Origin of the sequence: Flavobacterium sp. GCM10023249, assembly GCF_042653365.1 — a bacterium.
In the GTDB taxonomy this organism is placed as follows: Bacteria; Bacteroidota; Bacteroidia; order Flavobacteriales; family Flavobacteriaceae; genus Flavobacterium.
On the sequence record NZ_JBHSHZ010000009.1, the window covers coordinates 517530 to 748215 of the forward strand.

The window sequence follows — 230686 nt, forward strand, 5'->3', positions numbered from 1 at the left end:
TCCATTCAAACTCAAGTACAGATACCTGGTCGCCTTTCTCATCAATACCGGTCGATTTCATCCAAAAAGTCTGTCCCTCGCCTGTAGCTAAAGTTTTTTCAATGGCATCAGTAATTAAATGTCCGTCATTACAAGTAAACGTGATTCTGCCCGTAGCCTTTTTAGTAAAAGTAGCTTTATTGTTGGCTACCAGCATGGATATGTTCTTCCCGCTTTTCTTGATATGAAGCATTACCAATGCACCCGTAGATAGCTCGGCCGCCATGGCTTGTACCGCAAAATACATCGAATTGAACGGATTTTGATTGAACCAGCGGTGTTTTACAGATACTACACATTGGTTTTCATTAATTACTTTAGTTCTAACGCCACACCAAAATGCAGAAGGTAGCTTAAAAAAAAGAAAAGTATTCAGTTTTGAGGGTGTAAACTCCATAACGCTATATTTTTCGCTAATCTACAAAAAAATAGTATGCGCGCCTAATATTTTCATTTGTTAATATTTTGTTAAATTCCACTACTTTGTTTTGCATAATACCTTTTTTTAGACTTATCTTTGTATAAGAAATTAATAGCCTAAAGAAAGTATTATTAAGTTTTAATCATCAATCAAATCAAAATTAATAACATCATGGAAACATTAACAGTAAGAAACAACGAGAAAAATTTTGCAACACTTATCCATTTAAGTGCATTAACAAAATACTTCATCCCTTTTGGAAATTATATTTTTCCAATAGTATTGTGGAGTACCAAAAAAGGAACATCAGAATATATCGATCACAATGGAAAACAAGCGATCAATTTTCAATTAAGTATGTTAACCTACTCTTTAATTCTTTTAGTAATTACAGTACCCGCATTAATTATAGGAGTACTTAACAATGTAACCTTCAACGAAATCGACAACGGTGATTTTATTGTCAAAAATTTCGCCGAAGGAAACTTAACGAATGTGGCCATCGCAGGAATTGTAGCTGCTGTAGTATTGGTTACGATGAAAATAGCTGAGTTTTTCATCATTATTTATGAAGCAATCAAAGCTAATAATGGAGAACATGTTCAATATCCATTTACCATCAATTTTTTAAAATAAAAATCAATCAATCATCAATCAATCATCAATCAATCATCAATCAATCATCAATCAATCATCAATCAATCAATCAATCAATCAATCAATCAATCAATCAATCAATCAATCAATCAATCAATCAATCAATCGAAAAATGAACAGTTTAACAACAAAAAAGAAATCCTATGAACATTGAGAACACAAAAGCTCAGATGCGTAAAGGAGTTTTAGAATTCTGCATCCTTTCTGTTTTAAAAGAAAAAGACGCCTATACTTCTGAAATTCTAGACACACTGAAAAACGCGAAATTGCTAGTAGTTGAAGGCACAGTATACCCGCTATTAACAAGATTAAAAAACGACGGACTATTAAGCTATCGTTGGGAAGAATCAACTTCGGGACCACCAAGAAAATATTACGGTCTAACCGATGAAGGACAAGAATTTTTAAAAGAATTAAGCATAACCTGGAATGAACTTGCAGGTGCAGTAAATACAATAACTATACAAAACTAACGAGCCATGAATAAGACAGTAAATATGAATTTAGGTGGTTTTTTCTTTCACATTGACGAAGACGCCTATCAAAAACTAAATCGCTATTTTGACGCAATCAAAAGATCTTTATCCGATGAAGCACGCGACGAAATCATGAGCGATATCGAAAGTAGAATTTCAGAATTGTTTTCAGAAAAACTACAAAGCAACAAACAAGTCCTGACTTTAAGTGATGTGGACGATGTTATAGCTATCATGGGGCAACCAGAGGATTATAAAATTGAAGGCGAAACTACTGAAAGTAAATCTGCTTACACTTATTCAGGAACTGGCCGTACTAAAAAATTATACCGAGACAAAGATTCTGGAATTGTTGCCGGAGTTTGTTCAGGATTAGGACACTATTTTGGAGTAGATCCAGTTTGGATTAGAATCATCTTAGTTCTATTAGTATTTGCAGGTTTTGGAACAGGAATCTTGGCCTATATCATTCTTTGGGCAGTAACTCCTGAAGCAGTAACAACAAGCGAAAAACTTGAAATGACTGGCGAACCGATTACTATCTCAAATATAGAGAAAAAAGTAAAGGAAGAATTTGAAGGTGTTTCTGATAAAATCAAAAATGCCGACTACGGACAAATGGGAAACCATGTAAAATCCGGAGCTCAAAAAATTGGAAGTTCATTAGGTGATATCATCGTTTCTATAATGGGTATTTTTGCAAAAATGGTAGGGGTTTTTATCGTGCTTATCTCCGCAGTAGCAATCATTTCCTCTTTAATTACTTTATTCACCTTAGGATCAACATCGTATATTGATGCACCATGGATTGATTATTTCAACACATTTAATTTTACTGATACATCAATTTGGTTCATCGCATTGGCTTTCTTTCTTGCAATTGCTATCCCGTTTTTCTTCCTTTTAATCCTTGGATTGAAAATATTGGTAAACAATCTTAGATCGATTGGAAGCATCGCAAAATATACATTATTAGCAATTTGGATTGTTTCAGTTGGTGTAATCATCAGTTTATTTGCAAAAACAGCCAATGAATTTGCATTCGAAAACAAAGTGGTAGATAAAGCAAACATCAACATCACAGCTGTAGATACGTTAAACGTAAAATTTAGAGAAAACGAGTATTATACCAGAAATAATGGTCACGATGGTGATTTCAGATTGGTTCAGGATTCAACAGGTATTGAATACATTTATTCGGAAGATGTAGATTTTGAAGTACTACCAACTGAAGAAAAAACACCTTACATTCAAGTTGAAAAGAATTCTAAAGGTAAATCATTCAATGAGGCTAAAAATAGAGCTGAGAAAATCAAATACGGATTCAAAATCGAAGGCAATCAGTTGATTTTAGACAACTATTTCTTAACGGAAGCAAAAAGTAAATTCCGCGGACAAGAAGTAACGATCTATCTTTATGTACCAAAGGGAACTTTCCTGAAATTTGACGAATCTGTTGAAGATCATGACGTATCAGATAACGATTTCTTCAACCTACACCACAGCTCAGATGACTATGTATACAAAGTAGATAGTGAAAAAGTAAAATGTTTGAACTGTCCTCCTGACGAAAACGAATGGAACGATGTAGATAGTAAACATAAAATCACTATTGATGAAGATGGTGTAACGATTGAAAACGACACAGTAATCTCTGATAAAAAAGAAATTAAAGAGTTAAAAATCAACGAAGACGGTATTATCATCAAAACCAAATAAAAGACTGGAAAGCGTACCCATCGGTCTAATCAGCCAACTGGGTTTGCCACAAACTTTCGATAAGTTAAACAGTCAAGCATACTCCGGTTCGCTGGAAACCAACAATTAATTCATGGGAAGTTTAGCAGTGTCTCAAATACGGGACACTGCTTTACACCAAACCTATAGATTAGAAAGAAGTAGAGTAAGGAACTAAACGCAACGAATTTAAAAATCACTCGTTAATTTCTACTTGACAAAACTGGTTTATTCAACTCTTTAAAACACAAAGTAAAAAGCTTTTAAACAACCGAATAGACAAAGTACCAAAATTCACAAAAGAATCAATCAATTAAAATTTTAAAATGATGGTGCTGCGGATCACATGGCTCAAAAAACGAGAAGCAGTGCCATCAAAATTAATACAAAATGAAAATCATCAATCAAATCAATCAATCAATAACTCTTTTAGCACTTGTCTTCAGTAGTGCGGTTGGGGCGCAAAACACTCCCAAAATCGAACACAAACCGGAACAACCGTTAATCGAAAAAGTTAACAACACGACAGTAGTCAATTTCGATTTCATCATCGAAAACAACTCAAAAGACACCTTAAAGTTAACCCGCTTGGAATTACGTCAATTCGACAAAAACAACGTTTTGGTTCACCAAAAATTCCTAGACAATAACGGTACAGCTCCAAGTATTAACACAATTCCTTCCAACGTATGGAATGGTACTTCCAGAAAATTGATATTCAATCCATTTCCTGAAATCAATCCGCTAACTACCAAACTGGAATACCTATTTACATTCAACAACACTATCGAAATTAAACAAACAGTTACACCAAAAGAATACCATCAAGCTACTCATTTTATTTTGCCTTTAAAAGAAAAACTTTTAGTTTACGATGGCCACGATTTCAATTCGCATCACCGCCGTTTTGATTACGAATTTGAACCTATAAAACAATTGGGGTTTGAAAGTAACTTCATGAGATTTGCGTATGATTTTGCTATTCTAAACAATGAAAACCAACAATTCGCTGGAGATGAAAAAAACAATAACGATTGGTTTGGATTTGGGAAAGAAGTTATCGCTGTAGCAGATGGAGAAGTTATCGCTTTAGAAACTCAACAAAAAGACGACAAAACATTCGATATTCCATCTTTAAAAAACAATCCGCTAGCATTGTACGGAAATTACGTAGTAATCAAACACGCTAATAATACACTAAGTATGTATGCCCATTTGAAAAACAAAAGTGCCGAGCATTTGAAACCAGGAACTAAAGTAAAACAAGGGCAAACAATTGGAGCAATAGGAACCTCTGGAAGTTCATTTTTTCCACACCTTCACTTTGAAGTAAGAGATACAATTAATCATCAAGCCGAAGGAATTCCATCCTATTTCAGCAATTATTCCTTATTTTTAGGAAGTACAAAAAAAGACATCAAAACAGGAACGGTTAATACCGGAGATATCATTCAATCAAAATAATCAAATTTAAAAAACAACAGTATGATAAAATTAATGATTCACGTAGTAAAAATAGTAATGGCAGCCATTGTTGCCTTATTGTTAGGATCATGTAAATTGGAAACTACCGGCTTAGGGAAAAGCATAAAAGGAAGTGGAAATGTCGTGACCAAAGAAAGAAATCTAAATGATTTTACCAAGGTAGAAGTTAAAAAAGGTTTGGAATGTGAAGTAGTACAGTCCAGCACTTTTAAAGTAGAAGTAGAAGCAGATGACAATTTACAGGATGGCATACTAACCACTGTAGAAAACGGAACTTTGAAAATAACTTCGAAATACAACAACTATCACAATGTGGCATCAAAAAAGGTTAAAGTATTCATGCCGATTATTGAAAGTTTGGAAACCAACAGTGGTGCCGACTTAAGAACCGTGGGTGTGATTAAAAGCAATACCATTCATGTAAAATCAGGTAGTGGAAGTTCGATTGATGCCGAAATTGAATCCGAAAACATCACTTTGGAATCGACTAGTGGAAGTACAATCAAAGCTTCAGGAAAAGCGATTTTAGTAAACACTTTGTCTTCAAGCGGAAGTTCAATAGAAGCAGAACGTTTGATTGCCAACGAAATTCGCGCACAAAGTACTAGCGGAAGCAGTACTAAAGTAAACCCAATCTTAATTTTGAATGCTCAAGCTTCCAGTGGTTCACACGTAGAATACGTGAACACACCGAAAAGGGTTACCAAACAAGAAACTTCTGGAGGAAGCGTTTCAAGAGACTAAAAATAACTCCAATCATTTCACAAAAATCATTCGCCTCACGCGGATGATTTTTTTATATTTGTAATTAAACAAAGTATTTGAAAATAAATAAACCCAAATAGAAATGAAAAAAATTACTTTTTTAGTACTGGCCATACTTTGGACAACGCTAACATTTGCACAGAAAAAAGAAAAGGTAAAAGGAACCAAGCTGGTAACTGTTGAAAAAAGTGATATTGGAGCATTTGACCAAATTGAAATTGAAGACAATGTCGATGTATTTTTAATTAAAGGTGACAAAAATGCTATCGAAGTAGAAGCCGATGACAATCTGCATGCTACCATCAACAAACAAGTATACGGAACAACACTACGCATCAATACCAATAAAGAAGTTAGTTCTTTCAAAAAATTCGAAGTACGCATTACTTATACCGACAGCTTGAAACTGGTTTCTGTAAAACATGAAGCAAAATTAAACAGTATTCAAGAACTGAAACTGCCTAACATTACCATCAAAACCTACGATTATTCCAAATCATTTCTGAATGTAAATTCGTCCAATTTTGCCATCATTTCTACCGATAAATCAAAAGTAGAATTAAACCTTAAAGGTGGTGATGATGCTTCCATTGAAATGAACAAAAATGCTGAAATTAAAGCATTGATTTCTTCAAACAAAGTAAAACTGGATATGTACCAAAAATCGGAGGCCAATATTGAAGGCGATGCCAGTGATATGAAAGTTCGTTTGGACAACAACAGTAAATTTATAGGTAAAAACTTAACTGCTAAATCCATAATGCTGACAGCTGAAGGCTATTCCAATGCACAGGTAAAAGCAAAAGACAACTTATCTTTAGCGGCATCCGGTAAAGCTGAAGTTGCCATTTTTGGCGATCCAAAAATAGAGATTAAGAAGTTTGCTGACGACGCTACACTTTATAAAAAATCCAAATAATAAAAAACTACAAAGCCTTGAACTCAACATCAAGGCTTTTTTTAAAAAAAATAGATCCAAAAAAAATGAAGAAAGTCTACTTCTTATTTTTCCTGTTTTTAAGCGCATTTACTTATGCTCAAAATAACGGACCAAAAGAGATAACACCCCAACTGTTACAAAAAATCAAAACCGATGTTGAAAAACAAATACCGACATTACGACTTAAATTGAGCAAGGACGATTACAATTCCAAAGACAGAATCGAATTCATGATTGACACTTTTAGAATTGAAAAAATTACAGAAAAAAGAATGGAAATGGATTACAGCACCGCAGGAATGAACAATGCTGTTGGCGACTTAACAACTGAATACGACAAATTGTTAAACAAATATTACAGTCAATTAGTAAAAATAATCAAACCCGAAGACAAAAACACACTGATCAAAGCGCAACGTGTTTGGATTTCTTACCGGGATAGTGAACAAGATTTAATCAATACTTTTACTGATGAAAAATATACAGGTGGTGGAACCATGTATTCCAGCATAAGGATAGGGCATTACAACAACTTAGTTAAAGAAAGAACAATAACCCTATTCAATTACTTTGATGAAATCAAAAACGGCATATAAAAAAAACCAGCCTTGAGGCTGGTTTTTCTTACTTTATAATATGTCTTTTATTAATGTCCTTTAGCCGCTAAATAACGTTCTGCATCCAAAGCAGCCATACATCCAGTACCTGCTGCAGTAATTGCCTGACGATATACATGATCTGCAGCATCACCACCTACAAATACACCCGGGACATTGGTTTTAGCAGATCCCGGTTCATTCACAATATAACCAGTTTCGTCTAAAGTCAAATACGCTTTGAAAATATCAGTATTTGGTTTATGACCGATAGCTACGAAGAAACCGGTAGCAGGAATATCAATCAATTCACCTGTTGTTTTATTTTTAGCACGAACTCCTGTTACTACATTTCCGTCTCCTAAAACTTCTTCCGTTTCAGTATGCATCAAAATTTCAATATTTTCGGTGTTACGAACACGATCTTCCATAATTTTAGAAGCTCTGAACTGCTCACTACGAACCAACATTGTCACTTTTTTACACATTTTTGCCAAGTAATGCGCTTCTTCACACGCACTATCTCCTGCTCCAACAATTACTACTTCCTGATTTCTGTAGAAGAAACCGTCACAAACTGCACATGCAGACACTCCACCACCCATATTCAGGTAATGTTGCTCTGAAGGTAATCCTAAATATTTAGCAGAAGCACCTGTAGAAATAATTACCGTTTCACAGTGCAATTCAATTGTATCATTAATCCATACTTTATGAACATCTCCTGAAAAATCTACTTTCGTAGCCCATCCATCGCGAACATCTGTACCAAAACGCTTGGCTTGCGCCTCCAATTGAACCATCATTTCCGGACCGGTAACACCATCAGGATAACCCGGGAAGTTTTCTACCTCATTCGTTGTAGTCAATTGACCACCTGGCTGAGTTCCTTGATACAAAACCGGATTCATACTCGCTCTCGCTGCATAAATAGCCGCAGTATAACCAGCAGGTCCAGAACCGATAATCAAACATTTTATTTTTTCTATTGAATCTGACATAGCATTATTTTTTTGTGGGTCAAAAATACTCAATTTATCAGCGAAAATCCGAGACTTACATTACAGTTTTCAATAGTTTTATAAACAATTTTGATACTCCTGATAAAAATCTTTAAAAAATTCTTTTGAAACCAAAAAAACTTCTTATATTTGCACCCGCTTTCGGGGTGTAGCGTAGCCCGGTCATCGCGCCTGGTTTGGGACCAGGAGGTCGCAGGTTCGAATCCTGCCACCCCGACGAAAGTAAATCCTCTTTGTGAAAACAAAGAGGATTTTTTATTCCCAACTACCTGAACTTGTTCATAGAAAGTTGGAAATAAAAAAAGACTCCGGATTTGAAAAATCCGACGAGGTTTTTCTTTCAGCAATAACATCCTAATTAGGATATCCAATCCTGCCCACATTATTCAATATATTCCTCAATAAAAAGACTCCGGATTTGAAAAATCCGACGAGGAATTTCTTTCAACAATAATCCCCAAATCAGAATATCCAATACTACCTTCTTACTCCAAGAAAACAACTTAAGGCAGTAAACTTTTTGGTCTTTTGTATAGTTCTCAAAAAACATTGCAGCAAACAAAAATATCTCTAAAATAATTTCCTATTTTTGCCATTTAGATTCAACACAATTCATATGTTAATTATCGGTATTGCAGGGGGCACAGGCTCAGGAAAAACAACGGTTGTTCATCAAATCATGAATGAATTACCAGAAACTGAGGTAGGTATTATTTCACAAGATCATTATTATAAAGAAACGAATGATTTATCTTTAGACGAACGTACAAAAATTAATTTTGATCATCCTCGCTCCATCGATTTTGAGCTTTTGGTACAACACTTAAAAGACCTAAAAGAAGGCAAAGCAATTGATCAACCGGTTTACTCATTCGTGAAACACAACCGCACAGGAGATACCATTCACACACATCCACGTAAAGTAATGATTGTTGAAGGCATTCTTATTTTAACCAATCCGGAATTACGTGAAATGTTCGACATTAAAGTATATGTTCACGCTGATTCAGACGAAAGATTAATTCGTCGCTTGAAACGCGATATTGCAGAACGCGGACGCGATATGGAGGAAGTTTTAAATCGTTACCAGACTACTTTAAAACCAATGCACGAACAGTTCATCGAACCAACTAAAGCATACGCAGATATTATTATCCCGAACGACAAATACAATACAGTAGCTATTGACGTAGTTCGAGCGGTAATCAATCAAAAAATCGCATAAGCAATGAAAGAAAAAGTCACACAATTTTTAGCAGAACACAATTGGCTGAAATTTATAGGAAACAAATACTTCCTTGTGACTTTGTTTTTTGTAATCTGGATCCTTTTTCTGGACAACTATTCGTATCTTGATCATCGCATTCTAAATCAAGAAAAAGAAGAGTTGGAAGACAACAAAGCGTATTATCAAGGGGAAACTAAAAAGGATAAAGAACAGATCAAAAAACTAAAAAATCCAAACGAGATTGAAAAATACGCGCGTGAAAAATACTATATGAAACGCGAAAAGGAAGATATTTACATTATAGAGTTTGAAGGAGACACCATAGAGTAATCCAATATAAAACAAAAAGCAATCTTTAGTAATTCCAATTCGAATTGAAAATTACTACCGATTGTCCCGAGTTTCGGGATTAGAATATCAAATTATGAAAGAACAGCTTTTCAATGATTTTGGCCCCGTTGCATCAAAACAATGGAAACAACAAATTCAATACGAATTAAAAGGCGCCGATTATAACGAAACATTGGTTTGGGAAAGTCCGGAAGGTATTAAAGTAAAACCTTTCTATCATCGCGACGAGGACGGAAACAAATTGACCGCATCCACTACCGGGAATCCTTTCAAAATAGTGCAAAACATTTTTGTATTCGACCTTGAAAAATCAATCCGTAAAGCGAATGATTCTCTAAACCGAGGCGCCGAAAGTATCCGTTTTACTATTGATAACGACACTATCGACGTAATGCGTCTGCTTTCGGAAATCAATATTCAAAATCACGCCATCTACATCAACCTTCGTTTTCTTTCTGCTGATTATATCAAAAAAATCAACCAGATTGCTTCACAAAAAGAAACACACATCTATTGTTTGATCGATCCAATTCATCAACTGGCTTCCGATGGAAACTGGTTCAATACCGATGGGAAAGACAATTTCGAAATCTTAGCTACTTTGATTTCTGAGTGCAACAACATCAGCTTCATTAACATTAATACTACATTGTATCAGAATGCTGGTGCCAATATGGTACAACAATTGGCTTACACCCTAGCTCACGTCAATGAATATTTTAATAAAATCGAAAATTACAACCAACCCATTACACTAGAAGTAGCGGTGGGTACCAACTATTTTTTCGAAATTGCTAAAATGCGAGCATTACGATTGCTATTTCAGAAACTGGCAACGGAATACAATTTCACAGGCGACTGTCACATTATCGCTACACCTACCAAGCGCAACAAAACATTGTATGACTACAATGTCAATATGTTACGCACTACTACCGAATGCATGAGTGCTATTCTTGGCGGAGCCAATGCAGTGACTAATCTGGCGTATGATGCCATTTACCATAAAGACAATGAATTTGGCGACCGTATTTCACGCAACCAATTATTGGTCTTAAAACACGAAAGTTATTTCGACATTGTTGAGAATGCTGCTGATGGAGCCTATTATATCGAAAACCTAACTTCCCAACTTGCCGAAAAAGGCTTAACTTTATTCAAAGACATCGAAGCAAATGGTGGGTTACTAAAACAACTTAAAGAAGGAACCATCCAAAAGAAAATTCAGGAAAGCGCACAAAAAGAACAGGAATTATTCGATACTGGAAAGGAAATTTTACTAGGAACCAACAAATATCCTAACAAAAATGACCATATGGCAGCCGATCTTGAACTGTATCCTTTCGTTAAAGTCAATCCAAGAAAAACATTAATCACACCAATAATCGAAAAACGATTAGCAGAAAAAATGGAGCAGGAAAGACTTGCTTCTGAAAACCAATAAACCAACCACTATGAAAAAGTTGCTGTCTATTACCTTTCTCCTACTTACAATGAGTGTATTGGCACAATCCAAAAAATTGGAAGCCACCAACAAAACCAACGGAAACCAAGTAGTTTTTCAAGAAGGCCAAAGAGTAAAAGTCATCACCAGTGACCGTAAAAAAATAGTTGGAATGCTGTCCTTTGTTGATCTTCAAACCATCAACGTCAACGGAACAGCGATCAAGACTGAAAACCTAAGCAGTATCAAATACTTCCCAAAAGGAGGCAGAACAATTAAAAATATACTTTTAGGTACAGGAGCAGGATTATTGGCTACTTCCGGAATACTAGCTGCAGACAATAACGGTTCAGCTTTTGCTGTTTTCGGTGCCGGTACTGGAACCATTATTATTGGTGCATTAGTCAACAACAAAAACAAAACGCTAGTACATCGCCATTATGTATTTAAAGTAGTAGAATAAAGGAATTTCATTTCAACTATAGCCAATAATCATAAATTCTATTACAAAATTTTAAAGAATGAATAAACGAATTTTTATTTTAATTTTTCAATTATTTATAACCCAATTATTTTACGCTCAGAAATGTAACTTCGAAGGATATAAACTAAACTCTTTCGAAACCAACAAAAGATTAAAAGAATTAAAAATCAAAAAAAGATTTGATTACAGTAAAAACGGCTATATCCTAATCGAAGATGGCGACAATAAATTTGCCGATACACTTGGGAAAATAACGGTGATAAATCTTCCTAAAAACCATAAAATACTTCAAAGCCCGAGCAGAAACAAAACAGTTTTCGTTGGAAAAAACATGAGTAAAGGACTAGAACATTCACAATACGAATTAAGTATTTATGATTTTAACTCAAACTTAATCAAACAGTTTGACTACAACAACATACAGTACTTATTCAATTTTGGAAATACTTCAGACCAATATGTACTTGAAAATGGAGATTTCTTAAAAGTCTTTTCAAATAACTTGTCAGGTATAATAGACGCCAATGGAAATTTCGTTTTAGAACCAAAATACAATCGTATTACTTATTTATATGCTAACGTTTTCCTTTTAGAGGATACGACTACGAAAAGTTTATTCAATATTAAATCAAAAACGTTTACCCCATTTAATTATGATGATTACAGCATACGCAATAGCAGACTAAACAGAGTCACTTGTCCAACAAAAATGATAATTATTAAAAATGGCAAATACGGTTTGTATGATGTAATAAACAATAAAGTACTAATTGAACCTAAATTCAAAGAATTAGAACTTATTGTTGATTCAATGGATGATTATAACTTTCAGGATAATTATTATTATTTCAAAGATAATGAGAACCAACATGGTCTGATTGATAATAACGGAAAAATTCTTATTCCTGCTCTATATGAAAAATTTGTTTTTTTTAGCCCGGACTATGACATTATCCTAAAGGGGAATGATAAAAAAAAGTATTTTTTTGATCACAAAAAAAACAAAGTACTAGATCATCTGAAATATGATGAAATTAACAAAATTGAACCATTTTTAATACTAAGTGATTATTCTAAAAATACAACTGACATTTACGATCTTGAGAGCTCCAAAACGCTCCAAACACTTAACAAAAAGTTTGAAAATCACACTTATTTCAATGAATTTACCTCATTAGTAACTTTTGAAGACAAATCGTCCAAAATTGTACTCAAAAAACAGAAGATGTTCATCGATATTAAAACTTCAATTCCAGTAAAAGCTATAAAATATTCACTAAATAACACTATTTTTATAGTAGAAAATACGAATTCGTCTTTCAGCTTGATTAGCGTAGCAAATAAAGATTTGATTTTAGAAAATTTAAAAAGTTATCATGATGTATTCAATCAAAAAAATGAAATTATAAAGAAATATATTGGTGTTAAAAATTCGGAAAATTCATTTTCAATTGTTGATGAATTAGGAAATGTAATCGTGAAGCCTTTTTATTCGGAAGCAAAGTACATTTCTTTTGAAAACGAGCACTTTTTATTCTATTCTGATAAAAACAAAACATCTCTTATAAATGTTTTTGATAGCAATGGAAATTTGGTTAGCCCTTTTACATATAAAGTGAATCTTCTAAAAAAGACAAAATAGAAGGCATTTCTTACGATATCAAAATTCATAAATAAATTAAAATTTGGTCACTGAGTAGCATCGTCATCTAAACTATGAGAAAAAACATTCAACATATTACTTTAGAAAATTCCAATTCCGAAGCTTCGGAACAAACCACAAATCCAGACATTCAGAAAACCAACTTTCTGACTGCCGAAGGAATTGAAGTTAAATCCAACTATTCCGAATCGGATATTGAAGGATTGGAACATGTGGACTTCGGTGCTGGTTTTGCACCCAATCTTCGCGGACCCTACGCAACCATGTATGTTCGCCGACCTTGGACAATTCGTCAGTATGCCGGTTTCTCCACTGCTGAAGAAAGCAATGCGTTCTACCGCCGAAACTTGGCTGCCGGACAAAAAGGACTTTCTGTAGCGTTTGACTTAGCCACACACAGAGGTTACGATTCAGACCACGAAAGAGTGGTTGGTGATGTAGGAAAAGCAGGTGTTGCCATAGATTCTGTCGAAGATATGAAAATATTATTCGACCAGATTCCGCTAGGAGAAATGTCGGTTTCCATGACCATGAATGGTGCTGTTTTACCAATTATGGCTTTCTACATAGTAGCTGCCGAAGAACAAGGTGTCGAACCAAAATTACTTTCGGGAACAATACAAAATGACATCCTGAAAGAATTCATGGTACGTAATACTTACATCTATCCTCCTTCACCTTCCATGAAAATCATTGCGGATATTTTCGAATATACCAGTAATAACATGCCGAAGTTCAATTCGATTTCCATATCGGGTTATCACATGCAGGAAGCAGGTGCTACTGCCGATATCGAATTGGCTTATACTTTGGCCGACGGACTCGAATACATTCGCACCGGATTAGCTGCAGGAATGGACATTGACACCTTCGCACCTCGATTATCCTTCTTTTGGGCGATCGGAATGAACCACTTTATGGAAATTGCAAAAATGCGTGCGGGTAGAATGCTTTGGGCCAAACTCTTAAAACAATTCAATCCTAAAGACGAAAAATCTTTAGCACTTCGCACACACTGTCAAACATCAGGATGGAGTTTAACCGAACAAGATCCGTTCAATAATGTAGCCAGAACAGCCATCGAAGCGGCTGCTGCTGCTTTTGGAGGAACCCAGTCTTTGCATACCAATGCCTTAGATGAAGCCATCGCATTGCCAACTGATTTCTCCGCACGAATTGCCCGTAATACACAAATCTTCTTACAAGAAGAAACCAAAATATGCAAAACAGTCGACCCTTGGGCTGGAAGTTATTATGTGGAAAGCCTAACGGCCGAAATTGCAGAAAAAGCATGGGCTTTAATCGAAGAGGTGGAAGCTTTAGGTGGTATGACCAAAGCGATTGAGGCTGGAATCCCGAAACTGCGCATCGAAGAAGCTGCCGCACGTAAACAAGCACGTATCGACAGCGGACAGGATATAATCGTAGGGGTAAACAAATACCGACTAGAGAAAGAAGATCCGTTGCATATTTTAGAAGTAGACAACCAAACCGTTCGCAAACAACAAATCGAACGCCTGGAACATATCAAAGCTACCCGAGATAACGCCAAAGTACAAGAATGTTTAGACAAACTAACCGCTTGTGCTAAAGGTGAAACCGGGAACTTATTGGATTTAGCAGTGAATGCAGCACGCAACAGAGCCACTTTAGGTGAAATTAGTGATGCATTGGAAACTGTTTTCGGAAGATACAAAGCACAAATCAGAAGTTTTAGTGGCGTGTACAGTAAAGAAATCAAAAACGACGAAAGCTTTGAAAAAGCAAAACAGTTAGCCGATGAATTCGCTAAAAAAGAGGGACGTCGCCCTCGTATCATGATTGCCAAAATGGGTCAGGACGGACACGATCGTGGCGCTAAAGTAGTCGCTACAGGCTATGCTGACGTTGGCTTCGACGTAGACATCGGGCCATTATTCCAAACCCCGGCTGAAGCCGCTAAACAAGCCGTGGAAAACGATGTACACATTTTAGGGGTTTCTTCTTTGGCAGCCGGACACAAAACATTGGTACCTCAAGTCATAGAAGAACTGAAGAAATACGGCCGTGAGGACATCATGGTAATCGTTGGTGGTGTTATTCCTGCCCAGGATTACCAATATTTATTCGATGCAGGTGCCGTAGCAGTATTTGGCCCGGGAACTAAAATCAGTGAAGCCGCCATTACGATATTGGAGGTATTGATAGCGGAATAATAGTACACCTGACAGGTTTTATAAACCTGTCAGGTGTAAAACTATTTTACTTATATTTGTTCTATATATAAGCCAAAATAGTTATGATACATACCTTACAACGTGGAAATTACTACCACATTTACAATCGTGGAATTAACAGTGTTACACTTTTTGACACTAAAGAAAATTACGAGTATTTCCTTAACCTCTACTCTTCACATATTGATCCCATAGCAGAGACTTTTGCATGGTGTTTAATGAAAAATCATTTTCATTTTTTTGGTAAGAATAAAAGATATCTCTGAAATCACTTCAGAGAAAGTAATTTTACCTTCGCAATCCTTTTCCAATTTGTTTAATGCTTATACAAAAGCGTACAATAAAAACTCGAAAAGGCATGGAACTTTATTTGAAAGACCTTTTCGTCGAAAACAAATTAACAACAATCGTTATTTGCAAAATGTAATTACCTATATTCATAACAATCCCATACACCATAATATCTGCGATCATCCAATACAATATCCGTGGAGTTCCTACATAAGTTGCATTTCTGAAAAACCAACTAAACTCAAAAGAAAAGAAATCATTCAACTATTTAACGATTTAGAGAACTTCGAATATGCACATCAAAAAAAAACAGACTATTTATCAATTGAACAATCATTAGGAATTTAATAGCCTATTTACAATGTTTTACACCTGACAGGTTTATAAACCTGTCAGGTGTAAAACATTGTAACAAAATTAGCACTTGAACGTCTTACTTAGCAATCATTAATCAAACCCACATGAAAACTAAAATGACTTTCAGGTCAAATGCTTTACTCTTCAGTAAAGTATTCCAAATCGTTTTGCTTACACTTATCTCTTTTCAGGCTATCGCAAAGAAAACCAATCCAACCAATGAAAATACTGTAAAAAAAGGCCGAATACAGGAAGAAAGATTCATCACCATCAACGGAATCGAGCAATGGGTAACCATAAAAGGGGAAAGTTCTAAACCGGCAATACTATTCCTTCATGGCGGACCGGGTAGTACCATTAGCCCCTATTCAGATATTTTATATGGACCATTGGAAAAGGATTTCATCATCATACAATGGGATCAAAGAGGTGTCGGAAGAACTTTTGGACGCACTGCTCCTACCGAATTAACGCCCGAATACCTAAAAACAAACCCTTTAACAGTAGATCAAATCACAAATGACGGAATTGCACTTTCCGAATACCTCATCAAATACCTCGACAAACAAAAAATCACCCTTTTCGGGACTTCATGGGGTTCTGTTCCGGGAATAAGAATGGCTTCAAAACGCCCTGACCTATTCAATGCTTATGTAGGTCATTCTCAAATTGTAAACGAAACAGGCAACGAGCTTAAAACGTATCAGAAAGTAAACGATATGGCGCAAAAAGCAAACGATCAGGAAGCATTGGAAATCCTGAAAACAATTGGACCACCACCATACAGTCAGGCAAGAAATACAGGTAAATTCTACCGCATTATCAAAAAATACGAACGTAAAAATTCCATTCCCGCACCCGATTCCTGGTTTGTGCTCTCTCCCACTTACGACAATGATAAAGACAAACAAAACAGTGCCGATGGCGACGATTACTCTTTTGTCAATTTTGCAGGCGACAGCAAACTAAGCATACAATCCATGTTTGCTACAATTAATAACCTTAGAGACTATACCGATTTTAAAATTCCAATCTATTTTATCCAAGGAGAGGAAGACATTTTAACACCCGCAGCATCAACCAAAACCTACTTTAACACAATCAAAGCGCCTAAAAAAGAATATATACCACTGGCGAAAACAGCTCATGGTTTCAATCAGGTTGTTCTTGATGCACAGTACAAAATATTCAAAGCGATAAAGCGTTAAAAGTCTACTACTTCATTTTAAAACAACAACACCATCCATTCGGTTGGTGTTGTTGTTTTTAATGGAGCAACCCTTCTAAAGTGCCACAACTTTAACAAAACAGATTGAAAGGAAATATGGTAAAAAATCAGCAATGATTTACACCCTAGAATCCTACGGTTTCTTAAGATACATGAAGGTATATCAATCTTCCATTTTCACTACCGTGCCTTCAATCAACTCAGAAGTACGTTCATATCTATCTTCCTCATCACCACCTAAAAAATGAATCCTTTCATTACTTCAAAAAAAGTTGCAATAGCAAAGAAAGAAATTGTATAGAATCATCTTAAGTGATTAGTCATACCATGAAAACACAATAAAAAAAAAACCGCAACCATTTGCAGTTGCGGTTTTCAATTATAAATCGTCCAAAACTACTCCGATATTTTTATAAATGGAGTCGTTAATTTATTTTGATGTATGTACTGTTCCATTTGTTGAGCCACTGCAATGGGTCTGTCGGTGGAGATAAATCGTACTCCCGCTGTAACCAGTTCCAAATAAATGCCATCTCCACTAGCGGTTGCTTTTTTGTCAAGATTCCCCATCGTTCCGGAGATACATGCGATACCTCTAGAATGCATGTAGGACATCACTTCAGGTTTTGGAAAAGTAATTCCCACAAAAGCAACCATATTACTACTAGAAACTCCGCTATTCTCCATTCGCTCAACATCTTCTTTGCCATTGGCAGAAACCGATAGTAGCATATCAGGTGCCAAATGTGCAACCTCGGCCGCTTGATTCGCGTTGTAGGTAATAATCATAGCATAGCGTTCTACATGATTTCTACGAACCGCGTCGACAATCATTTTAAATGGAACGCCTCTTTTCACATCTAGAGTATACACTACTTTATCTTTCCCCCATTGCAAAACTTCATCTAAGGTTTCTATTCTATAGGAAGTCACATTCCCTTCATTGTCTTTTAAAAACAACGATTGCAATTCTTTGTAGGTATAATTCTGAATTGGCCCAATTCCTGTTGTAGTTCTATCTAAAGTATTGTCATGCATCATCAACCAAAACAGAATCTTTGGTCAAAGCGATATCAGTTTCAATGATGGCGGGTACTTGCCGAATGGTATTGGCAAAAGTTGCCGTACAGTTTTCCGGAAAACGGAGTGCTGGTCCGCCTCTATGTGCACTAACAATGGGATACATATTATTTTTTCCTTGAAAAAAAGAATGGAATTCGGTAGGATTTGGAAAAGAAATACAATACGATTTCGTTTGACCAAAACTAGCGAAAGTATAAAAAACGAGTACCACTACGTACCTGAAAAATGAAAACATGGTATGGAATTTTTAGTAAAAGTACACAATTGGCAGGAAATAAAACGAATTCGTTCCAGCCCTAACCCATATAAATCACATTGCTTCAATAGCCATCACCCCTTTCAAAAAATCAATCCCTTTCACTTCCTCAAAAAAGTCAATCTCTGTTGTATGTGGTAAAAAATCAGAAATGATTCTCACAATACAATCCTGCGGATTCTTAAGATACATAAAGGTATAATCTTCCATGTTTACTACCGTACCTTCACTCAAATCTGTCGTACGTACAAACTTATCCGATGTTAGCGAAGACATACACGGCAAAGTAAGCTTGGCATCCGTAATAATCGGCTTTCCGTTTTCAAACAAACCGCCTTCATAACCGTACAGCGAAGCATTGGTAATTTCTATAGGCATTCCGAAACCTAAGTGCTCGGGCAGACTTACTTCCGAGCCCACAATTGCTGCAAAGCCCATCAAAACACAAACATCATGTGCTGGTAGGTTAAGCATCGCTTTTGCGGTACTTTCCCTTCCAATTCCAGATACAATAACTTGATAACTATGTTGAGGGGAAGTTAGTTGAGCGATTGCGGCCAACACTTTTTCCTTTTCAATCTCCATTGGAGTTAATATAATTATTTTCAAAGTGATTTTTTGTTCAAAAATAGAACATAAAACACAATTGCAAATGAAAAAAAATCCCTACTTGTAAACACAATCCAACCAAAAAAAACAATACCTACAAATAACTTGGATCAAAAACCAATTACAAAACTTTACCACCTTCTTTGTTATTTGCTTAGCAACGAGTTCTCCAGATATATGGCGTATATATGGCGTATATATAGCGTATATATGGCGTATCAAAGTAGAGTAAGACTGTTAGATCATTAGAAGATGAGACTACTTCTATTTTTAGGCACCACCAACAACAAACAATAAACCCTAAACATTTCAACTCAACTTTAGTAAAAAAACTTACCACTTCCCCTATTCCCAAAATTATTATCAACTAAAACCTTCAATCAGCGAAAAACACTACACAATCCTATAAATCAATAGAATTCTAATCGGTTCGTTTTCAGGAGGCTAAAAAAATGTTCGCTTACCTTTGCCCCCGTTTTCAACGTTTCCGCTTGAAAAAGGCGGCACAAATCATTATATATGTTAAAAAAATCCATCGAAGCCTTACAACAGGAAGCTTCTAACACTGGAGCCAACAGTCTCAAACGCAGTCTGGGTGGTTTCAACCTCATCATGATCGGAATTGGTGTTATCATCGGTGCCGGATTATTTTCACTAACCGGAATTGCAGCCGCTAACAACACAGGACCAGCAGTTATTCTATCATTCGTAGTAGCAGCTGTAGGTTGTGCTTTCAGCGCACTGTGTTACGCCGAGTTCGCCTCTATGGTTCCTGTTTCGGGAAGTGCCTATACCTATGCTTATGCCACTATCGGAGAATTATTCGCATGGATCATCGGTTGGGATTTAATATTAGAATACTCGGTAGGTGCCGCGACAGTCGGTATCAGCTGGTCACAGTACTTAGTCAAGTTTTTAGAGAAATTCGGGTTATATATACCACCGCAATTAGTAATGTCTCCTTTTGAAACCGCTATAGGCAAAAACGGAGAAGTTATCCATGGTATCGTTAACCTACCAGCAGTATTAATCATCATGCTGATTACTGCGGTGATTATCAGAGGAACCAAAAGTTCGGCCTTGTTCAATGCCGTTGTGGTAACACTGAAAGTAGGTGTGGTTTTATTATTCATCGGCTTAGGCTGGCAATACATCAACCCGGAGAATTACCATCCGTTCATTCCTCAAAATACAGGAACATTCGGAGAGTTTGGTTGGTCAGGAGTACTACGCGGTGCCGGTGTGGTCTTCTTTGTATTCATCGGTTTCGATATTGTTGCCACCATGGCACAGGAAACGAAGAATCCCCAGAAGAACATGCCCATAGGTATCTTAGGATCACTGATTATATGTACGATATTATTCATCGCTTTTGGCTATGTAATGACAGGTTTGGCACACTACACCGAATTCAAAAACAGCGCTGCACCTGTAGCCATTGCCATTGCCAAAACCCCTTATATCTGGTTGGCCACAGCCGTAATCATGGCGATATTGATTGGGTATACTTCGGTGATACTGGTGGATTTATTAGGTCAATCCCGTGTGTTTTATGCTATGAGTAATGATGGTTTGTTACCGAAAGTCTTTTCGCAGTTGCATCCACAGTTCAATACGCCCTACAAATCTAACATACTGTTATGTGTATTTATCAGTCTGTTTGCCGGTTTAGTACCGATTCATGTGGTAGGTGAAATGACTAGCATCGGGACATTATTAGCTTTCGTAATGGTATGTATCGGTATTTTAATCTTACGAAAGAAGGAACCGAACTTACCACGTCCTTTCAAAACACCATGGGTTCCGGTGGTTCCTATACTAGGCATTGTAACCTGTTTAGTGATGATGTTTGCACTTCCAATAGGAACATGGATCCGTCTATTGGTTTGGTTGGCCATTGGAATCGCCATCTACTACGGCTACGGTAGAAAGAACAGCAAGTTGAGGAAAGAATTATAAATTATAAGCTATAAATTATAAGTTATTAGTGATTGGTAAATAAGTACTGATTACTAGTCACTTGCTTTTAGTGCCTTCTGAAGAGCAACCGGTAAAGATTAATTAGTAATAAGTACCGATTACAAAGTTTTTGGTATATGACACTTAGTTCTTAGTACCAGTTAAAAAGTCTTCGGTACCACTTACATAATCATTGGTACCACCTAAAAAGTCTTCGGTACCACTTACATAATCATCAGTACCACCTAAAAAGTCTTTGGTACCACTTACATAATCATTGGTACCACCTAAAAAGTCTTCGGTACCACTTACATAATCATTGGTACCACCTAAAAAGTCTTCGGTACCACTTACATAATCATTGGTACCACCTAAAAAGTCTTCGGTACCACTTACATAATCATTAGTACCAGTTAAAGAGCAATTACTATTCAGTAAGGACTAAGGACTAAAAGCGAAATACTAAAAAAACACTACTTTTACAAAACCAACTAAAATTCAAATGTCCAAACTACCTAACGTAACAGCCAGTATCTTTTCGGTAATGTCCCAATTAGCCAATGAACATGGCGCCATTAATTTGTCTCAAGGATTTCCCAACTTTCCAGAAGACCCACGTTTATTGCAAATAGCGGAAGGTCTACTGACTTCAAACATCCATCAATATACACCGATGACCGGTTTACCATCGTTATTGGAAAAAATAGCCCTTCAAACCTATAAACAGTACCAACGAAAAGTCAATACCGCTACCGAAATGCTGATTACCGCCGGAGCTACGCAAGGCATTTATACAGCTATAAACGCGTTGATTGGTAAGGATGATGAAGTGATTATTTTAGATCCGAGTTATGACAGTTACGAACCTTCGGTACTGGTAGCAGGCGGAACACCGGTAAGAGTTGCACTGAATTCAGATTACACACCGGATTTCAATCGAATTGCATCGGCAATAACCGCCAAAACCAAAATGATTGTCATTAACAATCCGCACAACCCCACAGGCAGAATTTGGACTCTTGCCGACTTTGAAGCCTTTGAATTACTACTAGAGAAGCATCCGCAAATATTTATCTTAAGCGATGAGGTGTATGAATACATAACGTTTTCGCAAACCCATATTTCCTGCAATACTAGAGAAAAGCTACAACACAGAACGATTATTGCCTCATCTTTTGGGAAGTCATTGCACGTTACCGGATGGAAAGTGGGCTATCTCATTGCTCCCGAAAACCTTATGGTGGAGATAAAGAAAGTACATCAGTTTTTGGTCTTCAGTGTGAACAGCTTTGGTCAGCATACCATTGCGAGCTACTTGGATGTAGTCGACTTCAATGAAATAGCGACAATGTACCAACAAAAAAGAGACTTATTCCAATCACTGATAAAAGACAGTCGGTTCGAATTAATGCCTTGTGATGGCACCTACTTTCAAGTGGTGAGTTACAAAAACATTACTACCGCAAATGATGTGGATTTTGCCAAAGAACTGATTACAAAACACGGTGTAGCTGCAATACCTATTTCGGTATTTTACAATGATACTACCGACAGACAAATGTTGCGCTTCTGCTTTGCTAAAACCGACGAAACCTTGATAGCTGCAGCCGAAAGACTCAATACAATCTAATTTACAGCCATAAAAAAACACCAACATTAAGTTGGTGTTTTTCCGCTGAACTACCGAAGTTAGTATAGAGATGGTTAGTTTAGAAGTAGTTCAGCTAAGTTTTTGATCTACTAACACAGTCCAATCCAATTCCTTTCCTTTCTTATATAGAGAACAAATTATTTTAAAAGGTTGGAATGGCCACTGATTTTTTTTATTACTGCAGGATAAATTGTTGTATACCAACTGAAAATCATCCCTAGTGGTTTGATAATTTTAGTAACTTTACGCTAGATCAAAAAAAACAAAGAACTATGAATTTTTCAGCAAAAATGCTTCGTGATAATGCTTTAGCAGACAAAGTAATTGTAATCACCGGTGGTGGTAGTGGATTAGGGAAAGCCATGACCAAATACTTTATGGAATTGGGTGCCAAAGTTGCCATAACGTCGCGTGATTTAGACAAACTAAAAACCACCGCGCAAGAATTGGAAACAGAAACTGGTGGAAAATGTCTCCCTTTACAATGTGATGTTCGTCATTACGATCAGGTAGAAGCCTTGTTAGCCGAAGTACTCAAAGCCTATGGCAAAGTAGACGTACTTTTAAATAATGCGGCTGGAAACTTCATCTCTCCTACCGAAAGATTATCCGCCAATGCTTGGGACACTATTATCGATATTGTTTTAAAAGGATCCAAAAACTGTACATTGGCCTTTGGAAAACATTGGATAGATAAAAAACAAACCAACACCAACGTTCTGAATATCGTCACCACTTATGCATGGACAGGTTCTGCCTATGTGGTCCCGAGTGCAACTGCAAAAGCAGGTGTATTAGCCATGACACGCAGTTTGGCCGTGGAATGGGCAAAATATGGTATCCGAACCAACGCCATTGCTCCTGGACCATTTCCTACCAAAGGTGCATGGGACAGATTATTACCAGGCGACTTGAAGGATAAATTTGACTTAGCGAAAAAAGTACCTTTAAAACGTGTGGGAGACCATCAGGAACTGGCTAATTTAGCCGCTTACTTGGTTTCAGATTTCTCAGCATATGTCAACGGTGAAGTCATCACTATCGACGGTGGTGAATGGTTACAGGGTGCAGGACAATTCAATCTTTTAGAATCGGTTCCCAATGAACTTTGGGACATGCTCGAAGCTATGATTAAATCGAAAGGGAATAAGTAAATATTATTATAAACAAAAGGAAAACGAAAATACCGTTTTCCTTTTGTTTATCTTGTATTAAATCTTTTATCTTTTTAAAGAAAAATGACCTTTAACATATTCTTTTTCATTATTCTTTTTCACAACAAACCAATAGTCACTGGAAGGCAAATCCCTTCCTTGGTATTTTCCATCCCACCCGTCATTCCCATTCAACATCTTCAGTAATTTACCATATCGGTCATAAATAAAGATCTTAAAATCATCTCTTGACTTATCAAAATTTATGTTCCATACGTCATTGTATCCATCGTTATTTGGAGTGAAAAAATCAGGGTAATTCAAAATCGTAACACTTTTTACTTGATAATTACAATTGTTCAAATCCTTTACGGTAATCGCATAGTTTCCAGGTTCCAAATGAGAAAACCTAGGGCTATTCTGAAAACTAAACCCATCAATGGAAAATTCATAATTACCATTTTGGGTCGGTACCACTTCGATAGAGTTATCATTATTACTCCATTCCTTTGTAATGAAAGATTGAATTATAGTTTCGACCTTTTCTCCTTCGATATAATTGATAAAAAAATCAGTAGTAGTAAAACATTTGGATACTTTATTCTTCAAATTCACATAAAAATGATTCGACTGGGTATTTAGTTCTACCGGCATTAGAATGCGGTTCAATTCGTTTTGAGCATCGAAGAGCGTTAAGTAATAGTGAATTTCGAAATCACTTGCTGGACGATTCTGGATCACTTTTGGATTTAAAGCTTTCAAATCAAATGTACTTGAACTTACTGGGGAGTTGGCACAAACAGTAGTATCAGGAATTGCATTTAAAACCGGACTTTGATTTACCTGTAGCTCAAAATCAAACACCGAAAAACATCCTGTTGTAGTATTGGTAATTCGTGAAAACACCTTTTGATACTCGCCGATTAAAGTAAACACATCCGGATGTCGATTATTATCTTTTTGAGCATCATCCGCATTCAGGTAATAATGAACTACTACATTATTTTGTCCATCTTTAATAAGGTTATCCGTCAACTCTCTAACATTAAATACTTTTGAATCACAATTTGTAAGTGGAGTCGGCTTTATAAATCGTGGTGGTATATTTACTATCAAATCCACAGGTACGATAACCGATTGATTTGTAATTGTATTCAACACCGACACATAAACAGTTTGCCCGCCAGAAACCGTATTAAACCATAAATTAGGCAAAGGATTTTCATTGTTAGTTGCATTGTTTTCTGTTTCAAAAACATTAATTTTAAATGCTACAGCTTCGTTTTGACCTGCAGCACCATACCACAAATCTGAAGTAGAAGGATTATATACCACTGTAACTGTCTGCATAGTTGACTTATCAATTTTATAAAGACTTGAAACTGTAACTCCGTAAAGATTTCCTAATTCGCTTGCCAAGCCAAAAGTATTATCAGGAATCCTTCCTAAATCAACATAGCTTTGAAAATTATTGTTACTATCAAGCGTAATTTCATACAATCGGCATTCAAAATTTATTCTCCACGCGACATACATTTTATCACCAACAATTACAAAATCTCCTGCTGCAGTTCCTTGACCGAAATCATGCCAGATTTCAACACGGTCATAACTCCTTTCTTTTGCCTGATATACTTTAGTATCAAAACCACCCAAATACATATTTGATTTTGTGTCGAATGAAAGCGCCGTAATCGATCCAGAAAAGCCGTAATCGTAGAGTAATTCTGGCTGACAGTTTACCTTATTTATCTTCTTAACATTCCTTCCGATTGCCACATAATAATCATTATTTTGACTGATAGCAATATCTAACAATGAGTTCATCACCGAGGTTGAATAAACACATTTTGTAGAAATTGCTGGGTTTACATCTAAATCCGACACAAAAAGTACTCTGCCGTTTTTTGTAGAAATATACACCCCTTTTTCTGTTGATAATTGGTTTGAATATTGATCCAAAACAACTTCTTTTATCCTTGAAAAATCGATTGCAACTTGTCCGTCAAAATCATTATCACAATAAGAATATTGCATATTACTTTTTTGGATTTTTACAATTTCGCTTTTAGTAAAATCTTTATTTGGTTTGGAAAACTTCTGAGAATGTATACTAGTAGAAAACAAAAACAACAGCAATACCAATGCTTTATAACAATTCATTATTTTTTAATTTTGCGCAAATTTACCACTACTAAGTTAAAATTCATAAAGTTTTCAGATTGTTGACAAAATAGATTTTCAAAACCCATAAATAGTTGTATTTTTACGGCTCAAAATTTCAAAAATCAAATGGGCAAAATCATTGCAATTGCTAATCAGAAAGGTGGTGTTGGAAAAACAACTACTTCTATCAACTTAGCAGCCGCTTTAGGTGTTTTAGAAAAAAAAGTATTACTTATTGATGCTGATCCTCAGGCAAATGCCACTTCAGGATTGGGTATTGATGTGGAAAGTGTTGAAACCGGTACTTACCAAATTTTAGAGCATAGTAATACTCCTGAAGAAACTATCATTAAAAGTTCGGCTCCTAATGTAGATGTCATTCCGGCACACATCGACCTTGTTGCTATCGAAATCGAATTGGTAGACAAGGAAAACCGCGAATATATGCTTAAGAAATCATTGGAAAGCGTGGTGGACAAGTACGATTACATCATTATCGATTGTGCTCCATCATTGGGACTATTGACACTTAATGCATTAACAGCAGCCAACAGTGTTGTAATCCCTATTCAGTGTGAGTATTTTGCATTGGAAGGTTTAGGTAAATTACTAAACACCATCAAAAGTGTACAGAAAATTCACAATCCTGAATTAGACATCGAAGGCTTATTGCTAACAATGTACGATTCTCGTTTGCGATTATCCAATCAAGTTGTGGAAGAAGTACAAAAACACTTTAACAATATGGTTTTTGAAACCGTAATTCAGAGAAACATCAAACTAAGTGAGGCGCCTAGTTACGGAGAAAGCATCATCAATTACGATGCTACCAGTAAAGGAGCAACCAATTATTTACACTTAGCAGAAGAAATCATAAAGAAAAATAGTTAATAGAGAATATGGCATTGGCAAAAAAACAAGCAATGGGACGTGGATTATCAGCGTTATTAAAAGATCCTGAAAACGACATCAAATCAGTATCGGATAAAAATGCAGATAAGGTAGTAGGAAATATCATTGAATTGGAAATTGAATCAATTGAAATCAATCCTTTTCAGCCAAGAACCAATTTTAACGAAGAGTCTTTACAAGAATTAGCCACTTCGATCCGTGAACTTGGAGTTATCCAACCTATAACGGTTCGTAAGATGGACTTTAACAAATACCAACTAATTTCAGGAGAACGCCGTTTACGTGCTTCCAAAATTGTGGGTTTAAAAACGGTTCCGGCTTACATTCGTTTAGCGGATGACAACGAATCGTTAACTATGGCATTGGTAGAAAACATCCAACGCCATGATTTGGATCCAATCGAAATCGCCTTATCGTACCAACGTTTAATGGATGAAATTCAATTGACTCAGGAACAAGTAAGTGACCGTGTAGGAAAAAAACGTTCTACAGTGGCCAACTATATGCGCCTTTTAAAATTAGATCCAATCATTCAAACAGGTATTCGTGACGGATTTATCTCTATGGGTCATGGGCGCGCCATCATCAACGTTGACGATCATGATGCACAAACCGATATCTACCAAAAGATTGTTAGCGAAAACTTATCTGTACGTGAAACAGAAGCATTGGTAAAAGCGTACCACGAAGGAACGCCGGAAAAACCATCTACAAAAACCACTACAGTTGCATTTGAAATAAACAATGATGACCAAGAGGTATTCAACACCTATTTTGGAACAAAAATCGATGTAAAAATTGCTTCAAATGGTAAAGGTAAAATTACTATTCCCTTCAAGTCTGAAGAAGATTTCAACAGAATCATCAAATTGATCAAAGGGTAGTGAAATATTGGTATTACATACTACTTTTCTGCGCTTTGTTCGGTAACTTTTCAGGATACAGCCAGGAAGAATTGAACCTAAAAGCCTCTGACACTATTGAAAACAAAATCAATCCTTTAGCTCCTTCTAAAGCCGCTTTTTTATCGGCAGTACTTCCAGGCATGGGACAAGTATACAACAAGCGTTATTGGAAAGTTCCAATTGTATGGGGCGCCATGGGAACGGGTATTTATGCCTATTCTTGGAACAAAAAAAAGTACGAAAGCTACAGAACTGAGTACAAGAAAAGATTAGCAAACGACCCGGATCTTAATCCAAAATACACTCGATTGAGCAATACTCAGTTGATTGACGCCCAAAAATACCATCAAAGGAATAAAGATTTATCACTTTTAATTACTGTAGGCTTGTACGCATTGAATATTATCGATGCCAATGTAGATTCGCATCTCAAACAATTCAATGTCAATGGAAAATTGACAGTGAAACCCGAAATCCAACAGAACGAATTCAGTTCCAAACAAAATATTGGTTTATCCTTACATTATAATTTTTAATTATGGAAAGAACAAGAATAATAATCCTATCTATTTTGTTTCTTGGCGCTACCTGCAGATATTTCTCTCAGGACAATAGTGCAATTAGAACGATAGATTTTGTACAAATTTTTGTAATTGGACTACTTTGCGGATTACTTTCTTTCCTTCTTATCAATAAATTCAAAAGAAACAAAAAATGAAAATAGCTTTACTGGGATATGGCAAAATGGGCAAAGTAATCGAGCGCATCGCTTTAGAACGCGGACATGAAATCGTTTTACGCAAGTCAAGCTCATCAACATTCGAAGGACTTGAAAATGCAGATGTTGCTATCGATTTCAGTGTTCCTGACAGTGCCGTTTGTAACATCTCTGAATGTTTTGCTACTAATATTCCAGTTGTGTGTGGTACTACCGGTTGGCTGGAGCATTACGATGAAATAGTCGACCTATGCAATGAAAAAAATGGAGCTTTTATATATGGTTCGAATTTTAGCTTAGGTGTAAATATTTTCTTTGAATTGAATTCTTATTTAGCCAAAATGATGGCAAATTTGAAAGAATACAAAGTATCTATGGAAGAAATTCATCATACGCAGAAACTGGATGCTCCAAGCGGAACAGCGATTTCATTAGCGGAAGGTATAATTAACAATTCTGACTATTCAGGTTGGACATTGGAAAATCCGACTGATAATCAAATTCAGATTGAAGCCAAACGTATTGAAAACATTCCCGGAACACACAGCATTTTTTACGATAGCGCAGTAGATCAGATTGAGATCAAACATACAGCCCATAGTAGAGAAGGCTTTGCTTTAGGTGCCGTAATTGCTTCCGAATGGTTGTTTGGAAAAAAAGGAGTTTTTACTATGAAAGATGTTTTGAATTTAAAATAAAAACACACACTAAAAGCAACAATTTAATTTTAATAGAAGTAAATCGTAACCGAATAAATACAAAAAGATGACAGCATTACAATGGTTTATATTTTTCCTAGCACTTCAAATCATTCACGGTTTAGGAACATGGAAACTATATCAAAAGGCAGGTAGAAAATCATGGGAAGCTTTTATTCCTGTTTACAATTCTATCATTTTAATGAAAATTATTAATCGTCCAACTTGGTGGACTGCGCTATTGTTCATACCGGTAATCAACCTAATTATGTTTATTGTCGTTTGGGTAGAAACCATTAGAAGTTTTGGCAAAAACTCCACAACAGACACTTTATTGGCAGTAGGAACTCTTGGTTTCTATACCTACTATATCAATTATGCAGTAGATGTAACATACATTAAAGACCGTAGTTTAGTAGCCAAAACACAAGTAGGCGACACGATCAATTCTATTTTATACGCTGTGGTAGTGGCAACTTTGGTTCACACCTATGTAATGCAACCATTCAATATCCCAACATCTTCATTGGAGAAATCATTGTTAGTCGGTGATTTTTTATTCGTAAGTAAATTCCATTACGGCGCGAGAACTCCAAAAACTGCAGTCGCATTACCAATGGTTCACGATAGCTTATTCATAGTTAAAGGAAAATCCTATTCAAGTTGGCCTCAATTGCCATCATTCCGTTTACCTGGGGTTCAAAGCATAAAACGTAACGATATCGTGGTATTTAACTGGCCTGCAGATACTGTATATTTCTTCAGAGATCCTTCAGGAAGACACATAGACAAACCGTTAGACAAACGTTCCAATTATGTAAAACGTTGTGTTGGATTACCTGGAGACAACCTTTCAATCAAATCAGGTGAAATTTACATCAACAATAAGCGAATTGCATTACCCGAAAGAGCCAAAACACAATATTCTTATTTTGTTACTACCGATGGCACTTCTTTAAACAATTATGCAGAATATTTACTTAATGAATTAAAAATCACTGATGGAATTTATCAATCAGGAAAACCAAACGAATACATATTTGCAGCTGTAACAGAAGAAAACATCGCTAAAATAAAACAAATTCCCATCATCAAATCAATTGTCAAAAGGATAACACCTGCACCACAAAAAATCGACAAAGGAATCTTCCCACACAATCAAAAATGGTCGCAAGATAATATGGGACCAATTTATATTCCGGAAGCTAACAAAACAGTAGCGATCAACAAAGAAACACTTCCGCTATACCGAAGAATAATAACCATTTACGAAGGCAATAAACTGGAAGAAAAAGGAGGCAAAATCTACATTAACGATAGAGAAGCGATTAATTACACCTTCAAACAGGATTATTATTGGATGATGGGAGACAATCGCCATAACTCTGAAGACAGCCGTTACTGGGGGTTTGTGCCTTTCGATCATGTGGTTGGAAAACCTGTATTTATCTGGTGGAGTATTGATCCTAATGTTCCATGGAGTAAAGCCATTGATAAAATTCGTTGGGATAGATTATTTTGCACTGTAGGTGGAGATGGTGAACCAACATCGTACTTCAAATATTTTCTAATGGCACTTCTTGCATGGTTTGGATACGACTGGTACAAAAGAAAAAAAGCAAAAAAAGCATAAAGAATACTAAATAAACAGAAATGCTAAATCAACACAATGGTTTAGCATTTTTTAAATACTAATTACAATGGACTTACTTATACATCCAACCTATTTCCCTTCAATAAGTCATTTTGTTGCCATTGCACAATCCAATTCGGTAACTTTTGAAATGGAAGACAACTTCCAGAAACAAACCAACCGAAACCGAATGTATATTTACAGTCCAAATGGCATTCAGTTACTGAATATACCAATCAAACACAGTAAAGAAGTACGTCAAAAAACCAAAGATGTTAAGCTAGAAACTGCTTTTGATTGGCAAAAACAACATTTCAAGTCATTAGAAGCCGCTTATCGCACTTCACCTTTCTTCGAATTTTACGAAGATGCCATCCAGCCTATTTTCACTAAAAAGCATACCTTTTTAATGGATCTTAATTTAGAAACCATTGAAATCGTAAAAAAATGCTTGGGTTTGAATTTTGAAGCGCAAAAAACCATAGAATACTTTCATGAAGTTAGTCAATACGAAGATTTACGCGTTTTAGCAAATGGAAAGAAAGATACCACAGTATTCGAATCCTACTCACAAGTTTTTGAAGAAAAACATGGTTATTTGAACAATTTGAGCATTTTGGATCTTTTGTTTAATGAAGGAAGATACGCAAAAGAATATCTTTTAAATCAAAAGCTATAAATAGAATTACTCCACCGCCACACGTGTCATAATTGGCATGTGGTCGGAGTTAATAAAGTCTGGAAAATTTTCAAAACTTTTCACGCTCATCTTATTATCGGCAAAAATATAATCGATTCGAGCAGGATAATGTTTGAAATTATAGGTTTTCCCAAATCCTGTACCTGCTTCTTCAAAACAGTCCTGCATATTGCCTTTAATCACTCTGTATACATAAGAGAATGCACTATTATTCATATCCCCACAAACAATTAGTGGATAACTGCAAGTCCGCTTGTGCTCCATAATAATTTCCGCTTGTTGCTGTTGCTTTGTAAATCCATCACTGATTCGCTTCACAATGAGTCTAGAATCTTTTTGTTTTATCCCTTCAACATTTTCAGAAATATCATTGACATCTGGAGATATTTTAAGTGATTCCAAATGCAAATTATAAAATCGAACAATATCCTTACCAATTTTAACATCGGCAAAAATGGCATTGTTATTTGAGTTTGGAAAATCAATTTTACCTTCATTTACAATTGGAAATTTAGAAAAGATGGCATTACCCGTTTTAATTTGATCTCCATCCATGAAAATAGCGCGATAAGGGTAAATTTTCAAATCAATTTTTGCAGAAGCAGAGGTAGAATATTCCTGAATGCATAACACATCAGGATTCTTTTCATTCACAAATTCAAGAATATCTTGCGCCACATTTTCTCTTGGTATCCAATTAAAAAGATTTAGCAATCGTACATTGTAGCTCATTACCACAAAATCCCTATCAGTAGCTACCTTTTCTTTACTGGAGAACTTGTAATATTTATTAATGAATGTTATTCCTAAAATTAATACCAACCCGGAAAGAATCAACTGTCTCTTAAATTGTATAAACCAGTACACAAAAAACAATGCATTAATGATCAAAAACAGCGGAAGTATTAACGTTAAAACCGATAAAAAGGGAAACCAATTTGGAGCAAGAAAAGGTAAAACATAAGCAACGAAAGTCAATATAGTAAGGACTATATTGAAAAAAAACATTACTTTATTAAACCACGAAAGGTTCTTCATTACTTACTCTCTACTCTATTACTATACAAATAAACGATTTTTTTGTCAGAAAAATTAAACGTTACTTACCCGCTTTGAACAAAAACTCCTTTTCTTCTTTGGTAAGACTATCATAACCTGACTGACTAATTTTATCCAAAATCTCGTCTATTTGTTGTTGGCTTTTATCTTTTGTTACAACTCTTGATGTCGATTTAGCTGAATCTGACTTTACGTTTTTATGCACTTTCTTGAATGGAGTAGATTTTCTTCCTGAAAACAAACCTACTACGGCATCTAAAAGCCTATTGAATCCAAAAGTCAAATCAGTTCCTGCTTGCAAAGTTTTAATATATATAAAGCCAAACAAAGCGCCACCAAGATGCGCCAAATGACCTCCAGTATTCGCTAGTTGAAAATTTAAAATATCCAATGCAATAATAATTGTAGCTGTAATATACCAAAGTTTAATATGCCCCAGTAGAGGCAAATGCACCATCATTAAAGGCTGATAAACCGTAACCGCTACCAAAACAGCCATTACAGAAGCAGAAGCACCTACCAATACTCCAAAATTTTGAAGCAACAAGTAACCTATTACAAAAACAATTCCTGCGAATGCTCCTCCTAAAATATAAACTCCTAAAAGTTGTTTCTGAGTAAAAAAAGTTAAAAACAACCTACTAGCAAATGTCAGGGCGAACATATTCGCTACAAGATGAAAAAAACCACCGTGAAAAAATTGGTAGGTAATTAAAGTCCACGGAAAAATCAGTGACCTATTATAATCTGAATTCAGAGACAACCAATCGGGTATCTCGAAAACACCTTTCTGAAAACTATAAAAGAAGGGTATTGACACTAGAAATGTAAAAACACAAATCATGATAATCTTAATCGAGATATCCCCAATTTTAAATTCAAGTTTCAAATCTTCAAAAATACTCATAACTAATTCCAGCGACGATTATTAAACGAATTTTTCTTCCAATACCACATCATTATAAAACCAATCAAAGCTCCACCTAAATGCGCAAAATGCGCCACACCGGTTGAACGGCTAAAAAATGACGAACCATAAAAACCTAATAGATAATCTATTGACAAAACTATAGGTACAAAATATTTCGCTTTTATAGAAACAGGAATCAGCATTAGTCCCATTCGCGACTCAGGAAACATGAATGCAAATGCCGTCATCAAACCATAAACTGCTCCAGAAGCACCTAATACTAAAGCAGCATCAATTCCATTCATGTAAAAGATACCGTTTTGCAACAATCCTGCTCCTAAACCACAAGATATATAAAAAAACAGAAATTTTTTTGCACCCCAAATGTATTCTAGTGCCGAACCAAATGAATACAATGCCAGCATATTAAAAGCAATATGCCGAATATCAAAATGCATAAACATATTGGTTACTAACTGCCATGGTCTAAAAGCTTCGTTTTGAAACGGAACCAAACCCAAATGCACATAGGCTAAATCACCTATCAGCCAAGTTCCTACGAAAAAAATAATATTTATAATCAACAGTTGTTTTACTGTTGGTGACATTGGTATCATATACTAAATTTTTTATCTAAATCTTCTACACTCAACGTGATAAAAGTCGGTTTATTAAATGGAGAAACCGAAGTTTCTTTACAAGCAAATAAATTATTTACTAAATTTTCTTGTTCTTTTTCAGAAAGATATGTTCCCGTTTTTACTGCTAGACTTTTAGCCATCGATTTTGCCATACTGTCCATCTGACTAAAACTACTATCTGGAATTTCATCTTGTAAATCGGCGACCAATTGTTCTAAAACGATTGACGCTTCACTTTCAGAGATCGTTACAGGTAAACCCGAAATTTCAATAGCATCCTGACTGATTGAATCAAAAACAAATCCAGTATTTTCCAAAGAAGGAATAAGCTCACGTAGTAAAACCATTTCATTTCCGGAAAAATAAAGCGTTAATGGGAACAACAACTGTTGGCTGTTCGCTTGATGTACAGTAATATTCGTTAAAAACTGTTCATACAACACACGTTGGTGCGCTCGTTGCTGATCAATGATTAACATACCCGATTTGATTGGACTTACAATATATTTTTTATGAATTTGATACGTTGCTGTTTTCGTTTGTTCAATTTCATTATCATTGAATAAAGAACTTGTCACTACATCCGATTCAAATTGCATTTCCTGTGGTTCTGATTCGAAAGTCTCTTTCAAACCAACATACAAGCTTTCCCAATGCGGCTGTGCCTCTTTTTTTGGTTTAAAAGAAAAATTACTACTACCGCCACTTGATACGTTTGATTTTTTCTCCTCGGCAAATGGATTGAAAGTGCTATCTACCTGTATTGTTGGATATTCAACAGACTTACTCTGATAATCGTAAGGTGTATCTAATGTTGCATCTCTATCAAAATCCAATACCGGAGCTACATTGAACTGACCTAAACTATGTTTCACCGCTGAACGCAAAATTGCATACAAAGCATGTTCATCGTCGAATTTAATTTCTGTTTTGGTAGGATGGATATTGATATCAATAGTATGTGGCGGCACTTCCAGGTATAAGAAATAACTAGGTTGAGCACCATCCTTTAACAAACCTTCATAAGCAGCCATAATAGCATGGTGTAAATAACCACTTTTAATAAAACGATCATTCACAAAAAAGAATTGCTCACTACGATTCTTTTTGGCAAATTCGGGTTTCCCAATAAAGCCATTGATCGTTACTATATCTGTTGTCTCCTGAACGGGAACAAGTTTTTCATTGGTTTTACCTGAAAAAATTGCTACGATGCGTTGACGCAGATTGGATTGCGGCAAATTAAACAATTCGCTACCATTATGATATAAAGTAAAATGAATATTCGAATGCGCCATCGCTACACGTTGAAACTCATCAACCACATGCTTTAATTCGACTGTATCGGATTTCAGGAAATTACGTCGTGCAGGAATATTAAAAAAAAGATTCTTTACTGAAAATGAAGTTCCTTTGGCCAATACAGCAGGTTCTTGCGAAGTAAACTTACTTCCTTCTATAACCAAATGCGTTCCTAATTCGTCTTGATCCTGTTTGGTTTTCAACTCGACATGTGCAATTGCGGCAATAGAGGCCAAAGCTTCACCTCTAAATCCTTTGGTATGCAAATCAAATAAATCTTCAGCTTTGCGAATTTTTGAAGTCGCGTGTCGCTCAAAACACAAACGAGCATCGGTTACACTCATTCCTTTTCCATTGTCAATTACCTGAATTAATGTTTTTCCAGCATCTTTACAAATTAACTTTATATCGGTTGCTCCGGCATCAATGGCATTTTCCATTAATTCTTTCACCACAGATGCAGGTCGCTGAACCACTTCTCCGGCAGCAATTTGATTGGCAACATGATCAGGGAGTAATTGTATTATACTTGACATTGAAAATTATAGATTTTGACATTTGCGCTAACAGTTATCAGCGCTTCCTTGACAAATTTAAGGAAAAGGAATGGGTTTTAATAGCCAATAAATTCTTAATTATTGACAATCTGCTACTCAATTATCAAATAAAAACTGGTAAATATTCTCGTAAAGATTGTCATCATGCATACTATGTCCAAGTCCTTTGGTTTCAATCAACTTTGCATTAGTCCAAACTTCGGCAATTTTTTTAGCTTCATTAATGGACACCACAGTATCATCAACATCATGGGCAATCAAACCTTTCGTCGTAATTACGGAAGCAAATTTTCGCCCTGAAAAGTCTTCTAGTTTTTGCTTGTATCTTCTCGCATATTTCTCTTCCAAATCTTTGGCAATACGAGAGTTCAAACTAAGAATATTGATATAGTTTTTTAAAATGATTGTAAAATCACTTGGTGCACCTAATATGACCATTTTCTTAATATCTTCATTGGGATACAGATACTGATAGTACAAACAAGTTTTCCCTCCTATTGAATGCCCAATCAAATATTGCGGTTTGTATTTATCAACTGTTCTATGAATAAATTCAGCATATTGAGGAATACTAAATTCCTTCCCACCTGACAATCCGTGTGCAGGTCCGTCTATAGCGATAATCGTTGAACCTGATTTTTTTAAAAAAGGAAGAATATTGGCCCATCGCGAAGCATTACTTTCCCATCCGTGTACCAAAAGAATTTTGTTTTCGTTACCTTCCCAAACGTAAGCTTGAAAATTACAACCTTCGTGTTCAAAAGTTTCCGAGGTGACATTTTGCAGAATTGCCGGCATATTTTCTTTGGAAATCTTACCTTCACGTGGTTCACTAAAAAGCTGAAAAGCCAATCTAACAGCCTTTTTTGGAGACAACAAACCCATCAGGTTTATATACAACCCGATTGATTTGGTAAATAAAAAATAAGTAACTTTTTTCATAAAAAAATCCCGATGCAAAATCGGGATTTAAATTACTTATATTTTCGCAAATAATTGCTCCATTTTTTCTTTTTCTTCATCAGCTAAAGCAGTGTCTACTAAAATTCTTCCACTGTGTTCGTCAGTAATGATTTTTTTACGAGACGCAATTTCCATTTGTGTTTGCGGAGGAATTGTGAAGAATGAACCTGCTGAAGCACCACGCTCAATTGACACAACTGCTAAACCGTTACGAACACTTGAACGAATACGTTTGTAAGCATTCAATAAACGCTCTTCAATTTGTGCTTGGTATTCTTCTGATTTTTCAGTTAAGAATTTTTCTTCTTTTTCAGTTTCAGACATAATTGCGTCTAATTCTGATTTTTTATGCTTTAAGTGAGTTGATTTAGCCTCTAATTTTTCTTTTGATTGCGCAATCACTTCTTTTTTGTGTTCAATTGAAGCTTTCATCTCGCGGATGTGCTTTTCAGCCAATTGAATTTCCAATTCTTGAAATTCTACTTCTTTAGTCAAAGAGTTGAATTCACGATTGTTACGTACTTCTTTTTGCTGAGTTGTATATTTTTTAATAGCTTCTTTGTGCTCATCAATAGCATTTTTCTTTACTTTGATTTGCTCTTCGATGCTATCCAAATCAGTTTTAAGTTTCTCTAAACGAGTGCTTAATCCCGCAACTTCGTCTTCTAAATCTTCCACTTCAAGAGGCAATTCTCCTCTTACGTTTCTAATTTCGTCGATTCTAGAATCTATTAATTGTAAATCATACAACGCTCTTAACTTTTCTTCAACGTTCAATTCTTTTGTTGCCATATTTTATAAGTACTTAACTGGATTTGTATTTATTTGAGATAAAACGATTGCAAAATTAGGAATTTTTTTCGTAAGATAATCAACTATATAATTTTTTGTGTAACGTTCACTTTCAAAATGTCCAATATCGGCCAATAAAATCTTGTTTTCTGCTTCGTAAAAATTGTGGTACTTCAAATCGGCTGTCAAATACGCATCAGCTCCGGCTGCAATCGCATTCTTAATTGCATAACTTCCAGAACCGCCCAAAACAGCAACTTTCTTAATTTTTTTTCCTAAGAAACCAGTATGACGAATTCCACCACACTCCATTTTATCCTTCACCATCATAAGAAAATCAACTTCATTCATATCCTGAGTCAATTCTCCTACCATCCCTAAGCCAATATTTTGATGATTATTTTGCAGCTCGTATATTTCATAAGCTACTTCTTCATATACATGGTTTGAAAATAAAGCTTTCAGAATTTTAGACTGCAAATATTTCTCAAAAGTCACCTCAATCTTAATTTCTTCCGCTTCCACAAACTCAAACCGCTCACCTATTTCCGGATTACTGTTCTCGTTACCCATATACGTTCCGATACCTTTCGAATTAAAACTACAATCTTCATAGTTCCCAATTTTTCCGGCTCCGGCATCGAACAAAGCGTTGCGCAATTTTTCCACATTTTCAGGAATGGTATAAGTAATCAGTTTTTGAATAAAGTTTTGTTTTGGCACCAAAACCTTCGTATTTATTAAACCCAAAGCATCACAAAAAATTTTATTAACTCCCGCTTTATGATTATCCAATGCAGTATGTACGGCATAAATGGCAATATCATTCTTTATTGCCTTAAGAATAGATCTTTCCACATAATTTTTACCGGTAATTTTTTTGATGCCCGAAAACAAAATCGGGTGAAAACAAACAACCAAATTGCATTGCTTTTTGACAGCTTCATCAATTACAGCCTCCAATGCATCATGACACACCAAAACACCAGTTGCTTCAGCATTTGAGTCGCCAACCAGCAAACCAACATTATCAAAATCCTCGGCATAGGCCAAAGGAGCCATTTCTTCAAGTATCGAAAGTATTTCTTTTATTTTCATATAACAAATTAACGAATAAACCCATCAACTAAAAAATAAAAATTAGTTACTTTCGTACTATGAATTTACTTAGAAAATTACTTTTCCCTTTCGCGATTCTCTATGGCTGTATAACCGGAATCCGTAACTTTTTTTTCGATAAAGGTATTCTAAAATCCTACTCGTTTGATATCCCCGTAATTGCCGTAGGAAACTTAAGCGTTGGCGGAACTGGAAAAACACCTCAAATAGAATATTTGATCCGTTTATTATCTAAAGAGTATAAAATCGCAACATTAAGCAGAGGTTACAAACGAAAATCAGAAGGTTTTGTTCTTGCAGATAAAAAGGCAAATGCAGAAACAATAGGTGATGAACCTTATCAATTTTTTCAGAAATTTCCCGAAATTCAAGTCGCTGTTGACGCCAACCGAAAGAACGGAATAGAACACTTCTTATCACAAAACAATAAACCGGAAATTATACTATTGGATGATGCTTTTCAGCATCGAAAAGTCAAAGCAGGATTTTATATTGTATTGACTTCCTATGATGATTTATTTTATAATGATTTTATCTTACCTACAGGAAATTTAAGAGAAAGCAGAAGTGGCGCAAATCGCGCTGATATTGTTATTGTAACAAAATGCCCACCAAATATTTCACTTCAAGAACAAGAGAAAATAACACAAAAAATTCAACACTATTTACATCTAGAACAACCCGTATATTTTAGTTATATAGCTTATGATGACTACTTATTCTCAGAAATAGAGTCGATCAATTTGAAAAATTTTCAGGTTGTTGATAAATTAGTGGTCGCAGGAATTGCAAAACCCGAACCTTTTTTTGCATATTTGCAGGCTGTCAAAAAATCAACGATGGTATTTCCGGATCATCATCATTTTACGGAAAAAGACATTCAAACGATTCTGGAAACAGCAAATGGAAGAAAAATTGTTACAACCGAAAAGGATTTTGTACGTCTAAAAGGAAAATTACCCATTGACCAATTATACTACCTGCCTATAAAATCATCGTTTGTAACCAGTAGTAATGAATTTGATAAAAAGATTTTAGAGTATGTGGGAGCAAGTACAGGAAACCGTTGATTACATTCAAAACAAAACAAATTTTTCACCCGAATATGGGGTGATTTTAGGTTCTGGTTTAGGTGGATTTACCGATGACATTGAAATTGACTATATTTTATCCTATAATGAAATTCCGAACTTCCCTGTATCTACAGTTGAAGGACACAAAGGCGCTTTGGTATTCGGACATATTCACGGAAAAAAAGTAGTAGCTATGCAAGGACGTTTTCATTTTTATGAAGGCTATAGCATGAAAGAAGTAACTTTTCCGGTTAGAGTAATGAAATATTTGGGTGTTGAAAAATTGATTGTTTCAAATGCGTCTGGAGGCGTAAATCCAAATTACAAAGTAGGTTCAATCGTGATCATTAAAGACCATGTAAATATGATGCCTGAGCATCCATTACGAGGAAAAAATGACTCTCGTTTTGGTCCACGTTTTGTAAACATGAGCGAACCTTATAGCCGTAAAATGATGGCTAAAGCGAAAGAAATTGCCGAAGAATTAAACATCCATGTTCAAGATGGTGTGTATTTAGGACTACAAGGACCAACATTTGAAACTCTTTCAGAATACAAAATGGTTAAAGCATTAGGATGTGATTGTGTGGGTATGTCAACCGTTCCTGAAGTTATTGTAGCGCGTCACATGGAATTGGAAACTTTTGGAATTTCTGTGATTACCGATATGGGAGACGCAGAAAACATCGATTCGATTACTCATGAAGAAGTTTTGGAAGCAGCACGCGAAGCAGAACCGCATGTACGTCGATTAATCAAAGAATTAATTATGCAATATTAGGCTCAGCCATTAAGTTAATCTCGATAATTTTATAAAAGTTATCGGGATTAAATGGCTTAGTGATTACATCGGTCATACCGAAAGACATCAACATTTCCCTATTTTCGTTTAGCGAAATAGCTGTTAAGGCAATAATTGGCGTAACATTATCAAACTTCCTGATTTCTTCTGTTGCTATAGTCCCATTAATTCCTGGAAGATGCACATCCATCAAAACCAAATCGTATTTATTATTGCGCATCATTTCAATAGCATCTTCACCCGTTTCACAAAGCTCTGCAATCATTTGCTTTTTCTCAAGGATTTTCTTAGTAATCATTTGATTGATTTTGTTATCCTCAACCAATAAAATTCTCTTGTTGATGAATACTTTTTCATCGATAATTTCATTTACGTTTTTCATAACAATTGCTTCACCAATTTTAAAAGTTAAGTCAAAATAAAAAGTCGAACCTACTCCAACTTCACTTTTCACATTGATTTTACCATTCATTAATGCCACTAGTCGTTTTACAATAGTCAAACCCAATCCTGTTCCGCCGTATTTTCTATTAATTTCAACAGAACCTTGAGAAAAACTATCAAATATCGATTGTTGTTTTTCAAGTGGTATACCAATTCCGGTATCCTCTACTTTAAAACTCAACTTACAATTCCCATCTTCTATATTTACCAAATTGGCATTAACTACAATTTTACCATTTTGGGTAAATTTAAGAGCATTATTGATTAAGTTGATAAAAATCTGAGACAACTTGGTAGGATCACCAACAAGTACTTGTGGCACTTCATCCTCAATTTTCAGTATAAATTCATTATTATTCTGACTTGCCTGTTCTTTCAGCGAATTTTTGATATTTTGAAGCAATTCACGAATATCGAAGTTAATTTTTTCAATTTCAATATTATTCGATTCGATTCGGTTAATTTCGAGGATATCATTAATATAAGTCAACAAATAATTCCCTGAAAACTTCAGTGATTTGAGGTATTCGATTTGATTTGCTTTAGGCTTTTCCTCTAGAAGAATATGTGTAATCCCATTGATGGCATTGAGAGGAGTTCTCAATTCATGACTCACTGTTGAAAGAAACTCTGCTCTGGCTTTTGATGCTTTTTCAATTCGTTCTTTAGCCTCTTCAAGTTCCATATTTTTTTCACGGAGCAATTCATTGGATTTATTACGTATGATATTGTTTTTATACAAAGACAAACTCAACAAAGACAAAATAGTGATTAATGCGATACTGAGAATATTAATCAGCTTGGAGAATTTCCCCGCTTTTTCTTGTTCTTTCTTCTCTTTGTCCAATTTTTCCATATCACGCATGATATCTCCGACTTTCACACGTTCAGAAAGTAGATTTTGCTTTTTGGTCGAAGCAATTGCGTCTAAGGAATCCTTAAGTTTTAAATGAATCTTCAAAAAAGCCAGAGAATTCGAAGTTAAAGTCATCTGATCGTAAAGCTCACTGAGTTTTTTTGCCACTTTCAATTGCTGCTCAACATTATTATTGACGACACTAAGTTCATACGCTTTGTTCAAATAATTCAAAGCCGAACTATTTTCTTTTTCTTTTGTTTTAAGGACGCCCAATTGGTAAAAAGCTTCCGATTTAAGATTAAAAGTATCCTTACCGTTGGACAAATAAGTCAGTTCAGTAAGTGCGTTTTCAGCAGTTTTTAATTCTTTTTTTTCAATATACAGCAAAGCCTTTTGAAGGTTTACCATATTTTTACCATTTTTCAAATCGATACTTTCATAGACCGAATTCGCTTTATTAAAATACGACTCGGCTCTACTGAAATTATTTTTCTGCATATAACAAATACCAAGATTGTAATATGCTAACGCCAGCTTTGCATTAGGTTCGATTGTATTATAAACAGATACAGCCCGTATCAATTTTTCAATAGCTTCGTCATATTTTTTCAGATCGATATAAACGATTCCGAGTGTGTAGTAACTATTGGCTAGATTGGAATTGTTTTGTGTTTTTTTCGAGTAAAGAATTGCTTTATTCGCATTTTCCAAAGCCTTATCAAAAACTTTATTATTCTTGTAATAAATTGCAGTTTCGGTGTAGTAAAAAGAACTATCAATAATAGCCTCGTCCTCGAATCTATTGGATGCAAATCCCAATAAACAGAACAAGCTAAAAAGAAAAATTAAGGACTTTTTAAACATAGAATTGTGCGCAAAAACTCCCTAAATATACTTATTTTTTGTTAAAGTGGTCAATTAAATCAATAATTCGTGAGGAATAACCAATTTCATTATCATACCAACCTACAACCTTAACCATTCTATCGATCACGGAGGTCAGTTGTGCATCAAACACACAGGAATGTTGATTCCCTAAAATATCAACGGAGACGATCGGATCTTCGGTATAGGCTAGAATTCCTTTGAGACTGCCTTCTGAAGCTATTTTAAAAGCCGTATTAATCTGCTCTATAGTAACTTCGTTTTTGACATTAAAAGTAATATCCGTTAAAGAACCATCTGGAACCGGTACGCGAATACCACAGCCTCCCATTTTACTATCCAATTCTGGAAAAATTTTGGTCAATGCTTTTGCTGCACCAGTTGTCGTTGGCACAATAGACTGTGCTGCACCGCGAGCGCGACGCAAATCTTTATGAGGTTGATCGTGTAAACTTTGATCGGTTGTATACGAATGAACTGTGGTTATGTAAGCTTGTTCAATACCGCAAAGATCCTGAATAACTTTAATCATTGGAGCAGCATTATTGGTCGTACAACTTGCGTTCGAAACAATCTTTTCCGTACCGTCAAGAATATGTTCATTAACGCCCAAAACGACCGTTTTGATTGAATCGTCTTCGGGTGGCGCAGAAAGCACCACTTTCTTGGCTCCCGATTTCAAATGTTGTTCTGCCAGATTGTATTTTAAAAATTTACCTGTAGATTCAACAACCAAATCAATAGATAAATCCTTCCAATTTAGTCCGTTGATCTCTTTTTCATGAAAGAAGGCATATTTTTTATCGGCAACTATTATTGAAGTTTCATCATACGAAACCGACAAAGGCAAAACCCCATGTATACTATCGTATTTCAACAAATGAGCCATTGTTCTATTATCGGCTATATCATTTATAGCCACCACATCAATGGTAGGATGATTCAACAACAAGCGGAATAGATTTCTTCCGATACGGCCAAAACCATTAATAGCAATGCGTGTTTTTTGACTCATTTACGTATGAAATTCAGTATTGAACTAATTAAAGAATGTGTTTTTGGGCATGGTAAGAAGAACGAACCAATGCGCCACTTTCCACGTGACGGAATCCTAATTCCTTACCGACTTGCTCATACTTTGCAAATTGTTCTGGCGTGATGAACTCTTTAACTGGAAGATGTTTTTTACTTGGCTGCAAGTACTGACCAATAGTAACGATATCCACATTGGCCTCGCGCAAATCTTTCATGGTCTGTATAACCTCTTCTTCCGTTTCACCCAATCCCAACATGATGCCGGATTTAGTTCTACGAATACCTTGCTCTTTCAAATATTTCAAAACCGCTAAACTGCGGTCATATTTTGCCTGAATACGCACTTCACGAGTTAAACGTCGAACAGTTTCCATGTTATGTGAAACAACCTCTGGATTTGCCTCGACAATACGATCAATTATGCGCTCTACTCCTTGAAAATCAGGAATCAACGTTTCTAATGTCGTTTCAGGATTCATTCTACGGATAGCTTTAACCGTTTCCAACCAGATAATAGAACCCATATCTTTTAAATCATCACGATCTACACTAGTAATAACCGCATGTTTAATTTTCATGATTTTAATAGAACGGGCAACTTTTTCGGGTTCATCCCACTCGACATCCTCAGGACGTCCAGTTTTAACACCACAAAAACCACACGAACGCGTGCACACATTACCGAGAATCATAAAGGTAGCTGTTCCCTCACCCCAACATTCTCCCATATTTGGGCAACTTCCCGAAGTACAGATAGTATTCAGTTTGTATTTATCAACCAATCCTCTGAGTTCAGTGTATTTTTCACCAATTGGCAATTTAACCTTCAACCATTTTGGTTTTCCAGTAGGTAATATGTTTGATTGTGTAGCTGTTTCCATAAAAACAATTTTGCAATGCAAAGATATGGAAAGATTGATGATTAATCAGTAGACAGTCTATTTTTATGATTTTTTTGACTTTCTGTTCAATATTATCTGTAAACTTTAATTTTCTTCTACTCAACACACTTCAAATCCAAAAAAAGTATAAAATAAAAATTAATACAATGGTAAAATCAAAACAATATAATTTGGATAAGAATTATATTATTTTTGTAAGAAATTTAATATACTTTATTATGAAAAAAATTACATTCATTGTTGTTGCACTAACAACATTATCTTTCGTACAAGCAATTGCTCAGTCAGCCCAACACCATTTAAATTCGGCAATAGAATCGACAGAAAGCATCAGAACCAGTGTCGTTACATCTAAAACAGCGGTAAATCAATTAACAAAAGAAATTGCGATAATTGGCAATCCGAATGCCGTATTATTCAACACTAAAATGATGGATCAAATCAATTCAGTTCAAAATAATGTAGATGACACCGATTATTATGTCAATGAAGCAAAAAACGTATCAGTCATTCCTTTCAGTTCACAACCTATCAACGCTTTAACTGCAGACTTGATCAATTTAAACGACGAATTAATTAGACTTACCTATCAAATTGAAGAAGCGTTGAACAATAACAATAACACTACTGCTTTAGATCTTTTACCACAAGTAACAGCTGTTTTGAATGCGCAAGACACGAGAGCTATTGAAGTAATCAACACCATTCAAAACCTAAAACAAACGATTAAAGTATTCAACGTATGTATTCAGACTGTAGATTACCAAGGCAATCCGGTTCCAGGAGATGATTTACACGGATTTTGGGCACAAAACCTTGCTACTGGTGAATACATTTACCCAACCAACCAAGAAGGCAACTGCTTTGAAAACCTTCCAGCTGGAACATACCGATTCGATTCTTATAACGGATATTGGAGTGGTACTTCATCAACAGATGTAATACTATCAGAAAGTCTTGAAAATTCAAACGGAATCATCATAGTTAGCTTGACCTATTGGTCAGAATAAAACACAAAAAAAGCCATTCAATTCTAGCGAAAAGAATGGCTTTTACAATTGGTGTTTAGATCTTATTGCAATTTCACTACAATTGGCAATGAATATTGTGTTCTAACCGGTTGACCTCTGTAAACTCCAGGTTCCCATTTCGTTTTAATCGATTTTAGCACACGGATAGCTTCTGCATCGAGTCCATGGCCCGGATTTTTAGGTACAGTTATATTGGTAAGACTTCCGTCTTTTTCCACTACAAAGAAAACCACAACACGAACTGTTCTTTCTTCATCCAATTCAGGTGTTCTGAAACGATTTCCCACAATTCTTAAAAACTCATCAATTCCACCAGGGAAAAGAGGATTTTTTTCAACCATAGAAGGAGTTGCAATTAAAGTTCCGTTATCAACTGGCGTCTCTACAAGTGCATTTCCTTGACCAGTTGTATTAGAGGTTCCTGATCCAGCTACAGCATTAGGATCATTAGTTGTTTCTTTCCCGACATCTTCAGGTTTTGTATATTCTGTATCCGGAGCAACTTCTGCATTAACAACCACAGGATTAGTTAATGTTTCGGTAGTTATAGGCGCTTGAGAAGAAGACTCTTTCGGTTGTTTAATAAATGGCAAAATATCTTCTTTAGGCTCTTCCCACTTTGTAACCCTTATTTCATCATCAATGACATCAATGGGTTTTTCTGGAATAACATCATCAGTAAAAGAACTAAATAAAATTGGCAACATTGCTAATCCTGCAAGAAAAACCAAAGCACTAAAAAATGCTTTCGTTGTTGTAGCTCCTTGTTCTTTTCTCAGTTGGTACGCTCCGTACTCTTTGTTTTTTCCTTCAAAAACGAGTTCTAACCACTCGGCTTTGTTAATGTTTAGCTTAGACATAATTTTCGGTATTTATAGGTTAATTAATAATCTTTTACTGATTACGTTAACCACATGAAAATATCATGCCAAAAATTAGTTAAAAGTTAAATTATTTATAAATTTTTAGTAAAATCACTATTTATTCAATAAAATCAAGATCTTTTCCATGCGTTTCTTTAACCGTCAAAGTTGCGTAAATACCTAAGGCAAAAGCGATTGCACCCACAATAGTTGCCGCAACAATCACTCCGTAATCTTCTTTGAAAAATCCAAAGCCAAAAAGCATAGCTGGTAGCAATCCGCGCACCATATTTGGAATTGTTGTAGTAGCAGTACTACGAATATTGGTTCCAAATTGTTCTGCCGCAACCGTCACAAACATTGCCCAATACCCCGTTCCCAAGCCCAACCAACAACAAAAGAAATAATACCATCCTTCTGAATTAGTTCCTCCATACAACATCAATAGCACACCAACAATAGTAAACAGCATCATATAAAAAATCGCTTTTTTTCGAGAATGCAAAGCATGAGAAATAAAGCCACTTAAAAAATCTCCAACAGAAATCCCCACATACCCCCACATAATGGCTTTCCCTGGAACTAAATTATCAATACCCAATTCTGGCGCAAACTGATTCGCCATTTGAGCTAAAATCCCGATACAAAACCAGGTTGGCAAACCTATAGCTACGCATTTTAAATAACGGATGAATCGTTCTCTGTTGGTAAAAAAAGAAAAGAAATTACCTTTAGCAACATTCTCTTGCTTTTCTACATCTTTATAAATACCCGATTCCACTACACCTACTCTTAAGAATAACAACAGCAACCCCAGAGTTCCACCAATGAAATAAGCAGTTGTCCAGCTACCCGCCAATTCAACAGAAAGTTGCGCCACTACAGCACCCATCAATCCAAAACCCGCCACAATGGAAGTTCCAATAGCACGCAATTCTTTTGGCAAGGATTCTGAAACCAAGGTGATACCCGCACCTAATTCACCAGCTAGGCCAATACCCGCAATAAAACGCAATACAGAATATACCATTGTTTTATCTTCAAAAGGGAAATACGGCAAAAAACCACAGGCGATATTCGCTAATGAATACACTATTATAGAACCAAACAATACAGAAAGCCTACCTTTTTTATCCCCTAAAACACCCCAGAGAATTCCACCGATAAGCAAACCAAACATTTGGTAACTCATGATTAAAGTACCTGCAACATCAGGATTGAGCTCCAAAGCTTTTAGACTAGGTACTCGGACAATACCAAAGAGTAATAAATCGTAAATATCAACAAAATAGCCTAAGGCAGCTACGATAACTGGTAAAGAAAATAAGTGTTTGAGTTTTTCTTGGTTAGAGAAAGTTTGCATCTTTTTTGGTTTTTGGCCAAAGATAAAAATTCAAACTTGAGAAACGGAATTTGGTTTTGAAATTTATCCTTTCGATATAATTTCCGCCAATAATTTTTTTGCCCGAAGTAATTTAATTTTAACATTATTAAGTGGCTCGTTCAATTCGTCGGCAATTTCCTGGTAACTCATTTCTTGAAAATAGCGCATTTGAATTACTTCTTGGTAAGCAGGCTTTAATTCTTTGATAAACTGAAGCAATCGATTTAGATTTTGCTCCGTAATAATTTGATCTTCTGCAGATGGCGAATCATCGGCAATTCCATAAGCGATATCATCTTCTTCATCGGTAATATCGATAAATAAAGATGATTTTTTCTTACGCAACAAGTCAATATGCACATTTTTAGCAATAGCAATTAACCAAGTATTGAATTGGTATTCGGGATTGTAGGTAGCAATTTTATCAAAAGCTTTTGAAAACGTTTCTATAGCAATATCCTCTGCATCGGTTTCATTTTCGGTCCGTTGCAACATAAAACCATAGACTTCATTCCAATATTTGTCCAGCAAATAGGTAAATGCTACTTGGTCGCCTCGAATGGCTTTATCAATGTAATGCTTTATTTCCAAGTAACAGGTTTTGACAAAATGTTTCTAAAAAACACGTTTAATTGTGTGAAGATAAGAATTATTTCTAAAAGAGGATACCAATACATTACGTCTTTTTCATCTAGTTTACCAGCAGAGAATCCTAAAGAAATCCAAGAAGCCAAATAACGAAAGACAATAGCACCTAAAACCACAATCCATTCAAACTGTAAAGACAAAAGTGGAATTGGAAGGATAAAAAACAACAATTGTGTACAATAAAACAACCCTAATTGCGCCTTATCAAAACCTTTGTAATATTTTGCTGTTGAAGCATGGCGGCGTTTTTGCATGAACCATTCTCCAAAACTTTCTTTTGCTTTTGAATACGTAAAACCATCCGGATCGAAAGAAATTGCCGTTTTAGACTTTGTAGCTGCCTCATTAACGAACAAATCATCATCACCTGAACGTATTTTCATGTGATTAACAAACCCGTTTACTCTAAAAAACTCTTCTCTTTTGTAGGCTAAATTGCGACCAACACCCATATACGGTTTACCAATTTTTGCCCAACCAAAATATTGAGTTGCGGTTAACAATGTTTCGAATCGGATTAATTTATTCAAGAAACCACTGTCTTTTTCATAAGCACCGTATCCCAAAACAAATGTTTTATGCATGGTAAAATGAGACGTCATCTCGGCAATCCATTCGGTGGAAGCTGGATAACAATCGGCATCCGTAAACAACAAATATTCTTTGGTTGCTGCCTTAATTCCTAAGGTTAACGCAAATTTTTTATTTCCCCAAAACGCTTCGTTGTTTTCAACCTTAACCAATTTCAAATTGGAATGTTTGGTTTGAAATTCTTCAATAAGTGCAATAGTATCATCACTAGAAGCATCATCGATAATGACCACTTCATAGTTTGGATAATTTTGATTCAGTAACAACGGAAGATATTCTTCAATGTTCTTTTGTTCGTTTTTGGCACAAACAATTACCGAAACCGAAAGATGTTTAGGTGCAATTTTTTCATTTTTGGCAAAAGAAAATTTACCAAAAACCAACAGGTAATATAACGCCTGAATGGCTACTACTGCTAGAAAAACGAAAAGTAAAACAAGTAAAAACTGCTCCATAAACCACATTAAAATTGTGGCGCAAAGGTAATAAAAAAGTTAACAGATTGCAGTAATCCTTTTAGAGATTTGTTCTGTTTTTCCTCATTTCTTCAGCGACTTGACGATCGTCTGTTTTATTTGATTTTTCGAGATGCGTTATAATGTTCTTATAGTTTTTATCGTCACGATTTTGTGACATCTTTTTAACCGCTTGTAAATCGGTAATATCAATTTCGAACGCCAAAATTCCACGCGCTTGAAGCATTGTCGTTTCCGACAGCTCTTCTACTTTGACAGGATTTTCCTGGTTTTTCTCATACTTATTCACCAACTTCGCCAAAGAAGCAACCGATTCCTCATAATTAAGCAATCTAAGTTTTCCATATACATGAACCGCAATGTAATTCCAAGTAGGCACATTTTCATGATCATACCAAGACGAGGAAATGTAGGTATGCGGACCACTAAAAATAGCCAACACTTCATCTCCTTCGGTAAAATTTTCAGCTTGAGGATTAGCTTTTGAAATATGTCCACCCAAGATTTTATTTCCTTTTGAAGTCGTTTCTAAAAACAAAGGGGTGTGCGTTCCCCAAAGCTTACCATTAGTTTGATTCACAAGAATTGCAAAGCCATTTTCGTTTAGAAACTGTTCAATTTCTACTTGATTTTCGTTTAAGTATAAATCAGGAATGTACATTATTTTTTTATTAGATTTTTAATAATTCGGACCATTCCAAATTATTATTCAGCATTAAATTAGAAAATTCAATATGCAAAACTCTTCGACGCATTTGATTTGTAGTACGCGTTGAAGCATGAAACAACAAAGGTTTCATCAACATAACCCCACCTTTATTTACTTCACACACCACTTCCTTCTCGTTTGACCAATTAATAGATTCGGTTCTACAAATTCCATACAAGTGAGATTTTTCAAGAACCTTCACCGCTCCATTTTCTGCAGTAGTATCATCAAGATGAATTCTAACAGTAAAAATATTCTCCAGAATATAATTTGGTGGCTGAACTGAAAATTGATTTTGCTTTTTAGTCCAATTTGAAAATCCTTCAACCTCAAATTTCTCATCCACAGAAATCGTTAAATCCTGATGGTATGCAACAAACCAATTTGACATTTCGGGCTTATCAAAATAGATTGATTTCACAACAAAACAATCTTCTCCTCCAACTGATTGCATAATCCTGACAAGGTTTTCATTAAAAATTAACGGTTGAATTTCGGGAATTTCCTTCAACACCTTCCGAATTGCAAAAATATCTTTTGTTTTTCTGAAAGCCTCGTTATTCGAATTGGCTGAATCAATAACACCAATAATATGATTTACTTCGTCTATTGAATAAACATCATTTACAATTGAGAATCCATTTTCGATCAACATTTCACTCACCATCGACTACCTTTCCTTTAAAACTAAATCACATTCACTTCTGCTTCAATAGCAATGGTATATTTTTCAAAAATCGTTTTTTGGATTTCTTTAGAAAGATTCACAATTTCCTGTCCGGTGGCATTACCATAATTCACCAATACCAAAGCTTGATTTTTGTGCACTCCAGCATCGCCAATACGCATTCCTTTAAATCCGGCTTCTTCAATTAACCATCCGGCCGGCACTTTCACTTCTGTTGGAGAAATTTCGTAATATTTCATGTGAGGAAATTGGGCATGCACTTTTTCAAAATGCTCTCGAGTTATGATTGGATTTTTAAAGAAACTTCCACTATTTCCTAATTCTTTCGGATCAGGCAATTTGCTTTGTCTAATAGCAATTACGGCGTTACTCACATCTTTAATCGAGGCTTCAGCCACATTCTGTTTTTCCAGTTCCTTTGTAATATCTCCGTAGGAAATATTAATTTTATGATTGTGTTTGGTTAACTTAAACACAACCGAAGTGATGATATACTGATCTTTCGCTTCATGTTTAAAAATACTTTCTCGGTAGCCAAAATTACATTCTTCTTTCGTAAAGGTTTTCATTTCTTGTGTAGCAATATTAATCGCATCACAGGATATAAAAGTATCTTTGATTTCAGCACCATACGCACCAATATTTTGAACTGGTGTAGTTCCCACATTTCCGGGAATTAAAGACATGTTCTCTAGTCCACCGAAATTATGGTCAATATTCCAAAGGACAAATTCGTGCCAGTTTTCACCCGCCTGACCTTCAACCCACACAAAATCATCGTCTTCTTTGATTACTTTTTTCCCTTTTAAATCGATATGAATCACCAAAGCATCTAAATCTTGCGTTAAAAGCATATTACTTCCACCTCCTAAAACAAACTTTTTCTTTGTACTATTTTGTTCCAAAATTTCTTTTAGTTCCGAAATAGAATGCACTGCAACAAATTCTTTTGCTTTGGCATCGATTCCAAAAGTGTTGTGGTTTTTAAGGGAAAAATTATATTGAATTTCCATGAAATTGTATGAATTGTAAATTATAAAATTGATAAAAGAGTTTATTCTTCCGTTTCTAATCCGCGATTTAAGAAATCATTCAAAGGCTTGATTACAATCAGTTTTTGGGCAATTTTTCGGGCAAAATCTTTATCCAAAAACAATTTATCATCAATTTTTTGAGAAACCGTAAAGCTTTTTAATTTCAGAAAATCAATAGCAGGATGATTTGAATCATAACCTTTAGGTGCCGACTTCAACATATTGCCTTCCTCTACATCAATGGCCCCGAATTCTTTTTTGAAACTGGAATCTTCCACTACTTTTTCCAAATCCTCATAAAAGAAAGCAATTTCCTTTCTGATCTTCTTTAAATCACTAGCTTCAGGACACCATATTCCACCAGCCACAAACGAATTTCCCTTTTCGTAATGCACGTAGTATCCAGCACTGTTTTTTCGGTTACGATTGGTCGTCATCCAAATGCCCATGTTGGTTTTATACGGTGATTTATCTTTCGAAAAACGAATATCTCTATTGATACGAAAAGTACAATTTTTAACCTCCAATTGGTCTAGAGACGGATCCAAAGGTTTCATTTCTTGAAGCACGGAAGCAATTAACTGATGATAATCCTTTTTATAAGACTCATACCGTTTTTTATTGTCATGCATCCATTCGGTGGCATTATTGTTTTTTAAATCCTCCAGAAATTGAATCGCTTCTTTAGTAAACATTATAATTTCTTTTTTAAATCTTCCTCACTGATATATCCAAGATTCTTCCAGATTTCCTCACCTTTTTTATATAAAATAAGTGTAGGCAATCCTTCGATTTTAAGTTGTTGCGCTAATAATTGATTTTTATCGGCGTCAATTTTAACAATTACTAAGTCACCTTTCATTTCCGCCTTCATTTTTTCCATATACGGTGCCATTTTTTTACAAGGACCGCACCATTCTGCATAAAAATCGATTAAGACTTTTTTATCCGATTGCGTTATTTTTTTATATTCATCCAGTGACATTCCATTAGCATTTGGTGCCGGCTTTCCTAAACCCAAAGCATTCCATTTGGTAATTCCGCCTTCCATATTGTAGACTTCTTTAAATCCCAACTCAGTCAAATGATTAGCCGCCTTTGAACTCCTACCGCCAGCAAGACAATACACAAAAACTGGCTTGTTTTTATCCAACTGTGCTACTTCTTTGTCAAAAGCAGAATTATTAATATTAATATTGACTGCATTATCCAAATGCTGACCATTGAATTCTTCAGGAGTTCTAACATCCAAAACCTGCGCCCCTTTAGTAACTCCAATTTTCTCTGTAAAAGCTTTAGGATCTAAATCGGTTACCGACTTATCCGTTTGCCCTTTACAACCAGTTAAAGTCACTGATACTAAGTATAAAAAAATGATAATTGTATTTTTCATAGGTTAAAAAATTTATGCTAAGATAATTAAATATTGAAAATCTTGTAGCTCTGATGCGTCTGCTTTACAATGTTTTCTGTACGTTCTGGATGCGTATCCGAAATAAACAACTGACCGAATTGATCGTTGTCAACCATTGAAATAATTTTAGAAACACGTATTTCATCTAGTTTATCAAAAATATCATCAAAAAGTAGAATTGGTTTTTCACCACTTTGTTTTTTCACAAATTCGAACTGCGCCAATTTCAAAGCAATCAAGAATGATTTTTGTTGTCCTTGGGAACCAAATTTCTTAATGGAAAAACCTTCAATTTCAAACAAAAGATCATCCTTATGAACCCCAACACTGGTATATTGCAATGCTCTATCTTTCGCACTATTTTCCTGAAGAAGCGACAATAACCCTTGGTTGTGTAATTGACTTTCATACACTAATTGTACATTTTCAGTCGAATTGGAAATATCTTGATAATAGCTATTAAAAATCGGAATAAACTGATCTAGAAATTCCTTTCTTTTGGCAAAAATTCGTGTCCCAAGAGCATCAAGCTGCTCATTGTAAATTTCCAAAGTTGAAGATTCAAATACACGATTGAGTGCAAAATACTTTAATAATGCATTACGCTGCATGATTATTTTTTGGTAATGAATCAAATCCTGTAGATAAACCACATCCAATTGTGCAATAACACTATCCATGAACTTACGTCTGGTTTCACTACCTTCACGAATCAAATCAGCATCTGTTGGGGAAATAATTACGAGTGGAATAAACCCCAAATGATCCGAAAACTTTTCATATAACTTACCGTTGCGTTTCAGAATCTTTTTTTGTCCCTTTTTGAGGCTACATAAAATTTGCTCTGCGCGACCTTGCTTTTCGAACTCACCATCAATAACAAAAAAATCCTGCCCATGTCTGATGTTTTGTACCGCCAAAGTATTAAAATAGCTTTTCCCGAAGGCCAAATGATAGATCGCATCAAGGACATTGGTTTTACCTATACCGTTTCTTCCTACAAAACAATTGATCTTTTGCTCGAACTCGAAATGAATTTCTTCAAAATTTTTAAAATTTAATGCTGAAATTTTTTTTAAGTACATAAAATACTGCAGATTGTGGGTTTGCAATCAAAGTTGCTAAAGTGCTCGCAAATTATTAAAAATATAGTGAAAACTTGTTTTGTTTTTCAATAAAAATTTTATTTTTGCACCTCACTAATTAAAATACAAATGGCAACTTATAATAAAAGAGGATACAAAGCTCCAAAACCTGAAGCTGAGAATGTAGAAAATGTAGCTGATCTGGAACAAGACATCAAAGTTGATGAAAAAGACAGTACAACCGCTAATGTATTTAACACATTAGACGAAACAGCATCCAAAACGGAAGAGTTTGTTGCTAAAAATCAAAATATTATTTTAGGAATTGTAGGAGGAATTGCACTTGTTGTAGCTGGTTATTTATTGTATCAGAAATTTGTTGCTGGTCCATCTGAAAACAATGCGGCTAGTGACATGTACCAAGCACAAAAATATTTCCAACAAGCAGTAGACGCTCCTGAAACCAATGACTCTCTTTACAATTTAGCCTTAAATGGTGGTGAAGGAAAACAAGGTTTCTTAGACATCATCAAAAACCACGCTGGAACCGATGCTGGAAACTTAGCTAACTATTATGCAGGTGTTGCTTATTTGAACACAAAGCAATTTGATAAAGCAATCTCTCATTTATCTGATTTCTCGACAAAAGATCAATATGTTAATGCTAATGCAATTGGACTTATTGGAGATGCTAAATCTGAGTTAAACAAACCGGAAGAAGCTTTGGAATATTACGTTAAAGCTGCTGAAAGCTCAAATAACAAAGTAACAACACCTCGTTTCTTATTAAAAGCAGGACAAGTGGCTTTATCATTAGGTAAAAAAGAGGACGCTTTAAAATATTTCACTCAAATTAAAGAAAAATTTGAAGATGTTCAAGAAGCTCAAAACATCGATGCTTTAATTGGACTAGCTCAATAAGAAATTGAAATTAGAACAATTCTTTTTCAATTCACCATTCTAAATTTAGAAAATGGCTACAGAAAATAAAAATTTATCGAATTATGATAAAAACACAATCCCAAATGCGAAAGATTTTCGGTTTGGGATTGTTGTTTCTGAATGGAACGAAACCATAACAGAAGGATTATACAAAGGTGCAGAAGCAGCGCTTTTAGACTGTGGCACTTTACCAGAAAACATTATCAGATGGAATGTTCCGGGAAGTTTTGAATTGATTTATGGTGCCAAAAAAATGATTGAAACACAAAATGTAGATTGTGTAATCACAATCGGATGTGTTATCAAAGGCGAAACCATGCATTTTGAATTCGTTTGCGAAGGAGTAACTCAAGGGATCAAGGATTTGAACATTCAAACTGATGTACCCGTTATTTTTTGTTTACTTACAGACAACACCATGCAACAATCCATTGATCGCAGTGGTGGCAAACACGGAAACAAAGGAACAGAAGCTGCTATTGCCGCAATCAAAATGGCTGATCTTAGAAAAAAAGCATAACTCAAAATCCTCAAACTATATAAAATCACCAAAGCCTGCATCTAAAGCAGGTTTTAGTTTTTTTAATACCTTTGCAAAATGGAAGAAAATAAAACACGCATCAATAAATTCCTTTCCGAAACCGGCTTTTGTTCACGTCGTGAAGCCGACAAGCTTTTGGAACAGGGACGTATTACCATAAACGGAAAAACACCTGAATTAGGAACCAAAGTCTCATTGGAAGATGAAATTCGTGTCGATGGAAAATTAATTCGTGAAAAAACTTCCAAACCAGTTTATTTGGCTTTTAATAAACCAGTCGGTATTGAATGTACTACGAATCAAAGTGTCAAAAACAACATTGTCGATTATATCAATTATCCGAAACGTATTTTCCCAATCGGACGTTTAGATAAAGCCAGCGAAGGATTGATTTTCATGACAGATGATGGTGATATCGTCAACAAAATACTCCGTGCAAGAAATAATCACGAGAAAGAATATATCGTCACTGTTAATAAGCCGATAACTGATCGTTTCATTGACCGAATGGGAAATGGAGTTCCAATTCTTGATACAGTAACTAGAAAGTGTAAGGTAGAACAAGTCAGCAAATCTGTATTCCGAATCGTTTTAACACAAGGTTTGAACCGACAAATTCGTCGTATGTGCGAATACCTAGGTTATGAGGTTACAGCTTTAAAACGCACCAGAATAATCAATATTTCTTTAGACGTACCAGTTGGTCGTTATCGTGATTTATCGGATGCCGAAATAAACGAATTGAATACTTTAATCGCACCGTCTAGTAAAACGGAGGAAGCAAGTTTACCTAAACCTATTTTAAATAGAGGAAATAGAAGACAATAAGCTAGTTTCCAATATAGAGTTACCAAATTCTTAACCCACTTTTTCTGAATAAAAAAAAGAGCAACCGGATTTTTTTTCGTAATTTTACTTGCTTCAAATCTTTGATTTTTAACATTTTACAAACAAAAGCTAAATGTTATGAAAACAAAACAAAGATTATCCGTTTCTAGTCTTTTACATCTGCTTAGAAAAAGCAACAAGACGTTGGCTTATTTTTTTACGTTTTGTATTTTGAACCTCACCATAAGCTGTTCGTATTATGGTATGAAAAGAACCCAAATTAGTAGCACAAACTTTTCCTCAGAATACAAAACAGCAACATCAAAAAAGCAGCGTTATATTATCCTACATGATAACAGTTCTATCAAACACCTTACAAATGTTAGCCTTGATGATGAAAAAAAAATCATATCAGCCGATGTAGAGCCAGTGGATCCAAAGTATCACTTATACCCAATTAAAGAAGGAAAAAAAACAGCGAGTTACACCAAATCGAAAGTCAATAAAACGTTAGAGCTTCATTTCTATACCAATAAAACCATTGACGAATCGCAACCCGTAAACCTTTCCTATTCTGACATTTACCTAATGGAAGTATACGAACCTAACACTCAAAGAACCGTTTTAAACGCTGTAGGTGGTACGTTGGCTGCATTAGCATTAGTCGCCATCATAATTGCAGCAACTAAAAGCTCTTGTCCTTTCGTTTATAGCCACAATGGAAACGAATACACTTTTGCCGGCGAAATGTATCCAGGTGCTATTTTACCTAACCTAGAAAGAATCGATTATTTGCCTTTGCCTAATTGCGTTCCTGATGAAAACAATCAGTTTTCAATCAAAATCACTAACGAATTACAAGAAGTACAACAAACCGATCTTGTAGAACTAGTTGTAGTTGAACATCCTGAAAACATCGAAGTGCTATTAGACCAAAAAGGTGGCATACAAACCATAACTCAAAAAATATCTCCAAAAAAAATAATAAGCAATCAAAAGAATTTGATTCTTCAGCCTGCATTACACAAAGACCACAACACCTATTTATTCGATTCTAAATCAAACAAGAAAGGCATAAACACTTTGGAATTAAGTTTCAAAAAAGAAGCTACAGAGAACGGAAAACTAATACTCTCCGCTAAGAACACGCTTTGGTTTGATTATCTGTATGGTAAATTCAATGAAAAATTTGGAAGCTACTTCACAACTTTTCAAGAAAAACAACGCAAAACATCGAAAGAAGAACTGGAAAACTGGAGAAACAATCAATCTATTCCTCTTTCGGTATATCTCAAATCCAATGGCGAATGGAAACTAATAGAACAAATAAATCCAGTTGGACCAATGGCATTCAGAGATATAGTTATCCCAATAGAATTTAAAGACATTACTGAACCCACAATAGAATTAAAGTTAGAAACTGGATTTATGTTTTGGGAAGTGGATTATATTGCCATGGATCAAAATTTAAATTATCCCGTATCAATCTCAACATTACAACCTAATGAAGCTATTGATGAAAACGGAACCGATGTTACAGATCTGCTCATCCATTCAGATCAAAATTATTTGATTCAACCTTCAACAACAAACGAAGTCACCGTAAAGTTCCGTTCAAAAATCCCTAAAAAAAGACATCATCAATCGGTATTTTTAAAAAACAAAGGCTATTACGAATACATTCGAAATTATACCAACCGACCCCATTTTTCTGAATTGAAAACATTTAGAAATCCAGGGAGACTTTCCGAGTTTTCTGAAGAAGAATATTTCAAATTCATCACACAAAAAAACATTAACGAAATTGTTTTTAAACATGAATAGTCGAAAAAATCATTTCATTTCTCCTTCAATGAATTTGCTTTATGAGATTACTCATGCGAAACGATTACCTATTCCTAAAAAAATTCAACAAAAGATCATTTTCGGGTTTAAAAAAGAAATTATTGAATTGTTTTTCCGCTTTACCATCTTCAGCATAGCTATCAAAACTTACAAAAACCCTATACTTTGGGTTAAAGTTCCATTAGCATTAGACAGAAAAAGACGTGAAAATATCGGAACTCACCGATTGAAAAAACTTGCACAAATTGAGAAAACCTACTTTTGGGGTTTGTACACACCGGGATGGAGTTGGAAAAGTCAGACATTTAAAAATTTTATCGCCGGAGAGATGAATCGCATCGTTCCATTTTCTAAAAAAAGTAATCGGTTGACTAATGCCTATGTTTCCATTACAAAAAAGTGCGCTTTGCAATGCGAACATTGTTACGAATGGGAGAATCTAAACAAAAAAGAAACACTTTCTCAGGAAGAGTTACATCAAACAATAGAAAAACTACAAAATCTTGGGGTTGCTTTAATACACTTTTCGGGAGGTGAACCGCTAATAAAAATAGATTGTATTATCGAACTAATAGCAAAATCAACAAAAGGAACCGATTTTTGGGTTTTAACATCTGGATTCAAATTAACTTCAGAAAATGCGAAAAAATTAAAACAGGCAGGATTAAAAGGAGTTATCGTCAGCTTGGATCATTTCATTCCGGAAGAGCACAATCGATTTAGAGGATTTAAAGACGCCTATTTTTGGGTAGAAACTGCTGTTCAAAATGCCATTCAAAATAATTTAGCTGTTGCACTCTCCATTTGTTTAACTAAAAGTTTTACAACACCTGAAAATCTAATGCAATATGTGTTATTAGCCAAAAAATTGGGAGTAACCTTTGTTCAATTTTTGGAACCAAGAGCCGTTGGTCATTATGCCAATATGGATGTAGATTTAAAGGAAGAACAAATTCAATTACTGGAGGAATTCTATTTAAAATTGAATTATTCATCCAAATACCAAGATTTCCCCTTAATTACATACCATGGATACAATCAAAGAAGAATGGGTTGCTCTGGAGCTGGCAACAGAAGTCTGTATATAGATTCTGAGGGAGAAGCAAATGCCTGTCCATTTTGTCAAAAGAATAGTGGCTCCTTTGTTTATGATGATTCTTCAGTAGTATTCACATCTCTCAAATCAAATGGATGTCAAAAATTTAATCAAAATACAAACTGATGTTTTTTACTGAAGAACATAAGTGGATTTTTGGAGCATTTCTATTTGCTTTACGATTTTATGCTATTGCGGCTGGTTTCTATTTCCTTTTTTATATTTGGAAATCCAAGAAAATAGCTACGCATAAAATACAACCCGAATATCCTGAAAGAAAACAACTCAAAAAAGAATTTTTGCTTTCAACATCCACAATGTTGATTTATGGTCTATCAGCTTCCCTTCTTTTATTCTGGTATGACAGAGGACTAACAACAATATATACTTCAGTACAACCATTAGGCTATTGCTATCTTATCTTAAGTATTCTTTACATGATTTGCCTTCATGACTGCTACTTTTACTGGACTCATACACTTATGCATCGTGTATCTTTCTTCTACCAATTCCACAAAATACATCATCAATCTCATAACTTAAATCCATGGAGTGCTTTTGCATTTCACCCAGTTGAAGCATTACTTTCTCTTGGAATCATGCCATTGATTATCTTCATTATTCCTGTACATCCACTTGCATTACTTATCTTCTTCACAATTGTGACTGTTTACAACATCATAATACACTTAGGATATAAGATACAATCTGCCGGATTGTCAAACGGCATACAGAATACAGCTGAAAATCACGAATTACACCATCGGGAAGAAAGATACAATTTCGGGCTATACTTTACGTTCTGGGATAAAATAATGAAAACCTATAGGTAAAAAGTTACGAATTTTGAAATTTTGCACACTCAATAGCGCATTTTTCGCCATCAATTGCAGCAGAAATAATTCCACCTGCATAACCTGCACCTTCACCACAAGGATACAAACCTTTTATCTCTAAATGTTCCAACGTGTAAGGATCACGAGGAATGCGTACCGGAGATGAAGTTCTGCTTTCCGGTGCGTGTAATATAGCCTCATTAGTATAATAACCTTTCATCGATTTTCCGAATTGTGTAAATCCTTCACGCATGATTTGTGTTAAGAATCCTGGAAAAACCTGTCCTAATTCAACCGAGGTTGTCCCTGGCACATAAGATGTTTTAGGTATATCCGCTGATACTTTACTTTGCGTAAAGTCAACCAACCGTTGTGCTGGTACTTTCTGAGTTTCACCTGCCAAATTCCATGCTTTTTGCTCAATTGCCTTTTGAAATTCCATTCCTGCCAGTGCACCATGTTTAGCAAAAGGCTTAAAATCTTCCAACTTTAATTCGACAACAATTCCTGAATTTGCAGTAATCTGATCTCTTTTAGATGGTGACCAACCATTAGTCACTACTTCTCCCGGACTGGTTGCACATGGAGCAATAACCCCACCCGGGCACATACAGAAAGAATACATTCCTCGACCGTTCACTTGCTTCACAATTGAATAGGGTGCCGGTGGTAAAAATTCACCTCTGAAATCACAGGAATATTGAATACTATCGATTAAACTTTGTGGATGTTCTGCACGAACGCCCAAAGCAAAAGGTTTTGCTTCAATCAGTATCTTTTTTCGATTTAATAATTCAAAAATATCACGAGCCGAATGACCCGTAGCCAAAATAATTTTTTTTGCATTAATGATAGTTCCATTTTGAATCATCACGCCTTCGACTTGATTATTCTTTACAAGAATATCGGTCACGCGAGTTTCAAATAAAACTTCACCACCAAATTCTTTGATTTTTTCTCGAATATCCTGAATAATTTGAGGCAATTTATTCGTTCCGATATGCGGATGAGCTTCGACTAAAATTTCTGGTGTTGCTCCGAAGGCTACTAATAATCGCAAAATCCGGTCAACATCGCCACGTTTTTTGGAACGAGTATACAATTTCCCATCAGAATAGGTTCCTGCTCCCCCTTCTCCAAAACAATAATTAGAATCTTCATTTACGATATGATCCCTATTAATCGCTTTTAAATCACGTCGTCGTCCTCGAACATCCTTCCCTCTTTCTACAAGTATAGGTTTAATCCCCAATTCTATGAGTTGTAACGCTGCAAATAAACCGGCAGGACCTGCTCCAACTACAATAACTTCTTGAGCATTGGATACGTTTTTATAATCGGGTAAATCTATCAATTCTTCTATAAAAGACTCACCTTTAAAATATACATTCGCTTTGATATTGATTTTAATTGCTTTCTGTCGTGCATCGATAGAACGTTTCAAGACAGACACTTTTTGAATATCTCCTTCGGAAACTTGCATCAATTTAGCAATATGCTGATTCAACAGCAATTCATTAGCAGCAATTTCGGGAGCGACTTGTATTTGTAATTCTTTTGGCATTTCGGATTATTGTATTTTCAGATTGCAGTCTTCTGATAAATTTACGACAAAAGTAATAATTTATAAGGACATCATAATAGCATAATCCTTTGTAACTTTACAGCTTTCAATATTAAAATGGAACGCAAAATCAAATTAATTTGGGACTTCAGAGGTCCAGCTGCTGCAAAAACAGCAGAACATCATGAAATTCACTTGAAAGAATACATTATAATTGAACAATTCCCCATCAACATTACGGGTTTTGAAATCATCAATGATATGTATGCACTTGCATATATGGTCGTTAGTGATGAGAATATGATTCAGGTCAGAGACACTTTAAAACCCCACCGAGGAGAACTTTTTGAATAAAAAAAATCTCAAGTTTCAAAATTGAATACTTGAGATTTAATTATATAGTATTAAATAAAATTAATTCGCTACTTCACTAATAAACTTTATACGCATTAAGCGCAATTCTTCGGTATCATAATCTCCGTCAAACTCATCTAAAGCATCTTGGATTTTATCTGAATGCGATTCCATGAAATATTCATGAATTTCTTCTTGTTGATCGTCATCCAGAATATCATCAATCCAATACTTGATGTTCAATTTAGTTCCTGAATACACAATTTGCTCCATTTCTTTCAACAATGTATCCATATCCAACCCTTTAGCTTTGGCAATATCATCCAAAGGCAATTTTCGGTCAATATTTTGAATAATATACAATTTCAGAGCCGAATTTGCACCCGTTGATTTCACGACAAGATCATCCGGACGCATGATATCATTGTCCTCAACATATCTTGCGATCAATTCTACGAATTCCTTACCGTATTTTTTTGCTTTTCCTTCACCAACTCCATGAACATTACTCAATTCGTCTATAGAAACCGGATATTTCAGTGCCATATCTTCTAATGAGGGCTCTTGAAAAACCACGAACGGCGGAACACCTAATTTTTTAGCCACTTTTTTTCGCAAATCGATTAGCATGGTCATCAAAGCTTCATCCGCTGTTCCCGAAGACTTTGCTGCAGTTACAATAGCTTCATCTTCTGCTTCACTATATTCATGATCTTCAGACATCATAAAGGATTGCGGATTTTTGACAAAATCATGTCCTTTTTCAGTCACTTTCAAAACACCGTAACTCTCTATATCTTTCGAAAGCAATCCATCCACTAAAACTTGTCGAATGAGTGCCATCCAGAATTTTTCATCAAAATCTTTACCTTTCCCAAAAAACTTCTGAGCATCTGTACGGTGTGCCTTGATAGTTGCATTTAACTTGCCGATAAGCGTCAAAACAATCTCTTTCGGTTTGTATAATTCCTTTGTATCTCGAATGGTTTCCAATAGAATAACCACTTGATCTTTAGCTTCTGATTTTTTCTTAGGATTACGAACATTGTCATCCATGTCGCCTCCTTCACCAGTTTCGTTGTCGAATTCTTCTCCAAAATAATGAAGTAGAAATTTACGACGAGACATAGAGGTTTCCGCATAAGAAACTACTTCTTGCAACAAAGCAAAACCAACTTCCTGTTCTGCAACAGGTTTTCCTGCCATAAACTTTTCTAGCTTTTCAACATCTTTATACGAATAGTAGGCCAAACAATGCCCTTCACCACCATCTCTACCGGCGCGTCCAGTTTCCTGATAGTAACTTTCCAACGATTTAGGAATATCATGATGAATTACAAAACGCACATCAGGCTTATCGATACCCATTCCGAAAGCAATAGTAGCCACCACAACATCAACATCTTCCATGAGGAACATATCTTGATGTTTTGCTCTTGTTTTTGCATCCAAACCGGCATGATAAGGAACCGCTGAAACACCATTCACTTGTAGAACCTGAGCGATTTCCTCCACTTTCTTGCGCGACAAACAATAAATCACACCCGATTTTCCTTTGTGTTGCTTGATAAAACGAATAATATCACCTTCTACATTTTTTGTTTTGGTGCGTACTTCGTAAAATAAATTTGGACGATTGAATGAAGCTTTAAAGGTATTCGCATCAGGCATATCCAAATTTTTAAGAATATCTTCTTGCACTTTTGGAGTAGCAGTGGCAGTTAAACCAATAATCGGAATGTCTCCCAATGCTTTGATTATATTTCTAAGATTACGATATTCCGGTCTAAAATCATGACCCCATTCTGAAATACAGTGTGCTTCATCAATGGCTACAAAAGACAATTTCTCATTGCGAAGAAATTCTACATATTCTTCTTTCGTCAAGGATTCAGGAGCAACATAGAGTAACTTGGTCAACCCGGAAGAAATATCTTTTTTTACTTGATTGATTTCCGTTTTCGTCAAAGATGAATTCAAAACATGGGCAATACCAAATTCAGAACCTAAACTACGTAAAGCATCCACTTGATTTTTCATCAAAGCAATTAATGGTGAAACCACAATTGCCGTTCCTTCCTGTATCAACGCAGGCAATTGATAGCACAACGACTTACCACCGCCTGTCGGCATAATGACAAAGGTATTTTTTCCTGAAACGATGCTTCGAACCACTTGTTCCTGAAGTCCTTTGAACTGGTCGAAACCAAAATATTTTTTTAATTCCTTATGAATATCAATTTCGTGTGAATTCATTCTATAATCGAGGTATTTTTATAAATTTGCACTTATAAAGATACAAATTTCTTTTTCACACACAAATTTAAAACTTTTCTGTTTTGATATCAAAAGAAAATATTTTGGCCAGCGCCAAAAACACCATTTTATCGCAAAGTGAATCGGTGGCTCAACTAGTTAATTACCTGTCGGATGACTTTGCACAATCTGTAGAACTAATTTACAAAAGCAAAGGAAGACTTGTCGTAACAGGAATTGGGAAAAGCGCTATAATTGCACAAAAAATGGTTGCCACATTCAATTCGACGGGAACACCAAGCATGTTTTTACATGCTGCCGAAGCCATTCACGGAGATTTAGGCATGGTACAACCTAACGATGTAGTCATCTGCATTTCAAAAAGCGGTAATAGTCCAGAAATCAAAGTCTTGGTTCCGTTATTAAAGCGATATGGCAATCCATTAATTGGAATGACAGCCAATTTAACTTCATTTTTAGGCAAAGAATCCGACTTGGTTTTGAACGCCTTTGTAGAAAAAGAATCCTGCCCTAACAACTTAGCACCAACAAACAGCACCACTGCGCAATTAGTTTTAGGAGATGCAGTAGCCGTTTGCTTAATGGAATTACGCAATTTCAGAAGTGATGATTTTGCAAAATATCATCCTGGCGGCGCATTAGGAAAGAAATTATTATTACGGGTTAGCGACATGCTGGATAGAACCCACAAACCAATGGTCACACCAACATCATCTATAAAAGACGTGATTGTTGAAATTTCAGAAAAACGTTTAGGTGTTACTGCTGTTATCGAAGATAAAAAACTTGTAGGAATCATAACTGATGGTGATATCCGAAGAATGCTAAATAAAAACGAAACCATATCGGGATTGATTGCAAAAGACATTATGACTGTCAATCCAAAAACAGTACAACTAAACTCGATGGTAGTTGATGCGTTCAACACTATGGAAGATTTTTCCATCACTCAAATGGTGGTTGAAGACGATAGCGAATATGTTGGCATCCTACACATTCACGATATTTTAAAAGAAGGAATCATATAAAATGGCGAAGAAAAACTTAAGTGAAATGTCCTTTTTGGACCATCTTGAAGAATTGAGATGGCTATTAGTGAGAAGTTCAATTGCAATTGTAATACTGGCAGTTGCTGTATATTTTGTTTCTGATTATATTTTTAATGAAATTATTTTCGGTCCTACCAAAGTCGATTTTGTGACCTATCGCTTCTTTTGCGATGCATCACATTACTTGGGTTTTGCTGAAACCATCTGTATTGAAGAACTACCTTTCACCATTCAAAACACCAGCATGGAAGGACAAGTCAATGTTTTTGTATGGACTTGTATTACTGCAGGATTCATCTTGGGTTTCCCTTACATCTTATGGGAAATCTGGAAATTTATAAGTCCGGCGTTATATGAAAAGGAGCGCAAATACGCCAAAGTATTTGTATTCACAGCCTCTCTTTTGTTTTTCATAGGAGTTCTTTTCGGATACTATGTAATTGTTCCGATGTCGGTTAATTTCGTAGCCACATTTTCTGTCAGTGAAGTAGTTAAAAACGAATTCAATCTGGAATCTTACATCAGTATGATCAAGACTTCGGTGATTGCCGGTGGTTTATTTTTCGAACTGCCTATCATCATTTATTTGCTGACCAAATTAGGTTTAGTAACACCAACCTTTTTACAGAACACACGAAAATACGCCGTAGTTATCGTTCTTATTATCGCCGCTATTGTAACACCTCCAGATGTTGTGAGTCAGGTTACTGTAGCCGTACCGATGCTTTTAATCTATGAAATAAGCATCTTGATTTCTAAATTCGTAGTAAAAAAACAAGAAAAAAATGAGCAACTTAGTACAAGAGTTTAACGATTATCGTTCAAAAATGAACGAAAAACTATTAGCTGACGACAACAAAGTCATCAAACGCATTTTCAATTTGGACACCAACACTTACGCTGAAGGTGCCTTGGATGTAAAAACCAAAGAATTATTGGGATTAGTAGCTTCTGCTGTATTGCGTTGTGACGATTGCATTAAATACCATTTGGAAACTTGTTATAAATTAGGCATCAATCGCAAAGAAATGATGGAAGCCATGAGTGTAGCCACTCTTGTTGGTGGTACCATTGTGATTCCACACTTGAGAAGAGCTTATGAGTTTTGGGAAGCTTTGGAAGAATCAAAACAATAACCCGAACACAACGTAAGTCAAAATAAATAATTGTTAATTCAGTTATTGATTTATCCGGTTATTCGTTACTTTGTAAAACCTAAGGAATTTAGTTCCTTTACAACTTAGAAACATAAAAAATGATATTAAGAGCTGATCATTTAATCAAGACTTATAAAAAAAGAACCGTTGTTAAAGGCATTTCGGTTGAAGTGAATCAAGGTGAAATTGTTGGTTTATTAGGACCAAATGGTGCGGGAAAAACCACTTCATTCTATATGATTGTAGGCTTGGTAAAACCGAATTCAGGAAATATTTATTTGGATGATATGAATATTACTGATTTCCCGATGTACAAACGTGCTCAAAACGGAATTGGTTATCTGGCTCAGGAAGCTTCTGTTTTCAGAAAAATGAGTATTGAAGATAATATCATGAGTGTTTTACAATTAACCAATCTGACCAAAGCCGAACAAGAAGCAAAAATGGAAGCCTTAATTGAAGAATTTTCATTAGGACATATTCGAACCAATCGTGGTGACTTACTATCAGGAGGTGAACGTCGTCGTACAGAAATTGCCCGATGTTTGGCAACCGACCCTAAATTCATTCTTTTGGATGAACCTTTTGCAGGTGTTGACCCCGTAGCTGTTGAAGACATTCAACGAATCGTAGCTAAATTAAAGAATAAAAATATTGGAATTTTAATTACTGATCACAACGTTCAAGAAACACTTGCTATCACTGATAAGACCTACTTAATGTTTGAAGGTGGTATCTTGAAAGCTGGAGTCCCTGAAGAATTAGTAGAAGACGAAATGGTGCGCCGTGTTTACCTAGGGCAAAACTTTGAGTTGAGAAGAACTAAGATTGAGTTTTAACAACTCAAAAGTAAAAAGCGATTACAGCTATTACTATCGCTGTTTTCGCTTTTATTTTATTAGTATTTCTTTCATTTCAACCGAAGTACCATTGTAAATATTAATATCTACCGGACCTTTGATTCCGTATACTTTACCATTTTCGGAAAATTGCCAAATCGACCATTCATCGTCAATATCTTTGTAAAAAGCAGTATAATTAGCAATCCAGAACGGATAATTTTCAAAGTCATCTTTTAAAAAATCTTCATAGTAACTTTCACTACTATAAATTATCGGTTTCACACCATAGTGCTGTTCTACACGTTCCAACCAACGTCTCAAACCGACTTTCAATCTTTCAATGGATTGTTCTTTTGGTAATTTTTCTATATCCAATACCGGAGGAAAATCACCCTCAACCAAAGTTACTTGTTTTATAAAATTATCAGCTTGCTCAATAGAATTTTCATTAGGGCGATAATAATGATATGCTCCACAAATCCAACCTTTTTCTTTCGCTTTCTTCCAATATTTCTTAAATTTATAATCAGGTCTGTCATTTCCTACACTAGCACGAATAAACACAAATTCAATCGGATAACCACCTTCAATTTCTTTCACTTCATCCCAATCTATCTTATTCTGATACTCTGAAATATCAATACCGAAGGATTTCTCAATATGCGCATCCAAAACCTTATCTATTGGCATAGAACGCGCTTCGGAAAACAAAATTTTATCCGTAGTATAACCCAGATAACGTGCAAAAACACTTTTTTGACTATAGAGGAAAGTCAGTATACCAAAAGTCACAATCAATTTAAAAAAAAGTGAACTGGAAAAGAAAGAAGGTTTCGGTTCAACTCTCTTTTTAGACACAGGTTTTCGAGAAGAAGGTTTGCGCTTGGTGGTTGCCATTAATTAAGCTTCTTTTTTGGCCAAAAAATTATTTACAATTGAAATTAACACATAGAACAAAATCACCAGTGTTACACCTAAATAACCAAAGACCAACAACAACACAACTGAACTTAAAAGAAAAAACAACTGCAATGCATTTTTCTGAAAACTGAAATTTTTCACTTTCAGAGAAAACAATGGAATTTCAGCATTCATTATAAAAGCACTTAAAAAACAAATCAGAACTAATACCCATTCATTATTTAAAATACCATCTAGAAAATCAATATCACTATATAAAATAACCAAAGGAATGCTGATAATGAACAGCGCATTGGCAGGAGTTGGCAAACCGATAAAAGAATCGGACTGACGAGTATCAATATTAAAATTAGCTAAACGGTAGCATGCACCAAGTGTTATTACAAAACCAGCAAATGGCAAAAACTCTAAAGCATCCAAACCTGCAACCAATCTTTTTAAATACTCGTACATCACCAAACCAGGTACCAATCCGCTAGTAACCATATCCGCCAAAGAATCCAATTGCAATCCTAATTCACTTTGCACTTTGAACATTCGGGCAAAAAAACCATCAAAAAAATCAAGGAAAATTCCCAAACAAACAAAAAAGAAGGCCCATTCAAATTCTCCTTTCGAAGCATACGTAACGGCTACACATCCGGAAAAAAGATTTAAAAGTGTAATAACATTGGGAATTTGAGACTTAATGGTCATAGAAAACTATTTTAGAAGGTATTTATATTCGACAAATTTAATACAATAAGTTTATAAGTTGTTGAGTTTATTATATCAGATTTTTATTTCATCTTTGCGAAAATGTTTTTGTATTGAAAAAAAGTATCCTAATAGCGCTAATAACCATTGGTTTAAACGTCTCGGCACAAACAGTTCGTAAGTATTCAAATGAATTTATGAATATTGGTGTAGATGCCCGTGCCTTTGGTATGGCCAATACTATGGTTGCTCACACTGGAGATGTGAATTCGGGGTATTGGAATCCAACAGGATTGTTAAAAATCGAAGACCATGAAGCCAGTTTGATGCATGCCAGTTATTTTGCCAATATTGCGCAATACGATTATGTCGCTTATGCCAAAAAAATAGACGACCGAAGTGCTTGGGGAATGTCTGTCATCCGATTTGGAGTAGACGATATTTTAAACACCACACAGTTGATTGACGCAAACGGAAACATCGACTACAATCGTATCAGTTTATTTTCAACTGCTGACTATGGCGTAACATTTTCATATGCTCGAAAATTACCCATCCAGAATTTCCAATATGGTGTGAATGCCAAAGTAATCCGAAGAGTAATTGGCGAATTTGCCAGCTCGTGGGGATTTGGATTTGATTTCGGTATGCAATACGAAAAAAACAATTGGCAATTCGGCTTAATGGTTCGTGATATTACTACTACATACAATATATGGAATATCAACGAAGAAGAATTTAAAAAAATTCAGGACGCACAAACTGAAGATCCTTTGCAAAATCAGGATCTTCCTGAAAGCAGTGAGATTACTTTACCCAAAGCACAACTTGGATTGGCTAAAAAATTCGAATTCCATAACGACATGAGTCTATTGGCTTCAGCAAATTTAAATATGCAATTCCAACAAACTAAAGACATTATTTCTACTGATTTTGTTAGTATCTCTCCAGCTGTTGGATTCGAATGGGGTTATAACAATTTGGCATTTTTACGATTAGGCGCAGGTAATTTCCAAAAAACATTACAGCTTGAAGGAGGTGAAAAAACAAGTTTCCAGCCAAACATTGGTCTCGGATTTCAATATAAAGGAATTGCTGTAGATTATGCTCTTACTGATTTAGGAAATCAAAGTAGCGCATTGTATTCAAATGTATTTTCATTGAAAGTGGATTTATCCATTTTTAGATAGACTGTCCCACTGATTATTGATCGAAAAATAAAAAAATGAAAAAAAAACTGGCTTTCTTCCTTTTTTCACTACTGCCTTTTTGTTTATTCTCACAAATCAATCCTATAACTCCGCAAACACAAATCAGTATTTTAACTGTTGATGTTGCCAATGAGTCTCATACTTTATATGGACACACCGCCATAAGAGTCAAAGACGATTCGAATCATTTTGATTATGTATGGAACTATGGAATGTTCGATTTCAGAACGGAAAATTTCATTTTAAAATTTGTAAAAGGAGATTTACAATACTATGCCGCCGCATATCCATTTTCTGATTTTGAGTACAGTTACCAACAAGAAAACAGGACAATCTTTGAGCAAGTATTACACATTTCTTTGGAGGAAAAACAACAATTATTCGATCGTTTAACAAAATCCGTATTCACTGAAGATAAATTTTACACCTACAAATTCATTGATCGTAATTGTACGACCAAAGTTATTGATATTGTCAATGAGGTTTTAAAAGACAAACCCATTCGAAACACTTTACATAAAAACGAAAGCTATCGCACCGTTTTATATCCCTATCAGCAAGATCACTTTTGGATGAATTTTGGCATCAATATTATTTTTGGTCACAGACCCGATGAGCAGGCAGAAAACCTATTCCTACCTCTGGATTTGATGAATGTTTTAGAAAAAACACAATACCAAGGTAAACCATTGTCTTCTAAACCTGCAACAATTTCTGTAAGCTTTGGTCCAGAAAAAGAATTCAATTTTGCAAACAGCATTTACGCATTAATAGCCCTACTGGCTATTTTCATACTACTTAATCGAAAATTCACCAATATTATCTATTTTGGAACATTAGGATGTATAGGTTTGCTGTTCACGTTTATTGGATGCTATTCTCTACACAAAGAGATACTTTGGAATTACAACGTACTTTTATTCAATCCTTTGAATTTAGCACTTATTTATTTCCTACTCAAAAACAACACTGTATGGGTTAAAAAAATCAGCCGTATATGTTTAGTGCTTTTAGCCATTTATTTGCTTTACATGCTAAATAAAGTGCATTTAACGATGGTTTTACCCATACTTGTAGCTTCGGCTATACAGTTATTCCGATTAAGTAAAAAATAAATTGAACTATTTCTTATTTTTATTGTCCTCGGTAAAACAAAACAGTGCTTATCGTTTTTACCACAATATTAAGATCCAGGAATAAACTTCTGTGTTTGATATAATACAAATCGTATTGCAGTTTAATTAAACTATCCTGAAGTGTTTCGCCATAAGAATAGTTGACTTGCGCCCAACCTGTAAGACCTGGTTTTACTACATGACGAGTTTCATAAAAAGGCATCATTGCGGCAATTTCCTTCACAAAAACAGGACGTTCAGGACGTGGTCCAATAACCGCCATATCACCTTTAAGTACATTTATGAACTGTGGCACTTCATCCAATCGAGATTTTCTCAGTATTTTACCAAAAGTAGTTACACGCGAATCATTTGTTGTAGCAAATACAGCTCCATCTTTTTCGGCATCAATTACCATGGAGCGAAGTTTATAGATCTTAAATAACTTTCCGCTTTTACCAACTCTTTCTTGTGTATATAGTAGCGGCCCTTTATTCCCAATCAAATTACCCAATAAAATCAATGGAGTAATAATCAAGCCTACAAATAGACCGGTTACTGCCATAACTATCTCAACAGTACGTACAAAAATTAGGTATAATTTATTTTGATTACTTCTTGAAAAAGGAAAATATTTGTAGAAATCCTGAGACACATATTGAACCGGTATACGATGGGTTATACTTTCATAGACTTGAGTATATTCTCTGATTGAAACGCCATTTTCCAACAATTTAATTAGGATATTATAGAGTTCTACTGTGATACTTTCTGTTTTTTGAGAAGCAATTACAATCTCTGAAACATAATTTTTCTCTAAATAATCTTCCAAATCATACAGTTCAATACCATCTATTTCCTTGAATTTAACAGTACTAACACCACTCAAATTAATAAATCCAACCACTTTAAAATGCGGATCCGTTTTTTGAATACCTCTAATTAATTCTGGCAATTCATTTTGATGACAAATAAAAATTGCCCTTTTCCAAAAACGATTGGAAGCAATAAATTTCACATAGACAATGCGCCAAAAAAGCAAGGAGCAAAAGATTCCGATATAAAAAAGAAATATTTGAAGTCGATTTTCCGGTAGCGCAGGTGTAATTTTGGGCGTTAACAAATAAACCAAAACCGTCAAAGAGGTAGTAAGTACAGTACTCTTTATGACCTGATATTGATTACTGGCTACCTGAAGATTATACATCTCGAATACAGTACCGAAAAACAATAGATAAATTGACAAAACCAAAGTCCAATAGTAATTTACCGGAGAAATGGTAAAATAATTAAAATCAAAAATTGAACCTACAAGGTGAAGCATTCCCAATACAAAGACAACATCAACAACACGGAGCAATATCTTCCGTTCAGAAACCTCAAAATGTATCTTATTATTTGATGTCATTATAATGAATATGCTTTATCGAAATTAGCAAATATTTAACAGAAACCTTCCTTTTATTGGGCAAATAATCCAACTTCTTGCGCGTCAAGCATCGCTAAAAACATCAACCCATTGATTTCTAACTACTTTCCAATCCATGTCTTCTATTTTTTTACGAGCATTTGAAGTAATTTTTTTGGTCAGGCCTTCTTCTTGAACCAATTCCAAAACTGCTTCAAACATGGCTTCTGCATCATTATCATCTACCAGCAATCCATCTGTTTTATGTTCTAATAAAAAAGGAATACCGCCAACATTGGTTGAAACTACCGGTAAACCTAAAGCCATAGCCTCCATAACACTTACCGGCATATTATCAAAATGAGTTGTATTTACAAATACATTACAACATTCTGACAATGAAATCCATTCTTCTTTTTGTAAACCACCAGTAAAAGTAACTTCAACGTTTAGAGATTTTGCATAAACTTTAGTAGCATTAAGCGATCCATCTTTATCCGGCCCGACCATACATAATTCGGCATTAGGGTAAACTCTTTTTACTTTCTGAAATACATCAATAGCCATTTTAGGATTGTAAATACGAGCAAAAGCGCGTACCCACAAAATTTTAGGAGATTCAATTATTCTTGGAGTAAATGAGTAGTTTTCAATAGCTATTGAATTTGGAATATGAACCACATTAGAGTAACCATTACTTTCAAAAATGGATAGTAAGTATTTTGAAGGTGCCACATTCTTATAAGAATTCTTAAAAACAAGTGCTGTCAAAAAAGGATTTTTTCGTAAACGTGCTGGCAGATTACCACCATGAAGTATCGGAATATATGGTATTCTTACAATTCGACATATTTGACTGACTAAAAAAGCATACCAAAAAGCAGATGTACTGTAAGTATCGATCAAAACCAACGATACAACATTTCTATATCGAAACACCGAAAAACACATATCAAACAATCTCAAAATTGGGATTTTCTTTGAAGAAGCGTACTTTATTACAAAACCCTCATTTTGTAAAGCAGCGCCCAAGGTCTCGATTGTGGTAGCATTCAACCCTTTACCCGACAGTTTGTTCCCTATGTATAGCAGGTTTTTCAATAGTATAAACTTTTAATAAAGATAAAGCATAAATAAAAGCTGGTGCCGCAATACGCATGGCGGCGTGATTTATAGTAAGGAGCCAAAAAATTACAAAAGGTAAAATAAAAATATTCATTCTGTTATTAAAAGCCATTAGTAAGGGTGTAGAAAAAAGTATGAACAAACAGAACATTCCGAACATACCATGTTCGGCCAACATTCTGGATATTTCGTTATGAGATGCGGCTTCAATTCCAGTAGTTTCCTGACGGTACTCCCTATTTTTCCCAACACCTACACCAAGAAACGGGTTATCCAAAAACATTTGAAATTCCGACTCAATAAGCTTTTCCCTTCCTGTCAGTTTACTGGCTTTAACTCTTCCTTTGGCATCCTGATTGGCATAACGTTTATCAATTAGCCCACTTGTTTGTATTGAACTATAAGTCCAAATACCTGTAAATGCCAAAACCATTAATAGAGCAAATCTAAATAGTACAGACTTGGCTTGTGCCTTGGTATTAAAAAAAATGATTACCATTAAAACAAAAATCATGATTCCACCTGCTATTACGCCTCCTCTAGAAAAAGTCACAATTCCCCTAAATACAATCACTACAAGCAAAATAACGTCTATAATTCTATTTTTTTTAGATTCGGAAAATAAAACTATTTTGGTAAAAAATAGAAAAATCCCCAATCCAAGTATCGTAGACATTTGATTGGGTCCATATCCTCCGGAAGTAGCAAAATTAGACTCTGTATTGGTAACTACTTCTTTTATACTTGGGGTGTATAAAAAAAGGTAAACCACAATACAAATAATTGGAAAAGAAATTGCATGGAGTATATTTACCACTTCCTTCAACGTTACCTTTCTCCCAAAACAATAAATCGCTGAAAATGCCAGTGTCAGCGGACCAATAATATTGAAAGTGATGGCTTTTCGCACATCGGTATCGTAATTGAGTGTATACGCACCTACAATAACTCCTGGTATAAGTAAAGTTATAAAAACTAAATAAGGATAAGCCACCTTCTCCACACCTTTATAAAATATCCCCAACAATAGAATCCCAATAATGGCAAATTTTGCATATTGCTCTATAAAATTGCCTTCCGTCATTCTTAAAAAAACCTCAACTCCTGTTAGATAACCTCCAACATACAAAGCTTCATTGTTCTTGTTTTCTGTCTTAATCACAATATAAAAACCAAAAAACAAAATGAGTAAAGCGTATAATTTTGATAAAACAGGCAACATAAACACGACAACACCGATAAATACGTGTAGCAAAACAAGTTGAAAATATGATATTTGTCTCCCTTCAGAATTCATAATTATACTGATTGATAAAAATCCAATGCTTTCTCAATAATTTTTTGGCTTGAGAAATTTTCATAAACATAAGACTTTAAATTCGAAGAATAAAACGTTCGCAACGATTCATCTTCTGTTAAACTAACAAATGCCTTAACCAATTCATTGGGCGAATGAGGATTAAACAACAAACCATTTCTTTGATCAAGAATAATTTCTGAACATTGACCTACATTAGTGCTAATAACAGCCAAACCTGCCTTACCATATTCCAATAAAACCACCGGAAACCCTTCAAAAGTCGATGCTAAAACACCTATAGATGCTTGTAATAAAATTGTATGTATAGCGTTCTGAGCACCATATAAAAACACGAATTCTTCAAGTTTATTCTCTTTTACGAACTGTTTTAAGGCATTAGAATAATCATCACCTGCATCATTACCCACAAGATGCAAACTCCAACCTTGTTCAAAAACCTTGGACTCCAGGAAGGCCTTTAGTAAAGTATGGTGGTTTTTGGGATTTCTCAAATTGGAGAGGCAGACAATTCTTTTTCCTTCTTCTCCTCTAAGAAGTGTTGCGTCCGATTTTTCTTTAATTTCAACGGTAAAATTAGGAAGATAAATAGAGTGTTTAGAAAAAAGACTTTTTTGAGCCCATTCTAATAATTCATTATTACAAGCAATTACGCCACTAAAGAAGAGTGAAGCTATTTTTATATACCAATTATTGGAAAGGCTATTTTTAATTCGATCACCATAATGATCATGCCAAATTAATTTCACTTTAAAATATATGATTTTCACCAATATACCCACAAAAAAGGAACTTCCATGAGCATGAATAACATCTATTTTATTTTCAGAAAGAAACGTTCTCAACCTAAAAACAGTCTTATAATCAAAAGCCCTTTTTTTATGAAGACAAATAAAATTCACATTTGAATGAATTTGATCTTTCAAAACACCTTCTTTTCGAGTAGCAACAATACCCGAAAAAGAAATTTCGTTCGCAAGAACATTAGCATAATTAACTGCCATTCGTTCTGCGCCACCTGCATCTAGACTATCTATAATTTGAACTACTCGCACTACTGTTGCTTTACTAATTTTGCTATTTCCTTTTCAAAATAGTCGATAGTGTACTTTCTGGACCATTCTGTAGCATGTTGACTAATCTGCTGGTACTGATCAGTATTATTCATCAATTCTATAATTTGCTTAATATCCTGATTGATATCCATTTTTAAAATACCACCTCTTTTTCCATTATCCAACATAAATGGGATACAAGACACTGCTGTTGAAAGAGGAACACACCCCCAAAACATTGCTTCGGCAACAGCTTTTGGCCAACCTTCACTTTTTGAAGGCAAAATCAGGAAGTGACTAGTTTGATACATTTCTTTCACGAATGCCAATTCTTTATTTCCATACAATGTAACCAAATCATTCAATTGATTCATTTCACAATAAGCACTTATTTTACTTCTCATTACTCCTTCACCTAAAACAGCCAACTTGACATCATATCCTTTTTTATATAAAGTTTCGACAAATTGGACGGCATATAAAGGTCGTTTCCCCTCCGATAATGTACCTACAAATAGGAATTGAATTGCACTGTTAAAATCCCTCTGAATAATTGGAGCTTTGGCATCTAATTCATGGTAGGTAGCTGTAAAAAAAGGCGTTATATTTTTTGATTGATTGTCCCATTCACCGTAAACCAAAACCTGCATATTTTTAGTTAAAAACCGATTGCTTAGTAACCATCGTTGTAATTTATAAGTCCATGGCTGTTGTGCATTTGGATCCCAATTTCCAGCATATTTAGCAGTCTTCGTTTTCCAAGGAAAAAAAATCTGAACAATAGCACCTATTAAACCCATATTTCCTGGACATCGCAAATGGATATGATCGGCCTTAGCCATGGCAAGATAAGTAACGTAGGCAATTTTAGGAACTAGGAACAACGCTCTAAAAATATTTTTGAAAGTAGTAATGTCGAATTCGGGAACTTTCTTCAAGCTGATGTTATCATACGAATAAGCTTCATGAATTTCATCAATTTCCTGAACAGCTAAAGGAGCGACAATAGTTACGCTATCCACATGACGCAACCAAATATTCATTTCCCTAATATAGGGAGCGTAACCATAATATTTATCATGTTTACTAATATGCCTAATATGAGTAATTATACAGAAATTCAAAATAATATTTTTGAAATGTTATCGAAGTATTGTTCGTTTGTAAATTTTGAAAGGAAAGTGGCCCTTGCTTCTTCCTGCATCTCACGGTGCATTTCAATATTTTTTTCTACCCTTAAAAAAACGGAACAAATCTCATCGTGGGTAGGATCAAATTTATAACAATCTTTTCCATCCGTAAGATATTTCGTCAATCCAGTTCCATTGGATATTAACAAAGGTGTTTTATTCATTAAAGATTCGATTCCGACTGTTGGTAAGTTATCAAATTTAGATGGAATAATCGTAAAATGACTAGCATTCAAATAGGCATCAACTTTATCATAAGACAAAGCACCAATAAATTTTATGTTACTAACTTCTTGAACTCTTTTTAACACTTGTTTTTCAAGATTACCACTACCCGCAATATTTAAAATGATTTTAGAATTTAAGTTCGTCCGTTGATAATCTTCAAATGCATCAATCAATTCCAAAATTCCTTTGGTATGATCCAGCCTCCCTAAATAAGAAATCTCAATGAGATCATTAGACAAATTTGGTTTGTTTTTTAATCGGTCTGCAATAGAATTCACCACCACAACTCCTTCTACCGAAAAATTCGCCTTCAAATCGGTTTTTCCAAATTCGGATGGACAAATAATTATATCGCAAAATAAATTATAAAAAAGTCGTTTTCGAATTCTCAATATTTTTTGTAGAACCCCATTTTTTTCCAGATCAACACTAATTGCTGAAGAGATTGTATGATAATAAACAACCGTTTTTATTCTTCCAAATGAGGCCAATTTTGAAACAATCGAAGTGATATTACTACCAACAAAATGACCAATGACAACTTCGGGCTTGTACTGTCGATAAATCTTTAAATACCATAAAAAATCAGTAAAAGTAACTGGTCTTTTTTCAGAATGCCAAGATGTGACAATTATTTCACCAGTACCCACTTTAATATTTTCCTTTTCAGAAAAAAATGGTTTGTGAGAAATAAAAATTACCCGATTCCCTTTTTGTGCTAAATCGTAAGCTAAATAATAGCTCATGGCCGACACTGATTTAGCAATGAAATTGTGTGCTATTAATATGGTTTTCATATCTATTCTTGGGTTCTATCCAGTTGAGAGTATCAAAAAAATCCCTTTCTTGATTTCTAACGGATTCTAAAAAAAAGGTGTATTCCAATTTTAAAGAAGTGATTTATAGAATTTAAGGTTTTCAACCACTAATTTAGATAATTCAAAACGGTTTAGAACACTTTTTCTTGCTTCTTTGCTTATTTCATTGGCTTTTTCTTCGTGTTGCAATGCCCAAATTATTTGTTGAGCGATGTCTTTTGGATCATGAGGATTACAAAGTAAACCATTTTCACCGTGTTGAATAACTTCCGGACCAGGTCCTTTATTAGTAAAAATAACTAATTTCTCTACAGCCATTGCTTCAGGAGCAACTAAACCAAGTGTTTCAATATGAGAAGGAAATATACATAATTTGGCTTTAGCATAAATCTTTGGCACTTCAGAATATTCTCTAACCCCTTGAAAAATAACATCCGCATCAAAAGGATAAATTGAAGGTAAAACTTCTTTTTTTAGCATTGCTATATATGAACTCCCATCCGGAAAAAACCAATCCCTACCATAAATATTAAGTTTTACATCTGGAAATTCATTTTTCACAATTGGAAACGATTGAATTAACTGCCGAATTCCTTTCTTTTCACAAACTGAACCAGCAAAAGTGATATTACACGGCTCAACAGGAATATTCTGGGGCGAAAACACTTCCAAATTTATTGGATTAAAGATAACTTCAACTTTTTTATTATGATAACTTAAATACTTTTCCGTGTGATTTTTTACATACTTTGATACAGCAATAAAAGCATCTGCATGGCCAAAAGATCTCATTTCCTGAAATCCTTTCCATTTATTGATTCCTCTGTTTTCGCCTTCTGCAAAGAAATGATGCCCTCCATGCAAACGGATTACGTATTTAACTCCTTTAAATTTATTAATAAAAGCCAAATCCAACTCAGCCGATTCAACAATTTGAATAGGATTTTGCTTATGAATTTCCGCTAATTTTTTATTAATTGCCCATGAATTTAACAACCAGGCAATTCCTTTAGTTCTATTTCTTTTGATTCTATGAATCACGACTCCCGATTCAACTGTAGATTCACTTTGAGAGGTATAGTTTAAACCGACAATGCTTACTTGTATATCTCTTTTAACCAATGCTTCTGCGATAGTTTTCACAAAACTTCCCAATCCTCCATGTGGAAAGCCAGGTTTTGGATATTCATGTGTTATAAAAGAAATATGCATTAACTGTATTTTTTTATGAATTCTTCAATTGTTAGATAAAAATCATTTACTTTATCCTTAACTTCTTTGTCCTTCCAATCCCACCAAGCAATGTCATTCATTTTTCTAATTGTATCGTCATCATGCTTCATTTTGATAATTTTGGAAGGAACTCCTCCAACCACAGCATAATCCGGAACATTTTCCGAAACAATTGCACCAGCCAAAACAGTTACTCCATTACCTATTGAAACTCCTGGTAAAATAGTTGCACCATGACCAATCCAAACATCATTCCCTATACTTATATCCTTTTTTAGAGGAACAATCCTTTTTGTTATTTCATTTACTTTATAAAAATTCCCTTTTACAATTACAGAATCATTTTTATCTAAGATCTCATGAAAAAGTGGAAATGTTGTCACTTCACTTTCATTGTGATACCCTGAATCGCATATAAAATTGACATGACTGGCGATGGAACAATACTTTCCAATTTCCAATTTAGAACTTTGATACCACCTCCAAACAACTGCTCCATTATCATAGGTATGATTCCCAAGAGTAACCCATTTTGCATCCTTCAAATTAGTTTGATTCTTATACTTCAGGTAATCATAATAACTAGTTCCTAAAATTTTCCAAGCAAGTTTTCGAATAATACCTATCATACTTTTTTATATTTCTAACACCTTTCTTATTCTTTGAGAAGAGGTCAGATGGTTTCCAATTACTCTTTCTTTCCAATCGGCAATATGATTTGCTGAATAATTATTTAATGCCTTATGAATCTTACTGACAATCTCTTCTTTATTGTTTAACCATATAACAGCTCTGCTATCTGGCATGCTCTTAAAATGTTCAAACTGGTAAATAGTATCTACTGACCATTTCTTTACTTTTTTTTGGGGTTGGTCATAATTAATAAAAATACACGGTTTATTAAACATCCCAAAATCAAAAGCCATCGTTGATCCAACATTGAGAACCACATCACAATAGTAAGCAGTTGAAACCAAAAGTTTTACATCTTCAAACAGCGGGTAAATAACTGTCCAATCATTTTTGTCTTTAAAATTCCAAACCGGAGGCGCTACTTTAATCAAATCTGGATATTTTTGAATCACAAGGTCAAATCGCCCGGATAAATCTACAGGGCATCTACGTAGTAAAATCTGGTATTCATCTTCTAAATTATGTTTCTGTAATTCATCGGCCAAATTTTCCAGATACATTGGATCATCAGGTGAAGTTAAAGCATCATCTCCAGAATAACATATTATTTTTTTATCAGTATCGAGGTTATATTGTTTGTAAAAAATATCTTTGGGTATAATATTGGATGGATTTCCATAGAATTCAAATTGTGGTGTTCCTGTAACCAAAACATCTTCTTCTGAAATTTCAGGATAATAACCTTTCATTTCCTGTTTCATATAGTCTGACCAAACCAAATATTTATCAGCCTTAACTGCCATTCTTGCTTTAGGCAAATTATCCCATGAAAAAACCACTGTTGTTGTTTTAATTCCCAAATCTGATGCTGCTTCGAATATTGGTGCTGCCTGAACTGCTCTTTGGTGAGAACAAAAAACAACATCGGGTTTAATTTCTTGAATTTGACGGGTAACTTTTTCGTAAAAAGGATTATTTCGCATCGATTTTTGATGCATATGTTCCAGTTTGAGAATAGTATCATAGTTTTTTACACCTAATGATACCCACTCAATTAACTTATAAAATAGTTTTTTGGATAGTTTTTTATGGTTTGTATTCCAATTGGTCAAAAGGGTTGGATTTGCCAACTGCTTGGCATTTTGCTTCAAACGGCAAAGACATATTAATTCCCGTAGAAATTTTTCTTTTGCCGATTCGGAGTATTTTGGGATTACAATATCCTTTGCTATTCCAGTCGTGTTTTTTATGTCAACAACTGTCTTTTGATCAAAGCTATGGTATAAAACCAATTCTGCATCCGCATTTTTAAAGATGTCAGAATAAAGATAGTTTCGAATACCTACTCCATCAGGAAACAACAACAAAATTCTTTTTTTACCCATGTATATCTCTGAACTGTTTTTGATGATTCAGTTGCCAAATATCGTTCTTTTCCAACGATTGCAAAAACAATTGCGCACTGTTTCCCTTTCCGAAATCGCTATTGGTAACCTGTACCTTATGATTATCAATTAACTGTAACGCATCAATTATGCTTTTCTTATCATAACTGACATTAATAATATCAGCATGGAGCGATCTGTTTTGCTGTCTTGTGCCGATATTGATAATGGGTAAACCATAATAAGGTGCTTCGCGGATACCGGCACTACTATTACCGATGATAAACTGCGATTTTTTGAGCAATGTTAGGAAATATTCAAAGCGTAAGGAAGGAAAAATACGGAAACGCGGATTGTCTTTCAGTTTTTCATAAGCATTCAGAATAGCATTACTTCCTAAATCATTGTTAGGAAAGATAATTACATAATTATGATAGTCTTCCAATAAAGCTTCCACAAAATCATTGGCATACTGCTGCATGTATTTGGCTTCGGTGGTTACCGGATGAAACATGGCAACAGCATACTGTTCAAATTCGATTTCGTAGTATTTTTTTGCCGTATCCAAATCCGGCAATGTATTCGAGAACATGATATCTACATCAGGTGATCCGATAGTAAAAACAGATTCTGACAGTTCACCCATTTGAATCAGGCGATTTTTAGCCAAATCATTAGAAACAAAATGGACATGACTCATCTTACTAGTTGAGTGACGAATTAACTCATCAATAGTTCCTGATACTTCTCCACCTTCAATATGTGCCACTAAAATGTTATTCAGCGACCCTACAATAGCACCGGCTAAAGCTTCTACCCTATCCCCGTGGATGACGATCATATTAGGATAGCATTCTTTAACATAAGATGACAAACCTTCTATGGTTTTTGCCAAAGTCAAATCCATGGTTGTTTCATGGGTATGATTTTCGAAAATATGCACGTTAGAAAAACCGCATCGCTCTATTTCCAGGAGTGTATAACCGTATTCTTTTTGCAGATGCATACCCGTCACGAATACAAACACTTCAAACTCGTCATGACTTTCAAGTATTTGAATCAGTGATTTGATTTTACCAAAATCAGCTCTAGTTCCGGTCAGGAAAAGTATTTTTTTCATGTTAACTGAAATCACTCCAATCTAATTGTTCATCGTTTTCAATGGCACGAGTTGCTTTTTTACCCAATAATTCTTCAAAATGTTCGGCAAGGATTTTCCCGGTACCTGGTCTTTTCACCCAGATATTGTCTCTGGTTAAAACCTCACCCTTGGCGATGGGTTGAATTGTACACACTGTTGCGAAAGCAAAATCAATGGTAACTTGTTCTTCATCCGCTGGTTTTTTTGTACCGCCACGCATCAAAGCCATTTCGGCACTATTGATGATCAATTCTTTGCATGCCTGTTCATCCATACTGCATACGATATCCGGACCGGTGCGTTGCATATGATCGGTGAAATGTCTTTCCAAAATTGAACCACCCAATGCTACTGCACCCAAACAAGCATTGTTGTTCAGGGTATGATCAGACAATCCGAAAACTTTATCCGGAAACGCCTGATGCATTTCCATCATGGCTCCGAAACGCACCAAATGGATTGGTGTAGGATACAAGTTAGTTGTATGTAGTAATGCTACAGCCACTTTATGTTTATCAAAGATGGCTACTGCCTTTTGAATACTTTCGATGGTATTCATTCCGGTACTTAGAATGACCGGTTTTCCGAAAGAAGCAATATGTTCCAGTAACGGATAATTATTACATTCACCCGAGCCGATCTTATAGGCCGGGATATCAAATTTTTTCAATCTTTCCGCAGCAGCGCGTGAGAACGGCGTCGAAATAAAGATCATACCGTTGCTTTCCACGTAGTTTTTCAGTTCCAACTCTTCTTCTTCATTTAAAGCACAACGCTCCATGATTTCGTAGATAGAAACATCGGCATTACCGGGAATTACCTTTTTAGCTGCACCACTCATTTCATCGGCAACGATGTGTGTTTGGTGTTTTACCACTTCCACTCCGGCTCTTTTGGCAGCATCTACCATTTCTTTGGCAACCAATAAAGAACCTTCATGGTTGATTCCTATTTCTGCAATGACTAAAGGCGGATAATCTTGGCCTATTTTACGGCCTGCAATTTCTATATATGGATTCATATTTTAAATTATAAGTTATGAGTTATGAATTATAAATCTTGGCTCAACAAACTTTATTATTGGCTCAACAAACTTTGCTGTTGACTCAACAAACTTTATTATTGACTCAACAAACTTTGCTATTGGCTCAACAAACTTTATTATCGACTCAACAAACTTTGCTATTGGCTCAACAAACTTTACTGTTGACCCAACAAACTTTACTGTTGACCCAACAAACTTTACTGTTGACCCAACAAACTTTATTTTTGGCTCAACGTAAAATTTATGTCAATTATAAAAACTAAAGATTAAGAACGAACTTTTGGTACAAATATAAGGCATAATCAAAGTCTTCCTGTGTGTCAATATCCACGATTGCGAAAGGATGATTGACAAGCAAAGGAAACGCTTCGTTACTAATGATGATATCTTGTATAATCAAGGAAGCTTTAGTAATATAGAGCAATCCGTTTTCGAAATACAACGGTTCGAGATCCTGGCTACGCTGTCCTACTTCATAATTGAAAGGTACAAATTGATCGTTTACAATTCTCCCAAACTTTTGATGATTACGAGTTACCGTAAACAAACTATCATGGTTATTTTTATTGAATAGTTCAAAGGCTTCGTTGAGTAAATTTTCAGGGCGAAGCGGATTAGTGGGTTGCAACAAAATTACATTCTCTACGTTCTCCACATTATCTTCACTACTTTGCAAAACATGTTTGAGAGCAGAGACAGTAGGTTCCAAATCGCCTGAAATAGCAGAGGGTCTATCGACCACTTTAGCTCCGTATTCCACAGCTACTTTTTTAATCGCTTCATCATCGGTGGAAACATACACCTCATCAATGCAACTTTGATTTTGAGCATATCGAATACTGTGAGCAATGAGTGGTAAATCGCCCAACAGTTTAATGTTCTTTCCGGGTAGTCTTTTAGAACCACCACGGGCAGGGATTATGGCTATTGTTTTCATATTAATACCTAATGGACTCCGTTTTAGTTAACCCCTTACTTTGCAGAAACAGTTCCCACAATGTTTTTCTGAAAATCAGTCTAGAAAACAAGCCGTTTTTAAACCAATTTGAAAGGGCATTGCTTGTACAACTTTTTAAAACAGGCGGAGGCACAAACTCATGATTTTCATTTAGTTTCCCTATTTCTATCTCCATCCATTCTTCTAAAGTATTTCCCATATGCAGCGTATGATTATCCAATGTTGATAGTCTCCAATATCCATTATCTACAACTGGTTTGTCAAGTAAATCAGTTTCACTAGTGCCACCTAGACTAAATGATGAATACCTCATTTTTATAGCATCAAAAATATCACCTCTGTATGTTGCTACAAAATGTCCAGATCCAACAACTGCTTTCTTTTTATTCTTTTCAACAGTAAGATATTTATTCAAATGCAGCTCATCAAAAAGACCTGGTGACCCAATACTTTTAGCAAACATATCCATTGCTTGTGGATTGACAACCTCAGTAAATTTGATTGTATTTGAAAAGAAACTATCAAAAATCACATTAGAAGTAAAATATTTACACATCCTAGAATTGGGTGTTGTAGCAACTGAGCCTGCTTTTGGGAAAGCGTCAAAAACTTCATAAGTAGCTTTTTGCCATTCATTTTGAAACAAAACATCAGCATCGGTTATAGTAATCAATTTAAATTGATGCCCTATTAATCCTTTAAGAATTGCATTTAGTTTACCAATACCCGTGGTATGAATTACCTCTTGAAGTTTTCCCTTGTGGTATAAATCATCCAGGTAATCCTTAACATCGGTGCAACTTCCGTTATTAACAACGGTAAAATAGGTTTGACTATAACTCGTTTTAAAAAGAGACTCCAGACACAATTTTAAGATTTGCAGACTGTCTTTAAAGTACCCCACTTGATTTGGAATATACACCGGGATTATCACCTGGTGAAAATAGTCCGATTTATCCAGTAATTTATCTTTATTCGGATTATAGCCTATTCGCATAATTCATTTTCAATTCGGTGGTATAAAGCTACTATTTTTTGCTGAATAATTTGATAATCGAGTCTTTCTGTTGCTATTTGTTGATTGATTTCAAAAGCCTTTCTCTTCAATTCATCATCTTTTAAAGCCTGACTAATTTTAATCCTTATTTCTTGAATATCATCGGGGTTGTTTATCAATAAACCATTTTTACTGTTGTCTATTATTTCTGCTGTCACACCACCTGGATTGGATTGAATTGGAAATGCCCCCATGATAATTGCTTCCAAAAGCGTATTTGGCATTCCGTCTGAACTACTATTTCCAATATAAATCACCGATTTCCCCATTAGTGCTATTATTTCTGAATGAAGTAATGCATTTCGGTCATAAATCCTAAAAGGCAAGTTATTTTCCTTTATATACTCCGTAACAGATTGATGTGCACCAAATACAACCACCTCAAATTCATTTATATCATATAATAGCTCGTGAAGTGCTTTGACACTATTTAAGCCTCTGCCAATTCCGTGTTCATATCCTTTCACAAGAATTATTTTTCGATCTTCATGTGTCATTATGCTCGATTCAAACCTATCCAAATGAAAGCCTCCACCCCCAGGAATTACTCCGGAGAACACGCCTTCAAATCCCAGGCTCGATGCCAAGTTATAATCTCTTTCACAATCGGTATGAAGATAATTAATTCGACTTAAAACGCCCTTAATTTGTGGCAGATCCCGTTTAGAGTTCTGATAATAAAACAAATCGCTACCCCAACAGGAATACAGCCAATTCAGTTTAGGATATTGACGCATTGTTTTCAACAGCGGATAACTACAGTTTTGCATTTCAAAACTATGCACCAAATCCGGTTGGATTAGATGTATGATTTTAGTCAACTGTTCATCAACGGTTGTTTCTAGAAAAGGTTGAATAGTATGATACAGCGCGGGTAATTTTTTTCGAAGAAAATATTCCCCTTTAACGTGAGGCAGTTTTCTTTTCTTCCATCCGGTAATTTGAGTGATTGGGACCGAAACCTCCATTTCGCCTCTGTCCAGGATATCAAACCAATACAAATCATGGCCGCTACCGGATAGATTTTCAATCCAACGGACAACATGTATTGAGGGCATGGAAATGAAAAGTATTTTCATCTATGAATATTTTTCAAATAGTGCTTTTAATCTTGAGCAATAATTTTCCAAACTGTATTTCTTTACCATTTCTAGATGTTGGTCGCCTATCTTTTTTCTGAGCATTTCATTTTCAAACAATGTAATTAATTTATTTTCCAAGGCAACTACATCATTTTTAGGGATTAAAAAATCAGACTCTCCCATTAACAATCTGCATCCAACGTGATCTGTGGCTATAATTGGTTTTCCGTATAACATATACTCCATTAAAACTGTTGGAGCTCCTTCAAATTCTGACACCAGTACCCCTACATCAATACAACTTAATACTTTCTCAACTGATTTTCCCGAAAGCAACGTTACTTTATCTTGAATATTCAGTTGCACTGATAAATCCACTAATTTTTCATATTTGGCGAGTGTAGAAGCGTCATTGTCTTTATTTCCTAAAAACAATAAATGCACATTCCTTCCACTTTCCATTTTACTAAAAGCTTCCATCAATAGTTCTGGATGTTTTTGATCTCTGAAATGCGCTATCATTCCATAAACTATACTTTCTTCCGGAATATTAAATTCTTTTTTTACATCTATTGGATTATGATCAACCCTTTTGAATGAAACGTATTGCGTTAACAAATGACAATCTTCTCTTTTGATGCCGTATTTTGTGATAAATGTTGTAAAACCGTCTTCTGCATTAGCACAGATAAAAGGAATTTGTTGAATCGCCTTTTTTTCAAGTTTATCATAATAATAATTATCACTTTCTCCTAATTCATGCCAAAAAGTATACTTAGCTCCCACGTCTTTATAGATTAGGGCTGACAATTTTGATGCAAAGTTCATATACGGAATAATAACATCCGGTTGCATTTTCTTTATTCCTCTTTTTACTTTTGCCAAATATAAATAGGCACGTAGTGTTTTCTTAAAATTCTTGTAATTAAATCCTTTTCGAATGGCTAATGAAGGTGTTCCAAAGAATTCAATAGTATCGACCCCACATTCTAAAGCAAATTTTCTAAACTCATCTGTTTGCGAATCAGAATGAGTAGCCACAAAATGGATTTTACAATTGTATACTTCCTTCAGATGAGCAGCCAAGCCTAAAGCCTGTCTTTCTGCACCAGCCAAAGAACAAACCTTAATGATAAAAACAACTGTCTTATTTTTAAAAGTGAATTCACTCATACCTTTTACTTGTAAATTATTTTCATTAATTTAAACAAACCTATCCCTTTAACGAAGTACAATTGAAACAACACCCGCTGAACAAAATTGTACTTTATACTTTGCCATTGACTTAAATAGTTCTTTTGAGACAAAATATTTAAAATCTGTTTATTTTGATTACCTAAAAGTTTGACATCTTCAATAACAACCCCTTTAAATAATTTTTTATACGAACTAACGATCAGACCTTTAACTTTTATTTTTTTGAAGTCATCAATTTTCTCAGTTAATAGAAAAGCATCAATACTTTGGATAAAGGTACAAAATGACTCCAGCATTCTTAGTTTAGCCTTAGAATTGGAATATTTTTTCACATAGTCTTCATCATTTCGGTAATAACAATCGACAATGTCAAAAAATTTATACCGTCCTGATTTCAATATGACTTTAACGGCCAATTCAAAATCTTCAAAATTCGTTAGCTTTTCGTCGAACCCACGGACTGATTTCAATAATTGCGTTTTATAGATTGGACTAGTTATTGCCCAAACCCCGTGCAAATGAATAAAAGAGTGCAAGACTAATTCTTCAGAAATATCAAATTTTATCCTTTTTACAGAATAATCGGGTTGCGTTTGAAAACGTTGCATTTGAAAAACAAGAAAATCATTGTCTTTATTCTCTTCGAAGTATTTCATCCTATTTTCAAGACAATCCGATGAAAGCAAATCATCGGCATCTAAAAAAAGGACAAATTCACCTTTTGCTTTTTGAATTCCTAAATTTCTGCTTGAAGAAGGCCCTTTTGGTAATTTTATATCTTTTGGTAAAAAAACAAAACGAGGATCAGAGTTTGCAAAATCCTTAATAATTAGTTCCGAATCATCTGTCGAGCCATCATCAATGATTATACATTCCCAATTCAAATAACTCTGATTCAAAACACTTTGAAGAGTATCTTTTATAAAACTCGCTTTATTATAACTCGGAATGATAATAGAAATTATTGGGTTCAAGACTTTGCTTTTTATCTGAACAAAAATGGGAAAAGTTTTCTTCTCTGCCTAATTATTGGACAGTATTTAATCCATAATGATGAGCCAACTAATTTAGGATTTTTTATGATTAAGTTGAACCAATATTTCATCTCGGTTCGTAATGTATACTTTTCTTTGTTGCGGTAATAAAAAAGAAAGTTCAACAACAAATCAATATTCCTTTTCGGCTGATTCTGTTTCAATCCCCATCCAATAACTGACCTATACATCGCATCTCTGTGCTGTTTATATACAGAATCCTGATTAAACACATTCGTTTCATGTACCCCTCTCATAGCAACTGGGACTTTGATCTCTCCCGAAACCAATACACAACCCATTGCCATTTTCAAAAGCCAATCTGTATCTTCAGCTACCACTAAATGAGTTTCAAAATAACCAATTTGCTGTAAAACATCTTTTTTTATTGTTAAACCATCAATGGAAAAATACCCTTTCTTACCATGAAGTAAACACTCAAACAGTTCATTTGGTTCAATGGATTCTGTCACCGTTGTCATTTCCAATTCACTTTGCTCATCAGCATTTGATTTTCTGTAAAAACAAACTCCAATTGCATTATAAACTCCATCAATATTTGGTTGCGACTTAAATTGTAGTTCATCTACCGTAAATCGGTTGTTCAAATAAAAATCATCCGCATCTAGAAACGAAATATAGGGTTGTGTCGCTTTAAGTAGAGCCAGATTACGGCTAGCAGATCGTCCTTTATTACTATTATTAAGATGTTGATATATTTTAATTCTATCGTCTTCATTTTGAAGTTTTCGAATTATTTGCAATGAATTATCTAGACTTCCGTCCTCGACAATTACTATTTCTTTCACGGCTTCGAGTGCTAAAGCAGATCGAACAGCTTTTTCCACAAAAGCTGCTGCATTATAAACAGGCATGATTACTGAAACAGAAAAGTCTATCATTATTTTTTATAAAATTTGAATCTAAAATAACGGTTACATAACTTCAAAGTAGCCAGAAAAAAGCCGGATTTCAAAAGCTGGTTAATCAACTGTATTGCAACTTTAAAATTGAGTGTATTGTTTAATTTTAGTTTATGAGCAAATTCTAAAATTAAAAACTCCCGTTGATCCCTAGTAAAATATTGGCCCGTTTCTTTTGCTATTAAAAATTGGTAAAATTCCAGTGTTGCCTTATTCTTTAGTGCAACATTATCCTTTTTACCTGTTATACTGTTTTGAGATACTCTTACCGACACCATAGCTTCATTAATGGTAAAAATATTTTGATACTCACTAAATTCTAACCAAGCTCTGTCATCTGAATGCCAAGCCAACGGATAATCATAAAAGAAGTACTTTTCGTAGGTTGTTCTTAAAAATATATGTTCTGATAAAGAACTTCTAGATTCTCCCATTAAATTTCGGAAATAAGAATCTGTGGCTTTTTCAACTTCAGGATGATAATAAGGAAAATAACCTTTGAGCAATTCATTATATTCATCAATATATTGTGAAGCATAACGAATTACTTTGCAATCGGACAATTTCGCCTTATCGATACAATTATAAAATAAAGATATACAATTTGGATCCAATACATCATCATCGCCTAAAACCATAATCCATTCTTCATTTTGAATTAAATCAATACATCTTTGCCATTGTTTCACTAATGATATTGCACCTAAATTGGTTTCAAATTTTCTATACTCAATAGCGATTTGAGATTGGAATTTTGCTACGATTTCACAAGGATTATTTGGACTAGCATCATCACCTATATAAACACGAAAACGCTTGTCTGTTTGAGAAGCAAGCGATTGAATGGTCCTTTCAAAGAAAGCGATGTTATAATATGGAATAACTACTGCTAACATCTAAAAAACTTTCTTTTTAATAATTCTAAATTTGGGCCATCCTATACTACGCACTATCCCTAAATCATTGAGTAATTTTTCATACTTTGTCTCATCTCCCCAAATACCAAATTTCTCGCGTTCTCTAACATAAGTTATCATCCTACAGTTTGGCAACTCATTTACACGTTTGATTACAGCCTCACAATACTCTTGATTTTCAGAGACAGACTCATCGCAACGTAAGTATATTGATAATTCATCTTTAGGTTTTAGAAGCGTTATAAATTTTTGGACAGAAAGAATAAAGTCTTCTACTTTTGTTTTACTGTCAAAATTTACACTTGTAGTATTGTGTACAAAATAGCAGTTTTTGCTTTTATAAATTTCAAGTAATTTTTCACAGCGCTGATGGATTTTCTCTCTTAATGCTTTATTTGTAATCAAATCGTCAAAATGATAAAACAAAGCGTCAGGATAGGAAGAAGCGAATATTTTTTGCTGGTCATTTACGGCCAATTCGTGCATAAAAAACTGAAAAGAATTGCTGATATTTTCAAAAGCATATTGCAAAGCGACTGTTGTTTTTGTATCCAACCAATCGAAAGGAAGGCTTTGTTTTCTCAATTCCATTTTCGTTAGCATATAAGCTGGGTGACAATCGCAACCGATTGGGATCACACTTTTTTTAGTATGGTATTGATTACTGATCCTTAGCTTATAAACAAAACTCTTCGATTTCCAAAAAATTACATCCATGTAATAAATTCTAAACTAATTAAAGTCAACCGACAACTAACTTATCTCTTAATAACCGTTTTAATAATTCCTTTTAAATGATATTTAAAAGTTTGCAATTTATTTCTTTCGATATGCAGCTTTTTTTCGGTAAGTTTTTCAGAAACAAATGGCAGATATAAAACAAGAAATTGTTTCAAAAAAGCGTTATCTTTTTCTTCATTCAATTGTTGCAAAAGTAAACTTGGCGTGCCATTATCAATATGAAAATTAAAGAATTTCAGACTTCCATATATTCTATTGAGCAATATAGCTACTATATCTTTTTTATCTTTTAAAGCAGAAGCGATTAAAACGAATGTTTTTATTGACTTATACAGCATGACATCAGAATTATTCCCTGAGAAAACTCCAACTCCATATCGATAAACAGCCATAGGTTTTTCAATATGTTTTAATTTCCCATATTGCGCCAGGAGCATATACAAAAAATAATCACCAATAGGGGTTTGGGCAAACTCAATTGGCATTGACTTGAGGCAATTTCTGTAAACTACAGATGGTGTGTGAATATAGTTTCCAAATTTAGCTAAAGTTTCTACAGTTTCATAATTGTTAGGAATAGTCGTAATTGAATCTTCAACTAAATCTCCATCCATTTGTAAAACTTGTACTTGATGAAAACTTAATACATACTCCTGATTAGCTTCTAAGAAATCGACTTGTATTTGGAGTTTATGAGGATCGGTCCAATAGTCATCTGCTTCCAACATAGCAATATACTTAGCCCCACTTTCAAAGCACTCTTTGTAAATTTGCAGAGCATTCTGAGTCCCTCCGATATTTGTTTCATTTAAAAAAAGTTCGATTTTGTCAGGATATTTTTCCTTCAGCTCATTACATATTTGTCTCGTAGTATCAGTTGAACAATCTTCCCCAATAAATAATTTATAATTGAAATTGGTTTTTTGCATCATAACAGATTCAACAGCCTGTTGAATGAACTGTTCATGATTATATGTAACCATCCAAATGGCTAAAAAAGGAACTTTACTCCCAAACTGCATATCCGAATCCCGTTTTTCCAAATCCATTACCATTATAGAGCATTATCAGTTCATTGTCATTTTTAAAAACATAGGGATAAGACATCATTTCGGAATCCCATCCTTCTTTTGAAATTTCAATACCAACTTCATTGTCTTTTCTTACCCAATCAACACCATCAGAGGATTCTGCATATCCAATTTTATAACTATTATCGATATTATTTCTATAATCACTTTTCTTCCTTTTACCAAACCACATCTTGTATTTCCCTTCTTCTTTTATCACAGATGCGCTTACCAAACCTCCTTCATCATTTTTTAATTCGATAGCTACTTTACCTGTTTGATTCCACTTGATTCCATCGGGAGATTCAGCATATTTTATATTATAAATTGGTTCTGCCTTACCCTCTATTTTTTCCCACTTGATACATGACAAATACCACATTTTAAACAAACTATCCTCAAAAAAAACAAATGAAGTTCCGGAAAAATAGGGTTCAATAAAGTTAATTGAAATTATTGGCCCTTCAGAAAATCTGGTAAAAGTTGCACCACCATCCTCACTTACTGCCAATCCGACCGCATTCTGAAACGGAACTGTACCTCTTGTTGTCCACCCGATATAATACAGATATTTCTTATCACCAACGGTAATTATCGAAGAGGGCATAATTCCAGAATCATCGAATGCACCTAAATTACCTAGCTCAAAAAGAGGCTTGGTATGCTTATATATTATTTTTTCCGGGTTGTATTTTTCAACTTCTATGTAGGAAACATTACTTCTACCCAATGTATCTCTAGAAGCGTAATAAATTCTAATTCGGTCTTCCAACAAATCAGCAACAGGTACTTGTGCATGACTTTTATTCCAATCAAAAGCCCCATCCACATTGAAAATATTACCTTTTTTTATCCACATTTTACAGTTCTTTTGTTGATTTCTCCGACTTAACAGCAGGATTACCTTTGTATAATCCCCATGGTTCTGTATTTTTAATAATACTAGCCGCCATGGCGACAAATGTTCCTTCAGCAATAGTCACACCATCTCTAATTGTCGCATTAACCCCCAAAGTACAGTAGTTTTCTACCACACAGTGACCGGACAAAACCACTTGTGATGTAAACATAATGTGGTCTTTTAGTACTGAATGATGCCCGATATGATTTCCACTCCATAATATCACATTATTTCCGATAGTAGTAAAAGGCTGTATGGTATTGTTTTCCAGAATAAAGCAATTATCACCAATAGGATTATCAAACAATGTTGCCTTACTGCTTACATAGCTAATGAGTTCATATCCTTTAGATTTTATTTCACTATAAATTTGCTCCCTTAACCTATTCATTTTTTGGGGTGACATTGGTGCAAAAAAGTGATATTGAGAGGAAGGATATACATTTTCAATATTTTCAAAGGCAACTATAGGCAGATTTTTAAAAAAGGTATTTTCAGGCATGTATTGTTGATTTACACAAAACGCGACCACTTCATGTTCCGAATCATTCTCTAAATAATAATGTGCCAATTCAGCAAAATCCTGAATTCCGAATATAATAACTTTAGCCATATTGCTTATTTTTTTAAAACATACACAGTATATTCATACAGGCCATAATCATTTCTTATTATATAATTGCGTGTCAAGTTTTTACATAAAAACTCACTCAAAAGATCATGTGGCACATGAAACAAATCCTCCCTTTCCCACTCCACACTTTTTGACATTACATTGAATGCAATTCCTTTAGAAGCCTTTTCATAAACTAAGATTATCAATTTTGTAAAATAATCCCACATTTGATCAAAAGTCAACTCTCTCTTTTCTGTAAAGACACCGTTCATCACGATATAATCAAAAGTAGGCATATTAGATTTAGTCTCAAAAATATCGCAACAATAAAAATCAACTGTAGGAAATTTTTTTTGAGCGATATCCACAAACTTTTGAGAAATATCGAGTCCTGAATATTGAATGTTTTGATATTGATTTTTAATAATATACTCAAGCAAATGCGCTGTACCACATCCAAAATCTAATACTGTTGGAGATTTTAGATTTTGTTCATCAAACTTGATTATATCTAACATTACCTTATATCTTTTATCCACATCCTCAATTTTGGGCCAATCGACCCCCAAATGATTGTCTCCATGTATTTCCAAACATTTTTCGTAATGAGAAATTATTTTACTATAAGGCTTTTTCATAATTAAATTAATTCGAATTTATTTAAAAACTTCCTAGACTCTTCTATTGAATTAAACATAATTACATCAATAATAGACAGCCATGGCCTAAACTCATCTTTAAATTGTTTATAAGCAATGTTTTCGGATTTCAAGAAATGTAAATTTATTTTCTTTTCCATAAAATGGGATTTAGTGTATAACTCCATCCCTCCAATTGCATTAATATATTCTGATGCATTCAATTTAACACATATATCTATAATTTTACTCTCCCCTTTCAAATCATTATTCTTTCCGATTTCAGAAGACCTTACTAATTGAGTATCAATTTTCAAGTAATCACAAAGTTCTTGTATTGAATACATAATATATGCAGCTAAGTTCGATTCCTCAAAACTTATTATTCTCTCCAACATCGGGAAAACGTCAGCATAAAATGGCGCTTTCTTATAGGATAGATTTAAGGTTTTTAAAAGGTCTTTTTTCCATTTATTTACATCGGAAACAGATATTTCATTTATGAGTTTATTTTGACTCGCGTCCTTCAATGACACGCTAAAAAGGAAGGATTTATTATTCACTAAAATAGTGTTCCTATTTATCCACCCCTTTTTTATATAATTTACGTCATCATAAATAACAAATACATCTACGGCATTAATCAATTGAAAATAGCCAATATATGGCATAAAATAAGGCTGCATTATAGCAACTCTCATTTCACATTTGAATTAATCAATGAAACAATTCGCTCTAATTCAAGAGTACTTAAGCCGACATACAATGGCAAACACAATATACATGAAGCGATACTTTCAGAAACTTTCATTTCAGGAGCCTTTACATACTCTACTTTATTTAGTGAAGGGTAAAAATACCGTCTGGGAAATATATTCTCATTATTTAAACTTTCCTGTACTTTCAACAACATAGCTTCATTTTCAAAAATTACTGGATAATAACTGTAATTCCATTGTGAATTTTCTCTTATTTTTAAAACTCTAAGTTTTGACTTATCTAAGTTTTGATTGTAAAAATCAACTACCTTTTTTCGTTCTTTCAAAATAGTTTCCATGTAAGGCAAAACACTTAACCCCATAGCCGCTTGCAACTCTGATATTTTACCATTAATACCCAATCCATGAAAATTCAAGGGGCCATTATGCCCAAAATTGTGGCTGTAGAACAGTTGGTGATGTAACTTTTCATCTTTAGTGAACAAGGCACCTCCTTCACCAGTATGAAACAATTTTGTGGCGTGAAAACTGCATGTACTCACATCACCATATTCAAAAATAGATTTTCCATTATATGTAATACCGAAAGCGTGAGCAGCATCATAAATCACTTTTAAATTATGTTTTTGTGCAATGGCATCTATTGCCTCAACATTACACGGATTTCCAAAAACATGAGTCGCGAGGATAGCTGTTGTTTTATCATTTATTGCTGCTTCAATCTTTGTCTCATCTATGGTTAAATACTCAGGATGTATATCAACAAATACAGGCTGACAGTTTTCCCAAATTATAGAGGCTGTTGTAGCCACGTAACTAAAGGGTGTTGTGATAATTTCTCCAAAATTCCCTAACACCTTCAATGCTATCTGTAGTGGAATTGTACCATTATTTGTAACAATTATATTGGATACTGACAAATAGTTTTTCAGCTTTTCCTCTAACTCCAAAACCAACATACCACGATTGGTTAACCATTGGTTTTGCCAAATTCGCTGTAATTGCTCTTGGTAATCTTCCAAAGGAGGCAGAAAAGTTTTGGTAACATTAATCATATTTAAATATTAATTGTATAGCTATCAACTACACCTCCTTTTTTAACAAACGCTAGTTCAACTAACCAAAGCACTTTAGGCTGAAAAGGGCGATTTAAGTCTGTTATTTCAAAAAGTCTATATCCATTTTCATCCATGAAATTAATCATTTTCAAAAAACTATTATCAAAAACTTTATTTACAACCCCTACTTCAACCATAAATATTTCTGTTTTCCCAAAAAGTGAGTTGGCACCTTTTAAAACATCGATATCCAATCCTTCCGCATCAATTTTAACAATATCAGGAATGGGCAAGTTACTCTTTTCATTCAACTCGTTCAAGGTAACGATAGGAATTTCAACCTGTTTAAAGCCATTCGCCTTTGCTTCTTCTTCAGTATAACGGAAGGAACAACTATCATCCCTATCAACTATTGTGAAATTAAAAAACCCTGACTTTGCACCAGCCCCCACAGCATTAAAAGTGATTTTATCATTAGTATCCAACAAATCTTGCAAAGAAGGTTTTAACCATTCCTGGGGTTCCAAAAGAGTATAATAGGCATTTGGAAAATACTTAAGCGTTTCTCTTGTCCAAGTTCCATGATTTGCGCCAACATCAACAATATGTTTTGGGCTAAACCCCATCTTTTTTAAGTTTAAAAAAAAAGTCTCCAATAAATTATTCTTATCTGATTCAGCACTCTTAATTTGTACTTCGGCAGATTTCACATAACCTAAACGGGTTACAATTGGATCCAAAAACAAGTGCACAATTTTTTTTATTTTCTTTTTCATTTTTTTGCAAAGTTTAAAGGCGTGTCCATTCGAAAACTGGTTTTATAAACCCAGGCTCTTTACCTAGCCAGGCTCCGAAACCTCGTTGACCTTCCTGAATCACGAAACTCATAATATCGGGTTCATGAAACACGGTCCTTTTAGCATCTTCGATAATATAAAAATCCAGATAATAGTTTCCGATATTTAAAAATCCTTTTGGGAAGCAACACTTGAGATGATTTGTTCCATCTTTTAGCTGCAAGCCGGCATTCACATTTGAAAATGCAAATAAAGGATTTCCTTCTTCATTCTTTAAAACATAGGTCAGATGAAATCTTTCAGAATTCTCTTTGATTATAATTCTTGTATTAAATTCTAATTCTTGATATTCATCCAAATTTTCATCAGAGGTTTTCCCTTTAGGATTTATGTATATCTCTAATAACTGAAACTGTTCACAATTATATTCTTTTCCGAATTTTTTATGATTAAGACTCTCCGAATCACCACTCAAATAATTAGTTACAGCATTATGAGCTAATCCTTCATAAAAAACCTGTCCGTTTTTTAACACCAATCCTTTATTACACAAACTCTTTACAGCAGCCATATTATGACTCACAAACAACACAGTTCTTCCTTCACCTTTGCTGACATCATTCATCTTTCCCAGACATTTCTTCTGGAATTCTGCATCACCAACAGCCAATACTTCATCAACGATAAGAATTTCCGATTCCAAATGGGCTGCAACGGCAAAAGCCAATCGAACATACATTCCGGAAGAATAACGTTTTACAGGTGTGTCAATATAACGTTCCACCCCAGAAAAAGCGACAATTTCATCAAATTTTCTAGTAATTTCGCTTTTTCGCATCCCCAATATAGCTCCGTTCAGATAGATATTTTCTCGACCTGTCATTTCTGGATGAAAACCGGTACCCACTTCCAATAACGAAGCAATTCTTCCTTTGGTATAAATTTTACCAGTAGTGGGTTGGGTTACCTGACTTAATATTTTTAAAAGCGTACTTTTTCCCGCGCCATTACGACCAATAATTCCTATAGAATCCCCTTGACCAATTTCGAAATTAATATCTCTGAGTGACCAAACGTATTCACTTTCACCTTTTACCGAGCGATTATTAGCTTCACCTATTTTTAAAAAAGGATCTTCATTTCCCCTAACATTGTGCCACCATCTCTTTAAATCATCCTTAACTGTACCAGTACCAACTAATCCTAATCGATATTGCTTTGAAATATTTTCCGCTTTTATAACTATCTTACTCATGTTCTATTATATTCTTCAATCCAATAATTGATTAGACTGTATCCATGAAAGTCCTTTGTGTTTTATTAAAAATCACAATACCTATCGCTAAGATCCCGATTCCAAACAAACTTGGGTATACTAATGAAGACACTGTAAACTCACCTATTCCTAAATAGGCGTGTCTCATATAATTGAATAATCCAACCAATGGATTGAGATTAATAATCCATTTATAATCAGACGGAATGGATGAACTTGGATAAATAACAGGAGTTGCATACATAAACAACTGTATTCCAAAGGAGATCAACTGGTTTAAATCTTTATACTTCGTAGTCATTGAAGACAAAATAAGCCCTATTCCCATGGCAATTATTGCCATTATACAAATCACGATTGGCGTAATCAATATCCAATTATTAGGCTGTATTTCTTCTTTACACCAATAGTAATACAACACAAAGAGAATGAACATCGCAAACTGCACACCAAATTTCATTAAATTAGAAATAACAATCGTTAATGGCATGATTAATCTTGGAAAATAAACTTTCCCGAAAATTCCGGCATTGGCATTAAAGACACCTGCAACGGAAGTTAAACAAGTAGAAAAGTAATTCCACAAGGTAATTCCTGCCATATAAAAGACCAGTTTGGGAGCATTTTCTGTGGATAACTGTGCCACATTCCCAAAAATAACGGTAAATGTAATAGTGGTTAGAATCGGTTGAATAAAAAACCAAAGAGGTCCCAAAATGGTTTGTTTGTAAACAGTAACAAAATCCCTTCTCACAAATAAAAAGAGTAAATCTCTATAATGCCAAACTTCCTTTAAACGCAAATCAAACAAAGAAGTCCGAGATTCTATGACTTGATCCCAGTGCTCTTCTTGTAACGTTTCTTGCTTCATTTTTCAATCTATTATTTACGTTGCAACTTAACAATAAAAAGAATGGAAAACAAGTACAAAAAAACCTCTAAAGCTTTCGATTCAAAAGTCATTTTATTTATTTAACAACTAAATAAATTTCAAATAACTACTTGAATTCAATTATTAACAGACCTTAAACTTATTGTAATTGACAAATCCCTACATTTGTAAAAAAAATCCATGTTCTTTTTCAAAAAAAACAAACCCGTACTTAAAGATATTATCCCCGATGGTTATACCGACATCCATTCTCACCTCTTACCCGGAATTGATGATGGCGCAAAAGACATTGAAGAAACTCTTTATTTGGTCAAGAGTTTAAAAAGTTTCGGATTTGAATCGTTTACAACTACACCACATACTTTCAGCGGATTTTACAACAATACCAAAAGTGGAATTCAGAAAGTGGAAGCTGAAACGCAAAAAACATTGACTGAAAATCATATTCACAATCCATTCAAAGCTGCCTCTGAATATTTATTGGACGACCATTTCATAAATTTGTGCAAAGCAGGTGAAGTTTTGACCATAAAAGACAATTTAGTATTAGTTGAAATGTCTTATCTAAATGCACCAATTCATCTTTATGATTTGCTTTTCGAAATGCAAGTAGCAGGATATAAACCTATTTTAGCACATCCGGAGCGTTACATGTTTTACCACAAAAAAACAGATGAGTACAAAAAACTAAAGAATGCGGGATGTCATTTCCAGCTTAATTTACTATCTACCGTTGGTTATTACGGCAATGAAGTAATGCAGGTTGCCGATTTTCTTTTAAAAACCAATTTAATAGACTTTGTGGGCTCTGATGTACATCATAAAAAGCACATCGAATCCTTTGATAAAAAAATAGAATTAAAAGAAATTGACAATTTAAAAAGTGTTATTCACAACAATCAATTTTTCAAAGAATAAAAAAAGGGACTTTTAAAGTCCCTTTTTTTTATCCAAATATTTTCGTTAACCAATTCTTTTTCTTTTGATCATGGACACCATAACCGTAACCATATCCATACCCTTTAATAACATCAGTATCATTAAGTAGCATACACATACTTGGTAATTTTTTGTCTCTGTATAAAGACTCTGGCATTCTCAACATTTCTTTATCTAGATAATTTGCTCTAACCACATAAATAAAAGCGTCGGCAAATTTAGAAATCAGTAAGGTATCAGTAACCAAACTCACTGGAGCTGTATCAATAATTATATAATCGTATTGTTGCTTTAAATCTTCAAACATGGTTTCCAGCTTCACACTCATTAACAATTCAGCAGGATTTGGCGGAATAACTCCAGCCGGAAGGATGTCAAATTGTTCATATCCGGTTTGTGAAACAATATAATCTTCAATAACTGCATCTGCTGTTGATAAGAAGTTTGTTAAACCTTTTGTTGGTAAGGTTACATAATCATCAATTCGAGGATTACGAACATCCATACCGATAAGTAAAACTTTTTTCCCTGAAATCGCCACTGTAGCTGCCAAATTAACCGCTATAAAGGTTTTTCCTTCAGCCGGTAAAGTGGAAGTTAGCATAATTATTTTCGCTTTACCAGGTTCTGAATTATTTAGTATAAATTCTAAATTTGTTCTTACTATACGAATTGCTTCAGCCGAACTAGTTCTACTATCTGATTTAATGATTTCGTTATGCGATTCAGAGTGCGGAACATCACCAATAAATGGAACACCTAAATGATCCAGATCATTTCTGTCTTTGACTTTTGTATCCAACAGACCTTTCACATAGATAAACGAAAAAGGAACCAACAATCCAAGCACCAAAGAAATAAGATATATTATTTGTCTTTTAGGTGATACCGGCATATTTGGAGAATAGGCTTCATCAACAACTTTAGAATTTGGCGCAGTACCCGCAAGGGCAATAGCAGTTTCTTCTCTCTTTTTAAACAAATACAAATACAATTCTTCTTTAATTTGTTGTTGTCTAAAAATATTCCTGAATTCTCTTTCCTGTTGAGGTAAACGCGATATTCTTCCTCCCAATACATTTCCTTGATTCTGTATATCTCTATCCTTAACAGACAATGAAGACTTCAATCTCAATAAACTTTCGTTAATTGAACGCTTTAATGCTGTAATCTTATCATTAGTTCTAACTACCAGTGGATTTTCAGGAGTAGAACTTTTAAGAATTCTATTTCTCTCTACAACAAGATTATTATAACTACCTATAAGTTCTGCAGCATTTACATCTGAAGGCACGATATTGGCCGGAATTACATCTGAATCAGCATTTGATTTCATGTATTGAATCATAAGATCAACCACTTTAATCTGAGTACCAATTGAAATTTCCTCTGCTTTAAATTCACTTGCACTTTGAAGATTCAGTTCCGCTTCAGTAGGCAAGTCAGTAATTTTATTTTTCTTTTTATAAGTCTCTACATCTTTTTCAACATTACCCAATTCATCTGTTATGATAATTAATCGCTCGTTAATGAACTTTGCTGTTTTTTCAGAAATTAAATTCTTATCATTAATTGCCTCACGATTATAAATCTGGACTAGTTTATTAAGAAAATCTTCAGCTCTTTTACTTACTTGATCGGTTATAGAAATCTCAACTACATTGGCAAACTTCGAAAGAGTAATCACGTTGATTCTCCTTTTAAAATCATCTACAGTAGCTTTAAGATTTGAAATCTCAATAATCACTCTTGATTTTTTAAGTGGTTCCGGTTCGTCAAACTCATTTAAAACAATACGTCTGTCAATTTTATAATCGCCTAATGTTTTTGACTTTATAATTTGTCCGAAGGTAAAAGTTCCTAACTTATTGTTATCCTGATTGAATAAATGAAACTGATTCCCAGATACAATTTCAACATTTAGAACCGTATCTTTTTTAAACAATCTTCTCTCTTTATTGAAAAAATTTATTTTAACAGGGTTACCACCGTAAGCATCAGATGATTTAATGCGTCCTTCTGCAATATAACGAACATTAAACTCCCCTTCTTTAACTGTCTTTTCAATTAATTTTCTCGATCGTAAGACTTCGATTTCGTCTTCGATTTTACTTTTGGTACCAGAAAAAAGTTCCAAATCTTGAAAAGCTGATAATTCAGAAGCTAGATTATTTCCGCTATCATCTTTGATTAAGATAGTTGTGGTTGAGTTATAAAGAGGTACAGAATAACGTAAATATAATTTTGCCAACGCAAAAAAAGCAAGAATACTCAATAAAAACCATTTCCAGTGCATTAAGTATTTAAACAATAAATCTCTCAACTTCAAAGAGTTTTCCTCTTTATTATTATTGATAGGCAACATACTTAAATTTTAGTTTTTATTGATTAAAAGTATAGAGAAAATAGCCGAAGACAACAAAGATGCTATAGATATCCATACAGTAGTATTTTGGTTAAATGTAGACGAGCTACTTTTAGCTCCGTTTGGCTCTACATACACCATATCGTTTTGTGACAAATAATAATAAGGTGAATTAATAAAATCAGCTTTAGTAATATCAATACGCCCAATAGATTTCTTTCCTTGAACTTCCCTTACAATCACTATATTATTTCTTTTTCCGTAGATTGTTAAATCCCCAGCCATACTTAAAGCCTCAATAAGAGTAACCCTTTCACTGTTCACTGGATAAGTTCCAGGCTTGTTAACTTCTCCCTGTACCGTAACTTTATAATTCATTATACGAATATTAACAATTGGATTTTTAATGTATTGAACCAATTTATCCTTTAATTGAATTACAACTTGGTCTTTCGTTAAGCCTCCCATTTGTAGTTGACCCAAAATAGGGAAATCAATCATTCCTTTTTTATCAACCAAATACAATTGCTGTTGGCGTTGCGCCATGGAAGCTTGTCCGGTTACAGTCGGTATATTTTCAGTAGTAAGATTAAAAGGGGCTGCTGCTTCTGGATCTTGAGCAGATACTATAATTAACAATAAATCATCAGGTTGAATCGTAGGTTCAAAACTTGAACCATCCAAAGCAGATAATTGTTCAATATTTTGAAAATATGCAATTTTTTTTTGCTGACTGCAGCTTGTTAATCCGATTATGGCTGAAAATAGGAACAAAACAGCAACAATCTTGGGTAATCTGATCATAATTTTAATTATTTTTTTTGTCTAGGATTTCAAAAATTGAATTCAAACTTTTAAACTCTGGTACCAAAATCTTCATCTTGGTAACTACCAAATGATTATTATATTGTGAAGCTGCTTCTAAAATTTCAGCAATTGATATGGAAACATTTTCAAAATAATCTATTTCTTCTTGTGTAACCATTATTTTATCATGATGGGTTGGCAGCGTTTTTGAGGTATCATTTAGTAATTCTTCGTACAATTTTTCACCAGGACGCAAACCTACAACTTTTATTTTAATATCACTATCCGGCACATAACCCGCCAATCTGATCATTTTTTTGGCTAAATCATAAATTTTAACTGGTTTCCCCATATCAAAAATATAAATTTCTCCACCATTACCCATTGCTCCTGCTTCTAAAACGAGCTGACAGGCTTCGGGTATTGTCATGAAATAACGGATAATCTCTTTGTGTGTAATTGTAACGGGACCTCCCTCGGCGATTTGCTTTGAGAACAAAGGCACAACCGAACCATTTGACCCTAATACATTCCCAAATCTAGTTGTAATAAATTTTGTTGTCCCTTTGTTTTTTTTAAGTTCATAAAAATACAATGATTGAACATATTTTTCTGCGATTCGTTTGCTGGCTCCCATCACATTACTAGGATTAACAGCCTTATCCGTAGAAACCATTACAAATTTCTCAACACCAAACTGCAGTGCTAAATCTGCAAGATTTTTGGTTCCCAACACATTAACAAAAATTGCTTGTGAAGGATTGTCTTCCATCAAAGGAACATGCTTATAAGCAGCGGCGTGATAAATCAGATTAGGCCTATACAATTCAAATATTTTTTCCAGTCCAATTTTATCTCTAATATCAGCAATAATAGAAACAATATTGGTGGTAATCTTCAACTTTTGAAGTTCTAAAGTCAAATCATGCAAAGGAGTTTCCGCCTGATCTAGAACTATTATTGTATTCGGATTAAATTCCATTACCTGACGGACAATTTCACTTCCGATAGAACCCGCCGCACCAGTAATTAAAATTGTCTTATTTTTTACCTGCGATGAGATTACTTTATTATCAAGTACAATAGGTTTGCGATCTAGCAAGTCTTCAATTTGAAAACTCTTAATTTTTTTTGAAATCTCCTTTTGATCTTCCCAGTTTGAAATCAAAGGAACAGTATAAACTTTCAGATTAAACTCTAAACATTCATCAACGATAGCCAATTGCTCCTCTTTTGACAAACCTTTATCTGCTATAATCAAAGCCTTTGCATCAAGAGATCTCATGACAACTGAAATCTTTTTCTTTTGATTAATGATAGGAAGTCCTAGAATTTGTTTGGATTCATTATGGCTGTATTTATCAATAAATCCAAGTAACTTAAATCTTCTTGGAATTTCAGATTGTAACGCATTGGAAACCGAAATTGCATTTGCATCGGCACCATATACTAGAGCATTCACCAAATTTTCACCCTGAATCCCTTTGATATAAACTTCAAAAACCTGCTTAACAAGAACCCTATAAAGAAACAGCAAGCAAAAAGAGAAGATAACATTGATCAATAATGCAGTTGACAGGAAAAGATTTTCTTTATAAACAATTGAAAAACCTAAATTGATCAATACCAGAAAAAAGAAAGTTATAACTTGTGAAAATAATATTTTAATAGCATCTATAAAGGAAGAATGCCTGATAATACCAGAGTAGGTTTTAAACCACCAAAAAAAGAAAACATTAAATCCAAAATACAATACGATTTTTAAACCATTGTGTCTACTACTAAAATACTCAAGACCAATACCTTTGAAAAGATAATAGGTTACTGCGCCTGAAAAAGCAATAGCAAAAACATCTAATAGAAGAATAACCCATCTTGGCAGATAACCAAGATTTTTAAGGTTAAACCAATTTCTGTCAAGCATTAACAACTGCTTTACAACCGATTTGATAGTAGCTTTTTCTTCTATATCCAAAATAACAATATTTAAAACTCACCTCCCATTATGCAATTCATTAAAAATGAACACATTAAAACTTCGTAAAATTATTCCAAATGAACCCGCAAAGTACTAAAAAAATCGTTTGAGTGCTGTATATATCCTATTTTTTTCTTCTTCAGTTATGTTAGAGCCTGACGGCAAACACAATCCATTTTCAAACAATTGCTCTGAAACATTACCTCCATAATATGGACACATTTCAAAAACAGGCTGCAAATGCATCGGTTTCCACAAAGGTCTGGTTTCAATCATTTCTTCTTCGAGTGCTAAACGCAAATCCTCTCTGCTTTTACCACCAACTTTCTCTTTATCAACAACTATTGCTGACAACCAATGATTTGAAAAATAATCCGATGATGGCTCTGAAAAAACAGTTACTCCATCAACTTTTTCAAAAAAGTCTCTATAAAAATTATGCATTTTTCTTCTTAATGAGATATGCTGATCTAAAACCTCCATTTGTCCACGCCCTATTCCTGCACAAATATTACTCATTCTGTAATTATACCCCACTTGACTGTGTTGATAATGCGGTGCATTGTCCCGAGCTTGTGTAGAAAGAAAAACTGTTTTATCCTTAATCTCTTTATTTGACGAGACCAAAGCCCCACCTCCTGAAGTTGTTATAATTTTATTACCATTAAAAGACAAAATACTGATATCGCCAAAAGTCCCACATTTTTTATTTTTATAGGTGCTACCTAAAGCTTCCGCACTATCTTCAACAATTGGAATAGCATACTTAATCGAAACAGCTTTTATTTCATCATATTTAAAAGGCATTCCATACAGATGCACCCCAATTATAGCTTTCGGTTTTTTCCCTTTTGCCAATCGGTCTATAATTGCTTCCTCCAAAGCCTTAGGGCACATATTCCAGGTATCCGACTCACTATCAACAAGAACTGGAGTTGCACCCAAATACATAATCGGATTAGCTGATGCTGAAAAAGTCATACTTTGACAAATCACTTCATCTCCCGCTTGAACACCCAACAGAATTAAAGCAAGATGCAACGCTGCAGTTCCAGAACTCAAAGCTGCTACATAAACATTATCACCCAGATAATTTTCTAAATCACTTTCAAAACCGTTAACATTAGGACCAAGAGGCGCTATCCAATTTGTATCAAATGCTTCTTGTACATATTTTTGTTCGTTTCCCCCCATATGTGGAGATGAAAGCCATATTTTTGATTTACTCATTTGATTCTTTAAAAAATTTTCTTTGCTGGATTTCCGAAATATGTTCCTTCTTGTTTTATTGTTCTAATCACTACAGCCCCGGCCCCAACAATTGTATTATCAGGAATTTTCACCCCAGGCAAAACAATTGCACCTGAACCAATAAAAACATTATTACCAATTTGCGCTCCCCCGCCAATATCAACATTAGCCATTATACTTGTATAATCACCAATAACTACATCGTGCCCGATTTGGGATCCACTATTAACAAACACTAAATCACCAATTTTTGAATCACACGAAATAATTGAAAAAGGACACAAAACTAGCCCTTCTCCCACAACAGTTCTCTCTCCAACCAAAGCAGTATGATGAGTATAACCGACTGTTTTTACATTATATTCTTTTGACTTTTCAAACAATTTTTTCTTAACACCTCCGTCTGCTATCCCGAATAAAACAGATTGAAAATCTTTAATTTGTGAAAAATCTATTTTTCCTAAATTACTTTCTTTCACATCATAACCGTCCAACGCATTCAGATTGTCATCCATAAATCCAACCACCTCAAGACTCTTATTCTCTGCAACCGTAATCCAACTGACAATTTCCCTTGCCAATCCACCAGCACCAAGAATAACAACTTCGATATTATTGTATAGTGTATCCGCCATCTATAATTAAATTTTGCCCTGTAATCCATTTTGCTCCATCAGACAATAAAAAACTTACTGCCTGAGCCACATCTTCGCAAGTTCCTAATCCTAAAGGATGCTGCTGTTCTATCTTTTCATTTGCCTCAACTGAAAGCTTTAATTCTTTTGCAATCGACATTTCCGAATCCTTAACATGTCCTGGTGAAACTGCATTAATCCTCACTCCTTTTCCTGACAATTCCAGTGCCATAGATTTGACCATTGCAATAATAGCTCCTTTGCTTGCAGAATAGGAAGTCAATCCTTTATTTCCAACCACCCCCATGACAGATGAAATCAAAACAAAACTTTGTTTTTCGTCTCTGTATTTTTTCTTAATCAATCTTTTCAAAAATTCAACAGGAGAAAAAACATTAATCTCAAAAATATCACTCATATGACGATGTGTCAACTGTTGCAAAAGTATTGTTTGCTCAATACCGGCAGAATGAACAAATCCGTAAATTGGTCCGAATTCTCGAAATACTTTTTCTACAATACCATCATAAGCATCAAAATCACATAAATTTTCACTAATAATCAGTGTTTTATTTTCACACAAGACTTGAACTTCTTTTAATCTTTCCAAATCCCTGCCAATCAAGACACATTTAGCTCCAAGTTTACTTAAACTAATTGCAATGGATTTTCCTATTCCGGAAGAAGCTCCGGTAATAATAATTGTTTTATCCTCTAACATTAAATTTCTATTTTTTCAAAAGAATCAAAAGATGTATTTTCTAAAATACAATTACCCCAATTCAAACCAACCCCATATCCGCTTAGCAGTAATGTTTTTGAGGTACCGAATTTTTTCGGATAACTAGAAAAAAGCAAAGGAATTGAAACTCCACTTGTATTCCCAAATTCCGAAATATTCAATAATACTTTTTCAGAATCAACACTTAACTGAGAAGTAATTTGTTTAATTATAAATTGATTAGACTGATGAAATAAAAAATAATCTACTGACATCCTATCAACTGCCGAGTCTTTCAAAAGTGACTCAATACTTGGAGCAATTTCCCTTAAGGTAAAATCAAAAACTCTTGGCCCATCCATAGAAAGATGTAACTTACTTCTTGTATTCCCTTTCTCATCTTCAATCAGAGATAGACTATCTTGAGTTGTCCCATTTCTGCACCCCCCGTCAGGTATCTGAATAGCATCAGCATTACCTCCATCAGAATAAAAATTAAAATAAGACTTACATTTAGCATTCCCAGTGTTTTCAATTAATACTGCTGAAGCTCCATCTCCAAAAAGAGGGGTTGTACTTCTGTCTGATTCTGACAAAATTTTAGACAAAGTCTCAGCAACTATAAATAAAACCTTCCCTTTATCAAGAGATTTTGCAATAGAATATGAAACACTTAAGCCTTGAACAAACCCTGCACAACCAGCATTAATATCTAAACATAGAATATTTTGCTTCAAGCCCAATCTTTGTTGTAAAATATTAGACGTAAAAGGAAGTTTAAAATCAGGAGTTTGACTTAAAAAAACCAAACATTCTATTTCTTCCAAATTCACTCTACTTTTCTCAAATAGATTTATAGCAGCAGCATATCCTAAATCAGAAGCAGTGATTTCTTTATCCGCCCATCTTCTTTCCAATATCCCAACTGTCTTTTCGAAAATTCTCAATTCTTTTGAAGACAGCAAATGGGAAAATGAATCATTCCCAACTTTATTTTTGGGAACACAAGAAGCAACAGCTTTAATCTCTACACCCTGAAATTCCTGATACATATTTAGTCGAATTTTTCAACGCCGATTTTTTCAATCAGAGATGATATCGTTGTTATTTTTTTTATGTCCTCAGCATTTAAAGTAACACTGAATTCGTTAGAAACATATCCAATCAGTAACATTGCAGTCATTGAATCCCATTCCTCCAATTGTTTAATATCAGTATCAAATTCCAATGCTGTTTCCAATTCCAACTCCTCTTCCAATCCTTTTATAAAATCTTGCTTTGTCATTTTAAAAAATTATAATTTATTATTTATTCTTATTAGTCCTCCTGACCAGGACAATCCAACACCAAATCCAACAATCACAATATCTTCAGCATTAATTGATTCTTTGGAATCAGTATAGCGTTTCAAAGCTATTGGTATTGTAGACGAAACTGTATTTCCCCCATCAGCCAAATTATTATAGAAATTTTCAGTGTTTATTTTCAGACGTTTTCTCATATGATTCAACATAAACTCATTTGCCTGATGAAATATAAACTGGGAAATCTCTTCTTTTTGGATTTTATTTTTTTCTAAAACTTCTTCAGTAAATTTAGGGATTACCTCGCTTGTAAAATTAAAAACTTCAGGACCATTCATATACAAATGATTGTTCGTATAAATATTTTCAGAACCATAATCAATTTCCTCAGGATCTGTCTCTAGTGGAAAACGACTACATCCGTTTTTAACAATTAATTTATCATAACCAGATCCGTCAGTTCCTGACAAAAAATGCCCGATATTTTCTTCTTCTGAAAAGGAAATCAAGGTTGCTGTTGCTGCATCTCCAAATATTGCTCTGTTCGAACGATCTTTTTTATGCAAATATTTAGAATACGTTTCAGCGGTTACCAGCAACACGTTTTTAGCCTGCCCTGAATTGATTAATCCTTTTGCCATCCCTACTCCATATGTAAATCCGGAACAGCCTAAATTAAAATCAAATGCCCCAATATTTCTATTTAAACCAAGTTTATTTTGAAGTACACATGCAGTAGTTGGTAAAAAGTATTCCGGACTCTGAGTACAATAGAGAATAAAATCAATAGTATTTCTGTCGATTCTTAAAAAAAGTTTTTCACAGGCTTTAACAGCTAAATCAAATGCTGTCTCATTATCCGAAACCCAGTACCTGTTTTTTATTCCTACTTTTTCCTCAAATCTTGTAAAATCATAATCAGGGAATTGTTTAGACAAATCCTCATTTGTAACTTTCTTGACCGGAAAAAAAAAATCAATAGCTTTAATTGAAGCCCCCATAATCATTCCCTTTAAAAGGTTCTGTCATCGTAACGTCATCAGGGTTTATACCTTCCGACTTAATAACCTTGTACAAGGTCAAATATATAATTTTAAAGTCTAATAAAAAAGAAAGATTATCGACATAAAACACATCCAATTCAAATTTTCTGTCCCATGAAATTGCATTTCGACCATTCACCTGTGCCCAACCAGTAATTCCTGGTTTCACTTCATGACGGCGGTTTTGAAAAGAACTATACAGGTGTAAATAACCTGTTAGCAAAGGTCTTGGTCCAATTAAACTCATATCTCCTTTAAGCACATTAATCAATTGTGGAATTTCATCAAGCGACGTCTTTCTTACAAATTTCCCAATAAAAGTAAGCCTATCCAAATCTTGTAAAAGCCTTCCATGTGCATCTTTTTTATCATTCATTGTTTTAAACTTGATAATAGAAAAAACTTTACCGTTTTTCCCAGGACGCTGTTGAATAAAAAATGGCCTACCCGAATTGACTATAAAGAGACAAACAGTAATTACAATAAAAACCGGACTCAGAATAATAATACCGAATAAAGACAAGATAAAATCAAATAAACGTTTAATAATTGTTTTATACATTATATCAGGCTTTTTTATACTCTTCCAATAAAGACTCCCATATCGTTTGTCTATTATACTTATTTACAATTATATCACGTGCTTTATCTGATAATTCTTCTTTAAGCAATGGTATTGTACACAATTTATTCATTGCATCATAAATTGCGAATTCATTTTTCACAGGTATGATCAAACCATTAACTTTTTCAGTAATAATCTCATTACATCCATTTATATCTGTCACAATCGAAGGCAATCCCATTGCTCCAGCTTGCATAACCACATTTGGAAACCCTTCCCTATAACTCGGAAATACTAAAGCATCAGAAATACTAAAAAAAGGTCTGACATCGTTTTGAAAACCAGCCTGTATTATGGAGTCATTTTTTCCCAAAACCTCAATTGTTGTGGGCAGTAATGGATCTAAATCTCCCTCAAAACCTCCTACCAACAAAAGCTTGACATTTTGTTCTTTCTCTCTTAATGACACAAAAGCTTTTACCAGCTCATTGATTCCTTTATCAGAAACCAAACGCCCTACAAAAATAAAAACAAAATCACTCTTTTTAATACCTAATTCATTTCTTAACGCATCTTTCTCAACATCAGCATAAAAATCGGGATTAAAATAGGCAGTGTCTATACCGTTTGAGCTTCCCTGTCCAATTATTGATAATTTTTCCGTTTTACAATATTTGTTTTCGATTATAATTTCTTTTAACCCTGAAGAATTAGGCAAAACTTTGGTTGCACAGGCATAAATAATCTTTTCAACAAAATCCAGAATACTTCTTTTAAAACCAGTAGCTTCTAACAAAGGTAAGCCAGCAACTGTATGCCATCTGTTTGGAACCCCAGCCAATTTCGCAGCTAGCATTCCAACCAAACCTGCTTTTGGCGTATGAGAATGAACCATAAAAGGTTTTTCTTTTTTAAGGAAAACATACAATTTCCAAATTGCAGTCAAATCTTTAAATGGAGTAATTTTACGTGTCATTTCGACACAATAACCCGAGACACCTTCTTTTTTGACATATTCTTCAAGCTTAACTTTCTCCGAAGAGACAGCAATAACTTCATAAAAATTATTCATGAAATGCAGTTGTCCCGTCAGAAGTTTTTCAAGCGAAATAGGTATGGTTGTTATACGTACAAGTTTTTTTCTTTTCATAGCTTACAAAGGTATGCTATAACGAAAATTTTCTAAAATAATTGTCGGTTATTTTTTGGCGTAAATCAAAAACCACATCAACATAGGTTTTATAGTATGCTTCAGAGACAAAAAGTTTTTTCTTGTATTCTTTGTATGGGATTGATTTGTAGCGATCAGGTAAAGCAGGATTCAATTGATAAGAAGGACTCACTTCAAGTATCAAAGGCAATGTATTCAAATCATCTTTTTCCCAAGTTATATCAAAGGCACCGGTTGTCATTTTCATCCGGTTCATATAATCCACAAAAAGTGTTCTCCATTGCTCTGGAAACTCCCCAAAAACAGTCGAATTACCAAAAGAAGTTGCGGTTGGCTTCCATTCATCAGTGGAGTTCACACGCCAGTAAAACGAAATGACTTCTTCATTTAAAATCACAACTCTTAAATCACGACGCATATCAACCAATTTTTGAACAATGGTTTTAGAATGTCCTTTATCCCAAACTTTTTCAAGATTGACCAACAATTCTTCCATTGAATTAACTTTGGTTATACCTCTTGAACCTGCTGAATGAATTTCCTTGATTAATACAGGAAACTTTATTTCATCCAATTCCGATTGCACAAAATTACGACTAAGCACTACAGTTTTCGGATGACTGATTTCTAATTTTGCGAATTGATCCTGCATGAAGGCTTTATTTTCCCAATATTCAATTTCTGAAGTTTTTGGAAAAACATTATTACCTTGCCCTTCCAGTAATTTTACCGTCTGATGTAGTGTTTCAGAATAATTTGCCAACTTATAAGGGTTACAATTTTCTGAAACATTGTAAAAAACTTTTTTATTGACACACTTCCCTATATTACTACCAATGACAATTTTAAAAGGAATATTTTTTTGCGCAATAGCTTCTATTAATGCAAAATCACTTAATAAATCATTATGTTTCAAGTATCGTAATAATGTCGTTATTGGGTTTGTTTTAATCCAAACAATGGTATCGGCATTTTTATCGTGGTTTTTAATCCATTTTAATAAAGAAATCCTAATAAACAAATATAGGAAAGCAAGAATTTTTGAAATTAATCGGTTAAGAAATTTCATAGAGATCAATTTAGTGATTATTTAATTTTAAGATTGAATTGTAATCATAATATTTCACGTTTAATTTTTTCACTTCCTGAATTACTTCATCATAAAAAAGCACTTTCTCTTTTTCATGATTATAACTTAGATCGTCAAAATAAACAACACCAAAACGTTCACATAGGTATTTAAGATAAACTAATTTATCTTTCGGATTATTGGTAAGTATTAATATTTGGGGAGCATTAAAACTTCTTTTTTTCAACCATTTTTCGGTAACATCATAATCAACAATATTCCTATTACTTAAAAATACCACAGGCAAATCTCCGTAATTTTCTTTTATGTATTTTATAGTGCCCTCCAACGGTTCTAAATTTCTAAAATAAGCAAACCTGCCTTTTTTAAAATCATGCAGGTTTTTCCATGTATCAGCAATGGTATTATCAATATCTAAAACCAGAAATTGTTTTGTTTCACATTTCCGGGAAAATATTTTCAATTTATTGATAAAAAAAAACTTTATAAGAGGATTATATAAGGCTTTTATGATTGCGCGCATAACAACTCTTTTATTGCTTTAATGATCTGTAGGTTTTCTTCAAAAGTACGTGAAGCAATCCTAACAAACTGACCATCCAAACCAATTTTATCAGAACAATCTCTGACATAAATTCCATAGTTAACCAATAAATTAACGGTAAATTCAAACGAAGTCATTCCGTTTTCGATTTCAATTAGCGCAAAATTTGCTTTGGAAGGATAAACATTAATCCCTTTTATATTTTTCAGTTCATCTAAAAACATAAAAGTGTTCATGATGTATTTCTTTCTTTCAACATTATACTTTTCGATAAATGCCTCATCAGAATAAACCTTAAAGAAATAATTGGTAAGCCCTGAAACATTCCAAAGGTATCCGTTTCGCAACAAAACATCCACTTTTTCACTATTCATTACGGCATAACCTGCTCGTAATCCAGCAATACCAAAGTCTTTGGACATACTTTTTACTATAATAAGATTTGAATATTTATCTGTCAGTTCTTCAGAAGTAATTTGTGACAGTTCAATATCTTCATAAGCAAAATGAATAAAGCTTTCATCTATGATAACATTATCAACTTCGGTTAAATTTGATATCAAGTAATGAAAATCTTCCTGTTTTAAGTAACCTCCGTTTGGATTGTTCGGATTAATGATTACAATTGTATCTGGCTTTTCTTTTTTTACAAATTCCACATATTTTTTGGGATCAAGAAGAAATTTATCTTCTTTCAAAAGTGGAAAGTAAACTATATCGATTCCCTCTTTCACAAACTCATAATAGGATGAAAAAGTAGGCGATATTATAGCTATTTTATTCTTTACAAAGTTATGAAGGATACCTTGAATAATTTCAATAGCTCCATTCCCTACAAATATTTTCTTGTGATCGACATTAATAGCCTCCGAAATATACTTGGCTATTTCTCTATTTTGTGGTGGATAGAATTCTAAAACGTCACGCAGCCTGTTATTATCTATTAAATCCTCATGAAGGAATTTCATAAACAAATCTGTTGCATATGGATTTGACAAAAAACAAGCATCAATATTGATTTCAAGTTCCGGGCATTCTTTCATTATAGTATCCACACTTGGCGAATGCGTTCCGGAATTATTTTTTAGCTCCTTTATTTTATCAATAACATTATTATTTAAGTAATTTTTTGTCATAAATTAATCTTTTAGCGAGCGTAAATGTATAATAAAAATCTTTTTGAAAAAATTATGAATTACCTAATTGTATTATAAAATACGGTAAACATTAAAACATTAAGAAAAACCAGAAAAAAAGCTCCGAATTTATACCTATTATTATTAAGTAATGGCTCTAATATAAAAGGTAGAAAGATCCATGACAAAGCGCCGATCCTATCTGAAAAAGCTACATTAAAACTCAAAAAGAAAAAAGAACTTGATATCAAGAAAACTTTCAAAAAATATCCATATTTCTTTTGATCTTCAACATCATCAATTTTCTTATAAAAAAAGTATCCGAGTGCAGCAAAAATCATATTAAAAAGAACAAAAGAAGCCTTAAATCCCAACTCATAATCAATCCAATCCTCTTTATCAAAATAAGAATCAAAACGATTTTTAAAGAATATATTAAAAAAAGGCAGAAAATCCAGCAAGGAATTAATCCCCACTCCCATATAAGACAAAACTATAGAAATAAAAAAAATAGCGTAAAACAATTTATAGGTAATATTTCTTTTGGCAATCAAAAAAAACAAAAAAGGTATTAAGACAGATCCGTGAAAAGAAACTCCTAAAGCTCCAATAGCATAGGCCTTCAATTTCTTCATCTTAAGAATAAGCACAATAGAAAACAATAAAAAAGGAACTGCTAGACCGCTCCTAACTACATTAATCCCAAAAGATTCAAAAAAGAAAAAGCTGGTAAAAGTAAAATACATCAAATACATTTTTGACTTATCCCAAACATAAAACAAAAAAATCATTGATAAATTATACATTAGCGCAACCCCTACAAAAAAACCTCTTTCATCAGTAATTACCCTAAATATTTCAACAAGCAATGAAAAACCTAAGTCTTTGGCGTCCCTAAGGGTATTATACCTAAACTGTTCAACATACATCATCGTATCAGAGCCAATGGAATAATCCCTATATCCGAACACAAATGAATAACTTAGTGCTATGACAATCCCAAAAAACAGATTATTCCTTACATTTTTCTCCTTTTTTATATTATGTTCAATAGAAAAAAACACAGCAAAAATTGCAGATAATATATATACAAACAAATAGGAATCCTGATAATACATACTTTATGTTTATTTATCTGCTTTCACATTGTTTAGAATATCTTGATAGATCCCTTTTTTTTCAGGTTCAACGCCTTTAAATCTATGCCTAACCGATAGATAATCTAGTTGTAAAATTTCAAAAACACGGCAATATATGAATTTAAAATAATTCAGGTATACAATTCTAAACTTGTCAGAAAATGATAGATTATATTCTTTGGCAAATTTCTTTTTCCCCGGAAGCGATGTTAGAAATTTACTACTATTGTTTGTACTAATCTCGCGGTAAAACAATAAAGGCTCACTGATATTCAAAAAAACGGAATCATTAATTGATCTGTTCCAAAGTTCAAAATCTTCAACTCTGACGAAATCATTCGAATACATATGTTTTTTGAACCATTTTGTTTTGGCAAAAACCGTAGGATGGATAGGCACTTTTTCATCTAGTGTATCTCTTCTTGTTTTAATCACAGACGAATGCTTATATCCCAATATATTATTCTCATCATCAATACTTACAGCATCGGAATGAGTAACATCTGCATGCGGGTTTTTCTCCAATAACGCCAATTGTTTTTCAATTCTCTCCGGAAACATAATATCATCAGCATCCATACGTGCAAAATATTTCCCTTGAGCAAGATCAATCAACTGATTTAACCTGAAAATCAATCCTTTATTTTCACCATCTGAAATAATTTTTATACGAGGATCTTCAAACTGCTTAACAATTTCCAAGGATCCATCTTTTGAACCATCGTCGACAAGTATAATTTCCAAATTTTGATACGTTTGGTTCAAGATTGATTTAATACAATCCCCAAGATGGTTTTCAACATTAAAAAAAGGCACTCCAATTGTTACTAACTTCATTACTCTACTTCAAAAAATTTATAAACGTTTAAAAAAACTTAATTCATAAGTTCCCTTAATTTTTGACATCATCAAATGTATACTCAGTGATATCACAAAAAACAGACTATCTGCCCAATTCAATTTAAAATTAAAATTCTTACTATCATTGATCATTTTGCAAAAAATCTCCTCTGATTTCTGAATACTGAAAGCAAAAGCTCTTTTCCTTGCTTTATCACATTCTGCTTGATATTCTTCACTACTTTGATTGAGCAATTTAAATATATAGGTCTCTATGGCATTAACTGAATAATCCAAACCCTTTTCCTGATAAGAATACGTATGAGTATCATGTAAAAAACCATAAGTGATAGGCTCTTGCTCATTCTCAATACCAATCAATGCTGGAATAGCACAGGCAGAAGCCTCAATAAGAGCAGTTCCTGCCCCAATAAACATCAAAGAATCATTGATTGTCTCTTTGAATAAATGGTAAGGAACTCCAGGATGGAATTTGATTTGACTTTGAAGATTTTCATTTTTTACGATTTCCTCCAAATTTTCTCTTTCTATTCCATCTCCATACGAATCATAGTGCAGTGCGACTCCTTGGCTGTTCATACTCTTAATGATCTCAATCATTTGGAAATTGTATTTCTTCCATGCAGTCAACCTTCCGATAGAAACTATTCTCTTATTCTGAACACCACTTTGGCTTCCCTCATATTTTTCCAGGTTAATTCCAATTGGCACAATATTACTTCCTCCGAATTTTTGATCATAGTCGGTTTCATAAAAAGCGCGGGACATTTCACTGTAGAAAGTAATATTTTGGGCTGGAAGTTTTCGAAGAAATTCATTGATTTTCTTTCCAAAAAAACTACCTGTGAAATCTTTCACATTAAATTCATTAATATGATAAACTCCAGTAGTGATATTTATTCCAGGTTTCAGCTTCAACAACCTTGCACTAAACAACATTGAATTTGTATCTGGTGCGTGAATATGCGTAATATCAGAAAGTATATCATTCTTGAACTTTCTCACTTTTAAAGGAAAAAGTAACTTTAGTATTGGGAAAGTTTTTCTAAAAAAAACAGGCATATAAACATAATCGTCCCAATGATATACAGTTGCATAGCTTTTTAATTCATTAAGAAGGCCTTCATCAAATTTAGTGGTAAAAAACAAAACCGTTACTTGAATATTTCTATTGTGCAACTGTTTTATCATCCTAACCAAAAATGTTTCAATACCGCCTAATGGCAAACAGGAGTATAAAAACAATATTCTCATAATTTATCTTCGTTGTAAAAATAATATCCCATAAATCCTAGGCTTACCAAAAAACATAAGAAATAAGTTAAAACATGAGCATAATTAGCGCCAATCACTCCATATTTAGGCACAAATAAATATGAAAAAGTTAACATACACGTAAAGATCAACAATTCAAACAGCAAGTATACTTTCAGCTTCTCTTTGAGAACAATCAAAAATCCAAAAACTAAACAAAGAACTTTAAACACATCACCTACAGCTTGCCAGGTAACTAATTTTTCTGCTGGTTCAAATGACGCTGTAAAAAATAATGAAATCAAGAAGCTCTTCATGAAATACACTATAATCACATATATTGATACTAAAGGAATTAAAATTAGATACGCATTCTTGATCACTTTTTTTAATTCTGAAACAGATTCACTTTTTCCTAATTCGGGCAAATAATAATTGGCCATTACTACATTAAGAAAAACCAAACCGGACTCAGACAATTTTGCAGCCGACTGCCAGTACCCAACATTATTCCATCCACCATTATCCAGTATTAATTTACGAATAAGTACTTGTGCCAAAGGTAAGAGACATGAAGAAAAAATAAGCATGAACGAATACTTCAGAAGACTTTTCACATTTTCTTTTTCAACTGAAGAAAAACGAAATAGCTGAATTTCTTTTCTCAATTTAAAAAAATATGCAATTAAAAAAATGAGTCCTGGGGAAATTGCAAGCCAAATAAGTCCTAGCATAGCTCCGGGTACTCTAAATAAATAAACAAATAAAATTAATCCCAAAGTTCCTACAACTGAAGCGATTATTGTTAGGATTGAAAAAAACTTACTTCTCTGCATTCCGTTTAAATATCCTCCATATATAACAGAAAAAATATTAAAAAACTGCAAAAAGGCTAGAATTCTGATTACAAATGCATAATCCGGAATTTCAAAAAGCTCTTTGGATATAACTCCAGCAAAAAGGAAAAGAAACATTCCCAATAGTATTGAAAATCCAAATCCAATCCAAAATCCGGCAGAGATAACATTATTAATTTTTTCGGAATCATTTTTGAATTGGGATACTTTACTGATTATCCCATTTGAGATACCTCCTCCAGCTGTTGTCGCTATTATAGCCATCAAACTCATAAGCTGTCCTAACATTCCAAACCCTTCCACACCGATGTAATAGGAAATTATCTTTATCCCGACAACTCCCAGTACAATCTTCAAACCAGTAGACCCAGCCAAATATAAGCCCGATTTTATAACACGCATTATTGAATCGATTTATTAAATTTTATAAAAATCTTTTATTGCATTGTTGATATAATCAACTTCAGAGTCAGATAAATCGAAATATAAAGGCAAACGAACCAATGTATCAGAAAAATGATCTGTATAAGGCAAATCACCTAAGCCTAATTCTTTATGCTTTTCAACATAAAATGGGCTTTTATGCAAACTCAGGTAATGAAAAACAGCCAAAATACCTTTTTCTTTCAAATGCGCCAATAAAGCGGTTCTTTCCTCTAAATTATTTGTTACCAAATAAAACATATGCCCGTTATTAGTTGCGTATTCAGGAACGAGAGGCAGACCGACATTCTTTTTCTTATTAATTTCAGAAAGACTTTGATTATATGAATTCCAAATTTGTAACCTTCTTTTTTGAATCATATCCAAATTTTCAAGTTGAGCCCAAAGGAAAGCTGCAATTGTTTCAGAAGGTAAAAATGAACTTCCCATATCAACCCAGCCATACTTATCTACTTCTCCTCTGAAAAAAGAGGATCTGTTTGTACCTTTTTCCCAAATTATTTCTGCCCTATCTGAAAACTGTTCATCATTGATTGCTAACATGCCTCCTTCACCCGAAATGATATTTTTCGTTTCATGAAATGAAAAAGCAGCAAGATGTCCAATTGATCCCAAAGCCTTTTTAATTCCATCTTTTCCGGTATAAAAACTATCAATTGCCTGAGCTGCATCTTCAACGACAAATAACTTATACTTTTCGGCCAATTCCATAATCCCATCCATATCACAGGCAATTCCAGCATAATGCACAGGTACAATTGCTTTTGTTCTGGGGGTAATTAGTCCTTCAATTTTTGTAACATCCATATTGGGATTGTCCCTTTCTGAATCTGCAAAAACTATATTAGCCCCTCTCAGAATAAAAGCATTTGCAGTGCTAACGAAAGTATACGAAGGCATTATCACTTCGTCACCCGGTTTAATATCAATCAACAATGCGGCCATTTCTAGCGCATCGGTACAAGAAGTAGTCAAAAGACATTTTTTGAATCCATAGTTGTTCTCAAAATACTCCTGACACAACTTTGTATATTTACCGTTTCCCGATAATTTTCCGGTATTTACGGCATCATAGATATAATGTGTTTCTTTACCCGTTAAGTGGGGTTTATTAAATAAAATCATGCTTAACAAATTATTTTAGACGAATTCTGAAAGAATTAAAAACTACTTCATTACCATTTTCATGTTTTGCAACATCAATACGCAAAAGTCCTTTACCACAAACAATAACCGGTTTACGATTATCTTTAAAGATTAATTTTCCTGCTTGTCTGTTTTCAATACTGACATCATCAATTAAAGTAACTTCCTCTATTCTGATTTTTTCATTTTCATAAAAACAAGAAGCTCCATTGTAAGGATATCCGACTGAATCTACAAGTCTTTTGATATAAGCAGCATCATTATTCCAATCAATCGCATAATCCTCTTCATCCCTCCAAAGACTATACGTTGCATCTTCTTCATTTTGTGGAATGGCTTCCAAATCGACATTACCAGAAATTTTAGCTAGAATCTTAATCAGTAATTCAGCGTATAAATCACTAATTAGTGTAATGGCTTCATTTATTTTTATGGGATATTTTACAGTAATGGAGGATTGGTAAATCACATCTCCTTTATCATAACTTTCTGTTCCGAACAAAGCAGTTACACCAACTTTTTCATCTCCATTAAGCAAAGCCGTAACCAAAGGATTAAAACCTCTATACTTAGGCAATAAAGAATCATGGATTACAATAAGTTTTTCATTTTCCCCAACATTAATCAACCAGCGCCAACCTATTGCTATATGATAAGAAGCACTGAGTATTGAATCATCACCACTTCTGAATTTATAATTTATTTTTCTCTCTATTGCTATTTTTTCAATAGCCTCAGAGTAATCATTTACAATACTTTTATCTTTAGCAATAATCAGAAGATCTATTGCTTCAATGAGTGTCTGATCTAATTCTGATATTGCCTTAAGCGCTTTATACCCCAGACCATATACAACAGCCCCCATACTATTTAGCAATTTTCCTTAAATATTCGGCATAACCACTTTTACCAAGTCCTTCTGCACATGCTTTAAATTCGTCTTTGGTAATAAAATTTTTACGGTATGCCACCTCTTCGATACATGCGATTTTTAGACCTGTTCTTTTTTCAACTGCTTTTACGAATTCCGTTGCTTCGGTAAGGGATTCATGCGTTCCTGTGTCTAACCAGGCAAAACCGCGCCCCATCAATTGAAGGTTTAATTTCCCATGTTCCAAATATTCCTGATTCACCGTTGTAATTTCCAATTCACCTCGATCTGATGGTTTTATTTTCTTAGCAATTTCAACTACAGAATTAGGATAAAAATATAAGCCAACCACTGCAAAATTAGATTTGGGCTCTAAAGGTTTTTCTTCAATAGAAAGCACTTTACCATTAGCATCGAATTCTGCTACACCATAACGTTCCGGATCATCTACATAATAACCAAAAACTGTAGCTTCTTTATTATCAGTAACTATATTTACTGCATTGGATAATAAGTTTTGCAAACCAGCTCCATAAAAAATATTATCTCCAAGCACCAAACATACATCATCGTCTCCAATGAATTCTTCTCCTAAAATGAAAGCTTGTGCCAACCCGTCTGGTGAGGGTTGTTCAACATAAGAAAACTGTACACCAATTTGGCTCCCATCTCCAAACAAACGTTTAAAATTAGGTAAATCAAGTGGAGTCGAAATAATCAATATCTCTTTTATACCTGCTAACATAAGTACCGAAAGAGGGTAATAAATCATCGGTTTATCATATACAGGTAGTAATTGTTTGGATACTACTTGGGTAAGCGGATGCAAACGAGTTCCTGATCCTCCAGCTAAAATTATTCCTTTCATTGTAAAATCTTTAAATTTCAGACTATGATTTCATTTCAAACAGTATACAATTTCTGTTTAAAATCAGTCATAAATTATTGATATTGTTTTTTATAATAGTTGGCATACTCACCCGAAGTGACATTATTCAACCATTCGGTGTTAGCCAGATACCAATCGATGGTTTGTTCCAATCCTTCTTGAAAAGTAACCGAAGGTTTCCATCCCAATTCCTGATTAATTTTGGAAGCGTCAATAGCATAACGCAAATCATGTCCAGGTCTATCTTTGACGAAAGTAATTAGTTTCTCTGATTCACCTTCCGAACGACCTAACTTTTCATCCATTCTTTGGCACAACAAACGAACTAAATCAATATTTTTCCATTCATTGAATCCTCCAATATTATAGGTTTCATGATTTCTTCCTTTATGAAAAACTAAATCAATTGCTACAGCGTGATCTTTAACAAACAGCCAATCTCTCGTATAATTACCATCGCCATAGACAGGTAACGGTTTATTATTGATGATATTGTTAATAAATAACGGAATCAATTTTTCTGGAAAATGAAAAGGTCCATAATTATTGGAACAATTTGTAAGTACGTAAGGCAAACCATAAGTTTCTCCATATGCTCTCACAAAATGGTCTGAACTCGCCTTTGAAGCTGAATACGGAGAATTGGGATCGTAGGCAGTAGTCTCGGTAAATAATCCCTCGGCACCTAAAGATCCATACACCTCATCAGTTGAAATATGATAAAAACGTTTGCCTTCAAAATTCTCTTTCCAAAGATTTTTGGCAGCATTTAATAGGTTCATAGTTCCAATCACATTGGTTTTTACAAATGCCAGTGGGTCAGTAATAGAGCGATCCACATGAGATTCTGCAGCTAAATGTAGTACCCCTTCAAACTGATATTTTTCAAAAATACCGTTGATGAAATTTTCGTCAACAATATCTCCTTTTAAAAAGGTATAATTGGAAGCACTTTCAATATCCTTGATATTTTCAAGATTACCTGCATATGTCAATGCATCCAAATTATAGATATGATAATTAGGATATTCATTCACAAAACGTCGTACAACATGTGAACCAATAAAACCTGCGCCTCCAGTGATTAGTATATTTTTCATATTTAGTTTGAACTACCTACTGCTGTGTAAACGAATCCAATTTCCTTCATTTTTTGTTTATTCAGAATATTTCTTCCGTCAAAGACAAAAGCAGGTTTTAACATGTTATCATATATTTTTTGCCAGTCATAAGAAGCAAACTCATCCCATTCCGTCAAAATTGCAACTGCATGTGCATTCTTGCAGGCTTCGTATGGATCTGTTTCAATATTTACTACATCAGACTGGTTACCTAAGTCAAATTGAATTTGAGCGGCTTCCACCTTAGGATCGTAAACCGTTACTTTGGCTTCTTCATTGATAAGATCCTGCGCTACATTAATTGCAGCAGATTCACGAGTATCGTTAGTATCTTTTTTAAAAGCCCAACCCAGCATCGCGATTTTTTTACCCGAAACGGTATTGTACAAAGTTCGAACGATGTTTTTAGCGAAACGATGTTTTTGGTGATCGTTCATAATAACAACCTGTTCCCAATAATCTGCTACTTCATGTAATCCATAAGATTTAGCAATGTAGACCAAATTCAGAATATCTTTTTGGAAACAAGAACCTCCAAAACCTACAGAGGCTTTTAAGAACTTAGGGCCAATTCTGGAATCCATTCCTATTGCTTTTGCAACTTCTGAAACATCTGCTTCCGTTTTTTCGCACAATTCAGAAATAGCATTAATTGAAGAAACACGTTGCGCAAGGAATGCATTAGCTGTTAATTTCGACAATTCCGACGACCAAACATTTGTGGTAAGTATTCTTTCTTTGGGCACCCAATTTGCATATACTTCTACTAGAGATTGAATTGCATCAGTATCATTACCTCCAATCAAAACACGATCAGGATTATGCAAATCAGGCACAGCGGTTCCTTCGGCAAGAAATTCAGGATTCGATAATATTTGAAAATTCACTCCATTACCAGTGTTGTCTAAGATACTTTTAATCGCTTCGGCAGTTCGAACCGGTAATGTAGATTTTTCAACAACAATCTTATCTGATTTAGCAACGCGGGCAATTTGGCGTGCACACAATTCGATATATTTCAAATCGGCCGCCATACCTTTACCTGCACCATATGTTTTAGTGGGTGTATTCACAGAAATAAAAATCATTCCTGCCTCATCGATAGCTTTATCAACATCGGTGGAAAAGAACAAGTTTCTGCCTCTAGCTTCTTTCACTACATCGGCTAAACCTGGTTCGTAAACTGGTAGTTTATCAAGATCCGCATCATTCCAAGCTGCGATTCTGGATTCGTTCAAGTCAACTACTGTTACTTTTATATTGGGACATTTTTGTGCAATGACAGCCATTGTAGGTCCTCCCACATATCCGGCGCCAATACAGCAAATAGAATCAATCTTCATACATTTACTTTTAATTGTGCAAAATTACAGTTTTCCGTCGACTTGGGCACCTAAAACTCCTTTAACATCATATAAAACCGAATTTTCATTTTTCAAGGTAGAAAAATCAAGTTTCAAAAATTCATTATGCGCTACACCTAAGACAATTGCGTCGAATTTTTTTTCAGGTAAAGTTGTTAGAATATCTAAATCGTACTCATGTTTTACTTCTTCTGGATTTGCCCATGGGTCAAAAATGGCAACTTTTAGCCCATACTCCTTTAAAGAATGTATTACATCAACTATTTTGGTATTACGAACATCAGGACAATTTTCTTTAAAGGCAATACCCAGCATTAAAACTTCGGCATTTTTAAGATTAATTTCTTTTTTGATCATCAATTTGATGATCTGCGAAGCAACATAGCCTCCCATACTATCATTCAAACGTCTACCTGCTAGAATGATTTCGGGATGATAACCCATTTCCTGAGATTTTTGAGCCAAATAGTATGGATCAACACCAATACAATGTCCGCCAACCAAACCGGGTTTAAATGGTAAGAAATTCCATTTAGTACCCGCTGCTTCCAATACATCATAGGTATCAATCCCTAAAAGATTAAAAATTTTAGACAATTCATTCACAAATGCAATGTTAATGTCACGTTGAGAGTTTTCTATCACCTTGGCTGCTTCTGCCACTTTAATAGTTGGAGCCAAATGCGTACCGGCCGTTATAACCGACTGGTATAATTCATCCACTTTTTTTCCTATTTCTGGTGTAGAACCTGAAGTGATTTTTAATATTTTTTCTACCGTATGCTCTTTATCTCCAGGGTTAATTCGTTCCGGTGAATAACCAGCAAAGAAATCGATGTTGAATTTCAATCCACTTATTTTTTCCAAAACTGGAACACATTCTTCTTCAGTAACCCCAGGATAAACCGTAGATTCGTAAATTACGATATCTCCTTTTTTCAATACTTTTCCAACCGTTTCACTCGATTTGTATAAAGGATTCAAGTCGGGTCTATTATTTTTATCTACTGGTGTAGGTACAGTAACGATATAATAATTACAATTCGCAATATCTTCCAAAGATGTTGTACAATATAGACCAACGTCATTTACATCTTTTGGCCTTAGAGCCGATTTTAAAGTGGCTTCATCTACTTCCAATGTAAAATCGTTTCCTTGATTTAATTCATCAACTCTTTTTTGGTTGATATCAAATCCTACAACATTATATTTTGTAGCAAACAATCTTGCTAAAGGCAAACCTACATAGCCTAAACCAATAATTCCAATCTTCATTTTATTTCAAATTTTCCCAGTACCATTTTACAGCTTCTTTCAAACCTGCTTCCAATGAAAACTCGGGGTTATATCCTACTAATTCTTTTCCTTTTTCAATACTTGCTAAAGAATGAGGAATGTCTCCCTCTCTATTTGGACCATACTTAATTTCTACATCCGCAATTTTAGCATCGAACTTGGCTAGTTCATTTTTTAGAATGTTAACCAATTGATTCAAAGTAGTCCTATCACCAAATGCAGTATTAAACACAGTATTGATTGCACTTGGATTTTGAGTCAACATTGCCAATTCATTCATCTGGATTACATTATCGATATAGGTAAAATCTCTGGAGTAATTTCCATCACCATTAATCACGGGACTTTCATACTTCATCAACTGCATTACAAATTTTGGTATCACTGCGGCATAAGCCCCGTTTGGATCCTGTTTTCTACCGAACACATTGAAGTATCGCAAACCGATAGTTTCTATCCCATAGGTTTTGCCAAAAATTTCAGCATACAATTCATTAACATACTTCGTAATGGCATAAGGCGAAAGCGGTTTTCCTATAACTTCTTCTACTTTTGGCAGTCCTTGAGAATCTCCGTATGTAGACGAACTCGCAGCATAGACAAATCGTTTTACACCCGCTTCTTTAGCAGCGTGTAATACATTTAAAAAACCAGAAACATTCACTTCATTGGAAGTTAACGGATCTTTAATTGATCTAGGCACTGAACCCAAAGCGGCTTGATGTAAAACATAAGTTACTCCCTGAACCGCTTTTTGGCAATCCTCATAATTTCTAATATCCCCTTCAATAAACTCAAAATTCTTAGTATTGAATAGATGTTCTATATTTTTTTTGTGGCCAGTTGCAAGATTATCCAAACAAACCACATGGTATTCTTTTTCTAAAAAATACTCACATAAGTTTGATCCGATGAAACCTGCCCCTCCCGTAATTAAAATTTTCATATCGGAAGTGTCATTTATTTTTTAAACAAGTTGTCAAAAAACTCTTTTATTCTATTTCTTTTTTCAGGCATATCTAGGTATCCTTCTCCATAGGCTCCATAACCATATCCATAACCGTAACCGTACCCATAACCGTAGCCATATTTAGCTTTATTTTCAAAACCATTGAAAAGAATACTGATATTATCCAACTCTCCTCTTTTGTGTTTGTTATTGACCAAAGTCAACATATCTTTTCGGGTCACATTTTGCCTTACCACATATATAGTTGCATCACAATATTCTGTCAATTCTAGAGCATCTGATACAAGTCCAACCGGTGGTGTATCTAAAATAACGTAGTCGTACTGAAGTTTTAAATCTTCAATCATTTGTTTCATGCTTTCACCCATGATTAATTCGGAAGGATTTGGAGGTACTGGCCCAGCCGTAATCAGGTCAAGATATGGAATTTCCGTTTTCAGCGTAATTTCTTCCAATGTTTTCTGTCCAATCAGGTGATTAACCACACCAACATTATTTTCATATCCGAAATCCTGAAATATTTTAGGTTTTCTTAAATCAAGTCCAACGATAACTGTTTTCTTTTCACTTAAAGCGAAAACAGTAGCGATATTCATCGAACAAAAAGTTTTTCCTTCACCACTGATGGAAGAAGTCAACATCAAAACTTTAGAACCTGCCTGTTGCTTTTTATACAAAAACTGCAAAGACGACCTAACAGCTCTGAAGCTTTCTGCTAAAGCTGATTTGGGTTTTTCAAATACGGCCAAATTAGAATTCGTATGTTTTTTACCAATAACACCGATTATTGGAATTTTAGTCAATTTTCCGATATCCTCAGTATTTTTAATGGTATTATCCAATAGCGTTAAAACAAAAATTAAAACAAGTGGTAGTAAAATTCCTAGGAATAAAGCCAAGACATAGTTTACACTGGTTTTAGGGCCAATTAACCCTCCGCCTGTATCCTTCGCAGGATCAATAAATTGAATATCCGATAAATTGGCCGCTTTGACAATATCAGCTTCGCTTCGTTTTTCAAGAAACGAATTATAGATGCTTTTATTCAAATCGTATTTTCTGTTGATTTTAACTAATTCTTGTTGCTGTTCAGGTAACTTTTTAATGGTATACTCGGCCGCATTAATTTTTCTATTTATGGCACTCAAATCATATTGCATCGACACTTTTGCGGCCTCAATATTTTCCAATAGCACTTTTTTCAAAGCCTCCATCTGAACATCGAAATCCTTGAATTTCTTATCATTTTTCACAACATAAGCCATTTCGGCTCTTTCTGCTGACAAATTGGTAAGTTTAGACACATTGGACACAATATTTGGATCTTCGATACCCGCAACAGAAGGTGCCGGAAGTTTAGAAAAATCACTATTTGAAAGTAAGTAACTTTTAAGCGTGTTGTAATAGGTAATTTTCCTATTCAATAAATCCTTTTCAACATCTAATTCGGTTAATTGGTCTGTAAATTTACTTCCACCCGCTTCCACTTCATAGATATTTTTGCCTCGGCTAAAATCTTTTAATTCGGCTTCAGTATTTTTCAATTGACCCTCCATTGCAATCAATGTACTATCGATAAAATCAATGGTGTTTTCAGCAAACTGATTTTTCATCTGTAACTGTTTTTTAATCAAAACATTTACAGTTCCATTCAAATAATCAACCATTCTTGCCTTATTTGTACCTGAAAGATTTAATCGTACAATCGAACCTGCTTTAACATCATTTTCAATATCTATTCCTTGGTAAGCAGCTACAACTCCATTAAAATCAGCGAAGCGAATCATATAGGTAGCGCCATCATAAAAACCAGGGTTTTTTACCAATTTCAGTTTTAAATTCAAAAAAGGAAGCGCTATTTGTTGACCTAGACTATACTTTCTCTGAAATACATCAACCGGCACGTTCGTTTGTGAATACTCGCCAGTCGAATAATTATATAAGTTTACTTTTGGTTCTTCAAAGGGGATAGACAATTCAAATTCTTTACTATTCAAAAAGTGAATCGTAATTAATTTCCCGTGAAGTTGTGGCAAATTTTTATTTATTTCTACTGAAAAGGGCACTTCTCCATAAGCATCTTCAATGTCATATTTCCCTTGTCGTAAATACTCAATATAGTATTGCAATTCATTGACGACATCCTCATTATGCGAACGTGATTTTATGGTTGTCATTAAAGTACTCACCTGATCGGATGTTCCTCCCCAATTAAAAACCAAACTAGTATTAGAGGTAAAAAAAGGATTATTTTCTTCTTTATAGGCTATTGTCGTAGCCATCCCATAAATTTTTTGCTTTCTAATATTTACTTGATAGGCTATTGTAAAAGTTACCAGTAAACTAATTAAAAACCAATACCAGTATCCTACTATCTTAGAGAAAAGCGCTTTAAAATCGAATGTATTATGCGATTCGAAAAAGGTAAAATCCTTAGTATCCAGCATACCGATTAATTATTTTTAATGATTAAATATGTAGTCAACACTAGAGACAAAGCACTAAAAATAGTGGTAAACGATTGCAATCCGTTGGTACCAATACCCCATGTTTTTTGTTTTAAAGGTTTGACATAAATATAGTCATTCGGTTGAATATAATAATAAGGAGATTTAATGACATCTACATTCGTCAAATCTACAGAATGAATTTCGGTTCCATGTGGATACTGACGAATAATAACTACATCTTTTCTATTACCTACCAAAGTAATATCTCCACTATTGGCCACAGCTTCCAAAATAGTCACTTTATCTTGTAATAAAGTTTTGGTTCCCGGAGACGCTATTTCACCATTGATAGTATATCGTAAACCGGCCAATTTCACTGTAACAAAAACATCTGCTTCTCTATTGAAGTAATCTTGAAGCAACTGCTTTTCAATTTTTTGTCGGACTTCATCAAAAGTCAATCCCATTACCGCAACATCTCCTAAAATAGGAATACGGATATTACCATGGTCGTCAACGGTAAACCCATCAAAGTAAAGTCCTTCAGGACTGGTTGACACTTTACCATCTGACGCAACATTAAACATTTCCACCAACTTAGAATCCAGCGCCTTGATACGGATACTTACCACATCGCTTACTTTCAAACGATACGGTTTCAAAGCCATTTGTTCGATTGCGGCGGTTTGATTTTTTGAATTGGCATCTTGGATATACACCAAATCTTTGTTTGAGATGCATGAAGTCATAAAAAGAAAGGACAACATTCCCAAAAAACAGTATATTTTACTCATTATTAGCTAGAATTTCGAAAAACAAATATAGTTTTTCATTTACAAAAAAGAAACCTTACAACGATTTAATTGTATTAAATATTGCGAAGCGAGTTCTCGAATGGGATTCGGTTGACGATACTTCTTCCAAGGGTAACTTCATCTGCATACTCCAGTTCGTCACCCACAGAAATTCCACGTGCAATCGAAGAAGTAACAACACCGGTTTCTTTTATCTGTTTGTAGATATAGAAATTGGTTGTATCGCCCTCCATCGTTGAACTCAATGCAAAAATGATTTCCTCTACGCCACCAGTTTTAACCTTTTCCACTAAGGAATTAATATTTAACTGATTTGGCCCTACTCCATCAATGGGAGAAATTTTCCCGCCAAGTACATGATAAATCCCTCGGTATTGCCCGGTATTTTCTATCGCCATAACATCTCTTACATCTTCCACTACACAAACCAAATGGTGATTACGGTTTGTATTAGCGCAGATTTCACAAACAGTTACATCTGAAATATTGTGGCAGCTTTGGCAAAATTTGATTTCCTCTCTCATGGTTGTCAAAGCCGAAGTTAAAAAGCCGGTTTGCTCTTTCGGTTGTTTTAACAAATGCAGCACCAAACGCAAGGCAGTACGTTTCCCGATACCCGGCAATTGCGCCATTTCATTTACTGCTTTCTCTAAAAGTTTTGAAGAAAATTCCATGGTACAAAAGTAGTAATTTAGACTGTTTGATTGTTCAAATATTGGATTTTTAGACAACCAAAGGATTCTGTTTCTTTAATTCTAACCTGTCCAACAAATAAACTACCATCGAAATTAACCAATTGACAATTTTTCGTATTTTGGCACTTCTAAAATTCTATCACAAATGACGCCATTTGCCATTCTTTCCCTTATCGTAGTTTATTTCGGTATTTTATTTTTCATTTCACATGTTATGAGCAAGAATAACAGTGACAATGATTCCTTTTTTAAAGCCAACAAAAACTCGAAATGGTATTTGGTTGCGTTTGGAATGATAGGAACCGCCCTATCTGGCGTTACGTTCATATCGGTTCCAGGGGAAGTAGGAAATCCCGATTTACAATTTAAGTATTTTCAGTTCGTACTTGGAAACGCTATAGGGTTTATTATAGTTGCCACTGTCCTACTTCCTTTGTATTATCGCATGAATTTAACCTCAATTTATGGCTATATCGAGCAAAGATTAGGCAAGACGAGTTATAAAACCGCAGCTTCGATTTTCTTAATCAGTCGCACAATAGGTTCAGCGTTTCGATTGTATTTAGTGGTAATCGTTTTACAACGTTATGTATTTGATTATTACGGAATCCCTTTTACAGCAACGGTCTTTCTGTCCTTATTATTAATTTTTGCCTATACCTACAAAGGAGGATTAAAAACCATCATCATTACGGATACATTACAAACCTTCTTCTTGGTTTCCTCCGTGTTTCTTACGATATTTTTCATCTGCAAAAGTTTAGATTTGAGTGTTTTTCAAGCATTTGAAACCGTAAAGGAAAGTCAATATTCAAAAATCTTCTTTTTTGATGATTATTTAAAAGGCAATTATTTTTGGAAACAAATCTTGGGTGGAATTTTCGTAACCATAGCCATGGTAGGTCTTGATCAGGATTTAATGCAGAAAAATTTAAGTTGTGCCAATATTGGCGAAGCCCAAAAAAACATGTTCACTTTTACAGGAATCTTTGTAATTATTAACATTTTCTTTTTGAGTGTTGGCGCCTTACTTTATATGTATGCAGAGAGAAACGGAATTGCAGTTCCTATGGTAGATAATGTTGCCAGAACCGACTTCCTATTTCCCGAGATTGCTTTAAAATCGCTTGGACTAATTCCTGCCATTGTATTTTTATTAGGATTAACTGCAGCTACATTTGCTACAACCGATTCGGCATTAACGGCTTTAACCACTTCTTTCTGCGTTGACTTTTTAGGAATGGAAAAAAGTGAAAACATTAACAATCCAAACATTGTAAGAACACGTCATTTAGTACATATTGGTTTTTCGTTTTTAATGTTTTTAGTCATCGTATTTTTTAATGCGGTGAACGATGCTTCTGTAGTCAAAATGATTTTTAAAATTGCATCTTATACTTATGGTCCACTTTTAGGATTGTATTCTTTTGGTTTGTTTGTAAAAACCAAGACCGTTCACGACAAATTAGTCCCTTTGATTTGTTTGATTTCCCCAGCAATCTGTTATTTCATCTCCACCTATTCGTCAGAATGGTTAGGAGGCTATACCATTGCAGAAGAGCTAATCATCATCAACGGATTGATTACCTTCATTGGGTTGTTGTGTATTAGTAAACCGGCGACAGGAGCAACCCGATTTTAAGATGTACAAAATCAAAAAGAACCTATTAAAAACGGTATCCATTGTAGTATTCGGAATCAGTATAGTAGTTGTTCTTTTATTTTTTTACGCCCTTCAAAGACCACCGAAAGCGATAGTCGAGAAAAGGGAGTATGAACCCTTTGTTCCTTTTTGTGGCACCAAAAACTCTTCAAGCATCGGAAAAGCTATCTTTTCTATTAATTGTGCAGCGTGCCACAAACTCAATGGTTTCAATGACATCATCCTACAGCAATATGCCACTTACAGTGATACTCTTTATTTCGAAAATTACGTACGACATGAGGATTCATTGGTCACAACAAACAAAACAAGAGTTAGCAACCCGATGCATGATTCCGATTTTACTCATAATTTTGATTTCCTAAGTCCAAAAGACATGAGCGAACTCAAAATTTACATTGACTCATTCCTTCTCAATTAAAACTGATTGATAGACAGCAAGACCAAAGTACAAGCCGCTTCAAAGGGAATGTTGTTTTGTTCCAAAAGCGCATACAGTTCAGGATTTTCGGTTCCGGGATTGAAGATAACCCTTTGCGGTTGTAATCCCACTATATAATCATAATACTCTTTTTGACGCATTGGATTAACGTACATCGTAATCGTATGAATTCCGTTCCAGTCGGGGAATCCTGTTTGAATTTCGACCGGGCCAACCTTTTCATTTTTTAATCCAATGGCCACCACTTCGTGACCGTGATCCAACAATTTATTTATCGCTAAAAAAGAATAGCGCTGCGGATTGGAAGACGCTCCTATAACTAATGTTTTCATTCTGTTTTTTATTATATCATAAAATTAGTACATTTAAACTAATATAAACTCTAGCTTAACATTACTTTCATAATTGAAAGGGAATTGAAGGCTATCTTTGCAAAAAACAAATGGATTTATTTTTCTACATTTTCGCCGCCTTGTTTTCGGTATTGAACCCTATTGGCGCTATCCCCGTATTTGTTGGACTTACTTCAGGCTACTCTAAAGAAGAATTAGCCAAAACATCACTTTGGACCGCCATCAATGTTTTTATCATATTGATAGTGGCGTATTTTATGGGTGAATATGTGCTTCAATTTTTTGGTGTAAAACTAGAAGCCCTGCGAATTGCCGGGGGATTGATTATTGCCAATTCCGGTTTCGGACTGTTATCGGGACAAGTAAAAAAACGCAAAGGAATTAACAAAAAAGTAGAAACGGAAGCGCAACAAAAACACGCTATTGCCTTAACACCACTAGCTATGCCTTTATTGGCAGGACCGGGTTCTATCTCGTTATTGATTGCCTTTTACCAAGAACACAACAATTGGGTGGCCCGATCGATTGCCGTAGGTTCGATACTTGGTGTTGCCGTTGCCATTTATCTTGTATTACGAAGCGCGAACTATTTGGTAAAATACTTAGGCGAATCTGGTATTGTTGCCATTTCGAGAATTGTAGGTTTCTTTGTTATTGCTATTGGTATTCAATATATCGTGGAAGCTTTGATTAAAATTATTCATGCTAATTTTTAATGGGGTTGTTTGATTTCGAGCCGAAGTGCAATTGAAAGTCTGCGTTTCGTGACCCGAACCGCTCGTCGTGCTTTCTTTTCTTTTTTGTCTTGACATCTCGTCTGAGGACGAGACAGGCAGAAATCTCGTCTAGGGACGAGACACTGCAAAGGTCAAGACTGCATAGTCTACTCCTAAAAACTAACTCAGTACTGCGTTTCGTGACCCGAACCGCTCGTCGTTCCTCCTCGGCATGTTCTTTTCTTTTTTGTCTTGACACAAAAAAGAAACAAAAAAGGTCAAGACTGCATAGTCTACTCCTAAAAACTAACTCGGTACTGCGCTGCGTGACCCGAACCGCTCGTCGTTCCTCCTCGTCTACGCGGATCACTCTCACTTCGTACTTTCGTTGTTTTTAACGGAGTATCCTATGAGGTCGGGTTGGGATAACGTAATAGGAATCGATATTCGTGCCTCCTCAGCATCTCTTTTCTTTTGCCTTGATGCAAAAGAAACAAAAGATCAAGACTGCATAGTCTACTCCTAAAAACTAACTCAGTACTGCGATTCGTGACCCGAACCGCTCGTCGTGCTTTCTTTTCTTTTGTCTTGACACAAAAGAAACAAAAGGTCAAGGCTGCGATTCTCGGCGGTCCAATTCCATTTCGAATCCTAAAAGAAAAGAACTCGCCTTCTAGGCTCAAACAGCTTTTCTTTTTACGGATTCTTCAATGATTGGAACCTCGCCTGCGAATCTGTGGCCGAAGGGAGTGACGTAATACAATCTAATAATTACTTTACTATTCTGTTTTGCAATACAAATCGCTCGTCGTACCTCCTCGACTTGTCTTTTCTTTTTTGTCTTGACACAAAAAAGAAACAAAAAAGGTCAAGACTACATAGTCTACTCCTAAAAACTACCTCAGTACTGCGCTGCGTGACCCGAACCGCTCGTCGTGCTTTCCTTTCTTTTTTGTCTTGACACAAAAAAGAAACAAAAAAGGTCAAGACTCCATAGTCTACTCCTAAAAACTACCTCAGTACTGCGCTTCGTGACCCGAACCGCTCGTCGTTCCTCCTCAGCATCTCTTTTCTTTTGCCTTGATGCAAAAGAAACAAAAGATCAAGACTGCATAGTCTACTCCTAAAAACTACCTCAGTACTGCGTTTCGTGACCCGAAGCGCTCGTCGTGCCTCCTCGACTACGCGGATCACTCTCACTGCGTACTTTCGTTGTTTTTAACGGAGTATGCTATGAGGTCGAAGGGGATGACGTAATAGGAATCGATATTCGTTCCTCCTCGACTACGCGGATCACTCTCGCTGCGTACTTTCGTTGTTTTTAACGGAGTATGCTATGAGGTCGGATTGGGGATGACGCAATAGGAACCGCTCGTCGTTCCTCCTCGACTACGCGGATCACTCTCGCTGCGTACTTTCGTTGTTTTTAACGGAGTATGCTATGAGGTCGGATTGGGGATGACGCAATAGGAACCGCTCGTCGTTCCTCCTCGGCTATGCGGATCACTCTCACTGCGTACTTTCGTTGTTTTTGACGGAGTATCCTATGAGGTCGGGTTGGGGATTGCGGTTTGGGAGTGATGGGAGTTAAAAAGTAGAATGCGGAAGCAAGAAAGCAAAATGCGGAAACCATAACTTATCGTGCATTTGATACTATTGAACGTGCGGATGTAATAATTTATCGTGCGTTTGAAAATTGTAAGCGTGCGGATGCCATAATGTATCGTGCGGATGGTAATTGTAAGCGTGCGGATGACATAATGTATCGTGCGTTTGGTAATGGTAAGCGTGCGGATGACATAATGTATCGTGCGGATGGTAATGGTATGCGTGCGGATGCCCTAATGTATCGTGCGTTTGGTAATGGTAAGCGTGCGGAGGGAATAATTTACCGTGCAGTACTAACTACTCACGGAAGGGTATAAAAAAACCTTGCAACAGAGCGGAAAAATCCAAATGCTGCAAGGTTTTTATTGGAATAGGTTAGATTATTCTGCTACGTTCCTGAATTTTATGGCGTTGACCTGTTTGAATTCAGTGCTGTTTGCCCCGTAGGCTGATTTGACGTATTTTTTAATTTCCAGTGCGGTGTCGACCAATCCGTTGCTGTCGTCGTAAAGGGTTTTGTTTCTTGCATTTCTAGCATTACGGACTACTGCATGGGCAATGGAGACATCGTTATTTCTTTCGAGTAGTTCGCTTTGTTTGGCTGTGAGTGTCACGATTTTGAGTTCGGTTTCATTGGGATTGTAACTTTCTTCCGATTCCAAAACCGTGATTAAATTCCTGAAATGCTGGATTTGCAAGTCGTATGACTGTTGGCTCGCACTAATGGTTAGCGGAGCGGGTTCGTTTTCATTTACCTGCTTAACAGTTGCGGACGCTCTTTGTCCCTGGAGCTTGCGGTTAAATCCTTTGGCATCGTCGACCATTTGTTTTGGAGCATCGGATACTGCGAGTGCGTTAACCAGTCTTGTCGAGAGTTTTTTCAGGTCTTCAAAGGCAATGAACCGTTTGTTGACGGCATTGTTGTACTGGGTGTTTTTTACGGAAACATTTATTAGGCTTGTTTGTGCATTTGTGGCGATGGTGTTAAGATTGGGGATTTTGAGGCTGGCTCTTGCCGGATTATAATCAGGCCCATAGGTGCTGATTACGTTTAGCAGTTGCTTGAAGTTGGCTACATTTTTTGTGTGACCGGTTTCTGAATTTGTTTTCATGATTTAAAAGTTTTGATTGTTGATTGCGCAATGTCTTTCACTGCGTCTTGCTATTTGAGAGAAATGCCTTACAAATGGTGTGCCAAAATTTAGACTGCTTGGATTGATTAGACTTCTTAGACTTCTTAGACTTCTTAGACTTTTTAGACTACTTAGATTTTTAGACTGCTTAGATTAATTAGACTGCTTGGACTGCTTAGATTTTTAGACTACTTAGATTTTTAGACTGCTTGGTCTGTTTCGATTTGACTTTTAAAACGAAGGGGTTATGGGCAAGTGTGAGGGTTTGTGGCTTCGAGTGCCTCAGCCACCACGATGCATCGAGAGGCTCAGCAACCTTACCTCAGCCACCGGGGTGAAAAACGAGTAGAACTACGTATTGTGGGATTGGAGGGATTTTGGGATATTGCGGAGGGCTGGCAGCAATAGCGCCGCTACCCACTGTGCTTCTGGAAGTACACAAAAACATTAAACAGAACCAAGGTGGATGGCGTAGTTGTAAAAAAATTCTGTATATTTATAAGCGCTGCTTGTAGTGGGTGTATACCTTAGATTAGAGGTGTAGGTGCTATAAATAGCAGGTATATACGAGTTACCAGCAACCTTAAAGACAGACAAGACATATGAATGAAATAGAATTACTCGAGAATTTATCCGAATCCGCTAAGAAAATCTCATATGATAATAAAGACGAATTCGATGTGTTGGAGAAGCGAACCGAAATGCTAATTAGAAAACTTTTTGGTGACGAAAGTCATTACCTGACAGACTTAAAGAACATACGCTATTCTCCAATGATTGTATTTAGCGGTACAACAGACTGGCGAACACCGTTTGAAAGTGGATTGAAGCAATTTAGAAATCTAATTCAGGTAATGTTGGAGGAGAAAAAGCTAAGTTCAAATTATGACAATTCTCAAACATCAAATTTCATTACTTCTGAGAAAATACATAAGCCCGAAAAAAAGGAGCTAAAAGAAATAAGAGTACTAATTGCTTCGCCTGGTGATGTTGTTAGAGAACGGGAGCTGTTACTTGACAAATTAGAGACTAAATTTAGGAGAGAACACTATGAAGAAAGATGTGGCGCGCGAATTATTATCGAAGGCTGGGAATATATTGCTTCACAAACGGGATACGCACAAGATATCATAAATTCTGACCTTGTTGCGAAATCCAACATAATTTTGGCTGTATTCAGACACAAATTAGGTAGTCCGACTATAGATATTAAAACTGGAAAAGACAGATCCCCTTCTGGGACAGCTGAGGAACTTCTATTTGCTATTAGAAACAAATTGATTGCAAATCCACCTTTAGGTATGGCTTACTTTTATTCTATTGCGCCATCGCCATCGTTGGACTCTTTGGACTATGATAAAATTAAAACAGACTGGGACAGACTTAAGGAATTTAAAGAAGAAATCAAAAATGAGATATTGTATAAAACATACAAGATTGAAGAAGAAATTTTAGACATTGCCTGTAAAGACATTTGCGAAAATATAATAAAGTACTTTAAATAAAGGCAGCTATTAACAGGCGTTTGGCAATATGGCGGGTTTAGGCTTAATTTGAAGTTGGTTTTGTATTTGAAAGATTTGGCAAATCCGAAGAATGGGCTTAATTTAGTCCCAAACCCGCTGTAGTACCAGAACTTTAGCAGCAAGTGTAAAACCAACCGCAATACAAAGAATACCATTCTTAAATGAGAACTATTGACAAAGAAACATTTATTAGAAGTTTTAAAGTTTTATCAAATCAATCATTTGACTTATTTCTTGGTGCAGGTGCTTCCATCTCCTCAGGTATTCCATCAGGTGGAGAATTAGTTTGGCATTTCAAAAGAGAAATTTTAAATAGCCTCGGAAAAATAAATGGCAAAAAAATTCAAGATTTAAAAATTGAAGATAACAAAAAAACAATTCAAAGTTATTTTGATGCAAAAGGCGAAAACAACATAGCCAATCCGTATTCATATTATTTTGCCCAATGTTATCCTGACCCATTAGTTAGAAAAGAGTTTTTAACGAATTTGGTTAGAGATAAGAGGCCTTCTGTTGGTTTTATGTGTTTGTCTGCAATGGTTGAGCAACAAAAAATAAATACTGTTTGGACAACCAATTTTGACGACTTGATTGAAAAAGCAATAAACGGATTGAATTATATAAGTTGTCAGATAGTATCACCAGAAAATTCTGGTTCAGTTCGAAATTTCAGAGCAGACATTCCAACTGTCGTCAAATTGCACGGAGATTTTCGTTATGACCCATTGCAAAATACAGATGAAGAATTGCAAAAATTGGAAGAAAGTTTGCACCAATATTTTGTAAATGCATCTACAAAAAGAGGTTTGTTGGTCGTTGGATATTCGGGAAGCGACGAATCTATTCTACAATCACTTGAAAAATCTTTGGAGAATTCAAATGCTTTTCCAAAAGGATTAATATGGTGTATTCCAAAAGGTGTAACACCAAACGAACGATTAACTCAACTTATTGAAAATGCAAATGCTCAAAACCAACGTTCAGGCTTTATGGTAATTGACAGTTTTGATTATTTTCTGCACGAACTATACAAAATTTGTGAAATAACGAATATTCAAATCGATTCAATTGCTAACGAACTTTTTGAAAGACGACAATCTTTTAGATTAAATCAAAATTCATCAGCTACACTTCCCATTCTTTTAAACGCAATAAAAGCAAAGAATTTCCCTAAAAGCACTTTTCTTACCAAAACGAATATTTCTGGAGAAGGTAAATGGAAAAGACTTCGTGAAGCAATTGGAAATTCAAATATCGTTGCATCTTTTGGCGAGTCTGACAGTCTAAATCTTTTTGGCAACGAGCAAGAAATAAAAGATATTTTAAAAAATCATTTAACTGACGAACTAAAAATTGCAGATGTTCCCGAACATATATTTTTTCATTCTAATTCCTTTTATCTTGGAATGCTTTATGAGTTGATTGAAAAAAGTTTGGTTAATGATTATGGATTTTCTCTTTATGCAAAAGGACGAACAATAAGAAAATTTTATTCTGTAAGCAGTCCAATAAGTAATGAAGAAATAGACGATATTAAGAAATGGAACAAAAATTTCAGTATTAGTCAAAACATCGGCATATTTGAAGCGTTTGAATTTAAAATTGAACTTGTCGGCAAAGAATTGTTTCTACTCATTTGCCCAACCATTCATATACAAACAAATTCAGGTGGAGAACCGCAAAAAAATGTGGCTCAATTTCTCACAAATACTATCATATCAAACCGATACAATAAGAAATACGGACAAAAATTAAATTTTTGGATAAAGGAATTACAAAAGAAAAACAAAGAGCTTTCGTTTAAACTTGGTGATTTTGAAATAAAACTTGCAGATTACTATTCAACTGCCGCAAAAAAAGTAAAAGATAATATTTATTGTTTTGACGGTTTTACAAAGCTGAAAGAGCCACCTATTTATTTTCATTTTCAAGATGAATCAAAACAATCCATTCACCCAATCAATGGACTGAAAATATTAGGCCCTTTGGAAGAAAGTTTTGAACCCAACAGCAATACTTCAACGGTCAATCTTGCAATTATCGCACCTGATTTTGGATTTGATAAAGTTAAAACGCATTTGGAATCTTTATTAAATAACGTAAGTCCAAAATGGGAAAAGGAATATTTAAAAGACTTTCCTGGTTTTGATAATGTATTTAAAAAACATTTAATTATTCCAAACTCAATTCATAGTGAATTTGTCATTGCAATTCCTAATAATGAAGTAAAACTATTTTCCGCAATTCAATTCTATGATTATCTGAAAAGCAAGATTGACAAACTTGCTTTAAGAAGCACAGATATTGATTGTGTGGTAATTTACATTCCCGACCAATGGAAAAATTTCAGAGAACTTAAAAACGATAATACTTACTATGACTTACACGATTCATTAAAACTTTATTGCGTAAAAATAGGTTTAAGAATACAGTTTATTGAAGACAAATCAATCAACTTCCAAGACCAAGCAAAAATTCGTTGGTGGCTTTCATTAGGGTTGTATGTAAAATCAAACGGAACACCGTGGAAAATAAAGACAGATAACACGGAAACCGCTTTCATTGGGTTAGGATATGCAGTAAGACAAAATGCAAAAAATAAGGTTGTGCTTGGTAGTAGCCAAATATTTGACGGTTACGGTAATGGGTTGAAGTTTTTGTTGCAACCAATTGAAAAACCTATTTTCTATAACAAAAATCCATTTATGAGTAAAGATGATGCTTTTAAATTGATTAGCAACATAAGAAACACTTATCATAAAATTGACCCAGTTATAGGATTAAAGAAATTGGTTCTTCATAAAACGACACACTTCACAGGTGCAGAAATGGAAGGAATAAGTAATGCGTTAGAGGGCATTGACAATGTTGAGTTATTGCAAATCCAACAGTTTAGTAATTGGAGAGCAATAAAATTGTTTAAAAATCAAAATGAAAACAAACATGAGTTATATAGTTATCCGATTGAGAGAGGGACAATAATTCAATTAGACGATTTTAGCTTTTTACTTTGGACACACGGGCTTGTTGAAAGTCAGGAATTGAATGGGAAATATTATCAAGGAAAACGAGGTATTCCTACACCATTGCTAATTAAGCGATTTAGAGGAACTGACCCGATAGAAACTGTTGCGAATGACATTTTGAAACTTACTAAAATGAATTGGAACGGTGCAGAACTTTATAAAACTTTTCCTGTAACAATTGACTTTTCAAAAAGACTTTCTGTAATGGGAAAACAATTAGAAGAACTTGGCAACAAAGCATATGATTTTAGATATTTTATATAAATAGAACAAAAACACCTGCTGCTAACAAGGTATTGCCAAAAGCGGGGCTGAACGGCTTCGATTGAACTTTTTTACTAAATTTAAACTGTGATATTTCTGTTGAGCGTCAGTGCTAAAACTCCCCGCCTTCGGCAATACCCGAAACATTAGCTGCAAGTATAACCAGTCGTTACAAAAAACACTATGACAAAATTTTTAAAGAAAATCCCACTAATCGTTTATGCAATTATTGTAGTTGCTCTTTCAATTTTTCTGACACATTACATGGAAGAATATTTGATAAGTATAAAATGGATTGAAAAAACAGAAGGAGAAGCAAGAGTTGGACTTTATTCTAGTGTCCTAACTATAATTGGAATTTTCTATGGCGTAATGCAACTTCAATCACAAAGGAACGATAGCTTATTAGCTAATGAATATATTAATCAGCCAGAATTTGAATTTAGAGAATTTTGCTCTGACAAACTTTTAGATGAAGGAGCTTCACCTGGTTGTTGTTGTGTCAGCGGACAAATATGCACAAACAATTGCAATGATGAGCATTGGTTTGACCTAAAACAAATTGGAAGTTTACCTGCAACAGACATAAAAATTTCAATGTTTCACTCAAAAGATAGTAATAATATTTGCTGTGACAAAAAGATTATGAAATTGGAAACAATGAATAAAAACAAAACTTTTCAATACAAACTTCCACCATTTACATTCAACGAAAAACTTTTCGACCAAAATGCAAATGGTTCATTTTTTGTTTTAATATCATACAAATCACTATATTCAAACTTGAAGTACAAAAGGATTTATGAATTAGAGTACAAGCCACAATTAAACGCAAACCTAACAAACGGACTTTGGAGCGACAATATTATATTTTTTTCTGCTGAACTTATTAAATTGACTGATTATAATTCGTTACGATTGCGAGACATATTAATTGGTAGTATTTCCTATTATTTATACAAAATAAAACTTAAAGACACTTTCACAAAAGAAAATTGGATATTGAAATACTAAAATGCCAGCAGCTAAAAGGCGTAGCTATTGCTCAATTCCTCTATTTCCAAAACAACTCCAAAAAAAACCTTGTAAAGTATTTTAAAGGATTTTATACAAAAGTATTTTGGTTATATTTGGGGAGGTTTGTGGGGTAGTTTCATGGGGTGATGTTAGCGGTAGATTTGCTGAACTAATCGTAAAAAACAAATAAGAATATGAAAAAACTTCAAATATTACTATTCATAATTGCATTTAAAGGATTTTCACAAGCCGATACTACAAGAGTAGAAATAATAGAATCAAGAAATGAATCCAAAGTGGACACCGCATTTGTTGACACATATACAGACTATGAATATGGATATTCAATTAAAAAACCTAATTGGCTAAAAGTTGACAAACAATTTAATTTAAGCATGTGGGGCGGAACATTTCCAGCAGTACATAATATTGTAAACGCTGTTTTAATTGCTGGCTATAAAAAAGATAAATTTAAAAACTTTAAAGATTTTCAGAGAGTTTATATAACCGGAAATAAGTTTGGAGAAGTAACACTTTATAGCAAAAACCACATTTGGTACGGAAGAAATGAAAAAGACTTTAAAAAAATACGAAACGGAGTTTCTTCACGTGTCTTTACTTTCTTCAAAAACAAAATTTATCACAATCAATTTGTATTAATTGAAACCTCTAAAGCATATTTATTCATTAATTTTTGTGCTACACCAGAAACATATAATGAAAACATAACCAAATTTAATGAATTCATGAAAGGCTTAGAAATAAACTAAGCCCGCCAATAACATTAATAATTACAAATCAACCATTTAAAACTAAAAAAAACATCCTAGCAAAGCACTTTAAAGGCGTTTCTACGAAAGTATTTTAGGTATATTTGAAGGGGTTTGTGGGGTTGTTTCGCAGACTTACGTTACTGGCAATTTTAAATCAACTTTTAATTCAAAATCACGTTTTTATGAAAAAATATTATTCCATATTATTAATATCACTTACAATAGGATGCAATAATAATCCTTCACAAACAGAAAAAGAATATATTAAAAACTTAGAAGAAAAAAATGCTGCCTTAGAAAAAGAACTCCAAGAGAAAAAAGACAAATCTCAAGGAAATCTAGATGAATCAACAAAACCTTCAAGTAACTATTTTACTATTGGTTCGACAGAAAATGAAGTACTTGAAATTATGGGAGACCCTGAATCTTATCGTGATGTAGGTGTATTTAAAATGTTTATCTACGGACGGAGTACAATAACTTTTGAAAATGACAGAGTTAAAAGTTATGATAATTCAGACGGAAATTTAAAAGTTAGGGTAAGAAAATAAAACTGCCAACAACAGCCGTAACAGTATCAAAATCTCATTTTTCCAAAACAACTCCAAAAAAAACCTTGTAAAATATTGTAAAGGATTTTATACAAAAGTATTTTGGTTATATTTGGTGCGGTTTGTGGGTTGATTCGCAGACTGACGTCATCTGTAATATTACTGAAAGACAGAGAATTAAGATAGAAAAAAACACATGTAATTACTATAAGATAAAAATTGAAAGAATTTAAAATTTTTGAAAAACAGTTTGTTTGGACTAGAACTAATACTATCAATTTTGTAATTGTAATTTTAGTGTTGATAATTCTTTTTATTTCATTGATTTTGAAAATCGAAAAATCTACACTTTTAACTTCATTATTACTTACAGTTTTAGCTTTTTATTTCATAGGATTGTCTTTAAAACTTACTAACTTTAATCGTGTTCAACAACTTCAAGGGAAATTAACCGGAAAGTTTTTTTTTGAGAAAGATTATATTCAAATCAATGAATTAAGAATTAATCTTGACATAATAAAAAAAATTGAAATTACTGGCGTAGATTGGGTTGGTCTTAGAAATACAAATTACTTATTGAGTTATAATTATGAAAATGGATTATCTAATGGAACTAAAAATTATCTGTTAATTGAATTTAATGACAATAAAAAACAGAAAATACAATTTCAACAAAATGATGCTTGTGAATTTAAAGAAATTGAAGAAGTAATAAAACACTATTATGTAAATAACAAAATAGGATACTTGAATTGTATTGCTATTCTTTGCTTATCAGAACAAAAAGAATGGAACGAATTTAAAAATCTGAATGAACACTACAGCTAAGAGGTGTTTGGCAAGATTCCTTCGGCAGTTGCTGCGCTCGACTGGTAAATCAGAAGAATAGGCTTAATTTAAGTCTAAACCCGATATAGTACCAAGATGTTAACAGTAAACTATAATCTTTGCAATACAACCAATCGAATACATTAAATATGGATAAAGAAAATAATAAACTTCCTGAAGGTTGGAGTGAAACCAAAATATCCGAAAATCAATATTTAACTTATATTCCACAAGAACAGTTAGACGATTGGAAAATTAAACTTTGGAAAAAAGATAATGTAACCAAAATTCTTAAAAAGGATGGTTTCATTATTAAGCCAGACGGAAGATCCGGAACCATTTATCACGTTAAAAAAGAAAGACTATGTGAAATTTATTTTGAAATTTCTGGAACTAGAGAATTCGATATTCTCATTTATTTTGATTCCTTAAAAGAATGGTCATCACCAAATAAAACCGAAATGTCTATTTCTGAAAAAAAAGATATCCGAGAAGAATTAATTGTTTGGCTTAAAAAAGAAAAAATAAAGTTTGAATTGTAAAAGCCAGCCGTTAACAGCCGTAACTCTTCCACAGCTTCTTTATTTTCAAAACAACTCTAAAAACATCCTTGTTAAGCACTTTAAAGGCGTTTCTACGAAAGTATTTTGGGTATATTTGAAAAGGTTTGTGGGATTGTTTCACGGACTGATGTTATGGGCAATTCAAAAACAAAACCACAAATGAGAAATAAGATATTGACTTTTTTATTTTCACTGACAACATTAACAACTTGCGGACAAAAGAAAATGGAACAGAAATTTTTTACTTGGGACAATTTTGTTGACGGATTTGGCAAAGAAATGGTCTCTGCTGAAGACGTTTTTAAAAATATGGTTAAAAGCGGACTTACAGACAACTGCTTGACAAAAATGGACTTCACTTTTATATCAGACAAAAAAGAAAACTTACAAAAACTTGGAGAATTTATAAAATCGCATTATCCATACACTGTTCAAGAAGTGAAGAAATACGGAAAATTATGGGAAATCAATGGTGAAACAAATGAAATTCCAATGACAGCGGACAACTTGCTTTATTGGGGTTTAGATATGTATAAACGTGGTTACGAATTTGACGCGAAACTTGACGCTTACGGTGGACCATTTGACCCAAAAGACCAAAAATTTCCTGAAATTGACTCTTCAAAAGCAGATTATTATTTTGACAAAGGATTAGAGTGCTACAACAATGGCGATTTAAGTGGAGCAATATTTAATTGGACTTTGAGTATACAAATTGATCCAACAGACCCTAACGCATATTACTCAAGAGCCATAGTGAAAAACGAACTTTACACTTGGAAATCTGCACTCAAAGACTACAACAAAGCTATCGAAATTGCTCCGAAATTTGTTAGTGCATTAATAAATCGTGGTGGACTTAAAGACGAAAATGGAGATTATCAAGGAGCAATCGGTGACTATGAAACCGTTTTGAAACTTGGCAAATTAGAAGTTGAAGAAAAACAACAAGCATATTTTAATTTAGGAAACACATATTTTAACTTAAAAAACAAAAAGAAAGCTTGCGAAAATTGGAATAAAGCTCTTGAAAACGGTGCGGAATACGCAAAAGAACGAATAAATGAACATTGTAAATAAGAAAAATGCGGCTAACAGCTAGTAATCGCAATTTGGGATTTAAGCATAATTTAGTGTTGGTTTTGTATTTGGAATGAGTTGGAAAATTCCAAATAGTGTTTCATTTAGCTCCAAACCCGATGTTATACCAAAACGGTAGCAGTAATTGTAAAGCATAATAAAAAAATAACAATCCAAAAAAATATGAAAAAATTAATGTTTTTAATTAGCTATTTAATGATTAGCAATTTTACTTATTCACAAGATGACAAAGTTGATACTACCGTAAAAAAAATAATGAAAGACAATAAAATTGTTGGACTACAATTAGCCGTAATTAAAGACAACAAAATCATTAAAACCGGTCATTATGGCCTTGCTAATATTGAAGATTCCATCCCAGTTGATAAACAAACTGTTTTCAGTATTAACTCTATTACAAAAGCTTTTACAAGTGTTGCTATATTGCAATTAGTAGAAAAAGAGAAAGTGAATTTTGAAGAACCCATTTCAAAATATTTAGATAGTTTGCCTAACACTTGGGAAAACATTACAGTAAAACAGATTCTAACACATAAATCCGGTTTACCTGAAATTTTTAATTCAGAAGGGAATTTATTGTCTGAGAATAGCAAAATTTTATTTCAAAGAATAAAAGAATCACCACTTACTTTTAAACCCGGAACAGAATTAAGAGAAAATCAAACAAATTATATTTTGCTTGGAATGATTATCGAAAAAATCAGCGGACAATCCTTTGAAAAGTACCTAGCAGAAAACATATTTAAAAAAGCGGGAATGAAGATTTCTGAGGATGCTGGGCTTGGAGATTTTTACAACATAATTAAACACTCCGCAAGACCTTATTCTTTTTACGGCAGTAACGATTTAAGTAGTGTTTATCAACCAATGCCAACAATTTTATATCCAGCAGGTGGCATTTATTCAACTGCAACCGAAATAGCACAATGGGTAATTGCATTACAAAACAATCAATTAATTAATGCTGAAAATCTTAAAACACTTATAAAACCAATTGAACTAAATAATGGAAAACTATTTGAAGAAAATGGTTTACTAAACCAAAGTTCAATAGGTTTCTCATTAAGCTCAAGAGCTGAAAATCCAATAATTGCCGCAAATGGTGGCGCTAGAAATACACTGTTCATTTATCCTAAAAAAAATGTTTCAATAGTAGTTTTGACAAATTTAATGGGTTCACATCCTCAAGCTTTTATTGAAGAAATTGCTAAATTATATATCAATTAAAATAACAACTATAGCTAACAATGGCAACTGTTGCACAATTCCTCTATTTTCAAAATACCTCCAAAAAACATAGTATACAACCTTTTTAAAAGGGCTTCTACGAAAGTATTTTGGGTATATTTGAAAAGGTTTGTGGGGTCGTTTCACGGGCTGATTTTGTACCTATTAACTCAAAGATTGTTTAAATTTGAAAATGAAAAACTTCCTACTTCTATTTTTTGTTTGTAGTACCCAATGTTTTTTTGCTCAAAACAATGAGTTGAAAAATAAAAAGGCTAGACCCTATTCAATCGAAAAAGACTTCGAAGTGGTTGCCACTTTCCCTACCGGTGAAGAAAATTTCAGAAAATATGTAACTGAAAATTTAAAACTTCCAGAAATGGAGGGTAAAATATCCGGAGAAATCATTATGAGTTTTACAATTGGAGTTGATGGCTTTTTAACAGATATTACACTTGTAAAAAACACATTAGGAAATTACGGTGAACTAATTTCAATTGATGCTGTAAGAGCATTACGATCTTGTCCAAAATGGAATCCTGCAACTATCGGAGGAAAACCAGTTAGAATGGAACAAAAGATTCCATTGAAAATTACAAATCCATAAATGTTACAACAAAGTACAACAGCATTTTGTTGTCATAGTTTTTTTTATGGGTTCTTGGAAAAATCAGAGTTTTTCACCAAATTGGTTTAGTACAAGCAACTCAATATTTGGGTAAATTAACACAACAACACAAGCTGACAGGACATAAGCGATAAGACACCAAAAAACACACTACAAATGAAAGTCCTAAATAAAAGAACCCTAATTAACACTAAAAATGTATTCGCAATTTCTTTACTTGTTATTGTTTTGACCATTTTAAGTGTTTGGTTTTATGGAATAGGAAAACATCAAACTGTTATTGAAAATTCTTTGATTTCAACTTCGATTATTTCAATCGTCTTTTTTCTTTTTATCTCTATCAGTTTATATAATGGAACTAAATTGAAAGATAATGTTGGAAAAATAACTGATACAATAAACACAAAAAGATTAGATATCCTAAAAGACTTAACGCCAGCAGATTTAAGTGGTTTAGAGATTGGAGCAGCTATTGCTGAAGGTATTGGAGGAATTATTATGAGCATAATTTTATGGATTATTGTCACAATAGTTTTAAGTTTTTTATTTTACGCTTTGGGAGCAATTATTTGGTTTTCAGTTTTAGTATTTCTGGCTATGTTGTATTGGATATTCTTCCGAGCTTTACGATTAATATTTAAGAAATCTGCTGAATGTAGCGGGAATTTTAAACTGAGTCTATTTTACGGAATCACCTATACTTTTTTATATAATTTTTGGATTTACGGCATACTATTTTTGACGGAATATTATGGAAAGTAAAAATCCTATTGCTAATTTAATTTGGCCTCATTGCGGTATAACCATTAGGTCGAAAAATTCAATGAAATGAGAAAACTACTTTTAGCATTTTTAAGAGGAAAAAGAAATCAAACTTTATGTAGTATATAATATTGGTTTACCGAAGCAAAAATTCAAGATTGGTTTTCTCAAGAATAAAAAATATTCTACTGTCGAGAAATATCAAAATGAAATAAGCAATCCAGAAAACATAAAAATCTTTTGGAGCAATCCACTGTCACTATTAATACAGTTGCTAACAGCCGTTTGAATTTATAAACCCCATAAGCCTATTTTAAAGGTTTATGGGGTTTATACTTCATCAAACGACAAATTATTTCTATTTGTCTCCACTTTTAGCAGCAGTTTATACTGGGCTTTGAATTATTCTTTGGGTAGGAAAATTTCGGCCATCATGCAGCGGGCGCTTCCACCTCCGTACTTTTCAATTGTTTCGATATTAGAACTGATGATTGCTGCGTGTTTTTCCAGTTGTTCGATTTGTTTCGCTGACAATGACAAATGAGCCTGTTCGCTCATCACTACATATTTCTTACCGTTTGCGCCTAAAACTTCCAACATGTTACCGGCAAATTGCGCGACCTGTTTTTCGTTGATTAGTAGAATTTCTTTCCCATCCTGTTTCAGACTCTCCAGTACGCTTTTGCGTTCGGTCTTGTCATCGATACATTCGGCACAAACAACGGCAAACGTTTCTCCAACGCACATCATTACATTGGTATGGTAGATCAATTCCCTTTTCTCATTAACGGTTTGATAGGCGTTAAAAATAATAGGCGTAAATTCGAAATCTTCACAAAATTCAATAAACAATTCTTCATCGGCACGCGGTGATAAAGCACAATACGCCTTCCCATTGACGCGATCCAGCACTATACTTCCCGTTCCTTCGAGATACACTTGCTCCTCTTCCGCTTCAGAGTAATCCATCACATTTTCGATAACAAACCCTTTTTCTTCCAATATATCCAAAATATCCTCACGGCGTTCCAAGCGACGGTTTTCGGCAAACATAGGATAGATAGCCACATCCCCATTTTCATGGAAAGACACCCAGTTGTTCGGAAAAATACTATCCGGTGTATCGGTATCTTTGGTATCTTCTACTACAATGACATTTACCCCAACCGCTTCTAACTTGTCTACAAAAGCATCGAATTCCTGTTGCGCTTTCGCATTGATTGCTGCAGGCAACATGCCGTTTGATTCTTGTTGGTAGAAGTTGTTCACCTTGGTTTCTTCGTTCATTCGGAAAGAAACCGGACGAATCATTAGAATTGAATTCGTAATTTGTTGCATTTATTTCTTTTTAATTGCTTCTGTAATTGCTTCTACGATATCCATAGTTACTTCAGCCATCGTATTTTCTTTTTCATCCAAACACGGATTCACTTCTACAATTTCCATACAAGCTGTTTTAGGATTTTGAGCCAAAGTCACCAATAATTCTTTGGCTTCTTGAGGCGAAATACCGTTGGGTACCGGAGTACCTGTCCCGTGTGACGTCATGTCCGGATCCATAGAATCAACGTCGAACGTTATATAGATGATATCACAATTTTTCAGTTGGTCATTGATTCCTTCAACGATTTTGACTACACCTTGCGTGCGTACATCGTTTACAGAAAACCATTTGATACCGTATTTATTGATGATGAATTCTTCTTGTTCTTCGGTATCGCGAACCGCAACATAGACAACATCTTCCGGTTTGATTTTTTGGGTTATGCCTCCAACATTTTTCAATTGGTTCCAAAGCGCCACTGTATCGGCATCCACTTCATTGATTTTGCATTCCAAATTATCTACATCCATGACCGAAGCCAAAGGCATTCCGTGCATGTTTCCAGAAGGTGTGGTATAGGGTGTATGAATGTCGGCGTGAGCGTCGATCCAAACTGCACCAATGCGTTTGTCTGGAAAGGCCGATTTCAATCCGGAGATTGTTCCGCCCGCAGAGCCGTGATCGGCAGCTAAAATGATAGGAAAAGAATTAGAATTTAGAATTTCACTCACTTTCGTATTAAGCTCCTGATATACGGAAAGTAGTCCGTCAATTCGTTTAGCGAAAGGATATTGTGTGGGTTTATCCAGATATCCGTTAGTGTTGGTTAGTTTTTCGAGAGTATTTTCCCCAAAAAGGTAACTCCCCTTTTTCCTGGCAGCGGTGATAATGGCATCTGGCCCCAAAGATGCACCACGCGTACCGGCAGTAATTTCTGATTTGTTGATTAGAAAAGTAACGTTAGTACTCATAAAGTTTTTATTTGATTGTAGTGCAGCAGTAACTGCGCAATCTATTTGTTTGCGGACAAATATAAAAAAAAGCTTCTCTAAAAGAGAAGCTTTTTGGGTATTAAATTGCTTTAATTTTATCTTTTATCCATTGGAACGAATGGTCGTAAAGGATAACCTGTATACACTTGACGCGGACGACCGATAGGTTCTTTATTGATACGCATTTCTTTCCATTGTGCGATCCATCCCGGAAGACGACCGATAGCGAATAATACGGTGAACATATCTGTTGGGATTCCTAAAGCGCGGTAGATGATACCAGAATAGAAATCAACGTTTGGATATAATTTTCTGTCTACGAAATAAGGATCTACTAAAGCTGCTTCTTCTAATTGTTTTGCGATGTTTAAGATTGGGTCGTTAACGCCTAATTCTTTCAACACTTCGTCAGCTGCTTTTTTGATGATTTTTGCTCTTGGATCGAAGTTTTTGTATACTCTGTGTCCGAATCCCATTAAACGGAAATCGTCGTTTTTGTCTTTAGCTCTTTCTAATGCTTTTTGTGCATCTCCACCGTCTTTTTGGATTTGCTCTAGCATTTCCAATACGGCTTGGTTAGCCCCACCGTGTAAAGGTCCCCATAAAGCAGAAACCCCTGCAGAGATAGAAGCGAACAATCCAGCGTGAGAAGAACCAACGATTCTTACTGTTGAAGTAGAACAGTTTTGTTCGTGATCAGCATGAAGGATGAACAATTTATCCAAGGCATTGATTACGGTTTTGTTTGTAGCATAAGGACCGGTTGGCAATGAGAACATCAATTTCATGAAGTTGTCTACATACCCGATAGTATTGTCGTAGTAGTTTAATGGGAATCCCATCATTTTACGGTACGTCCAAGTTGCAATTACCAAGAATTTACCCATGGTTTTGCAGATTGCCTCATACATTTCCGCTTCATTCTCTACGTTTACTACTTTAGGATTGAATGCAGTTAAAGCACTCGTTAATGAAGATAGAACCCCCATTGGGTGCGCCGTTTTAGGAAAACCATCGATGATGTTTTTCATTTCTTCATTCACCAAAGTGTATTTACGGATATCGGTTTCGAATTTCTCCAATTGTTCTTTGGTTGGCAACTCTCCGAAAATCACTAAATAAGACACTTCAAGAAAGTCAGCTTTTTCAGCTAATTCCTCGATAGCATACCCTCTGTAACGAAGAATACCTTCTTCTCCATCAAGGAAAGTAATATCACTTTTGCAAGAACCCGAATTTTTGTATCCTGGATCTAAGGTAATCGCACCCGTTAAGGCACGTAGTTTCTCAATGTCGATAGCGGGTTCGTTTTCGCTTCCTACAATCACTGGAAACTCATACTTATTGCCATCGTACTCTAATATCGCTGTTTTTGACATAATGTAATTTGGGAATTAATCTAAATTATATATTTTAACAAATTTATGGAAAACTGTGCGAAATAAAAAAGTTTTACTGAAACGTTTTCGTTAAATCTTTGCAAAGAGCAAACAGATAACCTAAAACACCTTACTACTTCTTAGTACACTATAAATTTACATGAAATTTAAGGGAATTGGAATTTAAAATCAAACAACTACGCCATCATCAAAAATAACAAGTTAATTATAATAACTTTGTACTACAGCCGTTTAGTTGCTTAATGCTATTGAAACACAAGCCAAAATGCCTATTTTAAGATCACATCTTACTTTGTATTTTATTTTTGGAGCTTTGTATTTCCTTTCTACTTTCATGGATTGGAATTATGTTTCTTATTTTTCAAAGCCATTGTTCATTGGCGCCATTTTTTTTCATTATATAGAAGAAAGCAAAAAGAATGTAAATTTTTACAATTGCATTATCTTACTCTTCTTTTTTATCTCCGGAATCATCAATTTACTAGAAGGAGGCAGCTATTTAGTCTATGTACTGTTCTTTAATTTTCTAGCCTATTGCATGCTATTATTGCAACTGATTAGAGAATTACGAAACAAAAAATTATACCGAATCGGAAAAGAAAACTACACTTCCATTTTATTGACGTTCATTTTCTTAGCCTGCTTACTTTACATATCGATATTGATCGTTTTTGACAGTTCATTTGAATTGTATAAAGTGATACTTGTCTACGATGCTGTTTTGATCACTTTTGTATTCTTTGCTGCTTACAAGTATGTTGCCGATCTCAACCAAAGGAACACCTTTTTAATTCTTTACGCTTTGATTACCATTATTTGTGAACTTTTTTACGGCATCTATTATTATTACTATAAAATAGCCTTCTTAAGATACACGAGTATTTTCTGTTATATCATTTCTTTTTATTTCTTAATGCATTACTTTTTAAAAGAAAAGGAAGCCGTAACTGAAGCATAAAACGCAAAAAACACCCTTTAACATTTGACGCTAACGGGTGTTTTATATTTACTAAAAACCTTTAGTTACGTATCTGCAATGCTTTTACCATAAAAAATTTACTTTTATTCTTTAATCACTTTTTCTATTTTAAGTCCGTCCTCAGTAAACACCTTAACAAAATAAAGTCCTGACGGTTTGGTTTGCAGTTCTAAAACATCATCGGTTTGATTCGTGATTTTATTTAACAATAATCTTCCCTGAACATCGAACAACTGGATCGATTTAATCATTCGGGCAGATTTAATATTAACTGAATTACGGGTAGGATTAGGATACACTTTTACCGAATTATCCCAAGCTACATCATCGAGATCCAATGTCTGAAAAACTGTAGTGGCAAAATTCGTAGTGATTGGCGCGTTATAATCGAAGAAAATATCTGCTTTATTAGCTACTTCATCACCTGAAACGAGGTTGTCTTTGGTTTTAATTTTAAATACCACATTTCCACGCCCTCCGGTTTCACCTCCATTTACAGGGGCTGCCAAATTGATATTTTTAAAAACAAATTCGACGTTATTCCCTTTTATCTTTGTTTCAACTGGATGCGAACTATTCAATACCTGTATTGATTCCTCATCAAACTTATTAGCATCAATAACATCTTTCACCACGACATTTACAGCACTTGCCGTTCCCACATTTTCGAAATTAATGATATAATGCAGATAATCCCCGATTTTAGTAGGCGATTCCACATTTCCTTCCAAACAAATTTTATCATTCGGATCACAAGCATTTACAACGATTTGATTATACACAAACTGATTATCAGCAGGCGTTTCGTCACTTGCCGTAGGATTAACCAAAACTGTAAAATTCAAAACATCACCACTATTAACCGCAGGAGTTTCCACTGAAGAATTTACATTGAATACTATTGCAATTTCCCTTTGTTCGAATGGCAATAGATTAGCAAAATTAAATGTGTACTGCCCAGTTGTTTGTAAATCTGGCGATGGCACTGAAGATACTAAATCCAAAACAGTATCATTAAAGTTCAGCATCACATTTCCAGAAAGCATTTGATTCCCTTTATTTTTATAAACTACCTTATAGAATGCATCAAAACCAGGACGAGCTAATAAAACAGGAGCAATCACAATTTCAAGATCAGGATGAACACCATTAGCAGTCATACAAAAATTCTGTACTACCGAATTATTATTGTTATTCGGAAAATTTATCGCTGTATTAGGAGGCGAGAAATTAAACCAAGACGGATTTTCCACATCAGGTGTCATGGTGAAATTTCCATTCTGTACGTGGAATAAATATTCAGCATTAGTATTTGTTAAAGAAGCACCTTCAACGAGGCCATCATTAATTTTAATTTTGATTGATGATTGCGGTAAATCTGCAGCATTACAGCCATCGTTTCCAGCATCGAACTTTACTATTCCCGATATAACATTGTAGTTTCCTCCAGGAATGAAGGAGCAGTATGTTGTTAAGCTTGGATTTATATTTTCACTTTGATCTACAATTGATTGAATACTGGAAAGCTCATCTTCATCGACACAAATAAATTGAAGAGTCGGATTGTCTGACCAAACATTATCTGTATTAAAATGATTAGTCCCATTTTTAATATTTATATAATTCAACAAGTTATTTGAACAAAGTAAATCACCAAACAAAGGGTTTTCTGAAAAATCCAATTGAGTCAATTGATTATTCCAACATAGCACACCTCTTAAATTCAACAAACCAGAAAAATCGAGATTGGTTAATTGATTATCTCCACAACTCAACGACACTAGAGCGGCTAATCCATTCAAGTTCAAACTTGTAAATTGATTATTATCACAGTGCAAATTTTGAAGTGCTGTCAACCCACCCAAAGAAACTGCTGTCATTTGATTATTGCTAAAATTTAAAGATTCTAAATTAACCAGTCCAGTTAGATTTATCGATATCAGATTGTTATTTGAGCAATTAACATTCGTAATCAAGACATTATTGGAAAGATCTAAACTACTTAGCAAATTATCATTACACTGCAACTCCTCCAAAACAGTTAAAGAAGATAAATTTAAATTAATTAACTGATTTTGAGAACATAACAACTTTTTTAGATTTGAAACCCCCGAAAAATCAATCGAGTTCAAATCACATCCAACAAGATTTAACTCCTCTAAATTTGAAAGATTGGCAATATTAAGCGAGGTTAATTGACCAGCATAACAATTAAACTTCTTTAAATTCATCAAGTTAGTCAAGTCTAATGTACCAATGTTTGTCCAGGCACAATCTAAACTATTTAAACTATTTAAATTTGAAAGATTTAAATTCGTCAATTCAAGATTCCCTCCCAGATCCAGAATTTCAAGACTGCTTAAGTTTGAGATAGATACTGTTGTCAGATTTACATTACTGGTACAATTCAGATACACCAAATTAATAAAATTATTAATACCCGTTAAATCAGTAATACCTCTATAATTCAAATTCAATTTCGTAACGACCAATGCTTCAGAAAGCTGAATTTCCCCATCATTATTTGTATCCGCATCCGAATCAAAACTATTATCCCCATCGCTATCTATACAGTTTGAATTCACTAATGCATTCTTAAAATTAACATCAGGTATATCAATAATCTGTGCTTCTGCGAATAAAGGAATTAAGACTAATAGTACTAAAAGTATTTTTTTCATATTTAATTTTTCAGTATTGTGCTTAGAAAATAACGTTTGTATGTTACAATTGAATATTTGGATTTTTTTAGAGTTCTCAACATATTTTTCAGTAATTCCGATTTCAAATTACATTCAATGAAACCTTGTACTACTATGCACTCAAAAAAAAAGACTCCAGATGAAGCCCAACTATTTTATATCAATAAATAAATCCGGAATTGTGATTTCAAATATAGTACTTTGCAGTAAGTTCGCTATTCTAAAAATATAAATTAACAAGACTTTATAAAATAACGAAGCCCAATATCTACTATTGGGCTTCTCTGTATTAAAAAAAATAAATTATTTCACTTTAAAAGCTCTTGCTCCTGGGAAATAAGCCACATCACCTAATTCTTCTTCAATACGCAATAATTGGTTGTATTTAGACATACGGTCAGAGCGAGAAGCCGAGCCTGTTTTTATTTGACCACAGTTTAGTGCTACAGCCAAATCAGCAATAGTATTGTCTTCTGTTTCACCAGAACGGTGTGACATTACCGAAGTATACCCTGCATTGTGTGCCATATTTACAGCTGCAATGGTTTCTGTCAACGTACCGATTTGATTTACTTTAATCAAGATAGAATTCGCAATACCTTCATTGATACCTCTTGACAAACGCTCTACATTCGTTACGAATAAATCATCACCCACCAATTGTACTTTATCGCCAATTTTCTCTGTTAAGTATTTCCAACCAGCCCAATCATCTTCATACATACCGTCTTCGATTGATACGATTGGGTATTTAGAAGCCAATTCTGCTAAATAATCTGCTTGTTCTTCAGACGTTCTTACCTTACCGGTTGCACCTTCAAACTTCGTATAATCGTATTTTCCGTTTATATAAAATTCAGAAGCAGCACAGTCTAAAGCGATTTTAATATCCTCACCGAAAACATAACCCGCATTTTCCACTGCTAATTTGATTGAATCCAAAGCATCTTCAGTACCACCAGCCAAGTTTGGTGCAAAACCACCTTCGTCACCCACTGCAGTAGACAAGTTACGGTCGTGTAATACTTTTTTAAGGTTATGGAAAATTTCCGTACCCATTTGCATAGCATGTGTAAAAGATGTTGCTTTTACCGGCATGATCATGAACTCCTGGAAAGCAATAGGCGCATCAGAATGCGAACCGCCGTTGATGATATTCATCATTGGCACAGGTAATGTATTTCCAGAAACACCACCTACGTAGCGGTATAAAGGCAAGCCTAATTCGTTTGCAGCGGCTTTAGCAACCGCCAAGGAAACACCTAAAATAGCATTTGCCCCCAATTTTGATTTGTTTGGCGTACCATCCAAATCAATCATGATTTTATCGATTAGGTTTTGTTCGAAAACGGAAGTTCCCAACAAAGCTTCAGCAATCGTTGTATTTACGTTTTCAACTGCTTTTAAAACCCCTTTACCCATGAACGCTTTACCGCCATCGCGCAACTCAACTGCTTCATGTTCTCCGGTTGATGCTCCAGAAGGAACGGCAGCACGGCCTAAAACGCCACTATCTGTTACTACATCAACTTCTACTGTAGGATTACCTCTAGAATCAAGAATTTGTCTTGCATGTATTTTTATGATGATACTCATAGTTTATTATTTTAAATTTTGAATTATAAATTTTAAATGCTAACCTTAATTTATTGTAAGCTATACAAATGTATTTAATCTGTAGAAACAGCAATCCTTAAAACAAAATTGTTATTAACGATAACGTTTTAGTTCTTAGCTGTTTTTATATTTTCAATAAACTGGTCGAACAAATACGCAGAATCGTGTGGTCCTGGGCTTGCTTCCGGGTGGTATTGCACAGAGAAACAGTTTTTATTTTTCATTCTCATTCCAGCTACAGTTCCGTCATTTAAGTGCAAGTGAGTGATTTCCAATTCGGGGTGATTATCCAATTGCTCCTTGTTCACTGCAAATCCGTGATTTTGCGAAGTAATTTCACCTTTTCCACTCAATAAATTTTTAACTGGGTGATTAATTCCTCGGTGACCGTTAAACATTTTATAGGTAGAAACACCGTTTGCCAAAGCAATTACCTGATGTCCTAAACAAATTCCAAACAACGGATGATTGTTGTCGATAATTTCTTTTGCTACTTCAATAGCGCTTTCTAGAGGATCTGGATCACCAGGACCATTGGACAAGAAATATCCATCAGGGTTGAATGCTTTTAAATCGGCATAAGAAGCGTTGTAAGGAAAAACCTTGATATAGCAATCTCTTTTAGCCAAATTTCTCAGGATATTTTCTTTAATCCCTAAATCCAGTGCCGAAATTTTGTAAGTAGCATTCTCATCACCATAAAAATAAGGTTCTTTGGTAGATACTTTAGAAGCCAACTCCAATCCGTTCATATCCGGCACATTAGCTAGCAAGGCTTTTAATTCTTCAACCGGAGTTCCATCAGTACAGATAACTGCATTTTGTGCACCATTATCACGGATGTATGAAACTAAAGCTCTTGTATCGACATCTGAAATACAGATTAAGTTTTCTTTTTGAAAATAGTCAAATAAGTTACTTTCAGAGTCAGGTCTTGAATGAAAAGTGGAGAACTTTTTACAAACCAGTCCTGCTATTTTAATGGAATCTGATTCAACTTCATTTACATTTATACCGTAATTACCAATATGAGCATTGGTCGTTACCATGATTTGCCCGAAGTAAGAAGGATCAGTAAAGATTTCCTGATATCCTGTTGTTCCGGTATTAAAACAAACTTCTCCGAAAGTTTTCCCAGAAATTCCGATAGACTTTCCGTGAAAGATTGTACCATCAGCAAGTAATAGAATTGCAGCTTGTGTTGTTGTGTGTTGCATTGTAGTTTAAAGTTTTGCAAATTTATTCAAAAAAAAAGGATAAACTAAAAAGTTTATCCTTAATATTTATGAAGTAAGATTCATATTATTCAGCGCTTTCAGAAGATTCTTCAGTAGCAGGAGCTTCAGCAGCAGATTCAGCTTTTTTAGCTTTTCCACCACGACGGCTTTTTGCTTTTTTCACTTCTTTTTTACCACCGTTGTATAGCTCGTTGAAATCCACTAATTCGATCATCGCCATATCAGCGTTATCTCCTAAACGGTTTCCTAACTTGATAATACGAGTGTAACCACCTGGACGATCACCTACTTTAGCAGCTACATCTCTGAATAAATCAGTTACAGCATATTTGCTTTTTAAGTATGCGAATACGATACGACGGTTGTGAGTAGTATCTTCTTTTGACTTAGTAATAAGCGGCTCAACAAATTGTTTAAGCGCTTTAGCCTTAGCAACTGTAGTGTTAATACGTTTGTGCTCGATAAGAGAACAAGCCATATTAGCCAACATAGCTTTTCTATGTCCAGTTTGTCTGCTTAGGTGATTGAATTTTTTTCCGTGTCTCATGTGACGTTTTATTAAACCTTCATCTTGCTACTATCCTCTTTGGAGAGCAAAATATGAAGTAAATTATTCTTTATCTAACTTATATTTTGACAAGTCCATTCCGAATGTTAAATTCTTGTTGGCAACTAATTCATCAAGCTCAGTTAATGATTTTTTACCGAAGTTACGGAACTTCATTAAGTCATTTTTATTAAACGATACTAGGTCGCCCAACGTATCAACTTCAGCAGCTTTTAAGCAATTTAATGCTCTTACTGATAAGTCCATATCAACAAGCTTAGTTTTAAGCAATTGTCTCATATGTAATGACTCTTCATCGTAAGATTCAGTTTGAGCAATCTCATCAGCCTCTAATGTAATTCTCTCATCAGAGAATAACATAAAGTGGTGAATTAATACTTTAGCAGCTTCTGTTAGAGCATCTTTTGGATGGATAGAACCATCAGTTTTAATTTCAAAAACCAATTTTTCGTAATCCGTTTTTTGCTCTACACGGAAGTTTTCGATAGCATACTTCACGTTCTTTACCGGGGTAAAGATTGAATCTGTAAAGATCGTACCAATTGCAGCATTTTGTTTTTTATTCTCTTCTGCAGGTACATATCCTCTACCTTTTTCGATAGTAATTTCCATATTAAGGTTTACTTTACTATCTAAATTACAAATTACCAATTCCGGGTTTAACACTTGGAAACCAGACATGAATTTTTGGAAATCTCCAGCAGTAACTTGATCTTTTCCTGTGATTGATATTGTCACAGCTTCGTTATCGATATCTTCAATTTGACGTTTTAAACGTACTTGTTTCAGATTAAGGATAATTTCGGTAACATCTTCAACAACACCGGAAATAGTAGAGAATTCGTGATCAACACCTTCAATGCGTACAGATGTGATAGCATAACCTTCCAATGCTGAAAGTAAAACTCTTCTAAGTGCGTTACCAACAGTCAATCCGTAACCTGGTTCAAGAGGTCTGAATTCGAATTTTCCTTCGAAGTCAGTAGAATCGATCATGATAACTTTATCGGGCTTTTGAAAATTAAATATTGCCATAAATTTTCGACTGATGTCAATTATTATTTGTTGTACAATTCGACGATTAGTTGTTCTTTAATGTTCTCAGTGATTTGGATTCTTGCTGGAACAGATACGAAAGTACCTTCTTTAGTATCATTATTCCAAGTAATCCACTCATACACTTGAGAAGCACCAGCTAAAGAACGTTCGATAGCCTCTAATGATTTAGATTTTTCACGAACAGCAACTTTGTCACCAGGTTTTAAATGGTAAGAAGGAACGTTAACCAATTCACCATTTACAGTAATATGTCTGTGAGTTACGATTTGACGTGCAGCTCTTCTTGACGGAGCGATACCCATTCTGTAAACTACGTTATCTAAACGAGCTTCACATAATTGTAAAAGGATTTCACCTGTTACACCTTTAGAAGCAGCCGCTTTTTCGAATAAGTTTCTGAATTGTTTTTCTAAAATACCGTAAGTATATTTAGCTTTTTGCTTTTCCATTAACTGGATTGCATATTCAGATTTTTTACCTCTCTTTTTAGCTAAACCATGTTGCCCTGGAGGGTAATTTCTTTTTTCGAAGGCTTTATCATCTCCGAAGATTGCTTCGCCAAACTTACGAGCAATTTTTGTTTTTGGACCAGTATATCTTGCCATTTTAAAAATTTTTAAGGTAGAGATTATGAATTCAGGTCAGTATCCTCCGATAATCTATATTCTACCTAGTTATACTTAAATTAAATTAAACTCTACGTCTTTTTGGAGGACGACATCCGTTGTGTGGAAGTGGAGTAACATCGATGATTTCAGTTACTTCGATTCCTGAATTGTGGATAGATCTGATAGCAGATTCTCTTCCGTTTCCAGGACCTTTCACAAAAACTTTCACCTTTTTAAGTCCAGCTTCTAATGCTACTTTTGAACAATCTTCAGCGGCCATTTGAGCTGCATACGGAGTATTCTTTTTAGAACCTCTGAAGCCCATTTTACCAGCAGATGACCATGATACAACTTCACCTTTCTTGTTAGTTAACGAGATGATGATGTTGTTAAAAGTTGCACTAATATGCGCTTCTCCTGTCGACTCAACGATAACTTTACGTTTTTTTGTGCTTGTCTTAGCCATATTACTACTTATTATTTAGTTGCTTTTTTCTTGTTAGCAACAGTTTTTCTTTTACCTTTTCTAGTTCTAGAATTGTTTTTAGTTCTTTGTCCTCTTAATGGAAGACCAGCTCTATGACGGATTCCTCTGTAGCATCCGATATCCATTAAACGCTTGATGTTTAATGAAGTTTCAGAACGCAATTCACCTTCAATTTTGTAGTATGAAACTGCGTCACGGATTGCTCCAATTTCGTCGTCATTCCAGTCTTGAACTTTTTTGTCTTGACTTACTTGAGCTTTTTCTAAGATCTCGATAGCTCTGCTTTTTCCAATTCCGAAGATATATGTCAAAGCGATAACTCCTCTTTTGTTTTTAGGTATATCTACCCCTGCTATTCTTGCCATAATTATCCTTGTCTTTGTTTAAATCTAGGATTCTTTTTGTTAATAACGTATAATCTTCCTTTTCTACGTACGATAATGCACTCGGCACTACGTTTTTTTACTGATGCTCTTACTTTCATTTTAGTAGCTTTAGTATCTATAAGTAATTCTTGCTTTGGATAAATCGTAAGGACTCATTTCTAGTTTCACTTTATCACCTGGTAATAATTTGATGTAATGCATACGCATTTTTCCAGAAATGTGAGCAATTACGATATGCCCATTTTCTAACTCAACACGGAACATCGCATTTGACAATGCTTCAATAATTGATCCGTCTTGTTCTATTGCTGATTGTTTTGCCATATTAAGCTATTGCTTTTCTGTTTTTACCACTTTTCATTAAACCATCATAATGTTTATTCAACAAGTATGAATTGATTTGTTGAATCGTATCGATTGCAACTCCAACCAAAATTAACAATGATGTACCTCCGAAGAACAATCCCCATTGTGCTTGTACATTTAAAACACTTACTACAACTGCTGGGAACACAGCAAGGAAAGCAAGGAATAAAGCTCCAGGGAAAGTAATTAAAGACATCACTCTATCCAAAAAGTCTGCAGTTTCTACACCAGGCTTAACACCAGGAATAAAACCACCACTTCTTTTTAAATCATCAGCCATCTTATTAGTAGGGATGGTAATTGCGGTGTAAAAGTACGTAAAAATTACGATTAACGACGCAAATAACAAATTATACTCCCATCCAAAAATATTTTGAAATCTTGTACTAATAGTTTGAGCAGTTTCTGAAGATGATAAACCAGCAACAGCTGCAGGAATAAACATAATAGCCTGTGCAAAAATGATAGGCATAACTCCAGAAGCGTTTAATTTTAGTGGAATAAACTGGCGATTACCCCCCATTAAGTCTTGCTCCACATCACCAGAAACGGTGCGACGCGCATACTGAACCGGTACTCTACGAACAGCCATTGTCATCAATATACAAGCGATTATCACAAGCAACCAAATAATTATCTCAAAAACCAATTTCATTGGTCCACCGTTATTTTCAGAAATAACAGACGAAAATTCTTGGGTAAAAGCCTGTGGTAGTCTTGCAACGATACCAACTAAAATCAATAACGATATACCGTTTCCGATACCTTTATCTGTAATTTTTTCACCTAACCACATTGCAAAAATTGTACCTGTCGTTAAGATCAATACAGAAGAGAATAAGAAAGCAAATGAATTGAATCCTAATAAGAAAGCATCACCAGGTAAAGTTCTGTACAAGTTATAAATATAACCAGGACCTTGAACTAAAGTAATACCAATAGTCAACCATCTTGTAATTTGGTTCATTTTTTTTCTTCCACTTTCACCTTCTTTTTGTAACTTTTGTAAATAAGGAATCGCAATTCCCATTAACTGCACTACAATTGAAGCTGAAATATAAGGCATAATACCCAAGGCAAACACTGAAGCCTGTGAAAATGCACCACCTGTGAAAACGTCAATTAACCAACCAATACCTTTTTCAGTTTGATCAGTTAACCCTTGTAATTTAGTAGCGTCGATTCCCGGCAATGTTACCTGAGCACCAAAACGATAAACCAACAGAAATCCTAATGTAATTAGGATTCTGTTTCTTAGTTCCTCAATTTTCCAAACGTTTTGTAACGATTCAATAAATTTCTTCATCGTGTTCAGAAAATTATAATTCTATAGCTTCACCACCAGCAGCTTCGATAGCGGCTTTAGCAGTAGCTGTGAATTTGTGTGCACTTACTTTTAATTTTGCTTTAAGCTCACCTCTACCTAAAATTTTAACAACTTCAGTTTTAGTAGCTAAACGGTTTTCTACGAAAGTAGTGAAATCTACAGTATCTGTAGCCAAACCGTTATCAACTAGAGCTTGTAATGTATCAAGATTTACACCTTGGTACTCTACTCTGTTGATATTTTTGAAACCAAATTTAGGAACACGTCTTTGAAGCGGCATCTGACCTCCTTCAAATCCAATCTTTTTAGAATAACCAGAACGAGACTTAGCTCCTTTGTGACCACGTGCAGCAGTACCACCTTTACCAGAACCTTCTCCTCTACCTACTCTTTTATTTTGATTGTGTGTTGACCCTTCAGCTGGCTGTAAATTACTTAAATTCATAACAGTTATTTGTTATTTAGCTTCTTCTACAGAAACCAAGTGTTTAACTTTATTTACCATTCCAAGGATAGCAGGATTTGCATCGTGCTCAACAACATGTCCTATTCTACGTAAACCTAAAGATGCTAAAACTCTTTTTTGGTTTTCCGGACAGTTGATTTTGCTTCTTACTTGTTTTACTTTAATCTTTGCCATAATTTCCTTGAATTAACCTTTGAATACTTTCTCTAAAGATACTCCTCTTTGTTTAGCAACAGTAACTGCGCTTCTCATTTGTAATAAAGCATCGAAAGTTGCTTTTACCACATTGTGAGGGTTTGAAGATCCTTGAGATTTTGATAATACATCGTGAATACCTACAGATTCAAGTACTGAACGTACAGCACCACCAGCAATTACTCCGGTACCATGAGATGCAGGCATTAAGAATACTCTTGCTCCACCAAATTTACCTTTTTGCTCGTGAGGCACAGATTGTCCACTTAAAGGAATTCTAACTAAGTTTTTCTTTGCATCTTCTACTGCCTTAGCAATAGCTTCAGAAACATCCTTAGATTTTCCTAGTCCGTGACCAACAACTCCGTTCTCATCACCTACTACTACAATTGCAGAAAAACCGAACGCTCTACCACCTTTTGTAACTTTAGTAACACGATTTACACTAACTAAACGGTCTTTTAATTCAAGACCACTTGGTTTTACTAACTCTACGTTTTTATAATTATGATACATAATTTCTTAGAATTTTAATCCAGCTGCTCTCGCACCTTCTGCTAATGATTGAACACGACCGTGATATAAATATCCGCCTCTATCAAATGTAACATTTTCGATACCTGCTTTTAAAGCTTTTTCAGCAACTAATTTTCCAACTGCAGTAGCAACTTCGACTTTAGTTCCTTTAGTATCTACACCTTTCTCACGAGAAGAAGCGGCTAACAATGTAACACCATTCACATCATCTATAAGCTGAGCATAGATTTCTTTGTTACTTCTGAATACAGATAAACGAGGTCTTGCAGCAGTTCCGCTTACAATTTTTCTAATTCTGTACTGTATTCTTTGTCTTCTATCAGATTTTGTTAATGACATACTCTCAAATTTTAAGCTGATTTACCTGCTTTTCTTCTTAATACTTCACCCACAAACTTAATACCTTTTCCTTTGTACGGTTCTGGCTTACGGAAACCTCTGATTTTCGCAGCAACTTGACCTAAAAGTTGTTTGTCGTATGATGTTAATTTTACGATAGGGTTTTTACCTTTTTCAGAAATTGTTTCTACAACAACTTCAGGCGCAACCTCTAAAACGATATTGTGAGAATATCCCAAAGCCAAATCAAGTTTGTTTCCTTGATTAGAAGCTCTGTAACCTACACCCACAAGTTCTAATTCTTTAGTAAAACCAGTAGATACACCAGTAATCATGTTATTGATTAAAGCTCTATACAAACCATGTTGAGCTCTTTCTTCTTTGCTATCGGCAGCTCTTGTAACAAGAACTTGATTTTCTTCAACAGTTACAGTTACATTGTTTGTAAACTCTTGAGAAAGTTGCCCTAGTTTTCCTTTCACTGTAATTACAGCACCGTTAACTTCAACAGTTACGCCAGCTGGAATTGCAATTGGATTTTTACCTATTCTTGACATTTCTTATCTCTTTTTTAGTATACGTAACAAATTACTTCACCACCAACATTCAATTGTTTCGCTTGTTTTCCTGTCATAACCCCTTTAGAAGTTGACACGATAGCAATACCCAAACCATTTAAAATTCTTGGCAATTTAGCTGCACCTGCGTACTTACGTAAACCTGGTTTACTAATTCTTTGAATATCTTTAATTACTGGCTCTTTAGTATCTTTATCATACTTAAGAGCAATTTTGATAGTACCTTGTACAGTACTATCTTCGAACTTGTAGCTAAGGATGTAACCTTGATCGAATAAGATTTTTGTGATTTCTTTCTTCAAGTTAGATGCTGGAATTTCAACCACTTTGTGGTTTGCCATAACTGCATTTCTAACTCTCGTAAGATAATCCGCAATTGGATCTGTATACATTATAAACAAAATTGTGGTTATGGTTTTCAACTCACCCTCAGTGAGTTGAACCTTTAACCTATTAAACTTTAATATTTTAAGTTTGCAAATATAATACTTTTTTGCAAACTACCAAGAAGCTTTTTTAACTCCTGGAATCAATCCTTGGTTAGCCATCTCACGGAATGTTACACGTGAGATACCGAATTGACGCATATACCCTCTTGGTCTACCTGTTAATTTACAACGGTTGTGTAAACGAACTGGAGAAGCATTTTTCGGTAATTTTTGTAAAGCAGCGTAATCTCCAGCTTCCAATAAAGCTTTTCTTTTCTCTGCATATTTTTCTACCGTTTTTTGTCTTTTCACCTCGCGGGCTTTCATTGATTCTTTAGCCATGTCTTAATTCTTTTTAAAAGGTAAACCTAATTGAGCTAATAATGATTTTGCTTCTTTATCTGTTTCTGCAGATGTTACAAAAGTAATATCCATACCAGAAATTTTATTCACTTTATCGATATCGATTTCAGGGAAGATAATTTGCTCAAGAACTCCAAGATTGTAATTTCCTCTACCGTCGAAACCTGTAGATTTAATTCCGTTAAAGTCTCTTACACGTGGTAAAGATGCAGTGATCAATCTGTCTAAGAATTCATACATTCTCTCTCCACGTAAAGTTACTTTAGCACCAATTGGCATTCCTTTTCTCAATTTGAAAGACGCAACGTCCTTTTTAGAGATCGTAGCTACCGCTTTTTGACCAGTAATCTTTGTCAATTCTTCAACAGCGTAATCGATAAGTTTTTTATCAGATACAGCCGCTCCAACTCCTTTACTCAAAACGATTTTTTCCAATTTTGGAACTTGCATTACGTTTTTGTAACCGAATTCTTCTGTAAGAGCAGAAATGATTCTACTCTTATATTCTTCTTTAAGTCTAGGTATATAAGCCATTACTATAATACTTGATTAGATTTTTTTGAAAATCTTACTTTCTTATCTCCTTCTACCTTGAATCCAACTTTAGTTGCTTCTTTCGATTTAGGATCGATTAAAGACAAGTTAGAAATATGCATAGGAGCTTCTTTCTTAACGATTCCACCTTGAGGATTTTTAGCACTTGGCTTAGTGTGTTTAGACACCATATTTACTCCCTCAACTACCGCTTTGTTTTTCTCACGATATACACGCAAAACTTTACCTTCAGCACCTTTGTGGTCACCTGCGATAACTTTTACGATATCACCTGATTTTATTTTTAGCTTTATCATTGTAAATAATAATTAAAGCACTTCTGGTGCTAATGATACAATTTTCATGAATTGTTTTTCACGAAGTTCTCTAGCTACTGGTCCGAATACACGAGTTCCTCTCATCTCACCTGCAGCATTTAACAATACACAAGCGTTATCATCGAAACGGATGTATGAACCATCAGCTCTTCTTACTTCTTTTTTAGTTCTAACAACAACTGCAGTTGAAACCGCACCTTTCTTAACGTTTCCGTTAGGGGTTGCATCTTTGATAGCTACTACAATTTTGTCTCCAACAGAGGCATAACGACGTTTCGTTCCTCCAAGCACACGGATAGTTAAAACTTCTTTAGCTCCCGTGTTATCTGCTACTCTTAATCTTGATTCTTGTTGTACCATAATTATTTAGCTCTTTCAATGATTTCAACTAATCTCCAACATTTTGATTTAGATAAAGGTCTTGTTTCCATGATCTTTACTGTATCACCGATGTTACAGTCGTTTGTTTCGTCGTGTGCAACATATTTCTTAGTTTTTAACACGAACTTACCATATAATGGGTGTTTTACTCTAGTTACTTGAGAAACAACAATAGACTTATCCATTTTGTTAGAAGTAACAACACCAATTCTTTCTTTTCTTAAATTTCTTTTTTCCATCTTTTCAGCTGAATATTATTGAAGCTCTCTTTTAGTTAATTCAGTTGCAATTCTTGCCACTGAACGTCTAAGACTTCTAATTTGAAGTGGATTCTCGATTGGAGAAATAGCATGAGCAATTGTTAGGTCGGCATAAGTCTTTTTTAATTGAACTAGCTTCTCTTGTAACTCAGCTGCAGATAGATTTTTAATTTCTGATTGTTTCATAATCTTATTTATTATGCTTCGAAATCTCTAGCAACGACGAATTTAGTTTTTACTGGTAATTTTTGAGCAGCAAGACGTAACGCCTCTTTTGCAACAGCTAGTGGCACACCACCTACCTCAAACATAATTCTTCCTGGTTTAACAACAGCAGCCCAGTATTCAACTGCACCTTTACCTTTACCCATACGTACTTCAAGAGGTTTCTTAGTAATTGGCTTGTCCGGGAAAATTTTAATCCATAATTGTCCTTCACGTTTCATGTAACGAGTAGCTGCAATACGAGCTGCTTCGATTTGACGAGACGTTAAAAACATACCATCTTCATGTACAGATTTAATTCCAAACATTCCATTTGAAAGTTCATGACCTCTATTAGAGTTCCCTTTCATTCTACCTTTTTGTACCTTACGGTATTTTGTTCTTTTAGGCTGTAACATTTTTCTTTAATTTAAAAATTACTTTCTTTTACGAGCTCCAGGTTTACCGTTTGATTTTCCACCACGTGGAGCATCACCACCTTTACCAGCTGCAGATTTTTTATCCATACCTACAAGCGGAGAAAGATCTCTCTTTCCGTAAACCTCACCTTTCATGATCCAAACTTTAACACCCATTCTACCATAAGTAGTGTGTGCTTCAGCTAAAGCATAATCGATGTCTGCTCTGAAAGTTGATAGAGGAATTCTTCCTTCTTTGAAATTTTCAGAACGTGCCATTTCAGCACCATTCAAACGTCCAGAAATCATAACTTTGATTCCTTCTGCATTCATTCTCATAGACGCTGCAATTGCCATTTTGATAGCTCTTCTGTATGAAATACGGCTTTCAATTTGACGACAGATACTATTTGCAACTAAATATGCATCTAATTCAGGTCTTTTGATTTCAAAGATGTTAATTTGAACCTCTTTGTCAGTAATTTTCTTAAGTTCTTCTTTCAACTTGTCTACCTCTTGTCCACCTTTTCCGATAATGATACCAGGTCTAGCAGTAGTGATAGTAACGGTTACAAGTTTTAAAGTTCTCTCGATGATTACTTTAGATACACTAGCTTTTGATAAACGAGCATGAATGTACTTTCTGATTTTGTAGTCTTCGGCGATTTTATCACCGTAGTCATTACCACCATACCAGTTAGAATCCCATCCTCTGATGATACCAAGGCGATTTCCGATTGGATTTGTCTTTTGTCCCATCTTTATTAATTGCTTTGTGTGTTATTAATAGCCCCTAACACGATTGTTACGTGGTTTGAACGCTTTCTAATTCTGTGTGCACGACCTTGTGGAGCTGGACGAAGTCTTTTTAACATCATACCACCATCAACTTTGATCTCTTTTACGAATAAGCCTGCTTCAGCAACATTACCTTCACTATTTTTTTGCTCCCAGTTATTGATTGCAGATAATAATAGTTTCTCTAATTTTCTTGAAGCTTCTTTTTGACTAAATCTTAATATATTTAGTGCATTCTCAACTTTCTGACCTCTTACCAAGTCTGCTACTAAGCGCATTTTTCTAGGTGAAGTAGGGCAGTTATTCAATTTAGCAAACGCCAAAGACTTGTTAGCCTCTTTTCTTGCTTCTGCCGTTTCTCTTTTACGAACTCCCATGTCTTCTTTTATTTTTTACCTTTATTTTTAGCTCCAGCGTGACCTCTAAAAGATCTAGTTGGTGAAAACTCACCCAACTTGTGTCCTACCATGTTTTCAGTAACATATACCGGAACAAATTGACGACCGTTGTGAACTGCAATTGTTTGTCCTACGAAATCTGGCGTAATCATAGAAGCTCTAGACCAAGTCTTAACAACTCCTTTATTTCCACCTTCGATATTTTCTTGTACTTTCTTCTCTAATTTATAGTGTACGAAAGGTCCTTTTTTTAATGAACGTGCCATATCTTATTATTTCTTTCTACGTTCTACAATATACTTGTTGCTCGGGTTTTGTTTAGCACGGGTTCTGTAACCTTTAGCTGGTAAACCTTTTCTTGAACGTGGGTGACCTCCAGATGAACGTCCTTCACCACCTCCCATAGGGTGATCAACAGGGTTCATAGCTACCGGTCTCGTTCTAGGTCTTCTACCTAACCATCTAGATCTACCTGCTTTACCAGATACGATCAATTGGTGATCAGAGTTAGAAACTGCACCAATTGTTGCAGAACATGTTAACAAAATAAGTCTAGTTTCTCCAGAAGGCATTTTGATAGTAGCATATTTACCATCACGAGCCATTAACTGTGCGAATGTACCTGCAGAACGAGCGATAACCGCACCTTGACCTGGACGTAATTCGATACAAGAAATAACTGTACCTAGAGGAATTTTACTTAATGGCATGGTGTTACCAATTTCCGGAGCTGCATCAGCACCAGATACCACTTTTTGACCTACTTGTAAACCATTTTGAGCAATGATATACGTTTTCTCACCATCAGCATAAGCCAATAACGCGATGAAAGCAGTTCTGTTTGGATCATATTCAATCGATTTCACTGTAGCTGGAATACCAACTTTAGTTCTTTTGAAATCAACGATACGATATCTTTGTTTGTGACCACCGCCTGTATAACGCATGGTCATCTTTCCTTGACTATTTCTACCTCCTGAGTTTTTTTTCGGCGCGATTAATGAACGCTCCGGCTTATCAGTTGTAATAGCGTCAAAACCATTAACAACTCTAAAACGCTGACCCGGGGTAATAGGTTTTAATTTTCTTACTGACATCTTATTTTACTTAGATATTGTTGTAAAAATCTATTGTTTCTCCTTCTTGTACTTGAACAATTGCTTTTTTGTAAGCATTCGTTTTTCCTGAAATCATACCACTTTTCGTGTATTTAGTTGTACGATCAGGACGTACGTTCATTGTATTAACTTCTACAACAGTAACTCCATAAGCAGCTTCTACAGCTTTCTTAATTTGCACTTTGTTTGCTTTCTTGTCTACAACGAAACCAAAACGGTTGAATAATTCTCCGTCTTTAGTTACTTTTTCTGTAACGATAGGTTTAATAATGATACTCATGGCCTATTATTTGCTTAAATTTTCTTCAATTCCTTCTAAAGATCCCTCTAAAAGAACTAAATTATTTGCGTTTAATATCGCATAAGTACTTAATTCTGAATTAGTTACCACAGAAGAACCTTTTAAATTACGAGATGACAAATATACATTTTTATTTGCATCACCTAATACGAATAAAGATTTTTTGTTTTCTAATCCTAACGCTTTCAATACGTTAATGAAATTTTTAGTACTTGGAGCTTCAAAGTTGAAGTCTTCTACTACGATTAAATTTGAATCTTGTGCTTTTAATGTCAAAGCTGATTTACGAGCCAAACGCTTTAAAGCTTTGTTCAATTTGAAAGAATAGCTTCTTGGTCTTGGACCAAAAACAGTTCCTCCTCCTTTAAACAAAGGACTCTTTTTAGATCCTGCACGAGCAGTACCTGTTCCTTTTTGCTTCTTGATTTTACGAGTACTACCAGCAACTTCAGCTCTTTCTTTAGATTTGTGAGTACCTTGTCTTTGATTAGCAAGATATTGCTTAACATCTAAGTAAACAGCGTGCTTGTTAGGCTCAATTGCGAAAACTGAATCAGAAAGTTGAACTTTTCTGCCAGTTTCTTTTCCGTTGATGTCTAAAACTTTTACTTCCATTACTTCTGAACGATTACATAAGAGTCTTTGTGACCAGGAACACATCCTTTAACAACAAGTAAGTTCTTTTCAGCAACTACTTTTAAAACTCTAAGATTTTGTACTTTTACATTATCTCCACCCATTCTTCCAGCCATACGCATTCCTTTGAATACTCTAGATGGATAAGATGAAGCTCCTACAGAACCAGGCGCTCTTAAACGGTTATGTTGACCATGAGTAGCTTGTCCAACACCACCAAAACCGTGACGTTTTACAACCCCTTGGAAACCTTTACCTTTAGAAACACCTTGAACATCTACAAACTCTCCTTCAGAGAATAGATCTACAGTGATTACATCACCTAATTTGTGCTCGTTTTCAAATCCTTGGAACTCAACAACTTTCTTCTTAGCAACAGTACCTGCTTTTTTGAAGTGACCTTCAGCAGCTTTTGTAGTGTGCTTTTCAGTTTTGTCATCGAAACCAAGCTGAAGAGCCTCATACCCGTCAACCTCATTGGTTCTGACTTGGGTAACTACACATGGACCCACTTCAATAACAGTACAAGGAATATTTTTCCCGTTCTCATCAAAGATGCTAGTCATGCCAATTTTTCTTCCGATTAACCCAGACATATTAAACTAATTATTAATTATTTATTAAAATTTTTATTTTTTGAGTGCGCAAAAGTAAGCATTATGTTTTGAATTTCAAAACATAATGCTTAAATATTTACTTTCAGTGATTTATCACACTTTGATTTCCACTTCAACTCCACTAGGTAACTCTAATTTCATTAGAGCATCGATAGTTTTTGAAGATGAAGAATAGATATCTAATAATCTTTTGTATGACATTACTTCAAATTGCTCTCTCGACTTCTTGTTAACGTGCGGAGAACGCAATACAGTAAAAATCTTTTTGTTTGTTGGCAATGGAATTGGACCAGTTACCACAGCTCCTGTACTCTTTACAGTTTTTACGATTTTCTCTGCTGATTTATCAACCAACATATGATCGTAAGATTTTAATTTTATTCTGATTTTTTGACTCATTTTCTTAAAAATTAAGCGTTACCTTTTGCTTTCTTAATTACCTCATCTGAAATATTAGATGGAGTTTGCTCATAGTGAGAGAATTCCATAGTTGAAGTAGCACGACCTGAAGATAAAGTTCTTAAAGTAGTTACATATCCAAACATTTCTGATAAAGGCACATTAGCTTTAATAGTTTTAGCACCAGCTCTATCACCCATGTCATTAACCTGACCGCGACGACGGTTCAAGTCACCTACGATATCACCCATGTTTTCTTCCGGAGTGATAACTTCGATTTTCATGATTGGCTCAAGAATTACAGCACCAGCAGCTTTAGCAACTTCTTTGTATCCCATCTTAGCTGCTAATTCGAATGATAATGCATCCGAATCCACCGCGTGGTAAGATCCATCCAATAAAGTTACTTTTAAGCTATCTACAGCGTATCCAGCCAAAGGTCCTGTTTTCATTGCTTCTCTGAATCCTTTTTCAACTGCAGGAACATACTCTTTCGGTACGTTACCACCTTTTACTTCATTCACGAAAGTTAAACCGATTGCACCAGCCTCAGCAGGCTCTAAACGGAAAACAATATCACCAAATTTACCACGTCCACCAGATTGTTTCTTATAAACTTCTCTGTGTTGTGCAGGCTTAGTGAAAGCTTCTTTGTACTCAACCTGAGGCTCACCTTGATTTACCTCAACTTTGAATTCACGTTTCATACGATCTACCAAGATATCCAAGTGAAGCTCACCCATACCAGAGATAATCGTTTGACCTGAAGCCTCGTCAGTTCTAACTGTAAACGTTGGATCTTCTTCAGCTAATTTAGCTAAAGCCATACCCATTTTATCTACGTCAGCTTTTGTTTTAGGCTCGATCGCGATACCAATTACCGGATCAGGGAATTTCATAGACTCAAGAATAATTGGGTGTTTTTCATCACACATTGTATCTCCAGTCTTGATATCTTTAAATCCAACTGCCGCTCCAATATCTCCAGCCTCAATATATTCGATTGGATTTTGTTTGTTAGCGTGCATTTGGTAGATACGAGAAATACGCTCTTTGTTTCCTGAACGTGTGTTCAAGATGTAAGAACCAGCATCTAAACGACCAGAATAAGCACGGAAGAAAGCTAAACGACCAACATAAGGGTCAGTAGCAATTTTAAATGCTAAAGCAGCAAACGGCTCTTTTACATCTGGACGACGTAAGATTTTAGTTTGATCTTCTTCCAATAAATCTTGGTCATCAGGGTGAATCCCCTCAATACCTTCTTTATCTAAAGGAGATGGTAAATATTTACATACTGCATCCAACATGAATTGAACACCTTTATTTTTGAAAGATGAACCAGCAATCATAGGAATGATAGCCATATCAATAGTTGCAGCTCTTAATGCAGCGTTGATTTCGTCCTCAGTAATTGAGTTCTCATCTTCCATATATTTGTCAAGTAGATTTTCATCATACTCAGCAACTGCTTCAATTAAGATAGATCTGTATTCTTTTACCTCATCAACCATATCAGCAGGAATATCTACAATATCAAAAGTTGCCCCTTGAGTTGCATCATGCCAAATAATTGCTTGGTTTTTTACTAAGTCAACTACTCCTTTAAAATCGTTTTCCTCACCAATTGGTAAAGTAATTGCTACAGCGTTAGATTTTAACATATCTCTAACTTGTTGACAAACGTTTAAGAAGTTAGAACCTTGACGGTCCATTTTGTTAACGAATCCCATACGAGGAACTCTATATTGATCAGCAAGTCTCCAGTTAGTCTCTGACTGAGGCTCTACACCATCAACAGCAGAAAACAAGAATACCAAACCATCCAATACACGTAACGAACGGTTTACCTCTACAGTAAAGTCAACGTGCCCCGGAGTATCAATAATATTAAAGTGATATGGTTTTGAATCACCAATCAATTTACCTTGCTCAGTTGGGAAATTCCACTCACAAGTTGTAGCAGCAGAAGTAATTGTAATACCTCTCTCTTGCTCTTGTGCCATCCAGTCCATTGTTGCAGCACCATCGTGTACTTCACCAATTTTGTGTGATTTTCCTGTATAGAATAAGATACGTTCTGTAGTAGTAGTTTTTCCTGCATCAATGTGAGCAGCAATACCTATGTTTCTTGTGAATTTTAAATCTCTAGCCATTTCTTATGAATTAAAATCTAAAGTGAGAGAATGCTTTATTAGCATCTGCCATTTTGTGAGTATCCATTCTTTTCTTAACAGCTGCACCTTCTTCTTTAGCTGCTGCTAAAATTTCAGAAGCAAGTTTACCTGCCATAGATTTCTCATTTCTTTTTCTTGCATAAAGAATTAACCATTTCATCGCCATAGAAATTTTTCTATCTGGACGAATTTGCATTGGAATTTGAAAAGTAGCTCCACCTACACGGCGAGAACGTACTTCAACGTGAGGCATAACATTTGTTAATGCATCTTTCCAAAGTTCTAAAGCTGATTTTTCAGCATCTTGCTTTTTAGATTCTACGATATCCAATGCATCGTAAAATACTGCAAAAGCAGTCGATTTTTTACCATCCCACATTAAGTTATTCACAAAACGTGTTACTAATTGATCGTTAAATTTCGGATCTGGTAAAAGAGGTCTCTTTTTGGCCTGTCTTTTTCTCATGTCTTTTTCTTAAAAGTTTTTAAAAATTACTTTTTAGCGTCTTTAGGTCTCTTAGCACCATACTTAGATCTTCTTTGTGTTCTACCGTTAACACCGGCAGTATCCAAAGCACCACGAACGATGTGGTATCTAACTCCTGGTAAATCTTTTACCCTTCCGCCTCTAACTAATACTATCGAGTGCTCTTGTAGATTGTGTCCTTCTCCTGGGATGTAAGCATTCACTTCATTTCCATTTGTCAAACGTACACGCGCAACTTTACGCATTGCAGAGTTTGGTTTTTTTGGAGTAGTAGTGTAAACACGCGTACAAACACCTCTTCTTTGAGGACAAGAATCCAAAGCAGCCGATTTAGACTTCTTAGTCATTTGGGCTCTCCCTGTTCTTACTAATTGTTGAATTGTTGGCATAATTAAATACTAAAAATTACTTGTTTATAAAATCCCGCATTTTACGGGGTTGCAAATGTATATATTATTTTTGTAAAAACAAACTGTAATTTATTAATTTTCAGCACACTTATTTTTCAAGTACTGTTTCTAGTTTTTTTACGTTATTTTTATCGAAAAATATCTTCATTGCAGATCAAATTTTTAATTCTATTTCTCCTTTTCAGTTTCCAAAACACTTTTGGACAAGACTTCTTTTTCGTTATTACCTCCGAAAACACAATCGAAAATAAAAGCATAGACAGTATCGGTTATCAAAAAAAACACAACAATGTTAAATCGATTCTTGAAGAAGAAAAGAAATTCAAAACAAAGATTGCTAACCATGGTTTTTTTGAGTCTGAATTCAAAAAAATACAAAAAATAAACGATACCACTTTTCAAGTTTCAGTCGCTCTTGGCAGACAAACCACCTCTACTCATATCAAAATTGGGCAAAAAAACAGGGATGATAATCCTACAATTTTCAATGCAAATGAAGAGATGGTCAAAATCAAAACTTCAGACGTTGAAAATTATTTAAATCAGCTTTTATCACGATTTGAAAAAAACGGCTATGCACTTGTAAAACTTCGACTCATTAAACAAGAATTACAAGGAAACTCTCTTTATTGCGAATTAGAAATTACCAATGGAAAGATTCGCAAACTAGACCAAATCGTAATAAATGGATACGATAAATTCCCTAAAAGCCACACTAAAAACCTTGTTCGTATCTATCGCAATAAAATTTTCAATCAAGACAATCTAAAACAAGTTTACAATGATGTTTCAAAATTCCGATTTGTCAAACAAACTAAATTTCCTGAAATATTATTTACAAAAGACTCAACCAAAGCCTACGTGTATCTTGAAAAAAATAAAGCCAATTCTTTCGATGGATTTATCGGCTTTACCAATAACGAGCAAAAGAAAATAGTGTTCAGTGGTTATTTGGATCTACAATTGCAAAACTTAATGAATGGAGGAGAAAAAATCAACATTTTCTGGAAAAGCGATGGAAGCAATCAAAAAACATTCAATGCTTCTACCGAACTACCTTACATTTTCAAATCTCCCCTTGGTATAAAAGCACAACTCAACATATTCAAACAAGACACAATTTTTCAAAACACACAAACCAATCTCGATCTGGGGTATTATTTCAAATACAACACACGTGCCTATATCGGCTATCAAGAATCCGAATCCAGTGATATTCAAAACACAAACAGCACCACCCTTAGCGACTTTAGCAATCAGTTTTTAACAGTTCAACTGGAGCATTTCAATTACGACAACAATTCCTTTTTATTCCCAGAAAAAACTTCCATAAAAATTAAAGTCGGAACCGGAAAGAGAACTGCTGTCGAATTTCAAGACAATCAGTTTTTAGCCAAAGTTGACTTAGCCCACAATATATACCTGAATTCAAAAAATATTTTTTTTGCAAAAACCCAAAACGCTTATTTAAAAAGTAACCAATACCTTATTAATGAATTATTTCGTTTTGGCGGAATTAATTCCATTAGAGGTTTTAATGAAAATAGTCTTCAAGGCAATTTCTTTACATCCATTTTAACGGAATACCGCTATTTGGCTACTCCTAACCTTTATCTACATTCTATAATAGATTACGGCTATTTGCAAGACAAATCCACCAATCAAAACAACACACTTCTAGGCCTTGGATTCGGATTTGGCATGGCTACCAAAAACGGTTTATTCAACTTAGTTTACGCAAATGGAAGCACCAAAAATCAACCCATTAAACTTTCGAACTCTATAGTTCAAATTAGCTTTAAAACCAATTTCTAACCAACCTTCTACAACATTGATAGACTCTTGATTGCAGTTGGTAGTTGAAATTGTTTTCCTACAAAAACACTCTTTAATATTGTTTGATAAATAAATTATTTAAGCACTCATCTCAAATAATAACAATTAATCAAACAGATCATGAAATCAAAGTTCAAATGGATTATTGCGCTTTATGTTGCGCTCTTTGTGCAAATGGCTTTTGCACAAGAAAAAACTGTTTCTGGTGTTGTTTCTGATGACACAGGACCACTGCCCGGAGCCAATGTTGTTGTAAAAGGAACAACAAGAGGAATTCAAACCAATTTTGACGGAAGTTATTCCATTAAAGCACGCGAAGGTGAAATCTTAGTATTCTCTTTCTTAGGACTAACAGACGTTCAAAGAACAATCGGAACTGCAAATACCATCAATGTTGTGATGCGTGAAGATGCCAAAGTACTTAACGAAGTTGTCGTAACAGCATTAGGTGTAGGTCGTGAGAAAAAATCATTAGGTTACGGAACGCAAAAAATTGATGGAAATGAAGTATCCAAAACTCCAAGCAGCAATTTCATCAATAATCTTTCAGGAAAAGTCGCAGGACTCCAAATCAAAACCAACAATAATATTGGAGGTTCAACAAATGTGGTCATAAGAGGCTTTAAATCCATCAGTTCCAACAACCAAGCTCTTTTTGTAATTGACGGAGTACCTGTAGACAATTCCAATACAAACAACGCATTGCAACAAACTGGTACTATTGGTTATGACTATGGAAATGCAGCATCAGATATCAATCCGAACGATATTGAAAGTATTAACGTATTGAAAGGCGCAGCGGCAACAGCACTTTATGGTTCTAGAGCGGCTAATGGTGCCATCATGATTACCACTAAGAAAGGAAAAAACAATCAGAAAGGAATTGGCGTTACATTAGATTCGGGAGTAAGCATTGGCAAAGTAGACAAAACTACTTTCGCAAGTTACCAAACCAAATACGGTCAAGGTTATTTTCCTTCTTTCAGGACTACTTTCGATATTGACGGGGACGGAATCAACGACTTAGTTGCAAGAACCAATCATGATGCTTCGTTCGGACCAGCATATGACTCGAGCATAATGGTATATGGTTGGGATTCATTTGTACCTGAATCGCCATATTATCAAACAGCACGCCCATGGAGCATTGCCAAAAATGGAGCAATTACATTTTTCAAATCTCCAGTTTCAACAAACAATACAGTATCGCTTAATGGTGGTAGTGAAAAAGGAAATTTTGCATTGTCCTATACCAATTTAATTGCAACTGGATTATTACCCAACAGCAAGCAAGATCGAAATTCATTCATCGGAAATGCTAGTTTAAAAGTAACTGATAAAATTACAGCTAATTTTATGGGGAATTATATCAATACAAAAACATTAGGTAGAAATGGTACTGGATATTTAGGCAACATCGTTTCAAATTTCAGACAATGGTGGGCCACTAATGCCGACATCAAAGAATTAGAAAGCATTTACACTAAAACTAAGCAGAATTACACATGGAATGCCAATAACCCGAATAATTTATCCCCAGCTTATTGGAACAACCCTTATTTTGACCGTTTTGAAAATTACCAAAATGATAGCAGAAACCGTTTCATTGGTAACACTTCGTTAAATTATAAGTTCAATGATTGGCTAGATGTAATGGGACGAGTTTCTGTTGATACTTATTCTCAAATCCAAGAAGAAAGAAGAGCTGTTGGTTCGTATGCAGGTGATCCATTTGGAATATCACTTACAAACGATCCGGCAGGATACCAAAGATTCAACCGAGATTATTCTGAATTTAACTATGATGTAATGGCGAACTTCAACAAAGATTTAACCGAAGACCTCAATATAAAAGGAGTAGCCGGTATCAGTTTACGAAGACAACACATCAGCTCCATTTTAGCATCGACTTCAGGAGGATTAATTGTGCCAGGAATTTATTCGTTGGCCAACTCTCTAAATCCAGTGGAAAAACCAGTTGAATTTGAAGCCAAACAAGGTGTAAATGGCTATTATCTAAGCACTTCGCTGGGATACAAAGACACCTATTATATCGATGGTACAATACGAAGAGATGTAGCTTCTACTCTACCGAAAGGCAACAACGAATACTACTACCCATCTGTTTCATCTAGCATACTGTTTTCCAATCTTCTAAAACAAGATTGGTTGGATTTGGGTAAAATTAGAGTTGGCTATGCTGAAGTAGGAAACGATGCACGATTTGCTATCCTAAAAGACACCTATGTAAGTGTAACTCCATTCACTTCACCATTGTTTTCAGTACCTAACATCAAAAACAATCCTAATTTGAAACCGGAAAGAACGAAAAGTTGGGAAGCCGGTTTAGAAATGCAATTTTTCAAAAAAAGACTTGGATTTGATTTTTCAGCGTATAAAACCAATACCATCAATCAAGTTGTAAACCTTCCTGTTTCTGAGGCCACGGGGGTTACACAAGTATTCAAAAATGTTGGAAATATTGAAAACAAAGGTTTGGAAGCTATTGTAAATATCAATCCAGTAGCGACCGAAAAATTCAAATGGGATATCGCAGTAAATTGGTCAATGAATAGAAATATGGTTTTGGAACTTGATAAAGGCATCGAAAATTACCAATTGGGTCAGTTCCAAGGAGGTATTTCTGTCAATGCTTCTGTAGGTAAACCCTATGGTACAATTCAAGGAACAGATTATGTTTACCTAAATGGACAAAGAGTAGTTGATTCATCAACAGGAAAATATCTGATTACTCCAACCAACGACAATGTCATTGGAAATTTTACACCCGATTGGAATGGTGGTGTCAACAATAAATTCTCTTACGGAAATCTGTCATTCAGTTTCTTAGTTGACGTTCAAAAAGGAGGCGATGTTTTCTCATTGGACAGATGGTATGGTGAAGGAACAGGTTTGTATCAAAATACGGTTTTTACCAATGATTTAGGAAATCCAGTTCGAAATTCATTAGCTGATGGTGGTGGTGTAATTCTTCCGGGTGTTTTCGAAGATGGAACTCCTAACGACATTAGAATCGACACTAGCACTGGAACGGATGGTTACTTTGGATATTTGGGCTCCGCCAATTCCGATTATGTATACGATGCATCTTATATAAAATTGAGAGAGGTTACTTTAGGCTATTCTCTACCTAAAAAATACTTAGGAGAAAAAATTCAAGACGTATACTTTGGGTTAACAGGGTCTAACTTATGGATCATTCATAAAAACTTACCTGATGCCGATCCGGAATCTGGATTAAGTTCGGGAAATCTACAAGGTTTCCAATCAGGTGTATTACCAACAACACGTAATGTGGCTTTCAATTTAAAAGTTAAATTTTAAAACCTCTAAAAATGAAAAAAATATCTATACTAATGGGGTTGGGATTACTTCTTTCCTTGACTTCTTGCAATGACGATTCGATCACCGATTTGAATAATGATCCTAAAAATCTAACCGTTGTACCTGCAGGCACTTTATTAGGCAATGCCGAAAAAAACTTGTTCGATCAAATGACAAGCTCCAATGTAAACACAAATGTTTTCAGACTTTTCGCGCAACATTGGACCGAAACTACCTACCTAGACGAATCTAGATATGATGTTTTGCAGCGGAATGTTCCTGACACCCATTGGAGAACACTTTACAGAGATGTATTAAGGGATTTGAAAGAAGCTTATGATATTACCAACAAAGAACAAGCGCTAACTACAAGTGCTCAAAAAGTGAAAGACAATAAATTAGCTTTAATTGAAGTACTGAATATTTACTCTTATAGTGTACTTGTTGACACTTTTGGAAATATACCGTATACAGAATCTTTAGATCCGCTGAATCACCCGTCACCAAAATATGATGATGCTAAAACGATTTATACCGATTTATTCACCCGATTGGACAATGCCATCGCAAAATTAGATGAGAATTATGAAAGCTTCGGTGACTATGATTTTATTTATGGTGGAGATATCGCACATTGGAAAAAATTTGCAAATTCATTGCAGTTAAGAATGGCCATCACTGTGGCTGACGAACCCTCTTTGAGCACATTAGCAAAAACAAAAGCAGAAACTGCCGTAAGCAACGGAGTTATTCAATCCAATGCTGACAATGCCGTTTTACATTATCTGTCGAATGAACCCAATTCAAACCCATTGTATTCAGATTTGGTTACCAGTGGAAGGTACGATTTCGTTGCAGCATCAACCTTAGTAGATAAAATGAACGCTTTGAGCGATCCTCGTCGTGGACAGTATTTCATTGACATCAACGGAAGTTACATTGGCTGCCCGTATGCCGCTGGAGGTGATTTCGAAAATTATTCATCAGCTGGAGATCCGCAAAGTAATGGACCAAAAACCAGATTATTAAACCCTACTTTGGAAGGAATTTTATTGGATTACACCGAAGTAGAATTTTACTTAGCTGAGGCAATTGAGAGAGGATTTAATGTAGGAGGAACTGCTGAATCTCATTATAACAATGCCATCACCTCATCAATAATGTATTGGGGTGGAACGAACGCTGAGGCTACTAACTATTTATTACAAACTTCTGTGGCTTACGCAACTGCCTCAGGCACATGGAGACAAAAAATTGGAGAACAAGCCTGGTTAGGTTATTACAATAGAGGATTTGAAGCTTGGACAACCTATAGAAGACTGGATTATCCAAATCTTATCGCTCCATCAAATGCAGTATCTGCAGCAGAGGGCGTAGTACCCAAGCGATACACCTATCCTGTTTTAGAACAAACATTAAATGGCACGAACCATGAAGCCGCTTCAGCTGCTATTGGAGGTGACAAATTAAAAACCAAATTATTTTGGGATAAATTCTAAGTTCATTTGAGTTGGTTATGTTTGAAAAACCACTAAGCCTTAAAGCTTGGTGGTTTTTTTATATCTTTGCAACATGGAAAAAGAACACCAAATTTTCGGAATACGAGCTATAATTGAAGCAATCAATGCTAAAAAAGAGATTGACAAAGTTTTCATTCAAAAAGATGCGCAAGGCGATTTGATGCAAGAATTGATGAAAACCATGAAGAGAAACAATATCAATTTCTCCTATGTACCTGTTGAAAAACTGAACAAACTTACACACAATAATCATCAGGGCGCAGTAGCAACCATTGCCCCTATCACATTTCACACCCTTGAAAATTTAGTGGAATCTCTTTTAGAAAAAGAAAAGAAACCTTTATTATTGATATTGGATCAACTTTCTGATGCCCGTAATTTCGGAGCCATTATCCGAACTGCGGAATGTACAGGAGTTGATGGTATCATTATCCAAAAACAAGGTTCTGCTCCTGTTAATGGAGATACGGTAAAAACATCGGCTGGAGCTGTTTTCAATGTACCTATTTGTAAAGTAGATCACATCAAAGATGCTGTTTTTTATCTTCAAGGTTCTGGTATCAAAACCGTTGCCGCAACTGAAAAAACAGACAATAACATTTACGACATCAACTTTAATGAACCGGTAGCGATTATTATGGGTAGTGAAGATCGAGGGGTGAATCCATCGGTATTAAAAATCGTAGATGAAAAAGCGAAACTTCCTATGTTCGGCACTATTGAATCCTTAAATGTTTCGGTGGCATGTGGTGCATTTCTTTACGAAACCCTCAGACAAAGAATGTAAAAAACAAATCAAAATATTCTATAAAAAAGACAAGCTATTGCTTGTCTTTTTCTTTATAATTGTAAAACACATTGAAATCTGAATTAAAAAAACGTATTACATCATCTTCTTCTTTTGGTTCAGGCTCTTTTGGTTTTGGAGCAAAATTCCCATTCTCGTCAAAATGTTTCATAAAATCATCTTGTGACGGATCAAAATCAGGGCGTTGCCAATCATAAACAATTGGCTTTTCGTAAACATGAGAATCTATCATTCTAGACAATACAAAACCTGCTAAAAATCCACTCAAATGGGCTTCCCAAGAAATTTGTACTTCCGTAGAAGGAAACATATACCATATCATCCCTCCATAGAGTAATACTATCACAAAGGACAAGGCTATCAACCTGTAATATTTGGTTTGAAATCCCTCAAAAAACATAAAACTAGCCAGCACATAGATTAAACCACTCGCACCAATATGATAACTCTCTCTTCCAATTATCCAGGTACCTACTCCCGAAAACAAAACACCCAGCAGTAATACTTTTAAAGATTGTTTTCTATAAAAATAACGAAGAGCCATCAGTAATACAAAAAGTGAAATACTATTATTCCACAAATGATTCAAATCTCCGTGGAGAAAAACACTAAATAAAACCCCTTTCAACCCTGATGTAGTTCTTGGCAAAATTCCATAATGCAACAAATCCCCAGGCAGAATAATTTCCAATACAAAAACGCCCCATAAAGCCAATACAAAAAAAAGTGGCCAAGCAATTACCGAAGTAGAAAATTTAAAATCCGATTCTTTCATATGAAAATCCCATCAAAAATATAACCAAAACGAATTTAATGAACTTTTGTCATAACCTCATGACCGGATAATTTGTTTTTGTTGATTTGATGACTGAAAAGTCCTAAATTTGATACCCAATTTGTAGCACAATCAAATTCAATCAATGGAAGCACCTTTAGCCGAACGCATACGCCCAAAATCATTAGAAGAATACATCAGTCAGACTCATTTAGTTGGCGAACAAGGATCCCTTACTCATCAAATTAGTCGTGGTATTATTCCTTCCTTAATATTATGGGGGCCACCAGGTACTGGAAAAACCACATTAGCACAAATTATGGCCAACGAAAGTCAGCGCCCTTTTTTTGAGTTGAGTGCTATTAATTCTGGCGTTAAGGACATTCGAGAAGTAATTGATAAAGCCAAACAAAGTGGCGGTTTGTTTACTACCAAAAATCCAATTTTGTTCATTGATGAGATTCACCGATTTAGCAAATCGCAGCAAGATTCATTATTGGCGGCGGTAGAAAAAGGCTGGGTAACATTAATTGGTGCCACAACAGAAAATCCGAGCTTTGAAGTCATTCCCGCTTTATTGTCAAGATGTCAGGTTTATATCTTAAATGCTTTCACAAAAGATGATTTGGAAGCATTGTTACACCGTGCCCTAACTACAGATGTTGTTTTAAAAACCAAAGACATCCAACTTAAAGAAACCGAAGCGCTTTTACGCCTTTCGGGTGGTGACGGTAGAAAGTTGTTGAACATTTTTGAATTAATCATCAATGCTTCTGAAGGAGATTCCATAGAAATCACCAATGAAAAAGTAATGCAATTGGTGCAAAAAAACACCGTTTTATATGACAAAACCGGAGAACAACATTACGATATAGTTTCGGCCTTCATCAAATCCATTCGAGGAAGTGATCCCAACGGGGCAGTCTATTGGCTAGCACGAATGATTGAAGGTGGTGAAGATGTAAAATTCATTGCCCGACGAATGCTTATTTTGGCTTCAGAAGATATTGGAAATGCGAATCCGACAGCATTAATCATGGCTAATAATACCTTTCAGGCAGTAACTACAATTGGTTATCCTGAAAGTAGAATTATCTTGAGTCAGTGTGCCGTCTATTTAGCAACATCGGCAAAAAGTAATGCCAGCTATATGGCTATAGGAAAGGCACAACAAATAGTAAAACAAACCGGCGATTTACCTGTACCTTTACATTTACGCAATGCTCCTACGAAACTTATGAAAGAACTGGGCTATGGTGAAGAATATAAATATTCGCATGATTATGCCAACAACTTTGCCGAACAAGAATTCTTACCTACAGAAATTTCGGCAACTAAATTCTTCGATCCTGGTGATAATGCACGGGAAAAAGAATTACGTCAGTTTCTAAAAAACCGCTGGAAAGACAAATACGATTATTAAAATTTAGAGTTTAATTTCGAGTTTTTCCGTAGTTGTTTTATCACCATCGATATATTCAAAAACCCAACTTCCGCCTTTTGACACTACAATCCCATTTCTACCATTGTAGGTTGTAAGATATACATCTAATTTTGACGTTTTGAACAAGACTAATTCTTTTTGATTGGAAGAGTTGACAACTTTGATGAATGATTCGTTCTTTTCAGTTTTGACAACCTCTACAGAAACATTTTCTACTTCACGCGTTTTTAATTTCTCTTGTGCTTCTTCATCAAAATATGTTTTGCCTGAATATTTGTATTTCGAATTATCAAATGATTTTAAAGTTTTCAGCAATGCTTCGTTATAGGATTTTGCATAATTTTTTTCTCGGCTTTCACCCAAATCGGTGGTAAACAAAACTTGATTCTTGCAATCTTTAAATTCTACCTGTAATTTGGTAACGAACATATTGCTTTCTTGTTTCAAATCAACAAAAACCTTATTGCAATTATAATCCATAAATCCTTCAGGCATTGTTTCATTGGATAAATACACTTCGAAACCCTTCTGTTTGAGAAACGACTTAATGGTAGAATTGATTCTATACTCGTTATCTTCTTTTTGAAAATTATATCGAGCAGGGATTACAGCCATATTGTAATCATTCAATGTTGATTGTGCCATCCCTAATACTGACATTAATAATAAACCTAGGCATAGTAGTTTTTTCATGCTAAAAAAGTTTTTTAAGTTCCACTAAGGTAACAATTTGAGAAATATCTTTCGCAACTTCAATGTTTTCCGAATTAAAAAAAATGGATTCCATACCAAAATTTTTAGCTCCACCAATATCGGCATCTAGACAATCGCCTATCATAATACTCTCTTCTTTTGTTGCTCCGGCCTTATTCAATGCGTGTTCAAAAATTCCCGAATGTGGCTTTTTTACACCCGCCATTTCAGAATTGGTCACTGTATCAAAAAAATGGTAAATTCCTGAATTGTTTAGTTTCTTGAACTGTACTTCGGCAAATCCATTGGTAATAATATGCAATTTGTATTTTTTATGTAGATATTCCAACGTTTCGACACAACCTTCAAACAAATGATTGCTATTGGGCAAATGTGCTATATAATCATCCGAAATTTTATCAATCAAAGCGTCAGCAACAGCGATATTTAACGCATCAAAGGATTGTTTCAATCTTTGGTACCGTAACTCTTGATGAGTAATTAAATTGTTTTGGTACAATTTCCAACAAGCCTGATTGATGGGTGCATACATCTTTATAAATTCATCAATATTGATTTCAGGCAACAAATCGGTGAAAATCGTTGCAAAAGCATGTTCCGAGTTTTTGTCGAAATCCCAAAGTGTATGGTCTAAGTCGAAAAAAATATGATTGATTTTTGAGTACATCGGTGTATGTGTTAGATTGCGTGAGCGGGTGAAGCAAGTTACCGTGTAACGCGAAACACGCGACCCTTTAGGGGCACGCCCTAATTCCCTTTAACGATAACGGCTTCTTCAATATTATACATCCAATTGTCAGGATCATTTTCATTGACTTTCATAATTCCCTCCAAAGTAACATATTGATCGGTACGTAGTTTTAATTTTCCTGCTTTGAATTTAATTCCCATAATGGTTTCCGGTCCTGCTTTTCCACAGAAAAAACAAGAAGCAAATACATTTTTACTCAACGCATAATTCACATTGTCAATAGGAACTATGAATCCCGACATAAAAATGCGTTTATTATGGTATTTTTTGATTTCGGGACTAATCAAAGGAAAATCAATACTCCCATAATCTTTATGTTGTTTTTTTATGTACTTAATTTGACCTAGTTTTTTCCAAGTCAAAGTATCCGATACGAATGCTTTTTGTGCATTTTTGGATTGCTCCTTAACAAAGTCTGATTTTTGAAAACCCATTAATGCAAAAACTAATACTACAATTCCAATTTTTATTTTACCCATTTGCTAATGTCTTTGATATGTTCATGCGGTAGGCTTTAATAGCTGGTATAATAGCAGCCAAAACTCCCACCAATAATGTAATTAAAAAAAGATACCCTTCCTTGTCCCAAATTATTTCTGCAGGGTTGAACTCCATTTTAAAATCGTCTGCCGTTGCATTGGAAATCCAACGCAATCCTACTCTACCAATAATTGTTCCAAAAAAGTAGCCTACTGCACACAAAAATAAACTTTCTATAATTACCAAGGAAAGAATTTGTAATCTTGACGCACCATGAACACGCAACAATGCGAATTCATATTGTCTTTCTTTGAGTCGATTGTACAATGCAATAAAAATACTAATTCCCGAAATTAGCATTATTCCATAGGCTAAATACTCTAACGTTTTTAACCCAATTCCGAATAATGTAAACAAACGATTGATTTCTATTGCAGGTGAAGCTGCTTGCATCTTGGTGTTTTGCGCTATGATTCTTGGCCAAGTCACAATACCCATTTTACTTCTGAATTTCAGCAAAACCGAAGTGATTTCTCTTGGCTCTTGAGCATCTCCATTCCCGTGTTCATGTTCGTGACCGTGCATGGCCCAAACACTTCCGATAGTACTCAGCACAAGATTATCTACTACTTTTCCGGTTTTTGAAGCAATACCTACAACCACATATTGGAACTCGTCGTGTTGTTCACCTTCTTTGGCATCTCCATGAGTTCCATTGAACGTATCACCTATTTTCAAATTCAGTTTTTGTGCAACAGCGTGCCCTAACACAACTTCAAATTCGTTCTTGAAAACTTCACCAATAGCTATTTTTGCCTTGAATTTTTCAAGATAAGCCGGTGTAGTTCCCACAATTTTATATCCTAAATAATTGTCGCCATACGCTAATGGTATTGCCGATTGTACAAATGGATGACGCATCCAAACACTTGCCGAATCATAATCAATATTCCCTGTAGGTGCATCAACCTGATAAACCGAAGACAAAACCAATTGCAACGGACTTCCTTGTGCACCTAATACCAAATCAATGTCATCTGCATTACTGGAAAATTGTTCTTCAAATTGCTTTTGCAATACAATAAGCAAAGTGATAATGGCCACACTTGATGCCAGCAACACAACACTTAACAATGTATTTAACGGTTTAAACCAAATATTTCTCCACGCTAATTTTGCAATCATGACAATGCTATTTGGTTCGTAAATCGTTGCTTCAACCGAGAATCATGAGTTACAATTATTAGTGCAGTATTGTATTCTTTGGCCAAATTCCCTAACAAATCGGCTACTTTGAATGTATTCGCATCATCCAAGCTCGAAGTAGGCTCATCAGCCAAAAGTACTTTCGGATTATTAATTAATGCTCTGGCAATTGAAACCCTTTGTTGTTGTCCAACGCTTAATTGAGATGGCAATTTGCGTTCCTGTTTTTCAAGATGCAAATGCGCTAAAAGAGATTTTGCTTTCTCTTTTTCATTTTTCCCAGTTGCTAACCAAGAAGCCAACATTACATTTTCTAAAACAGAAATGGATTCGACAAAATGATTTTGTTGCAACACAATTCCAATATTTTTTCCTCGGAATGCATCCAATTGTTTTTCTGATAACGGATTAATATTTACATTATCAAAAAGAATTTCTCCCGACTCAGGCCGAAGCAAACCTCCTAACAAATGCAACAATGTAGTCTTACCTACTCCTGAATTCCCAGTAATCAATACTGATTCGGAAGCATTGCAAACGATATCCGGAAACTCAAACCGAATTTCGTTCTTATAAGAAAAAGAAAGATTTTTAGTGACAATCATTTTTTACAATAGGCCTTCATCGGCGAAGCTAAAATAACTCTTTTCGGTGACAATAATATGATCCAACACTAAAATATCGAGGTGTTTTCCTGCTTCAATCAATTTTTTGGTGATTTGCTTGTCTGCTTCACTTGCTTGTAATTTTCCGGACGGATGATTATGAACTAAAACTACTGAAGTGGCATGATGCTCCAAAGCCATTTTAAAAACCAAACGGGTATCAACTACAGTTCCGGTAATTCCGCCTTTACTGATTTGCGATTTGTAAATAACTTTATTCGAATTATTAAGATACAAAACCCAAAATTCTTCATGAGGTAATTCACCAATAATAGGTTGCATCAATTCGAAAACAGCTTTACTGGAAGTAATTTTAGAAAGTTCCAAAGCAGTTTCATCTCTCCGACGCCTACCCAATTCCAAAGCTGCTGCAATAGTAATAGCTTTGGCCTCGCCAATTCCTTTGAACTGGATTAATTGTTGCACGGATTGTTTTCCCAAATGACTAAGATTGTTATTCACCGAAGCTAAAATGCGTTGGCATAATTGCACGGCACTTTCATTTCGGGAACCGGAACCAATAAGAATGGCTAGTAATTCAGAATCTGATAAAGTAGATTTTCCTTTGAGAAGGAATTTTTCACGTGGGCGATCGTCTTCGGCCCACTGATTAATTGGCGTATACATAATTTCTTGGCTTAAAAGGTAAAGAAACTTATTTTCTGAAACAATTCAAAATAAAACATTTGTAAGTTGCGTTAGATAAATTCAACACAAAATACTATGTACAAATATTGCTGTTTAATTGCTTTATGTTTAACGTTGACTAATTTCGATTCTAAAAAGGAAGAAAAACCAACATCAGCAAGCCATCTGCCTTCAATTAAAACCGAAAGTAAAACAACCGATTTTTATGAAGAACTCTCCATTGCAGCAGTATCTATAATTGATCCTGAAGTAGTATACACACCTGACTATGTTCGCATAAAATACCCAAATGGCGACGTACCCGCAAAAACAGGAGTATGTACCGATGTTATTATCAGAGCATACCGCAAACTCAATATCGATTTACAGAAAGAAGTACATGAGGATATGGTAGCGAATTTCAAATTGTACCCTAATTTAAAAAAATGGGGATTGAAAAAAACCGACACCAATATTGACCACAGGAGAGTGCCAAATCTTGAAACTTTTTTCAGAAGAAAAGGCACAAAATTGGCCATCTCAGACAATCCGGATGATTATAAACCGGGTGAAATTGTAAGTTGGATAATTGATGATGAGTTAACCCATATCGGAATTGTCACGCACTTACGATCGCAAGACGGCAAGCGTCCATTAATTGTTCATAATATGGGATACGGACAACTATTGGACGACTGTCTCTTTATTGATAAAATTGTTGGGCACTTTAAGTATCAGAACTAAATAATTTTTGTAAAATGTAAATCAACAATACGACTAAAGCCAAATAAAATAAAAGTAGCGTGGAAAATGACAAAAAAGCTAGAATCCTTGTTCCTTTATATTCTGTTTTATCTGTAAAAACTTCTATTTTCCTCTTTAAATACAAATCAGAAAAAGAACCTGAAAATGATAAAAGCTCAAAAAGCAACTCAAAAAAGGTTGCCATTAGCCAATCAAACCCTTAACTTCATCAAAGTTCAATCCGCCATAATTTCCTGAACTCATCAAAAGCAAAGCTGAATTATCAAAATTATGACTAAATAAAAACTGTTTGAATTCGGCTGGATTGGTATAAATCACCAAATTATCCCGTTTGAATGCTTTTGCAATCTGTTCGTAAGTCACTTCTTCCAATTGTTTGATTTTAACTGCATCCGGAGAATAGAATACCACGGCAACATCTGCATGATCTAGAGCGCCTTCGTATTCTTTCAAAAATTCAGCATTCAAACTACTGTAAGTATGCAATTCCAAACAAGCTACTAATGTACGATCAGGATATTGTTCTTTCACCGCTTTTGTGGTTGCAGCCACCTTACTCGGCGAATGGGCAAAATCTTTATAAGCCACTTTATTAGAACTCTCGGCAATTTTTTCCAAACGTTTCGAAGCTCCTTTGAAACTAGCGATAGCTTCATAAAAATCCGCTTCATCGACGCCCATGTTTTGGCAAATCCATTTCGCACCGGCCAAATTATTTAAATTATGCGCACCGAAAACTTCAATTGGCATCGGCCCTTCAGGTGTAGCTAATAATGTCACTCCGTTTTGCACAGTGTATTCTGCTGTATGGTATCCAATTTTACGAATTGGATTTTCGGCTTTCTCTGCAACGCGTTTTACTTCCGGATCGTTTTCGTTGTAAACCAAAATTCCTCCGTTAGTAATCTTTTGAATAAAAATTTCAAACTGTTCTACGTAGTTTTCATACGTTGGAAACACGTTAATATGATCCCAGGCAATTCCTGAAATCAAAGCGATATTAGGCTGGTACAAATGAAACTTCGGTCTTCTATCTATTGGGGAAGACAAATACTCATCTCCTTCCAAGACAATGAAATCATTATCTTCTGTTAGATGCACCATCGTATCGAAACCTTCCAACTGTGCTCCCACCATATAATCGACCTCGATATTGTGGTAGTGCATTACATGAAGAATCATCGAAGTAATGGTTGTTTTCCCGTGTGAACCACCAATAACCACACGAGTTTTATTCTTGGACTGTTCGTATAAAAATTCAGGATACGAATAAATCCTCAATCCTAGCTCTTGTGCTTTCAATAGTTCGGGATTGTCTGCTTTAGCATGCATCCCTAGAATAACAGCCTCAATATCTGCTGTAATTTTTTCCGGAAACCATCCTAATATCTCTGGCAACAACCCTTTATTTGCCAATCTTGATCTTGAAGGTTCAAAAATAGCATCATCGCTACCGGTTACGTGATATCCTTTATAGTGTAATGCCAATGCTAAATTATGCATAGCGGCGCCGCCAATGGCTATGAAGTGAGTTCTCATGAAATCTATCTAGTATTCGTGATTTGGTTATTAATTATTTACAGCCTTAAACTTTACTTGCTCAAAGATAACGGATAAAGTGATTTTATGAAATATTTCGGATGCAAATCTACTAGCGAGAATTATTTTCAAAGTAGCTTTGCAAAAAATCAAAACAGTCCCAACCCTTTGAGGAAAAAAATCCTCTATAGATATAAACAAAACATATGCGATTACTTTTATTTTTATCTGCCTTTTTATTCTCTTTCAATGTATTTGCACAGGATTATGCTTCCGATTGGAATGTTGTAATTCAAAATGAACTAGAAGGTAAAACCGAAACAGCCAACAAGAAAGTACTTGAAATTTATGCACAGGCCAAGAAAGCCAAAAATGAACCGCAAATTATCAAGTGCTTCTTTTACACCTCTAAATTCAGACAGGTTTTTGATGAAAAGGCAGAACAAATCACATTAACAACTTTACAAAATGAAATCAAAGTGGTTTCCCCTGCCTCAAAATCGATATTGCATTATATTTACGGCACTATCTTAAAAGATTATTACCAATACTATGATTATAAGATTAAGCAAAGAAAATCAGTTACAGAGAAAAATACGGATCTCGAAACCTGGTCCGCGGAAGATTTTTTCACTGAAATAAATGCAAGTTTTTCAAAAGCGTTGGAAAACGAAACACTTCTAAGAAACAAATACATAAACGAATACAAAGACATTCTTGAAATTTCGTCTTTCAACGACGCGAAACAATATTCACTTTACGATTTCCTCAGTAAAGAAATCCAAAGTTACTATTTGAGAAAGTGTAATGATTGGCACGAAAAAGAAAAACTCCCAAAAGAGCCTGAGCTAATTGCCAGCTTTTATGGAGATTCTGAAAAATTTGTAAACATGAATTTTTCAAATCTCACACTCAATTTAGAAATGTTTCTAAAAATTCTTCAAAGAAAGGAAAAATACTATTTAACAAACAACAAATCACTTATCGAATCGGCAAAGTACGATCGCTTTAAAGCCATCAATACTGTCTTTCCTGACAAAACTTTATTTACTACAGTTACAAGAAATCTTGAAAACAACACAACAAACAACAACTTAAAACAGTGTCTTAAAATAAACAGAGCAGTAATACTTAGGGAAGATCCTAAAAAAAACAGCCATGCTTTAAGCATTCTGGATTCTGTTATCAATTCCAAAGTGGATGACTATATCATTTCGGAAGCTCAAATGGAAAGACAGAAAATTTTAGCCAAAGAACTTTCAATTTCTTTGAATAAGAAGACATATGCCAACGAAAACAGCCGCGCATTTATTAGCTTCCGAAATGTCAACAATATCAAATTATCGTATTTCAAAATTAGTGCAGACCAGTACATTAAATTCGATCAAAAAACAAAAGATACTTTAATTGCAAGTACGAAAAATAAAAAACCTTTCAAATATTCAACACATTCGCTACCGGATAAAAAAGACTACTGTAAATATTCAACAGAAATTCTATTGGATCAAATGCCGGTTGGACATTACCTTATTATAGCCGAAGACACTGACAAAGAAGGCGAAATGGTACTAAACACAAATGCAACATTATTACAAGTCACCAATATTGATTATATTAAGGATGGTAACAGCAAACAAGAACATTTCTTTTTATTAGATAAGAAAACCGGAAAACCTTTAAATAATGCATTGGTAAAAACTTTATATGCTACCACAAAAACAGATAAGAATGGAAAAGCAGTACTAAACCAAAAAAAGCAGGAGAAAAAAAGCCCAGACTCGTACATCTATTTTACACAAAAAAAGGACACTTTGGTTCAAGTTTACGAGCAGTTTACAGTTCCTTATTCCTACAATAGTTCAGAGGACAACCGTAAGATCGTGTCCAAAATATACCTAGACAGAGCTATTTATCGTCCTGGTCAAAAAGCATATTTCAAAGTCATTCTCTTTCAGAACAAAAAGAATATTAAAAGTACGATTCCTCAATTAACGATTCATGTAACTATTGACGATGCTTCAGGGAAAACCTTAAAAGAATTCGACATTCAGACGAATGAATTCGGATCTTTTTCTGGAGAATTTGACATTCCAAAAAATTGCATAACAGGAAGGTTTTCGATTGATCTGGACGAACCTGATGATGTAACTAAAGACACATTATATTATGACACGAAAAAAGAGGAACACGCAATATGGGATGAATTAAGCTCAATATTTGATCATGAAGAGCTCAGTTTTAAAGTGGAAGAATACAAACGTCCAAGCTTTGAAATCAAATTTGATACTATAAAAGAAAATTATACAATTGGCGACACCGTAAAAGTAACTGGCCGTGCAAAATCATTAGCCGGAAACAATATTACCAATGCAACAGTTAAATACATTATCAGTAAAAAGATAAAAACAACTGATCAACAATTTACAAGTTCAAAAGCAAACATTATAAAAGAAACCAAAACAGACAAAAATGGCGAATTTAGCATAGCGTTCAACGCTACTGATAGCGAATTTCGAAATAACAACATTGACAACATCCTTTTCAATATTGATGTTGATGTAATTGACAGTAACGGAGAAACTCAAAGCAGTACCGCAACGGTTGATGTAAACCAGAAAACATTAAAACTCGGCATCGACTTTGTTTTCAATGAAAACAACAAACCTTATGGAGGACTTTATAAAGAAAACAAAAACAGTATAAAGTTAGAAGCAACTACATATAATAACTACTCTGTTGATACTAAAGGGGAATTGCAAATTTTCAGAATTACAAAAAAACATTATCTAAAAGAGAGACAGTTTGATACTCCTTCTGTTCCTATAATTCCGAGATCGGAATTCGAAAAGTTATTTCCACATGAACCTTATGACAATGAAGACAGCGCACGGCGCTTTTACAATGATTTTTATTCCAATGATTCAGTAATTCGCGCCAAGAATAGGATTCTGGTTAAAACCATTCCATTCAACACCAAAGAAAATCACAAAATCCTTCTTGAAAATTTAGACACAGGTGAATATATTATTGTTGCAAAAGCAGCAGACAGTAAAGGTAACTGGATTGAAACCAGTAAAACTTTTGAAATGAAATCAATTGACAAACCTCAATCAGCATCTGAAGTTTTCACATACAAAAGAGTAAATATAGAATCAAAAGACAAAGTTGCCTTCGAATTCTATTCAGTTTTACCACAACTCTACATCACTGTTAGAAAGTACATAGGATTGACTCTTGACGAAATCAAAATTGTAGAAATTAAAAACGGGAAAGGTTTTTATACCACTTCAAAATCAAATAATAAAAAAAATAATTCTTTCCATTTTTCTGCATTATGGGAAAATGGAAAATATTCTGAAGAGATAACCATTTCAAAAAAAACATTCCAAAAGTATATTGATTTTGATGTACTTTCCTTCAGAAACAAAATCGAACCAGGAAGCAATGAAAATTGGTCATTCAAAATAGAAGACAACAAACTCGAAACGGAAGTATTGGCCTCAATGTACGACACTTCACTGGATCAATTTGCGAAAGGATCTTGGGAATTTCCATACTTTCATAATTACTTCAATCCACCTAGCTATCCTTATATCAGGAGTTGGGGTCGCGATAAAGTAGAGATGGATTTTCATTCTGAATCTAAAAAAACATATTACTACAAATTCAACATTCAGCCAAAATTAAATTGGTTTGGCTTTAATTTCTTGAACTCCAATAGTCTTATCAAAGGAAAATACTACAAAGACATCATCAAATTAAGTAACTTACCCGATGGTTCTAAGCAAATTACAGGTATTGTTTCTGATGCAACCGGAACTATTCCCGGCGCTAATGTTGTAGTTGAAGGAACTAATCGAGGTGTGCAAACCGACTTTGACGGAGCATACAGCATTTTTGCAAAAGAAGGAGAAAAGTTAGTGTATTCGTTTATGGGAATGATTGATGTTGTTAAAACAGTGGGAAGCGCTAATGTTATTAATACCGTTTTACAAGAAAACACACAGCAATTAAAAGAAATGGTAATTACTTCTGTGGGATATAAAAAAAATGAACAGGTATTCAACCCTAACATCATTGTTGTAGCAAAAAATGATAAAGACATACGATTATTTAATGAATACAAAAAGAGACTTTACGAGTACGATGAAGATGAAGAAGGCGTAATGAGAAAAAAATCCGCAGTTACTTCCTCATACTCGACTGTACATACTGAGGAACTACAACATGGATCATCATCTCTTAATCAAAATGAAAAAGCTTTAATTATTATTGATGGTGAAATACAAGATTTGGCAACACTGAAAAAAATCCCGCAGGATGATATCACATCCATAACCATTTTAACGGAAAAAGAAGCTACTAATCTGTATGGTGAAAAAGGTAAAAACGGAGTTATTTTGATTAGTACCAAAACTGCCTTAAAAGACTTGGAAAAGGTAAAAGCAAGAAAGAATTTCAATGAAACCGCTTTCTTCTACCCGCATTTGAAAACGGATACAGATGGTAAAATCAGTTTTAACTTTACTACTCCGGAATCCTTAACAAAATGGAGACTGCGATTATTTGGTCATAACAAAAATGCGGAAGTAGGTTATTTTGAAACCGAAATCATTTCCCAAAAAGAAGTAATGGTCATGCCCAATATGCCACGTTTCTTCCGTGAAAATGACACCATAACATTATCTGCAAAAGTGGTTAACATGACTAATGAAGCTAAATCAGGGACGGCGATGCTGCAATTAATGGATGCAGCAACCGGAAATACTATTGATGTTCGATGTCTGAATACTGACAATGCTAAAAATTTCATCTGCAAACCAAAAGAAAGTGTCGCCGTAAAATGGATGATAACCATTCCCGAAGGCGCCCAGAGAATACAATATAAAATAGTGGCCAAATCAGGAAATTTCAGTGATGGGGAAGAAAATATAATTCCGGTACTAACCAATAAAATTCTGGTAACCGAATCCCTACCAATTTGGGTAAGAGAAAAAACAAAAAAGGAATTCACTTTTGACAACCTAAAAAACAACAATTCAAAAACATTAAAAAATCATTTGTTCACTTTTGAGTATACTTCAAATCCAACTTGGTTTGCCTTACAGTCATTACCTTATTTAATGGAATACGAACACGAATGTGCCGAACAAACCTTCGCTCGATATTTTGCTAACTTCATTGCGTCTCAAATCATTAATAGCAATCCTAAAATTGCCGAACTCTTCGAATCTTGGAAAAATGAGAATAAAAAATCTCGATTGGAAATGAACGAAGAGCTGAAATCGGTTATTTTACAGGAAACACCTTGGTTATTGGATGCTGATGAAGAAGCAAAAAACAAACATTTGGCGTATTTATTTGATTTGAAAAAACTAAAAGATTCATCGGATGAAATCAGTAAAAAGTTAAAAGAGAAACAGTCAATCTCAGGAGGATTTGTATGGTTTGATGGCGGAAGCGAAAACCTGTTTATTACACAGCATATTCTTTCGGGAATTGGTCATTTGAATGCTATGTTTCCTAATTCACAGGCCTCTTTTGAAGGAATTATCGCTACTGGAATTCCCTACATTGACAAACAGTTTACCGACTCATCAAAAAACAGAAAAATTGGTTCAAATTGCAATCCAATCGATTTGCATTATCTATACACCAGAAGCTTTTACTCAAAATCACATCCGCTTAATGATATAAATAAAAAAGCTATCGAAAATCAGCTAGTCGGTTTAAAAACCAATTGGTTGGAATACAATTTGTATCAAAAAGCACAAATGGCTCTTATCTTCAACCGCTTCGGAGAAAAAGAATGGGCAAAAAAAATTATCACACATTTCAAAGAAACAGCCTCACATGACACTGAAAAAGGAATGTATTGGATAGCTAATAAAAACAGTTTCAACTGGTACGAATCTCCAATTGAAACACAAGTTCTGATCATCGAAGCATTTTCTGAAATCGAAAATGATAAAAACACTATTGATGCTTTAAAAGTTTGGCTCATCAAAAACAAACAAACCAATAGTTGGGCTACCACAAAAGCAACAACCGAAGCTATCTATGCTTTATTACTTTCCGGAACTAATTGGTTGGAAGCAAAAAACAATACAGTTTTTAAAATCGGAGATGAAAAAATATTGCAACAGAAACTAACTGAAAAAGAAAAAGAAACTGCTACGGGTTATATTAAATTAAACTGGAAGGCGGAAGAAACAAACAAAGAAATGGCTTCTATTACGGTAGAAAACAAATCGGAAGTGCCTGGCTTTGGTGGTGCTTATTGGCAGTATTTTGAAAACCTCGAAAACATTAAAACCGATTCAAAATCAGGTTTAAGCATTCAAAAAGACGTTTTCAAGAAAGTCAAAGACAGTCAGGGTGAAAAATTAATCCCGATCAAAGATCAAAAATTGACATTAGGAGATGTCATCACTTTCCGCTTGATTATCAAAACCGATAATGATTTGGAATTTGTTCATCTTAAAGATTTAAGAGCTTCCTGTTTTGAACCTCTAGATGTCATTTCTGAGTACAAATACCAAGATGGATTGAGTTATTACAGAAGTACCAAAGATATTGCCACTCATTTCTTCTTCGATAACATCAAAAAAGGAACGTACGTTTTGGAATACGATGTAAGAGTAAATAATCAGGGAATTTTCAATAACGGTATTGCTACACTCCAAAGTATGTATGCTCCAGAATTCAGCACGCATTCCACCTCTACAAAAATTAAAGTAACTGAATAACAAAACAAAAAAACCGACTTAACTAAAGTCGGTTTTTAATTTTTGTGCTTTTTCTTTATTCTTAAGCTTGTTCAAATATAAATCATATAGCTTTTCAAATGTGATTTTAGAATGACCTATTTCATGTGCTTTTTTATAATTGACTTCGGCTTTATCGAACCGTTTGAAATAGACATCAATATACCCTTTTGCCAAATACCCGTCTACTTTAGACAAGGTCAATAATTCGTTCGCATATTTTTGCGCTTTCGATTCGCTTCCACCAATAATCCCAGGCAATTCAATATACAGTACCACCAAAGCCCAGCGGCATTCAATATGTTTGGAATCCAGTTTCGCAGCTGTTTCAAATGCTTCTTTAACATCATCGATCATACCCAAAGCTTTAAACTTATTACTGTTTTTAGCTTTCATTCCTAGAGCGCCTCCGTACTTGAATTGATAATTGGCCGATTTAGGATTTTTGTCTCTTAACTTGGTATAATAAAACAACGCATTATCCCATTGTTTCTGATGTCCTGCAATGTCCCCCAAATACTCCACTACTTTAGCATCGTTGGGTTTGTTCTTATATTCGTTTTCCAATAAAGGTTTTGCCTGATCGAATTGTTTTTGCTGGAACAATTTCTCGGCTTTTTCAAAATTAGTCTGCGCAACAATAATTTGAGAAAATAAGACTAAAAAGATATTAAAATTCTTCATTACCTACCAGCTACATTATTAAAATACCCACATTCTCTAATTACTTCCTGATAATATTTAGTTTTGGAATAATTCTTTATCAATTTTTTATAACCGTTGAATACGATATAATCTACTTCCCATGGCTTGTATACTGGAGTTTTGTAGAATGCATTCCTTTCAATTTTAGTGAGCATGTATACCGCTTTGGCTTTTTGTTCATCATTTGTTGCTGCATCAAAAGCCATTTGATAGTATTCCTGGCTTAATGTATTACTAGACAACATTTCCTGATATACATCGGAAATAAAGTCATTATAATTACCGTACTGATCAATGATTTTATTATCGTAAAACAATCGCGCATTACCATAATACGACATGTTATAGAAGGCATTTCCCAACAATAACGCATTATTGTATTTGTCATTGCCCGAAGTAGACGTAAGTCCTCCTTGTATCTCTACCAGTTTCTTCAAGAAAGCAATTTTAGTATACTTCGTTTTTTGATAAGCGACATGATCACAATCGTTACAATCTTTAATATTGCCATTGAAGGGATTGCCATATAAAACGACTTCTTTGTTTTTCGTAGCCTTTTCCATTTCGGCAATAGCCTGAGGTAATTGATTTTTATAGGCCAACTTTATGGCTTTAAATTCATAGATATCCTCCAGAGTAACACTATAAAGCGATTGTGCCATTTTATCCCAGCTTGTAAGCGATGTTTTAGACAAATAATCTTGCATTTTTTGGGTACGCTCCGGATTCAAGTAGAACTCTTTTTCTCTGTAAAACAATTCAGCCATTACCAAATTTCCTTGTTTCTTGTACAACTCAGCGATATAATTGCGCGACCAATTGGTTAAAAAAGTCGAACGAAGCACAGAACTCGATGACACTTTCCCATTAAGTTCATACAACCATTGCAATTCCGGAAGTAGTTTATTTTCCGCAGCAGTATCCATTTTCTTAATCGAAGCCAAAAGATTGAAAATCTTAAACAATCGTAACTGTTCTCTTGCTACAGTTGTATTGGGATTATTTTTTTCGGCTTGTTCAAAATAATTAGCCGCAACACTGTTATTCCCTTTAATAACCTCCAAATAACCTGCCACTGTATTCCACAAATGAGGAGATTTTGTATTGTTTGCATTGGCAATTTCGACTACTAACTGATATAACTTCGCATCCAAACCTTGACTTTTAAAAGTAGTTTTATTGCCGTAACTACCTCCCCATTCCCAAGTATTGAGTTTACTTTCTTCCTTATTCACCGCCCGTGTTACTAAATAATCCAAATGTGCGTTTTTAGGATCCAACGTATAAATCTCATTAATAGCCTTTACTTCATCAGCATAATACCCATACAAAGCCCATAGTGATGCTTTTTGGCTGTTGTTTTTTGCCATAGCCAACGATTGTTGAAAGTCTTTATCTTCTTGCGGATGAAAACAATAGGTCGCAACTACACGAAGTTTTGGACATTTATCAAAAACCAGACTGTACATAAAATTAGATCGCGCATAGTCTTTGTTCTTATACATTACTCCCGCAACATAGGACAACCCTCTGTAATACAATTCATCACGTTCCTTATTGGCTTGTGACTTCGTATAGAAAAGTGTAGTTTGATTAGGATCTTGACTATAGAAATAGGATTTCATCGTTAAAAACCAATAGCGACTTTTTAGAAATGGGTCTTTAGCAATAGTATAAATATTTTCTATTTTCTTCGCTTGTTCAACAGTCATGTAATTCATAGGATCCATGCTGTCTGTATCATAATTCCAAGAGGCCTGATTGTTGGTATATTTTTCCAAGGATCTTGACAAATTCATAAACGTAAAAAACTTACGGATTTTATCGTCTTTCAGATTGTATTTCACCGACCATTTCTTGTCTTGCTTGTTTCCGGAAATCAATTGGGTTATCTGCTTAAGATCGGTGATAGCCGAATCATTCAGAATAAAATATTCCAACTCCTTTGCACTGATTTTATTGTTTAAATAATTTTTCCAGTCGTAAACAACCGAACTTCCAAATCGAGTAGAATGTGCATTGTCATACCAATTGTCACCATAAAACATATTGGTACTATAAAACAATTGCTCATAAGAGTCATCTTCAACATAAGCTTCTGGAGCAAAGTTGGAACTACTCTCAAACCAATCCCATTCACCCCATTTACCATCAGAACACAATGAGAAAATGGTCGTAGCAACAATGGCAATCGAACTAAAAATCAGCGTTACAGGTTTTGAAAAAAGTGTCATTCGTTAGTTTGTTAAAATTATTTTGATCCAAATCATAATAAATGATTTCTTTTGGTTTTTTCGGCATATACTTTCGCAACAAATCAACCATCTCTTCTAAATCCTCCTCCTGAATCGCTTCGATTTTGAGTTGGTCCCCTTTTTTAAAAAAGAATCCTTTAGTGATTACATCGTCCTTTAGTACTGCCTTATTTTCTTTCCATTCAAAAGTAGCATTATTTTGAAATTCCAAAGCATCAATTTTAGCAATCAAATTCACAATTTGACCATTTCTGCTATGCACTATCCAGGAAAACACCGGTAAAGCGACTTTCAAATCCAACGGATACTTTTTCAACGACGGTAGATAGCGTTCCGCAATCGATTTATCATAAATAGAATTGTCTTCTTCAGCCTTCAGTTCTCCCATATTATAAAACATCAAAACTCCGTAATCCACAGGTGGAATCTTGGTTTCTTTAAAATACTTTACTTGGTGTAAACGAATCGTTGCCGAAATTGTTTTAGGATACTGCTTTTTTAATTGGTGAAGAAAGCGCATAAACAAATCCCTACTTTGTAATGACCAATCGCAATCTATTTGAATCTCATGGTTTTCAATACGGTTTTTGGCATTGATCTGATCCACCAATCGCACAATTTTCATGGCCAAATCTTGTACATCTAAACGCTTATCCAAAAAGACTTCGTTCTTAATAAACACAACAGGAATGATTTCGATTTTGGGTTTTGCTGTATCAAAATGAATAGGCGCTACCGGAAAAGGTTTTCCGCTTTCTAACTTCACATCAAAATAACGCACATACAGTTTTTGAACTTCATTAGTCTGTACTACCTGCTGCTCTTTCGAAGTAAGCTTGAAAAAAGTTTTCCAATAATAAAACGATACCGATGGTGCGTCTTTACTCTCACAAGAGAATAAAAAAAGAAGTAAGCCTAAAAATAAAAATTTCTTCATGATCTAATACTAGCGTAAAGATACATAAAGACCATAAAAAAACCGGATTCAAATAGAACCCGGTTTGTATATTTTTAATCCGATGGATTATTATTTCACCAATGTCATTTCGTCAACAATGTGTTTTGCTCCTGAGAAGTTCTCAATTACCCATAACACATAACGAATATCAACGTTGATCGTTCTTTGTAAGTTTTTATCAAAGATAACGTCACCAGCCATAGCTTCAATGTTTCCGTCGAAAGCCAAACCGATTAACTCTCCTTTTCCGTTCAATACCGGTGAACCAGAGTTACCACCTGTAATATCATTATCCGTCAAGAAGTTTACGTGTAATGTACCGTCTTTATCAGCATAACGACCAAATTCTTTGTTTTGGTTCATTTCTAAAATACGTGCAGGTAAGTCGAATTCAGCATCCCCTTTTTTGTATTTTTTCACTTGTCCTGATAATGTAGTGTAGTTGTTCACTTTTGCATCATTACGCTTGTCAGCAGGTAATGAACGAACTTTACCATATGTTAAACGTAAAGTCGAGTTCGCATCCGGATATTTGATAGAACCAATTTTAGATTCTCTTAATCCTTCAACTAACTTACGGAAAGCTGCTCCGTAATCGTTTTGTGCCTTAGCAATTGCATCCGATTTAGAAGCAAAGTGCGTTAACATATCATTTGACAACACATATAATGGATCGTTTGTCAATAAAGCTTCACTTGGTAAATCCAAGAATGCTTTGATTCTTTCTTTTGAAGTAAAGATACTCAAGTCAAAAGCAGCATTTACATACTTCGTGAAGTCACCATTGTTTTCTTTACCAATTTTCTCCACTAAAGGAGCAATTGCATAACCTGTAGATTTAGTAGAATACAATTTCAATTGTGCTGCTAAAATATCTTTCTCAGCTGGAATGTGTAATTCTTTGAACATGGCATCAGCCATTTCTAAGATAGCAGGAGCCATTTGAGCACGTTTCGCAGGATCTGCTTTTGCATAGTTCTCTAATTGTTTTCCTAAAGTTCTTGCCACAGGACCATAAGCTGTTGTTCTGAACAACTGGTTCATGTAGTTATCATGACGTGATTTCTCATTCGTCAACTTATAGAAGTTATTGATTGTAGCAACAACATCACCATACTTCGCTTTGTTCTCAGGTTTGTTAGCCCAAGCATTGAATTTAGCTTCTTGTGCTGCCTTTGTTTTAGCAGTACCAAATTTGCTCAAAGCATCAATCATCCCTTGACGGTTTTTCCAGTAGTTTGCTGTTGAAGCAAATTTAGAAGCATAAATCAAGTTCAAAGCATCGCTTTGGTTCATGTATTTCTTCATGTTATCCATACCCACTTTTGCACCTTCAACCCAAGCAGGGTAAGCAAACTTCACGTTTTGCTCAATACCTCCTGCAGGCATCCAACGGTTAGTACGTCCAGGATAACCTAAAATCATAGCATAATCATTTTCTTTAACACCACCTAAATTAACAGGTAAATAATGTTTCGGCTTTAAAGGAACATTGTTCTCTGAATAATCAGCTGGATTTCCATTAGCATCTCCATAGATACGGAACATCGAGAAATCTGCAGTGTGACGTGGCCATTCCCAGTTGTCAGTATCACCACCAAATTTACCTAAGCTTTCTGGCGGAGTTCCAACTAAACGAACATCTTTATAATCTTGGTAAACGAAATAGTAGTATTCGTTTCCTTGAAAGAAAGGACGAACAGAAACTACATATTTCCCTCCTTCGTTGTTTTCTTTTTCGATTTTAGCGATTTCAGCATTGATTGCTTTTTCACGCTCAGCTTCTGTCATTTTATCATTCACCACACCTAAAATACGTTTTGAACAATCGTCCATACGAACGAAGAAACGTACAAATAAGCTTGATGGTTTGATTTCTTCTTTTCTTGAACCAGCCCAGAAACCATTTTTCAAGTGGTTTTTCTCTGCGGTAGACAATTCGGCAATGGCATCGTATCCACAGTGGTGGTTCGTTAATACCAATCCGTCTTTAGAGATCAATTCAGCAGTACATCCACCATTGAATTGTACAATAGCATCTTTTAAACTGTGGTTGTTGATGCTGTAAATTTCCTCAGCGGTTAACTGAAGACCCATTTTTTGCATATCTCTGTGATTCAAACGCTCAATGAACATCAAAAACCACATTCCCTCGTCTGCTTTTACACTTGAAGGAACAAGCATAATCGAAACGATTAGAGATAAAAGTAATTTTTTCATAATAAAATTTAGTTTTAGTGGTGCGAATATAGGTGATTTGGCCATTTTTAGAAAATTTTACCTTCCATTTTACCTTTTTGTTAAGATAACTTTAACGTTTTCAATCAATACAAAAAAGCATTCAACCGTTTATGAAACAATACATTATACAATTTTCATTCTGTACAACATCCAAAACCTTTTATCATGATGTGATTTAGCAAATAAAGGGATCCGGTGAGCGAAAAAAATGCTATTCATTAAACCAGAAAAGTTGCACAAGGCTTAACAAACTTTACACAAAGCCTAACAAACTTTACTCAAGACCTAACAACATTTACATTAAACCTAACAAGCTTTACACAAAGCCTAACAAACTTTGCTCAAGACCTAACAATATTTACATAAAACCTAACAAGCTTTACACAAAGCCTAACAAGCTTTACACAAGGCCTAACAATATTTACATAAAACCTAACAAGCTTTACACAAGGCCTAACACCTTTTACACATGGCTCAACACTCTTTACACATGCCCTAACGTTAAACACACAAGGCTCAACGTAAAGTCATATTGGGAATTACAATTTACACCAAACAAAAAAGCACCCTTCTCAGGATGCTTTTAATTTATTATTTGGTACCACAATAGGTCATATCACTGATGGCAAGACGCTGACTTCCTGTGGAAGCGGGTACTGCTACATCATCTGAAGGAAGGTAATACACTTCTTTAACCGTATCCGGCACATAAATATGCACTTCCACAGAGGAATAACCGTTTGGCAAATAGGCAATATAATACCCTTTAGGATGAAGTCCCCAAGTGCCTCTTTCAATTTCCGACGGTTCGTTATTCATTCCAGCCAACATCGCCAACTTTTCAATTTCTTGATAATTGTATGAACTGGATGAGTTAAAAAATTCTCTGATTCTATTTTCTGCCTCCATCACCAAGCGAACAGGCTTAGGCAATTCAGCAGTAGCTTTATCCATTACACTCTGTGGAAGGAAATCCAACCCTTTATTGGTCAAATCCAAAATTTGCGCTTTGCTCAACAACTTAATAGCCGTTTCCTGAAGTTCCATCGGAAGATTTTTGAATTTCGTATGTGCAATAATAGCCCATAGCAAACACTGCACTTTGCTTTGTTCAATTTTCGGATTCTCTTTCCAGTTTTTGATAATTGCAATTACAATTTCTTCTTTCGGCCCTTTCACTGGCGCATAAAGATATCCATCACCTTTACTAGGTCCGTGTGTGCCCGCTTTCAAACAAAAGCTTTTCGCCTTGAAGGAATAAAAGCCTGGCTTTAAAAGAAAACCTTCCGCCGAAAAATTTTCATTACACAGTTCTTTGTATTTCTTATCCTTCCCGAAAGATACTTCTTTCACATTCTTTACATCACAGTCTTTGAAACTGGTCGTAATGGCTTGTCTCGTCAATAATTTCGCTGCTTTGTCCCCACCTAAATTCAGCGCTTTATCTTTTGCCTTATCCTTAATTAAATCAAACAATTGTGCATTTGATACAAAAAAAGAAAAGCAAAAAACCAGTGTTACTAATTTTCTCATTTTTAATTTGTTTGTTTATTTGATTGGCAAAACTACGACAAATCAGGTCGCAATAAAAGAGCAAAGTACAATTTGTCCGAACAAAGGTCAAAAGACTATCAAGCATAAAAAAATCCCTCAATTGAGGGATTTTTTTATGCTTCTGTATTTAACATTTTCCATAACTTGTCTTTCAATTCCTGCAACCCTTGTTGTGCTACAGATGAAATAAACAAATACGGCATACCTTTAAATTCTTTATCCAATTGTGCTTTCATTTCTGCTTTCAATTCATCATCCAGCATATCACATTTGGAAATGACAACCAAACGGTCCTTATCTAACATTTCCGGATTGTATCGACGCAACTCATCCAATAAAATTTCATATTGTTCTTTGATATCATCCGCATCAGCAGGAATCAAAAACAACAAAGTCGAATTACGCTCGATATGACGCAAGAAGTAATGACCTAAACCTTTACCTTCCGCGGCACCTTCTATAATCCCAGGAATATCAGCAATTACAAACGATTGAAAATCTCTGTACGCCACAATTCCTAAATTAGGTTTTAAAGTTGTAAACGGATAATCTGCAATTTTAGGTTTAGCCGAGGTTAAAACCGACAATAAGGTTGACTTCCCAGCATTAGGAAATCCAACCAAGCCAACATCTGCTAAAACTTTCAACTCTAAGATGATATCGATTTCTGCTCCAGGAATTCCTGGTTGTGCATAACGAGGTGTCTGATTCGTAGCACTTCTGAAATGCCAGTTTCCTAATCCACCTTTTCCACCTTTAACCAATATCTTTTGCTCGCCATGTTCTGTAATTTCAAACAATACTTCATCCGTATCTTTATCTTTCACTACAGTTCCTAGCGGCACTTCAATATATTTATCTTCACCGTCATGTCCAGTGCTTCGAGAACTACCTCCGTCACCACCATGACCTGCTTTTACATGGCGCAAAAACTTCAGATGGAACAACGTCCATAAGTTTTTGTTACCTACTAGAATTACGTGACCTCCGCGACCTCCGTCACCTCCATCAGGCCCACCTTTTTCAATAAATTTTTCTCTATGTAGATGCGAAGATCCCTTCCCTCCTTTTCCGGAAGAAGCATAAATTTTCACATAGTCTACGAAATTTCCTTCCGTCATTCTTCTACCCTCCTTAACAATTTTCAAACAACTTCAACAAGCTGTTTTATTTATCTATTTTAATTTATCTCTTTCAGTGAACGCACTAAAACTTTATCAATTTTAATCCCGTCCATGTCAATTACTTCCAACTCCATTTTGTTCCAAATGAGTTTTTCACCCACTTTTGGGATATACGACAACTCGGTCATGATCAATCCGCTCACTGTAGTCACTTCATAATCATTGATCAATTCATCCATATCGAAATACGTTAAGAAATCATGCAAAGAATAATGACCATCTACTAACCATGTACCATCTTCTCTGGCAATCAACTGAAACTCTTCTTCATAAAACTCAGCGGCATCACCCACCAAAGCTTCCAAGATATCATTCAGCGTGATAATACCTTGCAACACTCCATATTCATCGGTTACAAACGCATAATGCACCTTGGTCTTCTTAAAAATCTCCAATGCTTTGTAAGCAGAAGTATGTTCTATAAAATAAACCGGTTCTTTGGTAATGGCTTTCAAATCAAACTTGCCTTTCTCGAAACTTGAAAACAAGTCTTTCAGCAAAACCACACCTGTAATATTATCCAAATTGTCATCACATACCGGATACACCGAATGCAATTCATCCAACACCTTCGCTTTAGTTTCCTGTAAACCGTCTTCCAGCGACAAATACACTACCGATTTACGATGTGTCATCAATGAATTCACTTTACGATCACCAATATGGAATACGCGTTCCACGATATCCTGTTCAATTTCTTGAACTTCTCCACCTTCAGTTCCTTCTTTAATGATGGCTTTAATTTCTTCTTCGGTTACTTTACCGTCTGCAGTAGGTTTAATTTTGAAAACATTTAAAATGAATTCTGTAGAAATAGTTAACAACCAAATAAAAGGAGCTGCCACAATAGACACCATTTTCATTGGAACCGCTACTGCTTTTGCAATTGCTTCGGGGTAATTTAAACCAATACGTTTTGGCAATAATTCTCCTAATACTAAGGAAAAGAAAGTCAGTATAACCACTACAATTCCAACGGACAAACTTTGAGAATACGGTTGTAAAGCGGTAAAACCATTCAAAAATAATTTCACATCTTCAGTTACCTTTTCTCCCGAATAGATACCGGTTAAAATACCTATTAACGTGATCCCTATTTGAACTGTTGAAAGGAACTTATTGGGCGAATTCGCCAAATCTAAAGCTGTTTTTGCACTCGTATTGCCTTTTTTGGCAGCGGTTTCTAACCGATTCTTTCTTGCTGATATGAGTGCGATTTCTGACATGGAAAAAACTCCATTGAGTAAAATCAGCAAGAAAATTATGACTATTTCCAATTGTTTATTGTTTGATTTTCGTTTGTACTAATTTACAAATTTTCAATTACATCACTCAATCGTTCTGTAATTTCAGCAATAGTACCTATTCCGTTTACTGCGTAAAATTTATCTTGTGCTTTGTAGTAATCCATCAAAGGAGCCGTTTTTTCATTGTATTCCTGATAACGGTTTCTTATTTTTTCTTCATCCTGATCGTCAACTCTACCAGATGTTTTCCCACGTTCCAACAAGCGCTGTACCAATATTTCATCATCGGCTTCTAAGGCAATCGTAGCGGTGATTGATTGTCCTTTCGATGCTAAAAACTGATCCAAAGCATCTGCTTGAGTTAAGGTTCTTGGAAAACCATCGAATAAAAATCCTGCTGAGCCCGGGTTTTTATCTACTTCATCTTGTAACATATTAATCGTAAGACTGTCTGGAACCAAATCTCCTCGATCGATATACGTTTTGGCTTCTATACCAAGCGCGGTGTTGTTTTTCATGTTGAAACGAAAAATATCACCTGTTGACAAATGAGTTAAGTTGTATTTTTCTTTTAAAAATTCTGCTTGTGTGCCTTTTCCTGCACCTGGTTTTCCGAAAAGAACAATATTGATCATTCTAATTTTTAAGGTTTATTGTTATATAAAAGTGATGTTGTTTATTTTGATAATTGGTAAACGTCTTTCAGGTTTCTTCCCAATCCGTCATAATCCAATCCGAAGCCTACAATGAATTTATTTGGAATTCTGATACCAACATAATCCAATTTAATATCTTTTTTATATGCTTCAGGTTTTAAAAATAATGTTGCAATTTTAAAATGCTTCACATTCTGGCTTTTGAAAATATGCTTCAATTCTTCAATTGTATTTCCGGTATCCACAATATCTTCAACTATAATTACGGTTCGACCCTCCAAATTCTGATTCAAACCAATCAATTGTTTTACCTCATTTGTAGTCTCCGTTCCTTCATAAGAAGACATCTTAACAAAAGATACCTCACATGGACTATCATAATGCTTCATTAAATCGGACAGCACCATAAAAGAGCCATTCAAAACACCTATAAAAACAGGAACTTCATCTTGAAAATCATCCTCTATCTGCTTCGCCATATTGGCAATTGCAAAATCAATTTCTTGTGCCGAAATAAAAGGCTCAAAATACTTATCGTGTAATTTAACTTCCATAGTTGTGTTTAGAAATAAAGGGCAAAGATAATAAAAGAGTTGAGTATGCAGAAATTAATTATTTTTGAGCAATGAAATCAGACTTTTACATTAAAATTGAAAATTGTGCCGCGTATCGAAAAGACCGCGAAAAGAATAGAAATTTAGCCCTTCGCAACCCTGACTACTTGAAAGAAGTAACAGAAGTTGCTTTTGATCTGAATGACAAAAACCACCACAAAGCCTTTTGGATTTTAGAATTGGTTTGTGAAAAAAAACTAAAAGCCTTCTTACCCTACATCGAACAATTTTTAGAAACAATTCCAAATTTAAGAAATGATTCTGCCATTAGACCAGCTGCTAAAATCTGTCTTTTTCTGGCCAAAAGCAATCATCGCGCCAATGGGATTTCATTATCACAACTTCAGGAAACCCAAATCATTGAGATGTGTCTGGACTGGCTCATTCGTGATGAAAAAGTGGCTACAAAAGCCTACGCAATTAAAACGTTATTTGTTTTGGGCAAAAAATACGATTGGGTTCATGAAGAATTAAAAACTATTGTACAACAAGATTATGCCCATCATACTGCAGCATACAAGGCGACTGCACGAAATACTTTAAAAAAAATAAAATAAGTAAATCGCAAATTTTAACAAAATACACTGGAAAACCGTAAGTATTATAATACAAGTTCCCTTAATTTTACATCAAGAGATCCAAACAACAATAGTTTTGGATTTTTGGATAGATTGTAAATACAAAATATAATCCACCAGTAGTTCCAAAAAACGACAAAAACAAAAAATTACACCCCAAAACTCAATATTTTTATTTGGAAAACCCGGATTCGTTCCGGGTTTTTTTTATTTCTATAGTATTGCATTGTAGCTTTAAGTCAAGATCCTATTTTTTTTAAAAAATACTATCTTTGCACCACACACAACTACAACACAATGAAATATTTTTCTTCTGATTTTAAATTAGGAATCCTAGGAGGAGGCCAACTAGGTAAAATGCTCCTGACCGAAACCCGAAAATTTGACATTCAAACTTTAGTTCTTGACCCCAGTGATGAAGCACCTGCACAATTTGGCTGTACTGCTTTTTACAAAGGAAGCTTAATGGAGTTTGACACGGTATATCAATTTGGCAAAATGGTGGATGTATTGACCATCGAAATCGAAAATGTAAACTTAGATGCTTTAGACAAATTGGAAGAAGAAGGGTTAGCTGTTTATCCTTCACCAAAGACACTTCGCCTAATTCAAAACAAAGGCAAACAAAAAGATTTTTATGTAGCGAACAAAATCCCAACCTCAGCACATCAACGTTTTGTAGACTTGAATGCTTTAAATGAAGCCTTAGAAAATGACACCTTGAATTTTCCTTTTGTTTGGAAAAGTGCTCAGTTTGGATATGATGGGAACGGTGTAAAAATTGTTCGTTCAACTATAGACATGGTTGCTTTACCAGACGTTGAATGTATTGCGGAAGACATGGTACCTTTTAAAAATGAGTTGGCAGTGATTGTTTCCCGTAATCCATCGGGCGAAATCAAAACCTACCCGGTAGTTGAAATGGAATTCCATCCTGAAGCCAACCAAGTAGAATACACTATTTGTCCAGCAAGAATCAGTAAAAAAGTAGCCGAAAAAGCACAAGAAATTGCTTTAAAAGTTTCGGAAGCTTTTAATCATGTTGGGTTATTGGCCGTTGAAATGTTCCAAACCGAAGATGATGCAATTTTGGTAAATGAAGTAGCCCCTCGACCTCATAACTCAGGACATTACAGTATTGAAGCCAGTTATACTTCACAATTTGAACAACATTTACGATCCATTTTAAATTTACCTTTAGGAAGTACTGAAAGTAAGGTAGCGGGCATTATGGTGAATTTAGTTGGAGCTGAAGGCTTTACAGGACAAGTAATCTATGAAAACATTGAAAAGATTATGAAAATCCCTGGCGTTACTCCACATATTTATGGCAAACGCGAAACCCGCCCGTTTCGTAAGATGGGCCATGTAACCATTATCAATGAAGACATGAAGGAAGCCCGCAAAATTGCCGAGGAAGTCAAGAATACAATTAGGGTGATTAGTCAATAATTCAAAAAAGATTACATACAATCAAATCAAAAAACAAAACACACAATGAATAAAGTAGCCATCGTAATGGGAAGCATTTCTGACATGCCAGTCATGCAAGAAGCCATAGACATATTAAACAGTTTTGCTATCGAAACAGAAGTAGATATCGTTTCTGCACACAGAACCCCGGAAAAATTATTTGATTTCAGTCAAAACGCACACAAGAGAGGAATTGCAGTAATTATTGCTGGTGCTGGCGGAGCAGCCCACTTACCGGGTATGGTTGCTAGTATGAGTCCGTTACCCGTTATTGGTGTTCCGGTAAAATCAAGCAACTCTATTGACGGTTGGGATTCGGTGCTATCCATATTACAAATGCCAGGTGGAGTTCCTGTAGCTACAGTAGCCTTGAATGGTGCTAAAAATGCTGGTATTTTGGCTGCACAAATCCTCGGATCTCACAATCCCGCAGTACTAGACAAAATTATCGCTTACAAAGAAAGTTTAAAACAAGCCGTTTTAACCGCTTCTGAAAATTTAAAACAATAAGTATAAAACAAAAAAAAGCTCCTAAATGTGGTATTTGGAGCTTTTAAGTAACACAAACATAAATATCGATATGGGTTAAATCAATATTTAAATTTTATATATTGTAATCCTGAAATTGAATGTTTAAAACCTATTTTATTGGTTTACAGCCCAAACATAATTATTATTTCGGTATACAACAAATAAAATCGACGAAATACACACACAAATGAATATTCTTACAAAATACTTTGACACAAAGCACAATACTGCTCCTTTTTCACAAATTAAATTAGATGATTATTTACCTGCTATTAAAGAAGGTATTGAGGTAACTAAAAAAGATATCGACGCGATAGTAAACAACTCGCAAAGTCCAACTTTTGAGAATACAATCGAGGCCTTGGAATTTGCCGGACCGCAGTTGGATCGTGTATCTACCATTTTCTTTAATTTGAATTCGGCAGAAACCAGTGATGAAATGCAAAAATTAGCACAGGAAATTTCACCTTTATTAACCGAATTGGCAAACGACATTACATTGAATGCCGATTTATTTCAGCGCATCAAATCGGTATACGACCAAAGAGAAGCGTTACAACTCACTACGGAGCAAGCTACTTTATTGGAGAAAAAATTCAAAGGTTTTTCCAGAAACGGAGCGCTTTTAACTGAAGACAAAAAAGTACGTCTTCGCGAAATCGATACCGAACTAGCCAAATTAAAATTGACATTTGGAGAAAATGTCTTAGCAGAAACCAACAACTACGAGTTACACATTACCTCGGAAAATGATTTAAAAGGCTTACCCGAAGATACTATTGAAACCGCCCGTTCGCTAGCTAAAAGCAAAGAGAAAGAGGGTTGGATTTTTACTTTAGACATACCTAGCTATTCACCATTTGTAACTTATGCTGACAATCGCGAACTACGCAAAGAAATGGCTATTGCTTATGGAAAAAAGGCGTTTCAAAACAATGATTTTGACAATCAGGATAACGTAAAAAGAATTGTAGCCTTACGTCATGAAAGAGCACAGTTGTTAGGATACGAATCGCATGCACATTTTGTATTAGAAGAACGCATGGCACAAAATCCTGACAAAGTCAAATCGTTCTTGAATGATTTATTATCGAAAGCAAAACCTGCAGCTCAAAGAGAATTCGCACAATTAACTTCTTTTGCAAAAAAATCAAACAATATCGACCATCTAGAAAAATGGGATGGCGCCTATTATTCTGAAAAACTGAAACAAGAGTTATTCAATTTGGATGATGAAAAATTAAAACCTTACTTCAAATTACAAAATGTACAAGAAGGTGCATTTGAAATAGCCAAAAGATTATTCGGACTAACATTTACTGAAGTTTTCGACATCGATAAATACCACGAAGACGTTCATACTTTTGAGGTAAATGATTCGGATGGCAATTTAGTTGCTATCTTTTATTCTGATTTCTTCCCACGAAAGGGAAAACGAAACGGTGCTTGGATGACTTCTTTTAAATCACAGTATCGTAAAGAGGGAAAAAACGAAAGACCACATGTTTCAATTGTTTGTAATTTCACGAAACCTACCGAAACCAAACCTTCATTATTGACTTTTAATGAGGTGACTACTTTGTTTCACGAATTTGGACATGCCTTACACGGCATGTTAGCCAATACTACATATCCAAGTTTATCGGGCACCTCGGTATATTGGGACTTTGTCGAATTACCAAGTCAGGTGATGGAGAACTGGTGTTATGAACCGGAAGCTTTGGCCATTTTTGCCAAACATTATGAAACCGGCGAAATCATTCCGCAGGAATATGTGAACAAAATCAAAGAAAGCGCTTCCTTTTTGGAAGGAATGGCTACAATGCGTCAATTGAGCTTTGGGTTATTAGATATGGAATACCATGGTAAAGCAATTACCGTTGACAATGTCAAGGCTTTTGAAAAAAATGCAATGGAAGCAACTGCTTTGTATCCCGATGTGGAAGACAACTGTATGAGTGTTTCTTTCTCTCACATTTTCCAAGGTGGCTATTCTTCTGGATACTACAGCTACAAATGGGCAGAGGTTTTAGATGCCGATGCATTCGCTTACTTTCAGGAAAAAGGAATTTTCAATACTGAAGTGGCGGATAAATTCAAAAACTTTGTCCTATCGCAAGGAGGAACGGATCATCCAATGACTTTATATAAAAAGTTCAGAGGTCAGGAACCTAAACCCGAAGCATTATTAAAAAGAGCTGGATTGATATAAAAAACCCAACAATCATAATCAATAAAAACCGAAGTTAACCCTTCGGTTTTTTTATTCATTTTTTTTTAAATTCAAAAACCAAGTAGAAACACCTGAAATACCCTTTACATCGAAAAACGCGTAAAAACACCTAAACCCAAGCACATAGATTGCAATAATTTAGCAGGATACAAACTAATAAAAACTAATATCATGTTAAGCGAAACTACAACTATTGATCTTGGCCCTGGTGCGATTGCAAAGGCACAAGTAGCAGGCGGTCCTGCTTTTATTTTATCTTCGACAGAATGGTTAGCCATTCAAACGTATGTTGAAAGTGGTATGGCGTTGCCTACAACTGATGATGCTTTTAAAAAATTATTAGGATCGGGGGCTCCTAGTGATTTATCTGATTTCAAACCACTAATTGATGCTTACAAACTCATTAATGGTCATGTTACAGGATGGCAAACCGATACTTTTCCAAAAAGTGTATCGTTAGCATCTGACATTTACAATTATGCGCAACAAGCGCCAACCTATTACGCTCCAATTTTACCACTTGCAAAAAAATTAACCGCTAATCCAGATGACCAAGATGCTAAAAAGGAATTGGTTGCCATCTTAGATATGTTATCCAAAAGTGCTAGTGGATATCATGACAAAGCAAAAGAGGTTGCGGAGAAAATTCAAAAATTTGCCAACGATACGCAAGCTGACAAAAACACATTAAACGGAACGGATGGCAACGGTGGTTTGAAAAAATACTACAACGACAAATATGGTGCAACCAGTTCAGAAGTAGAAGAACTAACCAAAGAACTTCAAGCACAAAAAGTGATTTTAGATGCTGCCAATAAAGAATACGACCATGATGTTATTGTGGCTTCCACCACTCCAACCTATGCTTGGGTTTGGCCATTTGGAACTATTGCTGCCGCTATTGTTGCAGGTGTTTATGGAGACAAAGCTGTAAAAGCTTTGGAGAGATCAAGAGCCGCTCAACAACAAATCAATTCATTAAGCAGCAAACTTGCAGCTGACACAATGTTGATGATTAACATTACCACAACCGAATCGAGTATTACCAACATCCTTGAACCATTAAACGCGGCGCTGCCGGTTATTCAAAAAATACAAGGGGTATGGGGTGCTATTTCTGATGACTTGAACAATATCATCACCACTATCAATACCAATATTGCAGAAGCTTTACCTATCATCATGAATTTAGGAGTACAAACTGCAATAAACGAATGGACTGAAGTAGGCGGATTAGCTCAAGCGTATCGTTTAAATGCTTACATAACAGTACAAAAATAATTGTCATGTTAGTCGATAATTTAGTTATGAACCAGTCTGTAGCATTTACAGACTGGTCAACTTATTATAGTGAATTGCAAAAAAAAGGAAATATTCCCAACGCTTCTTCCGCTATAGTAAATAGAGACAATGCCATTTTTAGAGATATGTATCTGGATTTAGCCGCAGTGAAAGAAAAAATCCGAAACTCAGGTTTTACTCCATCGCTCATCACTATTTATGCCGATGTATTAACCATTAGCGACTTTACAAGTATGCTATTGGACTCAAGCGGCCTTATTATTTATGCCCGACGTATAGAATCTTCTGAAAATGCTTCTATATTGTTGAATTATGAAAAATCTTCAACAGCGCAATTGGTAATTTTCGCTTCTGAAATCGAAGGAGAAATCAATGTGACTGCAATCGAAAACAGAACAGATCAGCCAGTACAATTTACTTTAAATAAAGACATTATTTCACCGGGAATTTCAATCAATAATTTGGAAGGTAAACCTGTTAGTCAAAAATTGAGTCTACAACAAGGAATCGCCTTTCAGTTACCCTACGACATGACTATGTATTTAAGCAATGCCTTTATTTATGGCTCTTTGTTGTATGATCAAAATCAATCCTTGGCATTATCAATTTTCCAATGGGTAAAAAGCTGGGCTGCTCAAAGTACCGACATGGAGGAACTCTTCTACAGAAGCACCAGTTTGGCTACTTTATTAAGTTCGGAAATAAATGCAGCTTCGAACGGTGCCCTATTTGTACCTTATCTTACTTCAAGCATCTACACCAATCTTGCAGAAGCATTTTCTATAGAAGCCGAAAAATACGAGAATGACTACATGCATTTAAGTACGCAGAAAGTAGTCACCTCCGAAAATATTGCATTAGCCAAAACTATGGCTGCAAATTCGCAAAGCGAAATTGAGTATGTCAATGCTTTATTAAAACAAGCTAATGAAAATTACGACAATGCAGTAGCTGCTTCTAACAAAGCGCAATTCAACTTTACCAAACAAGAAATAAAAGTAAGTGATGTAGCGGCAAAATTTGAACAGATTGGAATTCCAGATTACCAAAGGGAACAAATCATTAAAGCGATAGTGAGTTTAGCTACAGCGGTGATTACGTTTGGTGCTGGAATTGCCATGACAGTTGCCGGTGATCCAGCGGCTGGTCCAGCGGCTACAAAAGGTGCGATAGATTCGGCAAAAGCGGTTGCCGACGCAGCTGACACAGCAAAAGATGTAGCTCAAACCGCAGACAGTTTGAAAAAATCAATGGAATCGCTTAAGAAACTCGTAGAAGTTCTTAAAAAAGTATACGAATTATCCAAAGCGGTTAAAGATGTGGCAAGTAATATCAGCACAGCCAAAGGACAAATCAAAGTGATTCAGGAAATGAATGATGCCACAAACGGAGTCGATTTAAGTGCAACAGAAGCTTGGGACATTTTCAAAATTCAAGCTGATAACATCTTGGAAGATCCCATAAAAAAAGAAATTGAATTCGCTGCTGAATACAAACAGGAGTTAGACATTTTGGTGGTTTATGGCCAATCGCTTTCTGCTTCCCAACTTGCTGTGATAAAAGCAGGGCAAGATGTAGCTTCTATTACATTTCAATTACATTATGCAAAGGAAAAACAAGAGAACCTACAAAAATTAGTCGATACTTTAAAAGTGGGAGATGCAATGATTGACGAAATGATGCTTCAGTTTTACCAAAAATACATTGATAGCAAAAGCTCTTTATTCTCTGCATTAAAACTCTATCAAGCCTCCTATTTTTATTGGGCATTCCGAAAATCAGACATTCGTCCTAAAATTATTGATAAAGTGAATGATTTGAATGCTGGAATCAAAGACATTACTAAAATTGCTATGGATACAGCCAATGCACTAAACCAATTCAATCCTCCGCCACAAACCATGAGTAATATTTTGTTCGAAATAGATGACGAATCATTACTTAATGAACTGAGAACAACTGGAAAAACTACTTGGGTTTTACCTATGAATAATCCGGAGTTCGATGGATTGAATAGAGTTCGTCTATCAACGATACGCGTGTGGCTTGAAGGTATTTCTTTACAACCGCATAGCGATTCGGTTTATATCAACATTACAACAGCTGGTAATTATTTAGACCGTTACAACAATCAGAATTATCAGTTTGGCAGTAAAGAATTAAAAAGAGCTTTTAAATACCGTATTGCAGACAAAGGGCAAAATCCCGACTGGAAATTTGATAATAACTCGTATGGTTTTGTTCAAATTGACGGATCAGTTGACCAAGAAGTAGCCTATGCTTATTTCCAGCCCACACCTTTCAGTGAATGGAGTATCTCGTTAACGTCAAATAACACAGGTGTCGATTTTTCAAAAGTATCTAAAATAACCATGTATTTTGAAGGTTCGGCAATTGGCTCAACGAAAAGTATGAATGCTCAAAAAAAATTGAACAATGCTTAATTTAGCTTCAACTGCTGTTAGCGAACTATTTACAATTCCTGTAAATGATTGGACGGCGATTAACAAAAGAGTGGGTGAAATTAAGGCTTCGGCAAACATCAAAGACTACATTTCAAGTATTCTTGCCGGCTATCCTGATCTTTTGACAAGTTGTCTTCAATGGGAAAAAAGCACATTCATTGGACTGATAAACCAGTCCAATGAATTAGCAAAGTATGCCGACGAAGCCATATCCAATTTTACGCTACTGAATAACAATGTAAAGGCTTCTCTAAATGCAGGAAATACCAAAGTTCCTAATGACTTGCAACAACAAACGATAGCGACTTTGGAAAAATTAAGAAATGATACTATACCTTTAGAAAATACTTCCAATAGTCTTTCTTCAGAAGTACTTACTTTTTTAAATAACAATATCATTGTTGATACCCAAATGCTAAAGTACAAAGATACATTGGGTACATTTTGGGCACCAATTGGAGACAATATCAATACATTAGAAGGCGCTGCCAGTAATGTTACTTCGGTATGGAGCGCTATAACGGATGATTTAAACAATACGCTCAACGCTCCTATTACTGTTGACTTTGCGTTTATTACATCCCTGAACATCGATGCTGCGATTATCGATTGGCAAAATATTAAAGCGGAAGCAACCGCATTCCCTTTACTAACCAATGGACAAGAGAACTATTGGACAAATCCATTTTAAATTAAACGTATGATAACAATAACCAACGAAAATCTCAGCAGTTTACTTCAAGCTGCAAATGTCGGCCCATTTATGCAGGCTGAAATTGTTTCTCTTACAGGAAAAGGAAAATTAAGAGTGACTTGCAACTGGCTGTATTCCTCTTTGAATTGCGATCCGAATGACAACTCTACTTTTTTGTGGCAATTCAATAAAATTGACGACCAACATATTTCGCTTTCACCTGTCAACAGTTGTATTACAAAAACCATCTATGCCAGCGTTAGAGACGACATCAATTACTACGTACAAGTTCAGGCTCCGTATTCGGCAGATTGGATAACAGCCGTTGCGCGAGATGAAATCATAGGTTTTCAGTTAAGAAGTACCGCAATAGCACAACTAACCGGTTTCAACGGAAAATTCATCCGAATGAATGACCAACCGGACAACCAGAGTGGACATTCGGGTTATAGAGTACGAAGTATGGGAGAAACTTTTGATCAAAATGCACAATGGTTCATCGGAATCAAAAACTCTCTACAAAGTCATATACAATTCAGCGAACTGAATTATAGTATCGAATCCATCGGACAACAATTAAAGGAATCTCATATTGAAATTGAGGAAAATGTACTACAAAAAGTAGTTTCCCAATTACAATACTGATTATGTTTGTTTTACACCCGAAAAGCATAGACTCATTTCACCATAAATGAAGTGTATGCTTTTCTTTTAAATAAACTTTCATTTTTTTTTGAAAGTTTAAAAACTTTGTTATACATTTGTCTCATGACAATGAGCATTTTTAATGCGATTTGCATTTGACCTTTAATAAAGTGATATAAGCAGCAAATGGACTTCAAAGAAGCAAAAAATAAATTCGTTCAAACGTGGGGAGCATTAGGTTCACAATGGGGAATCAACAAAACTATGGCACAGATTCATGCCTTGTTAATGATTTCAAGCGAAGCCGTTTCTATGGAATACATTATGGAGGAATTGCAAATTTCCAGAGGCAACGCTAGTATGAATTTGCGTGCGTTGATGGACTGGGGCATTGTCTATAAAGAATATAAAGCAGGTGAACGTCGTGAGTTTTTTACAGCAGAAAAAGATTTGGATGAATTAGCTGTTAAAATTTCTCGTGAACGAAGCAAAAGAGAAATCAAACCGGCATTAAAGGTTTTAAAAGAAGTTTCTTCTATTGACGCCTCCTCATCGGATGAAGAAAAACACTTTGTAGAACAAACAGCAAAACTGTATGATTTCGTTTTAAAAGCGGATAATGTTTTGGATAAAATTACGGAATACAAAGACAATTGGTTAGCACAGATTCTAATCAAGTTCATGAAATAGTTCTTTTACAAAACAGCTATTTATAAAACCTTGAAAAAAGAAAAAGAATAATACATAACTATTTTTTTTAACCAAAACTTTCATTTTTTTCTGAAAGTTTAAAATTTACAAATACTATGAAAACAGCATTGAAAATAACCGAAATCATCAATATCGCAGCGTTACTATTTCTTCTTATTGGCGCCTATGGGCTTACCATAACAGGATTTTTACAAGTTGTAGCTGCGCTTATTTTTGTTGGAACCTTCCCTAAAAACAAATTCATTTATTGCTACTTCGGATTGGTAATTTTCTTCTTTTCAGTCTGGAGTGGTTCTTTGGAAGATTGGTTTTTTATCATTCCCATTTTTCTGATTTTCTTTTTGACCTTCATTATTTACCATCAAAAATGGAAGCTAAAAAAGGAAAATCAAGAATCAGTTACAACAGTAAAAAATTAAAATATGAGCTTCTTAACCGCACAATGGAAAAACCTGATTATGGCAAACTATGTTGTCAATTCGGAAGTACTTGAAAAATACCTGCCAGCTGGAACGGAACTCGATTACTGGAACGGAAACTGCTATGTAAGTTTGGTTGGATTTCTCTTCAAAAACACAAAAGTTTTAGGTTTCAAAATACCGAATCACACTAATTTTGAAGAAGTCAATCTTCGGTTTTACGTCAAACGTTTTGAAAATGGAGAATGGAAACGCGGAGTGGTTTTTATTCAGGAAATAGTTCCCAAAAGCATTATTACTTTGGTTGCCAATACCTTCTACAGAGAAAATTACAAAACCTTGGTCATGCAGCATGAGAACCAACTGAAAGCTGAAATCAGAAAAGTGAGTTATAGTTGGGAAAATCAAAAGAAAACCAATCAGATTACGGTCAACGCTTATGATTTTGCTTCAACAATAGATGAAGGAAGCGAAGCTGAATTTATCACCGAACATTACTTCGGTTATACCAAATACAATGAAAACACTACCTACGAATACGAAGTAAAACATCCAAAATGGCAACAATATCTGATTAAAAACTTCGAGATTACAATTGACTTCAAAAATGCGTACGGTAACGATTTTGCCTTTTTGAATGAACTGAATCCATCTTCTGTATTCCTAGCTAAAGGTTCTGAAATCAGTGTAGAAAAAAAACGAAAAATTAAACTTTAAATTCAAAATCATGAACATTCCCAATTGGTTAATCATCTCGGCAGGATTAGGTCAAATATTTACCGCTATGATATACCCGTATATACGACACCGCGTTTTTGATTGGTATACTGACGTTCAAAAACTAAAACCATTAAATCAGGAAATTGCGAAAACTTATGGACGATACATTCAAGGTTTGAATTTTTCTTTCGGAGCTATTACATTATTGTTTACCAATGAATTGAAAGAACAATCGGCGCTTGCGGTTGCTTTGACAGGATTAATTGCTGCGTATTGGGTTGGAAAAGTAGCCACTCAAATTGCCTATTATCCCATGTATGACATTCCAAAAAGAACCTTGTTTAAGATTGGAAGTTACTTCATGAATACCTTGTTCGTCCTTTTTGCGGTAACCAACACCTTGCTTTTCATTCACAATCTGACAGGACATTATAAACTCTTTCAGTCATGAACCTCAACATTGCAGGATATGTTATTTTCCTCATCATCATTAGCTATATCATTCTCGTTGTTGGAAAAATATGCTACCGAAATGGAAATATTTACGTCGCCTCACTAATTCCGGAACACATGGATTTATGCCAACAGATCAACAAAATGCTTTTGATCGGATATTATTTAGTCAACCTAGGTTACAGCGCTATGACCATAGTCAATTGGGAAGCCATTACTTCAATACAGCAATTGGTGGAAATCATAGCGACAAAAACAGCCATTATAGTACTACTCCTTTCGTTGCTTCATTATACAAACATTTTTATACTCACCAATTACATTCAAAAATTAATTAAATAAGAACATTATGGAAACTTCAAAAATTTTAATCGGTTACGCTATCTATTTACCCGTTGTATTTCTACTTACTTTTTATGTTTCACGAACCTTATTCAGAAATGGAAAAATATTCATGCTCGACATATTCAAAGGCCGAGAAGAAATTGCTTTTGCTACCAACAAATTGTTCGAAACTGGTTTTTACTTACTAAACCTTGGATACGCTTTACTGATTTTAGAATTAAGTCTATACCAAGACACTTATCAAAACCTAATCGAAAATTTAAGTTATAAAATTGGTGGTTTTTCAATTTACCTAGCCATTATGATGTTTTTCAATTTGTATCTGTTTTTCAGAGGAAAAAGAAAAGCTAAACAAAATCAAACTACAGAAGTGATTACTTATAAAGCGTAATCATTCAATTAAAATTGCGACTGTCTGAGTTATGACAGTCGCAATATAAACCCTAACAACATGAAAAAAATTGTAATAGTAGCTGGCACAGGTTTTTTAGGTCAAATTCTAGTCGATTATTTCCAAAAAGAAACAACGGAAATCATCATTTTAACAAGAGGAAAGACAAAAACAAAAGGCAACATCAAATTTGTTCATTGGAATGCCAAAACTTTAAACACTTGGCAACAGGAACTAGAAAATGCTGATGCATTGATTAATCTTGCAGGAAAATCGGTCGATTGTCGTTATACGGAAGAAAATAAAGTGGGTATTTTGAATTCTCGAGTTGACACTACCCAATTGTTGAACAAAGCCGTTTTACAATGCAAAAACCCACCCAAAATTTGGCTTAATTCATCAACAGCAACCATTTACAGACACTCCGAAGATAAAAAAATGGACGAATACACCGGTGAAATTGGTGACGATTTCTCTATGAATGTTGCTAAATCATGGGAAAAAGCCTTCTTTGAAACTGAAACACCAAAAACTCAAAAAACAGCATTACGAACTTCTATTGTATTAGGTAAAAGCGGTGGTGCATTCCTTCCAATAAAAAATTTGACTCAGATGGGATTTGGCGGAAAACAAGGAAGCGGGAATCAATTCATCAGTTGGATTCATGAAAAAGATTTTGCCAGAGCCTTAGCATTTATTATTGAAAAGCAAATAACTGGTGTTATCAATATTGTTGCAACAAATCCAGCAAAGAATACCGATTTCATGAGAACATTACGGAAGGCGATGGGAATTCCTTTTGGAACGCCTATTGGAAAGCGATTATTAAAATTTGGCGCAAAACTTATTGGAACAGAAGCTGAGCTAGTATTAAAAAGTAGAAATGTGATTCCTACTCGTTTACAAGAAAATAGATTCAAATATGAATTCGAAAACTTAAATGAGGCTTTCAAAAACTTATTAGAAAATGACTGAAATTATATTATATACAAAAATCAACGCCGCCAAACCAATCGTTTTTGACTTATCCCGAAACATCGATTTCCATCAACAATCGTTATCGCACACATCGGAAAAAGCAATCGCAGGAAGAACTTCCGGTCGAATTGAATTAGGTGAAACCGTTACCTGGAAAGCAAAACATTTTGGGTTCAACCTAACGCACCAAAGTAAAATTACCGAAATGCATTACCCCAATTCCTTTACCGATGAAATGCTAGAGGGAAACTTTGCTTCTTTTGTTCATTATCATTATTTCGAAAGTGATGAAGAAGGAAACACCATTATGATTGATGAACTATTTTATGAAACTCCTTATGGCATAATCGGAAAAATAGTTGACGTTCTTGTTCTCAAAAAATACCTTCAACGGCTAATTGAAAAGAGAAACAAAACCATTAAGAAAGTAGCCGAAAAAAAACAAAGCGGCTCGGTGAAGCCGCTTTGAAATCCAATTAATATATAAACAATCTAAAAAAATTAGAGTCTTACAATTCCTGTAATGTATGGCGCACCATTCAGCGGTTGAAAAATTTCAACAATAGCTTCCCAAACTACTTCTGCTGGAGGCATGCTTGCAATACATTTGTAACGATAATTTGTTCCAGCAACTACTTGCGTAGAAACGGTTTGAGGTGTATAAGTTACTCCTACAAATCCCTTCATTGCTTCTTCAAATACTGCTTTATCTTGTGCTGTTAGTGGATGGTATGCTGTCCATCCTCCTACTACTACTTCCTGGTCGTTTAATAATGTGTTCGTTGACATAATTTAATTTGTTTATTTGATATCCTACTCATATGGCTTTTCAGATTCCGCCTTGTTTTTAAAGTTGTGTCAAACTCAACTTCGACGTCTAAGTAATATTACCACACAAATGTAACAGTAATACAAAAATCAAATCAGCGTATAAATACGTGATTTCAAACACTTAACAAAAAAACAACACGAGTAACCACCAAAACACGGGTACGCTTTCGACCCAAAAAGAAGTATAATAATCAGAACGCTTCGGGTTTGAGAATATCGTAAAAAGAGCCAATACGACAATGAGAATAAAATTGATCCAAAGCTGGCGCACTTGAAAATCCGATTTTAAAAACTCCAACCCATAAAAAGGAATCAATAGCAAAAGGTTCAATCGTTTTGTTTTGTAAACTCCTAATTTTTGCGGCACCGTTTGCAGTGACCATGCATCTTTCTTCAGATCAATAATTTCAAAAATTAGAATTAGAATAATGACCAATAGAAAACGCTGGCAAAATTTCAATCCCACATCTTGATTAATTGGCAAATCAGCATTGATAATAGGCAGTAAAAGAGTAATCCCTGCCCAACAAAAAGCTACAATATAAATTTTAACACCAGCCCAATTTCGGGCGTTACCCAACTTTGGAAAAACAGGAAGCGTATACAAAACTGTTAATCCTAAAAAAAGAACGGTAATCCATTGGGTATGAAATTGCAATTGAAAGAAACAATATCCTGTTGCTACAAAAGAAAGCGCACTCAATAAAACAATGGCTTTTCTTTCCGTAGTCAGTTTGAGTTTTTTAGCCCGGACCAACTCATCGTATTTCACAAAATTATATCCGACAATCGTTCCGAAAAAAGCAAAAGCTGCCATCGGTGCATCATAGGCGATATGGAAGAAATGAAAAGTCATTTGCACCAAAGCATACACCGCCAATGCCACGTGAATACTTCCGTGAATATAAAAATCGAATATTTTTTTCAAAAAACTAATCATTCACGATTTCAACGTTCTGTTTGATTTCAGTACCTTTTTCATCCACTACAGTAATCACATGCCTTCCTGTATTGACCACAACAGGCATTTCATGGAAAGTTTGAGTGGTTCCCTTATATTCTTTATCAATGTACCAAAACAATTTGTAATCCCGGTTACTATGTGCTACTTTTAAGACTACAGGCTGGATTTTTCCTTCGAAATTTTTAGTCAGGTAAATGGTACTGTTTCCTTTAGGATAAATAAAACCCATACTTGCCTGTTGTGCACCCTGACAGTCATTCCTGAAAGGCGGCAATTGCTTATAGTCAATATGAAGGTTCTTATAATACCATTCCATCACCGGAGGCAACACAAACCAACTTTGAGCAACTATATTCTCCACATTTTCGCAAGTGCTGTTCACCCGATATTGTAGTGTCGCATCCAAATGGATTAATTGATGATAGGGACAAGCTTTCGTTTTCTTATCATTTTTAGGAATCAATTGTTCTGTTTTAGGACAATTATCTTGTGCTAAATGCCCACTAAGCGAACAACATTCAACAGTTTCCAGATCATACGAAGGAGCTGTAAACCATTTTTTTCTCGGCAGAAGATTGAATACATCAAATAAAACCGGTGCAGCACTATCAATTCCTGTTAATTCAGGCCGTCCTTCTCCAGAAGCATTACCCACCCAAATGCCAACCACATAATCACTATTGGTTCCGATAGCCCAAGCATCACGATTCCCGAAACTCGTTCCTGTCTTCCATGCAATTTCAAGTGACGAATCATAAAAGCGCCATGCTTCATCCGCCTCCGGGCGATTCACTTCTTTCATGGCATTGTACGTTAAAAAAATAGAACCCGCTCCAAGAATTGGCTTTTCTGAAGTCTCGTCACCAAAATCCTGTTCGAAGTCGTATTGATAATTCAAATCCGAAAATTCATCCTCGCGGTATTTCCCGAAACTCTGAACGTTATAATTCAGTGTCGACGTAAGATTTGCATAAGTTTGACATAAATCCCATAAATTACTTTCGGCTCCACCCAAAATCAACGACAATCCATAATGATCCGGATGCTTATTGATATTTTTCAATTGGAACTGTTGCAGTGTTTCATAAAATTTATGCACACCATGTTCCTGAAGCATTAATACGGAAGGAATATTCAGTGAACGGGATAACGCTCTTTGTGCCGGGACTGCGCCATCAAAAGTCAGATTGAAATTTTGCGGTGAATAACCAGAAATCTGTGTTGGAACATCCGCAACAAGTGTGTTGGGTAAAATTTCACCGTCATCCAGCATCGAAGCAAACAATAAGGGTTTGAGCACACTTCCTGTACTTCTGGGTGCCGAAATGATATCCACATCTTTATCGTGCAGCACATCAGTAGGAGTATTTCCGACATAACTGATCACATTTCTGTTTTTTATATCAATTACCAAAACGGCCATGTTATGCACTTCGTTTTGACTGTACTGACTGTGGTATTGTTTTACAATTTGGTTGATTCTGTTTTGTAATGAAAGATCAACTGTTGTTTTAATTTTTTGTCCTTCATGCTCCAAGGCAACTTTCTCCAACAAATGTGGCGCAATTTGCGGTAACATATAAGGTTTTTGAGGCAATGGTTCCCGCAAAGACAAATCATAAGTCATGGCATCAATGATCCCATTATCCATTAATTTTTTCAGCAATGCATTTCTTTTTTGCAATAGCTTCTCCTGGTTCTTCCCTGGATAAATGAGTCGGGGTGCGTTAGGTAAAACCGCTAATGTGGCACTTTCTGCCCAAGAAAGCTGATGTGGCTGTACACCAAAATACCGCCAGGCCGCCATTTCAACACCCACAACATTTCCACCGAAAGGAGCATGAGCCGCATACAATTCCAAGATCCTTTCCTTGGAATGTCTGAATTCCAATCGGGTGGCCAGAACGATTTCGATAACTTTTTCAAAATACGTTCTTTTTTTATTTTTTCTGGACAAACGGATAACCTGTTGGGTAATCGTACTTCCGCCACGCACTACTTTTCCAGCAGTTCTGTTTTGCTTCACCGCTTTTGCCATGGCAACCGGATTAAATCCGAAATGGTAATTAAAATGTTCGTCCTCAAAATAAATCAGGCATTGTTTGAATTTATCCGGAATG

General features: G+C 34.9%; 226 protein-coding genes and 1 tRNA gene (2 of these 227 only partly in view). 80 read left to right on the plus strand and 147 right to left on the minus strand.

What is annotated here, in order from left to right:
• Positions 1 to 436 carry the 5' portion of a DUF4442 domain-containing protein gene (locus ACFO7M_RS09065; protein ID WP_379714380.1) on the minus strand. 20 nt of this gene lie to the left of the window's left edge, so the window shows 436 of its 456 coding nt (coding positions 1–436); it begins with the start codon at positions 434 to 436; its stop codon lies beyond the left edge, outside the window.
• Between the two features lie 195 nt (positions 437 to 631).
• Between ACFO7M_RS09065 and ACFO7M_RS09070 the strand changes: the two genes are divergently transcribed.
• From ACFO7M_RS09070 to ACFO7M_RS09100, 7 genes are all read left to right on the plus strand, one after another.
• A complete protein-coding gene (locus tag ACFO7M_RS09070; RefSeq protein WP_379735235.1) occupies positions 632 to 1096 on the plus strand; it encodes a DUF4870 domain-containing protein in 465 nt (154 codons plus the stop codon).
• A gap of 164 nt (positions 1097 to 1260) precedes the next feature.
• On the plus strand, positions 1261 to 1590 hold the full coding sequence (locus ACFO7M_RS09075) for a PadR family transcriptional regulator (RefSeq protein ID WP_379714386.1): 330 nt from the start codon (positions 1261 to 1263) through the stop codon (positions 1588 to 1590).
• Between the two features lie 6 nt (positions 1591 to 1596).
• On the plus strand, positions 1597 to 3312 hold the full coding sequence (locus ACFO7M_RS09080) for a PspC domain-containing protein (RefSeq protein ID WP_379735237.1): 1716 nt from the start codon (positions 1597 to 1599) through the stop codon (positions 3310 to 3312).
• A 408-nt stretch (positions 3313 to 3720) separates the two neighbouring features.
• A complete protein-coding gene (locus tag ACFO7M_RS09085; RefSeq protein ID WP_379735239.1) occupies positions 3721 to 4794 on the plus strand; it encodes a M23 family metallopeptidase in 1074 nt (357 codons plus the stop codon).
• 21 nt (positions 4795 to 4815) lie between these two features.
• Positions 4816 to 5559 carry a head GIN domain-containing protein gene (locus ACFO7M_RS09090; protein WP_379714396.1) on the plus strand — a complete coding sequence of 248 codons (744 nt, stop codon included), beginning with the start codon at positions 4816 to 4818 and terminating at the stop codon, positions 5557 to 5559.
• 103 nt (positions 5560 to 5662) lie between these two features.
• The gene (locus tag ACFO7M_RS09095; protein ID WP_379735241.1) at positions 5663 to 6499 is read left to right on the plus strand and encodes a GIN domain-containing protein; all 837 of its coding nucleotides are present in this window, start codon (positions 5663 to 5665) and stop codon (positions 6497 to 6499) included.
• Between the two features lie 65 nt (positions 6500 to 6564).
• Positions 6565 to 7116 carry a lysozyme inhibitor LprI family protein gene (locus ACFO7M_RS09100; RefSeq protein ID WP_379735243.1) on the plus strand — a complete coding sequence of 184 codons (552 nt, stop codon included), beginning with the start codon at positions 6565 to 6567 and terminating at the stop codon, positions 7114 to 7116.
• Between the two features lie 50 nt (positions 7117 to 7166).
• Here the strand turns inward: ACFO7M_RS09100 and trxB are convergent, their stop codons facing one another.
• Positions 7167 to 8117: a thioredoxin-disulfide reductase gene (trxB, locus tag ACFO7M_RS09105; RefSeq protein ID WP_379735245.1), complete on the minus strand. Its 951-nt coding sequence runs from the start codon at positions 8115 to 8117 to the stop codon at positions 7167 to 7169.
• A 163-nt stretch (positions 8118 to 8280) separates the two neighbouring features.
• On the opposite strand from trxB, the gene ACFO7M_RS09110 reads away from it, so the two are divergent.
• From ACFO7M_RS09110 to ACFO7M_RS09150, 9 genes are all read left to right on the plus strand, one after another.
• Positions 8281 to 8355, plus strand: a tRNA-Pro gene (locus tag ACFO7M_RS09110).
• Between the two features lie 399 nt (positions 8356 to 8754).
• Positions 8755 to 9363 carry a uridine kinase gene (gene udk / locus ACFO7M_RS09115; RefSeq protein ID WP_379714406.1) on the plus strand — a complete coding sequence of 203 codons (609 nt, stop codon included), beginning with the start codon at positions 8755 to 8757 and terminating at the stop codon, positions 9361 to 9363.
• Positions 9364 to 9366: 3 nt separating this feature from the next.
• Entirely contained in the window at positions 9367 to 9696 is a 330-nt protein-coding gene (locus tag ACFO7M_RS09120) for an FtsB family cell division protein (RefSeq protein ID WP_379714409.1), read from the plus strand.
• Between the two features lie 94 nt (positions 9697 to 9790).
• Positions 9791 to 11161 carry a methylmalonyl-CoA mutase subunit beta gene (locus tag ACFO7M_RS09125; RefSeq protein ID WP_379735247.1) on the plus strand — a complete coding sequence of 457 codons (1371 nt, stop codon included), beginning with the start codon at positions 9791 to 9793 and terminating at the stop codon, positions 11159 to 11161.
• A gap of 10 nt (positions 11162 to 11171) precedes the next feature.
• A complete protein-coding gene (locus tag ACFO7M_RS09130) occupies positions 11172 to 11624 on the plus strand; it encodes a hypothetical protein (protein ID WP_379714415.1) in 453 nt (150 codons plus the stop codon).
• A gap of 58 nt (positions 11625 to 11682) precedes the next feature.
• A complete protein-coding gene (locus ACFO7M_RS09135) occupies positions 11683 to 13287 on the plus strand; it encodes a WG repeat-containing protein (protein ID WP_379714417.1) in 1605 nt (534 codons plus the stop codon).
• Between the two features lie 74 nt (positions 13288 to 13361).
• The gene (scpA, locus tag ACFO7M_RS09140; RefSeq protein WP_379735249.1) at positions 13362 to 15503 is read left to right on the plus strand and encodes a methylmalonyl-CoA mutase; all 2142 of its coding nucleotides are present in this window, start codon (positions 13362 to 13364) and stop codon (positions 15501 to 15503) included.
• A gap of 261 nt (positions 15504 to 15764) precedes the next feature.
• Positions 15765 to 16163, plus strand: coding sequence for a transposase (locus ACFO7M_RS09145; RefSeq protein WP_379735251.1), 399 nt, complete (start codon positions 15765 to 15767; stop codon positions 16161 to 16163).
• Between the two features lie 113 nt (positions 16164 to 16276).
• On the plus strand, positions 16277 to 17380 hold the full coding sequence (locus ACFO7M_RS09150; RefSeq protein WP_379735253.1) for an alpha/beta fold hydrolase: 1104 nt from the start codon (positions 16277 to 16279) through the stop codon (positions 17378 to 17380).
• Positions 17381 to 17796: 416 nt separating this feature from the next.
• On the opposite strand, the gene ACFO7M_RS09155 is transcribed toward ACFO7M_RS09150, so the two are convergent.
• The 3 genes from ACFO7M_RS09155 to ACFO7M_RS09165 form a co-directional block, all read right to left on the minus strand.
• Positions 17797 to 18441, minus strand: a complete 645-nt coding sequence (locus ACFO7M_RS09155) for a glycerophosphodiester phosphodiesterase family protein (RefSeq protein ID WP_379735254.1) — start codon at positions 18439 to 18441, stop codon at positions 17797 to 17799.
• Positions 18431 to 18718 (minus strand): hypothetical protein, encoded by a 288-nt coding sequence (locus ACFO7M_RS09160; protein ID WP_379735256.1) that lies wholly within the window; start codon positions 18716 to 18718, stop codon positions 18431 to 18433. The genes ACFO7M_RS09155 and ACFO7M_RS09160 overlap by 11 nt, the downstream gene beginning before the upstream one ends.
• Positions 18719 to 18793: 75 nt before the next feature.
• Entirely contained in the window at positions 18794 to 19348 is a 555-nt protein-coding gene (locus ACFO7M_RS09165) for a hypothetical protein (RefSeq protein WP_379735258.1), read from the minus strand.
• Between the two features lie 519 nt (positions 19349 to 19867).
• On the opposite strand from ACFO7M_RS09165, the gene ACFO7M_RS09170 reads away from it, so the two are divergent.
• On the plus strand, positions 19868 to 21307 hold the full coding sequence (locus ACFO7M_RS09170; protein ID WP_379735259.1) for an amino acid permease: 1440 nt from the start codon (positions 19868 to 19870) through the stop codon (positions 21305 to 21307).
• A gap of 144 nt (positions 21308 to 21451) precedes the next feature.
• On the opposite strand, the gene ACFO7M_RS09175 is transcribed toward ACFO7M_RS09170, so the two are convergent.
• Entirely contained in the window at positions 21452 to 21742 is a 291-nt protein-coding gene (locus ACFO7M_RS09175) for a hypothetical protein (protein ID WP_379735520.1), read from the minus strand.
• A 67-nt stretch (positions 21743 to 21809) separates the two neighbouring features.
• On the opposite strand from ACFO7M_RS09175, the gene ACFO7M_RS09180 reads away from it, so the two are divergent.
• Both ACFO7M_RS09180 and ACFO7M_RS09185 read left to right on the plus strand, forming a co-directional pair.
• Entirely contained in the window at positions 21810 to 22937 is a 1128-nt protein-coding gene (locus tag ACFO7M_RS09180) for a methionine aminotransferase (protein WP_379735261.1), read from the plus strand.
• 293 nt (positions 22938 to 23230) lie between these two features.
• A complete protein-coding gene (locus tag ACFO7M_RS09185) occupies positions 23231 to 24112 on the plus strand; it encodes an SDR family oxidoreductase (protein WP_379735263.1) in 882 nt (293 codons plus the stop codon).
• A 66-nt stretch (positions 24113 to 24178) separates the two neighbouring features.
• On the opposite strand, the gene ACFO7M_RS09190 is transcribed toward ACFO7M_RS09185, so the two are convergent.
• The gene (locus ACFO7M_RS09190; protein WP_379735265.1) at positions 24179 to 26149 is read right to left on the minus strand and encodes a T9SS type B sorting domain-containing protein; all 1971 of its coding nucleotides are present in this window, start codon (positions 26147 to 26149) and stop codon (positions 24179 to 24181) included.
• Positions 26150 to 26404: 255 nt separating this feature from the next.
• Here ACFO7M_RS09190 and ACFO7M_RS09195 point away from each other — a divergent pair, with 255 nt between their 5' ends.
• The 6 genes from ACFO7M_RS09195 (at position 26405) to ACFO7M_RS09220 (ending at position 31823) form a co-directional block, all read left to right on the plus strand.
• Positions 26405 to 27169 (plus strand): ParA family protein, encoded by a 765-nt coding sequence (locus ACFO7M_RS09195; RefSeq protein ID WP_379714454.1) that lies wholly within the window; start codon positions 26405 to 26407, stop codon positions 27167 to 27169.
• Between the two features lie 8 nt (positions 27170 to 27177).
• Positions 27178 to 28074, plus strand: coding sequence for a ParB/RepB/Spo0J family partition protein (locus ACFO7M_RS09200; protein WP_379735266.1), 897 nt, complete (start codon positions 27178 to 27180; stop codon positions 28072 to 28074).
• Positions 28074 to 28631, plus strand: coding sequence for a DUF5683 domain-containing protein (locus tag ACFO7M_RS09205; protein WP_379735268.1), 558 nt, complete (start codon positions 28074 to 28076; stop codon positions 28629 to 28631). The genes ACFO7M_RS09200 and ACFO7M_RS09205 overlap by 1 nt, the downstream gene beginning before the upstream one ends.
• A 178-nt stretch (positions 28632 to 28809) precedes the next feature.
• Positions 28810 to 29511: a 4-hydroxy-tetrahydrodipicolinate reductase gene (gene dapB / locus ACFO7M_RS09210; protein WP_379735270.1), complete on the plus strand. Its 702-nt coding sequence runs from the start codon at positions 28810 to 28812 to the stop codon at positions 29509 to 29511.
• Between the two features lie 67 nt (positions 29512 to 29578).
• The gene (gene lepB, locus ACFO7M_RS09215) at positions 29579 to 31144 is read left to right on the plus strand and encodes a signal peptidase I (protein WP_379735272.1); all 1566 of its coding nucleotides are present in this window, start codon (positions 29579 to 29581) and stop codon (positions 31142 to 31144) included.
• Between the two features lie 67 nt (positions 31145 to 31211).
• Entirely contained in the window at positions 31212 to 31823 is a 612-nt protein-coding gene (locus tag ACFO7M_RS09220) for a WbqC family protein (RefSeq protein WP_379735274.1), read from the plus strand.
• Between the two features lie 6 nt (positions 31824 to 31829).
• Here the strand turns inward: ACFO7M_RS09220 and ACFO7M_RS09225 are convergent, their stop codons facing one another.
• The 7 genes from ACFO7M_RS09225 to ACFO7M_RS09255 form a co-directional block, all read right to left on the minus strand.
• On the minus strand, positions 31830 to 32882 hold the full coding sequence (locus ACFO7M_RS09225; RefSeq protein WP_379735276.1) for an endonuclease/exonuclease/phosphatase family protein: 1053 nt from the start codon (positions 32880 to 32882) through the stop codon (positions 31830 to 31832).
• Between the two features lie 61 nt (positions 32883 to 32943).
• Positions 32944 to 33810 carry a rhomboid family intramembrane serine protease gene (locus ACFO7M_RS09230; RefSeq protein WP_379735278.1) on the minus strand — a complete coding sequence of 289 codons (867 nt, stop codon included), beginning with the start codon at positions 33808 to 33810 and terminating at the stop codon, positions 32944 to 32946.
• Between the two features lie 2 nt (positions 33811 to 33812).
• Positions 33813 to 34430 carry a rhomboid family intramembrane serine protease gene (locus ACFO7M_RS09235; RefSeq protein WP_379735279.1) on the minus strand — a complete coding sequence of 206 codons (618 nt, stop codon included), beginning with the start codon at positions 34428 to 34430 and terminating at the stop codon, positions 33813 to 33815.
• Positions 34427 to 36292 (minus strand): DNA mismatch repair endonuclease MutL, encoded by a 1866-nt coding sequence (mutL, locus tag ACFO7M_RS09240; RefSeq protein WP_379735281.1) that lies wholly within the window; start codon positions 36290 to 36292, stop codon positions 34427 to 34429. Before mutL ends, ACFO7M_RS09235 begins: the two co-directional genes overlap by 4 nt.
• A gap of 117 nt (positions 36293 to 36409) precedes the next feature.
• On the minus strand, positions 36410 to 37255 hold the full coding sequence (locus ACFO7M_RS09245; RefSeq protein ID WP_379735282.1) for an alpha/beta fold hydrolase: 846 nt from the start codon (positions 37253 to 37255) through the stop codon (positions 36410 to 36412).
• Between the two features lie 36 nt (positions 37256 to 37291).
• A complete protein-coding gene (locus ACFO7M_RS09250; protein ID WP_379714485.1) occupies positions 37292 to 38068 on the minus strand; it encodes a zinc ribbon domain-containing protein in 777 nt (258 codons plus the stop codon).
• A 3-nt stretch (positions 38069 to 38071) separates the two neighbouring features.
• Positions 38072 to 39166 carry a Nif3-like dinuclear metal center hexameric protein gene (locus tag ACFO7M_RS09255; RefSeq protein ID WP_379735284.1) on the minus strand — a complete coding sequence of 365 codons (1095 nt, stop codon included), beginning with the start codon at positions 39164 to 39166 and terminating at the stop codon, positions 38072 to 38074.
• Between the two features lie 59 nt (positions 39167 to 39225).
• On the opposite strand from ACFO7M_RS09255, the gene lpxK reads away from it, so the two are divergent.
• Together lpxK and ACFO7M_RS09265 are read left to right on the plus strand one after the other, a co-directional pair.
• Complete coding sequence (gene lpxK, locus ACFO7M_RS09260; RefSeq protein ID WP_379735286.1) at positions 39226 to 40257, plus strand: tetraacyldisaccharide 4'-kinase; 1032 nt, start codon at positions 39226 to 39228, stop codon at positions 40255 to 40257.
• Complete coding sequence (locus ACFO7M_RS09265; protein WP_379714492.1) at positions 40229 to 41041, plus strand: purine-nucleoside phosphorylase; 813 nt, start codon at positions 40229 to 40231, stop codon at positions 41039 to 41041. Before lpxK ends, ACFO7M_RS09265 begins: the two co-directional genes overlap by 29 nt.
• On the opposite strand, the gene ACFO7M_RS09270 is transcribed toward ACFO7M_RS09265, so the two are convergent.
• The 3 genes from ACFO7M_RS09270 to lipA are packed head-to-tail and all read right to left on the minus strand — an operon-like array spanning position 41028 to position 45166.
• Positions 41028 to 43229, minus strand: coding sequence for an ATP-binding protein (locus ACFO7M_RS09270; protein WP_379735287.1), 2202 nt, complete (start codon positions 43227 to 43229; stop codon positions 41028 to 41030). The genes ACFO7M_RS09265 and ACFO7M_RS09270 overlap by 14 nt on opposite strands.
• A 31-nt stretch (positions 43230 to 43260) precedes the next feature.
• Entirely contained in the window at positions 43261 to 44265 is a 1005-nt protein-coding gene (gap, locus tag ACFO7M_RS09275; RefSeq protein WP_379735289.1) for a type I glyceraldehyde-3-phosphate dehydrogenase, read from the minus strand.
• Positions 44266 to 44293: 28 nt separating this feature from the next.
• A complete protein-coding gene (lipA, locus tag ACFO7M_RS09280) occupies positions 44294 to 45166 on the minus strand; it encodes a lipoyl synthase (RefSeq protein WP_379735291.1) in 873 nt (290 codons plus the stop codon).
• A 239-nt stretch (positions 45167 to 45405) separates the two neighbouring features.
• Here lipA and ACFO7M_RS09285 point away from each other — a divergent pair, with 239 nt between their 5' ends.
• Positions 45406 to 46197, plus strand: a complete 792-nt coding sequence (locus tag ACFO7M_RS09285; RefSeq protein ID WP_379735293.1) for a hypothetical protein — start codon at positions 45406 to 45408, stop codon at positions 46195 to 46197.
• 62 nt (positions 46198 to 46259) lie between these two features.
• Here the strand turns inward: ACFO7M_RS09285 and ACFO7M_RS09290 are convergent, their stop codons facing one another.
• The 10 genes from ACFO7M_RS09290 to recF all read right to left on the minus strand — a co-directional run bounded on the left by ACFO7M_RS09290 (position 46260) and on the right by recF (position 55110).
• A complete protein-coding gene (locus ACFO7M_RS09290) occupies positions 46260 to 47078 on the minus strand; it encodes an energy transducer TonB (protein ID WP_379714505.1) in 819 nt (272 codons plus the stop codon).
• 121 nt (positions 47079 to 47199) lie between these two features.
• Positions 47200 to 48444, minus strand: a complete 1245-nt coding sequence (locus ACFO7M_RS09295; RefSeq protein WP_379735295.1) for an MFS transporter — start codon at positions 48442 to 48444, stop codon at positions 47200 to 47202.
• A gap of 63 nt (positions 48445 to 48507) precedes the next feature.
• Complete coding sequence (locus ACFO7M_RS09300; protein WP_379714509.1) at positions 48508 to 49056, minus strand: RNA polymerase sigma factor; 549 nt, start codon at positions 49054 to 49056, stop codon at positions 48508 to 48510.
• Positions 49047 to 50159 (minus strand): glycosyltransferase, encoded by a 1113-nt coding sequence (locus ACFO7M_RS09305; protein WP_379714511.1) that lies wholly within the window; start codon positions 50157 to 50159, stop codon positions 49047 to 49049. The genes ACFO7M_RS09300 and ACFO7M_RS09305 overlap by 10 nt, the downstream gene beginning before the upstream one ends.
• A gap of 61 nt (positions 50160 to 50220) precedes the next feature.
• Positions 50221 to 50841, minus strand: coding sequence for an FMN-binding negative transcriptional regulator (locus ACFO7M_RS09310; RefSeq protein ID WP_379735297.1), 621 nt, complete (start codon positions 50839 to 50841; stop codon positions 50221 to 50223).
• Between the two features lie 10 nt (positions 50842 to 50851).
• Positions 50852 to 51544 carry a phytanoyl-CoA dioxygenase family protein gene (locus tag ACFO7M_RS09315; protein WP_379735299.1) on the minus strand — a complete coding sequence of 231 codons (693 nt, stop codon included), beginning with the start codon at positions 51542 to 51544 and terminating at the stop codon, positions 50852 to 50854.
• A gap of 32 nt (positions 51545 to 51576) precedes the next feature.
• Complete coding sequence (gene murB / locus ACFO7M_RS09320) at positions 51577 to 52590, minus strand: UDP-N-acetylmuramate dehydrogenase (protein ID WP_379735301.1); 1014 nt, start codon at positions 52588 to 52590, stop codon at positions 51577 to 51579.
• Between the two features lie 41 nt (positions 52591 to 52631).
• Positions 52632 to 53306 carry a DUF2461 domain-containing protein gene (locus tag ACFO7M_RS09325; protein ID WP_379735302.1) on the minus strand — a complete coding sequence of 225 codons (675 nt, stop codon included), beginning with the start codon at positions 53304 to 53306 and terminating at the stop codon, positions 52632 to 52634.
• A complete protein-coding gene (trxA, locus tag ACFO7M_RS09330) occupies positions 53306 to 54004 on the minus strand; it encodes a thioredoxin (protein WP_379714521.1) in 699 nt (232 codons plus the stop codon). The genes ACFO7M_RS09325 and trxA overlap by 1 nt, the downstream gene beginning before the upstream one ends.
• Before the next feature lie 26 nt (positions 54005 to 54030).
• Positions 54031 to 55110 (minus strand): DNA replication/repair protein RecF, encoded by a 1080-nt coding sequence (recF, locus tag ACFO7M_RS09335; RefSeq protein WP_379714524.1) that lies wholly within the window; start codon positions 55108 to 55110, stop codon positions 54031 to 54033.
• Positions 55111 to 55239: 129 nt separating this feature from the next.
• Here recF and ACFO7M_RS09340 point away from each other — a divergent pair, with 129 nt between their 5' ends.
• The 6 genes from ACFO7M_RS09340 (at position 55240) to ACFO7M_RS09365 (ending at position 61195) form a co-directional block, all read left to right on the plus strand.
• Positions 55240 to 56031 carry a tetratricopeptide repeat protein gene (locus tag ACFO7M_RS09340; protein WP_379714527.1) on the plus strand — a complete coding sequence of 264 codons (792 nt, stop codon included), beginning with the start codon at positions 55240 to 55242 and terminating at the stop codon, positions 56029 to 56031.
• Between the two features lie 52 nt (positions 56032 to 56083).
• Complete coding sequence (gene ribH, locus ACFO7M_RS09345) at positions 56084 to 56572, plus strand: 6,7-dimethyl-8-ribityllumazine synthase (RefSeq protein WP_379714529.1); 489 nt, start codon at positions 56084 to 56086, stop codon at positions 56570 to 56572.
• A gap of 78 nt (positions 56573 to 56650) precedes the next feature.
• Entirely contained in the window at positions 56651 to 57421 is a 771-nt protein-coding gene (rluF, locus tag ACFO7M_RS09350) for a 23S rRNA pseudouridine(2604) synthase RluF (RefSeq protein WP_379735304.1), read from the plus strand.
• Positions 57422 to 57559: 138 nt separating this feature from the next.
• Entirely contained in the window at positions 57560 to 59245 is a 1686-nt protein-coding gene (locus ACFO7M_RS09355; protein ID WP_379735306.1) for a hypothetical protein, read from the plus strand.
• Positions 59238 to 60488, plus strand: coding sequence for a radical SAM protein (locus ACFO7M_RS09360; RefSeq protein WP_379735308.1), 1251 nt, complete (start codon positions 59238 to 59240; stop codon positions 60486 to 60488). Before ACFO7M_RS09355 ends, ACFO7M_RS09360 begins: the two co-directional genes overlap by 8 nt.
• Positions 60488 to 61195 carry a sterol desaturase family protein gene (locus ACFO7M_RS09365; protein ID WP_379735310.1) on the plus strand — a complete coding sequence of 236 codons (708 nt, stop codon included), beginning with the start codon at positions 60488 to 60490 and terminating at the stop codon, positions 61193 to 61195. Before ACFO7M_RS09360 ends, ACFO7M_RS09365 begins: the two co-directional genes overlap by 1 nt.
• Before the next feature lie 4 nt (positions 61196 to 61199).
• Here the strand turns inward: ACFO7M_RS09365 and ACFO7M_RS09370 are convergent, their stop codons facing one another.
• On the minus strand, positions 61200 to 62762 hold the full coding sequence (locus ACFO7M_RS09370) for an NAD(P)/FAD-dependent oxidoreductase (RefSeq protein WP_379735312.1): 1563 nt from the start codon (positions 62760 to 62762) through the stop codon (positions 61200 to 61202).
• A 117-nt stretch (positions 62763 to 62879) separates the two neighbouring features.
• On the opposite strand from ACFO7M_RS09370, the gene ACFO7M_RS09375 reads away from it, so the two are divergent.
• Positions 62880 to 63116: a hypothetical protein gene (locus ACFO7M_RS09375; protein WP_379714543.1), complete on the plus strand. Its 237-nt coding sequence runs from the start codon at positions 62880 to 62882 to the stop codon at positions 63114 to 63116.
• A gap of 60 nt (positions 63117 to 63176) precedes the next feature.
• On the opposite strand, the gene recQ is transcribed toward ACFO7M_RS09375, so the two are convergent.
• Positions 63177 to 65372, minus strand: coding sequence for a DNA helicase RecQ (gene recQ, locus ACFO7M_RS09380; protein ID WP_379714545.1), 2196 nt, complete (start codon positions 65370 to 65372; stop codon positions 63177 to 63179).
• Between the two features lie 83 nt (positions 65373 to 65455).
• Here recQ and ACFO7M_RS09385 point away from each other — a divergent pair, with 83 nt between their 5' ends.
• The 4 genes from ACFO7M_RS09385 to lptB all read left to right on the plus strand — a co-directional run bounded on the left by ACFO7M_RS09385 (position 65456) and on the right by lptB (position 68438).
• The gene (locus ACFO7M_RS09385) at positions 65456 to 66421 is read left to right on the plus strand and encodes a KpsF/GutQ family sugar-phosphate isomerase (protein WP_379714548.1); all 966 of its coding nucleotides are present in this window, start codon (positions 65456 to 65458) and stop codon (positions 66419 to 66421) included.
• Position 66422: 1 nt separating this feature from the next.
• Positions 66423 to 67253, plus strand: a complete 831-nt coding sequence (gene tatC / locus ACFO7M_RS09390; RefSeq protein ID WP_379714551.1) for a twin-arginine translocase subunit TatC — start codon at positions 66423 to 66425, stop codon at positions 67251 to 67253.
• Complete coding sequence (locus tag ACFO7M_RS09395; protein ID WP_379714554.1) at positions 67228 to 67578, plus strand: carboxymuconolactone decarboxylase family protein; 351 nt, start codon at positions 67228 to 67230, stop codon at positions 67576 to 67578. The genes tatC and ACFO7M_RS09395 overlap by 26 nt, the downstream gene beginning before the upstream one ends.
• 119 nt (positions 67579 to 67697) lie before the next feature.
• The gene (lptB, locus tag ACFO7M_RS09400) at positions 67698 to 68438 is read left to right on the plus strand and encodes an LPS export ABC transporter ATP-binding protein (protein WP_379714557.1); all 741 of its coding nucleotides are present in this window, start codon (positions 67698 to 67700) and stop codon (positions 68436 to 68438) included.
• A gap of 51 nt (positions 68439 to 68489) precedes the next feature.
• On the opposite strand, the gene ACFO7M_RS09405 is transcribed toward lptB, so the two are convergent.
• Positions 68490 to 69338: a glycoside hydrolase family 25 protein gene (locus ACFO7M_RS09405; protein ID WP_379714559.1), complete on the minus strand. Its 849-nt coding sequence runs from the start codon at positions 69336 to 69338 to the stop codon at positions 68490 to 68492.
• Positions 69339 to 69341: 3 nt separating this feature from the next.
• The gene (locus tag ACFO7M_RS09410; RefSeq protein WP_379714561.1) at positions 69342 to 70058 is read right to left on the minus strand and encodes a CDP-alcohol phosphatidyltransferase family protein; all 717 of its coding nucleotides are present in this window, start codon (positions 70056 to 70058) and stop codon (positions 69342 to 69344) included.
• Between the two features lie 197 nt (positions 70059 to 70255).
• Between ACFO7M_RS09410 and ACFO7M_RS09415 the strand changes: the two genes are divergently transcribed.
• Both ACFO7M_RS09415 and ACFO7M_RS09420 read left to right on the plus strand, forming a co-directional pair.
• Positions 70256 to 71248, plus strand: coding sequence for a PorV/PorQ family protein (locus ACFO7M_RS09415; protein ID WP_379715012.1), 993 nt, complete (start codon positions 70256 to 70258; stop codon positions 71246 to 71248).
• A gap of 35 nt (positions 71249 to 71283) precedes the next feature.
• The gene (locus tag ACFO7M_RS09420) at positions 71284 to 72384 is read left to right on the plus strand and encodes a DUF4105 domain-containing protein (RefSeq protein WP_379735314.1); all 1101 of its coding nucleotides are present in this window, start codon (positions 71284 to 71286) and stop codon (positions 72382 to 72384) included.
• 19 nt (positions 72385 to 72403) lie between these two features.
• Here ACFO7M_RS09420 and ACFO7M_RS09425 read toward each other — a convergent pair whose 3' ends face one another.
• The 28 genes from ACFO7M_RS09425 to ACFO7M_RS09560 form a co-directional block, all read right to left on the minus strand.
• Positions 72404 to 73792 carry an exopolysaccharide biosynthesis polyprenyl glycosylphosphotransferase gene (locus tag ACFO7M_RS09425; RefSeq protein WP_379735316.1) on the minus strand — a complete coding sequence of 463 codons (1389 nt, stop codon included), beginning with the start codon at positions 73790 to 73792 and terminating at the stop codon, positions 72404 to 72406.
• An 84-nt stretch (positions 73793 to 73876) separates the two neighbouring features.
• Positions 73877 to 74893 (minus strand): glycosyltransferase family 4 protein, encoded by a 1017-nt coding sequence (locus tag ACFO7M_RS09430; protein WP_379735317.1) that lies wholly within the window; start codon positions 74891 to 74893, stop codon positions 73877 to 73879.
• A complete protein-coding gene (locus ACFO7M_RS09435) occupies positions 74853 to 76172 on the minus strand; it encodes an O-antigen ligase family protein (RefSeq protein WP_379735318.1) in 1320 nt (439 codons plus the stop codon). The genes ACFO7M_RS09430 and ACFO7M_RS09435 overlap by 41 nt, the downstream gene beginning before the upstream one ends.
• 44 nt (positions 76173 to 76216) lie before the next feature.
• Positions 76217 to 77290 carry a glycosyltransferase gene (locus tag ACFO7M_RS09440; protein ID WP_379714574.1) on the minus strand — a complete coding sequence of 358 codons (1074 nt, stop codon included), beginning with the start codon at positions 77288 to 77290 and terminating at the stop codon, positions 76217 to 76219.
• Positions 77290 to 78333, minus strand: coding sequence for a glycosyltransferase (locus ACFO7M_RS09445; protein ID WP_379714577.1), 1044 nt, complete (start codon positions 78331 to 78333; stop codon positions 77290 to 77292). The genes ACFO7M_RS09440 and ACFO7M_RS09445 overlap by 1 nt, the downstream gene beginning before the upstream one ends.
• A 77-nt stretch (positions 78334 to 78410) precedes the next feature.
• Entirely contained in the window at positions 78411 to 79505 is a 1095-nt protein-coding gene (locus tag ACFO7M_RS09450; RefSeq protein ID WP_379735319.1) for a glycosyltransferase family 4 protein, read from the minus strand.
• A 90-nt stretch (positions 79506 to 79595) separates the two neighbouring features.
• A complete protein-coding gene (locus ACFO7M_RS09455) occupies positions 79596 to 80738 on the minus strand; it encodes a glycosyltransferase family 4 protein (RefSeq protein ID WP_379735321.1) in 1143 nt (380 codons plus the stop codon).
• A complete protein-coding gene (locus ACFO7M_RS09460) occupies positions 80738 to 81388 on the minus strand; it encodes a CatB-related O-acetyltransferase (protein ID WP_379714587.1) in 651 nt (216 codons plus the stop codon). The genes ACFO7M_RS09455 and ACFO7M_RS09460 overlap by 1 nt, the downstream gene beginning before the upstream one ends.
• Positions 81389 to 81394: 6 nt before the next feature.
• Positions 81395 to 82777, minus strand: coding sequence for a hypothetical protein (locus ACFO7M_RS09465; RefSeq protein ID WP_379735323.1), 1383 nt, complete (start codon positions 82775 to 82777; stop codon positions 81395 to 81397).
• The gene (neuC, locus tag ACFO7M_RS09470) at positions 82770 to 83897 is read right to left on the minus strand and encodes a UDP-N-acetylglucosamine 2-epimerase (RefSeq protein ID WP_379735325.1); all 1128 of its coding nucleotides are present in this window, start codon (positions 83895 to 83897) and stop codon (positions 82770 to 82772) included. Before neuC ends, ACFO7M_RS09465 begins: the two co-directional genes overlap by 8 nt.
• A 1-nt stretch (position 83898) precedes the next feature.
• On the minus strand, positions 83899 to 84939 hold the full coding sequence (locus ACFO7M_RS09475) for an N-acetylneuraminate synthase family protein (RefSeq protein WP_379735327.1): 1041 nt from the start codon (positions 84937 to 84939) through the stop codon (positions 83899 to 83901).
• A 283-nt stretch (positions 84940 to 85222) separates the two neighbouring features.
• On the minus strand, positions 85223 to 85900 hold the full coding sequence (locus tag ACFO7M_RS09480; RefSeq protein ID WP_379714599.1) for a cytidylyltransferase domain-containing protein: 678 nt from the start codon (positions 85898 to 85900) through the stop codon (positions 85223 to 85225).
• Between the two features lies 1 nt (position 85901).
• Complete coding sequence (locus ACFO7M_RS09485; RefSeq protein ID WP_379714602.1) at positions 85902 to 86918, minus strand: glycosyltransferase family A protein; 1017 nt, start codon at positions 86916 to 86918, stop codon at positions 85902 to 85904.
• Complete coding sequence (locus ACFO7M_RS09490) at positions 86909 to 88057, minus strand: glycosyltransferase (RefSeq protein WP_379735329.1); 1149 nt, start codon at positions 88055 to 88057, stop codon at positions 86909 to 86911. The genes ACFO7M_RS09485 and ACFO7M_RS09490 overlap by 10 nt, the downstream gene beginning before the upstream one ends.
• Complete coding sequence (locus ACFO7M_RS09495) at positions 88058 to 89233, minus strand: glycosyltransferase family 4 protein (protein ID WP_379735330.1); 1176 nt, start codon at positions 89231 to 89233, stop codon at positions 88058 to 88060.
• A gap of 5 nt (positions 89234 to 89238) precedes the next feature.
• Positions 89239 to 90231: a glycosyltransferase family 2 protein gene (locus ACFO7M_RS09500; RefSeq protein WP_379735332.1), complete on the minus strand. Its 993-nt coding sequence runs from the start codon at positions 90229 to 90231 to the stop codon at positions 89239 to 89241.
• A gap of 11 nt (positions 90232 to 90242) precedes the next feature.
• Positions 90243 to 91193 carry a glycosyltransferase family 2 protein gene (locus ACFO7M_RS09505; protein ID WP_379714610.1) on the minus strand — a complete coding sequence of 317 codons (951 nt, stop codon included), beginning with the start codon at positions 91191 to 91193 and terminating at the stop codon, positions 90243 to 90245.
• Positions 91193 to 92110: a glycosyltransferase family 2 protein gene (locus tag ACFO7M_RS09510; RefSeq protein ID WP_379735334.1), complete on the minus strand. Its 918-nt coding sequence runs from the start codon at positions 92108 to 92110 to the stop codon at positions 91193 to 91195. Before ACFO7M_RS09510 ends, ACFO7M_RS09505 begins: the two co-directional genes overlap by 1 nt.
• Positions 92111 to 92848, minus strand: a complete 738-nt coding sequence (locus ACFO7M_RS09515) for a DUF1796 family putative cysteine peptidase (RefSeq protein ID WP_379735335.1) — start codon at positions 92846 to 92848, stop codon at positions 92111 to 92113.
• A gap of 41 nt (positions 92849 to 92889) precedes the next feature.
• A complete protein-coding gene (locus ACFO7M_RS09520) occupies positions 92890 to 93921 on the minus strand; it encodes a glycosyltransferase (protein WP_379735337.1) in 1032 nt (343 codons plus the stop codon).
• On the minus strand, positions 93878 to 94801 hold the full coding sequence (locus tag ACFO7M_RS09525; protein ID WP_379735339.1) for a hypothetical protein: 924 nt from the start codon (positions 94799 to 94801) through the stop codon (positions 93878 to 93880). The genes ACFO7M_RS09520 and ACFO7M_RS09525 overlap by 44 nt, the downstream gene beginning before the upstream one ends.
• Position 94802: 1 nt before the next feature.
• Complete coding sequence (locus ACFO7M_RS09530; RefSeq protein ID WP_379735341.1) at positions 94803 to 95456, minus strand: acetyltransferase; 654 nt, start codon at positions 95454 to 95456, stop codon at positions 94803 to 94805.
• A gap of 5 nt (positions 95457 to 95461) precedes the next feature.
• Positions 95462 to 96097, minus strand: a complete 636-nt coding sequence (locus ACFO7M_RS09535; protein WP_379714626.1) for a class I SAM-dependent methyltransferase — start codon at positions 96095 to 96097, stop codon at positions 95462 to 95464.
• A 2-nt stretch (positions 96098 to 96099) separates the two neighbouring features.
• Positions 96100 to 96798 carry a WbqC family protein gene (locus tag ACFO7M_RS09540; RefSeq protein ID WP_379735343.1) on the minus strand — a complete coding sequence of 233 codons (699 nt, stop codon included), beginning with the start codon at positions 96796 to 96798 and terminating at the stop codon, positions 96100 to 96102.
• Positions 96795 to 97871, minus strand: a complete 1077-nt coding sequence (locus ACFO7M_RS09545) for a DegT/DnrJ/EryC1/StrS family aminotransferase (protein ID WP_379735345.1) — start codon at positions 97869 to 97871, stop codon at positions 96795 to 96797. Before ACFO7M_RS09545 ends, ACFO7M_RS09540 begins: the two co-directional genes overlap by 4 nt.
• 2 nt (positions 97872 to 97873) lie before the next feature.
• The gene (locus tag ACFO7M_RS09550; RefSeq protein WP_379735347.1) at positions 97874 to 98584 is read right to left on the minus strand and encodes an FkbM family methyltransferase; all 711 of its coding nucleotides are present in this window, start codon (positions 98582 to 98584) and stop codon (positions 97874 to 97876) included.
• A gap of 79 nt (positions 98585 to 98663) precedes the next feature.
• A complete protein-coding gene (locus ACFO7M_RS09555; protein ID WP_379714634.1) occupies positions 98664 to 99926 on the minus strand; it encodes a polysaccharide ABC transporter ATP-binding protein in 1263 nt (420 codons plus the stop codon).
• Positions 99927 to 99957: 31 nt separating this feature from the next.
• The gene (locus ACFO7M_RS09560) at positions 99958 to 100818 is read right to left on the minus strand and encodes an ABC transporter permease (protein WP_379714637.1); all 861 of its coding nucleotides are present in this window, start codon (positions 100816 to 100818) and stop codon (positions 99958 to 99960) included.
• Between the two features lie 201 nt (positions 100819 to 101019).
• On the opposite strand from ACFO7M_RS09560, the gene ACFO7M_RS09565 reads away from it, so the two are divergent.
• A complete protein-coding gene (locus ACFO7M_RS09565; protein ID WP_379714640.1) occupies positions 101020 to 101757 on the plus strand; it encodes a tyrosine-protein phosphatase in 738 nt (245 codons plus the stop codon).
• A 28-nt stretch (positions 101758 to 101785) separates the two neighbouring features.
• Here the strand turns inward: ACFO7M_RS09565 and ACFO7M_RS09570 are convergent, their stop codons facing one another.
• From ACFO7M_RS09570 to recR, 28 genes are all read right to left on the minus strand, one after another.
• Positions 101786 to 104143 (minus strand): GumC family protein, encoded by a 2358-nt coding sequence (locus ACFO7M_RS09570; protein WP_379714642.1) that lies wholly within the window; start codon positions 104141 to 104143, stop codon positions 101786 to 101788.
• A 9-nt stretch (positions 104144 to 104152) separates the two neighbouring features.
• Positions 104153 to 104947 carry a polysaccharide biosynthesis/export family protein gene (locus ACFO7M_RS09575; RefSeq protein WP_379735349.1) on the minus strand — a complete coding sequence of 265 codons (795 nt, stop codon included), beginning with the start codon at positions 104945 to 104947 and terminating at the stop codon, positions 104153 to 104155.
• 4 nt (positions 104948 to 104951) lie between these two features.
• On the minus strand, positions 104952 to 106874 hold the full coding sequence (locus tag ACFO7M_RS09580) for a polysaccharide biosynthesis protein (protein ID WP_379715014.1): 1923 nt from the start codon (positions 106872 to 106874) through the stop codon (positions 104952 to 104954).
• Positions 106875 to 107021: 147 nt separating this feature from the next.
• Positions 107022 to 108158: a DegT/DnrJ/EryC1/StrS family aminotransferase gene (locus ACFO7M_RS09585; RefSeq protein ID WP_379735351.1), complete on the minus strand. Its 1137-nt coding sequence runs from the start codon at positions 108156 to 108158 to the stop codon at positions 107022 to 107024.
• A gap of 8 nt (positions 108159 to 108166) precedes the next feature.
• Positions 108167 to 108814: an acetyltransferase gene (locus ACFO7M_RS09590; protein WP_379714649.1), complete on the minus strand. Its 648-nt coding sequence runs from the start codon at positions 108812 to 108814 to the stop codon at positions 108167 to 108169.
• Positions 108792 to 109535 (minus strand): SDR family NAD(P)-dependent oxidoreductase, encoded by a 744-nt coding sequence (locus ACFO7M_RS09595; RefSeq protein WP_379735353.1) that lies wholly within the window; start codon positions 109533 to 109535, stop codon positions 108792 to 108794. Before ACFO7M_RS09595 ends, ACFO7M_RS09590 begins: the two co-directional genes overlap by 23 nt.
• A complete protein-coding gene (locus ACFO7M_RS09600; RefSeq protein ID WP_379714654.1) occupies positions 109535 to 110587 on the minus strand; it encodes a ketoacyl-ACP synthase III in 1053 nt (350 codons plus the stop codon). Before ACFO7M_RS09600 ends, ACFO7M_RS09595 begins: the two co-directional genes overlap by 1 nt.
• A 2-nt stretch (positions 110588 to 110589) precedes the next feature.
• Positions 110590 to 110820, minus strand: a complete 231-nt coding sequence (locus ACFO7M_RS09605) for a phosphopantetheine-binding protein (protein WP_379714657.1) — start codon at positions 110818 to 110820, stop codon at positions 110590 to 110592.
• A gap of 9 nt (positions 110821 to 110829) precedes the next feature.
• Positions 110830 to 111840: a 3-oxoacyl-ACP synthase III family protein gene (locus ACFO7M_RS09610; protein WP_379714660.1), complete on the minus strand. Its 1011-nt coding sequence runs from the start codon at positions 111838 to 111840 to the stop codon at positions 110830 to 110832.
• Entirely contained in the window at positions 111824 to 112444 is a 621-nt protein-coding gene (locus ACFO7M_RS09615) for a sugar transferase (RefSeq protein ID WP_379714663.1), read from the minus strand. Before ACFO7M_RS09615 ends, ACFO7M_RS09610 begins: the two co-directional genes overlap by 17 nt.
• 4 nt (positions 112445 to 112448) lie before the next feature.
• Positions 112449 to 113597 carry a glycosyltransferase family 4 protein gene (locus tag ACFO7M_RS09620; RefSeq protein ID WP_379735355.1) on the minus strand — a complete coding sequence of 383 codons (1149 nt, stop codon included), beginning with the start codon at positions 113595 to 113597 and terminating at the stop codon, positions 112449 to 112451.
• Positions 113598 to 113613: 16 nt separating this feature from the next.
• Complete coding sequence (locus ACFO7M_RS09625) at positions 113614 to 114687, minus strand: ATP-grasp domain-containing protein (RefSeq protein WP_379714668.1); 1074 nt, start codon at positions 114685 to 114687, stop codon at positions 113614 to 113616.
• A gap of 10 nt (positions 114688 to 114697) precedes the next feature.
• Positions 114698 to 115171, minus strand: a complete 474-nt coding sequence (locus tag ACFO7M_RS09630) for a hypothetical protein (RefSeq protein WP_379735356.1) — start codon at positions 115169 to 115171, stop codon at positions 114698 to 114700.
• A 44-nt stretch (positions 115172 to 115215) separates the two neighbouring features.
• Positions 115216 to 116388, minus strand: coding sequence for a pyridoxal phosphate-dependent aminotransferase (locus tag ACFO7M_RS09635; protein WP_379714674.1), 1173 nt, complete (start codon positions 116386 to 116388; stop codon positions 115216 to 115218).
• Between the two features lie 59 nt (positions 116389 to 116447).
• The gene (locus ACFO7M_RS09640) at positions 116448 to 117506 is read right to left on the minus strand and encodes an EpsG family protein (RefSeq protein WP_379714677.1); all 1059 of its coding nucleotides are present in this window, start codon (positions 117504 to 117506) and stop codon (positions 116448 to 116450) included.
• Between the two features lie 9 nt (positions 117507 to 117515).
• A complete protein-coding gene (locus tag ACFO7M_RS09645) occupies positions 117516 to 118364 on the minus strand; it encodes a glycosyltransferase family 2 protein (protein ID WP_379735358.1) in 849 nt (282 codons plus the stop codon).
• A gap of 18 nt (positions 118365 to 118382) precedes the next feature.
• On the minus strand, positions 118383 to 119642 hold the full coding sequence (locus tag ACFO7M_RS09650) for a glycosyltransferase (protein WP_379714684.1): 1260 nt from the start codon (positions 119640 to 119642) through the stop codon (positions 118383 to 118385).
• Positions 119639 to 120901: an O-antigen translocase gene (locus tag ACFO7M_RS09655; RefSeq protein WP_379735360.1), complete on the minus strand. Its 1263-nt coding sequence runs from the start codon at positions 120899 to 120901 to the stop codon at positions 119639 to 119641. Before ACFO7M_RS09655 ends, ACFO7M_RS09650 begins: the two co-directional genes overlap by 4 nt.
• Positions 120902 to 120916: 15 nt before the next feature.
• Positions 120917 to 122068, minus strand: a complete 1152-nt coding sequence (rffA, locus tag ACFO7M_RS09660) for a dTDP-4-amino-4,6-dideoxygalactose transaminase (RefSeq protein ID WP_379735362.1) — start codon at positions 122066 to 122068, stop codon at positions 120917 to 120919.
• A gap of 10 nt (positions 122069 to 122078) precedes the next feature.
• A complete protein-coding gene (locus tag ACFO7M_RS09665; RefSeq protein WP_379735364.1) occupies positions 122079 to 122954 on the minus strand; it encodes a formyltransferase family protein in 876 nt (291 codons plus the stop codon).
• Position 122955: 1 nt separating this feature from the next.
• Positions 122956 to 123828 (minus strand): glucose-1-phosphate thymidylyltransferase RfbA, encoded by an 873-nt coding sequence (rfbA, locus tag ACFO7M_RS09670; RefSeq protein WP_379714694.1) that lies wholly within the window; start codon positions 123826 to 123828, stop codon positions 122956 to 122958.
• Positions 123829 to 123902: 74 nt separating this feature from the next.
• A complete protein-coding gene (gene rfbB, locus ACFO7M_RS09675; RefSeq protein WP_379714696.1) occupies positions 123903 to 124949 on the minus strand; it encodes a dTDP-glucose 4,6-dehydratase in 1047 nt (348 codons plus the stop codon).
• Positions 124950 to 124951: 2 nt separating this feature from the next.
• Positions 124952 to 126313, minus strand: coding sequence for a UDP-glucose 6-dehydrogenase (locus ACFO7M_RS09680; RefSeq protein WP_379714698.1), 1362 nt, complete (start codon positions 126311 to 126313; stop codon positions 124952 to 124954).
• Positions 126314 to 126337: 24 nt separating this feature from the next.
• Entirely contained in the window at positions 126338 to 127609 is a 1272-nt protein-coding gene (locus tag ACFO7M_RS09685) for a nucleotide sugar dehydrogenase (RefSeq protein ID WP_379735366.1), read from the minus strand.
• Position 127610: 1 nt separating this feature from the next.
• On the minus strand, positions 127611 to 128576 hold the full coding sequence (locus ACFO7M_RS09690) for an SDR family oxidoreductase (protein ID WP_379714702.1): 966 nt from the start codon (positions 128574 to 128576) through the stop codon (positions 127611 to 127613).
• Between the two features lie 14 nt (positions 128577 to 128590).
• The gene (locus ACFO7M_RS09695; protein ID WP_379735368.1) at positions 128591 to 131047 is read right to left on the minus strand and encodes a polysaccharide biosynthesis tyrosine autokinase; all 2457 of its coding nucleotides are present in this window, start codon (positions 131045 to 131047) and stop codon (positions 128591 to 128593) included.
• A 5-nt stretch (positions 131048 to 131052) separates the two neighbouring features.
• Positions 131053 to 131844 (minus strand): polysaccharide biosynthesis/export family protein, encoded by a 792-nt coding sequence (locus tag ACFO7M_RS09700; protein WP_379735370.1) that lies wholly within the window; start codon positions 131842 to 131844, stop codon positions 131053 to 131055.
• Between the two features lie 74 nt (positions 131845 to 131918).
• Positions 131919 to 132539: a recombination mediator RecR gene (gene recR / locus ACFO7M_RS09705; protein ID WP_379735372.1), complete on the minus strand. Its 621-nt coding sequence runs from the start codon at positions 132537 to 132539 to the stop codon at positions 131919 to 131921.
• A gap of 166 nt (positions 132540 to 132705) precedes the next feature.
• Between recR and ACFO7M_RS09710 the strand changes: the two genes are divergently transcribed.
• Positions 132706 to 134202 (plus strand): sodium:solute symporter, encoded by a 1497-nt coding sequence (locus ACFO7M_RS09710; RefSeq protein WP_379735374.1) that lies wholly within the window; start codon positions 132706 to 132708, stop codon positions 134200 to 134202.
• Position 134203: 1 nt separating this feature from the next.
• Positions 134204 to 134644, plus strand: coding sequence for a c-type cytochrome (locus ACFO7M_RS09715; RefSeq protein ID WP_379735376.1), 441 nt, complete (start codon positions 134204 to 134206; stop codon positions 134642 to 134644).
• Here the strand turns inward: ACFO7M_RS09715 and ACFO7M_RS09720 are convergent.
• Positions 134641 to 134997, minus strand: a complete 357-nt coding sequence (locus ACFO7M_RS09720) for a CoA-binding protein (RefSeq protein ID WP_379735378.1) — start codon at positions 134995 to 134997, stop codon at positions 134641 to 134643. The genes ACFO7M_RS09715 and ACFO7M_RS09720 overlap by 4 nt on opposite strands.
• A gap of 110 nt (positions 134998 to 135107) precedes the next feature.
• Between ACFO7M_RS09720 and ACFO7M_RS09725 the strand changes: the two genes are divergently transcribed.
• Positions 135108 to 135734, plus strand: a complete 627-nt coding sequence (locus ACFO7M_RS09725) for a MarC family protein (protein WP_379735380.1) — start codon at positions 135108 to 135110, stop codon at positions 135732 to 135734.
• A gap of 1988 nt (positions 135735 to 137722) precedes the next feature.
• Here ACFO7M_RS09725 and ACFO7M_RS09730 read toward each other — a convergent pair.
• Positions 137723 to 138454 carry a hypothetical protein gene (locus tag ACFO7M_RS09730; RefSeq protein ID WP_379735382.1) on the minus strand — a complete coding sequence of 244 codons (732 nt, stop codon included), beginning with the start codon at positions 138452 to 138454 and terminating at the stop codon, positions 137723 to 137725.
• A gap of 623 nt (positions 138455 to 139077) precedes the next feature.
• Here ACFO7M_RS09730 and ACFO7M_RS09735 point away from each other — a divergent pair.
• From ACFO7M_RS09735 to ACFO7M_RS09785, 11 genes are all read left to right on the plus strand, one after another.
• Positions 139078 to 139980 (plus strand): hypothetical protein, encoded by a 903-nt coding sequence (locus tag ACFO7M_RS09735; protein WP_379735383.1) that lies wholly within the window; start codon positions 139078 to 139080, stop codon positions 139978 to 139980.
• Between the two features lie 557 nt (positions 139981 to 140537).
• Positions 140538 to 143291, plus strand: a complete 2754-nt coding sequence (locus tag ACFO7M_RS09740) for an SIR2 family protein (RefSeq protein ID WP_379735522.1) — start codon at positions 140538 to 140540, stop codon at positions 143289 to 143291.
• A 183-nt stretch (positions 143292 to 143474) separates the two neighbouring features.
• Positions 143475 to 144305, plus strand: a complete 831-nt coding sequence (locus tag ACFO7M_RS09745) for a hypothetical protein (protein ID WP_379735384.1) — start codon at positions 143475 to 143477, stop codon at positions 144303 to 144305.
• A 197-nt stretch (positions 144306 to 144502) separates the two neighbouring features.
• Positions 144503 to 145078, plus strand: coding sequence for a hypothetical protein (locus tag ACFO7M_RS09750; RefSeq protein WP_379714739.1), 576 nt, complete (start codon positions 144503 to 144505; stop codon positions 145076 to 145078).
• A 185-nt stretch (positions 145079 to 145263) separates the two neighbouring features.
• Entirely contained in the window at positions 145264 to 145632 is a 369-nt protein-coding gene (locus ACFO7M_RS09755) for a hypothetical protein (protein ID WP_379714731.1), read from the plus strand.
• Between the two features lie 219 nt (positions 145633 to 145851).
• On the plus strand, positions 145852 to 146460 hold the full coding sequence (locus tag ACFO7M_RS09760) for a hypothetical protein (RefSeq protein WP_379735386.1): 609 nt from the start codon (positions 145852 to 145854) through the stop codon (positions 146458 to 146460).
• Between the two features lie 149 nt (positions 146461 to 146609).
• Positions 146610 to 147002, plus strand: a complete 393-nt coding sequence (locus ACFO7M_RS09765) for a hypothetical protein (RefSeq protein WP_379735388.1) — start codon at positions 146610 to 146612, stop codon at positions 147000 to 147002.
• Between the two features lie 180 nt (positions 147003 to 147182).
• Positions 147183 to 148103, plus strand: a complete 921-nt coding sequence (locus tag ACFO7M_RS09770; RefSeq protein WP_379735390.1) for a tetratricopeptide repeat protein — start codon at positions 147183 to 147185, stop codon at positions 148101 to 148103.
• A gap of 183 nt (positions 148104 to 148286) precedes the next feature.
• Positions 148287 to 149351 (plus strand): serine hydrolase domain-containing protein, encoded by a 1065-nt coding sequence (locus tag ACFO7M_RS09775; RefSeq protein ID WP_379735392.1) that lies wholly within the window; start codon positions 148287 to 148289, stop codon positions 149349 to 149351.
• Between the two features lie 259 nt (positions 149352 to 149610).
• Positions 149611 to 149958, plus strand: coding sequence for an energy transducer TonB (locus ACFO7M_RS09780; RefSeq protein ID WP_379735394.1), 348 nt, complete (start codon positions 149611 to 149613; stop codon positions 149956 to 149958).
• A 177-nt stretch (positions 149959 to 150135) separates the two neighbouring features.
• Positions 150136 to 150741 (plus strand): hypothetical protein, encoded by a 606-nt coding sequence (locus ACFO7M_RS09785; RefSeq protein WP_379735396.1) that lies wholly within the window; start codon positions 150136 to 150138, stop codon positions 150739 to 150741.
• Between the two features lie 402 nt (positions 150742 to 151143).
• On the opposite strand, the gene ctlX is transcribed toward ACFO7M_RS09785, so the two are convergent.
• The 3 genes from ctlX to ACFO7M_RS09800 all read right to left on the minus strand — a co-directional run bounded on the left by ctlX (position 151144) and on the right by ACFO7M_RS09800 (position 154436).
• A complete protein-coding gene (gene ctlX / locus ACFO7M_RS09790) occupies positions 151144 to 152079 on the minus strand; it encodes a citrulline utilization hydrolase CtlX (RefSeq protein WP_379735398.1) in 936 nt (311 codons plus the stop codon).
• Positions 152080 to 153036 carry an arginase gene (locus ACFO7M_RS09795; protein WP_379735400.1) on the minus strand — a complete coding sequence of 319 codons (957 nt, stop codon included), beginning with the start codon at positions 153034 to 153036 and terminating at the stop codon, positions 152080 to 152082.
• Between the two features lie 116 nt (positions 153037 to 153152).
• Positions 153153 to 154436 (minus strand): citrate synthase, encoded by a 1284-nt coding sequence (locus tag ACFO7M_RS09800; protein ID WP_379714761.1) that lies wholly within the window; start codon positions 154434 to 154436, stop codon positions 153153 to 153155.
• Positions 154437 to 154722: 286 nt separating this feature from the next.
• Between ACFO7M_RS09800 and ACFO7M_RS09805 the strand changes: the two genes are divergently transcribed.
• Complete coding sequence (locus ACFO7M_RS09805) at positions 154723 to 155415, plus strand: hypothetical protein (RefSeq protein ID WP_379735402.1); 693 nt, start codon at positions 154723 to 154725, stop codon at positions 155413 to 155415.
• 104 nt (positions 155416 to 155519) lie between these two features.
• Here ACFO7M_RS09805 and ACFO7M_RS09810 read toward each other — a convergent pair whose 3' ends face one another.
• From ACFO7M_RS09810 to rpsL, 35 genes are all read right to left on the minus strand, one after another.
• Positions 155520 to 158117 carry a DUF7619 domain-containing protein gene (locus tag ACFO7M_RS09810; protein WP_379735404.1) on the minus strand — a complete coding sequence of 866 codons (2598 nt, stop codon included), beginning with the start codon at positions 158115 to 158117 and terminating at the stop codon, positions 155520 to 155522.
• Between the two features lie 324 nt (positions 158118 to 158441).
• Positions 158442 to 159734, minus strand: a complete 1293-nt coding sequence (eno, locus tag ACFO7M_RS09815) for a phosphopyruvate hydratase (RefSeq protein ID WP_379735406.1) — start codon at positions 159732 to 159734, stop codon at positions 158442 to 158444.
• Positions 159735 to 159862: 128 nt separating this feature from the next.
• The gene (gene carA / locus ACFO7M_RS09820) at positions 159863 to 160972 is read right to left on the minus strand and encodes a glutamine-hydrolyzing carbamoyl-phosphate synthase small subunit (RefSeq protein WP_379735408.1); all 1110 of its coding nucleotides are present in this window, start codon (positions 160970 to 160972) and stop codon (positions 159863 to 159865) included.
• 85 nt (positions 160973 to 161057) lie between these two features.
• A complete protein-coding gene (gene rplQ, locus ACFO7M_RS09825; RefSeq protein WP_379714773.1) occupies positions 161058 to 161540 on the minus strand; it encodes a 50S ribosomal protein L17 in 483 nt (160 codons plus the stop codon).
• Between the two features lie 63 nt (positions 161541 to 161603).
• Positions 161604 to 162596, minus strand: a complete 993-nt coding sequence (locus tag ACFO7M_RS09830) for a DNA-directed RNA polymerase subunit alpha (RefSeq protein WP_250592551.1) — start codon at positions 162594 to 162596, stop codon at positions 161604 to 161606.
• Between the two features lie 23 nt (positions 162597 to 162619).
• Positions 162620 to 163225: a 30S ribosomal protein S4 gene (rpsD, locus tag ACFO7M_RS09835; protein WP_379714775.1), complete on the minus strand. Its 606-nt coding sequence runs from the start codon at positions 163223 to 163225 to the stop codon at positions 162620 to 162622.
• Positions 163226 to 163310: 85 nt separating this feature from the next.
• Positions 163311 to 163694 carry a 30S ribosomal protein S11 gene (rpsK, locus tag ACFO7M_RS09840; protein ID WP_073311682.1) on the minus strand — a complete coding sequence of 128 codons (384 nt, stop codon included), beginning with the start codon at positions 163692 to 163694 and terminating at the stop codon, positions 163311 to 163313.
• An 11-nt stretch (positions 163695 to 163705) separates the two neighbouring features.
• Entirely contained in the window at positions 163706 to 164080 is a 375-nt protein-coding gene (gene rpsM, locus ACFO7M_RS09845) for a 30S ribosomal protein S13 (RefSeq protein ID WP_073311683.1), read from the minus strand.
• A 2-nt stretch (positions 164081 to 164082) separates the two neighbouring features.
• Complete coding sequence (gene ykgO / locus ACFO7M_RS09850; RefSeq protein ID WP_002987490.1) at positions 164083 to 164199, minus strand: type B 50S ribosomal protein L36; 117 nt, start codon at positions 164197 to 164199, stop codon at positions 164083 to 164085.
• A 10-nt stretch (positions 164200 to 164209) separates the two neighbouring features.
• Positions 164210 to 164425 (minus strand): translation initiation factor IF-1, encoded by a 216-nt coding sequence (infA, locus tag ACFO7M_RS09855; RefSeq protein ID WP_007136545.1) that lies wholly within the window; start codon positions 164423 to 164425, stop codon positions 164210 to 164212.
• Between the two features lies 1 nt (position 164426).
• The gene (secY, locus tag ACFO7M_RS09860; RefSeq protein ID WP_379714778.1) at positions 164427 to 165773 is read right to left on the minus strand and encodes a preprotein translocase subunit SecY; all 1347 of its coding nucleotides are present in this window, start codon (positions 165771 to 165773) and stop codon (positions 164427 to 164429) included.
• Between the two features lie 13 nt (positions 165774 to 165786).
• Complete coding sequence (gene rplO, locus ACFO7M_RS09865; protein WP_250596755.1) at positions 165787 to 166239, minus strand: 50S ribosomal protein L15; 453 nt, start codon at positions 166237 to 166239, stop codon at positions 165787 to 165789.
• 12 nt (positions 166240 to 166251) lie between these two features.
• Positions 166252 to 166434: a 50S ribosomal protein L30 gene (gene rpmD, locus ACFO7M_RS09870; RefSeq protein WP_379714780.1), complete on the minus strand. Its 183-nt coding sequence runs from the start codon at positions 166432 to 166434 to the stop codon at positions 166252 to 166254.
• A gap of 12 nt (positions 166435 to 166446) precedes the next feature.
• Positions 166447 to 166971 (minus strand): 30S ribosomal protein S5, encoded by a 525-nt coding sequence (gene rpsE / locus ACFO7M_RS09875; protein WP_250596759.1) that lies wholly within the window; start codon positions 166969 to 166971, stop codon positions 166447 to 166449.
• A 6-nt stretch (positions 166972 to 166977) separates the two neighbouring features.
• Complete coding sequence (gene rplR, locus ACFO7M_RS09880; RefSeq protein ID WP_379735410.1) at positions 166978 to 167331, minus strand: 50S ribosomal protein L18; 354 nt, start codon at positions 167329 to 167331, stop codon at positions 166978 to 166980.
• Positions 167332 to 167342: 11 nt separating this feature from the next.
• Positions 167343 to 167888, minus strand: a complete 546-nt coding sequence (gene rplF / locus ACFO7M_RS09885; RefSeq protein WP_379714785.1) for a 50S ribosomal protein L6 — start codon at positions 167886 to 167888, stop codon at positions 167343 to 167345.
• Between the two features lie 14 nt (positions 167889 to 167902).
• Positions 167903 to 168301, minus strand: a complete 399-nt coding sequence (gene rpsH, locus ACFO7M_RS09890) for a 30S ribosomal protein S8 (protein WP_379714788.1) — start codon at positions 168299 to 168301, stop codon at positions 167903 to 167905.
• A 108-nt stretch (positions 168302 to 168409) separates the two neighbouring features.
• Positions 168410 to 168679, minus strand: a complete 270-nt coding sequence (gene rpsN, locus ACFO7M_RS09895) for a 30S ribosomal protein S14 (protein WP_250592562.1) — start codon at positions 168677 to 168679, stop codon at positions 168410 to 168412.
• 3 nt (positions 168680 to 168682) lie between these two features.
• Positions 168683 to 169234, minus strand: a complete 552-nt coding sequence (rplE, locus tag ACFO7M_RS09900; RefSeq protein ID WP_379714792.1) for a 50S ribosomal protein L5 — start codon at positions 169232 to 169234, stop codon at positions 168683 to 168685.
• Between the two features lie 2 nt (positions 169235 to 169236).
• Positions 169237 to 169551, minus strand: a complete 315-nt coding sequence (gene rplX / locus ACFO7M_RS09905) for a 50S ribosomal protein L24 (RefSeq protein WP_250592564.1) — start codon at positions 169549 to 169551, stop codon at positions 169237 to 169239.
• A 12-nt stretch (positions 169552 to 169563) separates the two neighbouring features.
• Positions 169564 to 169932 carry a 50S ribosomal protein L14 gene (gene rplN, locus ACFO7M_RS09910; protein ID WP_250596765.1) on the minus strand — a complete coding sequence of 123 codons (369 nt, stop codon included), beginning with the start codon at positions 169930 to 169932 and terminating at the stop codon, positions 169564 to 169566.
• Between the two features lie 2 nt (positions 169933 to 169934).
• A complete protein-coding gene (gene rpsQ, locus ACFO7M_RS09915; protein ID WP_073311703.1) occupies positions 169935 to 170192 on the minus strand; it encodes a 30S ribosomal protein S17 in 258 nt (85 codons plus the stop codon).
• 15 nt (positions 170193 to 170207) lie between these two features.
• Entirely contained in the window at positions 170208 to 170399 is a 192-nt protein-coding gene (gene rpmC, locus ACFO7M_RS09920; protein ID WP_250592565.1) for a 50S ribosomal protein L29, read from the minus strand.
• Between the two features lie 11 nt (positions 170400 to 170410).
• A complete protein-coding gene (gene rplP / locus ACFO7M_RS09925; protein ID WP_250596768.1) occupies positions 170411 to 170836 on the minus strand; it encodes a 50S ribosomal protein L16 in 426 nt (141 codons plus the stop codon).
• 18 nt (positions 170837 to 170854) lie between these two features.
• Positions 170855 to 171595, minus strand: a complete 741-nt coding sequence (gene rpsC, locus ACFO7M_RS09930) for a 30S ribosomal protein S3 (RefSeq protein WP_250596770.1) — start codon at positions 171593 to 171595, stop codon at positions 170855 to 170857.
• A gap of 5 nt (positions 171596 to 171600) precedes the next feature.
• Entirely contained in the window at positions 171601 to 172011 is a 411-nt protein-coding gene (gene rplV / locus ACFO7M_RS09935; protein WP_073311708.1) for a 50S ribosomal protein L22, read from the minus strand.
• A gap of 8 nt (positions 172012 to 172019) precedes the next feature.
• Positions 172020 to 172298 carry a 30S ribosomal protein S19 gene (rpsS, locus tag ACFO7M_RS09940; RefSeq protein ID WP_073311710.1) on the minus strand — a complete coding sequence of 93 codons (279 nt, stop codon included), beginning with the start codon at positions 172296 to 172298 and terminating at the stop codon, positions 172020 to 172022.
• Between the two features lie 6 nt (positions 172299 to 172304).
• Positions 172305 to 173129: a 50S ribosomal protein L2 gene (gene rplB, locus ACFO7M_RS09945; RefSeq protein ID WP_379714799.1), complete on the minus strand. Its 825-nt coding sequence runs from the start codon at positions 173127 to 173129 to the stop codon at positions 172305 to 172307.
• 10 nt (positions 173130 to 173139) lie between these two features.
• Entirely contained in the window at positions 173140 to 173430 is a 291-nt protein-coding gene (rplW, locus tag ACFO7M_RS09950; protein WP_379714801.1) for a 50S ribosomal protein L23, read from the minus strand.
• A 6-nt stretch (positions 173431 to 173436) separates the two neighbouring features.
• On the minus strand, positions 173437 to 174066 hold the full coding sequence (rplD, locus tag ACFO7M_RS09955; protein ID WP_379714803.1) for a 50S ribosomal protein L4: 630 nt from the start codon (positions 174064 to 174066) through the stop codon (positions 173437 to 173439).
• Positions 174066 to 174683, minus strand: coding sequence for a 50S ribosomal protein L3 (gene rplC, locus ACFO7M_RS09960; protein WP_250596775.1), 618 nt, complete (start codon positions 174681 to 174683; stop codon positions 174066 to 174068). The genes rplD and rplC overlap by 1 nt, the downstream gene beginning before the upstream one ends.
• Positions 174684 to 174797: 114 nt before the next feature.
• Positions 174798 to 175103, minus strand: coding sequence for a 30S ribosomal protein S10 (gene rpsJ / locus ACFO7M_RS09965; RefSeq protein WP_073311719.1), 306 nt, complete (start codon positions 175101 to 175103; stop codon positions 174798 to 174800).
• 11 nt (positions 175104 to 175114) lie between these two features.
• On the minus strand, positions 175115 to 177259 hold the full coding sequence (fusA, locus tag ACFO7M_RS09970) for an elongation factor G (protein ID WP_379714806.1): 2145 nt from the start codon (positions 177257 to 177259) through the stop codon (positions 175115 to 175117).
• A 10-nt stretch (positions 177260 to 177269) separates the two neighbouring features.
• Positions 177270 to 177746, minus strand: a complete 477-nt coding sequence (gene rpsG / locus ACFO7M_RS09975; RefSeq protein WP_250592574.1) for a 30S ribosomal protein S7 — start codon at positions 177744 to 177746, stop codon at positions 177270 to 177272.
• Between the two features lie 26 nt (positions 177747 to 177772).
• Entirely contained in the window at positions 177773 to 178156 is a 384-nt protein-coding gene (gene rpsL, locus ACFO7M_RS09980; RefSeq protein ID WP_073311722.1) for a 30S ribosomal protein S12, read from the minus strand.
• Between the two features lie 168 nt (positions 178157 to 178324).
• Here rpsL and ACFO7M_RS09985 point away from each other — a divergent pair, with 168 nt between their 5' ends.
• From ACFO7M_RS09985 to rlmB, 4 genes are all read left to right on the plus strand, one after another.
• Positions 178325 to 179992 (plus strand): hypothetical protein, encoded by a 1668-nt coding sequence (locus ACFO7M_RS09985; RefSeq protein ID WP_379714808.1) that lies wholly within the window; start codon positions 178325 to 178327, stop codon positions 179990 to 179992.
• Between the two features lie 141 nt (positions 179993 to 180133).
• Entirely contained in the window at positions 180134 to 183358 is a 3225-nt protein-coding gene (locus ACFO7M_RS09990) for a SusC/RagA family TonB-linked outer membrane protein (RefSeq protein WP_379714810.1), read from the plus strand.
• A gap of 11 nt (positions 183359 to 183369) precedes the next feature.
• Positions 183370 to 184857 carry a SusD/RagB family nutrient-binding outer membrane lipoprotein gene (locus ACFO7M_RS09995; protein ID WP_379735412.1) on the plus strand — a complete coding sequence of 496 codons (1488 nt, stop codon included), beginning with the start codon at positions 183370 to 183372 and terminating at the stop codon, positions 184855 to 184857.
• A gap of 73 nt (positions 184858 to 184930) precedes the next feature.
• Positions 184931 to 185665 (plus strand): 23S rRNA (guanosine(2251)-2'-O)-methyltransferase RlmB, encoded by a 735-nt coding sequence (gene rlmB, locus ACFO7M_RS10000; RefSeq protein ID WP_379735414.1) that lies wholly within the window; start codon positions 184931 to 184933, stop codon positions 185663 to 185665.
• Positions 185666 to 185699: 34 nt separating this feature from the next.
• Here the strand turns inward: rlmB and ACFO7M_RS10005 are convergent, their stop codons facing one another.
• Positions 185700 to 186461 carry a rhomboid family intramembrane serine protease gene (locus ACFO7M_RS10005; RefSeq protein ID WP_379735416.1) on the minus strand — a complete coding sequence of 254 codons (762 nt, stop codon included), beginning with the start codon at positions 186459 to 186461 and terminating at the stop codon, positions 185700 to 185702.
• Between the two features lie 145 nt (positions 186462 to 186606).
• On the opposite strand from ACFO7M_RS10005, the gene ACFO7M_RS10010 reads away from it, so the two are divergent.
• A complete protein-coding gene (locus ACFO7M_RS10010) occupies positions 186607 to 187884 on the plus strand; it encodes a replication-associated recombination protein A (protein WP_379735418.1) in 1278 nt (425 codons plus the stop codon).
• Positions 187885 to 187887: 3 nt separating this feature from the next.
• On the opposite strand, the gene ACFO7M_RS10015 is transcribed toward ACFO7M_RS10010, so the two are convergent.
• From ACFO7M_RS10015 to radC, 6 genes are all read right to left on the minus strand, one after another.
• Positions 187888 to 188598 (minus strand): hypothetical protein, encoded by a 711-nt coding sequence (locus tag ACFO7M_RS10015; RefSeq protein ID WP_379735420.1) that lies wholly within the window; start codon positions 188596 to 188598, stop codon positions 187888 to 187890.
• 1 nt (position 188599) lies between these two features.
• Positions 188600 to 189286 (minus strand): YjjG family noncanonical pyrimidine nucleotidase, encoded by a 687-nt coding sequence (locus ACFO7M_RS10020; protein ID WP_379735422.1) that lies wholly within the window; start codon positions 189284 to 189286, stop codon positions 188600 to 188602.
• 80 nt (positions 189287 to 189366) lie between these two features.
• Complete coding sequence (locus tag ACFO7M_RS10025) at positions 189367 to 189849, minus strand: hypothetical protein (RefSeq protein ID WP_379714824.1); 483 nt, start codon at positions 189847 to 189849, stop codon at positions 189367 to 189369.
• Positions 189842 to 191035 carry an ABC transporter permease gene (locus tag ACFO7M_RS10030; protein ID WP_379735424.1) on the minus strand — a complete coding sequence of 398 codons (1194 nt, stop codon included), beginning with the start codon at positions 191033 to 191035 and terminating at the stop codon, positions 189842 to 189844. The genes ACFO7M_RS10025 and ACFO7M_RS10030 overlap by 8 nt, the downstream gene beginning before the upstream one ends.
• Positions 191032 to 191661 (minus strand): ABC transporter ATP-binding protein, encoded by a 630-nt coding sequence (locus tag ACFO7M_RS10035; protein WP_379735426.1) that lies wholly within the window; start codon positions 191659 to 191661, stop codon positions 191032 to 191034. Before ACFO7M_RS10035 ends, ACFO7M_RS10030 begins: the two co-directional genes overlap by 4 nt.
• A gap of 3 nt (positions 191662 to 191664) precedes the next feature.
• Positions 191665 to 192348, minus strand: coding sequence for a RadC family protein (radC, locus tag ACFO7M_RS10040; protein WP_379735428.1), 684 nt, complete (start codon positions 192346 to 192348; stop codon positions 191665 to 191667).
• A gap of 96 nt (positions 192349 to 192444) precedes the next feature.
• Here radC and ACFO7M_RS10045 point away from each other — a divergent pair, with 96 nt between their 5' ends.
• The gene (locus ACFO7M_RS10045) at positions 192445 to 193092 is read left to right on the plus strand and encodes a DUF1287 domain-containing protein (RefSeq protein WP_379735429.1); all 648 of its coding nucleotides are present in this window, start codon (positions 192445 to 192447) and stop codon (positions 193090 to 193092) included.
• A gap of 204 nt (positions 193093 to 193296) precedes the next feature.
• Here ACFO7M_RS10045 and ACFO7M_RS10050 read toward each other — a convergent pair whose 3' ends face one another.
• Positions 193297 to 194652, minus strand: a complete 1356-nt coding sequence (locus ACFO7M_RS10050; RefSeq protein WP_379735431.1) for a UDP-N-acetylmuramate--L-alanine ligase — start codon at positions 194650 to 194652, stop codon at positions 193297 to 193299.
• A 206-nt stretch (positions 194653 to 194858) separates the two neighbouring features.
• Between ACFO7M_RS10050 and ACFO7M_RS10055 the strand changes: the two genes are divergently transcribed.
• A complete protein-coding gene (locus ACFO7M_RS10055) occupies positions 194859 to 201401 on the plus strand; it encodes an MG2 domain-containing protein (protein ID WP_379735432.1) in 6543 nt (2180 codons plus the stop codon).
• A gap of 18 nt (positions 201402 to 201419) precedes the next feature.
• Here ACFO7M_RS10055 and ACFO7M_RS10060 read toward each other — a convergent pair whose 3' ends face one another.
• The 9 genes from ACFO7M_RS10060 to hpt form a co-directional block, all read right to left on the minus strand.
• A complete protein-coding gene (locus ACFO7M_RS10060; protein WP_379735433.1) occupies positions 201420 to 202103 on the minus strand; it encodes a tetratricopeptide repeat protein in 684 nt (227 codons plus the stop codon).
• Positions 202103 to 204358: a hypothetical protein gene (locus ACFO7M_RS10065; RefSeq protein ID WP_379735434.1), complete on the minus strand. Its 2256-nt coding sequence runs from the start codon at positions 204356 to 204358 to the stop codon at positions 202103 to 202105. Before ACFO7M_RS10065 ends, ACFO7M_RS10060 begins: the two co-directional genes overlap by 1 nt.
• Positions 204321 to 205316 (minus strand): hypothetical protein, encoded by a 996-nt coding sequence (locus tag ACFO7M_RS10070; RefSeq protein ID WP_379735436.1) that lies wholly within the window; start codon positions 205314 to 205316, stop codon positions 204321 to 204323. The genes ACFO7M_RS10065 and ACFO7M_RS10070 overlap by 38 nt, the downstream gene beginning before the upstream one ends.
• 90 nt (positions 205317 to 205406) lie before the next feature.
• A complete protein-coding gene (locus ACFO7M_RS10075; protein WP_379714842.1) occupies positions 205407 to 207557 on the minus strand; it encodes a S46 family peptidase in 2151 nt (716 codons plus the stop codon).
• Between the two features lie 612 nt (positions 207558 to 208169).
• Positions 208170 to 209111, minus strand: a complete 942-nt coding sequence (locus ACFO7M_RS10080; protein ID WP_379735438.1) for a hypothetical protein — start codon at positions 209109 to 209111, stop codon at positions 208170 to 208172.
• Positions 209112 to 209245: 134 nt separating this feature from the next.
• A complete protein-coding gene (obgE, locus tag ACFO7M_RS10085; RefSeq protein WP_379715016.1) occupies positions 209246 to 210253 on the minus strand; it encodes a GTPase ObgE in 1008 nt (335 codons plus the stop codon).
• Positions 210254 to 210312: 59 nt separating this feature from the next.
• Positions 210313 to 211542: a hemolysin family protein gene (locus ACFO7M_RS10090; protein WP_379735524.1), complete on the minus strand. Its 1230-nt coding sequence runs from the start codon at positions 211540 to 211542 to the stop codon at positions 210313 to 210315.
• Between the two features lie 83 nt (positions 211543 to 211625).
• A complete protein-coding gene (locus ACFO7M_RS10095; RefSeq protein WP_379714846.1) occupies positions 211626 to 212198 on the minus strand; it encodes an adenylate kinase in 573 nt (190 codons plus the stop codon).
• A 41-nt stretch (positions 212199 to 212239) separates the two neighbouring features.
• The gene (hpt, locus tag ACFO7M_RS10100; RefSeq protein WP_379714848.1) at positions 212240 to 212773 is read right to left on the minus strand and encodes a hypoxanthine phosphoribosyltransferase; all 534 of its coding nucleotides are present in this window, start codon (positions 212771 to 212773) and stop codon (positions 212240 to 212242) included.
• 71 nt (positions 212774 to 212844) lie between these two features.
• Between hpt and ACFO7M_RS10105 the strand changes: the two genes are divergently transcribed.
• From ACFO7M_RS10105 to ACFO7M_RS10180, 16 genes are all read left to right on the plus strand, one after another.
• On the plus strand, positions 212845 to 213390 hold the full coding sequence (locus ACFO7M_RS10105; protein ID WP_379714850.1) for a hypothetical protein: 546 nt from the start codon (positions 212845 to 212847) through the stop codon (positions 213388 to 213390).
• Positions 213391 to 213708: 318 nt separating this feature from the next.
• Positions 213709 to 214863, plus strand: a complete 1155-nt coding sequence (locus ACFO7M_RS10110; protein ID WP_379735440.1) for a 5-(carboxyamino)imidazole ribonucleotide synthase — start codon at positions 213709 to 213711, stop codon at positions 214861 to 214863.
• 45 nt (positions 214864 to 214908) lie between these two features.
• The gene (purE, locus tag ACFO7M_RS10115) at positions 214909 to 215394 is read left to right on the plus strand and encodes a 5-(carboxyamino)imidazole ribonucleotide mutase (protein ID WP_379735442.1); all 486 of its coding nucleotides are present in this window, start codon (positions 214909 to 214911) and stop codon (positions 215392 to 215394) included.
• 208 nt (positions 215395 to 215602) lie between these two features.
• Positions 215603 to 217627, plus strand: a complete 2025-nt coding sequence (locus tag ACFO7M_RS10120; RefSeq protein ID WP_379735444.1) for a M3 family metallopeptidase — start codon at positions 215603 to 215605, stop codon at positions 217625 to 217627.
• A 192-nt stretch (positions 217628 to 217819) separates the two neighbouring features.
• A complete protein-coding gene (locus ACFO7M_RS10125) occupies positions 217820 to 218929 on the plus strand; it encodes an alpha-xenorhabdolysin family binary toxin subunit A (RefSeq protein ID WP_379714858.1) in 1110 nt (369 codons plus the stop codon).
• Between the two features lie 5 nt (positions 218930 to 218934).
• A complete protein-coding gene (locus ACFO7M_RS10130) occupies positions 218935 to 221394 on the plus strand; it encodes a hypothetical protein (RefSeq protein WP_379735446.1) in 2460 nt (819 codons plus the stop codon).
• Positions 221387 to 222106: a hypothetical protein gene (locus ACFO7M_RS10135; protein ID WP_379714862.1), complete on the plus strand. Its 720-nt coding sequence runs from the start codon at positions 221387 to 221389 to the stop codon at positions 222104 to 222106. Before ACFO7M_RS10130 ends, ACFO7M_RS10135 begins: the two co-directional genes overlap by 8 nt.
• A 9-nt stretch (positions 222107 to 222115) precedes the next feature.
• Entirely contained in the window at positions 222116 to 222754 is a 639-nt protein-coding gene (locus ACFO7M_RS10140; protein WP_379714864.1) for a hypothetical protein, read from the plus strand.
• A gap of 186 nt (positions 222755 to 222940) precedes the next feature.
• Positions 222941 to 223444, plus strand: coding sequence for a GbsR/MarR family transcriptional regulator (locus ACFO7M_RS10145; RefSeq protein WP_379735447.1), 504 nt, complete (start codon positions 222941 to 222943; stop codon positions 223442 to 223444).
• Positions 223445 to 223560: 116 nt separating this feature from the next.
• Positions 223561 to 223884, plus strand: a complete 324-nt coding sequence (locus ACFO7M_RS10150; protein WP_379735449.1) for a hypothetical protein — start codon at positions 223561 to 223563, stop codon at positions 223882 to 223884.
• A gap of 3 nt (positions 223885 to 223887) precedes the next feature.
• Positions 223888 to 224601: a YqjF family protein gene (locus tag ACFO7M_RS10155; protein WP_379735451.1), complete on the plus strand. Its 714-nt coding sequence runs from the start codon at positions 223888 to 223890 to the stop codon at positions 224599 to 224601.
• Between the two features lie 10 nt (positions 224602 to 224611).
• Positions 224612 to 225055, plus strand: coding sequence for a hypothetical protein (locus ACFO7M_RS10160; RefSeq protein ID WP_379714872.1), 444 nt, complete (start codon positions 224612 to 224614; stop codon positions 225053 to 225055).
• Positions 225052 to 225399 carry a hypothetical protein gene (locus ACFO7M_RS10165; protein WP_379735453.1) on the plus strand — a complete coding sequence of 116 codons (348 nt, stop codon included), beginning with the start codon at positions 225052 to 225054 and terminating at the stop codon, positions 225397 to 225399. The genes ACFO7M_RS10160 and ACFO7M_RS10165 overlap by 4 nt, the downstream gene beginning before the upstream one ends.
• A gap of 7 nt (positions 225400 to 225406) precedes the next feature.
• A complete protein-coding gene (locus ACFO7M_RS10170) occupies positions 225407 to 225793 on the plus strand; it encodes a hypothetical protein (protein ID WP_379714876.1) in 387 nt (128 codons plus the stop codon).
• A 60-nt stretch (positions 225794 to 225853) separates the two neighbouring features.
• The gene (locus tag ACFO7M_RS10175) at positions 225854 to 226768 is read left to right on the plus strand and encodes a TIGR01777 family oxidoreductase (protein ID WP_379735454.1); all 915 of its coding nucleotides are present in this window, start codon (positions 225854 to 225856) and stop codon (positions 226766 to 226768) included.
• Complete coding sequence (locus ACFO7M_RS10180; RefSeq protein ID WP_379735456.1) at positions 226761 to 227240, plus strand: SRPBCC family protein; 480 nt, start codon at positions 226761 to 226763, stop codon at positions 227238 to 227240. Before ACFO7M_RS10175 ends, ACFO7M_RS10180 begins: the two co-directional genes overlap by 8 nt.
• Positions 227241 to 227272: 32 nt before the next feature.
• On the opposite strand, the gene ACFO7M_RS10185 is transcribed toward ACFO7M_RS10180, so the two are convergent.
• From ACFO7M_RS10185 to pbpC, 3 genes are all read right to left on the minus strand, one after another.
• A complete protein-coding gene (locus tag ACFO7M_RS10185; RefSeq protein WP_379714882.1) occupies positions 227273 to 227560 on the minus strand; it encodes a hypothetical protein in 288 nt (95 codons plus the stop codon).
• Positions 227561 to 227723: 163 nt separating this feature from the next.
• Positions 227724 to 228530 carry a hypothetical protein gene (locus ACFO7M_RS10190; RefSeq protein ID WP_379735458.1) on the minus strand — a complete coding sequence of 269 codons (807 nt, stop codon included), beginning with the start codon at positions 228528 to 228530 and terminating at the stop codon, positions 227724 to 227726.
• 4 nt (positions 228531 to 228534) lie between these two features.
• On the minus strand, positions 228535 to 230686 hold the 3' portion of the coding sequence (pbpC, locus tag ACFO7M_RS10195) for a penicillin-binding protein 1C (protein WP_379735460.1). 236 nt of this gene lie beyond the right edge of the window; only the last 2152 of its 2388 coding nucleotides appear in the window; its start codon lies off the right edge, out of view — the gene reads right to left on this strand; its stop codon occupies positions 228535 to 228537.

Excerpts from the sequence above, each read along its gene's own strand:
- ACFO7M_RS09070 (WP_379735235.1), top strand. The coding sequence starts at position 632 with ATGGAAACATTAACAGTAAGAAACAACGAGAAAAATTTTGCAACACTT.
- ACFO7M_RS09075 (WP_379714386.1), top strand. The coding sequence starts at position 1,261 with ATGAACATTGAGAACACAAAAGCTCAGATGCGTAAAGGAGTTTTAGAA.
- ACFO7M_RS09080 (WP_379735237.1), top strand. The coding sequence starts at position 1,597 with ATGAATAAGACAGTAAATATGAATTTAGGTGGTTTTTTCTTTCACATT.
- ACFO7M_RS09085 (WP_379735239.1), top strand. The coding sequence starts at position 3,721 with ATGAAAATCATCAATCAAATCAATCAATCAATAACTCTTTTAGCACTT.
- ACFO7M_RS09090 (WP_379714396.1), top strand. The coding sequence starts at position 4,816 with ATGATAAAATTAATGATTCACGTAGTAAAAATAGTAATGGCAGCCATT.
- ACFO7M_RS09095 (WP_379735241.1), top strand. The coding sequence starts at position 5,663 with ATGAAAAAAATTACTTTTTTAGTACTGGCCATACTTTGGACAACGCTA.
- ACFO7M_RS09100 (WP_379735243.1), top strand. The coding sequence starts at position 6,565 with ATGAAGAAAGTCTACTTCTTATTTTTCCTGTTTTTAAGCGCATTTACT.
- trxB (WP_379735245.1), bottom strand. The coding sequence starts at position 8,117 with ATGTCAGATTCAATAGAAAAAATAAAATGTTTGATTATCGGTTCTGGA.
- udk (WP_379714406.1), top strand. The coding sequence starts at position 8,755 with ATGTTAATTATCGGTATTGCAGGGGGCACAGGCTCAGGAAAAACAACG.
- ACFO7M_RS09120 (WP_379714409.1), top strand. The coding sequence starts at position 9,367 with ATGAAAGAAAAAGTCACACAATTTTTAGCAGAACACAATTGGCTGAAA.
- ACFO7M_RS09125 (WP_379735247.1), top strand. The coding sequence starts at position 9,791 with ATGAAAGAACAGCTTTTCAATGATTTTGGCCCCGTTGCATCAAAACAA.
- ACFO7M_RS09130 (WP_379714415.1), top strand. The coding sequence starts at position 11,172 with ATGAAAAAGTTGCTGTCTATTACCTTTCTCCTACTTACAATGAGTGTA.
- ACFO7M_RS09135 (WP_379714417.1), top strand. The coding sequence starts at position 11,683 with ATGAATAAACGAATTTTTATTTTAATTTTTCAATTATTTATAACCCAA.
- scpA (WP_379735249.1), top strand. The coding sequence starts at position 13,362 with ATGAGAAAAAACATTCAACATATTACTTTAGAAAATTCCAATTCCGAA.
- ACFO7M_RS09150 (WP_379735253.1), top strand. The coding sequence starts at position 16,277 with ATGAAAACTAAAATGACTTTCAGGTCAAATGCTTTACTCTTCAGTAAA.
- ACFO7M_RS09155 (WP_379735254.1), bottom strand. The coding sequence starts at position 18,441 with ATGATGCATGACAATACTTTAGATAGAACTACAACAGGAATTGGGCCA.
- ACFO7M_RS09160 (WP_379735256.1), bottom strand. The coding sequence starts at position 18,718 with ATGTTTTCATTTTTCAGGTACGTAGTGGTACTCGTTTTTTATACTTTC.
- ACFO7M_RS09170 (WP_379735259.1), top strand. The coding sequence starts at position 19,868 with ATGTTAAAAAAATCCATCGAAGCCTTACAACAGGAAGCTTCTAACACT.
- ACFO7M_RS09180 (WP_379735261.1), top strand. The coding sequence starts at position 21,810 with ATGTCCAAACTACCTAACGTAACAGCCAGTATCTTTTCGGTAATGTCC.
- ACFO7M_RS09185 (WP_379735263.1), top strand. The coding sequence starts at position 23,231 with ATGAATTTTTCAGCAAAAATGCTTCGTGATAATGCTTTAGCAGACAAA.
- ACFO7M_RS09190 (WP_379735265.1), bottom strand. The coding sequence starts at position 26,149 with ATGCAATATTCTTATTGTGATAATGATTTTGACGGACAAGTTGCAATC.
- ACFO7M_RS09195 (WP_379714454.1), top strand. The coding sequence starts at position 26,405 with ATGGGCAAAATCATTGCAATTGCTAATCAGAAAGGTGGTGTTGGAAAA.
- ACFO7M_RS09200 (WP_379735266.1), top strand. The coding sequence starts at position 27,178 with ATGGCATTGGCAAAAAAACAAGCAATGGGACGTGGATTATCAGCGTTA.
- dapB (WP_379735270.1), top strand. The coding sequence starts at position 28,810 with ATGAAAATAGCTTTACTGGGATATGGCAAAATGGGCAAAGTAATCGAG.
- lepB (WP_379735272.1), top strand. The coding sequence starts at position 29,579 with ATGACAGCATTACAATGGTTTATATTTTTCCTAGCACTTCAAATCATT.
- ACFO7M_RS09220 (WP_379735274.1), top strand. The coding sequence starts at position 31,212 with ATGGACTTACTTATACATCCAACCTATTTCCCTTCAATAAGTCATTTT.
- ACFO7M_RS09225 (WP_379735276.1), bottom strand. The coding sequence starts at position 32,882 with ATGAAGAACCTTTCGTGGTTTAATAAAGTAATGTTTTTTTTCAATATA.
- ACFO7M_RS09230 (WP_379735278.1), bottom strand. The coding sequence starts at position 33,810 with ATGAGTATTTTTGAAGATTTGAAACTTGAATTTAAAATTGGGGATATC.
- ACFO7M_RS09235 (WP_379735279.1), bottom strand. The coding sequence starts at position 34,430 with ATGATACCAATGTCACCAACAGTAAAACAACTGTTGATTATAAATATT.
- mutL (WP_379735281.1), bottom strand. The coding sequence starts at position 36,292 with ATGTCAAGTATAATACAATTACTCCCTGATCATGTTGCCAATCAAATT.
- ACFO7M_RS09245 (WP_379735282.1), bottom strand. The coding sequence starts at position 37,255 with ATGAAAAAAGTTACTTATTTTTTATTTACCAAATCAATCGGGTTGTAT.
- ACFO7M_RS09250 (WP_379714485.1), bottom strand. The coding sequence starts at position 38,068 with ATGGCAACAAAAGAATTGAACGTTGAAGAAAAGTTAAGAGCGTTGTAT.
- ACFO7M_RS09255 (WP_379735284.1), bottom strand. The coding sequence starts at position 39,166 with ATGAAAATAAAAGAAATACTTTCGATACTTGAAGAAATGGCTCCTTTG.
- lpxK (WP_379735286.1), top strand. The coding sequence starts at position 39,226 with ATGAATTTACTTAGAAAATTACTTTTCCCTTTCGCGATTCTCTATGGC.
- ACFO7M_RS09265 (WP_379714492.1), top strand. The coding sequence starts at position 40,229 with ATGTGGGAGCAAGTACAGGAAACCGTTGATTACATTCAAAACAAAACA.
- ACFO7M_RS09270 (WP_379735287.1), bottom strand. The coding sequence starts at position 43,229 with ATGTTTAAAAAGTCCTTAATTTTTCTTTTTAGCTTGTTCTGTTTATTG.
- gap (WP_379735289.1), bottom strand. The coding sequence starts at position 44,265 with ATGAGTCAAAAAACACGCATTGCTATTAATGGTTTTGGCCGTATCGGA.
- lipA (WP_379735291.1), bottom strand. The coding sequence starts at position 45,166 with ATGGAAACAGCTACACAATCAAACATATTACCTACTGGAAAACCAAAA.
- ACFO7M_RS09285 (WP_379735293.1), top strand. The coding sequence starts at position 45,406 with ATGAAAAAAATTACATTCATTGTTGTTGCACTAACAACATTATCTTTC.
- ACFO7M_RS09290 (WP_379714505.1), bottom strand. The coding sequence starts at position 47,078 with ATGTCTAAGCTAAACATTAACAAAGCCGAGTGGTTAGAACTCGTTTTT.
- ACFO7M_RS09295 (WP_379735295.1), bottom strand. The coding sequence starts at position 48,444 with ATGCAAACTTTCTCTAACCAAGAAAAACTCAAACACTTATTTTCTTTA.
- ACFO7M_RS09305 (WP_379714511.1), bottom strand. The coding sequence starts at position 50,159 with ATGGAGCAGTTTTTACTTGTTTTACTTTTCGTTTTTCTAGCAGTAGTA.
- ACFO7M_RS09310 (WP_379735297.1), bottom strand. The coding sequence starts at position 50,841 with ATGTACATTCCTGATTTATACTTAAACGAAAATCAAGTAGAAATTGAA.
- ACFO7M_RS09315 (WP_379735299.1), bottom strand. The coding sequence starts at position 51,544 with ATGTTGATCGAAAATGGATTCTCAATTGTAAATGATGTTTATTCAATA.
- murB (WP_379735301.1), bottom strand. The coding sequence starts at position 52,590 with ATGGAAATTCAATATAATTTTTCCCTTAAAAACCACAACACTTTTGGA.
- ACFO7M_RS09325 (WP_379735302.1), bottom strand. The coding sequence starts at position 53,306 with ATGTTTACTAAAGAAGCGATTCAATTTCTGGAGGATTTAAAAAACAAT.
- trxA (WP_379714521.1), bottom strand. The coding sequence starts at position 54,004 with ATGAAAAATACAATTATCATTTTTTTATACTTAGTATCAGTGACTTTA.
- recF (WP_379714524.1), bottom strand. The coding sequence starts at position 55,110 with ATGTACTTAAAAAAAATTTCAGCATTAAATTTTAAAAATTTTGAAGAA.
- ACFO7M_RS09340 (WP_379714527.1), top strand. The coding sequence starts at position 55,240 with ATGGCAACTTATAATAAAAGAGGATACAAAGCTCCAAAACCTGAAGCT.
- ribH (WP_379714529.1), top strand. The coding sequence starts at position 56,084 with ATGGCTACAGAAAATAAAAATTTATCGAATTATGATAAAAACACAATC.
- rluF (WP_379735304.1), top strand. The coding sequence starts at position 56,651 with ATGGAAGAAAATAAAACACGCATCAATAAATTCCTTTCCGAAACCGGC.
- ACFO7M_RS09355 (WP_379735306.1), top strand. The coding sequence starts at position 57,560 with ATGAAAACAAAACAAAGATTATCCGTTTCTAGTCTTTTACATCTGCTT.
- ACFO7M_RS09360 (WP_379735308.1), top strand. The coding sequence starts at position 59,238 with ATGAATAGTCGAAAAAATCATTTCATTTCTCCTTCAATGAATTTGCTT.
- ACFO7M_RS09365 (WP_379735310.1), top strand. The coding sequence starts at position 60,488 with ATGTTTTTTACTGAAGAACATAAGTGGATTTTTGGAGCATTTCTATTT.
- ACFO7M_RS09370 (WP_379735312.1), bottom strand. The coding sequence starts at position 62,762 with ATGCCAAAAGAATTACAAATACAAGTCGCTCCCGAAATTGCTGCTAAT.
- ACFO7M_RS09375 (WP_379714543.1), top strand. The coding sequence starts at position 62,880 with ATGGAACGCAAAATCAAATTAATTTGGGACTTCAGAGGTCCAGCTGCT.
- recQ (WP_379714545.1), bottom strand. The coding sequence starts at position 65,372 with ATGAATTCACACGAAATTGATATTCATAAGGAATTAAAAAAATATTTT.
- tatC (WP_379714551.1), top strand. The coding sequence starts at position 66,423 with ATGGCGAAGAAAAACTTAAGTGAAATGTCCTTTTTGGACCATCTTGAA.
- ACFO7M_RS09395 (WP_379714554.1), top strand. The coding sequence starts at position 67,228 with ATGAGCAACTTAGTACAAGAGTTTAACGATTATCGTTCAAAAATGAAC.
- lptB (WP_379714557.1), top strand. The coding sequence starts at position 67,698 with ATGATATTAAGAGCTGATCATTTAATCAAGACTTATAAAAAAAGAACC.
- ACFO7M_RS09405 (WP_379714559.1), bottom strand. The coding sequence starts at position 69,338 with ATGGCAACCACCAAGCGCAAACCTTCTTCTCGAAAACCTGTGTCTAAA.
- ACFO7M_RS09410 (WP_379714561.1), bottom strand. The coding sequence starts at position 70,058 with ATGACCATTAAGTCTCAAATTCCCAATGTTATTACACTTTTAAATCTT.
- ACFO7M_RS09415 (WP_379715012.1), top strand. The coding sequence starts at position 70,256 with ATGAATATTGGTGTAGATGCCCGTGCCTTTGGTATGGCCAATACTATG.
- ACFO7M_RS09420 (WP_379735314.1), top strand. The coding sequence starts at position 71,284 with ATGAAAAAAAAACTGGCTTTCTTCCTTTTTTCACTACTGCCTTTTTGT.
- ACFO7M_RS09425 (WP_379735316.1), bottom strand. The coding sequence starts at position 73,792 with ATGACATCAAATAATAAGATACATTTTGAGGTTTCTGAACGGAAGATA.
- ACFO7M_RS09445 (WP_379714577.1), bottom strand. The coding sequence starts at position 78,333 with ATGAATATTTGGTTGCGTCATGTGGATAGCGTAACTATTGTCGCTCCT.
- ACFO7M_RS09450 (WP_379735319.1), bottom strand. The coding sequence starts at position 79,505 with ATGAAAACCATATTAATAGCACACAATTTCATTGCTAAATCAGTGTCG.
- ACFO7M_RS09455 (WP_379735321.1), bottom strand. The coding sequence starts at position 80,738 with ATGCATATTTCTTTTATAACACATGAATATCCAAAACCTGGCTTTCCA.
- ACFO7M_RS09460 (WP_379714587.1), bottom strand. The coding sequence starts at position 81,388 with ATGATAGGTATTATTCGAAAACTTGCTTGGAAAATTTTAGGAACTAGT.
- ACFO7M_RS09465 (WP_379735323.1), bottom strand. The coding sequence starts at position 82,777 with ATGGGTAAAAAAAGAATTTTGTTGTTGTTTCCTGATGGAGTAGGTATT.
- neuC (WP_379735325.1), bottom strand. The coding sequence starts at position 83,897 with ATGAAAAAAATACTTTTCCTGACCGGAACTAGAGCTGATTTTGGTAAA.
- ACFO7M_RS09475 (WP_379735327.1), bottom strand. The coding sequence starts at position 84,939 with ATGAATCCATATATAGAAATTGCAGGCCGTAAAATAGGCCAAGATTAT.
- ACFO7M_RS09480 (WP_379714599.1), bottom strand. The coding sequence starts at position 85,900 with ATGAAAACAATAGCCATAATCCCTGCCCGTGGTGGTTCTAAAAGACTA.
- ACFO7M_RS09485 (WP_379714602.1), bottom strand. The coding sequence starts at position 86,918 with ATGCGAATAGGCTATAATCCGAATAAAGATAAATTACTGGATAAATCG.
- ACFO7M_RS09490 (WP_379735329.1), bottom strand. The coding sequence starts at position 88,057 with ATGAAAATACTTTTCATTTCCATGCCCTCAATACATGTTGTCCGTTGG.
- ACFO7M_RS09495 (WP_379735330.1), bottom strand. The coding sequence starts at position 89,233 with ATGAGTGAATTCACTTTTAAAAATAAGACAGTTGTTTTTATCATTAAG.
- ACFO7M_RS09505 (WP_379714610.1), bottom strand. The coding sequence starts at position 91,193 with ATGATAGACTTTTCTGTTTCAGTAATCATGCCTGTTTATAATGCAGCA.
- ACFO7M_RS09510 (WP_379735334.1), bottom strand. The coding sequence starts at position 92,110 with ATGTTAGCAGTAGTTATTCCATATTATAACATCGCTTTCTTTGAAAGG.
- ACFO7M_RS09515 (WP_379735335.1), bottom strand. The coding sequence starts at position 92,848 with ATGGATGTAATTTTTTGGAAATCGAAGAGTTTTGTTTATAAGCTAAGG.
- ACFO7M_RS09520 (WP_379735337.1), bottom strand. The coding sequence starts at position 93,921 with ATGGATTTGGAAAAACGGGATTCGGATATGCAGTTTGGGAGTAAAGTT.
- ACFO7M_RS09525 (WP_379735339.1), bottom strand. The coding sequence starts at position 94,801 with ATGTGGATAAAAAAAGGTAATATTTTCAATGTGGATGGGGCTTTTGAT.
- ACFO7M_RS09530 (WP_379735341.1), bottom strand. The coding sequence starts at position 95,456 with ATGGCTAAAGTTATTATATTCGGAATTCAGGATTTTGCTGAATTGGCA.
- ACFO7M_RS09535 (WP_379714626.1), bottom strand. The coding sequence starts at position 96,097 with ATGAAAAAGCCTTATAGTAAAATAATTTCTCATTACGAAAAATGTTTG.
- ACFO7M_RS09540 (WP_379735343.1), bottom strand. The coding sequence starts at position 96,798 with ATGAGAGTTGCTATAATGCAGCCTTATTTTATGCCATATATTGGCTAT.
- ACFO7M_RS09545 (WP_379735345.1), bottom strand. The coding sequence starts at position 97,871 with ATGATTAATGTTACCAAAACTTTTCTGCCTCCTTTGGAAGATTACCAA.
- ACFO7M_RS09555 (WP_379714634.1), bottom strand. The coding sequence starts at position 99,926 with ATGAGTAAGATAGTTATAAAAGCGGAAAATATTTCAAAGCAATATCGA.
- ACFO7M_RS09560 (WP_379714637.1), bottom strand. The coding sequence starts at position 100,818 with ATGAAGCAAGAAACGTTACAAGAAGAGCACTGGGATCAAGTCATAGAA.
- ACFO7M_RS09565 (WP_379714640.1), top strand. The coding sequence starts at position 101,020 with ATGTTCTTTTTCAAAAAAAACAAACCCGTACTTAAAGATATTATCCCC.
- ACFO7M_RS09570 (WP_379714642.1), bottom strand. The coding sequence starts at position 104,143 with ATGTTGCCTATCAATAATAATAAAGAGGAAAACTCTTTGAAGTTGAGA.
- ACFO7M_RS09575 (WP_379735349.1), bottom strand. The coding sequence starts at position 104,947 with ATGATCAGATTACCCAAGATTGTTGCTGTTTTGTTCCTATTTTCAGCC.
- ACFO7M_RS09580 (WP_379715014.1), bottom strand. The coding sequence starts at position 106,874 with ATGCTTGACAGAAATTGGTTTAACCTTAAAAATCTTGGTTATCTGCCA.
- ACFO7M_RS09585 (WP_379735351.1), bottom strand. The coding sequence starts at position 108,158 with ATGAGTAAATCAAAAATATGGCTTTCATCTCCACATATGGGGGGAAAC.
- ACFO7M_RS09590 (WP_379714649.1), bottom strand. The coding sequence starts at position 108,814 with ATGGCGGATACACTATACAATAATATCGAAGTTGTTATTCTTGGTGCT.
- ACFO7M_RS09595 (WP_379735353.1), bottom strand. The coding sequence starts at position 109,535 with ATGTTAGAGGATAAAACAATTATTATTACCGGAGCTTCTTCCGGAATA.
- ACFO7M_RS09600 (WP_379714654.1), bottom strand. The coding sequence starts at position 110,587 with ATGTATCAGGAATTTCAGGGTGTAGAGATTAAAGCTGTTGCTTCTTGT.
- ACFO7M_RS09605 (WP_379714657.1), bottom strand. The coding sequence starts at position 110,820 with ATGACAAAGCAAGATTTTATAAAAGGATTGGAAGAGGAGTTGGAATTG.
- ACFO7M_RS09610 (WP_379714660.1), bottom strand. The coding sequence starts at position 111,840 with ATGGGGGCTTCAATTAAAGCTATTGATTTTTTTTTTCCGGTCAAGAAA.
- ACFO7M_RS09615 (WP_379714663.1), bottom strand. The coding sequence starts at position 112,444 with ATGTATAAAACAATTATTAAACGTTTATTTGATTTTATCTTGTCTTTA.
- ACFO7M_RS09620 (WP_379735355.1), bottom strand. The coding sequence starts at position 113,597 with ATGAAAAGAAAAAAACTTGTACGTATAACAACCATACCTATTTCGCTT.
- ACFO7M_RS09625 (WP_379714668.1), bottom strand. The coding sequence starts at position 114,687 with ATGAAATTTCTTAACCGATTAATTTCAAAAATTCTTGCTTTCCTATAT.
- ACFO7M_RS09635 (WP_379714674.1), bottom strand. The coding sequence starts at position 116,388 with ATGACAAAAAATTACTTAAATAATAATGTTATTGATAAAATAAAGGAG.
- ACFO7M_RS09640 (WP_379714677.1), bottom strand. The coding sequence starts at position 117,506 with ATGTATTATCAGGATTCCTATTTGTTTGTATATATATTATCTGCAATT.
- ACFO7M_RS09645 (WP_379735358.1), bottom strand. The coding sequence starts at position 118,364 with ATGAAGTTAGTAACAATTGGAGTGCCTTTTTTTAATGTTGAAAACCAT.
- ACFO7M_RS09650 (WP_379714684.1), bottom strand. The coding sequence starts at position 119,642 with ATGAGAATATTGTTTTTATACTCCTGTTTGCCATTAGGCGGTATTGAA.
- ACFO7M_RS09655 (WP_379735360.1), bottom strand. The coding sequence starts at position 120,901 with ATGCGTGTTATAAAATCGGGCTTATATTTGGCTGGGTCTACTGGTTTG.
- rffA (WP_379735362.1), bottom strand. The coding sequence starts at position 122,068 with ATGATTTTATTTAATAAACCCCACTTAACGGGTAAAGAAACACATTAT.
- ACFO7M_RS09665 (WP_379735364.1), bottom strand. The coding sequence starts at position 122,954 with ATGGGGGCTGTTGTATATGGTCTGGGGTATAAAGCGCTTAAGGCAATA.
- rfbA (WP_379714694.1), bottom strand. The coding sequence starts at position 123,828 with ATGAAAGGAATAATTTTAGCTGGAGGATCAGGAACTCGTTTGCATCCG.
- rfbB (WP_379714696.1), bottom strand. The coding sequence starts at position 124,949 with ATGAAAAATATACTAATCACTGGAGGCGCAGGTTTTATTGGTTCACAT.
- ACFO7M_RS09680 (WP_379714698.1), bottom strand. The coding sequence starts at position 126,313 with ATGAAGATTGATTCTATTTGCTGTATTGGCGCCGGATATGTGGGAGGA.
- ACFO7M_RS09685 (WP_379735366.1), bottom strand. The coding sequence starts at position 127,609 with ATGAAGATTGGAATTATTGGTTTAGGCTATGTAGGTTTGCCTTTAGCA.
- ACFO7M_RS09690 (WP_379714702.1), bottom strand. The coding sequence starts at position 128,576 with ATGAAAATTTTAATTACGGGAGGGGCAGGTTTCATCGGATCAAACTTA.
- ACFO7M_RS09695 (WP_379735368.1), bottom strand. The coding sequence starts at position 131,047 with ATGCTGGATACTAAGGATTTTACCTTTTTCGAATCGCATAATACATTC.
- ACFO7M_RS09700 (WP_379735370.1), bottom strand. The coding sequence starts at position 131,844 with ATGAGTAAAATATACTGTTTTTTGGGAATGTTGTCCTTTCTTTTTATG.
- recR (WP_379735372.1), bottom strand. The coding sequence starts at position 132,539 with ATGGAATTTTCTTCAAAACTTTTAGAGAAAGCAGTAAATGAAATGGCG.
- ACFO7M_RS09710 (WP_379735374.1), top strand. The coding sequence starts at position 132,706 with ATGACGCCATTTGCCATTCTTTCCCTTATCGTAGTTTATTTCGGTATT.
- ACFO7M_RS09715 (WP_379735376.1), top strand. The coding sequence starts at position 134,204 with ATGTACAAAATCAAAAAGAACCTATTAAAAACGGTATCCATTGTAGTA.
- ACFO7M_RS09720 (WP_379735378.1), bottom strand. The coding sequence starts at position 134,997 with ATGAAAACATTAGTTATAGGAGCGTCTTCCAATCCGCAGCGCTATTCT.
- ACFO7M_RS09725 (WP_379735380.1), top strand. The coding sequence starts at position 135,108 with ATGGATTTATTTTTCTACATTTTCGCCGCCTTGTTTTCGGTATTGAAC.
- ACFO7M_RS09730 (WP_379735382.1), bottom strand. The coding sequence starts at position 138,454 with ATGAAAACAAATTCAGAAACCGGTCACACAAAAAATGTAGCCAACTTC.
- ACFO7M_RS09735 (WP_379735383.1), top strand. The coding sequence starts at position 139,078 with ATGAATGAAATAGAATTACTCGAGAATTTATCCGAATCCGCTAAGAAA.
- ACFO7M_RS09740 (WP_379735522.1), top strand. The coding sequence starts at position 140,538 with ATGGTTGAGCAACAAAAAATAAATACTGTTTGGACAACCAATTTTGAC.
- ACFO7M_RS09745 (WP_379735384.1), top strand. The coding sequence starts at position 143,475 with ATGACAAAATTTTTAAAGAAAATCCCACTAATCGTTTATGCAATTATT.
- ACFO7M_RS09750 (WP_379714739.1), top strand. The coding sequence starts at position 144,503 with ATGAAAAAACTTCAAATATTACTATTCATAATTGCATTTAAAGGATTT.
- ACFO7M_RS09755 (WP_379714731.1), top strand. The coding sequence starts at position 145,264 with ATGAAAAAATATTATTCCATATTATTAATATCACTTACAATAGGATGC.
- ACFO7M_RS09765 (WP_379735388.1), top strand. The coding sequence starts at position 146,610 with ATGGATAAAGAAAATAATAAACTTCCTGAAGGTTGGAGTGAAACCAAA.
- ACFO7M_RS09770 (WP_379735390.1), top strand. The coding sequence starts at position 147,183 with ATGAGAAATAAGATATTGACTTTTTTATTTTCACTGACAACATTAACA.
- ACFO7M_RS09775 (WP_379735392.1), top strand. The coding sequence starts at position 148,287 with ATGAAAAAATTAATGTTTTTAATTAGCTATTTAATGATTAGCAATTTT.
- ACFO7M_RS09785 (WP_379735396.1), top strand. The coding sequence starts at position 150,136 with ATGAAAGTCCTAAATAAAAGAACCCTAATTAACACTAAAAATGTATTC.
- ctlX (WP_379735398.1), bottom strand. The coding sequence starts at position 152,079 with ATGCAACAAATTACGAATTCAATTCTAATGATTCGTCCGGTTTCTTTC.
- ACFO7M_RS09795 (WP_379735400.1), bottom strand. The coding sequence starts at position 153,036 with ATGAGTACTAACGTTACTTTTCTAATCAACAAATCAGAAATTACTGCC.
- ACFO7M_RS09800 (WP_379714761.1), bottom strand. The coding sequence starts at position 154,436 with ATGTCAAAAACAGCGATATTAGAGTACGATGGCAATAAGTATGAGTTT.
- ACFO7M_RS09805 (WP_379735402.1), top strand. The coding sequence starts at position 154,723 with ATGCCTATTTTAAGATCACATCTTACTTTGTATTTTATTTTTGGAGCT.
- ACFO7M_RS09810 (WP_379735404.1), bottom strand. The coding sequence starts at position 158,117 with ATGAAAAAAATACTTTTAGTACTATTAGTCTTAATTCCTTTATTCGCA.
- eno (WP_379735406.1), bottom strand. The coding sequence starts at position 159,734 with ATGAGTATCATCATAAAAATACATGCAAGACAAATTCTTGATTCTAGA.
- carA (WP_379735408.1), bottom strand. The coding sequence starts at position 160,972 with ATGCAACACACAACAACACAAGCTGCAATTCTATTACTTGCTGATGGT.
- rplQ (WP_379714773.1), bottom strand. The coding sequence starts at position 161,540 with ATGAGACACGGAAAAAAATTCAATCACCTAAGCAGACAAACTGGACAT.
- ACFO7M_RS09830 (WP_250592551.1), bottom strand. The coding sequence starts at position 162,596 with ATGGCAATATTTAATTTTCAAAAGCCCGATAAAGTTATCATGATCGAT.
- rpsD (WP_379714775.1), bottom strand. The coding sequence starts at position 163,225 with ATGGCAAGATATACTGGTCCAAAAACAAAAATTGCTCGTAAGTTTGGC.
- rpsK (WP_073311682.1), bottom strand. The coding sequence starts at position 163,694 with ATGGCTAAGACAAGCACAAAAAAACGTAAAGTTATCGTTGAGTCGACA.
- rpsM (WP_073311683.1), bottom strand. The coding sequence starts at position 164,080 with ATGGCAAGAATAGCAGGGGTAGATATACCTAAAAACAAAAGAGGAGTT.
- ykgO (WP_002987490.1), bottom strand. The coding sequence starts at position 164,199 with ATGAAAGTAAGAGCATCAGTAAAAAAACGTAGTGCCGAGTGCATTATC.
- infA (WP_007136545.1), bottom strand. The coding sequence starts at position 164,425 with ATGGCAAAACAATCAGCAATAGAACAAGACGGATCAATTATTGAAGCA.
- secY (WP_379714778.1), bottom strand. The coding sequence starts at position 165,773 with ATGAAGAAATTTATTGAATCGTTACAAAACGTTTGGAAAATTGAGGAA.
- rplO (WP_250596755.1), bottom strand. The coding sequence starts at position 166,239 with ATGAATTTAAGTAATTTACAGCCAGCTGAAGGGTCAACACACAATCAA.
- rpmD (WP_379714780.1), bottom strand. The coding sequence starts at position 166,434 with ATGGCAAAGATTAAAGTAAAACAAGTAAGAAGCAAAATCAACTGTCCG.
- rpsE (WP_250596759.1), bottom strand. The coding sequence starts at position 166,971 with ATGTATCATAATTATAAAAACGTAGAGTTAGTAAAACCAAGTGGTCTT.
- rplR (WP_379735410.1), bottom strand. The coding sequence starts at position 167,331 with ATGTCATTAACAAAATCTGATAGAAGACAAAGAATACAGTACAGAATT.
- rplF (WP_379714785.1), bottom strand. The coding sequence starts at position 167,888 with ATGTCAAGAATAGGTAAAAATCCAATTGCAATTCCAGCTGGCGTAACT.
- rpsH (WP_379714788.1), bottom strand. The coding sequence starts at position 168,301 with ATGTATACAGATCCAATTGCGGATTATCTTACGAGAGTTAGAAATGCA.
- rpsN (WP_250592562.1), bottom strand. The coding sequence starts at position 168,679 with ATGGCTAAAGAATCAATGAAAGCCCGCGAGGTGAAAAGACAAAAAACG.
- rplE (WP_379714792.1), bottom strand. The coding sequence starts at position 169,234 with ATGGCTTATATACCTAGACTTAAAGAAGAATATAAGAGTAGAATCATT.
- rplX (WP_250592564.1), bottom strand. The coding sequence starts at position 169,551 with ATGATAAAGCTAAAAATAAAATCAGGTGATATCGTAAAAGTTATCGCA.
- rplN (WP_250596765.1), bottom strand. The coding sequence starts at position 169,932 with ATGGTACAACAAGAATCAAGATTAAGAGTAGCAGATAACACGGGAGCT.
- rpsQ (WP_073311703.1), bottom strand. The coding sequence starts at position 170,192 with ATGGAAAAAAGAAATTTAAGAAAAGAAAGAATTGGTGTTGTTACTTCT.
- rpmC (WP_250592565.1), bottom strand. The coding sequence starts at position 170,399 with ATGAAACAATCAGAAATTAAAAATCTATCTGCAGCTGAGTTACAAGAG.
- rplP (WP_250596768.1), bottom strand. The coding sequence starts at position 170,836 with ATGTTACAGCCTAAAAGAACAAAATACCGTAAGGTACAAAAAGGTAGA.
- rpsC (WP_250596770.1), bottom strand. The coding sequence starts at position 171,595 with ATGGGACAAAAGACAAATCCAATCGGAAATCGCCTTGGTATCATCAGA.
- rplV (WP_073311708.1), bottom strand. The coding sequence starts at position 172,011 with ATGGGAGTTCGTAAAAGAGAAACGGCAGAAGCAAGAAAAGAGGCTAAC.
- rpsS (WP_073311710.1), bottom strand. The coding sequence starts at position 172,298 with ATGGCACGTTCATTAAAAAAAGGACCTTTCGTACACTATAAATTAGAG.
- rplB (WP_379714799.1), bottom strand. The coding sequence starts at position 173,129 with ATGTCAGTAAGAAAATTAAAACCTATTACCCCGGGTCAGCGTTTTAGA.
- rplW (WP_379714801.1), bottom strand. The coding sequence starts at position 173,430 with ATGAGTATCATTATTAAACCTATCGTTACAGAAAAAGTAACTAAAGAC.
- rplD (WP_379714803.1), bottom strand. The coding sequence starts at position 174,066 with ATGGAAGTAAAAGTTTTAGACATCAACGGAAAAGAAACTGGCAGAAAA.
- rplC (WP_250596775.1), bottom strand. The coding sequence starts at position 174,683 with ATGTCTGGGTTAATCGGAAGAAAAATTGGCATGACTAGCATCTTTGAT.
- rpsJ (WP_073311719.1), bottom strand. The coding sequence starts at position 175,103 with ATGAGTCAAAAAATCAGAATAAAATTAAAATCTTACGATCATATGTTG.
- fusA (WP_379714806.1), bottom strand. The coding sequence starts at position 177,259 with ATGGCTAGAGATTTAAAATTCACAAGAAACATAGGTATTGCTGCTCAC.
- rpsG (WP_250592574.1), bottom strand. The coding sequence starts at position 177,746 with ATGAGAAAAAGACAGGCCAAAAAGAGACCTCTTTTACCAGATCCGAAA.
- rpsL (WP_073311722.1), bottom strand. The coding sequence starts at position 178,156 with ATGCCAACAATTCAACAATTAGTAAGAACAGGGAGAGCCCAAATGACT.
- ACFO7M_RS09990 (WP_379714810.1), top strand. The coding sequence starts at position 180,134 with ATGAAATCAAAGTTCAAATGGATTATTGCGCTTTATGTTGCGCTCTTT.
- ACFO7M_RS09995 (WP_379735412.1), top strand. The coding sequence starts at position 183,370 with ATGAAAAAAATATCTATACTAATGGGGTTGGGATTACTTCTTTCCTTG.
- rlmB (WP_379735414.1), top strand. The coding sequence starts at position 184,931 with ATGGAAAAAGAACACCAAATTTTCGGAATACGAGCTATAATTGAAGCA.
- ACFO7M_RS10005 (WP_379735416.1), bottom strand. The coding sequence starts at position 186,461 with ATGAAAGAATCGGATTTTAAATTTTCTACTTCGGTAATTGCTTGGCCA.
- ACFO7M_RS10010 (WP_379735418.1), top strand. The coding sequence starts at position 186,607 with ATGGAAGCACCTTTAGCCGAACGCATACGCCCAAAATCATTAGAAGAA.
- ACFO7M_RS10015 (WP_379735420.1), bottom strand. The coding sequence starts at position 188,598 with ATGAAAAAACTACTATGCCTAGGTTTATTATTAATGTCAGTATTAGGG.
- ACFO7M_RS10020 (WP_379735422.1), bottom strand. The coding sequence starts at position 189,286 with ATGTACTCAAAAATCAATCATATTTTTTTCGACTTAGACCATACACTT.
- ACFO7M_RS10025 (WP_379714824.1), bottom strand. The coding sequence starts at position 189,849 with ATGGGTAAAATAAAAATTGGAATTGTAGTATTAGTTTTTGCATTAATG.
- ACFO7M_RS10030 (WP_379735424.1), bottom strand. The coding sequence starts at position 191,035 with ATGATTGCAAAATTAGCGTGGAGAAATATTTGGTTTAAACCGTTAAAT.
- ACFO7M_RS10035 (WP_379735426.1), bottom strand. The coding sequence starts at position 191,661 with ATGATTGTCACTAAAAATCTTTCTTTTTCTTATAAGAACGAAATTCGG.
- radC (WP_379735428.1), bottom strand. The coding sequence starts at position 192,348 with ATGTATACGCCAATTAATCAGTGGGCCGAAGACGATCGCCCACGTGAA.
- ACFO7M_RS10045 (WP_379735429.1), top strand. The coding sequence starts at position 192,445 with ATGTACAAATATTGCTGTTTAATTGCTTTATGTTTAACGTTGACTAAT.
- ACFO7M_RS10050 (WP_379735431.1), bottom strand. The coding sequence starts at position 194,652 with ATGAGAACTCACTTCATAGCCATTGGCGGCGCCGCTATGCATAATTTA.
- ACFO7M_RS10055 (WP_379735432.1), top strand. The coding sequence starts at position 194,859 with ATGCGATTACTTTTATTTTTATCTGCCTTTTTATTCTCTTTCAATGTA.
- ACFO7M_RS10060 (WP_379735433.1), bottom strand. The coding sequence starts at position 202,103 with ATGAAGAATTTTAATATCTTTTTAGTCTTATTTTCTCAAATTATTGTT.
- ACFO7M_RS10065 (WP_379735434.1), bottom strand. The coding sequence starts at position 204,358 with ATGACACTTTTTTCAAAACCTGTAACGCTGATTTTTAGTTCGATTGCC.
- ACFO7M_RS10070 (WP_379735436.1), bottom strand. The coding sequence starts at position 205,316 with ATGAAGAAATTTTTATTTTTAGGCTTACTTCTTTTTTTATTCTCTTGT.
- ACFO7M_RS10075 (WP_379714842.1), bottom strand. The coding sequence starts at position 207,557 with ATGAAAAAATTACTTTTATCTCTAATCGTTTCGATTATGCTTGTTCCT.
- ACFO7M_RS10080 (WP_379735438.1), bottom strand. The coding sequence starts at position 209,111 with ATGAGAAAATTAGTAACACTGGTTTTTTGCTTTTCTTTTTTTGTATCA.
- obgE (WP_379715016.1), bottom strand. The coding sequence starts at position 210,253 with ATGACGGAAGGAAATTTCGTAGACTATGTGAAAATTTATGCTTCTTCC.
- ACFO7M_RS10090 (WP_379735524.1), bottom strand. The coding sequence starts at position 211,542 with ATGTCAGAAATCGCACTCATATCAGCAAGAAAGAATCGGTTAGAAACC.
- ACFO7M_RS10095 (WP_379714846.1), bottom strand. The coding sequence starts at position 212,198 with ATGATCAATATTGTTCTTTTCGGAAAACCAGGTGCAGGAAAAGGCACA.
- hpt (WP_379714848.1), bottom strand. The coding sequence starts at position 212,773 with ATGGAAGTTAAATTACACGATAAGTATTTTGAGCCTTTTATTTCGGCA.
- ACFO7M_RS10105 (WP_379714850.1), top strand. The coding sequence starts at position 212,845 with ATGAAATCAGACTTTTACATTAAAATTGAAAATTGTGCCGCGTATCGA.
- ACFO7M_RS10110 (WP_379735440.1), top strand. The coding sequence starts at position 213,709 with ATGAAATATTTTTCTTCTGATTTTAAATTAGGAATCCTAGGAGGAGGC.
- purE (WP_379735442.1), top strand. The coding sequence starts at position 214,909 with ATGAATAAAGTAGCCATCGTAATGGGAAGCATTTCTGACATGCCAGTC.
- ACFO7M_RS10120 (WP_379735444.1), top strand. The coding sequence starts at position 215,603 with ATGAATATTCTTACAAAATACTTTGACACAAAGCACAATACTGCTCCT.
- ACFO7M_RS10125 (WP_379714858.1), top strand. The coding sequence starts at position 217,820 with ATGTTAAGCGAAACTACAACTATTGATCTTGGCCCTGGTGCGATTGCA.
- ACFO7M_RS10130 (WP_379735446.1), top strand. The coding sequence starts at position 218,935 with ATGTTAGTCGATAATTTAGTTATGAACCAGTCTGTAGCATTTACAGAC.
- ACFO7M_RS10135 (WP_379714862.1), top strand. The coding sequence starts at position 221,387 with ATGCTTAATTTAGCTTCAACTGCTGTTAGCGAACTATTTACAATTCCT.
- ACFO7M_RS10140 (WP_379714864.1), top strand. The coding sequence starts at position 222,116 with ATGATAACAATAACCAACGAAAATCTCAGCAGTTTACTTCAAGCTGCA.
- ACFO7M_RS10145 (WP_379735447.1), top strand. The coding sequence starts at position 222,941 with ATGGACTTCAAAGAAGCAAAAAATAAATTCGTTCAAACGTGGGGAGCA.
- ACFO7M_RS10150 (WP_379735449.1), top strand. The coding sequence starts at position 223,561 with ATGAAAACAGCATTGAAAATAACCGAAATCATCAATATCGCAGCGTTA.
- ACFO7M_RS10155 (WP_379735451.1), top strand. The coding sequence starts at position 223,888 with ATGAGCTTCTTAACCGCACAATGGAAAAACCTGATTATGGCAAACTAT.
- ACFO7M_RS10160 (WP_379714872.1), top strand. The coding sequence starts at position 224,612 with ATGAACATTCCCAATTGGTTAATCATCTCGGCAGGATTAGGTCAAATA.
- ACFO7M_RS10165 (WP_379735453.1), top strand. The coding sequence starts at position 225,052 with ATGAACCTCAACATTGCAGGATATGTTATTTTCCTCATCATCATTAGC.
- ACFO7M_RS10170 (WP_379714876.1), top strand. The coding sequence starts at position 225,407 with ATGGAAACTTCAAAAATTTTAATCGGTTACGCTATCTATTTACCCGTT.
- ACFO7M_RS10175 (WP_379735454.1), top strand. The coding sequence starts at position 225,854 with ATGAAAAAAATTGTAATAGTAGCTGGCACAGGTTTTTTAGGTCAAATT.
- ACFO7M_RS10180 (WP_379735456.1), top strand. The coding sequence starts at position 226,761 with ATGACTGAAATTATATTATATACAAAAATCAACGCCGCCAAACCAATC.
- ACFO7M_RS10185 (WP_379714882.1), bottom strand. The coding sequence starts at position 227,560 with ATGTCAACGAACACATTATTAAACGACCAGGAAGTAGTAGTAGGAGGA.